General features: G+C 64.6%; 161 protein-coding genes, 2 rRNA genes, 1 other RNA gene, 1 pseudogene and 1 riboswitch (2 of these 166 only partly in view). Of the genes and pseudogenes, 69 read left to right on the forward strand and 96 right to left on the reverse strand.

Translation table 11 applies throughout. The annotated features are described in order from the left end of the window. Both AC1PLU_RS21430 and AC1PLU_RS21435 read right to left on the reverse strand, forming a co-directional pair. Positions 1-2,044, reverse strand: the 5' portion of a protein-coding gene (locus AC1PLU_RS21430) for an ankyrin repeat domain-containing protein (protein WP_481107180.1). It extends 1,277 nt beyond the left edge of the window; 2,044 of the gene's 3,321 nt are visible here — the first part of the coding sequence; its start codon is at positions 2,042-2,044; its stop codon lies off the left edge, out of view. Beyond that, positions 2,037-2,297, reverse strand: coding sequence for a YcgL domain-containing protein (locus AC1PLU_RS21435; RefSeq protein WP_481108566.1), 261 nt, complete (start codon positions 2,295-2,297; stop codon positions 2,037-2,039). The genes AC1PLU_RS21430 and AC1PLU_RS21435 overlap by 8 nt, the downstream gene beginning before the upstream one ends. 218 nt (positions 2,298-2,515) lie before the next feature. Between AC1PLU_RS21435 and AC1PLU_RS21440 the strand changes: the two genes are divergently transcribed. The 4 genes from AC1PLU_RS21440 to AC1PLU_RS21455 are packed head-to-tail and all read left to right on the forward strand — an operon-like array spanning position 2,516 to position 6,922. Beyond that, positions 2,516-3,712: a beta-ketoacyl-[acyl-carrier-protein] synthase family protein gene (locus AC1PLU_RS21440; RefSeq protein ID WP_481107181.1), complete on the forward strand. Its 1,197-nt coding sequence runs from the start codon at positions 2,516-2,518 to the stop codon at positions 3,710-3,712. Next, positions 3,712-4,485, forward strand: coding sequence for a beta-ketoacyl synthase chain length factor (locus AC1PLU_RS21445; RefSeq protein WP_481107182.1), 774 nt, complete (start codon positions 3,712-3,714; stop codon positions 4,483-4,485). The genes AC1PLU_RS21440 and AC1PLU_RS21445 overlap by 1 nt, the downstream gene beginning before the upstream one ends. Beyond that, complete coding sequence (locus AC1PLU_RS21450; RefSeq protein WP_481107183.1) at positions 4,482-5,303, forward strand: glycosyltransferase family 2 protein; 822 nt, start codon at positions 4,482-4,484, stop codon at positions 5,301-5,303. The genes AC1PLU_RS21445 and AC1PLU_RS21450 overlap by 4 nt, the downstream gene beginning before the upstream one ends. After that, entirely contained in the window at positions 5,300-6,922 is a 1,623-nt protein-coding gene (locus tag AC1PLU_RS21455; RefSeq protein WP_481107184.1) for an NAD(P)/FAD-dependent oxidoreductase, read from the forward strand. Before AC1PLU_RS21450 ends, AC1PLU_RS21455 begins: the two co-directional genes overlap by 4 nt. Before the next feature lie 827 nt (positions 6,923-7,749). Here the strand turns inward: AC1PLU_RS21455 and fabG are convergent. The 10 genes from fabG to xanC all read right to left on the reverse strand — a co-directional run bounded on the left by fabG (position 7,750) and on the right by xanC (position 15,299). Then, positions 7,750-8,487: a 3-oxoacyl-ACP reductase FabG gene (gene fabG, locus AC1PLU_RS21460; RefSeq protein WP_481094164.1), complete on the reverse strand. Its 738-nt coding sequence runs from the start codon at positions 8,485-8,487 to the stop codon at positions 7,750-7,752. A gap of 170 nt (positions 8,488-8,657) precedes the next feature. Further along, positions 8,658-9,098 carry a hotdog family protein gene (locus AC1PLU_RS21465; protein ID WP_481094163.1) on the reverse strand — a complete coding sequence of 147 codons (441 nt, stop codon included), beginning with the start codon at positions 9,096-9,098 and terminating at the stop codon, positions 8,658-8,660. Beyond that, the gene (locus AC1PLU_RS21470; protein ID WP_481107185.1) at positions 9,085-11,451 is read right to left on the reverse strand and encodes an MMPL family transporter; all 2,367 of its coding nucleotides are present in this window, start codon (positions 11,449-11,451) and stop codon (positions 9,085-9,087) included. Before AC1PLU_RS21470 ends, AC1PLU_RS21465 begins: the two co-directional genes overlap by 14 nt. Then, positions 11,441-11,668, reverse strand: a complete 228-nt coding sequence (locus AC1PLU_RS21475; protein ID WP_481094161.1) for a hypothetical protein — start codon at positions 11,666-11,668, stop codon at positions 11,441-11,443. The genes AC1PLU_RS21470 and AC1PLU_RS21475 overlap by 11 nt, the downstream gene beginning before the upstream one ends. Then, positions 11,665-12,312: a LolA-related protein gene (locus tag AC1PLU_RS21480; RefSeq protein ID WP_481094160.1), complete on the reverse strand. Its 648-nt coding sequence runs from the start codon at positions 12,310-12,312 to the stop codon at positions 11,665-11,667. Before AC1PLU_RS21480 ends, AC1PLU_RS21475 begins: the two co-directional genes overlap by 4 nt. Continuing rightward, entirely contained in the window at positions 12,236-13,210 is a 975-nt protein-coding gene (locus tag AC1PLU_RS21485; RefSeq protein WP_481094159.1) for an LpxL/LpxP family acyltransferase, read from the reverse strand. The genes AC1PLU_RS21480 and AC1PLU_RS21485 overlap by 77 nt, the downstream gene beginning before the upstream one ends. Beyond that, positions 13,207-13,434 carry an ApeI family dehydratase gene (locus tag AC1PLU_RS21490; RefSeq protein WP_225306916.1) on the reverse strand — a complete coding sequence of 76 codons (228 nt, stop codon included), beginning with the start codon at positions 13,432-13,434 and terminating at the stop codon, positions 13,207-13,209. Before AC1PLU_RS21490 ends, AC1PLU_RS21485 begins: the two co-directional genes overlap by 4 nt. A gap of 71 nt (positions 13,435-13,505) precedes the next feature. Further along, positions 13,506-14,255, reverse strand: coding sequence for a lysophospholipid acyltransferase family protein (locus tag AC1PLU_RS21495; RefSeq protein ID WP_481094158.1), 750 nt, complete (start codon positions 14,253-14,255; stop codon positions 13,506-13,508). Between the two features lie 53 nt (positions 14,256-14,308). Further along, entirely contained in the window at positions 14,309-14,992 is a 684-nt protein-coding gene (locus AC1PLU_RS21500; protein WP_006451936.1) for a COG4648 family protein, read from the reverse strand. A gap of 37 nt (positions 14,993-15,029) precedes the next feature. Continuing rightward, a complete protein-coding gene (xanC, locus tag AC1PLU_RS21505) occupies positions 15,030-15,299 on the reverse strand; it encodes a xanthomonadin biosynthesis acyl carrier protein XanC (protein ID WP_006451937.1) in 270 nt (89 codons plus the stop codon). A gap of 341 nt (positions 15,300-15,640) precedes the next feature. Between xanC and AC1PLU_RS21510 the strand changes: the two genes are divergently transcribed. Further along, positions 15,641-16,987, forward strand: a complete 1,347-nt coding sequence (locus AC1PLU_RS21510) for an NAD(P)/FAD-dependent oxidoreductase (RefSeq protein WP_074056421.1) — start codon at positions 15,641-15,643, stop codon at positions 16,985-16,987. Further along, the gene (locus tag AC1PLU_RS21515) at positions 16,984-17,991 is read left to right on the forward strand and encodes a chorismate transformation FkbO/Hyg5 family protein (protein WP_481107186.1); all 1,008 of its coding nucleotides are present in this window, start codon (positions 16,984-16,986) and stop codon (positions 17,989-17,991) included. Before AC1PLU_RS21510 ends, AC1PLU_RS21515 begins: the two co-directional genes overlap by 4 nt. 78 nt (positions 17,992-18,069) lie before the next feature. Here AC1PLU_RS21515 and AC1PLU_RS21520 read toward each other — a convergent pair whose 3' ends face one another. Next, positions 18,070-19,413: an AMP-binding protein gene (locus AC1PLU_RS21520; RefSeq protein ID WP_481107187.1), complete on the reverse strand. Its 1,344-nt coding sequence runs from the start codon at positions 19,411-19,413 to the stop codon at positions 18,070-18,072. A 396-nt stretch (positions 19,414-19,809) separates the two neighbouring features. Here AC1PLU_RS21520 and AC1PLU_RS21525 point away from each other — a divergent pair, with 396 nt between their 5' ends. From AC1PLU_RS21525 to hemF, 4 genes are all read left to right on the forward strand, one after another. Further along, positions 19,810-22,170 carry a S9 family peptidase gene (locus AC1PLU_RS21525; RefSeq protein ID WP_481108567.1) on the forward strand — a complete coding sequence of 787 codons (2,361 nt, stop codon included), beginning with the start codon at positions 19,810-19,812 and terminating at the stop codon, positions 22,168-22,170. 311 nt (positions 22,171-22,481) lie between these two features. Then, the gene (locus tag AC1PLU_RS21530) at positions 22,482-23,198 is read left to right on the forward strand and encodes a hypothetical protein (protein ID WP_115039250.1); all 717 of its coding nucleotides are present in this window, start codon (positions 22,482-22,484) and stop codon (positions 23,196-23,198) included. After that, positions 23,195-23,770, forward strand: a complete 576-nt coding sequence (locus AC1PLU_RS21535) for a hypothetical protein (protein WP_481107188.1) — start codon at positions 23,195-23,197, stop codon at positions 23,768-23,770. The genes AC1PLU_RS21530 and AC1PLU_RS21535 overlap by 4 nt, the downstream gene beginning before the upstream one ends. 675 nt (positions 23,771-24,445) lie before the next feature. Beyond that, a complete protein-coding gene (hemF, locus tag AC1PLU_RS21540) occupies positions 24,446-25,345 on the forward strand; it encodes an oxygen-dependent coproporphyrinogen oxidase (protein ID WP_481107189.1) in 900 nt (299 codons plus the stop codon). A gap of 425 nt (positions 25,346-25,770) precedes the next feature. Here the strand turns inward: hemF and polA are convergent, their stop codons facing one another. Then, positions 25,771-28,572 (reverse strand): DNA polymerase I, encoded by a 2,802-nt coding sequence (gene polA, locus AC1PLU_RS21545; protein ID WP_481107190.1) that lies wholly within the window; start codon positions 28,570-28,572, stop codon positions 25,771-25,773. Positions 28,573-28,649: 77 nt separating this feature from the next. Here polA and AC1PLU_RS21550 point away from each other — a divergent pair, with 77 nt between their 5' ends. Continuing rightward, positions 28,650-28,931: a DUF2782 domain-containing protein gene (locus AC1PLU_RS21550; RefSeq protein WP_095575361.1), complete on the forward strand. Its 282-nt coding sequence runs from the start codon at positions 28,650-28,652 to the stop codon at positions 28,929-28,931. 80 nt (positions 28,932-29,011) lie between these two features. On the opposite strand, the gene AC1PLU_RS21555 is transcribed toward AC1PLU_RS21550, so the two are convergent. The 3 genes from AC1PLU_RS21555 to AC1PLU_RS21565 form a co-directional block, all read right to left on the reverse strand. Further along, positions 29,012-31,540, reverse strand: coding sequence for a serine/threonine-protein kinase (locus tag AC1PLU_RS21555; protein ID WP_481107191.1), 2,529 nt, complete (start codon positions 31,538-31,540; stop codon positions 29,012-29,014). Next, entirely contained in the window at positions 31,519-32,058 is a 540-nt protein-coding gene (gene ecfK, locus AC1PLU_RS21560; RefSeq protein ID WP_043910805.1) for an ECF-type sigma factor EcfK, read from the reverse strand. Before ecfK ends, AC1PLU_RS21555 begins: the two co-directional genes overlap by 22 nt. Before the next feature lie 133 nt (positions 32,059-32,191). Beyond that, positions 32,192-32,569 carry a DUF2147 domain-containing protein gene (locus tag AC1PLU_RS21565; protein ID WP_232372870.1) on the reverse strand — a complete coding sequence of 126 codons (378 nt, stop codon included), beginning with the start codon at positions 32,567-32,569 and terminating at the stop codon, positions 32,192-32,194. A 434-nt stretch (positions 32,570-33,003) separates the two neighbouring features. Between AC1PLU_RS21565 and AC1PLU_RS21570 the strand changes: the two genes are divergently transcribed. Further along, complete coding sequence (locus AC1PLU_RS21570; RefSeq protein WP_481107192.1) at positions 33,004-34,512, forward strand: serine hydrolase domain-containing protein; 1,509 nt, start codon at positions 33,004-33,006, stop codon at positions 34,510-34,512. A gap of 353 nt (positions 34,513-34,865) precedes the next feature. Here AC1PLU_RS21570 and AC1PLU_RS21575 read toward each other — a convergent pair whose 3' ends face one another. Both AC1PLU_RS21575 and AC1PLU_RS21580 read right to left on the reverse strand, forming a co-directional pair. Then, a complete protein-coding gene (locus AC1PLU_RS21575; RefSeq protein WP_481094148.1) occupies positions 34,866-35,291 on the reverse strand; it encodes a hypothetical protein in 426 nt (141 codons plus the stop codon). Positions 35,292-35,528: 237 nt separating this feature from the next. Further along, complete coding sequence (locus AC1PLU_RS21580) at positions 35,529-36,596, reverse strand: patatin-like phospholipase family protein (RefSeq protein WP_481107193.1); 1,068 nt, start codon at positions 36,594-36,596, stop codon at positions 35,529-35,531. 489 nt (positions 36,597-37,085) lie between these two features. On the opposite strand from AC1PLU_RS21580, the gene tagK reads away from it, so the two are divergent. Continuing rightward, entirely contained in the window at positions 37,086-37,745 is a 660-nt protein-coding gene (gene tagK, locus AC1PLU_RS21585) for a transcriptional regulator TagK (RefSeq protein ID WP_481094146.1), read from the forward strand. Between the two features lie 146 nt (positions 37,746-37,891). Here the strand turns inward: tagK and AC1PLU_RS21590 are convergent, their stop codons facing one another. The 6 genes from AC1PLU_RS21590 to AC1PLU_RS21615 form a co-directional block, all read right to left on the reverse strand. Next, a complete protein-coding gene (locus AC1PLU_RS21590) occupies positions 37,892-38,338 on the reverse strand; it encodes a universal stress protein (RefSeq protein ID WP_006452697.1) in 447 nt (148 codons plus the stop codon). A 375-nt stretch (positions 38,339-38,713) separates the two neighbouring features. Further along, positions 38,714-39,352: a hypothetical protein gene (locus tag AC1PLU_RS21595; protein ID WP_481094145.1), complete on the reverse strand. Its 639-nt coding sequence runs from the start codon at positions 39,350-39,352 to the stop codon at positions 38,714-38,716. Positions 39,353-39,466: 114 nt separating this feature from the next. Beyond that, entirely contained in the window at positions 39,467-41,653 is a 2,187-nt protein-coding gene (gene uvrD, locus AC1PLU_RS21600; protein WP_481094144.1) for a DNA helicase II, read from the reverse strand. A gap of 134 nt (positions 41,654-41,787) precedes the next feature. Next, positions 41,788-43,179, reverse strand: coding sequence for an FAD/NAD(P)-binding protein (locus AC1PLU_RS21605; protein WP_481107194.1), 1,392 nt, complete (start codon positions 43,177-43,179; stop codon positions 41,788-41,790). Positions 43,180-43,532: 353 nt separating this feature from the next. Continuing rightward, positions 43,533-44,951: a cardiolipin synthase gene (cls, locus tag AC1PLU_RS21610; protein ID WP_481107195.1), complete on the reverse strand. Its 1,419-nt coding sequence runs from the start codon at positions 44,949-44,951 to the stop codon at positions 43,533-43,535. Positions 44,952-44,964: 13 nt separating this feature from the next. Continuing rightward, on the reverse strand, positions 44,965-46,275 hold the full coding sequence (locus tag AC1PLU_RS21615) for a LysR family transcriptional regulator (protein ID WP_481107196.1): 1,311 nt from the start codon (positions 46,273-46,275) through the stop codon (positions 44,965-44,967). A gap of 101 nt (positions 46,276-46,376) precedes the next feature. On the opposite strand from AC1PLU_RS21615, the gene AC1PLU_RS21620 reads away from it, so the two are divergent. The 3 genes from AC1PLU_RS21620 to AC1PLU_RS21630 all read left to right on the forward strand — a co-directional run bounded on the left by AC1PLU_RS21620 (position 46,377) and on the right by AC1PLU_RS21630 (position 49,485). Then, entirely contained in the window at positions 46,377-47,048 is a 672-nt protein-coding gene (locus tag AC1PLU_RS21620; protein ID WP_481107197.1) for a 4-carboxy-4-hydroxy-2-oxoadipate aldolase/oxaloacetate decarboxylase, read from the forward strand. Further along, positions 47,041-48,096 carry a 4-oxalomesaconate tautomerase gene (locus tag AC1PLU_RS21625; protein WP_481107198.1) on the forward strand — a complete coding sequence of 352 codons (1,056 nt, stop codon included), beginning with the start codon at positions 47,041-47,043 and terminating at the stop codon, positions 48,094-48,096. The genes AC1PLU_RS21620 and AC1PLU_RS21625 overlap by 8 nt, the downstream gene beginning before the upstream one ends. A 366-nt stretch (positions 48,097-48,462) precedes the next feature. After that, positions 48,463-49,485 (forward strand): amidohydrolase family protein, encoded by a 1,023-nt coding sequence (locus AC1PLU_RS21630; RefSeq protein ID WP_481107199.1) that lies wholly within the window; start codon positions 48,463-48,465, stop codon positions 49,483-49,485. A 267-nt stretch (positions 49,486-49,752) separates the two neighbouring features. On the opposite strand, the gene rpmG is transcribed toward AC1PLU_RS21630, so the two are convergent. From rpmG to rsmG, 9 genes are all read right to left on the reverse strand, one after another. Then, positions 49,753-49,920 (reverse strand): 50S ribosomal protein L33, encoded by a 168-nt coding sequence (rpmG, locus tag AC1PLU_RS21635; protein WP_002809462.1) that lies wholly within the window; start codon positions 49,918-49,920, stop codon positions 49,753-49,755. Positions 49,921-49,933: 13 nt separating this feature from the next. Next, a complete protein-coding gene (gene rpmB / locus AC1PLU_RS21640) occupies positions 49,934-50,170 on the reverse strand; it encodes a 50S ribosomal protein L28 (RefSeq protein WP_002809459.1) in 237 nt (78 codons plus the stop codon). A 276-nt stretch (positions 50,171-50,446) separates the two neighbouring features. Further along, complete coding sequence (locus AC1PLU_RS21645; protein ID WP_481107200.1) at positions 50,447-51,079, reverse strand: cation diffusion facilitator family transporter; 633 nt, start codon at positions 51,077-51,079, stop codon at positions 50,447-50,449. Further along, positions 51,076-54,291, reverse strand: a complete 3,216-nt coding sequence (locus AC1PLU_RS21650; RefSeq protein ID WP_481107201.1) for an efflux RND transporter permease subunit — start codon at positions 54,289-54,291, stop codon at positions 51,076-51,078. Before AC1PLU_RS21650 ends, AC1PLU_RS21645 begins: the two co-directional genes overlap by 4 nt. 176 nt (positions 54,292-54,467) lie before the next feature. After that, complete coding sequence (locus AC1PLU_RS21655; RefSeq protein WP_481094136.1) at positions 54,468-55,739, reverse strand: permuted SH3 domain-containing protein; 1,272 nt, start codon at positions 55,737-55,739, stop codon at positions 54,468-54,470. A 230-nt stretch (positions 55,740-55,969) separates the two neighbouring features. Then, positions 55,970-57,241: a TolC family protein gene (locus AC1PLU_RS21660; RefSeq protein WP_481094135.1), complete on the reverse strand. Its 1,272-nt coding sequence runs from the start codon at positions 57,239-57,241 to the stop codon at positions 55,970-55,972. Between the two features lie 55 nt (positions 57,242-57,296). Further along, positions 57,297-57,680 (reverse strand): hypothetical protein, encoded by a 384-nt coding sequence (locus AC1PLU_RS21665; protein ID WP_023905633.1) that lies wholly within the window; start codon positions 57,678-57,680, stop codon positions 57,297-57,299. A gap of 550 nt (positions 57,681-58,230) precedes the next feature. Beyond that, the gene (locus AC1PLU_RS21670; RefSeq protein WP_481094134.1) at positions 58,231-60,057 is read right to left on the reverse strand and encodes a DUF885 domain-containing protein; all 1,827 of its coding nucleotides are present in this window, start codon (positions 60,055-60,057) and stop codon (positions 58,231-58,233) included. Positions 60,058-60,282: 225 nt separating this feature from the next. Further along, the gene (rsmG, locus tag AC1PLU_RS21675) at positions 60,283-60,924 is read right to left on the reverse strand and encodes a 16S rRNA (guanine(527)-N(7))-methyltransferase RsmG (RefSeq protein WP_481094133.1); all 642 of its coding nucleotides are present in this window, start codon (positions 60,922-60,924) and stop codon (positions 60,283-60,285) included. A gap of 328 nt (positions 60,925-61,252) precedes the next feature. On the opposite strand from rsmG, the gene AC1PLU_RS21680 reads away from it, so the two are divergent. Beyond that, positions 61,253-62,881, forward strand: a complete 1,629-nt coding sequence (locus AC1PLU_RS21680) for an alkaline phosphatase D family protein (RefSeq protein WP_481107202.1) — start codon at positions 61,253-61,255, stop codon at positions 62,879-62,881. Between the two features lie 116 nt (positions 62,882-62,997). On the opposite strand, the pseudogene AC1PLU_RS21685 reads toward AC1PLU_RS21680, so the two are convergent. The 4 genes and pseudogenes from AC1PLU_RS21685 to AC1PLU_RS21700 form a co-directional block, all read right to left on the reverse strand. Further along, positions 62,998-63,142: pseudogene (locus tag AC1PLU_RS21685) on the reverse strand (IS5/IS1182 family transposase); the annotation flags it as partial. An 81-nt stretch (positions 63,143-63,223) separates the two neighbouring features. Further along, positions 63,224-63,520 (reverse strand): hypothetical protein, encoded by a 297-nt coding sequence (locus AC1PLU_RS21690; RefSeq protein ID WP_481094131.1) that lies wholly within the window; start codon positions 63,518-63,520, stop codon positions 63,224-63,226. Continuing rightward, a complete protein-coding gene (locus AC1PLU_RS21695; protein WP_481094130.1) occupies positions 63,517-64,464 on the reverse strand; it encodes an RHS repeat-associated core domain-containing protein in 948 nt (315 codons plus the stop codon). Before AC1PLU_RS21695 ends, AC1PLU_RS21690 begins: the two co-directional genes overlap by 4 nt. Before the next feature lie 10 nt (positions 64,465-64,474). After that, positions 64,475-69,742: a wall-associated protein gene (locus AC1PLU_RS21700; RefSeq protein WP_481107203.1), complete on the reverse strand. Its 5,268-nt coding sequence runs from the start codon at positions 69,740-69,742 to the stop codon at positions 64,475-64,477. A 141-nt stretch (positions 69,743-69,883) separates the two neighbouring features. Here AC1PLU_RS21700 and AC1PLU_RS21705 point away from each other — a divergent pair, with 141 nt between their 5' ends. Further along, on the forward strand, positions 69,884-70,078 hold the full coding sequence (locus AC1PLU_RS21705) for a hypothetical protein (protein ID WP_139145260.1): 195 nt from the start codon (positions 69,884-69,886) through the stop codon (positions 70,076-70,078). A gap of 133 nt (positions 70,079-70,211) precedes the next feature. Further along, positions 70,212-71,789 carry an alkaline phosphatase D family protein gene (locus AC1PLU_RS21710; protein ID WP_481107204.1) on the forward strand — a complete coding sequence of 526 codons (1,578 nt, stop codon included), beginning with the start codon at positions 70,212-70,214 and terminating at the stop codon, positions 71,787-71,789. A 132-nt stretch (positions 71,790-71,921) separates the two neighbouring features. Here AC1PLU_RS21710 and AC1PLU_RS21715 read toward each other — a convergent pair whose 3' ends face one another. Then, positions 71,922-72,518 (reverse strand): 4'-phosphopantetheinyl transferase family protein, encoded by a 597-nt coding sequence (locus AC1PLU_RS21715; RefSeq protein WP_481107205.1) that lies wholly within the window; start codon positions 72,516-72,518, stop codon positions 71,922-71,924. 126 nt (positions 72,519-72,644) lie between these two features. On the opposite strand from AC1PLU_RS21715, the gene AC1PLU_RS21720 reads away from it, so the two are divergent. Beyond that, positions 72,645-72,896 carry a GlsB/YeaQ/YmgE family stress response membrane protein gene (locus tag AC1PLU_RS21720; protein WP_043889923.1) on the forward strand — a complete coding sequence of 84 codons (252 nt, stop codon included), beginning with the start codon at positions 72,645-72,647 and terminating at the stop codon, positions 72,894-72,896. A gap of 69 nt (positions 72,897-72,965) precedes the next feature. Here AC1PLU_RS21720 and AC1PLU_RS21725 read toward each other — a convergent pair whose 3' ends face one another. Genes AC1PLU_RS21725 through AC1PLU_RS21745 form a run of 5 tightly spaced genes read right to left on the reverse strand, consistent with a single transcriptional unit; the run spans position 72,966 to position 78,107 of the window. Further along, positions 72,966-73,403 (reverse strand): GFA family protein, encoded by a 438-nt coding sequence (locus AC1PLU_RS21725; RefSeq protein ID WP_180314432.1) that lies wholly within the window; start codon positions 73,401-73,403, stop codon positions 72,966-72,968. Continuing rightward, entirely contained in the window at positions 73,400-74,179 is a 780-nt protein-coding gene (gene xth / locus AC1PLU_RS21730; RefSeq protein WP_481107206.1) for an exodeoxyribonuclease III, read from the reverse strand. Before xth ends, AC1PLU_RS21725 begins: the two co-directional genes overlap by 4 nt. A 52-nt stretch (positions 74,180-74,231) precedes the next feature. Further along, entirely contained in the window at positions 74,232-75,488 is a 1,257-nt protein-coding gene (locus tag AC1PLU_RS21735) for a phosphodiester glycosidase family protein (RefSeq protein ID WP_481107207.1), read from the reverse strand. Further along, positions 75,478-77,367: a TonB-dependent receptor gene (locus AC1PLU_RS21740; protein ID WP_481108568.1), complete on the reverse strand. Its 1,890-nt coding sequence runs from the start codon at positions 77,365-77,367 to the stop codon at positions 75,478-75,480. Before AC1PLU_RS21740 ends, AC1PLU_RS21735 begins: the two co-directional genes overlap by 11 nt. Then, a complete protein-coding gene (locus AC1PLU_RS21745) occupies positions 77,250-78,107 on the reverse strand; it encodes a TonB-dependent receptor plug domain-containing protein (protein ID WP_481107208.1) in 858 nt (285 codons plus the stop codon). The genes AC1PLU_RS21740 and AC1PLU_RS21745 overlap by 118 nt, the downstream gene beginning before the upstream one ends. Positions 78,108-78,265: 158 nt before the next feature. Between AC1PLU_RS21745 and AC1PLU_RS21750 the strand changes: the two genes are divergently transcribed. Continuing rightward, complete coding sequence (locus AC1PLU_RS21750) at positions 78,266-79,411, forward strand: ROK family protein (protein ID WP_481107209.1); 1,146 nt, start codon at positions 78,266-78,268, stop codon at positions 79,409-79,411. 84 nt (positions 79,412-79,495) lie between these two features. Here AC1PLU_RS21750 and AC1PLU_RS21755 read toward each other — a convergent pair whose 3' ends face one another. The 6 genes from AC1PLU_RS21755 to AC1PLU_RS21780 all read right to left on the reverse strand — a co-directional run bounded on the left by AC1PLU_RS21755 (position 79,496) and on the right by AC1PLU_RS21780 (position 86,300). Beyond that, complete coding sequence (locus AC1PLU_RS21755; RefSeq protein WP_481107210.1) at positions 79,496-80,251, reverse strand: hypothetical protein; 756 nt, start codon at positions 80,249-80,251, stop codon at positions 79,496-79,498. Between the two features lie 35 nt (positions 80,252-80,286). Beyond that, positions 80,287-81,165 carry a peptidylprolyl isomerase gene (locus AC1PLU_RS21760; protein ID WP_481107211.1) on the reverse strand — a complete coding sequence of 293 codons (879 nt, stop codon included), beginning with the start codon at positions 81,163-81,165 and terminating at the stop codon, positions 80,287-80,289. Between the two features lie 85 nt (positions 81,166-81,250). Then, positions 81,251-82,360: a glycerophosphodiester phosphodiesterase family protein gene (locus AC1PLU_RS21765; protein WP_481094120.1), complete on the reverse strand. Its 1,110-nt coding sequence runs from the start codon at positions 82,358-82,360 to the stop codon at positions 81,251-81,253. A gap of 446 nt (positions 82,361-82,806) precedes the next feature. After that, positions 82,807-84,534, reverse strand: coding sequence for a cation acetate symporter (locus AC1PLU_RS21770; RefSeq protein WP_023905655.1), 1,728 nt, complete (start codon positions 84,532-84,534; stop codon positions 82,807-82,809). After that, positions 84,531-84,848, reverse strand: a complete 318-nt coding sequence (locus tag AC1PLU_RS21775) for a DUF485 domain-containing protein (protein WP_006451668.1) — start codon at positions 84,846-84,848, stop codon at positions 84,531-84,533. The genes AC1PLU_RS21770 and AC1PLU_RS21775 overlap by 4 nt, the downstream gene beginning before the upstream one ends. Before the next feature lie 69 nt (positions 84,849-84,917). Beyond that, positions 84,918-86,300: a DcaP family trimeric outer membrane transporter gene (locus tag AC1PLU_RS21780; protein ID WP_162498289.1), complete on the reverse strand. Its 1,383-nt coding sequence runs from the start codon at positions 86,298-86,300 to the stop codon at positions 84,918-84,920. Positions 86,301-86,595: 295 nt separating this feature from the next. Between AC1PLU_RS21780 and acs the strand changes: the two genes are divergently transcribed. After that, a complete protein-coding gene (acs, locus tag AC1PLU_RS21785) occupies positions 86,596-88,539 on the forward strand; it encodes an acetate--CoA ligase (RefSeq protein WP_115039173.1) in 1,944 nt (647 codons plus the stop codon). A 207-nt stretch (positions 88,540-88,746) separates the two neighbouring features. Continuing rightward, complete coding sequence (locus AC1PLU_RS21790; protein ID WP_006451671.1) at positions 88,747-89,415, forward strand: response regulator transcription factor; 669 nt, start codon at positions 88,747-88,749, stop codon at positions 89,413-89,415. Positions 89,416-89,476: 61 nt separating this feature from the next. Here the strand turns inward: AC1PLU_RS21790 and AC1PLU_RS21795 are convergent, their stop codons facing one another. Then, positions 89,477-89,971, reverse strand: coding sequence for a hypothetical protein (locus AC1PLU_RS21795; RefSeq protein WP_176341541.1), 495 nt, complete (start codon positions 89,969-89,971; stop codon positions 89,477-89,479). 274 nt (positions 89,972-90,245) lie between these two features. Here AC1PLU_RS21795 and AC1PLU_RS21800 point away from each other — a divergent pair, with 274 nt between their 5' ends. From AC1PLU_RS21800 to AC1PLU_RS21835, 8 genes are all read left to right on the forward strand, one after another. Then, entirely contained in the window at positions 90,246-91,166 is a 921-nt protein-coding gene (locus tag AC1PLU_RS21800; protein WP_481107212.1) for a DUF4424 domain-containing protein, read from the forward strand. 279 nt (positions 91,167-91,445) lie between these two features. Beyond that, on the forward strand, positions 91,446-92,009 hold the full coding sequence (locus tag AC1PLU_RS21805) for a peroxiredoxin family protein (RefSeq protein WP_193726381.1): 564 nt from the start codon (positions 91,446-91,448) through the stop codon (positions 92,007-92,009). 3 nt (positions 92,010-92,012) lie between these two features. Next, on the forward strand, positions 92,013-92,216 hold the full coding sequence (locus tag AC1PLU_RS21810) for a hypothetical protein (RefSeq protein ID WP_023905662.1): 204 nt from the start codon (positions 92,013-92,015) through the stop codon (positions 92,214-92,216). A gap of 315 nt (positions 92,217-92,531) precedes the next feature. Then, the gene (locus tag AC1PLU_RS21815; protein WP_481107213.1) at positions 92,532-93,581 is read left to right on the forward strand and encodes an aldo/keto reductase; all 1,050 of its coding nucleotides are present in this window, start codon (positions 92,532-92,534) and stop codon (positions 93,579-93,581) included. Further along, the gene (locus AC1PLU_RS21820; protein WP_481107214.1) at positions 93,578-94,450 is read left to right on the forward strand and encodes an amidohydrolase family protein; all 873 of its coding nucleotides are present in this window, start codon (positions 93,578-93,580) and stop codon (positions 94,448-94,450) included. The genes AC1PLU_RS21815 and AC1PLU_RS21820 overlap by 4 nt, the downstream gene beginning before the upstream one ends. Further along, positions 94,447-95,217, forward strand: a complete 771-nt coding sequence (locus AC1PLU_RS21825) for an SDR family oxidoreductase (RefSeq protein ID WP_162498286.1) — start codon at positions 94,447-94,449, stop codon at positions 95,215-95,217. Before AC1PLU_RS21820 ends, AC1PLU_RS21825 begins: the two co-directional genes overlap by 4 nt. Positions 95,218-95,385: 168 nt before the next feature. Continuing rightward, complete coding sequence (locus tag AC1PLU_RS21830) at positions 95,386-96,243, forward strand: fumarylacetoacetate hydrolase family protein (RefSeq protein ID WP_481107215.1); 858 nt, start codon at positions 95,386-95,388, stop codon at positions 96,241-96,243. Positions 96,244-96,732: 489 nt separating this feature from the next. Then, positions 96,733-98,052: an L-fuconate dehydratase gene (locus AC1PLU_RS21835; protein WP_481107216.1), complete on the forward strand. Its 1,320-nt coding sequence runs from the start codon at positions 96,733-96,735 to the stop codon at positions 98,050-98,052. A gap of 673 nt (positions 98,053-98,725) precedes the next feature. Here AC1PLU_RS21835 and AC1PLU_RS21840 read toward each other — a convergent pair. Next, positions 98,726-99,094 (reverse strand): L-fucose mutarotase, encoded by a 369-nt coding sequence (locus AC1PLU_RS21840; protein WP_481095735.1) that lies wholly within the window; start codon positions 99,092-99,094, stop codon positions 98,726-98,728. Continuing rightward, positions 99,091-100,395, reverse strand: coding sequence for an L-fucose:H+ symporter permease (gene fucP / locus AC1PLU_RS21845; protein ID WP_481107217.1), 1,305 nt, complete (start codon positions 100,393-100,395; stop codon positions 99,091-99,093). Before fucP ends, AC1PLU_RS21840 begins: the two co-directional genes overlap by 4 nt. Before the next feature lie 180 nt (positions 100,396-100,575). Here fucP and AC1PLU_RS21850 point away from each other — a divergent pair, with 180 nt between their 5' ends. The 4 genes from AC1PLU_RS21850 to AC1PLU_RS21865 all read left to right on the forward strand — a co-directional run bounded on the left by AC1PLU_RS21850 (position 100,576) and on the right by AC1PLU_RS21865 (position 105,021). After that, complete coding sequence (locus AC1PLU_RS21850; protein ID WP_481107218.1) at positions 100,576-101,325, forward strand: IclR family transcriptional regulator; 750 nt, start codon at positions 100,576-100,578, stop codon at positions 101,323-101,325. Positions 101,326-101,439: 114 nt separating this feature from the next. Continuing rightward, entirely contained in the window at positions 101,440-102,555 is a 1,116-nt protein-coding gene (locus tag AC1PLU_RS21855; RefSeq protein WP_481108569.1) for a helix-turn-helix domain-containing protein, read from the forward strand. A gap of 82 nt (positions 102,556-102,637) precedes the next feature. Continuing rightward, positions 102,638-104,146 (forward strand): S41 family peptidase, encoded by a 1,509-nt coding sequence (locus AC1PLU_RS21860; RefSeq protein ID WP_481107219.1) that lies wholly within the window; start codon positions 102,638-102,640, stop codon positions 104,144-104,146. A 115-nt stretch (positions 104,147-104,261) separates the two neighbouring features. Beyond that, positions 104,262-104,424: riboswitch (yybP-ykoY riboswitch) on the forward strand. A gap of 12 nt (positions 104,425-104,436) precedes the next feature. Beyond that, positions 104,437-105,021, forward strand: coding sequence for a manganese efflux pump MntP (locus AC1PLU_RS21865; RefSeq protein ID WP_481107220.1), 585 nt, complete (start codon positions 104,437-104,439; stop codon positions 105,019-105,021). A 181-nt stretch (positions 105,022-105,202) separates the two neighbouring features. On the opposite strand, the gene AC1PLU_RS21870 is transcribed toward AC1PLU_RS21865, so the two are convergent. From AC1PLU_RS21870 to AC1PLU_RS21880, 3 genes are all read right to left on the reverse strand, one after another. Next, positions 105,203-108,652: a hybrid sensor histidine kinase/response regulator gene (locus AC1PLU_RS21870; RefSeq protein WP_176341129.1), complete on the reverse strand. Its 3,450-nt coding sequence runs from the start codon at positions 108,650-108,652 to the stop codon at positions 105,203-105,205. Between the two features lie 566 nt (positions 108,653-109,218). After that, positions 109,219-111,636 carry a GH36-type glycosyl hydrolase domain-containing protein gene (locus AC1PLU_RS21875; RefSeq protein ID WP_481095678.1) on the reverse strand — a complete coding sequence of 806 codons (2,418 nt, stop codon included), beginning with the start codon at positions 111,634-111,636 and terminating at the stop codon, positions 109,219-109,221. A gap of 2 nt (positions 111,637-111,638) precedes the next feature. Next, a complete protein-coding gene (locus AC1PLU_RS21880) occupies positions 111,639-113,021 on the reverse strand; it encodes an MFS transporter (RefSeq protein ID WP_046932188.1) in 1,383 nt (460 codons plus the stop codon). Between the two features lie 158 nt (positions 113,022-113,179). Here AC1PLU_RS21880 and AC1PLU_RS21885 point away from each other — a divergent pair, with 158 nt between their 5' ends. After that, a complete protein-coding gene (locus AC1PLU_RS21885; RefSeq protein ID WP_481095691.1) occupies positions 113,180-113,764 on the forward strand; it encodes a gluconokinase in 585 nt (194 codons plus the stop codon). Positions 113,765-114,255: 491 nt separating this feature from the next. After that, positions 114,256-115,986 carry an outer membrane protein assembly factor BamB family protein gene (locus AC1PLU_RS21890; protein WP_176341127.1) on the forward strand — a complete coding sequence of 577 codons (1,731 nt, stop codon included), beginning with the start codon at positions 114,256-114,258 and terminating at the stop codon, positions 115,984-115,986. A gap of 98 nt (positions 115,987-116,084) precedes the next feature. On the opposite strand, the gene AC1PLU_RS21895 is transcribed toward AC1PLU_RS21890, so the two are convergent. The 5 genes from AC1PLU_RS21895 to AC1PLU_RS21915 all read right to left on the reverse strand — a co-directional run bounded on the left by AC1PLU_RS21895 (position 116,085) and on the right by AC1PLU_RS21915 (position 123,138). Next, positions 116,085-116,312 carry a hypothetical protein gene (locus AC1PLU_RS21895; RefSeq protein ID WP_168957536.1) on the reverse strand — a complete coding sequence of 76 codons (228 nt, stop codon included), beginning with the start codon at positions 116,310-116,312 and terminating at the stop codon, positions 116,085-116,087. Continuing rightward, a complete protein-coding gene (locus tag AC1PLU_RS21900) occupies positions 116,293-116,742 on the reverse strand; it encodes a 3-dehydroquinate dehydratase (protein ID WP_481095679.1) in 450 nt (149 codons plus the stop codon). Before AC1PLU_RS21900 ends, AC1PLU_RS21895 begins: the two co-directional genes overlap by 20 nt. A gap of 11 nt (positions 116,743-116,753) precedes the next feature. After that, complete coding sequence (locus tag AC1PLU_RS21905; RefSeq protein ID WP_481095680.1) at positions 116,754-117,188, reverse strand: hypothetical protein; 435 nt, start codon at positions 117,186-117,188, stop codon at positions 116,754-116,756. A gap of 311 nt (positions 117,189-117,499) precedes the next feature. Continuing rightward, positions 117,500-121,360, reverse strand: a complete 3,861-nt coding sequence (locus AC1PLU_RS21910; RefSeq protein WP_481107221.1) for a translocation/assembly module TamB domain-containing protein — start codon at positions 121,358-121,360, stop codon at positions 117,500-117,502. After that, entirely contained in the window at positions 121,357-123,138 is a 1,782-nt protein-coding gene (locus AC1PLU_RS21915) for an autotransporter assembly complex protein TamA (RefSeq protein WP_481107222.1), read from the reverse strand. Before AC1PLU_RS21915 ends, AC1PLU_RS21910 begins: the two co-directional genes overlap by 4 nt. A 180-nt stretch (positions 123,139-123,318) precedes the next feature. Here AC1PLU_RS21915 and AC1PLU_RS21920 point away from each other — a divergent pair, with 180 nt between their 5' ends. Beyond that, on the forward strand, positions 123,319-126,069 hold the full coding sequence (locus tag AC1PLU_RS21920; RefSeq protein ID WP_481107223.1) for a TonB-dependent receptor plug domain-containing protein: 2,751 nt from the start codon (positions 123,319-123,321) through the stop codon (positions 126,067-126,069). Between the two features lie 268 nt (positions 126,070-126,337). On the opposite strand, the gene AC1PLU_RS21925 is transcribed toward AC1PLU_RS21920, so the two are convergent. From AC1PLU_RS21925 to glyQ, 3 genes are all read right to left on the reverse strand, one after another. Next, positions 126,338-127,927, reverse strand: coding sequence for a tetratricopeptide repeat-containing sulfotransferase family protein (locus AC1PLU_RS21925; protein ID WP_481107224.1), 1,590 nt, complete (start codon positions 127,925-127,927; stop codon positions 126,338-126,340). Beyond that, positions 127,927-130,122 (reverse strand): glycine--tRNA ligase subunit beta, encoded by a 2,196-nt coding sequence (gene glyS, locus AC1PLU_RS21930; protein ID WP_481107225.1) that lies wholly within the window; start codon positions 130,120-130,122, stop codon positions 127,927-127,929. The genes AC1PLU_RS21925 and glyS overlap by 1 nt, the downstream gene beginning before the upstream one ends. A gap of 295 nt (positions 130,123-130,417) precedes the next feature. Further along, positions 130,418-131,326 carry a glycine--tRNA ligase subunit alpha gene (glyQ, locus tag AC1PLU_RS21935; RefSeq protein ID WP_168957543.1) on the reverse strand — a complete coding sequence of 303 codons (909 nt, stop codon included), beginning with the start codon at positions 131,324-131,326 and terminating at the stop codon, positions 130,418-130,420. Positions 131,327-131,416: 90 nt separating this feature from the next. Between glyQ and AC1PLU_RS21940 the strand changes: the two genes are divergently transcribed. From AC1PLU_RS21940 to AC1PLU_RS21950, 3 genes are all read left to right on the forward strand, one after another. Further along, positions 131,417-133,231 carry a GspE/PulE family protein gene (locus AC1PLU_RS21940; protein ID WP_481107226.1) on the forward strand — a complete coding sequence of 605 codons (1,815 nt, stop codon included), beginning with the start codon at positions 131,417-131,419 and terminating at the stop codon, positions 133,229-133,231. A gap of 316 nt (positions 133,232-133,547) precedes the next feature. After that, positions 133,548-134,300 (forward strand): glutamine amidotransferase, encoded by a 753-nt coding sequence (locus AC1PLU_RS21945; RefSeq protein ID WP_115039110.1) that lies wholly within the window; start codon positions 133,548-133,550, stop codon positions 134,298-134,300. A gap of 57 nt (positions 134,301-134,357) precedes the next feature. After that, positions 134,358-135,257, forward strand: a complete 900-nt coding sequence (locus tag AC1PLU_RS21950; protein ID WP_074056371.1) for a BPSS1780 family membrane protein — start codon at positions 134,358-134,360, stop codon at positions 135,255-135,257. A gap of 340 nt (positions 135,258-135,597) precedes the next feature. Here AC1PLU_RS21950 and tatC read toward each other — a convergent pair whose 3' ends face one another. From tatC to AC1PLU_RS21970, 4 genes are all read right to left on the reverse strand, one after another. Beyond that, entirely contained in the window at positions 135,598-136,335 is a 738-nt protein-coding gene (tatC, locus tag AC1PLU_RS21955) for a twin-arginine translocase subunit TatC (protein ID WP_006449088.1), read from the reverse strand. Next, positions 136,332-136,994, reverse strand: a complete 663-nt coding sequence (gene tatB, locus AC1PLU_RS21960) for a Sec-independent protein translocase protein TatB (RefSeq protein ID WP_481107227.1) — start codon at positions 136,992-136,994, stop codon at positions 136,332-136,334. The genes tatC and tatB overlap by 4 nt, the downstream gene beginning before the upstream one ends. A 15-nt stretch (positions 136,995-137,009) precedes the next feature. Further along, a complete protein-coding gene (gene tatA / locus AC1PLU_RS21965; protein ID WP_006449086.1) occupies positions 137,010-137,237 on the reverse strand; it encodes a Sec-independent protein translocase subunit TatA in 228 nt (75 codons plus the stop codon). Between the two features lie 72 nt (positions 137,238-137,309). Further along, the gene (locus AC1PLU_RS21970; RefSeq protein ID WP_481107228.1) at positions 137,310-138,212 is read right to left on the reverse strand and encodes a lipid-binding SYLF domain-containing protein; all 903 of its coding nucleotides are present in this window, start codon (positions 138,210-138,212) and stop codon (positions 137,310-137,312) included. A gap of 154 nt (positions 138,213-138,366) precedes the next feature. Between AC1PLU_RS21970 and hemH the strand changes: the two genes are divergently transcribed. Together hemH and AC1PLU_RS21980 are read left to right on the forward strand one after the other, a co-directional pair. Further along, entirely contained in the window at positions 138,367-139,332 is a 966-nt protein-coding gene (gene hemH / locus AC1PLU_RS21975; RefSeq protein WP_481107229.1) for a ferrochelatase, read from the forward strand. After that, positions 139,329-140,198: an alpha/beta fold hydrolase gene (locus tag AC1PLU_RS21980; protein WP_481107230.1), complete on the forward strand. Its 870-nt coding sequence runs from the start codon at positions 139,329-139,331 to the stop codon at positions 140,196-140,198. The genes hemH and AC1PLU_RS21980 overlap by 4 nt, the downstream gene beginning before the upstream one ends. Positions 140,199-140,292: 94 nt before the next feature. Here AC1PLU_RS21980 and AC1PLU_RS21985 read toward each other — a convergent pair whose 3' ends face one another. The 3 genes from AC1PLU_RS21985 to ttcA all read right to left on the reverse strand — a co-directional run bounded on the left by AC1PLU_RS21985 (position 140,293) and on the right by ttcA (position 143,648). Next, the gene (locus AC1PLU_RS21985) at positions 140,293-141,078 is read right to left on the reverse strand and encodes a YgjP family zinc-dependent metalloprotease (protein ID WP_481095688.1); all 786 of its coding nucleotides are present in this window, start codon (positions 141,076-141,078) and stop codon (positions 140,293-140,295) included. 686 nt (positions 141,079-141,764) lie between these two features. Further along, the gene (locus AC1PLU_RS21990) at positions 141,765-142,670 is read right to left on the reverse strand and encodes a recombination-associated protein RdgC (RefSeq protein WP_481095689.1); all 906 of its coding nucleotides are present in this window, start codon (positions 142,668-142,670) and stop codon (positions 141,765-141,767) included. Positions 142,671-142,733: 63 nt separating this feature from the next. Further along, complete coding sequence (gene ttcA, locus AC1PLU_RS21995) at positions 142,734-143,648, reverse strand: tRNA 2-thiocytidine(32) synthetase TtcA (protein WP_481095690.1); 915 nt, start codon at positions 143,646-143,648, stop codon at positions 142,734-142,736. A 327-nt stretch (positions 143,649-143,975) separates the two neighbouring features. Between ttcA and xylA the strand changes: the two genes are divergently transcribed. After that, a complete protein-coding gene (gene xylA / locus AC1PLU_RS22000) occupies positions 143,976-145,313 on the forward strand; it encodes a xylose isomerase (protein ID WP_481107231.1) in 1,338 nt (445 codons plus the stop codon). Positions 145,314-145,382: 69 nt separating this feature from the next. Here the strand turns inward: xylA and AC1PLU_RS22005 are convergent, their stop codons facing one another. Beyond that, positions 145,383-146,456: a LacI family DNA-binding transcriptional regulator gene (locus AC1PLU_RS22005; protein ID WP_176341114.1), complete on the reverse strand. Its 1,074-nt coding sequence runs from the start codon at positions 146,454-146,456 to the stop codon at positions 145,383-145,385. A gap of 230 nt (positions 146,457-146,686) precedes the next feature. Between AC1PLU_RS22005 and AC1PLU_RS22010 the strand changes: the two genes are divergently transcribed. The 7 genes from AC1PLU_RS22010 (at position 146,687) to AC1PLU_RS22040 (ending at position 159,335) form a co-directional block, all read left to right on the forward strand. Beyond that, positions 146,687-148,828 (forward strand): alpha-glucuronidase family glycosyl hydrolase, encoded by a 2,142-nt coding sequence (locus tag AC1PLU_RS22010; RefSeq protein WP_481108570.1) that lies wholly within the window; start codon positions 146,687-146,689, stop codon positions 148,826-148,828. Then, positions 148,825-150,795, forward strand: coding sequence for a sialate O-acetylesterase (locus AC1PLU_RS22015; RefSeq protein ID WP_481095528.1), 1,971 nt, complete (start codon positions 148,825-148,827; stop codon positions 150,793-150,795). The genes AC1PLU_RS22010 and AC1PLU_RS22015 overlap by 4 nt, the downstream gene beginning before the upstream one ends. A gap of 11 nt (positions 150,796-150,806) precedes the next feature. Then, entirely contained in the window at positions 150,807-152,066 is a 1,260-nt protein-coding gene (manD, locus tag AC1PLU_RS22020; protein ID WP_481095529.1) for a D-mannonate dehydratase ManD, read from the forward strand. Then, on the forward strand, positions 152,066-153,760 hold the full coding sequence (locus tag AC1PLU_RS22025) for a glycoside hydrolase family 43 protein (protein ID WP_481107232.1): 1,695 nt from the start codon (positions 152,066-152,068) through the stop codon (positions 153,758-153,760). Before manD ends, AC1PLU_RS22025 begins: the two co-directional genes overlap by 1 nt. Positions 153,761-153,831: 71 nt before the next feature. Further along, entirely contained in the window at positions 153,832-156,450 is a 2,619-nt protein-coding gene (locus AC1PLU_RS22030; RefSeq protein ID WP_481108571.1) for a glycoside hydrolase family 3 protein, read from the forward strand. 109 nt (positions 156,451-156,559) lie between these two features. Then, positions 156,560-158,023 (forward strand): mannitol dehydrogenase family protein, encoded by a 1,464-nt coding sequence (locus AC1PLU_RS22035; protein ID WP_481107233.1) that lies wholly within the window; start codon positions 156,560-156,562, stop codon positions 158,021-158,023. Positions 158,024-158,237: 214 nt separating this feature from the next. Next, a complete protein-coding gene (locus AC1PLU_RS22040) occupies positions 158,238-159,335 on the forward strand; it encodes a type I restriction endonuclease (RefSeq protein ID WP_481107234.1) in 1,098 nt (365 codons plus the stop codon). 92 nt (positions 159,336-159,427) lie between these two features. Here the strand turns inward: AC1PLU_RS22040 and AC1PLU_RS22045 are convergent, their stop codons facing one another. Further along, positions 159,428-159,814: a bleomycin resistance protein gene (locus tag AC1PLU_RS22045; protein WP_481107235.1), complete on the reverse strand. Its 387-nt coding sequence runs from the start codon at positions 159,812-159,814 to the stop codon at positions 159,428-159,430. Positions 159,815-160,377: 563 nt separating this feature from the next. Between AC1PLU_RS22045 and AC1PLU_RS22050 the strand changes: the two genes are divergently transcribed. The 5 genes from AC1PLU_RS22050 to AC1PLU_RS22070 all read left to right on the forward strand — a co-directional run bounded on the left by AC1PLU_RS22050 (position 160,378) and on the right by AC1PLU_RS22070 (position 165,170). After that, positions 160,378-160,578: a SymE family type I addiction module toxin gene (locus tag AC1PLU_RS22050; RefSeq protein ID WP_481107236.1), complete on the forward strand. Its 201-nt coding sequence runs from the start codon at positions 160,378-160,380 to the stop codon at positions 160,576-160,578. Positions 160,579-160,799: 221 nt separating this feature from the next. Beyond that, entirely contained in the window at positions 160,800-160,958 is a 159-nt protein-coding gene (locus AC1PLU_RS22055) for a DUF2256 domain-containing protein (protein ID WP_481107237.1), read from the forward strand. Between the two features lie 234 nt (positions 160,959-161,192). Beyond that, a complete protein-coding gene (locus AC1PLU_RS22060) occupies positions 161,193-162,197 on the forward strand; it encodes a 2-hydroxyacid dehydrogenase (RefSeq protein WP_481107238.1) in 1,005 nt (334 codons plus the stop codon). 38 nt (positions 162,198-162,235) lie between these two features. Further along, on the forward strand, positions 162,236-163,858 hold the full coding sequence (locus AC1PLU_RS22065) for an L-lactate permease (RefSeq protein WP_481107239.1): 1,623 nt from the start codon (positions 162,236-162,238) through the stop codon (positions 163,856-163,858). A gap of 274 nt (positions 163,859-164,132) precedes the next feature. Then, complete coding sequence (locus AC1PLU_RS22070) at positions 164,133-165,170, forward strand: Kelch repeat-containing protein (protein ID WP_481107240.1); 1,038 nt, start codon at positions 164,133-164,135, stop codon at positions 165,168-165,170. Positions 165,171-165,322: 152 nt separating this feature from the next. Here the strand turns inward: AC1PLU_RS22070 and AC1PLU_RS22075 are convergent, their stop codons facing one another. The 7 genes from AC1PLU_RS22075 to AC1PLU_RS22105 form a co-directional block, all read right to left on the reverse strand. Next, entirely contained in the window at positions 165,323-166,360 is a 1,038-nt protein-coding gene (locus AC1PLU_RS22075; protein WP_481107241.1) for an SMP-30/gluconolactonase/LRE family protein, read from the reverse strand. A 76-nt stretch (positions 166,361-166,436) separates the two neighbouring features. Continuing rightward, positions 166,437-167,624: an endo-1,4-beta-xylanase gene (locus AC1PLU_RS22080; RefSeq protein ID WP_481107242.1), complete on the reverse strand. Its 1,188-nt coding sequence runs from the start codon at positions 167,622-167,624 to the stop codon at positions 166,437-166,439. Positions 167,625-167,842: 218 nt separating this feature from the next. Next, on the reverse strand, positions 167,843-168,892 hold the full coding sequence (locus tag AC1PLU_RS22085; protein WP_481095540.1) for a hypothetical protein: 1,050 nt from the start codon (positions 168,890-168,892) through the stop codon (positions 167,843-167,845). Positions 168,893-169,438: 546 nt separating this feature from the next. Beyond that, positions 169,439-172,222 (reverse strand): beta-galactosidase GalB, encoded by a 2,784-nt coding sequence (gene galB, locus AC1PLU_RS22090; protein ID WP_481107243.1) that lies wholly within the window; start codon positions 172,220-172,222, stop codon positions 169,439-169,441. 91 nt (positions 172,223-172,313) lie between these two features. Continuing rightward, a complete protein-coding gene (gene uxaC, locus AC1PLU_RS22095; protein WP_481107244.1) occupies positions 172,314-173,735 on the reverse strand; it encodes a glucuronate isomerase in 1,422 nt (473 codons plus the stop codon). 41 nt (positions 173,736-173,776) lie between these two features. Beyond that, the gene (locus AC1PLU_RS22100) at positions 173,777-174,766 is read right to left on the reverse strand and encodes an endo-1,4-beta-xylanase (protein WP_481095543.1); all 990 of its coding nucleotides are present in this window, start codon (positions 174,764-174,766) and stop codon (positions 173,777-173,779) included. A gap of 10 nt (positions 174,767-174,776) precedes the next feature. Beyond that, a complete protein-coding gene (locus AC1PLU_RS22105) occupies positions 174,777-176,102 on the reverse strand; it encodes an MFS transporter (RefSeq protein WP_481107245.1) in 1,326 nt (441 codons plus the stop codon). Positions 176,103-176,566: 464 nt separating this feature from the next. On the opposite strand from AC1PLU_RS22105, the gene AC1PLU_RS22110 reads away from it, so the two are divergent. The 3 genes from AC1PLU_RS22110 (at position 176,567) to AC1PLU_RS22120 (ending at position 182,206) form a co-directional block, all read left to right on the forward strand. After that, complete coding sequence (locus AC1PLU_RS22110) at positions 176,567-179,506, forward strand: TonB-dependent receptor (RefSeq protein WP_481107246.1); 2,940 nt, start codon at positions 176,567-176,569, stop codon at positions 179,504-179,506. A gap of 143 nt (positions 179,507-179,649) precedes the next feature. After that, the gene (locus AC1PLU_RS22115; RefSeq protein WP_481107247.1) at positions 179,650-181,137 is read left to right on the forward strand and encodes an MFS transporter; all 1,488 of its coding nucleotides are present in this window, start codon (positions 179,650-179,652) and stop codon (positions 181,135-181,137) included. Positions 181,138-181,171: 34 nt separating this feature from the next. Then, positions 181,172-182,206, forward strand: a complete 1,035-nt coding sequence (locus AC1PLU_RS22120; RefSeq protein ID WP_481107248.1) for a glycoside hydrolase family 43 protein — start codon at positions 181,172-181,174, stop codon at positions 182,204-182,206. A 182-nt stretch (positions 182,207-182,388) separates the two neighbouring features. Here AC1PLU_RS22120 and AC1PLU_RS22125 read toward each other — a convergent pair whose 3' ends face one another. After that, a complete protein-coding gene (locus AC1PLU_RS22125) occupies positions 182,389-183,039 on the reverse strand; it encodes a DUF6058 family natural product biosynthesis protein (protein ID WP_481107249.1) in 651 nt (216 codons plus the stop codon). Between the two features lie 253 nt (positions 183,040-183,292). Here AC1PLU_RS22125 and AC1PLU_RS22130 point away from each other — a divergent pair, with 253 nt between their 5' ends. Next, positions 183,293-183,826 carry a lipocalin family protein gene (locus tag AC1PLU_RS22130; RefSeq protein WP_481107250.1) on the forward strand — a complete coding sequence of 178 codons (534 nt, stop codon included), beginning with the start codon at positions 183,293-183,295 and terminating at the stop codon, positions 183,824-183,826. An 87-nt stretch (positions 183,827-183,913) separates the two neighbouring features. On the opposite strand, the gene AC1PLU_RS22135 is transcribed toward AC1PLU_RS22130, so the two are convergent. Next, complete coding sequence (locus tag AC1PLU_RS22135) at positions 183,914-184,267, reverse strand: ribonuclease E inhibitor RraB (protein ID WP_481107251.1); 354 nt, start codon at positions 184,265-184,267, stop codon at positions 183,914-183,916. Positions 184,268-184,461: 194 nt separating this feature from the next. Continuing rightward, entirely contained in the window at positions 184,462-185,034 is a 573-nt protein-coding gene (locus AC1PLU_RS22140; RefSeq protein WP_481095550.1) for a hypothetical protein, read from the reverse strand. Between the two features lie 159 nt (positions 185,035-185,193). Between AC1PLU_RS22140 and AC1PLU_RS22145 the strand changes: the two genes are divergently transcribed. Continuing rightward, entirely contained in the window at positions 185,194-185,397 is a 204-nt protein-coding gene (locus AC1PLU_RS22145; protein ID WP_167393935.1) for a YdcH family protein, read from the forward strand. Positions 185,398-185,644: 247 nt separating this feature from the next. On the opposite strand, the gene AC1PLU_RS22150 is transcribed toward AC1PLU_RS22145, so the two are convergent. The 3 genes from AC1PLU_RS22150 to AC1PLU_RS22160 all read right to left on the reverse strand — a co-directional run bounded on the left by AC1PLU_RS22150 (position 185,645) and on the right by AC1PLU_RS22160 (position 190,586). Further along, positions 185,645-186,625 carry a zinc-binding dehydrogenase gene (locus AC1PLU_RS22150; protein ID WP_481107252.1) on the reverse strand — a complete coding sequence of 327 codons (981 nt, stop codon included), beginning with the start codon at positions 186,623-186,625 and terminating at the stop codon, positions 185,645-185,647. Positions 186,626-186,942: 317 nt separating this feature from the next. Then, a complete protein-coding gene (plsB, locus tag AC1PLU_RS22155) occupies positions 186,943-189,612 on the reverse strand; it encodes a glycerol-3-phosphate 1-O-acyltransferase PlsB (protein WP_481095552.1) in 2,670 nt (889 codons plus the stop codon). After that, a complete protein-coding gene (locus AC1PLU_RS22160) occupies positions 189,612-190,586 on the reverse strand; it encodes a hypothetical protein (RefSeq protein WP_481107253.1) in 975 nt (324 codons plus the stop codon). The genes plsB and AC1PLU_RS22160 overlap by 1 nt, the downstream gene beginning before the upstream one ends. 410 nt (positions 190,587-190,996) lie before the next feature. Between AC1PLU_RS22160 and AC1PLU_RS22165 the strand changes: the two genes are divergently transcribed. From AC1PLU_RS22165 to AC1PLU_RS22180, 4 genes are all read left to right on the forward strand, one after another. Beyond that, a complete protein-coding gene (locus AC1PLU_RS22165) occupies positions 190,997-192,049 on the forward strand; it encodes a LacI family DNA-binding transcriptional regulator (RefSeq protein ID WP_115041004.1) in 1,053 nt (350 codons plus the stop codon). Between the two features lie 133 nt (positions 192,050-192,182). Further along, the gene (locus tag AC1PLU_RS22170; RefSeq protein WP_481107254.1) at positions 192,183-195,212 is read left to right on the forward strand and encodes a TonB-dependent receptor; all 3,030 of its coding nucleotides are present in this window, start codon (positions 192,183-192,185) and stop codon (positions 195,210-195,212) included. Between the two features lie 323 nt (positions 195,213-195,535). Then, positions 195,536-198,568 (forward strand): TonB-dependent receptor, encoded by a 3,033-nt coding sequence (locus AC1PLU_RS22175; protein ID WP_481107255.1) that lies wholly within the window; start codon positions 195,536-195,538, stop codon positions 198,566-198,568. Between the two features lie 230 nt (positions 198,569-198,798). Continuing rightward, positions 198,799-200,319, forward strand: coding sequence for a tryptophan halogenase family protein (locus AC1PLU_RS22180; protein ID WP_481107256.1), 1,521 nt, complete (start codon positions 198,799-198,801; stop codon positions 200,317-200,319). Between the two features lie 240 nt (positions 200,320-200,559). Here AC1PLU_RS22180 and pyrF read toward each other — a convergent pair whose 3' ends face one another. Further along, positions 200,560-201,291 carry an orotidine-5'-phosphate decarboxylase gene (pyrF, locus tag AC1PLU_RS22185; RefSeq protein WP_481107257.1) on the reverse strand — a complete coding sequence of 244 codons (732 nt, stop codon included), beginning with the start codon at positions 201,289-201,291 and terminating at the stop codon, positions 200,560-200,562. Further along, positions 201,288-202,253 (reverse strand): 5'-nucleotidase, lipoprotein e(P4) family, encoded by a 966-nt coding sequence (locus AC1PLU_RS22190; protein WP_481108572.1) that lies wholly within the window; start codon positions 202,251-202,253, stop codon positions 201,288-201,290. Before AC1PLU_RS22190 ends, pyrF begins: the two co-directional genes overlap by 4 nt. A 127-nt stretch (positions 202,254-202,380) precedes the next feature. Between AC1PLU_RS22190 and AC1PLU_RS22195 the strand changes: the two genes are divergently transcribed. Beyond that, positions 202,381-203,049: a YceH family protein gene (locus tag AC1PLU_RS22195; RefSeq protein ID WP_481107258.1), complete on the forward strand. Its 669-nt coding sequence runs from the start codon at positions 202,381-202,383 to the stop codon at positions 203,047-203,049. 134 nt (positions 203,050-203,183) lie between these two features. Here AC1PLU_RS22195 and AC1PLU_RS22200 read toward each other — a convergent pair whose 3' ends face one another. Beyond that, the gene (locus tag AC1PLU_RS22200) at positions 203,184-204,218 is read right to left on the reverse strand and encodes a DUF4272 domain-containing protein (protein WP_481107259.1); all 1,035 of its coding nucleotides are present in this window, start codon (positions 204,216-204,218) and stop codon (positions 203,184-203,186) included. Positions 204,219-204,295: 77 nt separating this feature from the next. Here AC1PLU_RS22200 and AC1PLU_RS22205 point away from each other — a divergent pair. Continuing rightward, positions 204,296-204,371: non-coding RNA, sX9 sRNA (locus AC1PLU_RS22205), on the forward strand. Positions 204,372-204,414: 43 nt separating this feature from the next. Here AC1PLU_RS22205 and AC1PLU_RS22210 read toward each other — a convergent pair. Further along, positions 204,415-204,963, reverse strand: coding sequence for a GNAT family N-acetyltransferase (locus tag AC1PLU_RS22210; protein WP_481107260.1), 549 nt, complete (start codon positions 204,961-204,963; stop codon positions 204,415-204,417). A gap of 62 nt (positions 204,964-205,025) precedes the next feature. After that, positions 205,026-207,002: a UvrD-helicase domain-containing protein gene (locus AC1PLU_RS22215; RefSeq protein ID WP_115041012.1), complete on the reverse strand. Its 1,977-nt coding sequence runs from the start codon at positions 207,000-207,002 to the stop codon at positions 205,026-205,028. Positions 207,003-207,116: 114 nt separating this feature from the next. On the opposite strand from AC1PLU_RS22215, the gene AC1PLU_RS22220 reads away from it, so the two are divergent. Together AC1PLU_RS22220 and AC1PLU_RS22225 are read left to right on the forward strand one after the other, a co-directional pair. After that, the gene (locus AC1PLU_RS22220) at positions 207,117-207,752 is read left to right on the forward strand and encodes a thymidine kinase (protein WP_006452668.1); all 636 of its coding nucleotides are present in this window, start codon (positions 207,117-207,119) and stop codon (positions 207,750-207,752) included. 463 nt (positions 207,753-208,215) lie between these two features. Further along, a complete protein-coding gene (locus AC1PLU_RS22225) occupies positions 208,216-209,460 on the forward strand; it encodes a GAF domain-containing protein (RefSeq protein ID WP_115041013.1) in 1,245 nt (414 codons plus the stop codon). Between the two features lie 156 nt (positions 209,461-209,616). On the opposite strand, the gene AC1PLU_RS22230 is transcribed toward AC1PLU_RS22225, so the two are convergent. The 5 genes from AC1PLU_RS22230 to AC1PLU_RS22250 all read right to left on the reverse strand — a co-directional run. Beyond that, the gene (locus AC1PLU_RS22230) at positions 209,617-211,218 is read right to left on the reverse strand and encodes an OpgD/OpgG family glucan biosynthesis protein (protein WP_154844992.1); all 1,602 of its coding nucleotides are present in this window, start codon (positions 211,216-211,218) and stop codon (positions 209,617-209,619) included. 67 nt (positions 211,219-211,285) lie between these two features. After that, positions 211,286-212,389, reverse strand: coding sequence for a DUF4380 domain-containing protein (locus AC1PLU_RS22235; protein ID WP_481107261.1), 1,104 nt, complete (start codon positions 212,387-212,389; stop codon positions 211,286-211,288). Positions 212,390-212,577: 188 nt separating this feature from the next. Beyond that, positions 212,578-213,393, reverse strand: coding sequence for a bifunctional DNA-formamidopyrimidine glycosylase/DNA-(apurinic or apyrimidinic site) lyase (gene mutM, locus AC1PLU_RS22240; RefSeq protein WP_043889566.1), 816 nt, complete (start codon positions 213,391-213,393; stop codon positions 212,578-212,580). 301 nt (positions 213,394-213,694) lie between these two features. Beyond that, positions 213,695-213,809: ribosomal RNA gene (gene rrf / locus AC1PLU_RS22245) — 5S ribosomal RNA — on the reverse strand. A 171-nt stretch (positions 213,810-213,980) separates the two neighbouring features. Beyond that, positions 213,981-214,208 (reverse strand): 23S ribosomal RNA (locus tag AC1PLU_RS22250) (it continues 2,655 nt past the right edge of the window).

The following is a 214,208-nucleotide window of genomic DNA, read 5'->3' on the forward strand; positions in this document are numbered from 1 at the left end:
CGCCGGCGCCGGCCGGCGAGACGCCATGGCGCAGCAGCACCTGCAGTGCCGGCACCGCCTCCACACCACGCGAGAGCAGTGCAAACATCGGCACGTCGCCGCAGGCATCGCGCACGTCGGCATCGGCGCCGTGGCGCAGCAGCCAGTCCACGGCCTCGGCGTTCAAGGCCAGATGCGCATCGTGCAACAGGCCGCCGAGTTCTTCCGGGCCGCACAGCCTGGCCAATGCGTCCAGACCATCGCGTTGACCGAACTGCAGGCCTTCGCGCAGCAGCACTAGGGGCGGGCGATCGGGCAGCACCGCAACGCCGGGGGTATCGCCGTGTCCATCGCTGACTGCGGCCGGCAACGGATACGCAGGATCGAGCAATTGCACGATCGCCCAGCGCCCAGCCTCGGCGGCGACATCCACTGCGCGACGGCCGTGCGCATCAGCGCTGTCGGCCGGCACCTGCAGATCGAGCAGGCGCCGGATCAAGGCCGGCGACACGCGGTCGGCGGCGCAGGCCAGCATCACTGCATTGCGGCCGTCACCATCGATGGCCAGCACATCGGCCTTGCGTGCGACCAGCCGTTCCAGCACGCCGCTGCGTGCCTGCCGCGCCGCGTCCAGCCATGGCGTGCGGCCGAGCAGATCGCGCGCTTCCAGATTGGCACCGGCCGACAACAGCGCCTCGACGATATCGCCATGCCCGGCCAACGCGGCTTCGTGCAATGCGCTGCGGCGCTGGCGGTCGCGCGCATCCACGCGCGCCTTGTGCTTGAGCAGCAGTTGCACGCCGGCCGGGTCGTCTTCTTCGGTGCCGGCGGCAGCCAGCAGCACCGGCGCGCCACCTTCCGGTTCCGAATGCGCGCCGCGTTCCAGCAGAAACTTGGCCAGCCGCCAGTTGCCGACCTGGCAGGCCATCGCCAGCGGCGAATGACCTTCGTTGTTGAGCGCGTCAAGCTCGGCGGCGGCATCGCGCAACAGCGCGGCCACGCCCGGGTCGGAACTGCGCACGGCGTGATGCAGCGGCGTGTTGCCGTCGTTGTCGGTGGCGCGCGGGTCGGCGCCGTTGGCCAGCAGCGTCATCACCGCGTCGGGGCGGCCATGCCAGCTGTCGCGCGTGGCGGCCAGCAAGGGCGTCATGCCGCGATGCGGTTGGTTGACATCGACGCGGCGCACGATCAGCTCGCGCAGCAGGCGCAGATCCGGCAATACCGCAGCCAGCGCGGGCAGGCTGCGTTGATCGCGCCATTCCGGCAGCGGCATCGCCTGCGGGTCGGCGCCGGCCTCCAGCAGCTGCAGCGCGCGGTCCACGCGTCCGCTGCGCGCGGCTTCAAAGAGTTCGGGCACCAGCTGATGCTGGGCCACCGGCTCCAACGGGCGCGGTTCGGCAGCGGCTTCGGAGAAGAAATCGGCGGCCTGCCGGGCCACCGGGGTGTCGCTGCGTGCCGGCGCGGCGGTGCGTTGCAACAGCAGATGGGCCGCCGGCAACAGCACGCTGGCGGCGATCGCCAGACTCCAGCGCAGGCTGCTCGACAACCAGCCCGGCCAGGCCAGCGCCACGGCCAGCGTGCACATCGCCAGCACCAGTGCAGCGGCCAGCAGGCCACGCCAGGCATGCAATTCCTGCGTAGCCAGCGCGTGCCACCGCGGCGCCAGGGCGCCGCCATCGCGCTCGACCTCGCCCCACAGCGGCCAGGTCCGCCACAGCCCGAGCAGCGCGGCGCTGACCGCAACGCTCAGCGCCAACGCGGCGGCCAGGCTGCCGCTGTCGCGCAAGGCAGTCAGCGGCCAGGTGATCAAGGCGGCAAGGGCCAACAGACCGACGCCCCAGATCGCCAGCAGCGGCGGCAGCGCCTGCGCGATCGCACGCGGCTGGCTCGGCAATGCGCGCGTGCCACGCGCCCACGACACCGCCAGCGCGAACGCCGGCTGCGCCAGCCACAGCGTCACCGCAGCAACGCTGCCGCCAACGCCGCCCAGCAACGACAACACCACCCCGGCCGCGCCGGCCAGCGCTGCGGCGCGCCACCGCGCGGCACGCGTGGCCTCAGTCATAGTCGCACTCGCCCGCCAGCACCACCGTCTTGGGCAGTTGCAGGTAGAAGCCGTGCTTGCCGAGCGCTTCGCGCACCGTGGTCACGTCGGCTTGCGCCAGGCGGCGCTGCGGCGTCAACGCCACCTCCAGCACAAACGCGAACGGCGCCAGTTGCGCGTGCACGGCGGCGGGAAGACCGGAGAAGTCGTCACGCATGGCGAGATAGACGAAGGTGTCCTGCTTGCGTTGGCTTTTATAGACGTAGGCGTGCATGCGCGCGTGGTCGCGCTCGTTTGAGAAGTGTGTCGCAGGATTGTGTCCCAATTGCGCCCATGGCGAAAGCGCGGCCGTTGCGAAAAATCCCAGCAGCGTCAGCGACATGACCGGCACGTTCAGTTGCGCCATCGACGGGCCGCGGACACACCATCGATATACTGAGCACACTTTTTGCCAGCCAAACCACCGTGAGCCACGCGCAGCATTCGTCCCAGATGGCCCCGGTCGCCGTCACCGCTTTCACCTCCACCACCGCGCTCGGCGCCGGGCTCCACGCCCAGGCCGCCGCCCTGACAGCCCGCCGCAGCGGTATGCGCCGCAACGATTTCGGCCTGCAACCGCTGCCGTGCTGGATCGGCCGCGTCGACGGCGTGGAAGCCGTCGTGTTGCCCGAATCCCTGCAAGGCTGGGACTGCCGCAACAATCGCCTGGCCTGGCTGGCCCTGCAGCAGGACGGCATGGCGGCTGCCGTGCAGGCGGCCGCGCAGCGCTACGGCGCCGAACGCGTGGCAGTGATCATCGGCACCTCCACCTCCAGCATAGGTGCCAGCGAAGAGGCCTATACGCGTCTGGTCGAAGATAGCGAGGGCGCGCGTTTTCCGGATGACTTGAATCGCCCGATCGTGCACACCCCGCATTCGCTGGGCGACTTCGTGCAGCACGCCACCGGCCTGCGCGGCCCCTGTATGACCGTGGCCACCGCCTGTTCGTCCAGCGCCAAGGTGTTCGCCCAGGCCGCGCGTCTGATCGACGCCGGAGTGGTGGACGCAGCCTTGGTCGGCGGTGTGGACACCTTGTGCGGCAGCGTGCTGTTCGGCTTCAACTCGCTGCAGGTGGTGGCGCCGGAGCTGTGCCAACCGTTCGATGCGCGCCGGGTCGGACTGAGCCTGGGCGAGGCCGGCGGCTTTGCCATGCTCGAACGCCCCGCCGCCGCACCGGACGCGACGTTGTGGCTGTACGGCTATGGCGAATCCAGCGATGCGCACCATATGTCCGCCCCGCATCCGCAGGGCCTGGGCGCGCAGCTGGCGATGCGCGGCGCGCTCGAACGCGCCAGCCTGGAACCGGCAGCGGTGGGCTATCTGAATCTGCATGGCACCGCCACGCCGGCCAACGACAGCGTGGAAGCGGCCGCGGTGGCGGCGATCTTCCCCGCCACCTTGCACGCCAGTTCGACCAAGGCCTGGACCGGCCACACCCTGGGCGCGGCCGGCATCGTGGAATCGGTGATCGCGCTGCTGGCCCTGCGCGACGGCATGCTGCCGGGCACGCTCAACAGCGCCGTGCCCGACCCCGCCTGCGGCCCGCAGATCCGTTTCGACAACGCCCATTCCAAGATCGATTACGCCATGAACAACTCCTTCGGTTTTGGCGGCAACAACTGCTCGCTGCTGTTCGGGCGGGCCCGCTGATGCTGGCTGCCACCATCGAAGGCATCGGCTTCTGGACCCAGGGGCTGCCCACCTGGGAGGCCGCCATTGCCCTCGTGCACGGCGGCGCGCTGCAGGAGACCACCGCACGCCCGGCGCCGCAGTTGCTGGCCGCCAACGAGCGCCGCCGCGCACCGGACACGGTGGCGGTCTCGCTGGAAGCCGCACTGGCCGCCTGCACCGCCGCCGGCCGCGATCCGGCCAGCCTGCCGTCGATCTTCACCTCCACCTACGGCGATCTGGCCATCTCCGATTACATGTGCACCACCCTGGCCAGCGACCCATCGGCGATCTCGCCGACCAAGTTCCACAACTCGGTGCACAACGCCGCGGCCGGCTACTGGACCATCGGCGCCGGGGCGATGACCCCGACCACGGCGATCAGCGCCAGCCGGGCCAGCTTCGCCCAGGGCCTGCTGGAAGCGCTGGTACAGCGCGCCGCCGGCATGGACGCGGTGCTGCTGGCCGGCTACGACGCCCGCTCGGTCGGGCCGCTGGGCCGGGTCGCGCCCAGCCAGGGTCTGCTCGGCGGTGCGCTGGTGCTGGGAGCGCCCGGCCAGGCCGGCAAGCTGCAGCTGCGGGCGCGTCTGGACGACGGCACGCCTTCCGCGGGCGAGGGCCCGCTGTCGCGGCATGTCGCCAACAACGCGATGGCGCCGATGCTGCCGCTGTTCGACCTGATCGCCGCCGACGGCGACAGCGTGGCGCTGTACGCCGGCCCGGGCCGGGTGCTGCGCGTGGAGATCCAGCGATGAGCCGGCAGCCATTGAGCCGCGAAGACACCGCGATCCTGGTGCCGGCCTTGAACGAATCGCTGCGCATCCGCGAAGTGGTCAACGATGCGCTCACCTATTGCTCCAACGTGATCGTGATCGATGACGGTTCCGACGATGGCACCGCCGATTGCATCGCCGACCTGCCGATCACCTTGATCCGGCATCCGCAGCGCATGGGCAAGGGCGCCGCGTTGCGTAGCGGTTTTGCGCAAGCCCAGCGCCTGGGCATGCGCGCGGTGATGACCATGGACGGCGATGGGCAGCACAAGGCGGCAGATTTCCCACGTCTGTTGGCCGCGGCCAACCGCCATCCCGGTTGCGTGATCGTCGGCGCACGCATGCGCAAACGCGCCACCCAGCCCACCATCCGCCGCATCGGCAACGATTTCGGCGACTGGGGCATTGCCTGGGCCTGCGGCTTCCAGCTGGTCGATAGCCAGAGCGGCCAGCGCCTGTATCCGGCCTCGGTGTTTACCCTGCCCGACGTGCCCGGCGAAGGCTTCGTATTCGAAGCGCAATTGCTGATTTCCGCCGCACGCCAGGCCGGTGCGCGCGTGGTCGCGGTGCCGATCGAAACCCGTTACGCGGGCACCTCGCCAGGCACGTTTCGCAAGAGCCATTTCCGCCTGGTACGCGATCTGTGGGAAATCACCTCGCATGTGGTCGCCCAAGCCTGGAACTACGGGCATATCTGGCGCGAATACCGCCGCGTGCGCGCCAACCCGGTGCTGATCGACGACGCTGACGGCGAGTTTGCTACTGTTCCATCGGTCACCAAGAGCAAGCACTCCCCATGAATGCACAGCGCGCAGATGTCGTGATCACCGGTGGTGGCCTGGCCGGCCTGAGTCTGGCGCTGCAGTTGCGCCAACGCGATCCCGCGCTGGCAATCACCGTGCTGGAACGGCGCGCCCACCCCGTGCGCGAAGCCGCGTTCAAGGTCGGCGAATCCACGGTGGAAATCGGCGCGCATTATTTCGCCGACGTGCTGGGCCTGCGCGAGCATCTGGAGGCCGAGCAGATCCGCAAGTTCGGCTTCCGCTTTTTCTTTTCCGACAAGCGAGAGGACATCGACCGCTGCACCGAGCTGGGCGTCAGCCAGATCCTGCCGACGCCCTCGTGGCAGATCGACCGCGGCCGCTTCGAGAATTTCCTCGGCGAGCGCGCACGCGCGCAAGGCATCACCTTTGTCGACAGTTGCAGCGTCAAAGGCGTGGACCTGTCAGACGACGACGCCGACCACGCAGTGCGCTACGAACGCGCCGGCGAACCCGGCACGCTGAGCGCACGCTGGGTGGTGGATGCCAGCGGCCGTGCCGGCCTGCTCAAGCGCAAGCTCGGCCTGGCGCAGGACAACGCGCACGACGCCAATGCGGTGTGGTGGCGCGTGGAAGGCCTGATCGACCCCAATGGCTGGTCGCAGGACAGCAGCTGGCTGCAACGCTGCACGCCGCCGGACCGCTGGCGTTCGACCAACCACATGTGCGGGCCGGGCTACTGGTTCTGGCTGATTCCGCTCTCCTCCGGTGCGCATTCGCTGGGCATCGTCTGCGATGCTGCCATGCACCCGCTGGAGACCATGAACACCCACGAGAAGGCGATGACCTGGCTGCGCACGCATCAGCCGCAGGTCGCCGCCACGCTCGACAAGGCCGACTACCGGCTGCAGGACTTCCTGTTCCTGCGCAACTTCTCCTATGGCTGCAAGCAGGTGTTCTCGCCGCAGCGCTGGGCACTGACCGGTGAAGCAGGCTTGTTCCTGGACCCGTTCTATTCGCCCGGCAGCGACTTCATTGCGATCTCCAATACCTACATCTGCGAACTGATCGGCCGCGATCGCGCCGGCAAGTCGCTCAGCCCGTACGCGGAGCTGTACCAGCAACTGTATTTCTCGTTCTACGAAAACACCTTGACCCTGTATCAGGATCAGTACGCGTTGTTCGGCGATGCGCAGGTGATGCCGGTCAAGGTGATCTGGGATTACACCTATTACTGGTCGCTGCTGGCGCCGTTGTTCTGCAGCGGACGCATCGCGCATCTGAGCTTGCTCGCACGCATGAAGACCGATTTCCTGTACGCGCGCGACATCAATCTGGCGATGCAACGCGTGCTGCACGACTGGGGTCAGCACAACAGCGAACAAAGTGTGGCCACCGGCGATGGACGACTGCTGGATCAGTATCTGATCGGTTGGTTCAACGAACTCAATGGCGCCTTGCACGACACGCTGGACGACGACGCCTTCGCCGCACGCATCCACAGCAACATCGGGCGCATGGCGGTACTGGCGCGCGAGATTCTGCTGCAGGCGCGTCAACGCCATCCCACACTGCCGGATCACGGCCTGGATGCATTGACCACCAACGCCATCGGCGAGCCGATCCTCACCGCCGCCTGGTACGCCGACGCAGCGTGAGCCTGCTCGAACGCGCCGGCAACGGCCGTTTTGCTTGATACGCGCGTTCTTGACCTTCGCGTGGTGCACGCGAAGGAGCCGATCAGACCGCACCTCAGTGGATGGCTGCACGGCATGCACTGCTCGCAACCTTGCACACCGACCATCTCGACGGGTCCTTGCCCGCCCACCGTCGCGGGACCTTACGCGGCATGGATGCCGCGTAAGAGCCTACATGGACGTACTTGCGGCGTGTCCCGCGACGGTGGGTGGGCAAGGGCCCTGCAGCAAACTCGAAGAAGTCGAGGGCGCGATGCCCTCACCGCACCAGACAGTTTGCTGATTGCTTTATTGAGCACAGGACACGGGGCCAGCCAGTTTGCGGGATGCTTGTTGAAAACTCCGCACACCGATCAACTCGACTGGTCCTTGCCCGCCCACCGTCGCGGGACCTTACGCGGCATGGATGCCGCGTAAGAGCCTACATGGACGTACTTGCGGCGTGTCCCGCGAGGGTGGGCGGGCAAGGGCCCTGCAACCAGGCCGCAGATCAGCCGCTTTACACCTGACGTATCCGCACCGTTCAATTACCTCTCAAGGCGAACGAGATATTGAACTTCAGCGCAATCTGGATGTTCCAAGCCGAGCGGGTCGAGGGCGCGATGCCCTCACCGCCTGCGGGACACGCCGTGAATCCATCCCTGGAGGCTCGGTGGCGGCATCCATGCCGCCACACGGTCCCGCAGGCGGTAAGGGCATCGCACCTGCCAACTTGGTCGAGTGCTGACGGGAACTACAAGGCAGGCCGCGCCCGCTGGGCGGCGAGCGCAGTCGTTTTGTAGCCGCTCTCAGCCCATCCCGCCATTGATGCCGATGACCTGGCCGTTGATGTAACCGGCCGCTTCCGAACACAGGAATGCGACCAATGCTGCGACTTCGTCGGGCTTGCCGACGCGCCCTGCCGGCACCAGTTGCTTGATCACCTCCGGCGCGAAACTCTCGCCGACCATCTCGCTTTCGATCACACCCGGCGCGACCACGTTGACTGCAATGCCGCGGCTGGCCATTTCGCGCGACAGCGATTTGCTGGCGCCGTGCAGCGCGGCCTTGGCAGCGGCGTAGTTGGTCTGCCCGCGATTGCCCAGCACCGCCGCAACCGATGACACACTGACGATACGGCCCCAGCGCGTGCGCGCCATCGGCAGCAGCAAGGGCTGGGTGACGTTGAAGAACCCGTGCAACGAGACATCGATGACCCGGTGCCATTGCTCGGCGCTCATGCCGGCCATCGGCGCATCGTCGTGGATGCCGGCGTTATTGACCACGATCTGGATCGGGCCGACCTCCAGCAGGCTTGCCAGCGCCGCAGCACTGGCCTGCGCATCGGCTACATCGAACGTCACCGCCTCTGCACTGCCGCCGTCGGCCACGATCGCTGCAACCACTTCATCGGCGCGGGCGATATTGCGATTGGCGTGCACGATCACGTGCCGACCTTGTGCAGCCAGCTGACGGCAGATCGCACCGCCAAGATCGCCGCTGCCGCCGGTGACGAGCGCGCGGCGCTGAGGAACGGATGTGCTCATGGAAGCCTCAATGGAAGCCGCAGAAACGACGGCGGAAAGAGCGTCATCCTAACGACTGGCAGCAAGCGCAGGAATAGATCGCCCGCATTTTGATCGCCCACCTTCCGTAGGAGCGCGCTTGCGCGCGATGAAGCGTTATCGACAACGCCTCATCGCGCGCAAGCGCGCTCCTACGGGGCCTGCGCCGCACCCAGCATCACCGTGGCACGCCCTTCGGCGAGCAACTGGTCCTGATGCATCAAGCGGAAGCTGTATTGCTGGCTGTCCTCTCCCTGCATCAGCACCTGCGCCTCGCAAACGATCGCATCCGGCAGCTTGTCCAGATAGGCCACATGCAATTCCACTGCGCGCAGCGCCACCAACATGCCCGGGCGCACCGGCTTGCCCGATGCGCGACCGAGCAAGCCGCCGTGCACGGCCATGGCTTGCGCGCCGTACTCGCATAGATGCAGCGCGCGCAGGCGGCCGTTAGAACGCAGCGGATGCGTGTCACCACGATGGGCAAGGCTGCGCAACACGATGCGCTGCGCGTCCCACTCCACCACTTCTTCCCACAGGCACATGTTGCCCTGGTGCGGAATCAATGCGGCAATCGCCTCACGTCCTTGCATGCGGTTCTCCGTTCTTTGTGCGTTCCAGCGCCGGCTCGCGCGACACCAGCAAGGCCAGGATGAAATTGAACAACACGCCCAGCGCCACCGTGCTGCCGATCGCACGCAATACCGGAATGCTGGACGCGGCCAAGAGCGCGAATACCAGCAAGGTCATCAGGCTGCACACGATCAGCGCATGCAACGTGCGCAGCTGGTCGGCGTGATCGTCGCCGGCGTGGTCGAAGAACAGCGCGTAATCCAGGCCCAAACCGGCCGCCAGGATCAGCGCAATCAGATGGAACAGATTGAGTTCGACGCCGGTGCCGCGCAGGATCGCCAGGATCAGCACCGTGGTCAGCGCCATCGGCAACAACACCCGCACGATGCGGCGCGGGCTGCGCAGCGCGATGGCCACGGTCACTGCCAACAACACTGCAGCCAGCACCAATGCACCGAGTACACGACCGCGATACGCGGCGACCAGAGATTCGGAAGCATCTTTCAGATCCAGCAACTGCGCGCCGCTACCTCGTACGGCTGCGGCCAACACCGCCGGATCGCGCAAGCCGGTCAACGACACCAGGGCGGTGCTGCGATCGCCACGCCCCAGCAGCAGCCCCCCGACCGAGGTTGCCAGCGGCGAGCCGGCCAGGTCCTTCGGCAACAGCGGGGCGGCCTGCTTGGCAGCGTCCAGATCCTGCAGGAACGGCGCAAACGCATCGCTGCGGAACGGTGTGGCGGCCACCGCACTATCGGTCAATGCGCGCGCTTGCGCGGCATCCGGCAATGCGGCCTGACGCGCACGCTGGGTCTTGGCGCTGGGCAGATAGCGCGCGGCCATGTCGTAGCCGGTCAATGCACCGTTGCGCATCAATGCATCCAGACGTGGGCGCAACTGCTCGCTGGCCTGCAGCGCGGCCTCATCGTTCGCTGCGGGCAGCGCGAGCACGTAACGCACATCGGGGGCACCCAGTTCCTGCCGCAACTGCGTGTCCTGCGCCAATGCCTTGGGCGGCACCGGGGTCAATTTCGACAGATCGTTCTGCCAGAACTGCCCCGGCGCGAACGCGATCACAGCAATGCCGATCACGGCAATCGCCGCAAGACTGATGCGCGGCCGCGGCAGGCGCGCGATGCCACGCCATAGCGCAGCCAGGGCACGCGAATCGGCATAGTCGCGCGGCGCCGGGTCGATCAATGACGGCAGCAGCCAACGTGTGGTGATCGCGGCGGTGGCCAAGCCGGCGATGGTGAACACTGCCAGCTGCCGCAAGCCGTCCACGCCGGAGAACAGGAAGGTCACGTAGGCAATGCAGGTGGAGACCACGCCGGTGGCCAGCGTCGGCCACAGATGGCGCGCGTTGTCGCGCGGATCCAGCCCCGGGCGCTGATGACTGAACAGGTGAATCGGATAATCCTGCACCACGCCGATCAGGGTGAAGCCGAACGCCACGGTGATGCCGTGCACACCATCGAACAGCAACGCCACCGCGCCCAAGCCGGCCAGACCCGCGCTCGCCAATGGCAGCACGCCGAGCACCGGAATCTTCCAGCTGCGATAGGCGACCAGCAGCAACAGCACCAGCCCCACCGTATCCAGCGTGCCGATCCATTGCGCCTCGCCCTGCGTGCGCGCGGTGATTTCCACCGCAAACGCGCCGGGGCCGGTCAAAACGAGTGTTGTTGAGGTGCCCTTGCTGACCTTGGCAAACGCCGCTTGCACCGCGTCGTACGCCAGTTGCTGGCCGGTGGGATCGAAGCCGGCTGCGCGCGTCTGCACGATCAGCAAGGCCGAGGTGCCGGCGCGGTCGAACCACACCTCGTTACGCGTCTGCGGCGCGGCGGCAGGTTGCAGGGTTTCGGCAAGATGCAGGATTTCCAGCGTGGGATCGCGCGGCAGCAACGGCTCCACCATCGCAGCCGCAGGCGAGCCCAGATCCTGCACGCGCGCCTGCAATGCCGCTTGCAAGGTCTGCCCATCCAGCGGGGTTTTATCGAAGCTGTCGCTGAGCAGATAGCGATACGGCAGCAAGCGCTCGGGAATCGCATCCAACCCCGCATTGCCGCCATTGCCGACCAGCTCGAACAGCTCTGGCTGTGCGGCCAAGGCCTGCTGCAGTGCCTGCGACTGCGCGGCCAGCGTGGCCGGGTCGCTGTTGGACAGCGACATCAACAACAGGCGCGAGCCGGGGCCTTCGCCGAGTTCTTCGATCAGCAGTTTCTGCGCGGGCGTGCGCGGGGCGGGCATGAATTTGCGCAAGTCACCGGTGACTTTCAGCGTCTCGCTCAACCAGAAGCCGGCGACTGCCAGCAAGGCCAGCCACAGCAGCGCAAGGCCGATGCGGCGGTTTGCATTTAATTTAAGCGCCATGCGAAAGCCTCACTGCGCCAGCGGAACGTCCACCGGCCGCGCGCGCGGCATCCAGCTTCAGTGACGCTTTCTTTCTGCTGAGGGCGGGCTGCAGTGACGCGTTCTTTCTGTTGAAGGCGTGCAGCACCGGCGCCTCTAATTTGCCGAAGGCAGTCGCTTTTTCCTTGCTAAGCGCGTGTCCCGACTGCGCACGCAACACCCACACGCGATGGCTCACGCGCCCGACCCATGGCACAGCGTGGTCAGCGCCGCCGCATCGGTCACGCTTGCAGCATCACGCGCCGCACCAGCCAGCAGCGTGCGCTGCGCATCGCCCTTGGCCGGCAGGCTCTCGATGCAGCGCAGCTCATCGTTGCGCCCGTACAGACGCAACTCGCGTACCTGCTTTGCCACGGCGGCGTCCTTGGGCTGCAGCGTCAGTTGCCAGGCCTGCGGCTGGCCCTGCCCACTGACGCGGTACTGCTGCTCCAGCAGCGCGCGGTCGCCGGCCAGCAATGCACCGAAGCCGGATTTCAAGCCGGCCAGTTCGGGCACCCGGCTCAGCGAAAAACGCCGTGGCGATTTGCCTTCGCGCTCCAGTACGCCTTCGTCACCACGCAAGGTGGTGGTTTCGCGATATGGCGCGCTGACCTCGCGCACCAAGGTCTGTTCGTCCGGGCGGCGGTAATGGCCCTGCACGCGCAACGGTGTCTTCAGCAGGGCCGAGCCACGCAGTTCGACGAACTCGGTACTGACCGGTGCGGGGCGTGCCAGGCGCTGCAGCACCTGGCCGACGTCCAGCGTCTCAGGCGGTGCGGCGCATAGCGGTGCGGCGCTGAACAGCAGTATCAGCATCCACGGCAGGGTGCGGCACATCGGCATGGTGGGTGTTCCAGAAATCGTAGAAGTTGAACCAGTTGTACGGCGCGTAGCGTGTGTAATGTTCCAGCCTGGCCGCGTAATCACGCATGAGTACCGCCAGCACTGGCGCGCGCTGGCGACGCGGCACATCCAGCCCTTCGCTGAAGGTCTCGAACGCCAGCTCGTAATGATTGCCGCCGCGATACAGGCCGAACGCCAGCACCACCGGCACCTTGAGCGCCGCAGCGATCAGCCACGGCGAAGTCGGGAACATCGCGTTGCGGCCGAGGAACATCGCCGGCAATGCCGGGTCGCCCTCGCGCGGGCGATCGATCAGCAACGCCACCAGCGCGCCGGCATCGGTGGCGTCCTTGATCGCCATGACGATCGAGGTCGCGTCCATGCCGGCGTCGATGATGTTGGCGGCCAGCTGCGGATTCAGCGCGCCCAGCAGGTCGGTCATGGCGCGGTTATGCGCCTTGTCCAGCACCACCTTGACCTGCACGTCGGGGCGCTCGGTGGCCAACACGCGCAGCGCATCGAAGCTACCCAGGTGCGAGCCGAAGATCAGCACGCCGCGGCCGCGATCCATCTGCGTGTGCAGCTGATCCAGCCCCGTGATATCCACCTGGAAGCGCTGCATCTGCCCGCACAGCATGTACACGCGGTCCAGGATGGTCGAAGCAAAGGTATGGATATGCCGCGCCACATCGCGCAGCGTAGCCGGGCGATCGAGCACACGCACCAGATAGGCACGCGAGGCACGGCGCTCGGGCGCACGCACCAGCAGGAAGTACAGCGTGATCGGATACAGCAGCGCGCGTGCCACCGAGCGCCCGGCGTACCGGGCGATGCCGCGGATCAGCCACAACGCAAAACGTCCGCCGCCTTCCGGGCGTTGTTTCCACTGGCTGTTCATGGCGCCGCCTCCGCGACCAGCTCGCCGCTGACCAGCAGGTCGTCGGCGCGCTGCACGCGAAAGCGCCAACGCGGGCCAGCACCGTCCAGTGTCACCGACGCAGTCTGGCCGGGCAGCAACGGCTGCACGAACTTCACCTGCGGCAAGCGCATCGCGGCGCGTGGGCCATGCGCGGCTTCCACCGCCTGCAGCACGTGATCGAGGACGACCACGCCGGGCACCACGGGGCGACCCGGGAAGTGCCCAGGCAGGCAGGGATGATCATGTGGCACGACGAAATTCATAAGCGGGTAACTCAGATCCTGGGTTGAAGCATGGCCGCCACGGCGGCGTGTGCCTGCTCGGTCAATTGCTGGCGGTCCGGCGCATCCGGCCCGGTTACCGGGATCGGGGCGCCGATGCGCACGCGGATGATGCCGGGGCGCACCCTGAACATACCCTCCACCGGCAGCACCTTGCCGCAGCCATCCAGCGCCACCGGCACCACCGGCACACCTGCATCGATAGCGGCCTGCAGTAGCCCGGCCTTGAATGGCAGCAGTGCGCCGCCACGGCTGCGGGTGCCTTCGGGAAACAGACACAACTGTTTGCCCTCGCGCAGCAGCGTGGCCGCCTGACGCCGCACCATCGCCCCGGCACGCCGGCTGTCGCGATCCAGGAACAGCATGCCGGTACCACGCGCGAACCAGTTCACGAACGGCACCTTGAGCATTTCGTCCTTGAGCAGAAACCGCAGCGGCACCGGCAAGGCATAGAACAACGCGCAGATGTCGATGACCGACTGGTGGTTGCTGACGAACAGGTAATTCTTGGACCAGTCCACGCGCTCGCGGCCTTCCACGATCACCTGGGCACCGGCGCCGCGAAACAGCACCGGCGACCACATCCAGCCGCCCATGCGCAGCAATCGATCGGGGTCGCGGGTGATCGCCAGCAACACCAGGCAATACACGATCCCGCCAGCGGTGAAGATCAGCGTAAAGGCCAGCTGCAACAGGTTGAACACGGCCCACGCCAGGCGCGACGGCATCCTTGCCAACGGCATTTTTGTCTTGTCCCTGAAAATGTGCACGTACGTCGCTGCCCCTGGCCACGCACTCAGCGCAGCAGATCGCGCCAGAACTCCGGCCCGAGCCGCGCCATCTGGCGCAAGAAGTCTGGCAGATTACGATAGGGACGCTGTGGAAACCAGCGGCCGCGCAATAGATATTCGCCCACGAAGAACCCGCCAACCACGCCATACGCCAGCAGATTGGCAAACAACGAGGCACGCGCGTCGCTGATCGGCAGCGGCGAGGCGTAGCCCAGTTGCGCCAGCACCCCACTGGGCTCGGCGCACAGGCCCAACACCAGATTCACCAGCGTCAGCGCGCACAGCAGCAGCGCCCAGGCCAGAGTGAGACGACGCGTATAGCGGTACTGCTCGGGCGTGATCGGCATGCCGGCCTGGCGATACAACCCTTCGACAATGCGGCTGATCAACGGCGTGCGCCCGCGGCGCAGGCTGCGGCCGAAGAACCAGGCGATCCAGCCGGTGAACACCACCGGCGGCGCGGCCAGCAGCAGCATCGCGTACGGCGAGTGCCACAAGGCGCTCAGGCCGGCCAGCGTCAGCACCGCCAGCGCCCAGGCCCAGGCCCGGCGCGCGACCATCGGCTCGATCAACACCATCAGCACCAGCAAGGCCCCGGCGATGACCGCCAGGTCCGGGCGATGACTGGCGTTGGCCCAGTGCGCCAACGGCGAGTACGCCACCGCCAGCAGCACGCCCAGCCCCAGCACCCACGGGGGTGCATCGGCAGGCGCTACAGTGGGCAGATCAGACGGTCTTGTTGGTTTCGACATGCGCCGACAATGCGCGCAGCGACGCAAAGATGCGACGGTTCTCGTCGTTGTCAGAGCGCAGCTGGAAGCCATAGCGCTTGCTGATCGCGAGCGCCAGTTCCAGCGCGTCGATCGAATCCAGTCCCAGGCCGGTATTGAACAACGGCGCCTCCGGATCGATGTCGGCGGGTTGGACGTCTTCCAGGTTCAGGCTTTCGACCAGGAGTTCGGCCAGTTCACGTTCGGCAGCGGTTTGCAGGGACATCCAGAAGCTTCCACAGGTGAGGGTCGGGCAACAAATTCGGAAAAATCAATCAAGGCAATCAATTCGAACAACCAGCACAGCCTCGCAAACAACCATCAGGTCGAAGCGGGCAATGCCGTTGGAAACCGCAGTGTACGTTGTCGCAGCTGCCGCTTCCGCGTACCGGCCACGACCATTGAGCGGTCACGCAGTCGGTTGGTTGGTGATCGGTTGAGCGTGGTTCGGCAACCCAGGTGCACCTGTCCGGGCCGCCGGTCAGGCTATCATGACTGCATGACGCTCGCCCGCTGCAGGTTCGTTCCAGGATGACTTCCACCGCTGTTCGCCCCACCCCGACCGCCATGCCGGCAGCCGGGCCGGCCCCCGGACCCGAGTGTCCGGATGTGTTGATCATCGGCGGCGGGCCAGCGGGCTGCGCCGCCGCCATCGTGCTCGCGCAGCAGGGCTGGCAGGTCACCCTGCTGGAGAAGGAGCAGCACCCGCGCTTCCATATCGGCGAATCGCTGCTGCCGATGAACGTACCGATCCTCGAACGGCTGGGCGTACTCGAACAAGTCCGCGACATCGGCGTGCTCAAGCGCGGCGCGGACTTTCCCAACGATGCCGGCGGCTACAACACCTTTCGCTTCTCGCGTGCGCTCGATGCCAAGGCCGATTTCGCCTTCCAGGTGCCGCGTGCGCAGTTCGACCAAGTGTTGTTCGAGCGTGCGCGTGCGGTTGGCGTGGATGCGCGCGAGCAGGTCAAGGTCGAACAGGTCAGCTTCGATGGCGAACAGCCGGTATTGCAGGCACGCGGCGTGGACGGCGAGCAGCAGTTCCGCCCGCGCTATCTGCTCGACGCCAGCGGCCGCGACACCTTTCTGGGCAACCGCTTCAAGCTCAAACGCGCCAATGCCAAGCATCAATCGGCCGCGCTGTTCAGCCATTTCCGCGGCGTGGCGCGCCGGCCGGGCGAGGATGCCGGCAACATCAGCATCTACCGGCATGCGCACGGCTGGATGTGGCTGATCCCGCTGCCGGACGACATCATGAGCGTGGGCGCGGTCTGCTACCCGGAATACATGAAGACCCGCAAGGGCGACAGCGAAGGCTTTTTGATGCGCACGCTGGCGCTCAATGCCGAAGTCACCGCGCGCATGCACGGCGCCGAGCGCGTGGCACCGGTGCACGCCACCGGCAACTACGCCTACGAATGCACGCGCATGGCCGGCCCGCGCTGGCTGATGCTCGGCGATGCCTACACCTTCGTCGACCCGATGTTTTCCTCGGGCGTGTTTCTGGCCATGCACAGCGCCGAGCGCGGCGCGGCGATGGTGGACCAGGCCCTGCGCACGCCGCAGCACGAGGCGAAACTGCAGCGTGCCTTGCAGCGCGAGCTCAAGCGCGGCGTGGATGAGTTCAAGTGGTTCATCTACCGCTTCACCTCGCCGACCATGCGCACCCTGTTCGCGCAACCGCAGAACACCTGGCAGATCGAAGAAGCCGTGGTGGCGATGCTGGCCGGCGACGTGTTCGAGAGCCCCAAGGTCCGCCTGCGTCTGCGTGCGTTCCGCGCCATCTACGCCATCACCACCTTGTCGATGATGCCGCGCGCCTGGCACTCCTGGCGGCAACGCCGGCGTCAGGCCACGCTCGGCTTCGACGGCGACACCTTGCAACGCGATACGCAACAACGAGACACGCAATGACCGCTTCCCAGGCCCAGACCACGCACGCCGTGCGCCATCCCCGCCTGCAGGTCGACTATATCGACCAGACCGACCCGTCTGCCCTGCTCACCGATCCGCAGGTGTTGGCCGTGTTCGGCTTCGGCACTGCGGCGGCGCGTCTGGACGACCCGCGTTACCTGCGCGTGCCGCTGCAGCCGTATCAGGCCAGCGTGCTGGAAGTGTGGCGCAGCGACTCGCCGGTGCGCAGTGGGCGCGACGGCAACATCGCCTGGTCCAGCGACGGGCGCCTGCAGTTCGGCGTGATCGAGATCGACGAGCAGGATGTGGACATCGAAGAAGCCGCCGCCAAGGCATATGCGGAAATCACCGCCTTCGTCACCGGCAGCCAGACTCCACGTTTGCTGCGCATCTGGAATTATCTGGATGCGATCACCCTGGGCAGCGGCGACCGCGAACGCTATCGGCAGTTCTGCATCGGGCGTGCACGCGGCCTGGGCGCGTTCGATACCGCGCAGCTGCCTGCCGCTACTGCGGTGGGCCGTTGCGATGCCGAGCGCATCATCCAGATCTACTGGCTGGCCGCCAGCGACGCCGGCACGCCGCTGGAAAATCCGCGCCAGGTCAGCGCCTACAACTACCCGCGCCAGTACGGCCCGCAGCCGCCGAGTTTTGCGCGCGCCATGCTGCCGCCGGCCGGCAGCGACATGCCGCTGCTGCTGTCAGGCACCGCCGCGGTGGTCGGGCATGCCTCGATGCACACCGGCCAGTTGCTTGCGCAGCTGGAAGAAACCTTCGCCAACTTCGACGCCCTGCTCGGCGCCGCACGCCAGCACGCCCCCGCCCTGCCCGCGCAGTTCGGCACCGGCACGCGTTTGAAGGTCTACGTGCGCGAACACGACGATCTGCCCAAGGTCGCGCAAGCACTGGACGCCCGCTTCGGCGACGCGGTGCCGCGCCTGCTGCTGCACGCGGTGATCTGCCGCGATGAGTTGGCGGTGGAGATCGATGGGGTGCATGGGTGAGTCATTACGGGCATCGGTGCTGATGCCAGATGCAGCGATGCAGCGATGCGCCAGTAACGCTGCGTGTGCGGCCGTCGCTCAGCCGTTGAGCAAGCCTAAAACCACATCGCGCGGCAGCTTGCCGGTTTCGTTGCGTGGCAATGCGGGAAGTTTGCGCAGGCGGCGTGGGAGGAACACCGGGTCGACGCTGATGCGCAGGGCGGCGAGGATCTGCGCTTCGTCCAGGGTTGGGGCGACCACCAGTGCGGCGATGCGGCCGACGGCCTGCCCGGGGTCCGGTGTGAGCTGCACGATGGTGCCGTCGACCACACCGGGAATGGCGAGCAGGCGGCGGGTGAGGTCGGCCAGGGAGGCGCGTTTGCCGGCGATTTCCAGCAGATCGGCCTGACGGCCGCGTACCTGGAAGCGGCCGTCTTCGGCCACGTCCATCATATCGGCCAGCAGCACCGGCGTTGCCAGATGCGGTGCGTGCACCAGTGTGCCGGCGGCCTGTGTTTCCAGGCGTACGCCCGGCAGCGGTGTCCACGCCGCTTCCAGTGCGGTGCGCCGCACGGCGAAGACGCAGGTTTCGGTGGAACCGAACATCTCGCGCACTTCACCGCCAAAGCGTGCTTCGGCCGCAGCGGCGATGTCCTGCGCCAGCGGTGCGGTGGCCGACACGATGCCGGCCAGTGGTGGCAACTGCACGCCCGATTCGACCAGCGCACGCAGGTGCACCGGTGTGGTCACCAACAGGCGCGGCTCGGGAATTTCCGCCAGCGCATGCGCCACGTCATCGGGGAAGAACGGCCGCCCGGCATGCACGGCCAGCGTGGTCACCATCGGCAGCAGCACCGACAATTCCATGCCGTACATATGCTGCGGCGGCACCGTGGCCACCACGTGCGGCACCGCGTCGGTGTGCGCCCACAGGCTCTCCAGCGCGACCAGATCCTGGCGCGTGCTGGTCAAAAAACTGCCCCAGGTCTTGGGATTCGGTTGCGGGCTGCCGGTGCTGCCGGAGGTAAAACCAATCGCCACCAGGGCATCGTCTGCCAGTTGCGGCATCGGGCCATCGGCCTGCGGCAACTCGGCCGGCAATTGCCAGTAGCGCGGCGGTGCCAGCTCCAATGCAAGATCGCCCAGACAATACGCATCGGCGTGGCGCGCCTGCACTTCACCGACCACCGCCGGTGCGCGCGACGACGGCAGCAGCGACACCTGGCCGCGCAGCGCGCAGGCGTAGAAGGCGACCATGAAACGGTAGCGGTCTTCGCACAGATTCACCGCGTGGCGGCCATCCGGCAGCTGCTGCGCCAGGCCGTGCACGTGCGCGATGAAGGTCGCCAGATCCACCGACTGCCCTGCCCGCCAGGCCAACGGCCGGCCGGGCACGCCAACGGCCATCGGGTGGGAGACAACAAAAGCAGGCAGGCTGGACATGTGAACCGACAGTCGCAAAAGCGCGCTAGCTTGGCCGCCACCTGGGCTGCTGGCAAGTCGCAGGGTTTGTGGCTACGCCGCAGTGCCGGATGTTCGCAGCGTCGCCGCTGGCGTGGTGAAGCGCCCTTGGCGTTGTGGCAGCTGCGCATCGCGACGTGGAATGCATTGGAAAGTAATGCGGTGAGATCGGCCAGGTCGCGCGTGCTGCCGTGCGTGGACTGCGCATTTACCGTCAGGGCGCATCTGGTCGAGCTCGCCACTGGCACAGACCCCGCCGCTTCGACGCCACACTCCACCACCCACCCCGCGCATGACCTGTGGCCCAAGCCCCCGGTCGAAGCGAGCTGCTAGGCTTGGCCGCTCTTTCGTTGCGTCCAGTCGTTTCCGATGCCCAGATTGTTGCCGCTGTCCTTGTTATTGCTGGCTGTCACCGCGCACGCGCAGTCCGCCGCACCGCTCACCATCGAACAGGTAATGGCCGACCCGGACTGGATCGGGCCGTCGGTCGATCAGGCCTGGTGGCAGTGGGATGGCAAACAGGTGCAATACCTGCTCAAACGCGAGGGCAGCCCGGTGCGCGATACCTATCGCCAGGGCATTGATGGCGCGGCGGCAGAACGCGTGGCGGACAACGCCCGCGCCGGCCTGGATGCGGCCAACCCCAGCTATGATGCGACGCGCCAGCGCATGCTGTTCGCGCGCAATGGCGACATTTTTTTGCGTGATCTGCGCTCGGGCGCGCTGACCCAGCTGACCCGCAGCAACGAGGTCGAATCGCGTCCGCAATTTGCCAGCGATGGCGGTGCGATCTGGCGTGCGGGCAACAACTGGTATCACTGGCGCGCCGATGGCGGCACCGCGCAGGTGGCGGTGGTCAAGGCCGAACGCGATCCCGATGCCGCGCCCAAGGCCGATGTATTGCGCGAGCAGCAACTGGCCACGCTGGCCACGCTGCGCCGCGACCGCGAGCAGCGCGAGGCGCTGCGCACGCAGGAAGACACCTGGCGTCGCGCCGACGCCACGCGTGCCACGGCACCGGTGTATCTGGGCGATGAGGTGGAGATCGTCGACAGCGCGTTGTCGCCGGACGGCCGCCACCTGCTGGTGATGACCCAGGCCAAGAATGCCGACGAGGGCCAGGCCGGCAAGATGCCCAAGTACGTGACCGAATCCGGCTACGAAGAATTCCAGGAAACCCGCCCCCGCGTCGGCCGCAACATGCCAGCCGCACACACACTGTGGCTGGTCGACGTGATCGCAGGCAGCGCGCGCCAGCTGTCTTTCGACGCGCTGCCCGGCATTGCCACCGACCCGCTGGCCGCATTGCGCAAGGCCGCCAAGCGCGACCCGCTCAAGGGCAACCGCGCGGTGCGCGTGGAAAGCGATGGCGACGGCAACGGCCCGGCGGTGCATTGGAGCGACGATGGCCGCAACGTGGCAGTGGAAATCCGCGCGGTGGACAACAAGGACCGCTGGATCGCCAGCGTGGATCTGGATGCGGCCAAACTGCAGCCGCGTCATCGGCTGAGCGATAGCGCCTGGATCAACTGGGACTTCAACGATTTCGGCTGGCTGCCAGACAACCGCACGCTGTGGCTGCTCTCGGAAGAATCCGGCTATTCGCAGCTGTACACGGTGGAAGGCAACGGCAAGCCACGCCAGCGCACGCGCGGCAAGTGGGAAGTGTCGATGCCGGTGCCCAGCGCCGATGGCAGCGGCATGTATTTCCTGTGCAATCAGAAATGGCCGGGCGATTACGAGGTGTGCAAGCTCGATCTGCGCAACGATCAGCTCAGCGAAGTCACTGCATTGAACGGCGTGGAAGGCTTCAGCCTGTCGCCGAATGGGCAGCAGGTGCTGGTGCGCTACTCCGGCGCCTATCTGCCGCCGCAACTGGCGGTGGTGCCGGCAACCGGTGGCCAGGCCACGGTGCTGACCGATACGCGCACGCCGGCCTTCAAGGCGCAGCCGTGGATCGCACCGCAGTATGTGCAGATGCCGTCCAAACACGGCGCCGGTACGGTCTGGGGCAAATACTACGGCCCGCAAAATCCCGAGCCCGGCAAGCAGTATCCGATCGTGATGTTCGTGCACGGCGCCGGCTATCTGCAAAACGTGTCGCAGCGCTATACACCGTATTTCCGCGAGCAGATGTTCCACAACCTGCTGGTGCAGCAGGGCTACATCGTGCTGGACCTGGATTACCGCGCATCGGAAGGCTACGGCCGCGACTGGCGCACCGCGATCTACCGCAACATGGGGCATCCGGAGCTGGAGGATTATCTGGACGGTCTGGACTGGCTGGCGACGCAGAAGCAGGGGGACCGCTCGCGTGCAGGCATCTATGGCGGCTCGTACGGCGGTTTCATGACCTATATGGCGCTGTTCCGCAGCCCCGGCACCTTTAAGGCCGGTGCGGCGCTGCGTCCGGTGGGCGACTGGATGCAGTACAACCACGACTACACCTCCAACATCCTCAACACCCCCGAGCTCGATCCGCAGGCCTACAAGATCTCCTCGCCGATCAACTACGCAGACGGGCTGCAGGATCATCTACTGATCGCCCACGGCATGATCGACGACAACGTGTTCTTCAAGGACTCGGTCGACATGACCCAGAAACTGGTTGAGCTGCACAAGGACAACTGGCAGGTGGCGCCATATCCGCTGGAACGCCACGGCTTTACGCGTGCCGATTCGTGGCTGGACGAGTACAAGCGCATCCTCAAACTGTTCAATGAGCAGGTGAAGCCGTAAGGCATGCGATTGCAGCCGGGCGATGCGTGCTGCGTCGCCCGGACGATGACATCTCATGCAGCGGCAGCATCCGGATCTTGCGGCAAGCAGCAGGTAGCGCGCGTTGCACGCGTGGTGTCGCGTACGCATCGCCCGGCAACAACGTGCCTGGCACTCACCTCCACGTACGCAACTGGCTCTAAGCTTGACGCAGGATCGGCAGATCGCTGGCGCATCGCGCTCCCCTCTGCATCGGTCTGCCGCCCGACCGGAGCGCCGCCGGCACCGCAGCGGCTTTCCATTCATCGACCGGCGCGCAGAAGGTAATCGCGATGGGCCTGTGGGACCGATTGTTTGGACGCAAGACCCCGGCGGCAAAGACGCCACGAGCCGAACCGACAGTGGCGCCGGCCACCGCAGCCGACGACACGGAAACCGAAGCCGAGATCGACCCCGCATTGTTGCCAGCGCTGACGCTATTTCAGCGCGGCGATCAGGTGGGCGCCTACAACGCCGCCCAAGCGCAGCTGCACTTGGGCGCCGATGCGCAGCGGTTGTGTGCATTGGCATTGAGCGCGCTGGACCGCTATCGCGAGGCGTACCCGCACTGGCTGGCGCTGTACGAGCTGGAGCCCACCGCACACAACGCGCTGCAGTTGGCGACCACCTCGGTAATGTGCAACGAGATCGATCGTGGCGAGCAGTGGCTACTGACCTTCGACGATTTGAACGCGCAGGAGCGCTCCACCTCGCCGGCCACCGCACGCACCAGCTTCCTCACCGCGCTGACCCGCGCCGGTCACGGTGCGCACGCGTTGCCGCATCTGGAGTGGTTGCGCGAGGCATACGCAGGAATGTCGATCACCGACAGCCATTTCCTTTACGTGCGCGGGCTACCGTTTTTCGAAGCATTCCTTGAGCGCAGCACGCCGTTGTTGCGCGAGTGCCTGCCGGCCGATGCGCTGCCGGGTTGGTACGCGCAACTGCAGCCGTCGCTGGATCCTGATGGCCAGGCTGCGGTGGCCGCACATATCGCCTCGCTGCAATGAACGCACCGCTGCCACCGTCATCGCGGTCGCATGGCGGCTTTGTCACGCCGCTGGCATGGGTGTCGTTGCTGCTCGGGCTGGTCAGCGCGATGGGCAATCTGCTGCAGATCATGATGATCGCGATCATGCCGGACGCGACGTCGATGGGGTTGCCCGACGGCATGACACTGCCGGCGTCGTGGCAATGGCTGATCGATCATGCGCTGTCGTTGTCGGTTGCAGGTGCAGTGCTATCGGCCGCGTTTGCGTGGCTCAGCTGGGCGTTGCTGCAGCGACGCGAATGGGCGCGCGTCGGGTTTGTGGCGGTGTTGCTGGTGACAGGGCTACTCAATTTCGGCGGCTTGGCGCTGATCGGGCCGTTGTTCGAGGGTGTGCAGGCCATGCTGCCCGCCGATGTGCTGCATAGCCCGGAGTGGCCGCAGTTGCAGGCGCGCCTGCAGGCGACGCGCCAGCTCGCATTGCTGCTGACCGGCGCAGGGGTCCTGGCACTCGGCTGCATCCACGCAGTGCTGGCGTGGCGGCTGTGTACGCCGGCCGTGCGCGCTGAATTTGCTGCGTCGCGCTTGGCGTGATCGTTCGCTGATTTGCTGCGTGGACAGCTTCCACGGCGTGCCAGTCGCGTCGAGGGCGCGATGCCCTCACCGCTCGCGGGACACGCCGCAAGTACGTCCATGTAGGCTCGGTGGCGGCATCCATGCCGCCACACGGTCCCGCAATCGGTAAGGGCACCGCACCAGAAAGTTTGTAGGTTGCTCTGTTGAAAGCCCCCCTATTTCTCCCTATTTCTCGCCTTGTCTTGGGAAGCTGATCGGGCGCGCCGTTACCCAAACAACGCACGTCATGCACTGCTTGCACCATGCACACCGACCATCTCCACTGGTCCTTGCCCGCCCACCGTCGCGGGACCTTACGCGGCATGGATGCCGCGTAAGAGCCTACACGGACGTACTTGCGGCGTGTCCCGCGACGGTGGGCGGGCAAGGGCCCTGCAGCAAATCGGCAGATCAGCCGCTCTACAACTGATCTTTACAACTGATCTATCCCCGCTGCTCAACCACTCCAGGACAACCGAGATTTCGGATCGTAAAGACGTTGAGATGGAGTGTAAGAGCACAGGTCAGCAGCCTAGTTGGTCGGGCCCCCGTGCCCGTCCGCTAGCTGCCCAAGCGAAGCATTGCCTCGCCCTGCGACAAACGGGCGCGTTCGTCCCGATGCACGAACCAGGATGCACCGCTTAGAATCGGGGCATGAACGAATTCGACCGTGTACGCGATTATTTGACCGGCTTGCAGGACAGTATCTGCGCTGCCGTGGAAGCCATCGATGGCAGCGCGCGTTTTGCCGAAGACCTCTGGCAGCGCGAAGAAGGCGGTGGCGGGCGCACCCGCATCCTGCGCGATGGCGCAGTGTTCGAGCAGGCCGGCATAGGCTTTTCGGATGTGTCCGGCTCGCGCCTGCCGCCTTCGGCCAGTGCGCATCGGCCCGAGCTGGCCGGGGCGACCTGGCGCGCCTGCGGCGTCTCGCTGGTGTTCCATCCGCACAATCCGCACATCCCCACCACCCACGCCAACGTGCGCTACTTCCGCGCCGAGCGCGATGGCGACGTGGTGGCGGCCTGGTTCGGCGGCGGCTTCGATCTGACCCCGTTCTACCCGGTCGATGAAGACGTGCTGCATTGGCACCGCACCGCGCAGACGCTGTGCGCCCCATTTGGCGAAGAACGCTATGCCGCGCACAAGCGCTGGTGCGACGAATACTTCTTCCTGCGCCACCGCAACGAGACGCGTGGCGTGGGCGGGCTGTTCTTCGACGACCTGGATAAGGACTTCGAACGCGATTTCGCCTATCAGCGCGCGGTTGGCGACGGCTTTCTGGATGCCTACCTGCCGATCGTCGAGCGCCGCAAGGACACGCCGTACGGCGAGCGTGAGCGCGAGTTCCAGCTCTACCGTCGCGGCCGCTATGTGGAATTCAATCTGGTCTACGACCGCGGCACCCTGTTCGGCCTGCAGAGCGGCGGGCGCGCCGAGAGCATCCTGATGAGCTTGCCGCCGCGGGTGCGTTGGGAATACGGATTCACCCCGGAACCGGGCAGCGCCGAGGCGCGTCTGATGGACTATCTGGTGCCGCGCGATTGGCTAGGCTGAACAGGCTGATTAAACACGGCGTTGAATGAAACGCTGTGTTGATTGATTGATTTAATTAAGCTCGTTTAAATTTGTGATTGCCGCCGCAACTGAATCATTCGCCTTACGCAATGAGCCGGTTATGTTGCAGAGCAAAATTCAAGCCTGAAAATAAAAAGCCCCGCAGACCAGGGGGAGGTCGGCGGGGCCAGGGAACGGAAACTTGGGGAGTAGTTTCCGCTCCGAGATCTGCTCCAGGGGATGGGAGAGATCTGCCGACAGGCGTTGCGCCCGTCGAGGGATATAACAACATTTTCTACATTGATGGATCGTGAAGATAACTGTTAAAAATATGTAGAATTTAGCGGTTATTCATTCCATCGACGCAGGCCTAATCCGCATAATGTCTGGTCTGCGCATTCAGCATATCAGCGTTATCTGCCGGGTCAGTGCGCCTCATCCCAATTATCGCCGACGCCGGAGTCGACCACGAGCGGCACGCGCAATTCAGCAGCGGCCGACATGCGCGCGGTGACCTCGCCCAGCAGCGTGTCGACGAAGTCGGCATCGGCTTCGAACACCAGTTCATCGTGCACCTGCAGGATCATCAACGCACGCTCGGCGTGATCGGCAATCCAGCCGTCTACGCTGACCATGGCGCGCTTGATGATGTCGGCCGCGGTGCCCTGCATCGGTGCGTTGATGGCGGCGCGCTCGGCGCCGGCGCGCTGGCCCTGGCTGCCGGCGTTGATGAAGTCCAGGTATAGCCGGCGGCCGAACACCGTTTCCACGTAGCCCTTGTCGCGCGCCTGCTGGCGGGTGGTTTCCATGAAGTCGCGCACGCCCGGGTAGCGGCTGAAGTACAGCGCGATGTAGTCCTGCGCCTCGCCACGGCCGATACCGAGCTGGCGGGCCAGGCCGAACGCGCTCATGCCGTACATCAGGCCGAAGTTGATCGCCTTGGCGGCGCGGCGCTCATCATTGCTGACGGTATCGATGGTGCGGCCGAACACTTCGGCGGCGGTGGCGCGGTGGACGTCGGCGCCGGACTCGAACGCGCCGACCAGGCCGGGGTCGCCGGACAGGTGCGCCATGATGCGCAGCTCGATCTGCGAGTAGTCGCAGGCGATCAGCTTGCGCCCGGCCGGGGCGACGAAGGCGCGGCGGATGCGGCGGCCGTCTTCGGTGCGGATCGGGATGTTCTGCAGGTTGGGATCGGACGAAGACAGCCGCCCGGTGGCGGCGCCGGCCTGGTGGTAGCTGGTGTGCACGCGCCCGGACTGCGGGTGGATCATCTCCGGCAGCTTGTCGGTATAGGTGCTGCGCAGCTTGGTCAGCCCGCGGTACTCCAGGATTACCCGTGGCAGCTCGTGCTGGTCGGCGATGGCTTCCAGCGCCTCTTCGTTGGTCGAGGGCTGGCCCTTGGGCGTTTTGACCACGGCGGGCAGCTTGAGCTCGTCGAACAGCAGCGCCTGCAGCTGCTTGGGCGAATCCAGGTTGAAGGTGCGCCCGGCCAACTCGGTGGCTTTTTGCTGGGCGGCGAGCATGCGCTTGGACAGGTCGGCGCTCTGGCGGCGCAGTTCGGCCGCGTCCACGCACACGCCGTTGGCTTCGATGCGTGCCAGTACTTCCACCAGCGGCATCTCGATCTCGCGGTAGACGCGCTCCAGGCCCGGCTCGGCGGCCAGCTTGGGGCCGAGCACGTAGTGCAGGCGCAAGGTGATGTCGGCATCTTCGGCGGCGTAGCGGGTGGCGTCTTCCAGGCTGATCTGCGCGAACGGGATCTGCTTGGCGCCTTTGCCGCAAACGTCCTCGTACTTGACCGTGTCGTAGCCCAGGTAGCGCTTGGCCAGGCTGTCCATGTCGTGACGGGCGCTGCCGGAATTGAGCACGAAGCTCTCCAGCAAGGTGTCGTCGCTGTAGCCGGCCAGGGCGATGCCGTGGCGGCGCATCACGTGCAGGTCGTACTTGCCGTGCTGGCCGAGCTTGCGCACGGCGGGGTCGGTGAGCAGCGGTGCCAACTGCGCCAGCGCCTGAACGCGGTCGAGCTGGGCCGGGGCGCCGGGGAAGTTGTGGCCGAACGGCAGATACGCCGCCTGGCCGGGCTCGGCGGCCACGCTCAGGCCGATCAGGTCGGCCTGCAGCGGATCCAGGCTGTCGGTTTCGGTATCGAAGGCGAACTGGCCGGCCGCGCGCAGGCGGGTGATCCAGCTGTCGAGCTGTTCGTGGGTCAGGATGGTGTCGTACTGGCCGGGTGCCGACAGCGCCGGGTCCACTTCCACCGGGGCGCTGACCGGGCCGGACACGAAGCCGGTGCCGCGCGCGCGGCCGGGTTCGGTGCGGGCGCTGGCTGCGGCGGCGCCAAGCGGCATCGGCTCGGTCAGCAGGCCGGCCTGGGCAGCGGCGCCGCCGAGTTCGCGCAGCGCCTGGGTGAAGCCGTAACGTGCGTACAGCACCGCCAGCGTTTCGGCGTTGGGCTCGCGCAGGTCCAGCGCGCGCGGGCCGCTGGCCAGAGTCACGTCGGTCTTGATGGTGACCAGTTCGCGGTTGAGCGGCAGCCGCGGCAATGCGGCGCGCAGGTTCTCGCCGATCTTGCCCTTGATCTTGTCGGCGTTGGCGATCACGCCGTCGAGCGAGTCGTACTCGGCCAGCCATTTGGCGGCGGTCTTGGGGCCGCACTTGTCCACGCCGGGCACGTTGTCGACGGTGTCGCCCATCAGCGCCAGCAGGTCGACGATCTGGTCGGGGCGCACGCCGAACTTGGCGACCACCGCCTCGTCCGAATCCATGCGGCTGCCGCTCATGGTGTTGACCAGTTCGATGCCCGGGCGCACCAGCTGCGCGAAGTCCTTGTCGCCGGTGGAGATGGTGACGCTCAAGCCATCGGCGGCCGCCTGCAAGGCCAGCGTGCCGATGACATCGTCGGCTTCCACCCCATCGATGCGCAGGATGTCGATGCCCAGCGCATGCACGATGTCGCACATCGGCTGCACCTGTGCGCGCAGGTCGTCGGGCATCGACGGGCGATTGGCCTTGTAGTCGGCATACAAGTCATCACGGAAGGTCTTGCCGGGCGCATCCACCACGAACGCGACGTAGGCCGGGCGTTCCTTCAAGGTGGCGCGCAGCATGTTGACCACACCGAACAAGGCACCGGTGGGCTCGCCCTGGGCATTGGTCAGCGGCGGAAGCGCGTGGAACGCGCGATACAGGTAACTGGACCCGTCGATCAGGACTAATTTGCTCATCGGCCAATTCTACCGCTGCACGCTCACCCCACGCCGCCCAGCGCATACTGAGCAACGACCTAGAACGGATGACGACGATGATGAGAGCAAGTCTTTTGCTGCTGCCGTTACTGCTGCTCGGCGGCTGCGCCACCAGCGGCGCCAGCGGCAACGTGCCGGCCGGTGCGGATGTCACCAGCAAGACCATGGGCAACGGCGACAAGGTCGACGAGTACCGGGTCAACGGCCAGCTGGAAATGGTGCGGGTGACGCCCGCGCGCGGTGCGCCCTACTTCCTGTACGACCGCGATCACGACGGCCATACGGATGCGGAAAAGGACAAGGTCAACAAGGTGTATTGGAAGTTGTATAGCTGGTGATTCGGGATTCGGGATTCGGGATTCGTAGAGCGTAAGCGCAGCGGCTCTTTGGCCGCTGGTGCCGGTGATGCCAACTTGTATCAGCGTTGCGCGACCGCGGTGGTGGTCTCTGCGCTTGAGATGGCCGGCATTGCCTTGGCCGCTGCGGCCAGCGCCAGGGTCTGGCGTGCGGCGAGCAGCGGCTCTTCGGCATCGCCGTAGATACCGGTCAACATCTGCAGCGCCTGCTGCGCGTGGTCGCGCGCAGCGGCGGTCTGGCCAAGCCTGCGCTCGGCTTCGGACATGCCGCGCAGGATCTCGGCGGTCTGTGGATGCGCACGGCCCAACACGCGCAAGGACGAGGCCAGGCAAGCGCGCTGTTCGACCAATGATGCCTGCACCTGCCCGGCATCCAGCAACCAGAAGGCATGGTTGCTGCGGTAGGTGATCGTGGCCCGCGCATCGTCGCCGAAGGCGGCGCGTGCGCGCTCCATCGCAGCGCGGTAATGCGGGCCGGCTTCGGCCAGCTTGCCTTGCTGACGCAAGGTGTCGGCGAGATTGCCTTCCACCATCAAGGTATCGGCGGCGTTGTCGCCGTACAGCTTGCGGGTAATGCGCAGCAGCGGTGCGAGTTCGGCCTCGGCAGCGGCAAAATCGCGCTGCATCAGCAAAAATACCGCCAGGCTGTTGCGCATCGACAGCACCAGCGGATGCTCTGGCCCACGCACGCCAATGCGCTCGCGCAGCAGGCTGCGCTGCAAGGCGATGGCCGGTGCAAGCTGCCCATTCTCGGCCAGCATGCCGGCGTAGCTGTTGCCGGCATCGATGCGGCGTTCTGCGGTGGTGGCCCCGTTGGCCAATGCGGCGACGTAGGCATGCCGGCTTTCCGCCAGCGCCTCCAGCATGCGGCCTTGATCGCGCAGCGCCCATGCCAGCCGGGCACGCATGTCGTTACCCAGGCTCTGCTGCTTCGCATTGCCGCGCGCGGCCTGCGCCATGCCGGCGCGCAGCACGCGCTCGGCCTCGCGTGATTGACCCGCACCACTGAGCGCCTGGCCCAGCATGGAGGCCGCTTCCAGCGCAGGCGCGCTGCCGGCACCCGTGCTCTGCTGCGCCAGCGCCTGCGCGGTGCGCAGATGCGCAACCGCCTGCAGATAGTCCGACAAGGCGATCAGCGTGCGGCCCAGCGTCAGTTCCACCTCGGTGCGTGCATCCGGTTGATCGGCCAGCTCGCGCGCGGCGCGCTGCGAGGCCTGCTGCAACACGCGCAGCATCAACGTCTTATCCAGATCCTGCGCGATGCCAGGGTCCACGCTGGACAACACCGAGCTCATGAAATCGCCGGTGACCTGCGCGCGTTGCGCATCGCGCGCAGCTTGCTGCAGCGACCACAACGTGGCGCCCAGACCACCCATCAGCGCGATCGACACAAGCCCGGCGGCCAGCACGCCACTGCGATGGCGTTGGGCGAACTTGCGCAACCGCAACCACCGGCCCGCCTGCAACGCGCGCGGCGGGTAGCCGTCGAGCCAACGATGCAGCTCGTCCAGCAAGGCCGATACCGACGCATAGCGTGCAACGGGCTCGGGGGCCAACGCGCGCAACACGATCGCATCCAGGCCATCGCGCAATTGCCGCTGCAGTCGGGCGTGGGTGGTTGCGCGTGCGGCGCAGATCCGCGCACGCGCATCGGCCGGCACTGCCGCCACGCGCTGCGAGGGGGGCTGCGGCAGCCCATTCTGCCCAGCCACCGGTGCCAGCCCGCAGCTCAACTCATAGAACATTGCGCCCAATGCATATATGTCGCTGCGCGCGTCCACGTCCAACGCACCGCGCGCCTGTTCCGGACTCATGTAGCCGGGCGTGCCGCGGCCATGCGCGGAGGTCATGCCCGGGTTGGCCGCATCGATGGCGATGCCGAAGTCGATCACGCCCGGCATCGGCCGCCCGTCTATCTCGCTGACCAAGACGTTGCTGGGTTTGAGGTCGCGATGGATCACGCCTTTCTGATGTGCGTGCTGCACCGCCTCGCTCACCCGCAGCATCAGCAGCACGCGCGCATGCAGCGAGAGCAGATGCGCATCGCACCACCAGGTGATCGGCTCGCCGCGCAGGTATTCCATCACCAGATACGGGCGGCCGTGCGCATCGGTGCCCACATCGTGAATCTGCGCGATCGCCGGGTGCACCATTTGCGCCAGCAAGCGGCATTCGAACTCGAACAACGCGCGGCCCTGCACATCCAGCGCGTCGGCGGCCACCAGCTTGATCGCCACCTCGCGCTCGTAAGCGCCGTCGGCGCGATGGCCCAGATACACCTGGCCCATGCCGCCGGCGCCGATCAGGCGGTCGATCGCCCATGCACCAAAGCGCGTGCCGGCCGGCAGTTCCGGCAATGGCGCGCGCAAGGCGGCCACGGCCTGTTTCAACGGCGCACGCACGCGCAGCGTGGCCTGCGATTCCACCGCCAGCATCGCCAGCAACGCATCGCGCAGCACCACATCGTCACCGGCCTGCGCACGCGCGAATGCCTCGCGCGCCTCCACCGGCAGTAAGCAGGACTGATGAAATAGCGCCTCCAGGCGTTGCCAGGAAGTGGCCACGACACTCACAGCTGCGCCGCCAGCCACACCCGCGCAAAGCGCAAATCGCGCTCCAGCGTGGGCACCGACACCTCCAGTTGCTCGGCCGCCTCGGCCACACTGAAACCCACCAGCTCGGTCAGCGCGAACGCCTTGGCCTTGCGCTCGTCCACGCGCGCCAGCTTGTCGAAGGCATCGGCCACCATCAGCAAGGCCTCCGGTCGCGGCGCGCCATCGGACAGACTGATGGTCAACGTCACCGCCTGCCCACCCCGCTTGGCGCTGGCCTGCTGCCGCGCCAGATCCACCAACAGATGGCGCATCTGCAGTGCGGCAACCGAATAGAAGTGCGCACGCGAGCGAAATCCCTGCTGCCCCTGCTCCAGCCGCATCCATGCCTCATGCACCAGCTCGGTGGCCTGCAGCCCGCCGCGCGCATTGCGCCGCAGTACCCGCAACGCCGTCTCGCGCAGCACCATGTACACCTGCCGCGCCAATGCATCGCCCGCGCCGGGCTCCTCGCGCTGCCAGGCCTGCAACAACTCGGTGATCGGCAGCTCGGACATCGGGCCCATCTCGCCTGCGTGGGAGCGCAGTATCCCGCATTGGCGGACGGGTAGGCATTTCAAAACAAAACGGTTTAGCTCGCTTGCGCCGGGCCTGGCAAACGCGCCTCGGGCCACCCAGGTCAGGCAGCCATCAAGGTGCGGGCTGCCAGGTCGGCCCCTGACATATGAAGGCCACGCAGCCCTCCACCTTCAAGGAGCCATCGGCGCCACGCTTGATCTTGGCGTTGTAGGTCTTGCCGGATTCGGGGTTGTAGATCTTGCCTTTCCACAGATCTCCTGCATCCACCAGCTCGCTGAGGATCACCGTGCCTTCCATGGGGTTGTGGCGCTTGGCCGGATCCGGATTGAACGCATCAGTCTTCCGGCTACCGGGCTTGGCCCGCAGCACCTTGACGATGGTGCCGCATAGCGACGTGCCGCAGGGCTGGATGTCGACCAGTGCCTGCTGGTTATCGGTAAACCATTTTCCGGTGATCGGTTCGGCGGCGAATGCAGGCGTGCTCTGCACGACAAGGCCGAAAACGACACAACATACTGCAGAGATGCATTTCATTGGATTTCCCCAAGCTTCGATAAGAGCAATGACGCGCGAACGTGCTTCCGCTGATGCAACGTCGCTGACACAACCGCAGCAGCGTTAGAATCAGGCGAGTCAAATCGTATCGATGCAGTCTTGGGAGATGATTAGATCACTTGCCAGCAAGCACGCATGGCCGCATCCATGGAAACTTTTGACCTGATCTCAGGCTTGCACCGATTGCGCTTACCTTGCTGATGTCGAATAGCTTGGTGAGCGAAGTAACAAGCGAACCTCGCCCACGGCTATCGCCCAGAAAAAATTTCAATCGCATTGCATCATCACAAGAGCAAATCGCTAGCTGGGCCTCCTGCAAACGCTGGCTCACTTCTCCCACTGCCTCGCCCTAAAGTACAAGGATCGTCATGCCTGTCATTCATCGTCGTGAGCTATTGATTGGCGGGCTGACGTTGCCACTGTGGTCACTGCCGATCGCTGCTCACGCAAAAACATCAAGCCCGCCTGCATCGTTCGAAACATTGCTGCGCCCAACCGTGCACACCGGTCAGGAGCAGTGGGCATTGCAAGCACGCATGCAACATCACCGCGTGCCAGGCGCGGCAGTTGCGATCCTGCGCGGGGGGCGGATCCACAGCATCAAAGGCTTCGGATCGACAACGGCGGAAACTCGCTCACCGATCGGCGAAGACACCTTGTTCTCGGTCGGCTCGGTCAGCAAGGTCGTGACGGCCGCGCTGTGCGTGAAGCTTGCCGCGCTTGGCATTGTGGATCTGGATAAAGACGTCGGCACCTGGCTACGCCGTTGGCAGATACCGCAAGGGCCGGACGGCGATACCAGCAAGATTTCCCTGCGCATGCTGCTGTCGCATACCGCAGGTTTCAACGTGCACGGCTTTAAGGACTTCGACCCAGGCGCTGCATTGCCCACGCTGGTACAGACGCTCACCGGCACATCGCCCGCAGTCAACAAGCCTTTGCAGCGGATCGATATTGCCGGCACCCGCGCGCGTTACTCCGGTGGCGGTTACATGATCGCGCAGGCGGTAATCGAAGACGCTATGGGCAAACCGTTGAATGCGATTGCCACCGAGCACCTTCTTGGCCCATTGGGCATGCGCAGGAGCCGGTTCGATGCACACCTTGCCGCAGGCACGCGCGATGTGGCGCACGCACACGACGACTTGGGCGCTCCTGTCGCACTGCCGCGGGGATGGCAAAGTTTCCCGGAACTAGCGGCCTCCGGCTTCTGGACCTCAGCCAAGGAGTTGAGCCGCCTGGTCATCGCGTTGGGTAGCTCCTACCGCAGCAGTGACGGATTTCTGCCGCAAGCACTGGCCATCGACATGATGACCGAGGTGGCCCCCGGCATCCACGGACTCGGGCCACGCCTCGCCGGGCAAGGGCAATCGCGCATCTTTCATCACGCCGGAGCCAACGACAGCTACAAGGCCTATCTCGAAGGAAATCTCGAGAGCGGCGACGGGCTGATCGTGCTGACCAACGGTGAAAACGGCGACCTGCTCCATAACGAGATTCGCAACGCGGTCTCCGATGCGCAGCATTGGCCTGGCGATTGGTCGGTGCAAGTCAGCACCGTCGATTTCACAGCCCTCCTGAAGGACTACACCGGCCGCTATGTGCGGCGGCCCAATCAGGAACCGCTACTCACCGGCGTGCTGGATATGAGCTTTCTCGGCGAGGAGGTTGTGATCTCGCAAAACAGCGAGGGACTGGTGCTGGAAGGTAAAAGCAGACCTCGCTCGCTGAAGCCGCTCAACAGCCATCGCTTTGTTGCCGATGCATCGATTCCTGCGGGAACGCCGCAGTTTCAGTTTGATCGGGGCAGCGATCGTCGTGTGGTGACGCTGAGAGTGATGGCTGGGGATGGAGTGATGGTTTTTGCGCCCGAGTGAAGCAAGCTTGGAAAGCAGCATAAAATTTCTACCATGGCGCCGATGGCTGGTAACAGAGCACGGGCATGATGCCCGAAACACGCCGTCGCGATTTAATGCTCCCTATAGTGGCAAATAAGATTGGCTGATTCGCAGGAAGTCTCGGTCATGAGTGTCACCAGAGTATGCACACCAATTGATTCGGCGTCTGGACTCATGCCGCTTGCCAACGTCTTCCAAGCTCGAGTCAGGATCAGGAATTAGATAGACGCACTATCCGACACAACGTCTTGGGGCCCCGTCGGGATCGAGACGCGTTGAAAAACCGGCCGCAATCGATTCGTTGCGGCCGGTCTTTGCCTGACATCCTGCAATCAGCTGCCTTTGATAAAGGCAATCGCCGGATCACTCGAGTTGTACCTCACGTAATGGTCGCCATTGCGATACGTGTTGACCTGATAGCTGTCGCCTGTCTTGTCGTAGAAATAGTAGTCGTAGTGCTCGGTGTTGCTGAAATACAGGATATATGCCCAGGTCCCGCCGTAGGCTCCGAGATTATAGCGAGAAATCGCAGCAATCGATTTGACCTCTGCGGTGGTATCGGTCCAATTGTTTCCGGTCAGCGGCCAAGCGACAGCAATGCCGAAATCTCTCTTCGCTTCTTCGCCTGCAGCATCGGCTTGCTCCGTCTCCTGGCTGCTGCCGTGAAACCCGATTTGGTAGGGAATTCCTTTGTCGCTGACGGCGTCGGTCCATTCGATACCGGATTCATCATGCGGATGTGGCGATGCGTTGCTCATTCGTTATCTCCTGATGGCAAACCAAGACACTGCGTTCCGGCTGGAACACTGCTACAACCTGAAAGTGATGACGATGTCGCTGCCGGCGTGTCCCGATTCCGGGTCAACGCCAGACTGGCAAACAACGCAGAGCGAGGTGGATGTGGACGAAACGATTGGAACCTAGCGTGCGGGCTGTCCACGCAGCTGCGCTCCGGCAGCTCCACGCTGCACCTACGCGAAAATCCGATATTTACCCTATGTCCAGCGGCTGGCGACCCAGTCACGCGTCTGTTTCCACGCATCTGTCTGCAGGTAAGCCTGGGTTTCGCTGGCCAGATCAGCGACATGCTTCCAGTCATCCAGTGCGTAAGGACGTTTCAGTTCGACATTGGCGCGCTTGTAGTTGCCGGCCAGCACCTGCTCGGCCTGGATGCTTGCAAGTTCGGCCGTTGCATCCATGGTCAGATTCAGTAGCGGCATGGCCGGCACCGAGCCGCTTGCCCAGGGATATAGCCAGGATTTTGCGCCCCAGTCGAGCGGGTTGCCGATCGCGGTGGATGGAATTCCTTGCGGGCTGCTGCCGGTTCCAAGCGAGAGCAGCTGGATATCGCCGACGCTGTTCACCAGGCCACTTGCAATGGCCTCGGCCACGGCGGTCATGGCCGGATTGTTGGCGAACACGCCGCCGTCGGCGAAGAAGCCATAATCGTCGTTCACTCCGGCAATCCGATAAGGCGGAAAGTAGGTTGGCGCGGCAGACGTGGCCAATGCGGCATCGACCATGCTGATCTGCCTGTACGCATTGTTGACGCCGTTGGAGAACGTGGCAGGCATCCAGTTCCCACTGGTCGCGTCCCACAGGCGCGCGGCGTTGACGACGACGAGCCGCTTCGCGTCTGCAAGCAGCGTTGCACCTAACAATCCGCTTGCGATCTGGATCAATCCATCGTTCTTGTACTGGCTGCTGAAGAAACCCGGCCCGCTGCCCAGCGTCGCGTCCACCCCTTGCTGTTGCGACTCGGCCTGTTGATCGAGAAGCCACCCGTTGGGTTCGAAAATGCTTGCGCCTTTGGTCATGTACATCTCGATAATCGTGTTGATCGAGACGTTTTGCACCAATGCCAGAGCAAGCAGGCCACCGGTGGAAGTGCCGGCAAAGCAATTTGCATGGCTGAGGATGTTGCTGTGCTGGTCCAGGTCCTGGATGAGGATCGCGGTGATCAGTCCTCGAATTCCGCCGCCATCGCAGCTGATGATATTGAACGACATTGAAGTCTCCTGGAGAGCGCGCATTGTCTTGAAACGTGTGTACGAAGGCGTCAAGAGCAAGCGATCTGACTGTCCCGCTAGCGCGGGATACCGACAGCTGTCAGGACGATTCCACGTGTGCGTGAGAGTGTGGCGACGACGCTTCTGTTTCCCGTTGCGTCACCCTAGAAGCACCTTCGTCGATCACCCGACAAATCGTCTCACCGCATTGATCATGTGATCTGCCATCGCCTTTCTGCGTGCCTTCGGTCGTGCTGAGCTCGGTATTCACTTGGCGGCCAGCATCGCGCTGCAGAACCCAGTCTTTTCGAATCAGCGAATCGGCGCGACCTCATGCAGTGCAGCGCTAGCCAGCACTGTTCCCAAGCCTGATCTCGATGCGATGCCGTTGCTAGTGGTTTTGCATTGGTCGCTGCCCAAAGCGCAGGCAGGGTCCATGCGGCGTCGCGGTGCATTGAGGAATGGGCCAGCCGGTTGGTCTGGATCGCCGTCGATCGCATCGATGCGTGACGCAGCACGGAGTTCATAAAAGACCGTGATGGGTTGGCGCCGCTTTTCTCGGTTGATCAGATAACAGGCCCCGGGGAGTGGGCCGCAGGCAGCACCCGCATGAGCAACACCGGCTATTACGGCGCCATCGTCCCGCAGGCATCGGCATCGGTGGTGGCGCACGCGCCGCTGATGATCGATCTGCTGGCCTACATCGAGCAGCATATCGGCGAGGCCGAGCTCGGTACCGAGTCCTTGCAACAGGCGTTCGCGCTATCGCGCGCCTCGTTGTACCGGCTGTTCCAGTCGCGTGGCGGCGTGGCCCGCTACATCCGCGAGCAGCGCCTGTGCACCGCGCACCGCTATTTGCAGGCCTACCCGGAGTGCAGCCTGACCTGGTTGCTGTATGAGATGGGCTTCGCCTCGGAACGGCAGTTTCAACGCTGTTTTCAGCAGCGTTTCGGCATGCAGCCGATGCAATGGCGCCGCCACTGTCGGTCTGCGCCGGCAACGCATTCGCCGCGCCGCGGCCACTACATGCCGCTATGGCGCTTCATGCGCGAGCTGAGCCAGGATGCGCAACGCGATCACGCGCCGGTGCGCCCTGGCACGCTGCCGGTCCAGCCCGCCCCGCTGATGCATACCGAAGCGCTACGGCGTCTTGCACAGCCGGCGAGCCGCTTTGCGGGTCAGCCTGAAACAATGGAAAACTGATCCGTAATCCGCGTAGGAGCGTGCTTGCGCGCGATGGGGCGTTACCGGTAACGCCTCTCGCGCTCAGGCGCGCTCCTACAACGGAACATGCGGGCTGACACCTGAGATGCACTGCGCGTGTTCTTGTGCAGCAAAACATCCGCCAGTCAGCGAATCACCAACACCGGAATCGAACTGTTGGTAAGCACTTCCACCGTCTGGCTGCCGAGCAGCATGCGGCGCACGCCGCGGCGTCCGTGCGAGGTCATGATGATCAGATCGCTGTTGCAGTCCTTGGCGGTCTGCACGATGCCTTCGGCGGCGAACCGATCCAGCACGTGATGCGAGGTGGCCTTGATATTGGCCGCAGCCGCCAGTTCCAGTGCCGGGCGCAGAATCTTCTCGGCAGCGGCCTCGCGCTCGGTGCGATATTCCGGGCTTGCCTCGTAGCCCACGCTCCAGCCCATCGCGTCGTACATGCCCATCGCCCATGGCTCTGACACGGTGACGATATCGACCTTGCCGCCAGTCGCCTTGGCCAGTTCGAGGCCCTGGAACAAACCACGATGCGACAGCTCGGATGCATCGATGGCGATCAGGATACGTTTGTACATGGTGATCTCCGAAGTGACTGGCAGCATCGCCGGTGATGGCAGCCTGACAGGGTCCAGCGACGCAGACATTGATGTGGATCAATCCAGCTGCGGCGGTTGCACTGGTGCTCAAGCAGGGTTGTAGAGCTCGCCCGACTCATTTCTGCGCATCCTGCCATGTGTTGCTCTGCGTTCGATTCGATCGCAGGGTGTCACGGATGATGCTGTGAATGCATCGGGCAGCGCACAACGGCACGCTCGTAGTGACGGTTACATGTCCAATTTACGACCGCAATACGTAGATGCAACGCGCTCGTCTGCTGTCGGATGCGTTGCACGTGTACGCATGACATGAAAACTTTCGCTGGCCGCTAGTATTGCCCAGCTCGGCAGCCTCTAGCAGGACTGGCTGAAATTTACGAATGCTCCAGTGTGATCATCATAGAAAATGTACAGCTGCGCAGTGTCGTGACGGAGGCTGCCAATGTCGATCTGCCCTACAAACACCAACGGCCGTCCTTCAACGATAGGCCAATCAGGGCCTTGCAGCCACTTCGGCGCCGATTTCAAGAAACGAAAATCCTGCGCGATCTTGTCTTTTAAAATCCTCACCAGTTCCTTTCCCTTGCTATCGCCCTGACCTTCGATAGCAAGGGAAAAGTACCAGGATGGAAGATCAAGCCATTTGGGCTGAGCTTTCAGTGTCAACTCGAGTAATTCGCCATATTTTTCACTACAGACATGCGCAACCTCGTGTTTCTTCAAGAAGCTGCAAAGTAGTTTTTGAACATTGTAGACAGAGCCGATCCGGCTGTAGTCCTGACTGATCAGATGCGTGTAGAGATCAGCTTCCTGGATGTAGGCAGGAAGTTGAACTTCATTCTTTAGAAGACGTTCGAAGGATGCATCTGACTGAATCTTCCGTTCAAATTCCTCTGCAGACATCGAGGCTTCCACAAAAGCTTTTATCGTCGCTTCCACCATCATCGCTTCGCTCCGTCCTGTGGAAATTCGCGCATCGCCACTGCCAGCCACGACGTACCCTCATCCGGCGCTGCGCGCCACCTTCTCCCGATGGGAGAAGGGAAAACCTCGTTGTCCAATCAACAGCGGCCACCACAGTGCGTCTCCCCGTAGTAGAAGAAACGCCTACATCACCGTCAGATTCGCATACGCCATCACCAGCCACTTGGCGCCGACTTCGTCGAACTGCACCTGCACGCGCGCGTGTGCACCGGCGCCCTCGTAATCCACGACCACACCTCCGCCGAACTTGGGATGTTCGACATTGGCGCCGAGCTTGATCGGTGCGGCTTCGACCACGCCGTGCACCGGGCCGCCGCGTGCCGCGCCCAGCGAGGCGGTGCGCGAGACCTGCACTTTCGGGCGCACTTCGTGCAGCAGGTCGCGCGGGATCTCGCGCAGGAAGCGCGAGGGCACGTTGTAATTGTCCTGGCCGTGGATGCGCCGCGATTCGGCGTAACACAGCACCAGCTTCTGGCGCGCGCGGGTGATGCCTACGTACGCCAGGCGACGCTCTTCTTCCAGCCGCCCGCTTTCTTCCAGCGAGCGCGCACTCGGAAACAAGCCATCTTCCAGACCGACCAGAAACACGATCGGAAATTCCAGGCCCTTGGCCGAGTGCAGCGTCATCAACTGCACGCCTTCTTCGCCGGCCTGCGCCTGGCCTTCGCCGGCTTCCAGTGAGGCGTAAGCAAGGAAGGCGACCAGCTCGGTCATGCCCTGGCTGTCTTCGTCGTCCGGGCGGGTGAAGCGCGAGGCCACCGACACCAGTTCGTCCAGGTTCTCGGTACGCGATTCCGAATCCAGCCCGCTGCGGCTTTCCTTGGCCCAGTGCTCGCGCAGGCCCGAGCGCATCAGCACGTGGTCGATGCGCTCGGCCAGTTCCATGTCGCCGGTTTCGGCATGCAGTTGGCCGACCAGGCTCAGGAACGTGGCCAGCGCATTGCGGGCGCGGGCGGCCAGGGTGTTTTCCTGCGTGCACAGCATCGCCGCTTCCCACAGCGACAGCGCATTGGCGCGTGCCAGCCGGCGCACTTCGTCCAACGTGCGATCGCCGATGCCGCGCGTGGGCGTGTTGACCGCGCGCTCGAAGGCGGCATCGTCGCTGCGGTTGCTGAGCAGCCGCAGGTAGGCCAACGCATCCTTGATTTCGGCGCGTTCGAAGAAGCGCATCCCGCCATACACGCGGTACGGCAGCTGCTCGGAAATCAGCGCCTCTTCCAGCGCGCGCGATTGCGCGTTGCTGCGATAGAGCACCGCCACTTCGCCGTAACTGCCGCCGTCGCGCACCCACTGCCGCGCGCGCTCGACCACATAGCGCGCCTCATCGACTTCGTTATAGGCCGCATACAGATCGATCGGGTCGCCATCGCCGGAATCGGTCCACAGCTGCTTGCCGATGCGGTCCGGGTTGTGCGCGATCACCGCATTGGCCGCGCCCAGAATATTCGCGCTGGAGCGGTAGTTCTGCTCCAGCCGCACCGTCTGCGCGCCAGGGAAGTCCTTCAAAAAGCGCTGCACGTTCTCGACCTTGGCACCGCGCCAGCCGTAGATGGCCTGGTCGTCGTCGCCGACCACGAACACGTGGCCGGTCTCACCGGCCAGCACGCGCACAAAGGCGTACTGGATGGCGTTGGTGTCCTGGAACTCGTCGACCAGAATCTCGCGGAAGCGCGCGCGGTAATGCGCCAGCAACGCCGGGGTGTCGCGCAGCAGTTCATGCGCGCGCAGCAGCAACTCGGCGAAATCCAACAGCCCGGAGCGGTCGCAGCGTTCCTGGTAGGCCGCATACACCTGCCGGCGCACCTCGGTCCAGTCGTCGTTGGGCTCGGGCTGGATGTGCTGCGGACGGCGGCCTTCGTCCTTCTGTTCGTTGATCCACCAACTCATCTGCTTGGGCGGGTACTTGCCCTCGTCCAGCTCCAACGACTGCACCACACGCTTGACCAGCCGCAACTGGTCGTCGCTGTCCATGACCTGGAAGCCTTCCGGCAGCCGCGCGTCCTGCCAATGCAGCCGCAGCAGCCGATGCGCCAGCCCATGGAAGGTGCCGATCCACATCCCGCGGCTGCCGTTACGCAGCTGCAGGTCGGTACGGTGGCGCATTTCGCCGGCGGCCTTGTTGGTGAAGGTCACCGCAAAGATGCCGTGGTTGGGCACGCCCTGGACTTCGTTGAGCCAGGCGATGCGATGGATCAGCACGCGCGTCTTGCCGGAGCCGGCACCGGCCAGCACGAGGTAATGCCCCGGCGGCGCGGAAACGGCCTCGCGCTGGGCGGGGTTTAAATGATCGAGCAAATGAGAGACATCCACCGGACCATTTTACCGGTTGTGGCGTCGCTGCGGCTGAGATTGCGATGAAGCGGTTTGGAATGCGAGGCTTCGCTCGGACCCTCATCCGCCCCTTCGGGGCACCTTCTCCCGACGGGAGAAGGAAACAAAGCCCCTCACCGCCCAAGCAATACCAGCACATCCCGCGCAATCGCCGTTGCCTGCTCACGCAGCTCCGGCACCGCCAGGCTTTCCCACAACGCGCCGATCCGCAGACTGCCGATCACCCGCAACTGCGGATTGGCGCGGCCATCGGCATCGATCAGACTGCCATCGGCATCGGTCCCCACCCCGATACCATGCGGCCCGGCCACCGCAATGCCCTGCCCCAGCAGCTGTTGCAGCAGCGGGTTGCGCATCGCCTGCACGCGCATTTCCACACCGGTGGCGTTGACCAGCGTCTGCACATCCAGCTGCAAGGCATGCCCGGCACTGGCGCCGGCACTCACCCGCACGCAGGCGCCAACCTGAAATGCGACATCCAGCCGCGCGCGATGCAGCTGCAGTTGTCCGCGCGCACGCATCGCCTGCAACTGCGCATGCACCGGCGAGGCGATGCGATGACGGTGCACATCCCAGTAGCGCACCACATGGCGCAGGAAGCGGCGCTGATCTGCAACCGACAGCGTCTGCCACAAGGCCTGACTCAGCGGCCGAATCCGCTCCATCACGCTCTGCCAGGGCAACCCCTGCGCCATCGCCTTGCGCGCATGCTGACGCAGCGCGTGCATGCGCGCACGCAGCGACAACGCCAACAACGGCTGCGGATCGAAATCCGCCGCGACGCAATGCGTCTGCGGCAACGGCAACAACCCATGCCGCGACACCACGTGTACCGCCCCGCGATGCGCCCGCGCGGCCAGCGTCACCACCGTGTCGACCATGCTCAGCCCCGAGCCGACGATGCACACCGCCGCGTCCTGCGGCAACGCGGCGACCGCTTCGGTATCCCAGGCTTCCACTCGCTGCGCACTCGACAAGCCGGTGGCGCCACGCAGCGGCAACGGCCGCAGCGCATTGCCCACCGCCAGCACCACGTTGGTGGCCTGCACCGCTTGCCCGTCGTCCAGCTGTAGCAGCGCACCGGAAGCATTGGGCTGCAAGGTCTGCACGCGTGCGGCATACACTGTCAGCGTCGCCGGGCTCTGCGCACGTGCGGCCTGCAAGCGATCGCGCAGATAAGGCGCGTAATGCCGGCGCCCGACGAACTGCTGCGGCAGCTGCGCGTCTTCCAGCTCCGGGCAGCAGGCCTGCGCGCGCAGGTAATCGACAAAATCCTGCGGCGCCTCCACCAGCGCACTCATCCGCGCTGCCGGCACATTGAGCAGGTGTTCGGCACGCGTGGTGGAATACGCCACGCCCTCGCCCAGCACCGGGTGTGGCTCGATCAACACAACCCGCACCGGCGCGGTCGCCTGACGCAGCAATTGCAGCGCCACCAGCACACCGGATGCGCCGCCGCCGACGATGGCGATCACTGCATCGCCGGGATCACGCAGTTCATTCATCCGGCAATTGTAGGCGATGCGTCACGTCGCACCGATGACAGCCGCCATGGCCGCTGTCATGGCCGGGATCACGTACCGCCGCGCAGACGCCGTCGTGCGATGCGCGTTGTCCGACATCCGGGAAGACGATGAGCACCGTCCGTCCAATCCGACCTGGGTAACGACGAGCGAGGTGCTCGTCGTCACGTTGGAAAGAGCCGGCTTGCCTGAGGCCTGCGCCGGAAGGCGGGCACTCTCAAACGCAGCAAGGCCTTGCCAACCTGTGCTTGCGCCCAGCAATGCGCCCGCACCCGCAGGCATCGACGCGCGTTCCAGCTGGCAATGCGCCGTCATACAACACGCATATGCAAGCCCTACATCAATGCATCCGCCAACCGCGCAATTCCCTCACGGCTGCGGCGCCAGGCCGGGCGACTACGCCACTGCTCCAGCTGCAGCTGGCGTGCGTTGGCCAGGTAATCCTGCTCGATCGCACGCAGCCGCTGCACCACGCCATGGTCGTAGCACAGCATGCCGATCTCGGCGTTGAGCGCGAACGAGCGGATGTCCAGGTTGATCGACCCCACCAGGGCGATGTCCTCGTCCACGCTCAGGTGCTTGGCATGCAGAAAGTGCGGGCGGTACAGCGCAATCTTCACCCCGCAGCGCAGCAGCTCTTCGAAATACGCCTCCTGCGCCCACGCCGCCAGGACCTGGTTGTTGCTCTCCGACAGAATCAGCTGCACATCCACACCCGAGACCCCGGCAATGCGCAACGCGCTGAGCAAGGCTTCGTCGGGGACGAAGTACGGCGTTACCAGCACCACCTTGCGGCGCGCCAGGTGGATCACCGCATTGATCGCATCGCGCGCATTCTCGAACGGATATGCCGGTCCGCTCGGCAGCAGTTGCGTGGCGATGTTGGCCTCGCACACCGGCGCGTCCGGCCACACGTCCAGGCGCTGCCCGGTTTCGGTGAACCAGTCGCTGGCGAACACCGCTTCGAGATGATTGACCACCGGCCCACGCACGCGCGCCACCAGTTCGCGATTGGGCACGCCTTCGATAAAGCCGGCCTCGGCCAGATTCTGCGAGCCGACAAAGCCCACCTGGTTGTCGATCACCGCAATCTTGCGGTGATTGCGCAGATCCATGCGCCCGCTGCGACGCCAGCGCAGGCCACCGGGCAACACCGCCAGCACCTCCACACCACCGGCCTGCAACCGCTTGCGGTAGTGGCGCAAGCCACGCTTGGCGCCCACCGCATCCAGCAGCACGCGGCAACGCACGCCGCGCGTACTGGCGCGCTCCAGTGCGGCCACCACCGCATCGCCTACCGCATCGTCGAACATCAGGTAGTACAGCAGATGCACGCGTTTTTCCGCCGTATCGATCGCGTCGGTCAAGGCCTGCAACGACTGCGCGTAGTCGTCCAGCAACTCCACCGCATTGCCCAGCGTGGGCATGAAATCGCCCTGGCGTTCGATCAGCGGCACCACCTCGGCGCTGCTGGAATCTGCCTGCGGCATCCAGCGCAAGGCATGCAAGGGCAGCTGCTGCTCGCGGATCACCTGCGAGGCGGTGGCCTGGCGCTCCACCCGCAAGCGCGACAACCACGGGTGGCCGAACAGCAGATACAGCGGCAGGCCGACCACCGGCACGAAGCCGATCAGCAACAGCCAGCTGCGCGCCGCGCCGGGGGTGGTGCGGGCCGGAATCCACAGCAGTGCGGCCAGGCGGATCGCCCAGTCCAGCGCCAGTAGCCAGGTCCCTTGCAACCAGTCGGGCAGCATCAGCGATCCGTTCTCAAGAAGACTCCGATTCTGACTGCGCCGCGTGTGAACGCAACGGCGCGATGCCGCTGATGGGCGCGCAATAGCGAAACGGCCCGCCGTGCGCATCGGCCGGCTGCACGCGCTCGGCGCAGACCTGCCGCAGCGTCTGCACGAACGCCGACTGCGCGCGGGTGGGATGCCAGTCGCTGCGCAGCGTCATGCCGATCTGGCGGCGCAGCTGCGGCCCGGTGGCGCCGATCTCGCACAGCAACCCGGCGCGGCGCTCGAACAGAAACTGGTCGCGCGACATCAGCGTGAGCCAATCGTCTTCCAGCAGCAGCCCACGGATGGTCAGCTCCGCGCCGCATTCGATGCGCAGCGCAGGCGGTTCGATGCCCTGATCGCGAAACATCTGCTCCCAGCGCGCACGCACCGGCGTGCCGGTGGTGGCGATCACCCAGGGGTACTCCAGCAATTGCGCGAACGCATAGGCCTGCCCGGCCAGCGGATGCCCGCTGCGCGCCACGATCACCGGCTCGTCGTCGAACAACGGCTCCTGCAGCACATCGCGCACCGGCAAGGGCTCGCGCAGCGCACCGATCAGCAGATCCAGCTCGCCATCGCGCAGATGCGCCAGCAATTCGGCATACGGCCCTTCGACCACGTTGACGCTGGCACCAGGATGCGCGCGCACAAACCGCGCCAGCACCTGCGGCAGCAGGATCGCCCGCGCCAACGGCATCACCCCCAGCGTGAGCCGGCCGGCGTGCTGCGAGCGCAGCGCGGCCACTTCGTCCAGCCCGGCGCGCAGCTCGGCCAGCGCCAGCCGCACCTGCCGCAACAGCCGCACCGCCACCGGGGTGGGCTGCATGGTCTTGCCGCGACGCACCGTCAGTGGCACCTCGATCACCTCGGCCAGCGCCTGCACCGCGCGGTAGATCGCCGGCTGCGAGACCCCGGCGCGCGCCGCCGCCAGCGAATAACTGCCCGCCACATCCACCGCGATCAACGCCTGCAACTGCCCCAACGAGACCCGCCGCTCCAGGCCCGGGCGTGCCGGCAGCCGCAGCGCACGCCGCGCCACCCGGATGCCACGGCCCAGCTGCTCCAACGCACGTTCGATGCGCGGCACCAGCAGCTGCGTGGCCTCGGTGGCGACCATGCCGCCCGGATGCCGATCGAACAGGCGCACCCCGAGCTGCTGTTCCAGCCGCGCGATTGCCTGCGTCAACGCCGGCTGCGACAGATTCACCTGCGGCGCGGCCGCGCTGACGCTGCCCAGCCGGTGCACCACGACCAGGGCGTACAGATGGCGAAGGTTCGGTTCCAGAATTGGCGGCATGCTCTAACTATAAGCAAAACCAATATGCATACCTCAAATGAATCTTGAGCCATCAGGCGATCGGCGCACAGACTCGGCACACCCCTAACGAGGATGGATGGATGAGCCAGGTCGTCACCCGGATCGAGCGCACCCCGCTGGCCATCGTGGATGGGCTCGCGCAGGCCGGCGTGGCCACGGTGCACGAGGCGCAGGGGCGCAGTGGCCTGCTGCATCACCGCCTGCGCCCGATCTACACCGGCTGCCGCATCGCCGGCACTGCGGTCACGGTGTCGATTCCGCCAGGCGACAACTGGATGATGCATGTAGCCATCGAGCAACTGCAGCCCGGCGACGTGCTGGTGGTGGCGCCAACCAGCGACTGCTGCGACGGCTACTTCGGCGACCTGCTGGCCACCTCGGCGCAGGCGCGCGGCTGCCGCGGGCTGATCATCGATGCCGGCGTGCGCGACGTGCGCGATCTCACTGCCATGCAGTTCCCCGCATGGAGCCGTGCCATCTGCGCGCAGGGCACCATCAAGGAGACGCTGGGCTCGGTCAACGTGCCGCTGGTCTGCGCAGGTGCGCTGGTGCAGCCGGGCGATGTGGTGGTGGCCGACGACGACGGTGTCTGCGTGGTGCCGCGCGCCACTGCCGCGCAGGTGCTGGCCGAAGCGCAGGCACGCGAAGCGCGCGAGCTGATCAAACGCGACCGTCTTGCCAGCGGCGAACTGGGCCTGGACATCTACGCCATGCGCGAACGCCTGGCGGCCAAAGGCCTGCGCTATGTCTGAGCACGTACGCGCAATGTGGATGCGCGGCGGCACCTCCAAGGGCGGGTTTTTTCTGGCCGACGAGTTGCCCGGCGATCGCGCCACACGCGATGCGTTTTTGCTGCGCGCCTACGGTTCGCCGGATCTGCGCCAGATCGATGGCATGGGCGGCGCCGACCCGCTCACCTCCAAGGTCGCGGTGGTGTCGCGCTCCACGCGTGCCGATGCCGACGTGGACTATCTGTTCCTGCAGGTGTCGGTAGAACAGGCGCAGGTCAGCGATGCGCAGAACTGCGGCAACATGCTCGCTGGCGTCGCCCCCTTCGCGTTGGAACGCGGCTTATTGCCCGCGCACGATGGCGAAACCGACGTGCGCATCTTCATGCGCAATACCAACACGCTGGCCACCGCCACCGTGCAGACGCCCGGCGGCCAGGTGCGTTACGACGGCGATGCCCGCATCGACGGCGTGCCCGGCACCGCTGCGCCGATTGCGCTGGCGTTTGCCGAGATCGCCGGCTCTTCGTGTGGTGCGTTGCTGCCGACCGGCCATGCGATGCAGACGCTCGACGACGTAGAGGTCACCCTGATCGACAACGGCATGCCCTGCGTGGTGCTGCGCGCCAGCGATCTCGGCATCAGCGGCTACGAAGACCGCGCTACGCTCGATGCAGACCAGACACTGAAAGCCCGCCTGGAATCGATTCGCCTGCAGGCCGGCCCGTTGATGCGGTTGGGCGATGTCACCGATGCCACCGTGCCGAAAATGATGCTGGTCGCCGCACCGCGCAACGGCGGCGCGATCAGCGTGCGCTCATTCATCCCGCACCGCTGCCATGCCTCGATCGGCGTGCTGGGCGCGGTCACCGTCGCCACTGCCTGCCTGCTGCCCGGCGCGCCCGCGCATGCGCTGTCGCAGTTGCCTGGCGGCAGTACACAGCAGCTGGATGTGGAACATCCGAGCGGCGCGAGCAGCTGTGTCATCACGCTCGACGCGCACGGTGAGGTGGTACGTGCCGCCGTGCTGCGCACCGCACGCAAACTGTTCGATGGTGAACTGTTTGCTTGAGCGCGGCTGCCAGCATGCGATGCGGCAGTCGGCATTACGCTGGCTTGAACCCGGGTCGTTGATGCGTGGTTTGCTGCGTCCTGCAGTCTGCGTGCCGGCTACTCACGATCGCGCGTCGCGCGTCCTCTGCGCAGTCGATCAACGCGATTCGCTTTTCGGGCTAGCCGCCCGATATCAGCGCGGCATTCCGGTTCGCTCGGGTGCGATGCATTGCTTCGCCGACAACTGCAGACCGATGGCAGTGCATACGTGGAGCTACATCGCTCCCAGACCCATGCATCCGAATCCAGACGTCCGTCCACATGCGCACTGCACATCTATCGGTCGGATGCGCAGCGCGCTCTGCGCACCTCAACGAGCATTCTCATGATCATCGACTGCCACGGCCACTACACCACCGCGCCCGCTGCACATGACGCCTTCCGCAAGGCGCAGATCGCACACTACGACGACCCGCAGTTGCCGGCACCGATCTATCCGCAGATCTCCGACGACGCATTGCGCGAAAGTATCGAGCAGCATCAGCTGCGGCTGCTGCGCGAGCGCGGTGCGGACATGACGATTTTTTCGCCACGCGCCAGCACCATGGCGCACCACATTGGCGACGAAGCGGTGAGCCAGGTCTGGACGCGGCATTGCAACGACCTGATCGCGCGCGTGGTGCAGCTGTATCCGCACACCTTCATCGGCGTGTGCCAGTTGCCGCAATCGCCGGGCGTGGCGATCGCGCACTCGATCGCCGAGCTGGAGCGTTGCGTCAGCGAGCTCGGGTTTGTCGGCTGCAATCTCAATCCCGACCCGTCCGGCGGCCACTGGAGCGGCGTGCCGCTGACAGACCGCGCCTGGTATCCGTTCTTCGAAAAAATGGTCGAGCTCGACGTGCCGGCCATGGTGCATGTGTCCGGCAGTTGCAACGCCAACTTCCACGCCACTGGCGCGCATTATCTCAATGCCGACACCACCGCCTTCATGCAGTTTCTCGAAGGCGATCTTTTCAGCGACTTTCCCGACTTGCGATTCATCATCCCGCACGGTGGTGGCGCGGTGCCGTATCACTGGGGCCGCTTCCGTGGTCTGGCCGACATGCTCGGCAAGCCGCCGTTGTCCACGCACATGATGCGCAATGTGTTCTTCGATACCTGCGTGTATCACCAACCTGGCATCGACCTGTTGTTCGAGGTGATCGACATCGACAACATCCTGTTCGGCTCGGAGATGGTCGGCGCGGTGCGCGGCATCGACCCGCAGACCGGCCAGTATTTCGACGACACCAAACGCTATATCGATGCATTGGCGATCTCCGATGCCGACAAGCGCAAGGTATTCGAAGGCAATGCCAGGCGGGTGTATCCGCGTCTGGATGCGCAACTGCGCGCACGCGGGATGTAATCCCCTTCTCCCTCCGGGAGAAGGTGCCCCGCAGGGGCGGATGAGGGTACGGGCGAAGCCTCTGGTACTCAAAGTGGCTTCGCCCCGTACCCTCACCCCTACTCCTCTCCCGCAGGGAGAGGGATGCAGTCCGCCGGGTTGTGTTGGCCCCGGAGGAGTGCCGATTAAAACGACGGTCGAGAAACCCCTAAACGCCCAAACCCCACAAACGCAAACACCCGCCTTTCGGCGGGTGTTTGCTTGGATGCAGATCGCGTAATCGGTGGATTACTTGATCTTGCCTTCCTTGTACATCACGTGCTTACGCACGACCGGGTCGTATTTCATCATTTCCATCTTCCCCGGAGTGTTTTTCTTGTTCTTATCCGTGGTGTAGAAGTGGCCGGTAGCGGCCGAGGAAATCATACGAATCTTGTCACGCTTGCCTTTTGCCATGACTGCTTACTCCTCAGACCTTTTCGCCGCGCGCACGCAGCTCTTTCAGAACGGCATCAATCCCGTTCTTGTCGATGGTGCGCAATGCATGCGCGGAGACACGAAGCTTCACCCAGCGGTTCTCGCTGGCGACCCAGAAGCGGCGCTCGTGCAGGTTGGGCAGGAAGCGACGACGGGTTCTGTTGTTTGCGTGGGAGACGTTGTTACCCGTCTGCACACGCTTGCCGGACACTTGGCATACGCGGGACATTACGCACCTCGATAAATGAATTGCCACCCATAGCCTGGGGAGCGGCGGCCCCGACAGCGCTAGGCTGCCACGCAACGTTGGGAATCAAGAACTTACGCTGGGAACGAGCCGGCAACCCCATCGCGCTGGGTGCCGCCATCCGGAGCGATCCGGGCACAGCGAGCCGCGCATTATGCACGGCTTTCCTTTGTGTCGCAAGCACTTACAGCACCCGCCCGCCAACCCCACCGCTGTCGGCACCTGGCCCGACGGCGGTGGTCGATCAGCCTCCCCACCCTACGTCAGCGCAGCGACCCGATGCAGTTCTGCCCATGCGCCGCGCGCCACCTGCCAGGCCGAGCGCAGGAACAGCAGCAGCAATGCCACCGCGATCACCAGGTCGGGCCAGCCGCTGCCGAACGCCCACACCGCCGCACTGGCAGCCAGCACCGCAAGGCCTTCGTAGACATCATTGCGCGAGCAGGCCCAGGCCGAGGCCAGGTTGATGTCGCCGTTACGGTACGGCCACAGCAGGCGCAGACACACCAGATTGGCGGCAAAATTCAGCGCGGCCACCAGCCCCATGCTCTGAAACAGCGGCAGCTGCGGGTGGGCCAGCTTCCAGCCGATCTCGGCGGCCACCGCCAGCGCCGCCAGCAGGATCAATCCGGCCTTGAGCAAGGCGACCCGCGCCTTGGCCGCCAGGCTGGCGCCCACCACCGCCAGGCTCAATGCATAGGTCAGCGCATCGCCCAGGTTATCCAGGCTGCCGGACAGCAGCGAAGCGGCGCCACTATGCAGCGCGCCGGCCAGCATCAGCGCAAAGCTGCCGGCATTGATCGCCAACACCCACCACAGCACGCGCCGCTGACGACCCTGCATTGCGGCCACATCCAGGGTCTTGCCGCACCCGCAACAGGACTCGCTCATAGCGTGCCTGCCTGCGGCGTTGCCGCGAAAACCGATCCGGATCGCCCCGCCCGCTCGCGATGCAGCCAGCGATACAGCACCGGCAACACCAGCAAGGTCAGCAGCGTGGACGAGACGATGCCGCCGATCACCACCGTGGCCAGCGGGCGCTGCACCTCGGCACCGGCGCCGACGTTGAAGGCCATCGGCACAAAGCCGAGTGCGGCCACCAGCGCGGTCATCAACACCGGGCGCAGACGGCTCAGCGCACCTTCGCGCAACGCCTGCTCCAGCGACATGCCCTCGGCACGCAAGCTGCGCACGAAGGCGATCATCACCAGGCCGTTGAGCACCGCCACGCCCGACAACGCGATGAAGCCGACGCCGGCGGAGATCGACAACGCCAGATCGCGCAGTGCCAACGCCACCACGCCGCCGGTCAATGCCAGCGGCACGCCGCTGAACACCACCAGCGCATCGCGCAGCGAGCCGAACGACCAGTACAGCAGCGCGAAGATCAGCAACAAGGTGCCCGGCACCACCCAGGCCAGGCGCTGGCCGGCGGAGATCAGTTGCTCGAAGGTGCCGCCGTAGCCGATCCAGTAACCGGTGGGCAGCACCACCTCGGCCTGCACGCGCTGCTGCACCTCGGCGACGAATCCGCCCAGGTCGCGATCGCGCACATTGGCGGTGATCACGATGCGGCGCTTGCCGTCTTCGCGATTGATCTGATTGGGCCCCAGCACGGTCTCGATCTTCGCGACCTCACGCAGCGGCACGGTGGTCGGTTCGCCGCTACGCCAGCCGGCCGCGCGACTGGACTCGTCCGCATCGGCGCGCTCGCCATCGCCACGCAGCGGGATCGGCAGATCGGCCAATGCGGTGGGATCCTGACGCAGGCCTTCCGGCAGCCGCACCACGATGTCGAAACGGCGGTCGCCTTCGAACAACTGCCCGGCCGCCTGCCCACCCACTGCGGCCGACACCGTGTCCTGCACCACTCCGGGATTGAGGCCATAACCGGCCAGCGCGGCGCGATCGGGCACCACCGCCAGCATCGGCAAGCCGGTGGCCTGCTCCAGGCTCACGTCGGCCGCGCCCGGCACCGTGCTGGCGACCTCCTGGACGCGCTGCCCCAGCTTGACCAACGTGTCCAGGTCGTCGCCGTACACCTTGATCGCCACATCCGCACGCACGCCGGAAATCAGCTCGTTCATGCGCATCTGGATCGGCTGGGTGAACTCGTAGTTGTTGCCGGGCAATTGCTTCACCGCCTCCTCGATCTCGGCCACCAGTTGCGCCTTGGGCTTGCGCGGATCCGGCCATCGCTCGCGCGGATGCATGATCAGGAAGGTATCGGCCACCGATGGCGGCATCGGGTCGGTCGCCACTTCGGCGGTGCCGAGCTTGCCGAACACATGCGCCACTTCCGGAAACTGCTTGATGCGTTTTTCCAGCGTGGATTGCATGGTGATGGCCTGTTCCAGGCTGGTGCCGGGAATGCGCAAGGCATGCAGCGCGATATCGCCTTCGTCCAGGTTCGGAATGAACTCGCTGCCCAGGCGCGTAGCCAACACCGCGCACACCACCACCGCTACCACTGCGCCAATGCCGACCAAACGACCGTGCCGCAGTGCGCGATCGAGCAGGGGCGCGTACACGCGACGCGCCCAACGCATCGCACGGTTTTCGTGCTCGGCCACCTTGCCACCGAGCAACAAGGCGATCGCCGCCGGCACGAAGGTCAGCGACAGCAGCATCGCACCGGTCAGCGCCAGCACCACGGTGATCGCCATCGGATGGAACATCTTGCCCTCGATGCCGGTGAGCGCGAACACCGGCAGATACACCGCGGTGATGATGCCCAGGCCGAACAGGCTGGGACGGATCACTTCGGCAGTGGCTTCGGCAGTGAGTTCGAATCGCTCATCGCGCTCGAGCACACGTCCCAGACGCAACTGCGCTTCGCCGAAGCGGCGCAAGCAGTTCTCCACGATGATCACCGCGCCATCGACGATCAAGCCGAAATCCAGCGCGCCCAGGCTCATCAGATTGCCGGACACGCCACCGCGCACCATGCCGGTGAGGGTGAACAACATCGCCAACGGAATCACCGCCGCGGTGATCAAGGCCGCACGCACATTGCCCAGCAGCAGGAACAGCACCACGATCACCAGCAAGGCGCCTTCGATCAGGTTCTTGGCGACGGTGACGATGGTGCGGTCCACCAGCGCGGTGCGATCGTAGACCGGTACTGCCTGCACGCCGGCCGGCAAGCTGGCGTTGGCCAGTTCCAGGCGCTGCGCGGCCGCTTGCGCCACGGTGCGGCTATTGGCACCGACCAGCATGAACACCGTGCCGAGCACCACTTCGGTGCCGTCTTGGGTGGCGGCACCGGTGCGCAACTCGCGGCCCTCGCCGACCTGCGCCACATCGCGCACCCGGATCGGCACACCCTCGCGCCGATCCAGCACGATGGCGCCGATCTGCGCGATATCGTCCACCTGCCCCGGCACCCGCACCAGAAACTGCTGGCCGTTGCGTTCGATATACCCGGCGCCGATATTGCGGTTATTGGCTTCCACTGCGCGGGCCACATCGTCCAGCGTAAACCCCAACGCCACCAGCCGCGCCGGATCGGGCGTGACATGGATCTGCCGCGCATAGCCGCCGATGGTATTGACCTCGGTAACGCCGGGCACATTGCGCAACTGCGGGCGCACCACCCAGTCCTGCAGGGTGCGCAGATCGGTGGCCGTCCACGCGCTGCCATCGGGCTTGCGCGCATTCGGCTTGGCTTCCACCGTGTACATGAAAATCTCGCCCAGGCCGGTCGCGATCGGCCCCAGCTGCGGCTCCAGATCGGCCGGCAATTGCGACTTGACCTGCTGCAACCGCTCGGACACCTGCTGCCGCGCAAAATACAGATCGGTGCCATCGGTGAAGACCGCCGTCACCTGCGACAAGCCATAGCGCGACAACGAGCGCGTGGACTCCAGCCCCGGCAAGCCCGCCAACACCGTCTCCAGCGGAAACGTCACCCGCTGCTCCGATTCCAACGGCGAATACCCTGGCGCGGCCGTATTGACCTGCACCTGCACATTGGTGATATCCGGCGTCGCATCGATCGGTAAGCGCGAAAAACTCCATGCCCCGATCGCAATCAATACCCCCGTCAACGCCAGCATTAACCACCGCTGCGCGATCGCGAACCGAATGATGTTAGTGAGCATGATGCGCACCTCCGCGCACACTCTGCGCAACTGCGTGCGCAGCCACACCGATCAGTGCGTGCGTGCCTGCGCTGCGACCGCGTCGATGACTGAAAAAACGTGTCACTGAAGCATGGAAGCGCTGTTCGCACGCACGTGCGTGCGGTCGAGGAAAAAGCAAACCGGAAACGCAGCGATCAATGATCATGCGACGCCCCCGACTTCTCGATATCCGCTTTGACCAGATAACTCTGCTCCACCACCACCGCGTCACCCGCCGCCAAACCCGACACCACCTCCACCTGCTGTGCATCGCGCGCGCCCAGTTTCACCGGCCGCACCTCGTAGACATCGCCCACCCGCACGAACACCACCTCCCAGTCGCGGAACTGCTGCAATGCCCCCACCGGCACCACCATCGCCGCTGGCTGCTGCGCCACCGTCACCCGCGCCTTCACCGCTGAGCCCGGCCGCCACAGACCATCGTTGTTGCGCAACACCGCGCGCGCCACCGTGCTCTGACTCGCCGTGGCCGTACCCGGCAACACGCGCTCCAACGTGGTCTGCGCCACCACGCCATCGCTGATGCGCGTCACCGTCACCGGTGCGCCGGCGGTGATGTGCCCCGCATCGGCACCGAAGATGTGCAGATCCACCCACAAGCTCGACAGGTCGGCGATCTCGAACAACACCTGGCCTTCGCCCGCATTGCTGCCCAGGCTGGCGTTGCGGGCCAACACGGTGCCGCTGATCGGTGCGCTGACCGAGTAGGTAGTCAGACTCAGATTGCTCTCCACCGTGGCCAGCACCTGACCGGCGCGCACCTGGTCGCCGACATTGACGCGCAAGCTGCGCACCGGACCGGGAAAGCGCGCGGTGGCCTGCGCCTGCGCACCTTCTGCCGGCGTCAGCAGGCCTTGCACTTCGTGCTGGTCGGCAATGCTGCCGGGGCCAACGGGCGCAACACGAATGCCGGCGTCCTGCGCGATCTTCGCCGCGATGGTGGTGCGGCCTTCGTAGCTGGGATACGCCCAGCGATGCGACTTGCCCTGCACGGTGGCGCGCACCTCCACATCGAACGAATGCGGCTCGCCGACCGTGCTGTCGGCCAACAGGCTGCCATCGTCGCGCGCGCGCAATCGATGCACTTCGTTGACGCCGCCGAGCCGGGTCAAGCGCACCTCCACATTGCCGGCGCTGGGCGGCAACGGTTTGCCGTCGCGATAGAGCCAGGCTTGGTACGTGGGTGGCGTGCCGTCTTCTGCAATGGCCAGCTCCACGCTGTCGCCGTCCTGTTCGAGCAGGCGCCCGCCGTGTGCGCCTTTTTCGGCTTCTTCGCCATGGGCATCGGCTTCACCCTCGGCACCGGGCGTTGCGTGGTCATGGGCTTCTTCGCTGTTGCCGCTGTTGCCGCCGCAGCCGCTCAGCAGCAGCGCCAGCACAAGCAGCGCAATCAAAAAACGTTTCATCGGAATTGGTCCTGGTTGGCGCCGGCGCAGTGCGTCGTGCGAACGAACGAAGAAGGTCTGTGCTGGATCCGCGGTAGGCGCGGTAGGCGCGGTAGGCGCGAGCATCGCTTGGCGACTACTGGATGCCGATGCGGTTGCGAACGCGGCTGCGAATGCCGATACCGATACCGGCGCAGCAGATCCAGGCGGACGCGTGCATTCAGGGCGAAAATACGCAGCGGACGTAGCGCTCATGGCCCCACCTGCGTAGCACTGTCGAGCACAAACGGCTGCCCGGTCAGGCGCTGAATCTCGATCAACGCGGTCTGCGCTTCCAGTGCCGCGGCCAGTTGCTGCTGGCGTGCATCGCTGCGCTGCGCCTGCAGTTGCGCCCAGTCCAGATAACTGGTGGCACCGGCGCGATACGCACGCTCGGCAGCGGCATCGGCACGCGCAAGCGCGGGCAGCACATTGCTGCGCATCCGCGTCACTTCCAGCTGTGCGGCGCGGTAGCGGCCATGCGCATCGGCCAGCGTGGTGTACAGCACCAAGGCCTGCGAATGCCGCTCGATGTCCAGAAGCGACAGCTCCGCCTCGGCGGCGCGGATCTCCGGTTGCGCGCGCGCGGCGCTGCCCAGGGCCAGCGAGACGCTGCCGAGCAGCGCGGTGGCATCGTTGCCCTCGAGCCGGCGCACGCCCACCTGCCAGTCCAGGTCCGGGCGCGCCTGGCTGCGTGCCAGCCGCACCCGCGCCTCGCGCACGCGCTGCTCGCCGTTCAAGCGCGCCAGTTCGGGCGTGGCATCGAGCAGCTGCGCCAACACCTCGAACTCGGGAATGGCCGGCAACTGCAGCGGGTCGCCGGTGACATCGCCAAAGTCCGGCGTGCGCTGCCCCCACAACACTGCCAGCTGGCGGCGTGCGGCCAGCAGCTCCTGCTGTGCGCGGTCGCGCTCCAGTTCCGCGCGCGCCTGCAAGGCCTGCGCGGTCAGCACGACCGATTCAGGTGAGGCGCCGGCCTGCAGCCGTTGTCGCGCGGCACTGACGGTGCGCTGGCGCTGGGCAAGCGTTTCCAGCGCAACCGCATGCCGCTGCGCGGCCATGCCGATGGCCAGATAACGCCGGGCCACTTCGGCCAGCACGTCCAGTCGTGCCAGCGCCCGCTGCGGCGCCAGCGCGTCGATGCGTGCCTGGGCCAGCGTGCGGCGCGCGTCGAGCTTGCCGCCGCGTTCCAGCACGCCGGCCAGGGTGACGGTGAGTTCGGCCTGGTCCAGCGCGCGGGTCGGGCCGGTGCCGAACACGTTTTCCAGTTCGGCGCCGATACGCAACGGCGGGCGCAATGCGTCGCGCTCGGCTTCGGCGGTGAGGACCGCGCGCTGACCATCGGCCAGGCGCAGATCGGGGTGCTGCCGGGCGACGCGCGCAATGGCGTCGTCCAGGGTCAGCACGAGTTTGGGCGGTACGTCCTGCGCCATGGCGCACGGCACGACCGCGAAGACGGCAAGTGCCGTCAGTCGCAACCACATGAGGGTGTCTCCGGAATCGGGATCGATGGACAGGCCGGCAGCTGCCGGCGATGCATCAAGCCGCGATCGGAGGACGCAATCCGGTCTCGCTCAGTTGCGAGCGGTAGTGCGCGAAGACGGCCACAGGCTGGGCCTGCGTATGCGTGGACAGCGGCAGCCAGGCCAGCGCCGGCAACACCGCCGGATTCTGGCCGTGGCAGTAGCCGCTGTGCATCAAGGCGTGCATCAGGCCGGCACCATCGCGCTCGCCGGCATCGCCTTCGTCGGCACCGTCATGGCCGTGCGGCGCGGTGTCTTCCAGATGCATCTGGTCGTGCGCCAGCGCATGCACATCGCCCAGCGCGCAGGCCACCGGTGCGACCAACACGCCCATGACCAACACCGCCAACGCCATCAGGCGCAGCAACGGGTGCAACAGGCGGGCGCGGCGAAGCAACATGGGCGCAGCGTATCGGGGCCGGGGTAGTTACACAATCGCATGCACGGTTTAGTCGGAAGCTCAGGTCAAAAGCTTAGTGAGTCGAGGGCGCGGTGCCCTCGCCGCTTGCGGGACACGCCGTGAATCCATCCCTGGAGGCTCGGTGGCGGCATCCATGCCGCCACACGGTCCCGCAATCGGCGAGAACACCGCACCAGAGAGTTAGTCGGTGGCTTTGTTGAAAGCCATGAACACCGACCATCGCGACTGGTCCTTGCTCGCCCACCGTCGCGGGACCTTACGCGGCATGGATGCCGCGTAAGAGCCTACATGGACGTACTTGCGGCGTGTCCCGCGATGGTGGGCGGGCAAGGGCCCTGCAGTAAACGCAAAGAACTCAAGTGCGCGGTGCCCTCACCGCTCGCGGGACCTTACGCGGCATGGATGCCGCGTAAGAGCTTACATGGACGTACTTGCAGCGTGTCCCGCGATGGTGGGCGGGCAAGGGCCCTGCAGCCAAACCACAGACCAGCCGCTCTACAGTGGTCCTGTCAGCCACTCCCCCAGGGCATCACAGCGCCGCGTTTCGGGCCCGCTTGGCGTCAGCCGGGCGCGCCTTGCTGTCGGCGATAAACGCCCGCACCTGCTGCTCCAACACCGGCAAGGTCACCGAGCCCTGCTTCAGCACCGCGTCGTGGAAGGCCTTGATGTCGAAGCGATCGCCCAGCGCCTGTTCGGCCTCGCCACGCAGCTTGACGATGGTGATCTCGCCCAGCTTGTAGCTCAGCGCCTGGCCCGGCCAGGAGATGTAGCGGTCCACCTCGGTGGTGACCTCGTGCTCGCTCAGCGCGGTGCGGTCGCGCAGATAGGCCAGCGCCTGCACGCGGCTCCAGCCGTCGTGGTGCACGCCGGTGTCGATCACCAGCCGGCAGGCGCGCCACATTTCGTAGGTGAGCCGGCCGAATTCTTCGTACGGGGTCTCGTAGATGCCCATCTCCTGGCCGAGCTTTTCGGTGTACAGCGCCCAGCCTTCGCCATAGGCGGAGATGTAGTTTTCGCGGCGGAACGCCGGCTGGTCGCCCTGCTCCAGTGCCAGCGAGCCCTGCAGCGAATGACCGGGCGAGGACTCGTGCAGGGTCAGCGCCGGCAGGTTGTACAGCGGCCGCGATGGCAGGTTGTAGGTGTTGACCCAGTACGTAGTGGCGCCACCGCGCCCGGCAGTCCAGAACGGCGCGATATCGTCCGGCACCGGCTTGATGGTGAAGCGCCCGCGCGGCAGCGTGCCGATAAACTTGCCGACCTGCCCGTCCACGCGCTTGGAGATCCACGCGGCGCGATCGAGCAACTCCTGCGGGGTCTTGGCGTAGAACTGCGGGTCGGTGCGCAGGAAGGCCAGGAACTGCGCAAAGCTGCCCTTGAAACCGACCTGCCTGATGATCGCGTCCATCTGCGCCTGGATGCGCGCCACCTCGTCCAGGCCAATCTGGTGGATCTGCTCCGGGGTCAGCTCCAGCGTGGTGTATTCGCGGATCTGCTGGCGATAGAACGCCTTGCCGTCGGGCAACGCTTCGGCCGCCAGCGTGGTGCGCGCCTTGGGCATGTAGTCGTTGCGGAAGAAGCTCAGCAGCTTGGCGTAGGCCGGCAGCACCGCCGTGCTCAGCGCGGCCTTGGCCTGTTCGCGCAGTTGCGCCTGTTCGGCGGCCGGGATCTGCGCCGGCAGCTGCTTGAACGGTGCGTAGAACGTCGACTCGGTGGGGTCCTTGACCTCGGCGACGGTGGCGATGGAGACATCGCGGCCATCCAGCACCGCGCGCGGCACGCTGAAACCGCGTGCCAGGCCGGCGCGCATGTTGGCGGTCTGCTGGTCGAAGTAGCGCGGCACATCGTTGAGGCGCGCGATATAGGCGCGGTACTCGGCCGCAGTTTTCATCGGCCGCTGCGCCATGAAGCCCAGGTTGGACCAGAACGAGCTGTCCGAATTGAACGGCATCTCGTACAGGCGCAGGCGCACCTCGGCGGCGAGGTTTTCCACCTGCGGAGGGTAGATGGCGTAGTTGACCTGGTTGGCGGGCGAGAGTTGTTTCGGGTCGACGCCGTCGAGCTGCTTGAGCACGCCGTCCCACACCGCCAGGCGCGCCTGCTGCGCCGCCGGGCCGACATCGGGCAAATGCGTATTGTCGCCGGTGGTGTCGCTGTCTTCGTCGGCCTGGCCGGTCTCGGCCTGGCGCCATGCCCACTCTTTTTCGTAGATGGCGCGGAAGCGCGCATCGGCGGGGCGCTCGGCAGTCAGCGTGGCAGGCGGTGCCACCGGTGCCGGTGCGGCGGCCTGCGCCGAGGTGGCGGCGAAGCTTGCGCCCAGCAGGGCGAGCGAGAGTGCGGCGGCGAGAGGAGATGTCACGTGCGGGCGGCCTGCGTCTGGATCGAACGCGCAATGATGGCAGCGCAGGCGCTCGTTGCCATGGGCCGGAAGTCCCAGCGTGGGGATTGGGGATTAGGTGAGGGCTATGGCCGGTCGCGCGCCCCGCCACGTCGGGTCCCTTTCCCTGCAGGCGGGAGAAGCGACCAGGCGCCGTGGCTTTTTAGCTCTCCCGATGCACGCGGCCGGGGCAGGCAGGCCGCCGCTTCAGCCCGTCTTGCGCACCACGACCAGATGCCGCTCGCCATCCAGGCCGGGCACCTGCAGCGGATGCACGTCAGCTACGCTCCAGCCGGCGGGAAGTGCGGCGATCTCCTCATGCGGGTAGATGCCCTTCATCGCCAGCAGGCTGCCGCCAGGGCGCAGCAGGTGACCTCCGACGTCGATGATACCCGCCAACGTGTCCAGCGCCCGTGCGGTGAGGTGGTCGTAGGCGGCCGGCTCGTCCAGCGCCTCGGCGCGCGACTCGGCCACGCGCGCATTGCCCAGCGCCAGGTGACGCAAGGCCTCGCGCATGAAGCGCGCTTTTTTGCCGTTGCTTTCCACCAGCGTCACCTGCAGCTGCGGGCGGGTGATCGCCAGCGGGATGCCGGGCAGGCCGGGGCCGGTGCCCAGATCGGCCAGGGTGCCGCTGGCGATGTACGGCTGCATGGCCAGCGAATCGAGCAGATGGCGGGTGACCATCGCGCGCGGGTCGCGCACGGCGGTGAGGTTGTAGGTCTTGTTCCAACGCACCAGCAGCGTCAGGTAACGCAACAGCGGCGCGGCAAACGCCGCATCTAGGGATTGGGCCTGCAGGCCGTTGGCCAGCGCGGCGGCTACATCGGGGGGAAGTGCGGCATCGTTCATGGCGCGATTATCGCAGCTGGGTGGCGTGCAGGTGCGTGGGTGCGGTGGACAGCACATGCGGCGTTCCAGACCGACCACACCCACCTTTAGTGACGTTGCCTGATCGTTGGATCGTTGGATCGTTGGATTGCTGGATTGCTGGGTTGGCTGGCTGGCTGGCTGGCTGGCTGGCAAGCATCACCGACCGGTGCGACACCTGCCGCCTCACCGCCGCAGCGTCTTTCGAAGATCGCGCTATCTGCGTCGCCAGCGACACAGCTGCCGCTGCCATTGAACGGACATCCGCCCGTCGCACTATGGTCGCGTCCGCTAGATCGCCTTTGTGCCCATGTCCTTGATCGACCCGTCTTCCGTATCGCCCCTGTCCGGTTCCGACAACACGACACCCACGGTGGATCACAGCCGCCGGCGCATTCTCATCGGCGGCGCCGGGCTGGCGACTGCCGGACTGCTCAGCCCGTTCGCGCGCGCAAGCGGCAGCCCGGAACCGTTCACCCTGGGCGTGGCCGCCGGCGACCCGCTGGCCGACGGCTTTGTCATCTGGACCCGGCTGGCACCGCGCCCGCTGGACCCGGATGGACGCGGCGGGCTGACCGCACCGGTGCGTGTGCGCTGGCAGGTGGCCAGCGATCCGGGTATGCGCAGCATCGTGCGCCAGGGCGAGACCGTCGCCAGCCCGGCCTGGGGCCATGCGGTGCATGTGGAGGTCGCCGGCCTGGCCGCCGATCGCCCGTACTGGTACTGCTTCCAGGCGCTGGGCGCGCGCAGCCCTATCGGCAGCGCACGCACCTTGCCGGCGCCGCATCAGTTGCCGGATGCGGCGCGGCTGGGCTTTGTGTCCTGCTCGCACTGGGAGCTGGGCTATTTCAGCGCCTACCGCCATCTGGCTGCCGAGCAGCCGGACCTGGTGTTCTTCCTCGGCGATTACATCTACGAATACAGCAACCACGGCGAGGCAGCGAACAAGATCGTGCGCCCGCACGGCAGCGGCGAATGCCTGGATCTGGCCGGCTACCGCAACCGCTATGCGCTGTACCGCACCGATCCCGACCTGCAGGCCCTGCACGCCGGCAGCGCCTGCGTGGCGACCTGGGACGACCACGAGGTGCAGAACGATTACGCCAATCGCTGGTCGCAGGATCCGTCGATTCCGGTCGACACCTTCCTGGCCCGGCGCGCGGCCGCGTATCGCGCCTTTTACGAGCACTTCCCGCTGCGCGCGCGCAATCGCCCACATGGCGCCGACATGCGCATCTACCGATCGCTGGACTACGGCCAGCTGGCACGCTTCTACGTGCTCGATGGCCGCCAGTACCGCAGCGAACAACCCTGCCCGCAGGCCAACGGCTGGCGCGGCGGCCATGTGGTGGACGACAGTTGCCGCGAACGCACCGACCCACGCCGCACCATGCTCGGCTGGGAACAGGAGCGCTGGCTGCATGGCGCCTTCGCACAATCGCCCGCGCGCTGGAACGTGATCGCGCAGGATCTGCTGGTGGCACCGATGAACCAACACGGTCGAGACGGCGTATTCGGGCAGTGGACCGACGGCTGGGACGGCTACCCGGCCACGCGCACCCGCATGCTCGACGCAATCGCCAAGACCCGGCTACGCAACCCGGTGTTCTGGGGCGGCGACATCCACTCGTACTGGGTCACCGACTTGAAGGCCGATCCGGCCGACCCGGATTCGCCCACGCTGGCCACCGAATTCGTCGGCACCTCGATCACCTCCGACGGCCAGAGCAACACCGAGCTGCAAGCCACCATGGCGCTCAATCCGCATGTGCACTACGCCGAAGGCGAAACCCGCGGCTATGTCTCGGTGACGCTGACGCCGGGGCGGATGGAAACGCGCCTGCAAGGCATCTCCGACCGCCGCGACCGCCAGGCCACGGTCTCGACGTTGAAGCGCTTCGTGGTCGAAGACGGCAAAGCGGGGGCAGTGGAGGCGTGATCAACTATAAATATCTGCATCGACAAGATTATGGGCCAGGATTGATCCATGCCTTTCGAACTCGCCCCTGGAAAAACAACACCTCCAGGGAAGCGCTGAACAACGCATTGCAAATACGGTTGCCCCCACTTCGGATAGTGCGGCTCGATCACCCCAGCAGGTCCCTCCACGGCACCGCCTGATCCATCTCCGACAAAACATATCGCGCCGTGTCCGCTTGCGCTTGCCGTTGTACTCCGCCTCGCCAAAGGTCAGCTGCATCGAGATCGTCTGCTCGGTTCATTTGTCGATTGTGGCAGGTCAGGCTGCTTTGCTCATCAGGCTGATTTGATCGGACCTTCCCTAAGTGACTTCTAGGACATCAACAATCGCGGTTATCCGATTTCCTTCTAGCAACTCGAATCGAACACCGGGGCGCAATTTCTCTTCAGGCGCATGGGGCGAAAGAAATCGCGCATCAGCTTCACATGGCTGGGCATCTACGTCTCCATTAATATCCAGCACAACAGTCCATGCGTCAGATAGCCAAGATAAATTATTTCCAGGAAATCGCGCTACGGTGACGTACTGCCTGGACGTTGGTAGCGCTTTACGCTTTTCATCGGACCAATGAACCAGCACTGGGTATATACGGGTCATGGCAGCTCTCTAATGACTGCTTGCTCAAGTTGATTCAGCTCCCCGTATCGAGCTGGTCCGATACCATCTAGTCTTTCCATACGCATAAGCTGATCTCCAGCGGATTTGGGAAGCTTCACTTCCAATAGTTTACTAGTTCCCTTGCCATTTAAGAGATCACCCCATCGCTTTGCGTTTTCCAATGTCTCTGCGAACCACTTACCTCCTAAAGAGTTAGGTCCCGCTGTAAATCTACCGGTTGCACCAATCGAAGCAGCTTCAGCCTCGCTCACCGCTCGGTATAGTGTAGTTGTTCCCCGTGCCGCAGTATTGCCCCCAAGGCCACCACCAGCGATAACTCCAATGGCTGCAGTAACGAAACCCTCGTGCGTCTCCCGTGCCTCCTCCAATGTCGCAGCATTACCGCCAACGCTTTCGATAAGTCTGGCTTGACTCGATGGCGTCTTGGCTCGTTGCCCAAGCACAGATGCAAATGACCTAGCCGAGGTCTGTAGTCCTGCGATACCGCCCTGATCGCAAACACTCTGAATCCGCGTTCCAGTACAACCCACCCGCCCATCGGGATCAAAGAACTTGTACGGGCTGCTGTTTGCGTATCGATAACGATTGAACTGAGCGAGCGGATCGCTTAACGCAGTTACTGGATCAACACCGTAGAAGACTCCAGTTTCGGGATCGTAATACCGCTGCTGCATATAACTCAGCCCGGTCGCCGAGTCAGCCACATGTCCGGTAAATCCCGGCCCATCCACCGCGGCCTTATTGACCATGCCGCCATACGGCTCATACACCGTCCGCTCGATCACATTGCCTGCGGCATCGGTGATCGCCACCGGTGAGCCCAAGGCATCGGTGTGGATGTACTCCACCGTTTCGGCAAGACCTGCAGCCGGCCAGGCCAATGCCAACAGCAGCGCCGCACGACGCGTGATTCTCTTCAGCATCCTGGCATCCTCATTCCATCTCGCCCTGGGTCACCGGAAACGGTGGGCTCGACCATGCCGAACAACCACCGGCATTGCAGGCGCGCACCGTGTACTCGTAGGCGCAGTAGGCATTGCCGTTTGCACTGACATAGGTGTTGGGGCCGGTGTAAAGCGCATTGCCGCCACTGCTCTGCAATTGGTACTCCACTGCATCGGCGACCGCAGACCAACCGGCTTCGCACCAGACCTGCACCGGCGCGGTGCGCGTACTCAGCCAGTTCGCTGTCTGCATGGCCGGCGTCGCCGGTGGCGGAGAGACCGTCACCGTGACAATGCCCGAGGTCGGTCCACAGCCGGCAATGTTGCAGGCCCTGGCGCGGTAGCCGTAGTTGCCCTTGCCTTTGCTGGTGTCAAAGCTGGTGGCAGCGCCCGCATACACCTGCACCCATCCTGCGCCATTGCTGTCCTCTTCCAGCTGGAAGCTCTCGCTGCCGGATGGAGTGCTCCAACTCACCGTGTACGCGTTACCCGGCACCAGCGAGGGGGCCGACAGTGCGGGCTCCAGGGTGGGCGGGGCGACAACCTGCACCGTGACAGTGCCGGACCAGTTACCGCACCCGGCACGATTGCAGGCTGCCACCCGGTAGCCGTAATCGCCGGCAGTGCGGGCACCGCTCTCGAAGGCCTGTTGGGGGCCCTCCTGCAGCGTGGACCACGCTCCACCATTGGCACTTTCCTGCAGCACATAGTGAGAGGCCGCGCCTACAGCCGACCAGCTGACGGCAAAACCGCTCTGGGTGGCACGTGCAGGAGCACTCGTTGCGGGCGCACTGTCGGGCGGGTACACCACATTGACACTGGCGCTGGCGGAATAGGACGTACAGCCGATGGGATTGCAGGCGCGTACCCGATAGCCGTAAATCCCCGCCACGCGTGCTGCAAAAGCCCTGGACAACTCTGCACCGGTGTAGCTTTGGCTCCAGGCACCATCGGCAACGCTCTCTTCCAGCTCATACCCGGTTGCACCCGAAGCGGCGGACCAGGCGATGCTGTAATTGCCGTTGTCGCCAAACTGAGGCACCGACAGGTCGGGCACGGTCGACGGTGGCAGCTCGATCGCCACTGTGGCGATGTTGCTCCAGCCTCCACAGCTGTCGCGGCATGCACGGACGCGATACTGGAAGCTGCCAGTCGATTTCCCGGTGACGGTGAACGTCAGCGCGCTTGCGTTGTAGATGCCTGTCCAGCTTCCGCCGCTGGCCGCTTCCTCCAGTTCGTAACGGGTTGCCGCGCCCACTGCGTTCCAGGTCAACGCGTAGTCGCCCTGATTGACGTAACCCGGGCCGCTCAATGCCGGAACATTCGGGGTCACGCTGCCCGACACCTGCGCCACCAGGCTGCCGTTGAGCTGGATGTAATCCACGTCCTTACCGGTGCGCTCATTGCGCTGCTGCCGCAGGACACCGGCATTGTCGTAGAACGAGTAGATCGCGCCGCTGGCGGAGGCCTGAGCGCGGATACGTCTTCCCTGCGCATCGTATTGATAGGCCTCCACTGCACCGACCTGACGCAGGCGGTTACCGTAGTCGAAATCGTAGGTCACGCCGTTGCGATTGTTCAAATTGCCCTGCACGTCGTAGCTCAATCCGACCAGCGTCGCTCCGCCGACGGCATCGACCACGTTGGTCAGGCGATTGTTGCCATCGTAAACATGCATGCGATCACGCGTTCCCACTTTGGCCGCCTGCAGGTTGTCCAAGGCGTCGTAGTTGTAGCTGGCGTCACCAAAAGCAGCAGAGGTTACGGTTTTCAACCGATCCAGGCCGTCGTAGGTCATGTCGCGGCTGGTGTTGCCGCCCGTTACGCCATCGCTGATGGCCATCACATTACCCACCGCATCATAGTCATAGCCATCGTCGAGCACCGCAGTGCCACCAGCCAGATCGGTACTGCGATCGGGGAGACCACGCACGTTCTGTCCCAATGTATGCACCACGCCATTGCCGTAGACGAACCGCGACATGCCGCCGTTGGCGTAGTAGGTCACCTCGCTGGCAAAGTTGCCGGCACGGGTCGGGCGGCCCAATGCATCCGGCGCATAGTCCACAACACGCCCACTCGGGTAGGTATGGCCCGACAGCGCGCCATTCGCATCGTAGGCATAGCTCATGCTCCTGAGCCCAAGTTCGGCGTGCTGCTGAGACTCCTGAACCAGCAGGCGTCGGCGGTTGTACTGGTAGCTGTTGATCACCGGCAACGCGTCGCTGGTATTGGACGTGCTGATGGAGGCAGGCAGGCCGTCTGGGGTGTAGGACCAATCCTGATCTCCCCGACCATCAGGAAAGCGCAGTTGAAACAAGCGATTGCGCGCATCGTAGTTGCGCACCACGACACGCCCACTCGCTTGCGCCGCTTCGGTATCGCACTGGGTCGCGCTGGTCAGGGCGGTGCCCGATGCAGACCAGGCAAGATTGCCGGCTGCATCGTAGTCCTGCACGGTGGCGCCGGATTCCGGCTCGATGGTCTTGCACAGCTGGCGATACCCATCGTAGACATAGCGACGGGCCAGCTGCTGGCTGCCATCCCCGTTACGTCGGTTGATCGAGAGTGGAGTTCCGAGCGCATCGCGCTGGATCTCGGTAATCACGTCTTCGGGTTGGGAAATCGTCAGCGGCATCTCGTACTCCGGCCCGGTATAGGCAAGATGCCGGGTCGTGGTGGAAAGACCTCGCGGATTGGTCACGCGGACGCTGAGATCGCCGATGTACTCGGTCGTGGTAACGAGCGGCCAGAGTTCCGATGCCTGCGTCATGCTGATCGGACGCCCAAGCGCATCGTATGTATAGGAAGTGCCTGAGAGTGCCTGGTTGACGTCGTTCACTGCACGCGACGGATACGAGGTAAACGCCTTCTGGCCAGTGACGTCATAGCGAGTGACCACGGCGCTATCGGTCTGCCCTTGTGCCACCTCCGCAGCCATTACGGGGCGAAATAACGCATCCAGATAGGTCTGGGTTGTGTGCCCGCCCTGCGTGCGGCTGTGCAGCCAATGCCCGGCAGGCAGGCCGAGATTGGCTGCCTCCATGCGTTGCAGCGCAAAGCTCACTGCATTCCATGCCGTGCTGTCGCCTTGCGGATATTGGATCGACGCCAATCTCCCCATACCGTCATAGGTATAGTTGGTAGTGAACCCGTTCTCATCGGTAAGTGCGGTAATCCATCCGTTGTCGTCGATCACCACCGCTCGCGTCGCGCCATTGGGCGCTTCAGCAGTGCCGGGAAACTTGATTTGCTGCGGTACACCGAACTTCCAACCACTAAGCAGGGTTGTATTGCCACGCCCATCGCTGACGCTGGCGACCGTTCCATCAGCGGCGTAGCCCACACTCTGGGCAAGCCGCCCAAACGCATAGAAACGCACGGGCAACCCACTTGCAGTATCAAACTCGGCGCGGCTGCGCTGGATATCGCCGACGGTCTCTTGCTGGTCCTGTCCCAACAACCACAATCCAGCGTCGTCGTAGTAGGCCTTGGAGGTAGTTCTGCTCTGGCCGGCAGAGTTCGACTCCACTGCAGATCTCTCGCGGGCAAAAGCATCGAAAGCTGTAATCTGACGGACAAACTGCACACCATCCTGGGTTGTGCTGGTGCTCTGCACGGGCCGGTTGCCATGCGACATGATCTCGTCACTGCCATAAACATAACTGGTACCAGCCAATGCCGGAAACGGTGCGTCTGCAAGCTGCGACTCTGCAACGTAACTGGTGGTCTCCACCTTGACATTGACATCGTTGCGCGTGGTCACTACGCCCAGCAACCGACCATCGTTGTAGCGGACTTCCTTGCCGAACTCGTAACGCTTGACCGTGCCGTCGGGTCCGGTTTCCACTGTGAATTTGTGTTCTGCGCTGCCTGCCGGATACAGCGGCCAGCTATCCACCGTGACGTCACGATCGTAGCGCCCACCTAAATTGAGATAGTCGTACTGCCATTGAGCAGTCGGCAGCGCAGGGCCGCTGATGGTCTTGGATTTGAGAGTGTAGGCGTCGCGATACAGCGGCGTCTGGTTCCATCCATCCTCCAGCGTGGCGCTTTCCCCGTTTTCCTGACAATCGAAACGCACACCCATCCGACCATGTCGGATCGGGCGCAGGCTAAACGTTGCGACTGCTCCAGAAGGGTGTTTGACGGTATAGATCGCTTCGTTGTCGAGGAGGATCCCCATTTTGGCGCACAGATCCATGCGTACCCGATAATTGGACTCCGGCTCGTCCTGAGTTTGCTGCTGCTTGTATAGCAATGCCGGTGGCGCGATCGCATAGCCCCACGCTGTTCCATCCGGCAAAGTGACCGAGATCAGCCGGGAGGTAGTGCTGTCGTACTGGTAGCTCCACTGGCGCGTACCGCTGGTCATACTGGCGACACGCCCCGCGTTGTCGTAGCCGAGCACAATGCTACGTCCATCGTTGGCATGGATACGCTGCAGCTGCGCGCCACTCCATTCATAGCGAACCCAGTTGCCGAAGCGGTCGACGACCTGGCTCGGATACAGAAATACCTTGTTGCGGCGAAGCACCGCATGCGTATCTGCCCCAAGGGTTTGCTTATGTGCCTGGTCGTTATGGTCGCGTACCACCATCCAGTCGAAGTAATACTTGCTACCGTCGGGCGCATGCCCCACGAAGCCCTGCCCTGCCTGTCCGCTCTTCAAGGCACCCAGGCACGAGAAGAACCAGCCGTCCTTGGTATTCCAGCGCACAGCCTCGGTAAACGTCGGCCTGACCTCGCGCGCGTCTCCTGATGCACCAAGCAGTTCGCCGCCTCCACCTCCGGGCAACGACAGCCAGTTGCCGTCCCAATACTCGAAATCGGCAAAATCAATATCGAGGGTTCCGCGAACATTTCGGACCGTGACAATCGGTGGTCCGCTCACACTGTCACAGCGCTGCGCAGGCGCCCAACTGCCGGCAGCTGCCGTGGCCGCATCGTCTCCAAAAACGCCTGAAAGCGAAGGGATATCCAGCTCCCAGTCGCCAAACGCAAGATTGTTTTTGGGATTGCTCGGGTCAAGCCTGCGTCCGATGGACACCGGTAAGCCGTTATTTCCCGTCAACGACAGCTCGGTGGCAGAGAAGGACACCGACCCGTCATAAAGATTGACCGATTCGCCAAAGATATCGCCCTTGAGCGGCTCGACCAGTTCCGCATATTTCAGCCGGTTGCCATATTCCTCATGCCAACTTGGAATCTCTGCATGCAGTATCGAAGGACAGCACGCGAGCGAGAAAATCGTCACCCCGGCTCTTGCGAAATTCCCCGCAAACAGGCGTGCAGCACCGCAAGTCCGAAGAATTCTCCAAAATTGGCCGCACTTATCATCAGACACGCCTGGCTTCCTGCTCATCCCTGACCTCTGCGCTGTAGTGAATATCCACTCATGACCGCCATCCCAGCCAGTGAACCAGCTGGCGCTTCGCGCGATGACCTGTCCTTGGTGCCTCAGACGAGTCTGTTCCGCAACGGGAACACCGTCAAGAAAATTCAAAACCCAATGCACATTGAAAAAGCGAAAGACGCCCATGTAGCGGCACCTCAAGCGCTCACCACTTCATTGCCAGCAACGCAGCGCTGAGGGGTGAATTCGAAATGCTCCAATCGCGTTGCTATGCCTGAAAGATTCGCCTAGCTATCGTCGCGCCAGACACGCGCCGGTAAGACTCATGCGCTAGATCTGGATGCCGGACCTAACTCGTCAAGGACATCCCATGACCGCTTCCGATCCCGCCCGCCGCCGCGTGTTGCAAGGTTTAGGCGCCGGCCTGTTGTTGCCTGCCACTGCTGCTTGGTCCACGCGCAGTCTGGCCGCGCCCTCCGGGCGGCCGATGATCACCGACGGGGTGCAGAGCGGCGATGTGCTGGACGGCCGCGCAATGCTGTGGAGTCGCTGCGATCGGCCGGCGCGGCTGCGGGTGGAATGGGATACGCGCCCAAGCCTGCGGCAGGCGCGTCGCGTGGATGGGCCGGTGGCGTTGCCGGCGCACGACTTCACTACGCGGGTGGACCTGGGCGCATTGCCACGCGACCAGGACATCTTCTACCGGGTGCGCTTCGAAGACGCCGACAGCGGTGTGTTGAGCGCGCCGGTGCACGGCCATCTGCGCAGTGCGCCGCACGCGCGGGGAGATGTGCGCTTTGTGTGGAGCGGCGACACCGTGGGCCAGGGTTTCGGCATCAATCCGGACATCGGTGGCATGCGCATCTACAGCGCGATGCGCGAACGCAATCCGGACTTTTTCCTGCATAGCGGCGACACCATCTATGCCGACGGCCCGATCCCGGCCGAACTGATCGTCGAAGAGGGCAAGCGCTGGCGCAATCTCACCACCACGGCCAAGAGCAAGGTGGCCGAAACGCTGGACGAATTTCGCGGCAATTACCGTTACAACCTGCTCGATGAAAACGTCCGTCGCTTCAATGCCGAGGTCGCGCAAATCTGGCAGTGGGACGATCACGAAACCACCAACAACTGGTCGCCCGGCAAGCAGATGGACGAGCGCTATCAGGTGCGCGATATCGATGTGCTGGCCGGCCGTGCGCGTCAGGCATTTCTGGAATACGCACCGATGCGCGGCGTGCGTGCCGATGGCGACGGGCGCATCTATCGCAAGATCGGTTATGGCCCGCTGCTGGATGTGTTCGTGCTGGACATGCGCAGCTACCGCGGCGCCAACAGCGACAACCTGCAGCCGCAGCCCGGCGCGGACGCTGCATTTCTCGGCACGCAACAACTGGCGTGGCTGCAGCGCGAACTGGCCGGCTCACGCGCGCAATGGAAGGTGATTGCCGCCGACATGCCGATCGGCCTGCAGGTGCCCGATGGGCAGGACGCCGCAGGGCGTGCACGTTGGGAAGCGATCGCCAATGGCGACCCGGGCGTGCCGCGTGGCCGCGAACAGGAGATCGCCGCGCTGCTGCGTTTCATCAGCGCAGCGCGCATCCGCAACACGGTGTGGCTGACCGCCGATGTGCACTACTGCGCGGCGCATTACTACCATCCCGATAAAGCGGCGTTTCAGCAGTTCGAGCCGTTCTGGGAATTCGTCGCCGGCCCGCTCAATGCCGGCAGTTTCGGCCCGAATGCGCTGGATGCCACCTTCGGCCCGACGGTGATCTTTCAAAAAGCACCACCTGCACCGAACATGTCGCCGCTGGCCGGATTTCAATTCTTTGGCGAAGTGGAGATCGACGCACACACCGGCGTGATGACGGTGACGCTGCGCGATCTGGACGGCGTGGCGCAGTTTCGCCAACCGATCTTGCCGCATGGGCATGGTGCAACGTAGGCAAACGCATTGCCCGCGCTTGCCAGCGGGGCGCGCTGGTGCGGCATGCGAGGTCGCAGAAACGCTGCATCATCTCTCAGGTTGTGCCGATGCCTGCTGCTGGCGACACAGCCGCCAGGTCGATCGCCGCTTTCAGTCGGTGGCCAACGGATAGAACGCCAGCGCCGCGCGGCAGTCCGGTGCAGCCCACCATTCGTGCAACTGCCACTGTGCGGCTTGGCCAAGCTCCGGGTCGCACCACTGCAAGTGCAATGCACCATCCGGCGCCAGTGCATACGCAAGCCGATGCAGACCGAACGACAGGCCATGCCCGTAGGCCTTGAGTAGCGCTTCCTTGGCGCACCACAGGCGGAAGAACAGTGCGTGTTGCGCGTCCGGCTCCAGCGCAGTCAACAGTGCGATTTCGTCGGGATGGAAGAAGCGCTGCGCGATGTCCAGCAGGCGTGGGCGTGCGCGAATGCGCTCCAGATCCACGCCCAGCCGGATACCTTCGCCCAGCCCGACCAGCAGATACTCGCCGCTATGGCTCCAGCCGGTATCCCGGTTGGGCAAGGCCGGCTGCAGCGATGGACGCCCGCGTACATCGCGCTGCAAAGGCACGTTTTCAGGGGCGATGCCAAGTGCCTGACCCAGCAACTGCCGCGCCTGCGGTTCGCCGCGTTCGCCGTGCCGATGCGGGCGCAGCCACAGCTGCACCGGGCCATGTCGCCAGCTCGCGTGCGCTGTCACGCTGCGTCCACCAAACCGAACACTCGGCAGCGGGATATATCGCGCTCGACAGGTACTTCACGCCCGGCTGCGTTGAATGGCGGCCATGCACCACTTCCGGTGCACGCGTACAAGGAGATCGGCAACATGGGCATCATCATCTGGTTGATCGTCGGCGGCATCGTGGGTTGGCTGGCCAGCATCATCATGCGTCGCGACGCACAGCAGGGCATCATCCTCAACATTGTGGTCGGCATCGTCGGTGCGTTGATCGCAGGTTTCCTGTTCGGTGGCGGCATCAATCAAGCCATCACGTTGTGGACCTTCGTCTGGTCGCTGCTGGGTGCGGTGATCCTGCTGGCGATCGTCAATCTGTTTACGCGTGGCCGTGTGCGTTGATTGAAACGCAGTGTGATTGAAACAACGCCCGGGCTTGCCCGGGCGTTGTCGTTTCAGCCGCCGGTGACATCAACCGCTTGCCGGCGCGCGATCGGACGGATGGTGAACCCCATCTTCCACCGGCACGGCGATGTTCAACGCATAGGGATTGACGCCTTCCAGGCAACCGACGTTGTAGCCGTATTCGTTGGGATTGGAACGCCGCCGATGGTGCGTATAGATGCCGCACACACTGCAGAAATAATGCGCAGCCGCGTGCGTGTTGAACTGATACAGCCGCAGCACATCTTCGCCCTGCAGCACATGCAATCCATCGAGCGTGACCGAGGCGACGATGGCGCCGCGGCGGCGGCACATCGAGCAATCGCAGCGGCGTGGATCGAGCAGGCCATGCGGTAGATCCAGATCGATCTGCACCGCGCCGCAATGGCAACTCAGTCGATGCACCGGCCCGAGCGTGACCTCGCCCACCTTGTAGGTGCTGCGCCGTAGCGTGCGCTCGCTCATGCGTCGAGGTCTGCCAGCCGCACCCACGCGGGTGCGTGATCGCTGGGCCGCTCCCAGGTGCGCGGTTCGCGGTCGATACCCGATTCCACCGCGCGTGCGCGTAGCGCATCCGACACCAGGGTCAGATCGATGCGCAGGCCAAGATTGCGACGGAAGCCGGCCTGGCGGTAATCCCACCAGCTGAATTGCTCGGCATCGTCGTGATGCAGACGGAACGCATCGTGCAGGCCCAGCGCGAGCAGTTTTTCCAGCGCCGCACGCTCGGCGGTGGAGGTGAGGATGTGGTGCTCGTTCCACACCGACGGGTCGTGCACATCGCGCGCATCCGGGGCGATGTTGAAATCGCCCAACACCACCAGCTGCGGGTACTTTTGCAGTTCCTGCGCCAGCCAGTCATGCACTGCGGCGAGCCAGCGCAGCTTGTAGGCGTACTTGTCGGTGTCCACGTCCTGGCCGTTGACCACATACAGATTGACGATGCGCACGCCATCGACGGTGGCGGCGATCACGCGCTGCTGCACGTCGTCGAAGCCGGGGATGCCCATCTGCACATCCAGCGCCGACGAGCGCGACAGGATCGCCACCCCGTTGTAGGTCTTCTGCCCGCAGAACACGCTGCGATAGCCGGCCGCCGCCAATGCCGCATCCGGAAATTTATGGTCTTCCAGCTTGGTTTCCTGGATGCCGACCACGTCGGGCGCAAACGTGCCCAACCACTGTTGCAGATGCGGCAGGCGCACGTTGAGCGAGTTGACGTTCCAGGAGGCAATCTTCATGGCGCGGACCGTGGTTCAAACCACCAATGGTACCGCGCCGCTCGCTTGTCGCTTAAGGCTGCGGGGCGATGCGCACCCCGAGCTGGTTGGCGACCGGGCGTTCGCGCCCCGGGATGCCGGTGTGGATGGGGCGGTTGAGCATACGCACGCGCCCGTCCACGCGCGCAGCCAGGGTGCTGGAGCCGCCGCCGTCCAGATTGATGGCGGAGGTGGCGCCGAGTCGCTGCAATACTGCGGTGAGCGCATCCAGGGTCATGCCGGCGCTGTAGCCGGGCTGGCGGCCGTCGGCGACCACCATCCACAGCGTCTTGCGTGCGCGATCCAGTCCCAGTGCGCTGCGTGGCTCGGGGCCGTCGTAATACTCGGCGCGGCTGGCTTCGCGTGGCTGGCGCTTGCCGTCGAGCAGCAGCAGCGGGCCGGCACCCACGCCCATCCGCGTGCCGGAGGGGCAACTGCCGCGCACGATGCGCACCGCATTGCGCGCGCTCACGCACAGTGCTGCGTTGACGCGTGTATCGGTGGTGGCGGCGGCCGAATCGAGGTGGCCTTCATTGATCGACAGACCTTCGGCAGTGACGCCCTGCCCTGCTGCGGGCACGAATGCCTTGTCGAACAGATGCCCGCCATCGAACGGCAGGAAGTAATCGGCGTTGATCGCCAACGCCAGCTCGCCATCGCGCACGAACGCGGTAGTGGGATTGGCGAGAAATTCGCCACCGCCGCCGCGCTCGCCGCGCGTGCCGACCAGTTGCAGGCCGGGCGTAGAGAGATCGATTTCGGCGATGTGCAGCATCACCGGTTGCGGTGCGCTCACGGCTTGCCGCCAGTAGCGCACACCCGGCGCCAGCGTGATCGGCACCCCGGGTGCGGGCACCGGCTGCACCAGCGGTTCGATACTGATGCGATCGCGGGCGTGGGCCTGGTCCAACGCAGCCAGCACCGCGTCGATGCGTGCCGGCGGCGTGCGCAGCAGCAGCCGTTGTGTAGGTGCGAGTTGCAACACCTGCACCAGGCCTGCACAGCGCGCGCCGCTGCAAGCAATGCCATCGATGCCGACACGTGCCGGGCCATCGGCATCGTCGGGCACCTGCAGGGCGATGCGATTGCGCTCGGCCGGTTTGCAGCGGCTCACCGCCGCCAGCACATCGTTTGGCCATTGGCCCCAGCAGTCGCCGCTGACGATGGTTTCCATCGGCACAAACTGCGCGTCTGCCTTCGGCATTGCACCACCGTCGGCATTGGCGCTGCCGGCCAGCGTTGCCAGCAATGCAATCAACAGCGCCGCTGCGCCGCGTCGATCAGAACGCATAGTCCACTCCCAGGTAATACGCACGGCCGTTGTCGAGCTGCTCGCGCATCAATTGTTGGTCGGCACCGATCACCCGCGTCAGCCGCGCATTGGTGAGATTGCGGCCTTGCACGGTCAGGCGCAGTTGCTTGCTGAAACTCCACGCCAGCTGGGCGTCGTAGCTGGTGATCGCAGCGTAATAGCGGTCGTTGACGCGGTTGTCGGTGGCGGCGGACAGCAGCTGTTGGCCGGTGTAGTTGGCACTGACGCGCGCACTGAACGGGCCGATGTCGTACAGCAGCGAGGCGTTGGCGCTGCGCTTGGGCGATTCCATCAGGCCGGGCAAGGCGCGGCGGCTGCCGTCGGCCATCTGCACATCGGCGGTGCGCGGGTCGAGCAGGGTTGCGTTGAACATCGCGCCCAGGTTCGACCACGCACCGGGCAGGAAGTCGAAGCGCGTATCGATGGCAGTGAATTCGATGCCCTGCACCTGCGCATCGCCGGTATTGATCGCCTGGGTGGTGGTGACCTGATAAGTACCAAGCAACCCGCCGGGATCGCGCTGGGTGTCGGTGCTGGTCAGGCGCACGATTTCATCGCCGATGCGCTTGTGGAACAGCGCCACCGACAGCTGCGCATCGCTGTCCGGATACCATTCCAGCGACAGATCCAGATTGTCCGCACGGCGTGGACGCAGCAGCGGGTTGGCGATGCTGCGATTGATGGTCAAGCCTGTGGCGTCCACCACCGGGCTGCTGTTCTGGCCGATGTCGGCGTAGGTGGGCAAGCCAATGGTGCGGCTGCCGGCCATGCGCAGTTTCAACGCCGGCGTAATGTCCCAGGCCAAGTTCGCCGACGGCAGCAGGAAGCGGCGATCGCTGTCGGCCGATTGCTGCACGTAGTTTGTGCTGCTGCTCAGCGGCTGCGGCACCGCGCTAAGAACTTCGCGCTGCAGGTATTCGTTGCGCAGGCCGAACGTCGCCAGCGTGCGCTCGCCATGCCAGGTGCCCATGAGATAGGCGGCGCCATTGCGCTCGTCGATGCGGAAATCACTGATCGCGCTGTTGCGTGCATTGGTGTTGGCCAGCACGTAGGCGCCTGGCGAAGCAGCGGCAAAGGCGGCGACCTTGGCCGGGTCGATCAGCAACAGGCAGCTGAAATCGGCGTATGGGCAGATGCGCGCATCGTCGGTGCCAGTCGTTGCCAGAGTCACGCGGCCGGATGGATTGCGGCGGACTTCATCCAGGTTGTAGCGCTGCTGCAGATCGCGGTACTGCAGGCCGGTACGAACGCCCCAGCCGCGCGCGTCGGCATCGGCGTTCTGGCTGTAGTCCACTTTGAACGTTGTCGTGTCGGTGCTGCTTTTTTCCACGCGGGTCAAAAAATACTGCTGCGTGTAGTTGGCTGCATTGCCGTAATAGCCTGGGTCGTTCAAGACGATACTCGGGCGTGCATCGTCGCCGAGCGCATATCCAAAGCCCAAGCGCGACGAGGCGGCGGCACTGAACACGTCTTCGCGGGTGTCCTGCTGATACTTGCCGGTGGCGCGGTTGAGCAGTACATCCACATGGCCTTCCGGGTTAAGCCGGAAGCTGCCGCCGAGCTGCGCGTAACGCAATGTGCGGGTCTGATCGAAACGGTTGGCATCCACCTGCGCGCTGCCTTGCGCGTAGCGGCCAGTGCTGGTGTCGCTGATCGTGGCGTTGCCGACACGATTGATCCATTGCGAACGCCGTTGCTCGTCGTTGCTGTGCTCGAACGCGCCGGCGCTGAAGGCCAGTTTCACGTCTTCGCCGTCGTCGTATTCGAGTTTGCCGAACACGCTGCGGCGCTGGCGCACGTTGTCGTAACTGAGCGGACGGAAACGATCCGGCGCGATCGCCAGCCCGTCCGTGTCCAGGCCGGGGTGAGGTTTTGGCGCACACCGTTGGCGTAATAGCTGTAGCTGTCGATGGCGGTATTCAACGAGGACGAATCGCGGCGAAAGTAATCGGCCGACAGCACCACGCCGAAGCGGTTGTCCGGCCCGAAGGTGTCGCTGAAACTACCCTGCACCTGGCCGGACGGCGTGCTGCCCTGCAGATGCCGGCGGTTTTCCCAATCGGCTACGTTGGCGCGCACGGTGGCGAAGCGGCCGTCGTGATCGAAGGCACTGCGCGTGCGCAGCGCGGCGATGCCGCCGATGGCATTGCTGTCCATGTCGGCGTTGAAGGTCTTGTAGATGTCTACCTGCTGCGCCAGCGAGGCGGGAATCACATCCAGCGACTGCACGCGCCGGCTGGTTTCGGTGGAGGGCAGCGCCACGCCATCGATCAACACATTGTTGTAGTCGGGGTTGAAGCCGCGCAGGCTCATGAATTGCGCTTCGCCGCGGCCGTTGTTGACCACCATCGACACGCCCGGCACCCGCTGCAACGCCTCGCCCAGGCCGAAGTCCGGGATCGAGCCGATATCGTCGGCGGCCACGCCGTCGGAGACCACCGCCGCCTCGCGCTTGGCGCCGATGGCCTGGCGGATCGACAGGTGCTGGCCGGAAACCTGCACCGCATCCAGCTGCACCGGGGCGGTGTCGCTGGCCGTGTCGCCAGCGGGCGCGGCAGGAACGGTCTCGGCGGCGTAAGCACTCAGGCTGGCGCCCACACAAAGCGCCAACAGGCAAAAACGGGGACACGGACGAGTGCGTAAACGTGACATGGGATGACCGACGATGGCAGAGCCCGCCAATTTAATAACTTACTGTGAATTAATTATTTCAGCCGCAGCGGTTAAGCTAGCTTCCCCCCGTGACACCGCACGCCATGTCGTCCATTGCCACTTCTGCCTTGCCGCTGCACTCGCCGCCCTTCCCGGGCCTGAGCCTCAACGAGCGCGACATGCTGGAACGCCTGCGCCTGGCCGGCGTGCTCACCCGCGCCGACCTCAGCCGCGGCACCGGGCTGACCGTGCAGACCGCGGTGCGGCTGATCGAAGGCCTGCAGGCGCGCGGCATGGTTCACATGGGCAGCGGCGTGGCCCGCGCCGGGCGCGGCAAACCGGGCGTGGCGGTGTCGTTGAACCCAGGGCATGGCCACACCTTGGGCATCTCCATCGCCACCGATGCGCTGACCCTGGCACTGATTGATTTTTCCGGGACGGTGCTGGCCGTCACCGAGGTCGCGCTGACCGACACCACCTTGTACGGCGTGCTGACCCAGCTGCAGGCGGCCGATGCCGCCGTGCTGGCGAGCGTGGACCATGCAGGCCCACGGCTGGGCATCGGCGTGGCGATGAGCGGGTTCTTCACCGGCGTGGACAGCTTCATCAATCCGCCCGAGCCGCTGCGCGCGTTGGGCCAGGTCGCGCTGTGTCCGTGGCTGGCCGATGCCTTTGCGCAGCCGGTGTGGATGGACAACGACGGCAGTGTGGCCGCCGCTGGCGAGGCGATGCTGGGCGTGGGCCAGCGGCATCGCGATTTTGCCTATCTCTATCTCAGCTACGGCCTGGGCGGCGGCCTGGTCATCGACGGCCAGGTCATGCGCGGTGCGCGTGGCAATGCCGGTGAATTCGCCGGGATGTTGCCGGCGCAGAAACTCGAACGCGCCACGCTGGAGTTGCTACGCGAACTCGTCGCCGAAGACGGCATCGCGCTGCCGGACGTACGCGCGTTACTGGCCGCCTACGACCCGGCATGGCCGGCGATCGAGCGCTGGATCGCGCGCAGCGCGCCGGGCGTGTCGCTGATCGTCTCGGCAATCACCGCGGTATGCGACCCGGAAGCCATCGTGTTCGGCGGCCGCCTACCCGCGGATCTGGCGCAGCGGCTGATCGCCGCCGTGCAGATCGACAACCAGCCCCGCCGCGGCCAGGGCCGCCCGATGCCGCTGCTGCTGCCGGCCGAAGCACCGGCCGATGCCTGTGCGATCGGCGCGGCGACGCTGCCACTGAAGGCGCGCTACTTCCGTTAGTGCCCGCCGGCAGCGACGTCGCCTGCCGTGCACGCCGTGCGTCAGTCGCCTTGCCGCTGGGGTGACGGCAGCCTGCTCGACGCGTCAGCGAGCGCAGCAGCTTGCATGCAGCTCCCGTGCAAGCATCACCACCTGCCGCTCCGTGGCGGCATCCATCTCCTCAAACATCTCCTCACCGCGCAACGGCGCTGCAGCCGGCAACGGATGTCCGAACGGCTGCTGGGACACCAGTCGCCAGGCGTCGCCGTACAGCGGCTCGGCGGTCGCCAGCAGCGGCGAGGACACGAACTGATCCAGCACCGGCATCGCCGCCCGGTTGCCCTGCATCGCCATCGCCTCAAGGTCGGCCAGCACTTGCTCGGCGTCGGCACGATCGGAAGGGGAGAGCGGTTGCGGCCTGCCGTCTGCGGCGACGGCGGGTTGGCGCTCCAACAGCAGGCGTGCGCGTCGACCCAGCAATTCGAGCTGCGCGTCGGTATTGCCGCCGGCGGCGGCCTGACGCAGCAGTTGTTCCACCTGCGCGTACTCGCCTTCGCCAATGTGCCGGCAAGCCGCCAGCTGGGCAGCATGGTCGCGTGCGCGTTGCGACACCACGGCGCGCGCACCAGGCTCCGCCAGGTCCGCATCGCCAACGGACGTCGCGGACCGCGCCGCCTCGGCAAGCATGGCGCAGCGGCTATAGGTCTGCGCGCGCGCATAAGACACCGCGGCACGCTCGCCCGACGCGGCAGCGGCAGTGCTGTGCGTCGTCTCTGCACCACCGGCTTGCGTCTTCGCTTCGGTCTGAAAGGCCTGCGGCGATCCAGTGCCACAGGCTGACAAGGCGAGCGCGTGCGGCACGAGGATCAGCCATCGGGACAGCGCGCCTTTTCCTCTCATTGCCGGATACGCTGCGCATCAGCATCAGCATCGGCGCTGCGCTGGCTCTGGTCAGAGGATGCCAGCGCCGCTGCTTCCGCAGAGCGTTCCTGCACCAGCTGAGCGACGGCGCGATCGCGCAGTTCTTCGCGCAGCTGCGCTTCGATCATCCCGCCCACGGTGTCGAGCGTGGCGGTGTGCTTTTCCTCCAGACGGATCAGGTGATATCCGCCAGGGCCGCGCACGGGGCCAGACACGTCGCCCACCGCCAGCGCACGCACCGGCACCTCGAACGGCGTGTCCAGGTAAAGGCCGAACATCGACGACAGCTGTCCCCCGTCGGCGGCAGTGGCGCCATCGTCGGATTCCTTGGCGGCCAGTCGGGCGAAATCGCCTCCACGCTCGATGCGACGGCGCAGCATCTGCGCACGCTCCAGGGCCTGCGCCTGGCTCAACGGATGACTGCGCCGCGGCGCCAACTCGGGTTGTTCAGCGATGAAGACATGGCTGAGTCGGAATTCGTCGAAGTCGCCCGGCCGCTCGGCAAAGCGCTTTGCGATATCGGCCTGCGACACCGTCACGCTCTGCAGCAGGTGATCGCGCTCGGCCTGCGCGAGCACAGTGTCGGCAGCCTCGCGCAGCAGGGCAGCCGTTTGCGGATCATCGGCAAGGCCTTGGCTCCTTGCGCGTTCGGCCAGGATCGCGCGTTCGATGGAAGCAGCGGCGCTGTCCGCATTTTCGCGGCGTGCATGTTCTGCTGGCACAGCCTCTTCCCTCCCATCTGCGTCTGTCGGCGATGCAATGGCGGCCTGCGTGGTCATGCAGGCACCGAGCAGCAGCAACACGTAGCGCGTCGCGCGTGCAGGACCCACAGCAACGTTGAACAACTTGGACATGAGATCTCCCTCAGAAACAGCGGCGATTGACTATTTCCGGTCATCCGGTGCGACAACCTCGGCCGCACCGGATGCCGTCAAGGCGTTACGGTGCGTAATGCGAAATGCGCCGCCCGTTGATCTTCAGCGTGCGCATGGTCGACTTCGGATCGTCGGTGGTAATCAGCCCGAACCGCTGCGACATCAGGAAACCGATATCGCCGCGATGGTCTGCGGTATCGGATTTCCCCTGATACGAGGAATACAGTTGCGACAATCGGTAGCAACACGAACCGTTGTTGCTGATGAACTCGCCGGCACCCGGGCCATCGGGAATGGCCTGGAAAATGGCGATACGCTTGCCCTCGGCACGCGCTGCGTTCTTCTGGCCTTGCAACAGGCCATCATCCTGCTTGACGTTGATTTCTAGCGTGTGGGCATAGCGTTGCCATTCGACACGACTGGCCGGCACATCGATCTTCGACAACATGTTGGTGGTGTAGACCGGAATGGCATGCACATACTTCGCGTTACCGGCAAACGCGGCCGGGTGCGGGAACAACGTGGCGTTGACCTTCATCGCCACGACCTGCTCGGGATGATTGGGAAATGCCTTCAAGGCAGCGGTGTGTACTGCGCGCACGCCATCGGCGGTCTTGACGTCGAAGATCAGCGGCAGCTGCATGTTGTTGCGCTTCCAATACGCAAACAGCTCGTCCAGGCTGTACATCTCCCACCCGGTGACGGTGCCACGGTTCGGCGTGAGCAGGTGCAGTCGCTTGATGTTGGCCAACGACAGGCTGCTGACGAGCGGATTGGCGCCCAGGTTGGTGCTCGGGTTGTACTTGCCGCCCCCTACGACGGTGTACACGTCGGTGGTGCGCCCAAGATTGAAGTCGTGGCTCAGCACCGGCATGCCGTCCTGGGTCACCTTGACGTCCAGCTCCACGCCATCCATGCACTGCACGTCGGCATTGAGCACGGCGCGGCTGGAGTTTTCCGGAATCGATGGATCGCCCGAGTATTTGCCCCACAGGCCGCGGTGGGCCAGCACCAGGGTATCGGCGGTGAACTTGTCGTTGAGGATCTCCGCCATCTTGTTGGCGGTATTGCCGCACGATGCAGCAGCAAGTTGCGGCATGGCGGCCAGCACGGCCAGCGCGCCGAGCAGGCGGCAGGCACGGGCCAGGGGATGTGGAGCGAGGGTGGTAGGCATGGTCTCTGTGTCCCGGTTCGTAGGTGCAGGAAGGGCAAGGGATGGACGAGAGTCGACGGGTCGACGCAATCGGCGAACTCGCTTGCAGCGCACTCGCCAGCCGGTCGATACCGGGAGTGAGGCCAGGCCGTGCGTGATCAGCGTTCGGCTTGTTCGCCAATTTAGTCACTTACCATGAATTAATTATTTCTGCGGCATGGCGATCTGTCGCGCATGCGCAGTGAGGCGCGGCGATGCGAAGCGATGCTTGAACTGGCAGGCGCGCATCACGATGCGTGAGGCGACAAGCCACCAACGTGGTCGGCACCTGCCGGATCCACTGACTGATGTAAACCCGCATGCCCAGGCAACAGCGTTGGTGGGACCTCGCGGCGCGCGCCACCCAAAACGCAGACCGCCGGCACAAGGCCGGCGTTCTGCGATACATCCAGCGATGGGCCGATACGTCAGTGACCCGACGGACCGGTGGCACCCAGGCCGGTTTCGGCACGGATCTGCTGCGCCTTGAACGCGGAACGTTCGTTGGCCGCCTGCGGGCTGCGATCCAGGATCGAGAACAGCCAGATGCCGACAAAGCCAATCGTCATCGAGAACAGCGCTGGCGAGGTGTACGGGAACGGCGCCGAGCCAGCTGCATTGCCCAGCGTATCCACCCACACCGACGGCGACAGCACCGTCAGCACCAGCGAGGAAATCAGGCCCAGGAAGCCACCGACCACCGCGCCGCGGGTGGTGCAGTTCTTCCACAACAAGGACAGGATCAGCACCGGGAAGTTGGCCGAGGCGGCGATGGCGAACGCCAGCGACACCATGAAGGCCACGTTCTGCTTCTCGAACACGATACCCAGCAGCACCGCGATCACGCCCAGCACCAGGGTGGTGACACGCGAGACCTTCAGCTCCGAACCCGGCGCCGGATTGCCCTTCTTGATCACCGTGGCGTACAGGTCGTGCGACACCGCCGAGGCGCCGGACAGGGTCAAACCTGCGACCACCGCCAGGATGGTGGCAAAGGCCACCGCCGAGATGAAGCCCATGAACACATTGCCGCCCACTGCATTGCCAACCAGCACCGCCGCCATGTTGGCCGCGCCCTTGCCGCCGTGAATGGTGCCGGTGGCAACATCGGCAAACTGCGGGTTGGTCAGCACCAGTGCGATCGCACCGAAGCCGATGATGAAGATCAGGATGTAGAAGTAGCCGATCCAGGTGGTGGCCCACAGCACCGACTTGCGTGCCTGCTTGGCATCGGGAACGGTGAAGAAGCGCATCAGGATGTGCGGCAGGCCGGCGGTGCCGAACATCAGCGCCATACCGAAGGAGATCGCCGAGATCGGGTCCTTGACGAAACCGCCCGGCCCCATGATCGACAGGCCCGCTTTGGCTGCGTCCTCCGGCGACGCACCACCGTTGGCCGCAATCGCGGTCTTGACCCGCACGCCCTCAGCAAACAGCGCCTCGAAGCTGAAGTTGAAGTGCCACATGATCGCCACGGCCATGAAGGTCACGCCGGTCAGCAGCAACACCGCCTTGATGATCTGCACCCAGGTGGTGGCGGTCATGCCGCCGAACAGCACGTAGACCATCATCAGCACGCCGACCAGCGTCACCGCCACCCAATAGTCCAGGCCGAACAGCAACTTGATCAAGGCACCGGCGCCGACCATCTGTGCGATCAGGTAGAACAGCACCACCACCAGCGTGCCCGATGCGGCAAAGCTGCGGATCGCGGTTGGCGCAAAGCGATAGCCGGCCACGTCTGCAAAGGTGTACTTGCCGAGGTTGCGCAGCCGTTCGGCCATCAGGAAGGTCAGGATGGGCCAGCCGACCAGAAAGCCGATCGCATAGATCAGGCCGTCGTAGCCGTTGGCCATCACCGCTGCGGTAATGCCCAGGAACGAGGCCGCCGACATGAAGTCGCCCGCGATCGCCAGGCCGTTCTGGAAGCCGGTGATGCCACCGCCGGCGGTGTAGAAGTCAGAGGCCGATTTGGTCTTGGCCGCTGCCCACTTGGTGATCCACAAGGTGCCCAGCACAAAGAAGCCGAACATGCCGATCGCCACCCAGTTGGTGGGTTGCTTGTCGACCTGGCCCATGTCGCCGCCGGCGGCCAGTGCGAGGCCTGCCGGCAGCAGGCCGGCCAGAATCAGGAGAAGGCGCGAAGTCTTGCTCATTTGCGGGCTTCCTCCAGGATCTGCGCGGTCAGCTGGTCGTAGGTGTTGTTGGCACGACGCACGTAGATGGCGGTGATGATGATGGTGAACACCATCACCCCGATCGCGATCGGAATGCCGATCGAGGTCACCCCGGCGCCGATCGGTTTGGCGAGGAATTCCTTGTCGAAGGCGATCAGGCCGATGTAGCCGTAATAGGCGAGCAACATCAGCACGGTCAGCGTCCAGCCCAGCGTGTTGCGTTGGCGTTTGAGCGCGTGGTACTTCGGATTGGCATCGATCTTGGCGATCAGTGCTTCATTCGAGACGGTCATGGTCTGTCTCCTGGAGTGCGGGCGGCACGGCCCGCCCACATGCGTGGCGGGCCACCGGCGGGGTGAATCTTAGAAGCTGTACTTGGTGGTGAACTGCAGGCGCGAGATGTCGCCGGAATCGCCGTTTTCAGCTTCGCGGCGGCCGTACATCAGCTCTGCACCCACATCGACCTTGGGCAGCGGCGAATAGAAGACGTTGGCGCGGATGCTCTGCTGCGACTTGCTCGCCAGCCCGCCGGTATTGGCGATGTCGTGGTCGTAATCCACGCGCGAATACATGATGGTGCTGCGCAGCTTGGCGTTGTAGTCGTGGCGCCAGGCCACCCAACCGGCCACGGTGCTGACGGTCTGGATGTTGCCGTCCATGTCGATTTCCACGTCCGAGCCGTTGCCCAGACCCAGATAGCGCCCCAAGCCTTCGCCGTAGCTGAGCTGATAGCGCAGGTCGTTGTTGGAGTTGATGATCCAGCGCCCGCCGCCGGCGATGGCGCCGCCGAAGTCGGTGTCGTTGGTCAGCGCGCTGCGCGTGCGGTACTGGCGCGCGATCGCCGACAGCCCGAACGTGCCCCAGGTGCCCTTCCAATTGTAGCGCGCGGTCAGGTCCGGCATCGCGCCATGGTCCGAGGCCAGGATGGTGTTGCCACCCTGGTAGGGCGTGGTCAGCGTCTCGGGATTTTCTGCCGACACACTGAAGGCACCGCGGGTGTAGCGAATCTGGGTCTGACGGCTGAACAGCGCACCGTCGGTCGGCCCAACGATGTCGGCCGCTTCGGGCAGGATCGTGGAATCGATGAAGTTGGACCAGGTCTGGCCGGCCAGCCAGTTATTCCAGCTCATGTAGGCGTGCCGCAAAGTGCCGCCGTACAGATTGTTGACCTGGTTGGCCAGCGCGTTGCCGAAGAAATCCAGTTCGATGAAGCCGGTGAGCTTGTCGCCATTATCGGTGACGGTGTCCACGCCCAGATTGAAGCGCGAGAACTTGGCATGGAAGTCGGTGTCGGTGCTGGAGGCCTGGCCGCCGACCGGCGTCTGCGTCGGGATATACAGGTACCGCCCCACCGCGCCTTCGGGCAACGCGCCGTCGCTGGTGCGGGTGGTCATGAAGTCGGCCTTGATGAAACCGCCAAAACGAAACGTTGTCCCCGGCAACGCGTTCGGCGTGATGCTGCTCAGCTGGATCGGCTTCTTGCCGGCAGGCACTACAGGTGCGGCCGGCGTCTGCGCCTGCAAGGTGCGCACCTCGGTCACCTGCGTCTGGGTCTGGGCAATCTGGCCCTGCTGTTGCTGCTGTGCAGAGACCAGCATTTGTACCTGACGCTCGAGCTCGGCAATGCGCGTTTCCAATGCCTTTTCCTTGGCGGTTTGCGCGAAGGCAACGCCCGGCAGAATGCTCGCCACAAACAACGCAGCCGCCAACGGATGGCGCACCAATGGTGCAGTACGGTGTTTCATAGACCCCTCTCCCCAATGAAGGCCTCGCGCTTGATGGCGATGCTGTGCGGAGCGTGAGGCAGTCCGCACTTGCGAGCCTATTCGCCTTTGGTCGTAGCTGCAACGCAGCATTCCACAAGGTGACCGATCGTCGCACTAGAACCGGGAACGGATTTGGGATAACGCGCTCTGGCGGTTAAGACCAAGGTCTAAGGCCCGGTTGAACGCCGGGACAGAATGGATACGGCACACTGATTGTCTACCGAGGGCGGCTGTCGCGCTCTCTTCCGACAAGTTCATCGCAAGTGAGGGTGCCATGGCTGATGTTTATCCCGTCGATCCCGCGTTCGCCGCTGATGCGCGCATTACGCGCGAGCAGTACGCAACGCTGTACCGCGAATCGATCGAACACCCCGAGCAGTTCTGGGGCAAGGCCGCGCAGCGGCTGGAGTGGTTCAAGCAACCCACCCAGGTAAAGGACGTCAGCTACGCGCTAGACGACTTCCATATTCGCTGGTTCGGCGATGGCGAACTCAATGCCAGCGTCAACTGCCTGGATCGCCAGCTGGCCACGCGCGGCGACAAGACCGCGCTGTTGTTCGAACCCGACAGCCCGGACGCCGAATCCTATCCGGTCACCTATCGCCAGTTGTACGAGCGCGTGTGCAAGCTCGGCAATGCGCTGCGCAATCTCGGCGTCAACAAGGGCGACCGCGTCACCATCTACATGCCGATGATTCCCGATGCGGCCGTGGCCATGCTCGCCTGCGCGCGCATCGGTGCGGTGCACTCGGTGGTGTTCGGCGGGTTTGCCGCCAACTCGATCGCCGACCGTGTGATCGATTGCCAGAGCAAGCTGATCATCACCGCCGATGAAGGCCTGCGCGGCGGCAAGAAGATTCCGCTCAAGGCCAATGTCGATGCGGCACTGAAACTGCCCGGCACCAACACCGTGGAAACGGTGCTGGTGGTGCGTCACACCGGTGGTGCGGTCGAGATGCAGGCACCACGCGATCGCTGGTTCCATGATGTGGTCGACGGCCAGCCGGCCGAATGCGAACCCGAGCGCATGAATGCGGAAGATCCGTTGTTCATCCTCTACACCTCCGGTTCCACCGGCAAGCCCAAGGGCGTGCTGCACACCACCGCCGGCTATCTGTTGTTTGCCAGCTACACGCACGAAGTGGTGTTCGACCTGCGCGAGGACGACATCTACTGGTGCACCGCCGATGTGGGCTGGGTCACCGGCCACAGCTACATCGTCTACGGCCCGCTCGCCAACGGCGCGACTGCGGTGATGTTCGAAGGCGTGCCGAATTACCCGAACGTCTCGCGCTTCTGGGATGTGATCGACAAGCACAAGGTCAGCATTTTCTACACCGCGCCCACCGCGATCCGCGCACTGATGCGCGATGGCGAGGAGCCGGTGAAGAAGACCTCGCGCAAGAGCCTGCGTCTGCTCGGCAGCGTCGGCGAGCCGATCAACCCGGAAGCCTGGCGCTGGTACTACGAAGTGGTCGGCGACAGCCGTTGCCCGATCGTGGACACCTGGTGGCAGACCGAAACCGGCGGCATCCTGATCTCGCCGCTGGCCGGCGCGGTCGATCTCAAGCCGGGCTCGGCGACCCTGCCGTTCTTTGGCGTGCAGCCGGCGCTGGTCGATGCCGAAGGCAAGATTCTGGAAGGCGCCACCGAAGGCAATCTGGTGCTGCTGGATTCGTGGCCGGGCCAGATGCGCTCGGTCTACGGCGACCATCAGCGTTTCATCGACACCTACTTCCGCACCTATCCGGGCAGCTACTTCACCGGCGACGGCTGCCGCCGCGATGCCGATGGCTATTACTGGATCACCGGCCGCGTGGACGATGTGATCAACGTGTCCGGCCACCGCATCGGCACCGCCGAAGTGGAAAGCGCACTGGTCTCGCACCCCAAGGTCGCCGAGGCGGCCGTGGTCGGCTTCCCGCATGACGTCAAGGGCCAGGGCATTTATGCCTATGTCACTTTGATCGCTGGCGAGACCCCGAGCGAAGAACTGCACAAGGAGTTGATCACCTGGGTGCGCAAGGAGATCGGCCCGATCGCATCGCCGGATCACCTGCAATGGGCACCGGGCCTGCCGAAGACCCGCTCGGGCAAGATCATGCGCCGCATCCTGCGCAAGATCGCCGAGAACGCACCGGACCAACTCGGCGACACCTCGACCCTGGCCGATCCCTCGGTGGTGGATTCGTTGGTGAGCGAACGGTTGACGCGCTGAGGGGCCGGGATTGGGGAGGTGGGATTGGGGATTCGCAGAAGCGGGTTCCCACTCCTTTGCCATTCCTCTCCTTGATATCCGGTAGCAAACGGCAATCCGGACGCAGACGGCGTTGTCAGACCGGCTGTTGCGAACCCCAACTCCCGAATTCCAAAATCCCGTGCTTTTGCAAATCCCGAATCTCCAATCTCCAATCCCGGCCCCTCAATGACCACCCTGCTGATCGCTGACGACCATCCCCTGTTCCGTGAGGCCTTGCGCGGGGCGGTGCAACGTGTGATGCCGGGGGTGCTGTTGTTCGAGGCCGACACGGTGGATGCGTTGTACACCCTGGCCGATGCGCAACCGGATGCCGATCTGTTGTTGATGGATCTCAACATGCCGGGCGCGCAGGGGTTCAGTGCCTTGGTGCACATGCGTTCGCTGCATCCGCAGTTGCCGGTGGTGGTGGTTTCGGCACGCGAGGAACCCACCGTGATGCGTCGCGCAATCGACCATGGCGCGTTCGGTTTCATTCCCAAATCCGCAGACTCGGACACCATCGGGCGCGCGTTGGCCACGGTGCTCGATGGCGAGCGCTGGATCCCGGCCGAAGCGCAGAACCTTCCACCCACCTGCAGCGAAGAACGTGAAGTGGGCCAGCGCCTGCGCGATCTCACCCCGCAACAATTCCGCGTGCTGCAGATGCTCGGCGCCGGGCGCCTCAACAAACAGATCGCCTACGACTTTGGCGTGTCCGAAGCCACCATCAAGGCACATGTCACCGCGATCCTGCGCAAGCTCGGCGTCACCAACCGCACCCAGGCGGTGCTGATGGCCGGCAAGCTTGCCATAGATGCCGACGGCATCGTGCTGCCGCCGCCCGAGGAAGACTGAGCCGGCCGGCACACTGCTGCGGCCATCAGTCACCACGTTTCGGTGCATCCTCACACCGCAATCAGCGCAAAGATCGGCCGGTGCAGACCTTTGACGTGCGTTGCGGCGCGGGCACGTGCCACACCTCGTTGTCGTGTTCGTCGCTGCCTTCGTAGAGGGCGTAGCGCCCATCGTCCTGGCGATGCATGGTCGGGCTGAAGGTGATGAAATCGACACGGCCGTCCGGGCCGATGAACTGCATCTCGCCTCCGCACACGAAATTGGACCCCGGTTGCTGACCAAGTGCAGCGCAGGTCACCTGCAAGGTCTCCGCACGCACGACGCGGCTCACTTTTGGCCTGATCAGGCCGCGGTCTGCGGCATCGCAGAAATAATCGGCGATGACCGTGCGCATCTCACGCTGCGACGGCATCCAGGGCGGGCAGCTGTAGGCATCGGCTGTGCAACTAGGGACGAGGCCTGCACCTTCAGGGTGACCCGGCGCAGCAGCGAACGCGGTTGGACATGACAGCAACAGGCATGCAGCCGCAGCCAGCAGGAAAATATGGGAAGGCATTGCGCGTGCGGGTTCGGCATGGGGAGGAGCAATCTACCTTATGACCACGGCGCCCGTTCCGGCTGATGCGTGCACTGCATTGCGTCTGCAACGCAGTGCGCTGCATCGCAGCGTGCGATGCGTGCGGCACACCGCGACTGGTCCGGCGCCAGGCCTCGCCCTGGTAGACGCCAGCACCGGATGCTGCGCATACGCTCACTCTGCCAGCACTTTCAAGCGCATGGCATGCTGTACGCCTGCGGCGCGTCGGTGCGCGCCGGTCTCCAGGGGATCCATGCAGACGTTTTCTTTATCGCGCAGCCCGCTTGTGCTGGCCCTCGTGCTGGCTGTGCTCGGCTGCGGCAGTGCGCAGGCCAACGACAGCAGCTTCGGCGACGACAACGGCACCATCCGCCTGTTGCATCAGCCCGATATCAGCATGGACAAGGAAGCCTTGCTGCTCAGCGAGGAGCGCGTGCAGGTGGACTACGTGTTCACCAACAACAGCGAGCGTGCGTTGACTGTGCCGATCGCTTTCCCGATGCCGCCGATGTATTTCGGCATGGCCGACCACAGCGAGCTGACCGATTTCAAACTGTGGGTGGACGGCAAACCGATCGCCACCACGCGCAAACTCGTCGTGCTGCTGGACGATGGCAGCGACATCTCCAAGGCGTTCGCGGCGAGCGGCTGGAGTGCGGACGATGTTGCGACCTTTACCGAATCGGGCACCGTGCCAAAAGGACGCAAGCCATTGCCCGCGCGCTGGATCGACCCCGACCAGCAGCCACGCTTCACGCTCAGCGAGTATTTCGTCTGGCAACAGGTCTCTCCTGCGCGGCGGAGCGTGCAGATCCGGCATGCGTACGCGCCCAGCGTGTCCACCGGCGTGCCGCAAAGCAGCGCGTTCCTGCTGGAGTCGTATGCGAAAGACACCTGTATTGAGCCCGCGACCAGAACCAGCATGCAACGCCGCGAAGGTGAGCACGGCCTGGGCTGGGCCAACCTGCGCTACGTGCTGACCACCGGCAAGAACTGGAACGGCCCGATCAAGGATTTTCAGCTGACCATCCGCAAGCAGGCGGCGAGCGACATGCTCAGCCTGTGCTTCGACGGCGCGCTGAAAAAGATCGACCCGCTGACCTTCCAGTTCAAGCAAACCGACTTCGTGCCGATGCGCGATCTCAACCTGTTGTTCTTGCGTCGTCAAGAGTGACGCACATGCGCGCCGACTTGCACATCGACAACGCATACATCCATCCGCAGAGCGCAATAACGATCGACACGCTAAACCCATGCTGCGCAAAGGCGGCACACACCCAGCCGCATTTCTAGCAAGCCCAAGCGCCCTGGCGTGATCGCATCCACACCCGTGTACCGCGCGCCATCTCAGTTGTCGATATCACCATTGACCATCAGCTGATGCCCGGGCAAGTCTCGGACTCCCAGGACGCTTTGCGGAGATGGCATGACACGACGTGTTCCCTGGCTCTGGATCGGCTTGCTGGTGGCGTGTGCATTGATCGCAGCACTGGCATGGCAGAACAAACAACTGCGTGCGCAACAACAGCGGTTGCAGACCCGCATCAGCACACCGTATGACGGCATGTACGTGCCACGCATCGAAGTGACCGATACGCAGGGCCAACGTCATCTGCTTGGCGCGCCGCAGGGCCAGGCGCAGGTGCTGTTCTTTTTTACTACCACGTGTCCGTACTGCCAGCGCTCGGCACCCACTGTGCTGCGTACGGCGCGGCAATTACAGGCCAATTTGCCGGGCCGGCCGCAGTTGCTCGGCGTGTGCCAGTGCGATGCGGCGCAGGCCGCGCGCTATGCGCATGTGCATGGCTTCGATTTTCCGGTGGTCACGTTGACCGATCGTCGCGCGCTGATGTTGTTTCGTGCGCGCAACGTGCCGCTACTGATGGCCATCGATGGGCAGGGGCGCGTGCGCCATTCCCATCTGGGCGTCTTCGATACCACGGAGCGGGTGCAGGACCTGGTTGCCGCATTGCGCCGCACGGACGCGCCAGCGGCTTTTGCAACGGTGAAGGAGTAATGCATGAAGAAGCGTTGGGTAACTTTGCGGAGTGCGTTGATGGCGGCGACGTTTCTGGCCAGCACCGGTTTCGGTGCGTTCCAGGTGATGGCAGTCGATAACGCACAGCCGAAAACCGAATCGTGTAGTGCATGGGCCTGCAAGGCGGAGTGTCCGGAGTTCGGCGGCGATTTGGGACAAGGCAACGTCTGCTACTGCTGCGGTTAAGAGCGGCGATCAAAACCACTGAGCAGCGGCCAGGCGGTCGCGGCAGGTGCTCGCTACGTTTATTAGCCACTAGGTTCACGGCGGGGCCCTCGGGCCCCGCCGTTTGCTTGCCAGCATCACTGCGTGCCGCAGACCGCGGTTGTGCCAGGCCAACTTGGGCCTTGGGCAGGACCGACGCGCTGAACCAACACCCGCCGTTATGCTGCACTGCAGCGTGATCTGTTCACTTATGATTGCGATATTCATATGCGAACAGCCCGGCACCGGCCGGCTGGTGGACGTCGCGATGCCCAGCTGCTGCTTTCCAGATTCCGTATGCGCCTGCCTGACCATCGCAAACCCTGCGGAGCGTTGCGCGTGAGCGTTGTGCGAAAGCGGTTAGGCAGCACCGACGTGCAGCTCTCGGCGCTGGGCTTTGGCGCCGCACCGATCGGCAATCTGTACACCGAAGTCGACGAGGGCGACGCACTGGCTGCAGTGGCCGGCGCGTTCGAGGCAGGTATCCGCCATTTCGACAGCGCGCCTTATTACGGCTATGGGTTGAGCGAGACGCGGCTGGGCCATGGCCTGGCCGGTGTGCCGCGCGCTGCCTACACGCTGTCGACCAAGGTCGGGCGCTGCATTTACGACGATGCGCAAGCCGCTGCCGGCCGTGACGGCTTTGCGGTGGCCGGCCGCCGCGCCGCGTTCGACTACAGCGGCGACGGCGTGCGGCGCGCGTTCGCCTCGAGCCTGGAGCGCCTGGGCACCGATTACATCGACGTGCTGCTGCTGCACGACATCGGCGCGCTGACCCACGGCGACAACCACGCCAACGTGCTGCGCCAGGCCTTGGAGGAGGCCTTGCCGGCGATGGCGGAGTTGAAGGCGGCCGGTGCCTGCGGGGCGATCGGGCTGGGCGTCAACGAGCAGGAGGTGGCACTGGAGGTGTTGCCACGCTTCCCGCTCGACTGCGTGATGCTGGCCGGCCGCTACACACTGCTGGAACAACACGGCGCGCGCGCGCTGCTCGAGCAGGCGCAGCAACGCAACGTGGCGATCCTGTCGGCCGGCCCGTACAGCTCTGGCCTGCTCAGCGACGCGCGCGGCCCCGGCGCGACCTACAACTACGCGCCTGTCGATACTGCCACCTTGCAGCACGCGCAGCGCCTGTATGCGGCCTGCGCGGCGTTCGATGTGGATATCGGTGCGGTGGCGCTGCAGTTCCCGCTGGCGCATCCGGCAGTGACCACCGTGGTGGCCGGCATGCGCACCGTGGCCGAGGTGCAATCGGCCGCCGCGCGCCTGCATGCGCCGATCCCGCCAGCACTGTGGCAACGCCTGCGCGATGATGGCCTGCTCACTGCGGAGCTGCCCACGCCATGAGCCGCATCGACGCGCACCTGCATTTCTGGCAGCTGGCCCGTGGCGATTACCACTGGCTCACGCCCGAACTGGCGCCGCTGTATCGCGACTTCGGCCCAGCCGATATCGGCCAGGCGCTGGACGCCGCCGATATTGAGAGCGTGGTGGTGGTACAGGCCGCCGCGACCGAGGCCGAAACCCGTTACCTGTTCGAGCTGGCGCGCGCCGATGCGCGTATTGCCGGCGTAGTCGGTTGGGTCGATTTCGCCGCGCCCGATGCCGCCGCGCGCATCGCCGCGCTGGTGCACGACGGCGGCGGTGTGCTCAAGGGCCTGCGCCCGATGGTGCAGGACATCGCCGACGTGCAATGGCTTGCCCAGCCCGACCTGGATGCCGCCTTCGACGCATTGCTCGCGCACGACCTGGCGTTCGACGCCTTGATCCGCAGCGTGCATGTGCCGGGGCTGCAAACGCGCCTGAAGCGCCATCCGGACCTGCGCGTGGTCGTCGATCACGGCGGCAAGCCGCAGATCGCTGCGGGCGAATTCGTTGCCTGGGCGGCCGGCATGGCCGCGTTGGCGCAGCATCCCACTGTGCACTGCAAGCTCTCCGGCCTGCTCACCGAAGCGGCGCGCGGCGCCGGCGTGGAGGCGCTGGAGCCGTATGTCGGCCATCTGTTCGCACGCTTCGGCCCGCAACGCCTGCTATGGGGCAGCGACTGGCCGGTGCTGACCCAGCGCGCCGATTACGCGCAGTGGGTCGAGATCGCAAAGCACCTGGTCGCCAAACACGCCAGCGGCCACGCCGCAGCGGTGTTCGGCGACAACGCACGCACGTTCTATCGTCTGCCACGGCCGGCGGCCCCCACCCACGGAATCTCTTCGGTATGACTGTCTCGATCTCTACAACTCCCAACGACCGCCTGCATGGCAAGCGCTGCCTGATCACCGCCGCCGGCGCCGGCATCGGCCGCGAAAGCGCGCTGGCCTGCGCACGCGCCGGTGCCCAGGTGATCGCCACCGATATCGATGCCGCCGCCTTGCAAGCGCTGGCGGCCGAATCGGAGGCCATCACCACCCAGCTGCTGGATGTCACCGATGCCTCGGCGATTGCCGCACTGGTCGCGGCGCACGGCCCGTTCGATGTGTTGTTCAACTGCGCCGGCTTCGTGCACCAGGGCAGCATTCTCGATTGCGACGAGCCGGCCTGGCGCCGCTCGTTTTCGATCAACGTCGATGCGATGTACTACACCTGCAAGGCGGTACTGCCGGGCATGCTCGAGCGCGGCCGCGGCAGCATCATCAACATGTCCTCGGTCGCCTCCAGCATCAAGGGCGTGCCGAACCGCTTCGTCTACGGCGTGACCAAGGCCGCCGTGATCGGCCTGAGCAAGGCCATCGCGGCCGATTACGTGGCGCAGGGCGTGCGTTGCAACGCGATCTGCCCGGGCACCATCAAGACGCCGTCGCTGGGCCAGCGCGTGCAAGCACTGGGCGGCGACGAACAGGCGGTGTGGAAGAGCTTCACCGACCGCCAGCCGATGGGCCGCCTGGGCGACCCGCGCGAGATCGCGCAACTGGTGGTGTATCTGGCCTCGGACGAGTCCTCGTTCACCACCGGCCAGACCCACATCATCGATGGCGGCTGGTCCAACTGAACGCGGCAGCGCATCGCTGTGCTGTTCACTGCAACGTGGGCGCGGCCAGTGCCAGATGCGCTCTGTATCGCTCGTCCGCTTTGATTTGAGCACGCCGTCCTTACCCACCCGATGCACGCGCGCTAGGTTTGCTAGCCGCTCCATTCCTCACCTGCAAAGGAAGACTGCATGAAACTCGTACGCGTTGGCTCCCCCGGCCAGGAACGTCCCGGCTTGATCGATAACGAAGGCCGTATCCGCGATTTGAGCGGCGTGATCGATGATGTGGCCGGCGAGCACATCACTAATGCCGGTCTGGACAAGTTACGCGCGCTGGATGTCGCAACGCTGCCGCTGATCGAAGGCGACGTGCGCTACGGCGCGGCCGTCGGGCAGATCGGCAAGTTCATCTGCGTCGGTCTGAACTACGCCGACCATGCCGCCGAATCGGGCATGGACGTGCCCAAGATGCCGATCCTGTTCATGAAGGCCACCACCGCGGTGAGCGGCCCCAACGACACCGTGATCATCCCGCGCGGCTCGGTCAAGAGCGACTGGGAAGTGGAACTGGGCGTGGTGATCGGCGATGTGGCGCGCGATGTCTCGGTGGACGAAGCGCTGAACCATGTGGCTGGCTATGCGGTGATCAACGACCTGTCCGAGCGCGAGTTCCAGCTCGAACACGGCGGCCAGTGGGTCAAGGGCAAGAGCGCCGACACCTTCGGCCCGATCGGCCCGTGGCTGGTCACCCGCGATGAAATCGCCGACCCGCAGAACCTGTCGATGTGGCTGGAGGTCAACGGCCACCGCTACCAGAACGGCAGCACCCGCACGATGGTGTTCGGCGTGGCCGAACTGGTCAGCCACATCAGCCGTTACATGACGCTGATGCCGGGCGATGTGATCAGCACCGGCACCCCGCCGGGTGTGGGCCTGGGCCAAAAGCCGCCGGTGTATCTGAAACCAGGCGACGTGATGGAGCTGGAGATCGAAGGCCTGGGTCGCCAGCGCCAGCCGGTGGTGGCGCATCCGCGTGATGCGGCCTAAAGCCCCCTTTCCCTTTTCAGGATTTTGGTCGCATTGCGTGCCAAGTTGCGCTCAACGCAGGTGGTAATGCCTCTGCACGACGCAACCTAAAGCCCCTCTCCCCTCGGGAGAGGGGTTGGGGTGAGGGTACGTAGCGACGTATCCGAACAATTCGTCGCGCTGTCACCCGTTGTTGTTAGACGTGACGTGTCGGCGCTTGTGTTGATGCGTCATGCGTAATTTTTTCTGCGGTGCGGCTGCGCGTTGAATGACTAAGCGCTGTAGCGTGCTGATATCGATGCGTCGTTAATCGTTTTAGTGATTTGCCGATCTGTGTTGCAAACGCATGTGGCACTGCAGCGCTTCAACACTTCCGGCGCTGCGCGTTCGTACCCTCACCCCAACCCCTCTCCCGGAGGGAGAGGGGCTCTGGCGACCGTCTCCGTTTCCGTTCTCCGTTTCCGTTTTATTTCGCACGTTTTATTCCCGTTTCCATCGCCCAGGACCTCCATGAGCACCATCATCGCCCTCGATACCCACGACGTCCGCTTCCCCACCTCGCGCGAGCTCGATGGGTCGGATGCGATGAATCCGGATCCGGATTACTCAGCCGCGTATGTCGTGCTGCGCACCGATGCACCGGACGACCTGGCCGGTTACGGTCTGGTGTTCACCATCGGCCGCGGCAACGATGTGCAGACCGCCGCCGTGGCTGCACTGGCCGAACATGTGGTCGGCCTGCGCGTGGAAGACGTCATCGCCGATCTGGGCGCGTTCGCCCGCCTGCTTACCAACGATTCGCAGCTGCGCTGGCTGGGCCCGGAAAAGGGCGTGATGCATATGGCGATCGGCGCGGTGATCAACGCCGCCTGGGATCTGGCCGCACGCGCGGCGAAAAAGCCGCTGTGGCGCTTTATTGCCGAGCTCAGCCCGGAGCAGTTGGTCGACACCATCGACTTCCGCTACCTCACCGACGCGCTCACCCGCGACGAAGCGCTGGCGATCCTGCGCGATGCACAACCGCAGCGCGCGCAACGCATCGCCACGCTGATCGAACAGGGCTACCCCGCCTACACCACCTCGCCTGGCTGGCTCGGCTACTCCGACGAGAAGCTGGTGCGGCTGGCCAAGGAAGCGGTGGCCGACGGCTTCCGCACCATCAAGCTCAAGGTCGGCGCCAACGTGCAGGACGACATCCGCCGTTGCCGCCTGGCGCGTGAGGCGATTGGCCCGGACATCGCCATGGCGGTGGACGCCAATCAGCGTTGGGATGTGGGCCCGGCGATCGACTGGATGCGCCAGCTGGCCGAATTCGACATCGCCTGGATCGAGGAACCCACCAGCCCGGACGATGTGCTCGGCCACGCCGCGATCCGCCAGGGCATCACCCCGGTGCCGGTTTCCACCGGCGAACACACCCAGAACCGGGTGGTGTTCAAGCAGCTGCTGCAGGCCGGTGCGGTGGACCTGATCCAGATCGACGCCGCGCGCGTCGGCGGCGTCAACGAAAACCTCGCCGTCCTGCTGCTGGCCGCCAAGTTCAACATCCGCGTCTTCCCGCACGCCGGCGGCGTCGGCCTGTGCGAACTGGTGCAACACCTGGCCATGGCCGACTTCGTCGCCATCACCGGCAAGATGGAAGACCGCGCCATCGAATTCGTCGACCACCTGCACCAGCATTTCCTGGACCCGGTGCGCATCCAGCACGGCCGCTATCTGGCCCCGCAAGCCGCCGGCTTCTCCGCCGAAATGCACCCTGCCTCCATCGCAAAGTTCAGCTACCCCGACGGCCGCTTCTGGGTCGAAGATCTGGCGGCGGCCAAGGCGTAATCGAACACGCCGCACAACCAACTGCATCCACTGTAGGAGCGGCTTCAGCCGCGATGGGCTCTCTCGATTGCCTGATCGCGACTGAAGCCGTTTTTAGAGTGGCTAACAACACGTAGCGAGCAGTCGCCAGGGCGTGCGGACGGCTGATCTGCTGCCTGGCTGCAGGGTCCTTGCCCGCCCACCATCGCAGGACACGCTGCAAGTACGTCCGTGTAAGCTCTTACGCGGCATCCATGCCGCGTAAGGTCCCGCGACGGTGGGCGGGCAAGGACCAGTGGAGATGGTCGGTGTGCATGGTTGCAAGCGGGCATGAGGTGCGTTGTTCTGATAACCGCGCACCGATTCCCAACGAAGGCCGAGCAACGAGCAGGCTCTAAACAAAGCAACCTGCAAACTCTCTGGTGCGGTGTCCTCGCCGCTTGCGGGACCGTGTGGCGGCATGGATGCCGCCACCGAGCCTACATGGACGTACTTGCGGCGTGTCCCGCAAGCGGTGAGGGCACCGCGCCCTCGACCACTCAGCCTTTGACCTGGGCTTCTGACGGCATCTATCAAAAGACGCAAGAAAACACCCTGTTTCGATGCGCCGCACCAGCACAGCAGCGGCAAAGAGACGCAAGACCAACGCTCTACTGCGGAGTCAACACATCCGCAGAAACAGACTGGGCGAAACCTAACCCCGCCCCACACCAACCGCCTCACTCAACGCAAAAATCCGCCCGGCCTCGCGCCACTTTTCCCCCGGCGCACTGCCAGACAACGGCTTTTGAAACCGCCACATCAGCTCTTCCCAGGCTTGAATCCGCGGATCACTCGCATCCCGCGCCGCCTTGGCCGCCGGATCGTAATCGTCGCCAACTTCCATCAACATCACCAAGCGATCGCCGCTGCGAAAGATCTCCAGCTCCAGGATCCCCGCCTGGCGCAACGACGCCACCACTTCCGGCCACACCTGGGTCGGTTGATGCCAGCGCTCGTACTCGGCGATCAACTGCGGATCGTCGTGCAGATCCAGCACGTAGCACAGACGCCGCACACTCATGCGCCTGCCCCAGCAATCACCGGCGCAGCGCGACGCGCGCGCAACGCGAACAACAGGATCACCGCAAAGCAGCCGCCCGGCACCACCATCGCCCAATGGATACCGGCCATGTCAGACACCGCGCCCATCACCGCAGTGAGCAGCGCACCGCCGATGATCGACATCACCAACAGCGACGAACCCAGCTTGCGTGCGTCGTCGTGCATGCCATCCAGGCCCAGCGCAAAGATGGTCGGGAACATCACCGACATGAACACGCTGGCCGCGACCAAGGCGTACAAGCCGGTCCAACCGGGCAGCGCAATCGCCACCGCACACAAGACCAGATTGATCGTGGCAAAACTCGCCAGCAACTTCGCCGGCGCCAGATAGCGCAGCAGCGCGGTGCCGATGAAGCGGCCAGCCATGAACAGCACCAGCGAGATGGTCAGATACGTGGCTGCGGTTTTTTCCGGCGTGCCCGGCACCGCGTCCTGCAGATAGCGGATCAGATAGCTCCAGATGCCGACCTGCGCGCCCACGTAGAAGAACTGCGCCACCACCGAAAACACGAATAGCCGGTTACGCAACAACTCGCCAAAGCGCGCGCGTTTGGGCGCCGCCTCGCCCACACCCGCATCGCCGGTGGGAAAGCGCACCAGCGCGATCAGGATCGCCCACAGCACCACCACCACGCCGATCACCAGATACGGCGTCTGCACTGCAGACGATTCGGTGGCGAAGAACGCCGCGCGCGCGGCCGGCGTCATCGCGGCCAGCTCGGCCGGGCTGTGCTCCACGCCGGAGAAGATGAAGTGCTGGCCGACCAGCACGCCGGTGATCGAGCCCAGGGGGTTGAACGCCTGCGCAAGATTCAGCCGCCGCGCCGCGCCCTCTGCCGGGCCGAGCACGGTCACCAGCGGGTTGGCGGTGGTCTCCAGAAACGCCAGGCCGCTGGCGATCACGAACAGGGCCAGCAGGAACAGCCAGTAGGTATGCACCTGCGCAGCCGGATAGAACAGGAACGCGCCGCACGCATACAGCAGCAGCCCGAGCACCACCGCGGCCTTGTAGCTGTAGCGACGCATGAACATCGCCGCCGGCATCGCGAACACGAAGTAGCCCATGTAGAAGGCGCTCTGGACCAGCCCGGCCTGCAGGTCGGACAGCTCGAACGCCTTCTTGAACTGCTTGATCAGGATGTCGTTGAGGTTGTTGGCCATGCCCCACAAAAAGAACAGGCTGACGATCAACAACAGGGGAACCATGGCGGTACGCGCCAGGTTGCCGCGCGGTGACGCGGCAATGTCACTGTGATGCATGCGACCGATCCCCTCCCAAGGCTGTGGCGCTTGCGTTGCTGTGCGGCGAGCGTACTGCGCACGCCAGCGCCATGCAAATATAAAATCTTTGTTTATATTTGCACGCACGTGCCATACCTCACCCCTGCCCGCGATGCCTGTACCCTGGCGCGCCGCAGCCTTGCCTGGAGCCGCAAACGGATGAGCACCGAACCCGCCAAGTACCGCGCGCCCGCCCTGGACAAGGGGCTGGACATCCTCGAGCTGCTCGCCCGCCAGGCGCAGCCGATGAGCATGGGCGCGATCTCGCAGGGCATCGGCCGCTCGCGCGGGGAAATCTTCCGCATGCTGCAGGTGCTGGAGGAGCGCGGCTATCTCACCCGCGACGGCGAAAGCGACTATGTGCTGACCAACCGTCTGTTCATGCTCGGCATGCAGCAGCCGCAGGTGCAGAGCATCAGCGAAGCGGCGTTGCCGGTGATGCGGCGACTGGCCGATGCGATCTATCAGCCCTGCCACCTGGTGGCGCCCTCTGGCGACCAGATCGTGGTGATCGCGCAGATGGACGTGCCCAGCGATCTGGGCCTGGTGGTACGCCCGGGGCATCGCCGCCCGTTGACGCATTCCAGCTCCGGGCTGGTGCTGTACGCCTTCCAGCAGCCGGAGGTGCAGGCACGCTGGCTGGAGATGCTCGATGCCAGCGAGGTGCCGTTCGAGCGCGCGCAGTTCCTGGCTGCCGCCGCGCAGGCGCGCAGCGATGGCTACGCCATGCAGCCCAGCGAAGCGGTGGTGGGCGTGGTCGATCTGACCGCGCCGATCCTGCAACGCGGCAGCGCCACCTACACGCTCACGGTGCCCTTCATCGAACGGCGCCCTGAGCTGGTTGGCCCGCAAGCGGCATTGCAGGCCTTGTGTGCGGCCACGGCAGAGATTTCCAGCGGGCTGCACTAGTCGCGCAGGAGCGGAGCGCCGCGCGTAACGCACCTGCGCCCGGGCCGCCGCCGATCGCCCCTATACTCGGCGCGATCGACCAAGCGGGATCGCATGTCCAGCATCAAGTTCGGGATGTGGAGCACCATCCTGCTGCTCGGCAGCGCGCATGGCGTGCTCGGCGCCAGCCTGTTGCTGCTAGCCCCGGTCAATCGCATCGCCAACCGCTGCCTTGCCGCACTGCTGCTGGTGGTGGTCGCCCTGATCACGCCCTACACGCTCGGCTATGCCGGCGCCTACGATGCCTACCCGGGCCTGACCTACGCACCGTTCTTCTGGGAGCTGGCCATCGGGCCGCTGCTATGGCTCTACGTCCGCCAACTGGCGCGTCAGCACTTGCCGCCTCGTTGGGCGCTGCATCTGCTGCCGGCGCTGCTGCAGGGCGGTTACTACACGTGGCTGTTCACCTGGCCGCTGCAACGCAAATGGGCCTGGAACGCTGCCATCCATGTGCCCTGGATCGCGCCGCTACAGGACGCGCTGGTGCTGGCCTCGCTGGCGTTCTATCTGCTGCTGGCCTGGCGCGAATACCTTGCCTATCAACGCTGGCTGGAACATCACAGCGGCGCGCGCGAGGAACTGCGGCTGCCGTGGCTGCGCGGCTTTCTGCTGGCCGCCGTGTTGCTGGTGCTGTTGCGGCTGGGCTTCACCGCCAGCGACCGGCTGTGGCATCGGCTGTCCTACGTCGATGAGTTTCCGCGCTATCTGGCCACCGCCGCGCTGATCTACTACCTGGGTCTGGAAGGCTGGCGCCACGCCAGGGTCGACTATCCGCCACGCGATGCGGTGCTGCCACACGATGCGCCAGCAGACCGAGCAGGCGAACCAGCGCCCGCTCCCGTCCAGGACAAGGACTGGCACGCGCTGGGGCAACAGGTCGCAGCGCAAGTCACCGCGCACGGCTGGTGGCGCGAGCCGGACCTCAGCCTGCCCGAGCTGGCGCGGCGCCTGGGCACCAACAGCAATTATCTTTCGCGCGCGCTCAACGAGGGGCTGGGACAGACCTTCAGCACGTTCCTCAACACGCTGCGCATCGCCGAAGCGCAGCGCCTGCTGGGCAGCGATCAGGACATCCTCGACATCGCATTGGCGGTCGGCTTCGGCTCCAAGGCCAGCTTCAACAGGGTGTTTCGCGCCTGTGCCGGCTGCACACCCAGCGACTACCGGCGCACGCAACGTCGCATCGCTTGAAAATCGCTCAGCGATTGCGTGTTTGAGTCGTCTGCCAAGGCACCCCTGACCATGCTGGCGGCTTCTCACACAAGGAATCGCCATGTCACCGCGCCTGCGCCATCTCGTTATGTCGCTGATCCTGCTGTCGATCTGGTTACCGTGCGCCGGCGGGGCCGCAACGCCGCCATCAACGCTGCGCAGCGACAGCCCGCTCGCAGGCCCGGCGCTGCTCGCCGATATCGATGTATTGCAACGCGCCTATGTCGCGCTGCATCCGGGTCTGTACCGCTACTCCACCGAACAGGAAATCACGCAGCGCTTCGATGCCTTGCGTGCCGAACTCGAAAACGGCGCAACGCTCGCTCAGACCTACCTGGCCATCTCTCGCCTGACCGCCAGCGTGCGCTGCGGCCATAGCTTTCCCAATTTCCTCAATCAACCCGAACCGGTCCGGCACGCCTTGTTCGACAACGACAGGCAGTTGCCCTTCCACTTCCGCTGGCTGCAGGGCCGGATGGTCATCAGCCGCAACGGCTCCGATCAGCCCAGCCTGGTGCCCGGCACGGAAGTGCTGGCGATCGATGGCATTGCCCCGGCGCAGATCCTGGCCGCGCTGATGAGCGTGGCGCGCGCCGACGGCAGCAACGACGGCAAGCGTATCGCCCAGATGGAAGTACAAGGATTCGCGCGCATCGAAGCCTTCGACGTTTACCTGCCGCTGCTGTTTCCGCAACTTTCGGCTGACCCGTTGCTGCGCGTGCGCGGGCCAGGGGCGGCGAAGGAACGCGAAGTGCGCGTCCACGGCCTCAGTGCGGCGCAACGCCGCGCGATGATTCCCACGCGCAGCGACGACAGTGCAGCACCGCCATGGCGTCTGGACCTGGCAACACCCGGCGTGGCGGTGCTGCAGATGCCGACCTGGGCGGTGTACGACAGTGACTGGGACTGGCAGGCATTTTTGGCACGCAGCTTCGCCACATTGGCCGACCGCAAGATTCCAGCGTTGGTGATCGATCTACGCGGCAACGAGGGCGGGCTGGATGTGGGCAGCGCCTTGCTTGGGTATCTGTCCGCACGTGAGATAGCGGCGCCGCAGATACGCACGCTGGTGCGCTACCGGCGCCTGCCCGACGCGCTGGCGGCGTACGTCACCACCTGGGACACGTCCTTTCGCGACTGGGGCACGCGTGCGGTTGCCTACGACGCGCGTTTTTACACGCTCAACCCTGCATCCGATGCAGATGCGCAAGCCCGCACGACACCGCATGCGCCGCCCTTCGACGGCAAGGTGTTTGTGCTGATCGGCCCGGGAAACAGCTCGGCCACATTCGCGTTCGCGCAGCGAGTGCAGCGCAGTGGGTTGGCCACCCTGGTCGGCCAGCCCACCGGCGGAAATCTGCGCGGCACCAATGGCAGCGCGTTCTTTTTCCTGCACTTGCCCAACTCGCAGATCGAAGTGGACCTACCGCTGGTCGGACAGTTTCCAACCAGCGCACAACCAGATCGCGGCGTGTTGCCCGACGTGCAGGTAACCATCACCGCGCAAGATCTGCAACACGGCAGGGATGTCGAAATGGACGCCGTCAGCACCTTGCTGCGCACGCCTTAAGCGCAGCCGCAGGTACACCGCAGAGCTCTCGCATAGCCACGGCTATAAAGATCAGACCGACCTTCGCGTGCAGTGCAGGCGCACCGAACGCGGCCATGCGTTGGTACACTGCGCGCCCCTTGGGGAGTAGCCTGCTTCTGCATCGTCGGAAGCGCCTGCATCAACATACTCGGCCCTCGCGCCGTGGTGCAGGCAACCAATTTCGGTTTGGCGAGACCAGCGGCATGCGTGCACAACAACGGTTGGCGCGGGCGCATGTCGTTGCGATCGTGCCCAACCCGAGAATGTCGATGTCCCCTTTTTCCATTGTGTTGATCGGTTTCGCAATGTCGACCGATGCGTTTGCTGCAGCGATCGGCAAGGGCGCAGCGATGCGCAAGCCGCAGTGGCGCGATGCGCTACGCGCCGGGCTGATCTTCGGTTGCATCGAGGCGATCACCCCGGTGATCGGCTGGCTGCTGGGGCGTGCCGCCTCCAGCTATGTGTCTGCCTATGATCACTGGATCGCCTTTGTACTGCTCGGCGCATTGGGCACGCACATGATCGTGGCCGGGCTGCGCCAGGAACCGGACGATGTGGACGAGGCGTCTTCCGACACGCCGAAACGGCATGGATTGCTGGCCTTGGCCACCACCGGTTTTGCCACCAGCATCGATGCGATGGCGGTCGGCGTAAGCCTGGCGTTTCTCGACGTGCATATCGGCGTGGTGGCGTTGGTGGTCGGGCTGTGCACCTTCAGCATGGTCACCGCAGGCGTCATGCTGGGCCGCGTGCTCGGCAACCTGATCGGCAAACGCGCCGAGATTCTCGGTGGTTTGATTCTGGTGATCGTCGGCAGCGTGATCCTGTACGAACACCTGAGCGGCGCTGCGTAAGCGCAGGTCAGCTGTTCGCAGGAGCGCGCTTGCGCGCGATGAAGCATCATCGATAACGCCCCATCGCGCGCAAGCGCGCTCCTACGCTGCATGGCCTTGCTATCCGCCCGAGAGGCATGCCGCATTTTTACAATGCCGCGTGTATCCCTACATATCGCGGCGCTGCACGCGATGCGCTGGCTCAGCGCTTTTTCGCATCGTGATGCGCGCTCAAGAACGCACGCAACGATGCCGGCTTCACCGGCTTGGTCAGCAACCGATAGCCACGCGCACGCGCGAGTTGCTTGAGTTCGTCGCGGCCATCGGCAGTAAGCAGTGCGCCGGCGATCGGCGCAGTTGCGGCGGCCTGCACCGCGTCCAGCGTGTCCAGGCCATCGAGCCGGTCGTGCAGGTGGTAATCCACCAGCATCAGGTCCGGTTGTTCGCGCGCGCGCTCCAGCGCCTGGTCCACGGTGCTGGCGGTGATCACTTCCACTTGCCAGCGGCCGAGCAGTGCGCACATGCCGTCGAGAATTTCGCGGTCGTTGTCCACGCACAGCACGCGCAGGCCCGCCAGCGAATCGCCGCTAGGCAACGGCCGCACCGCAATCACCGGCACCACGGGCGGCAGCGGCACCGCGGCCACGCGCGGCAACAGGATTGAAAACATGCTGCCGCGGCCGACCTGGCTGCGCGCACTCAGATCGTGATCGAGCAGACGCGAGATGCGTTGGCAGATCGACAGACCCAGCCCCAAGCCCTGCTCGCCCCAATCGAAGGGCTGCTGGTAGCGACGGAACTCTTCGAAGATCTGCCGCATATGGTGTTCGGGAATACCCGGGCCGGTGTCCCACACCTGCAATTCCACCTGCTCGCCGCGCCCGCGCATGCCCAGCACGATGCGGCCCTGGCGTGTGTAACGCAGCGCGTTGGCAAGGAAGTTCTGCATCACCCGGCGCAGCAGGCGGCGGTCGCTGCGCACCCACAATGCGCGGCTATGCACCTGCAACTGCAGGCCGCGGCTGGACGCCACCGGTGCGTACTGCGCGGCCAGCTCGTGCATCAGCGCGCTGGCATCAAAGTCCTCGACGGTGGGCCTCAAGCCGCCGGCATCCAGCCGCGAGACGTCGAGCAGGCCATCGAGCAGTTCCTCGGCCGCACGCAGCGAGGCATCCACACGCTCGGCCAGATGGCGTTGTTCTTCGTTGTTCTGATGGCTCTCGCGCAAGGCCGAAGCGAACAGGCGTGCGGCATTGAGCGGCTGCAACACGTCGTGGCTGATCGCGGCCAGAAAGCGCGTCTTGGATTGCTGCGCCAGCTCGGCCTCACGCGAACGGTCGGCCACGCGTTGTTCCAGGTTTTCGTTGGCGTCCAGCAGCGCGCGCTCAGCGCGTTTGTAGTCTGTGATGTCGTTGTAGCTGGTGACATAGCCGCCGCCCGGCAGCGCCTGGCCGCGCATTTCGATCACCTTGCCGTCGCTGCGGGTGCGCTCGAACACATGCGGTGAGCCGGCGCGCATGTGGCGGATGCGGCGATCGATCTGGTCTTCGGTATCGCCCTCGCCTAACTCGCCGCGCTCGGCGTTGTAACGGATCAGATCCGCCACCGGGCGGCCGACGTACAACATGCCGTCCGGATACCCGAACAGCTGCTGGTAGCGCCGATTCCACGCGGTCAGGCGCATTTCCGGGTCGACCACGCTGACCGCCGCGCTGATGTTTTCCAGCGTGGTGGAGAGGATTTCGCGATTGAAGCGCAGCTCCTGGCCGGCTTCGTCCAGCACCGCCACCACCTCGCCCAGCTCCATGCCCGAGCCGCGCAACAGACTGGTCAGCACCAGGCGCGCGGAGGCGGCGCCGATAGAAGCGGCCAGGAGACGCTCGGTAAACTGCACCCAGGCGCGATCGGCCACCACGGTGGGTTGCAACTCGCGTTCCAGCAGCACCGCCTGGTCGACAAAGGCGCGGTGCGCATGCCGTTCGCCCACCACACGCTCGGCCAGCGCCTGCAGATCGGCCACGCGTACATGGCCTGGCCAATCGCCGGCCACCGCCGGACGCTGCGCATACGGGTCCAGGAACGGCGCCGCGCGCAAGCGTTCGTCCACACCCGGACGCCAGCGCGCCGACACCAGCATCATCGCGCCGACGTTGATCAGCAGCGACCAGAACGTGCCATGCGCCAGCGGGTCCCAGCCACGCATGCCGAACAGTTGCTGCGGCTGCAGCCAGGCGATGCCGAACGGGCCGTCCACCAGCCACTCCGGCTGCAACCAGCCCGCACGCGTGGCGGCCGGCAGCAGCAGCGTGTAGATCCAGGTCGCAAAGCCCAGCACCATGCCGGTCTCCACGCCCTTGCGGCTGGCGCCGCGCCAATACAGCCCGCCGATCACCCCCGGCGCGAACTGCGCCACCGCCGCGAATGCCATCAGGCCATAGGCCGCCAAGGTGGTGTCGTTGGCCACGCTGCGGTGATAGCCATAGGCAACCAGCGCCAACAGCAGGATGGCGACGCGACGGATCCACAGCACCCGCGAGGCCACTGCCGCGCGCGCATCGGCGCTGCCACGGCGGCGCAGCAGCACCGGCATCACCAGGTCATTGCTGACCATGGTGGCCAACGCGATGCTGGCCACGATCACCATGCCGGTGGCCGCCGAAAACCCGCCCACGTACGCCACCAACGCCAGCACGGTATTGCCCTGGCTCAGCGGCAATGCCAGCACCATCGCATCGTCGGCCACCGCGCTGCCCTTGCCGAACAAGGCCACGCCGGCCGAGGCGATCGGCACGACCATCGCCGAGATGATCACCAGATAGGCGCCGAACAACCAGCGTGCGCGACGGATGTCGCCCACATCGCTGCATTCCACCACCGCCACATGGAACTGGCGCGGCAGGCAGATCACCGCCAGAAAGCTCAGCAAGGTTTGCGAAATGAACCCCACCGACGGCGTGTGTTCGAACAAGGTACGCGCCGACTCGGCGATGGGCACCTGGTGGTCGCTCAGCCACACCCAGGCGAACAACCCCACCGCAACGATGGCGATCAACTTGATCACCGACTCCAGCGCGATCGCCAGCATCATGCCGCGATGGTGCTCGGTGGCATCGACCTGGCGGGTGCCGAACAAGGTCGCAAACAGCGCCATCAACAGCGCCACGTACAAGGCCGGGTCGGCGAAGATGCCGCGCCCGGCGCTGCTATGCCCGGTCAGCACTTCCAGGCTCATCGCCACCGCTTTGTACTGCAGCGCCAGATACGGAACGATGCCGACCAGCGCGATCACCGCCACCAACGCGGCCAGCCGCCGCGAGCGGCCGTAGCGCGAGGAAATGAAATCGGCGATGGAGACGGTATTTTCGGCGCGGGCGATCAGCGCCAGACGCTCGATGATGCGCCAGCCGAACAGCAGCAACAGCAGCGGGCCCAGGTAGATCGGCAGATAGCCGATGCCGTTGCGCACCGCCGAACCCACCGCACCGTAGAAGGTCCACGACGAGCAGTACACCGCCAGCGCCAGGCTGTAGACCGCGGGGCGCAGCCACGGCCGCTCCGGGTACAGCGGACGGCGGTCGCCCCACCACGCCACGCCAAACAGCAGCGCGGCATAGCCGACGGAGACCAGCAGCAGGATCCAGCTCGAGACCAATGGGTGTCCTAGGCGGTGCGGTGCGAGCCTGGGAGTTTACGCAGTGGGGATTGGGGATTGGGGGTTTCGCTGCAGGGCGGCTGATCTGCGGCTTGGCTGCAGGGCCCTTGCCCGCCCACCATCGCGGGACACGCCGCAAGTACGTCCATGTAGGCTCTTACGCGGCATCCATGCCGCGTAAGGTCCCGCGACGGTGGGCGGGCAAGGACCAGTCGGGATGGTCGGTGTGTGTGGCTGCAAGCCATGCATGAGGTGCTTCTAATTGGCTAGCTATCGTGTCGTTCTACAACCCGCACCGGCAAGCCCACGCAACTTGCGAGACGCTCAGTTTTTTACCCGGCGACCGACCAACTCTCTGGTGCGGTGTCCTCACCGATTGCGGGACCGTGTGGCGGCATGGATGCCGCCACCGAGCCTCCACGGACGGATTCACGGCGTGTCCCGCGAGCGGTGAGGACACCACGCCCTCGACCACCCAGGCGTTTGACTGTATCCAACAAGATGCGGCTATTAAAACCACTGCGCTCATCCCCAAACGAGCGTTCGCTACGGTTTGTTAGCCGCTTCTAGCCAGGCAGGCGCACCTGCACCTGATACGTGCGACCAGACACGATGTTGTAAACGCGCTGATCCGGGCAGGCTTTGCCGTCCACCAGTACCTCGATGTCGTGGCGCCCCGGCTCACGCGTCAGCGTCACCTCGAACTGCGCGCCACGGAACTGGCGCGTCACCTGCGCGTGCGGCCAATGCGAAGGCAGCTGCGGGCGGATCGCCAGTGCGTCGCCCTCGCCGACCAGGCCGAACAAACCTTCCAGCACGCAGCGATACACCCAGGCCACCGTGCCGGTATTGAACAGCTGGCTCGAACGCCCGGCCGTACGCGGGTATTGGTGCCACGCACCGCGATAGTAGTTGGGCAGCGACACCGGCAAGTGACCGCGTTGCAGCGCGTCCTCGCGCGTGGGGCCCGGCAACATCGCGCGCAGAATCTCCCACGCGCGATCGGCCTCGCCGATCTGGTACAGGCTATAGAGATAGAACGCGACCGCGTGGTTGTAGACCGCGCCATTCTCCGCCGCGCCCGGCCACTTCTGCGTCAACCGGCCTACGTCATCGCGCATCTGCGTATAGGCCGGCGCCAGCATCATTGGCCCGTATGGCGTGTGCAGCTGTTCGCGCACAGCCTCCAACAACGCCTCGCGCTGCGCCGTATCCGCAGTGCCGGCCAGCAGCGCAAAGCTTTGCGGATTGAGATAGATGCGCCCCTCCACATCCTCGGCGATACCGAAGCGCACACCATCGTCGGTGATGCCGCGTGCGTACCAGTTGCCGTCCCATAATTCGCGATTGGCATCGGCGTTGACCGTCTGCACTGCCTGCGAAAATGTCTCCGCCTGCGCAGTGCGCCCCTGCGCGGCGCAGATGCCCGACCACAACCGCAGCGCATACGCGGTGGCCACGGTGAGCCAGCCGGACACGCCTTTACCGCGCCAACCGACCATGTTCATCGGGTCGCACCAATCGCCTTGCGCGATGAAACTCAAACCCCGCCCATCGCGTGCATCCAGCAACCACTGCATCGCCGCATCCAGGCGCTCGGCCACGCTGAGCGCGTGTCCGTCGTGTGTGCGCACCAGCTCATCAAGCACACTGGCATCGCCGGTTTCGGCCAAATACGCGCTCAGGAAGATCGGCAACCACACGCAGTGATCGGTATGCGGCACTTGGTTGATGTATTTCAGCTCGGCGCCTTCCACCAGCAGAATGCCGTCCGGCATCGCCCCGCTGGGTTCCTGCTGCGAGAGCGCGTGCAATAACGCCGCGCGCGCAGTGGCCGGCTGCAGATACGCCATGCCCATGTGGTCCTGCAGATAGTTGCGCGTCTGCGGATCGGTGGTCAGGCGATTGACGTCGCCGTGGTAGAACACCTGCCGCGGCAGCCAGTGATTGACCAGGTTGTCCAACGCCGGATCGGGCGTGGCGATCTGCGCGCAGCCCCGCCCTCCTTGCAGATACTGCGCGTACTCGCGCGCGGCTGCAGCGAAGCCTGCTTCGGACAGATAACGCGTACGCAACGTGGCGATTTCCGCATCGTCCTTGGCCGGGCCGAATGCGAAGCGATACAGGCTTGCTTCATCGGCTTTCAGCGTGAGGCGATATTGCAACGCAGCTGCCGGGTTTTCGTAGTGCGCATCGCTGTTGCCCAGCTGCTCGGCCTGGATGGCCGAGGGCGCATGCAGGCCTCCCTCGCCTTCGAACGCCATCTGCTGCGCATCCCAGGCCACCGGCGGCTGCTCGTGCAGCAGGAAGGTGCAGTCCTTGAAATCGCGTTGGCGAAAGTAATCATCCACCTTCTGATACGGCGCCACGCTGCGGCAGACGATGCCGCCCAGTGCCGGCTCATAAGCGCCGCTCTGATGCATCCACGACATGTAGCCGATCGGAAAGTAGGGATACAGGCTGAGCCGGCGCGCACGCCCGGACTGGTTATGCACGCGGCATTCCCACAGCTCCACCGCATCGTCGGTGGGCAACGCCACGCACAGCTCCACCACGATGCCATCGTGGCGCACACGCCAACGCACATCGTGCTTGCCGGCAGAAAACTCGAACTGCTCCGGCGACGCGCGCACCGGTTCGTGCGGCACCGAACACAGCGCGCCGGTCTCTTCGTCCTTGAGGTAGAAGAAGCGCCCGGGGTGATGCGCGTAGTACGGTTGCTCGGGCATCATGAAATTGCGCGCTTCCAGCAGCGGCGCATGCGCATATTTGGCCGGCTCCGGTTGCATGAACTGCCCGGTGGCATAACCACGGCAGGTCAGCTGCAACATCATGCGGCGGTTCCACAAAAATCCGCCCGCGTTCGGCATCGCGGTGGGGCTGTAGAGCGCATAACGCGCGCCGTCGGCGCTGGGCGCCATCAACGTGGAAAGATCTTCGGCGTTGGAGGTTGTTTCGGAATCGGCCATGGACGTTGCAGACACGGTCAGCGATGCTCCTGTTCGTCGCGCTTGCGCGCGGCCAGTTCGTGCTGGATGCGACTCAACAAGCCATCATCGAGCGGATAGAAACGCATGGTCCAGGCCGCCAGCAACGCGACCGCGCCGGGGATCACCGTCAGCAGCAGCACGATGCCGGTCAGCGAACCGGCAGACTGCGCGCTGTTGGCCACATAGCCCATGCCGGCCAGCACCCAGGCGATGCCGGCCGATGCCAATGCGCCGCCCAGCTTCTGCGAAAACGTGGCTGCCGCGAAGGTCATCGCGGTCGCACGGCGGCCGGTACGCCACTCGGTGTAGTCGGCGGTGTCGGCATACATCGAGAATGCCAGCGGCGATTTGGGTCCCAGTGCCAGACCGATCAACATGTTCAGCGCAAAGATCGCCCACACCGCATCGGCGGGAATGAAAAACATCAGGCAACTCAACACGCCAACGACCGCCATCAGCGTGGTCATCAGCCGGCGTTTGTCCCAGTGCCGGGTCAGCAACGGGGTGATGCCCGCACCCACCGCCAACGCAACCGAATACCCACCAAGAAACAGCCCGGTCAACTCCGGCCGCTGCACGTAGTACTTGAGGTAGTACACGCCGGCACCACCGCGCATGACAATCGTGATCATGATGATCAGCGACAGCACGAACAGCACGCACCACGGCTTGTTCTGCAGCAAATCGGCAATGTCCTGGCGCACGGGCGTGCGTTGTTGCGGCGGCGGTTGCACGCGCTCGCGCGTGGTCAAGGCCACTGTGACGAACAAGGCCACCGCCACCGCGCCGTACAGCATCATCGTGCGTTGCCATCCCAGCGCATCGTTGCCGGCACCGAACCAGGCCACCAGATCCAGCGTGCAGTAATTGACCAAGGTGGTGCCGGCGAACGCGGCGATAAAACGCAGGCTGATCAGACTGGTGCGCTGGCTGCTGTCGGCGGTAATCACGCCCGACAATGCCGAGTACGGAATGCTCACCACCGTATAGGCCAGCATCATCACCAGAAAGCTGATCGTGGCCCACCACATGCGCCCATTCTGATCCAGCGCAGGCGTGGTGTAGGCGAGCACGCCGGTCACCGCCATCGGCACTGCGCCCCACAACAGATACGGGCGGAATTTGCCCCAGCGGCTGCGCGTGCGGTCGGCCAATGCGCCCATCGCCGGATCGGCAATCGCATCGGCAATCTTGGTCAGCAAAATCATGGTGCCCACTGCCGCCGCCGGCAGATGCATGGTGTCAGTGTAGAAAATCAGCAAGAACGCGGAGATGTTGGCCCAGTAAAGATTCAGGCCCAGATCGCCGCCGCCGTAGCCCAGTTTTTCGCGCCAGCGCAGGCGCGCCGATGCAGGAGACGTTGCAGGTGATGACGTCATCGGCTGGCCTTGGAGTGCGTTGAACCCGGCCGAGCGCGCCGTTACGCTGGGCGGCCCGCTCACCTGGCGAGGAGCGCCGACGCTACACCACGCATCGGCTGCCGCCAACGTGAAATCCGGCAACATGCCGAATCGATCCGGAGATATAACCTGACGTGATGGACAACGCCGCAACTCACACACCCGCGTCCGCTTCGCCCCTGGCCATCGTCGTCATGGGTGTTTCGGGCAGCGGCAAGACCACCATTGCCCAGGCCCTGGCAGCGCACTACGGCTATCGTTTTCTGGATGCCGACGACTATCACAGCGTAGCCGCACGCGCGCAGATGGCCACCGGCCAACCGCTCACCGATGCGATGCGTTTGCCGTGGGTGGAGTTGCTCTCTGCCACCTTGCGCGACTGTGTGCATGCCGGCGAATCGGTGGTGTTGGCGTTCTCGGGCTTGCGCGGTACCCACCGTCAATTGCTGCGCCGCAGCGGCGTGCCGATGCGTTTTGTGTTCCTGCATGCGGCCCCGCACGTCATCGCTGCGCGCCTGAGCGCACGCGCCGGCCACTTCATGCCGCCCAGCCTGCTGGAGAGTCAATTGCAGACCTTGGAACTGCCACTGGACGAAGCGGACGTGGTGTCGGTGGATGTGGACGCAACGGTACCGGAGGTAGTACAGGATGCGATCGCGCAGCTGGCGCTGATCGCTCCCGCGGCAGTGCACACAGCGGCACACTCACCTCAAAGTGCATGACGCGCCAGGTGACGCAGCCGCGCCCGCCTATTCCCTTCTCCCTCCGGGAGAAGGTGCTCCGAAGGGGCGGATGAGGGTACGTGCGAAGCCTCGCAATCCAGGCTCCCGAGTGGCTTCGCCCCGTACCCTCACCCCAACCCCTCTCCCGCAGGAGAGGGGCTTTAGTTCGTCCAGTGATCCACCTCACAAGGTGGCGCAAAATTTCCTGGTAACTTTTTGCAGACCGCTGTTCTGTATGGAAATACCAATCGCCTCGACGAATCATTTTTCCTATCGCAGTACGCGCAAATAGTGATGAATCATCACCATTTGTGCGAATACCGAACACGGTGAACGCAATTTTTTCGAGCTGGTGACACCAGATGCAAACAGACCCGACCGTTGCGTGAATGCGGCGGCGCGCCTGTGTTGCACGGTCACCACAATCGGCCATCTTCAGTCGGCAGATCCGGGGGGATCCAGCGCTTCCTTCCATCAATGGACATGCCGTGATGACCAACTCTATTCGCCGCTTGCGATTTCGCAGTTTGACGCTCGTTCCCTGCCTGCTTGCCAGCGCAGTGGCTTTCGCCCAGTCCAGCCCCGCAACCGCACAACAGTCGGTGTCGTCCCTGGATGCCCAGGCGTTCGCGCGCTCCGGCCAGGTCTGGCGCAGCTTCGGCAACGACCTTCCGTTCGCAAGCCCCAGCAGCTGGCCCAGCGCTGGTGGCGGCTATTTCAACTCGCGCTTCGCACCGGGCGAGTGGAAGATCAATCGCACCACCGCCAAGACACTCAAGCCCGCATGGACCTTGACCACCACCGGCGACATCTCGGCCACGCCGAGCGTGGAAGGTGGAACGCTCTACGTCCCCGACTGGGGCGGCACGCTGTATAGCGTCGACACCCAGACCGGCAAGCCGAACTGGCAGGCCAAGCTGTCCGACTACACCGGCAATGCCAACTCTGTGACGCGTAATACGCCGGCCATCAGCGCCAAGAGCATCATCGTCGGCGACCAGGCTGCCGGCACCGTGCTGGCGATCGACAAGAAGACCGGCAAGCTGTTGTGGTCGAGCACCGTCGAAGCCAACCCGCAGGCGCGCATCACCTCTTCGCCGGTCATCTACGGCAACCGTATTTACGTGCCCGTGTCCTCCGGCGACTGGGGCAATCTCGACGCGACCCACACCTTCAGCTTCCGCGGCAGCGTGGTGGCACTGGATCTGAACACCGGCAAGAAGTTGTGGCAGTTCTACAACGTGCCCGATGGCTACACCGGCGCATCGGTGTGGGGCCAGGTGGCGATCGATCCGATCAGCCGCCGCCTGTATTTTGGCACCGGCAACAACTACAACATTCCCGCCAGCGTGGGTAATTGCGTGTCCAACGCGCGCTCCTACCGCGGCAGCGAACTCACCGTGCAGGACGAGCTCGATTGCATGGCGCCGGACAACTACGTCGACTCGGTGATCTCGCTGAACCTGGACACCGGCAAGCTGGTTTGGGCCAATCGCGCGCAGGGCTACGACGCATGGAATCTGTCCTGCATCGTCGCGCCCACCAATGGCCTGTGCCCGAACACCCAGGCAACCAACCTCACCGGTCCCGATTACGACTTCGGCGGTGCCGGCGTTCAGCTGTTCACCGTGTGGCGCGACGGTAAGCCGCAGCAGTTGATCGGCGCCGGGCAGAAGAGCGGCATCTACTGGGCCTTCGACGCCAAGACCGGGGCCAAGGTGTGGTCGACCCAGGTCGGCCCGGGCGGCACCACCGGCGGCGTCGAATGGGGCACCGCGTTCGACCCGTACAAGTCGCAGGTCTATGTGGCCATCAACAACAGCTCCAATGCCAGCTACACGCTGGGGCCGGCCAATACCGAACGTCACAATGGCGGTTCGTGGGCGGCGCTGGATGCCGCGACCGGCAAGATCAAGTGGCAGGTCAAGGTGCCCGGCATCAACCGCGTGAACCCGACCGTGCCGGCCGGCGGCCAGGGCTCGCTGACGGTGTCGCCGAACCTGCTCTATGCCGGTTCGATGGCCGGCAACATGGTCGCGCTCGACACCGACACCGGCGCCACGCTGTGGAACTACGACGCTGCCGGCTCGGTGATCAGCTCGCCCGCGATTGCGAACGGCGCGCTTTACTGGGGCGCCGGCTACGGCCGCTTCAACTTCGGCACTGCTGCAACCAGCAACCAGCTGATCAAGTTCGTGCCGGACAGCAGCGCGGCCAAGTAAGCGTCAACACACGTGAATTGCGTTGAATGACGCCTAGTCACGGCAGAACAACGGCGCCACCTTCGGGTGGCGTCGTTGTGTGTGGCGGGGACACGCCGCTACAGCCGCGTGACCTGACATAAGCGGATCTGCCCCGCTTCCAGCCCGTGCGCCTCGGCCGCACGGCGGCGCAACGCACACACCAGCCCGGCGGCATCCAGCACGCCATCGGCAGGCACGTCCACGCTGTGGGCAAGTTGCCCCCACAGCACCGGCCGACCGTCGCAATAGCCCTCGTAGTCGGCGAAATAATGCAGCTGGCGCAGCTCAGGTACCGACGTGGACATCGCCCTGGATCTCCGTGCAGCCCAGATGTTCCAACGCGATCTCCAGCCCGAGCAGATAGCTCTGCGCACAGTAGCCGCGTACCGTCGCAATGCGTTGCCCGAACCCTTCCGGCAGGCATCGCTCCGGTCGGTCCACGCTATCGTCGTGGGTTTCCACAAATGGATATGGCAGCGCGCTGAGCACGCGATGCAAGCGCACGCTGTCCACGCAACTGCCCGGATCGATCAACGCGATTTCCATCCGCGCCTGACCGGCCACACGCAAGGCATCCAGCAGCTCCTGCTCCGACCCGCAAGCACGCAAGGCCACCGTCTTGCCCGCATCCCCCGCGCACGCCACCAATTGCCGGATCACGGCACGCGGCAACGGCTGCGGACCACGCGCCAACGGCATCGCTGCCTCCGGCCCACGCACGATCATGATCGACATGTCGGTTTCCCTCAGGCGGCAACGCGCAACGGCGCGTGTACAGACGGCAGACAGCGCGCGGCAATACCGAGCGACATCGCATACGCACGCGGCGCATCGTGCGGCGTGATCACCACCGCCAACGGCGCATGCTGCGGATGCAGCCAGGGCTCCAGCTCCTGCGCCGCATCGGTATGCAGTTCGATATAGGGCGTGGGCAGCGCATCCAGTGCCGCGCGCAATGCCTTTGCATGCACCTGCGCACGCTCGGATGGCGGCAGATCGCCCGAATCCAGCAACACCAGCTCCACCTCGGCATCGCCACCAGCCGCATGCAACCCAGCGATCAAACTATCTACATCGGCACATGCCAGCGTACGCAACGCACGGCCGGCACACTCGGGCAGCTGCAGCGGCGCCAATTGCGCCGGATCGGCCTGCGGACCACGCAAAATCAGGATACACATCGTGTTCGACTCAACGCACCACTGTGCGGGAGTGCCAAGGTAGATCTGCCGGGCATAAAGGCACTATCCGCGCCTTGGTGTCCCGGCATAAAGAGTGCGTAATGCCATGCCCAAGAACGGTAACGCGTAATAACTCGAGGCAGACCCGCTCACACATGAACTGTCGGGCATCACTTCCTAGCGACACCCGAACCGTGCAAACCAACACCTGGCATACCGCCTTTAGCCGGCTTCACGAGGTCAGCAGTTGCTGACTCCAACCGTCTCTACAAGCACGCCGGTGCACTTCATAATGGCAAAGCGGAGGCGCGCTACTTCTCCCGCCGCCAATTCACCGATCCCTTGGTCTCCACCGTGCTCGATTCGGCTTCCACGTCGAAGCCGCGGCTGAGCAGATATTTCAGCGTCAGGACCGAGCCGCTGCCGACCATCGAAACGCCGTAGCCGACGTAGAGTTTCGGCGAGAGGTATTTGCCGAAGCCCACCACCGAGCCGACGGTGCTGGATTCGCTCACCCCAGCTTCGTCCAGGCCGAGCTTGGCGCCGATCTGCGAGGCGATCAGGCTGCTGCCGGCCGACAGGGCCGCCGAGGCGGCGCTGACCTGCTGGGTTTCGTCGCTGCTGGCGGTGGACAGGCCACGGCCGAGCACCAGGTACGAAAGCGCTTCGGATTGCGACATCGCCGGTTCCGACCAGACGTCCGCGCGTGGCGATTCGGCGCGTCCGCTGACGTCGATGCCGGCGGTGACATCGCCGATCTTGCGTTCGGCGCGCAAGCTCACGCGCGGGTCGGAGACGATGTTGTTGTTCCAGGTCAGCTGGCCGCGGCTGATGGTCAGATCCTGGCCATAGGCCTTGTAGCGGCCGCGCACATCCAGCCCGCCATTGGCGGTCATTTCGCGGCCTGGGCGGGCGCGGATCTGCATCTGCCCGCTCAGCCCGCCCTTCAGGCCGAAGCCGCTCATGTTGACCTTGTCGCCGAGCACGATAGCCAGGTCCATATCCAGCGGCGAGGCTGGCGCGGCTTCCGGATCCACCGGGTCCAGCACCACCACGTCTTCGGACACCGAGGTGCCGCGATCCAGGCGTTCCAGGTCGATATCGGCTTCAGGCACGGTGACCTTGCCGCGCAGCTGCATGGTGTTGTCGGTGATGCCGAACTGCATGTCCGGGTTGGCGATGATGCGCAACTCGCTGGTGTTGTAGGCCAGCACGTTTTCGCCACGGATATTCAGCAGCAACGGCGTGGTGGTACCGAACCACGACAGGCCGCCGTCGATAGTGAGCGTGCCCTCGCCCGACTTGGCCGATGCGGTGATCTTGGCCGAGCCATCCGGCAAGGCGTCGAAGCGGCCCTTGCCCTCGCTCAGGGTCAAACCCATCGAGGGATATTCGGCAGTGAAGTTACTCAAGGTAGCATCGCCGCCGAGCAGCGGTTTGTCGCGGGTGCCGCGCAGGCTCACATGGCCTTCGACCAGACCCTTGGGCTGCACCACATCGGCCACCACCAGCTCCAGCCAGTACAGGCGCGACATATTGAGATACAGCTCGCCGTTGAGCGGCGCATACGCATCCCAGCCGGTATTGAACTTGGCATCGACAAAGCCGGCGCCCTGGAAACCGATACCGAGCTTGGCCTGAATCTGCTGCGGATTGAAATCGGCCTGCATGCTGAATTGGTCGTAGCGCAGCAACTCACCACGATTGGGGTTGCCGGCCACGGCCGCATAACGGGTTTCGCCCAGACGAATACCGCCCTCGGGCGAGGCGATGCGGAACGAACCTTCCCACGCATTGCCGCGCGGCTTGAAGCTGCCATCGAGCGCGAGTTCGCCGCGCAGATAGATCTGTCGGCCCTGTTGCTTGGGCAACCACGGTTGCACCAGCGACAACGGCAATGCATCGCCGTGCACCACCATGCCTTCGCGCGGCCAATTGGCGCTGGCGCACAGCGCGCCACCGGTGGCGGCGCCCAGGCAGGTATCGGACAAGGTAAATGCCGCGCCGTCGGTGCTGAACTGCGCCGGCTGCCGCAGCGCCCACGCAGCGCCCTTGGCCGGTGCGATCCGCAGCGTGCCGACCTGGCCCTGCCAACGCTCGCCGTTACGGCGCACATCGCCCTGCAAGGCGACGCTGGCCATGCTGTTGGCGATGTCGGCATCCAGGCGCAAGGCTTCCACCGCGCCACGTGCCTGCACGCGCACGCTGTCCAGCACCACGCCGGCTTCGATCGCGGTGCCCTGCAATGCCAGTTGTCCATCGCTGCCGCGCCACGGCAACCGTCCACGCAAGCTGATGCTCTGCGCGCTGTAGTCGTTCCAACGCAAGCCATTGCCGACGATGTCGGCAGTGATGTCGGGCGCGTCGCGACGGCCGCTGACCTGCAATTGCCCGCGCACCGTGCCAGCGGCGCCGGGCAACACATCGTCCAGCTGCAGCGGCTGCAGTTGCGCGGCGATGTCGAGCTGGTCGCCGACCTTGCCCTTGGCGTTGATGCGGCTATTGCCCAGCGATAGCTGCAATTCGCCCTCGCCCTGTTCGCCACGCAGGGCGAACTTGCCGTTGGCCGACAGCGCGCGTTGCCGCAGCTGGCCGGTCAGGGTCGGAATATCCGCGGTGGCCTCGAAGCCCGGCGACACGCCGCCCGCCGGGGCCGGCAACTGGCGACCCTTGGAGGCGACCTTGCCAGAGAGATTGCCGTTCCAACCCGGCGCGAAGTAGCCCGGATCGAACTTGGCCAGTTGCGCGGTGACATCCCATTGCAGCTCCGGCGTCCAGCCTACTTCGCCGGTGAGATCCAGCGAGCCGCCCGGGGTTTTGGCCTGCACCTGCTTGAGCTGTGCACGTTGATCGTTGCCGCGGCTGTCGAACACCAGCGCGGCCTGTTGCCCGTCGCGTTCCAGCGTAGCGCGACCGATCGCCGCCCACGCCTTCAAGGTACCGGCCACGCCCAGGCGCGCATCGACCAGTTCTACCGGCACAGCGGGCGCATCGGGGGTGGCCGGGTCCGGCGTCGGGGTGAAGCGCAAGCCGCTGGCATTGACCGCGAAACGGAAACTCGGATTCTGGGTGTCGCGGAAATCCGCAGTACCACGCAACTGCGTACGGCCTTCGAACGTGTCGATGACCAGCGGCTCGACCGTGATGACTTGGTCCAGCAGGCTGATATGCGAGGGCTGCAGCGTGGCGCTCAACTCGCCCTGCTTGACGCTGCCTTGCAGATCGGCGGTGCCGCCCTTGCCGGAGGCTTGCAGGTTCAGTGCGATCGGTGTGGCCGGGGCGGCGTACTGCCCGTTGCTGGCCGGCATCAGCAGCGAGGTATCCAGCGCGTCGGTCACCGCCTTGAACGCCCAGGTCGGCGCGTCGCGCCCGGTAAACACCAGGCTGGCCTGCAGCGGTGCCGGCGCGCGGCCGGCGATGGCCACTTCCATCTTGTCCAGATCGCCGCGTGCGACCAGCCCCAGGCTGGCCGGCGTGCGCCCGCGTGCGGCCGGCAACACCGCGGTGGCGGTGAGGTCGGCGCGGTAATCGTCGTTGGGAATGTAGTCGCCGTGCAGGCGGAAATCGCCCATATCGGTGTCGATCACCAGATTGCGCGTGCGCAACTCTCCGGTCGCCACTTCCAGCCCGCCCTGCACTTTGTGCAGGACAATCATCGGCTGCTGCAGCTGGGTGATGCGCAGGTTGTCCACCGCGATCTTGTCGGCCTGGATCGCCAGCGGCACGTTGATCTGCGGCAACGACTCGGGCCAGCTCGGCAGCGTGAAAGGTTCGTCGCTCTTGCCCAGGTTCAAGGTGGCATTGCTGACCTGCACCGCATCCAGTTGCAGCTTGCGGCCGAGCAGCGGGCGCAGATCCGGTTCCAGATACACGCGCTCGGCGGTGAAATGGATGTCCTGATAACGGAAATCGACATCGCGCAAAGTGAGCGGGCCGGCGACCGGGCCTTCGACCTTGCCGTAAGTAAAGGTGGCGCCGACCGGCAAGCGCGCGGTGACCTGGGCCAGCAACACATCGCGCCCGGCCACGGTCTGCAGCAGCCAGTACACCGCAATCAAGGCCAGCAGCACCAGGCCCAGCACGGTCAGCCCGGAGCCCACCCAGAACCGGCGCCGGCGGTAGAAACGCGCGCGGCGCGGTGCGGGGGGCGGCGTAGGCGTAGGCGTGCTCACAGGTTGGCCCCGATATCGATATAGAGCTGAAACTGCGAGTCGGGATCGTTCAGGCCATGCGCGATATCCACGCGTACCGGTCCCACCGGCGAGCGCCAGCGCAGACCGAAGCCGATACCGGTATGCCAGTCGGGCGTGTCGTCGAAGGCGCTGCCGCTATCGACAAACACCGCGCCGCCCCACGGGCCGCCCTTGAGGTAATGCTCGTACTCGGCGCTGGCGGTGACCACGTTCTTGGCACCGAGCGCGAATTCGTCCGGCCTGGGCGTGCGTGGGCCGACTTCGCGGAACGCATAACCGCGGATGCTGTTGGCGCCACCGGCAAAGAAGCGCAGGCTCGGCGGCATCGCCACCAGATCGCTGGTCCAGGTGGTGCCGCCTTCGCCGCGCAGGATCACCCGGCCGTTGTCGCCGGCACCCAGAAACCAGCGCAGCTGGCCGTAGACCTGGCCGAAGTTGGTATCCGAGCCGGCGCCTTCGGCACCGCCGCGGATGAACGCCTGCCCGGACACGCCACTGCGCGGGAACAGGCGGTCGTCGACGTTGACGTAGTTCACCTGCAACTGCGGATAGACCAGCGTGGAAGTCTCGTACACCGCACCTTCGAAATCGTCGCCACTGCTGAAACGCCAGCGCTCGCGCAAGGCGTTGATCGAGGCGATCGCGCTCCAGCGCTCGTTGATCTGGCCACTGCGGCTGCCGGTGAGTTTGACGTTGCGCAGGTCGATGTATTCGGTCTGTTCGTCGTATAGCCGCGCCGAGGCGGTGTACCAGCCATCCAGCCAGCGGAACGCCGGCACGCGGTAGCTGGTGGTCAGGCTCTTGCGGTTCTGCGCGTAGTCCAGCTGCGTGTCCATCTTGTGGCCGCGCGAATTCACGTAGCGCCGCTCCACGCCGCCACGCACACCGGCGCCGCTCTCGCTGCCGTAGCTCAAGCCGGAGGTGTAGACGGTGCGCTTAGCGCGGGTGAGCTTGACCTCGACCGGCACGCGGCCCTGGTCGTCGGCGTCTTCGGGCTTGGGCTGGATGTCGATGGTGCTGAAGTAATCGAGTTTGGTCAGCGACTCACGCAGGCGATCCAGCTTGCCTTCGTGGTAGTAGCTGCCTTCGTCCCAGTACACCAACGGGTCGAACAGGCCTTCGCGGAAATAGTCGTAGTCGAAGTGCACCTTGCCCATGTCGTAGCGGCGGCCGCTGTCCCAGTTCAAATCGATATCGGCGGCATGCTCGGCACGGGTGACGGCAACGCGGCGTTGAGTGAAGTCGGCATCGAAATAGCCACGCTCGGCCAGACGACGGGTGATGCGCACCTTGCTGGCTTCGTACTGCGGGTGGCTGAAGACCTGGCCTTCGTGCGGCTCGAACTGCTTGAGGTCCTGGCCCAGGTAGCGGTCCTGCTCGGCCCAGCCGGTGATGGAGATATGCGACTGCCGCACCCGCACCGGCTCGCCACGCTCTACCGTGATCACCACCGTGACCTTGTCGCCTTCGCGCGGTGCGGCCAGTTCGATGGTCGGCGAGTAATAGCCGAACGGCTCCAACGCCTCACGCGTCTGCCGCTCGGCCTGCGCCAGCAAATACTCGATGCGCGACTCGCCCTGCTCCTTGCCGACAGCCTCATAAAGAGACAGGGAGACCTCGATGTTCTCGATCATCTCGGCGTCGTCGTTGCCGTCCAAGCCTTTGATTTCGATCTTGTCGATGGTTCCGCGGGCAGCCGCTTGCAGCGGAACGAGCAGGGTGCACACCAGGGAGAGAGCAAACACGACTTTAAGCATCGGCAAAGGATACCCAGCCTGGGCGTGAAGGGACAAAAAATCTAAGCAATCTCGACTATACGGACGCGCATGCGCTGGTTAGAGTCGGGGTGTTGTTAACGTTTCGTTGACAGCATGCCAAGCGGCCCTCCCCCGGATTGCCGCGCGCCCTGTTCCACACCTTTGGAGAGAGAGGTTTTCATGAAGCGTCATCTATTGGTCAATGCCGTCTGCGCCGCCCTTGCATTCCCGTCGCTTGCCATCGCACAGAGCAAGGACGAAGTGACCGAATTGAACAAGGTCACCGTGACAGGCTCGTTGATTCCCCGGTCGCAGGTCGAAACGGCCAGCCCGGTGTTCTCCATCACTGCCCAGGACATCCAACGCCGCGGCTTCAAGGATGTCTATGACGTGCTGCGCTCGCAGCCGATGGCCACCGGCTCGGTGCAGGACGGCCAGTTCAGTGGCGGCTTCACCGCTGGCGCCAAATCGCTGAGCCTGCTCGGGCTGGACCCCGGCTTCACCCTGGTGCTGATCGACGGCCGGCCGATGGCCGATTACCCGCTGCTCTACAACGGCCAGAGCAACTTCGTCGATCTGGCCAGCGTGCCGGTGGGCATGGTCGAACGCATCGATGTGGCGCCCGGCAACCAGTCCTCGATCTACGGCTCCAGCGCCATTGCCGGTGTGGTCAATATCATCCTGAAGAAGCACGTCGACGGCGTGCAGATGAATTACCGCATGGGCACCTACGACGGTGGTGGCGGCAACAACCAGCGCTTCCAGCTCACCGGCGGCAGCACCCTCGGCAAGGCCGATATCGTCTGGGGCCTGCAGCTCAACAATCAGGACCCGATCTACGGCTACCAGCGGCGCGATTTCGATTCCACCTCCGACAATCCGGACCCGACCCTGCGCTATGGCTCGCGCATCGCACTGCACAACACGCCAACCACTTACATTGACCCGGGTGCCGCAAACTGCGATGCACTGGGCCCGCTGTTCAACGGCTCGGTGCAATACGACAACCGCGCCAATCGCGGCAACTTCTGCAGCAGCCGCACCGAGCCCGGCTACGCCAGCATCCTCAACAAGGAACGCAGCGCCAGTGGCTATGCCAACCTGACCTACGCCTTCAACGACAACACCGAAGGCTACGCAACGCTGCTGCTCAATCGCACCAAGGTGGAGGTCAACGGCGGCTCGCGCTTCTGGCAGACCTCGTCCGACACCGGTGGCTTGTTCTACAACCAGGACAGCCAGCAACTGGAAGGCTACCAGCGCATCTTCGCGCCCGAAGAAACCGGCAATCTCGACTTCAACAACGACCGCCAGACCGCCGATTCCTACAACATTGCCGCTGGCATCAAGGGCGGGCTGGGTGACAGCAACTGGACCTACGATGCGTACTACGCGCGTGCCGAATACCGCATCGACAGCCGCCGGCAATGGCCGTTGGCCGATCGCATCGAAGATTTCTTCCGCGAACAGTTCCTGGGCGCGCCGCAGGGCGACTTCTCCGGCTACCCGATCTATTCGCCCAACGATGCCAACTTCTATCGCGCGTTGACGCCGGCGCAGTACCGCAGCTTCAACGACGAGATCCGCACCAAGTCCAGGACCTGGACCCAGAACGTCAATCTGCAACTCACCAACACCGAGTTGTTCAGTCTGCCGGCCGGCGCCGTGGGTGTGGCCGGCGTGCTGCAGGCCGGCAATCAGTACTGGGAAAATCCGACTGATCAACGCGTGATCGCTGGCGATTTCTATCAGCTGACCGGCACCCAGGGCAGCGGCAAGCGCGAGAACTGGGCGGCGGCGTTCGAAACGCGCGTGCCGATCCTGAGCACGCTTACCGCCAACCTGTCTGGCCGCTTCGACGACTACAAGAACCAGGGCGGTGGTAGCGATTCCAAGTTCACCTACAAGGCCGCGCTGGAGTTCCGCCCGACCGATTCGCTGTTGTTCCGCGGCAACTACGCCACCGCGTTCAAGGCACCGGACATGGCGTTCACCTTTGCCGGCGATAGCGGCTTCTTCCAGGGTGTCAACGACTACTACCGCTGCGCGCTCGAAGAGCCCGGCGTGCCGATCGCCGACTGCACCTACGCCGGCACCAGCATCCAGGGGCGCCGTGCCGGCAATCCGGAGCTGCAATCGATCACCGCCAAGTCCTTCGGCTATGGCGTGGTGTGGTCGCCCAGCGCGCGCTTCAGCGTCAATGCCGACTACTACAACATCAAGATCGACCAGAAAGTCAGCGACCTGAGCACCGACAATCTGTTGCAGACCGAATCGGCCTGCCGCCTGGGAAGCCTGGATATCAGCTCGCCCACCTGCGTGGATGCGTTGTCGCGCATCGATCGCACCGCAGCCGATGCTCCGGTCCCGAACCGCTTGAGCAATATCCGCATCAACCCGGTCAATATCTCCAACGAGGAAATCTCCGGCGTGCTAAGCAAGGCGACGTACAACCTGGCCACTGAATCCTGGGGCCTGTTTGTCTTCGACGCGCAATACAACTTGACACTCAAGCACGAAAGCCAGCAGTTTCCGCAAGACCCGGTGCGCGATCTGCTCAGCGAACCGTTTTTCTCCTCCGAGTTCCGCAGCATCGTCAATGCCTCGGTAACGTGGCAGAAAGATGCATGGACCACCACGCTGTTCGGCCAGCGCAACGGCCGCACGCCCAACTTCGTGGCGCAACAAAGCACCGATGGCTATGCGGTGGAAGGCGCACGCAAGGTCGGCGCGTGGACCACGCTCAATGCAACGCTGGATTACGCGGTGAACGACGACATCTCGCTGACGGCGACGGTCAACAACCTGGCCGACACCCGGCCGCCGCGCGACCGCACCTACACCAGCTACCCGTACTACAACATCTTCAACTACACCGGTTACGGCCGTTCCTACATGCTGGAATTGAACTGGCGCTTCGGCGCGCACTGAGTCACTGCGTTGCATTCGTCCAGCGGCAGCCACAACGGCTGCCGCTGGCGTCTTTGGCCCGGGCACGTTTGGGGCAGGCACGTTCGGGGCAAGCAACACCCATCAGTCAGTTGTCTATCCGCTCCCAAGGCAAAGCGTCCAAGGCGTCGCACGCGTCGTCGCAGCCGGCTTGCCTGCTGCACACCTGGGCAGAGTGCGTCGGACGTGCAGGCAGATTGAAGGCGCGCGCAGGTCTTCAGGCGTGGCGCCTCAGATCTGTCCGGCCCCGCTAACGCAAGCCCACATCGATCAGGCCTGCCTGCAACAACGCCTGCCGCAGCGGCTCCAGCTGCGTGGCATAACGTCGCCAGTCTTCCACGTTGCGCCCATGCACGCCCTCGCGCACCTGCACGCTGCTCAGCGTTGCCGATGCGGCCGCATTGCGGGTGATATCGATCTGCCCAGGCTCGATCTCCAACCCACAGCGCAGCATCAACTGCTCCAGCACCGTAGACGGATCACGCACCATCTGCGCGTAGTCCACATCGATCACCCGGCCCGGCAACGCCGCGCGCCATTGCGCCATCAACGCGTGATACGCCTGATAGTGACGCGCCAGCGTGTGCAGGTCGTAGCTGTAGGCATAGGAATCGCCGAATAGCGCGCGGTAATTGGAAAAACACACCGCCATCGGCTCGCGCACCAGATGCACGATCAACGCACCTGGCAAGGCACGCGCGATCGCGCCGATCGCCACCGCATTGGTCGGCAACTTATCGATGTACCAGCGCGCCGATCCAGCACGCCACTGCGTCTGTTCCAGATAGCGCGTGCCGATCTGCGCATAATCCAGCGTTGGCAGCGCCTGCAGCAGGCGCGCATCCAGCAGGCTGCGGCCGGCCTGGTCGGCGCCCCAGCGCAACTGATGGCCGAAGTCGTTCAATTCGCCGGCCGACACGATCTGCGAATGATTGCCCAGCATCCGCTCCAGCACCGTGGTGCCCGAGCGCGGCAAACCGAGCACGAAGATCGGTTGCGGGCCTTGTGCATTGGTAGATTCCTGCGCGGCGAACACGCCTTGTTCGGCCAATGCGCCCAACTGCGCGTACATTGCTGCTTCTGCGTCGGCATCGTGGCGCAAGCGCGCGTGCATCACCGCATTGCCATGCTGCAGCGCGGCCCAGGCGGCATCGGTCTGGCCGAGATCTTCCAGCTCCTTGTACAGCGCGAACGCCAGCCCGGCGCGATCTTCGCTGTCGGGCTTGGCGAGCTGCAGCTGCTGACGTAACTGATCGAGATGATTGCTGCTTGCAGTCTGACGGCGTAGCCGCGCACGCGTAAGCGCGGCGCGGCCATAGCCTGGCGACAGCGCCAATGCGCGATCCAATGCCTGCGCTGCATCGTCGAGGCGATTATTGAATTGCAGTTGCACCGCAAGAAAGAAACGGAAGTCAGCACCATCGAAACCACAGGCCTGCGCGCGCTGCATCATCGCCAGTGCCTCGACATGTTCGCCAAGCGATTGATGCACATGCGCGAGCAGCGCCAGCGTGGCGCCGTCCTGGCACTGCATCACCGACGGATGCCGCAGCAACGCATGCAGTGCGCGATGCTCGCCAACGCGCAACAAGGCTTGCGCCACACGGCAACGCATTGCCACGTCGTCGCCGAGGTCTCTGGCGGCAAGCCGTAACTGCGCAACCGCCTCGCGCATCCTGCCGTTGGCCAGCACGGTGCCGGCCAGCAGCACGCGTGCGGACACGTGGGTGGGGTCCACTGCCAGCAGCGCCTGCAATGCAGACGCTGCCACACCCAGGTCGCGACGTGCCAACGCGGCCTGGGCCGTCTGCCAGTGCACCGCGCCGGCGGACGCTGCCATCAGCTGGACAGATGCTCGATGGCGGCGACGCTGCCGAGGCGGTCGCCGAGCTTCTTCAGCAACGCGAGCCGATTGGCACGCAGCTGCGCGTCTTCGGCATTGACCATTACTCCATCGAAGAACGCATCGACCTGCGGGCGCAGGCGCGCCAGACGCGCGAGCACAGCGACATAGTCGTGGCGGTGCAGCGCATCCCCGGTATCGCCGATGGCCGCTTCCACTGCTTCGGCCAAGGCTTCTTCGGCCGGCTCACGGAGCAGGCTGGTGTCGATATCGCCGGGAATCTCGCCCTCGACCTTGCGCAGGATATTGCGGATGCGCTTGTTGGCCGCGGCCAGGGCTTCGGCCTCGGGCAGCGTGGCGAAGATGCCGATCGCATCGATGCGGCGGTCGAAGTCGTAGAGGGATCCGTGGGTCGCGCCCAGGTGCGCTCCTACGCCAAGCGTTGTAGGAGCGCCCTCGGGCGCGACCGAGAACAAGGCAGCGACTGCGTTGAAATGCGTGGCAGGGACGCCCTTGTCTGCGTAGTAACCGCGCAGGCGGTCGAGAATGAATTCAAAGATTTCAGAAGCTAGCTGTGCGTATTGCGTAGAGTCGATATCAGAAATCGTTTCTTCGTTCTTTAGCGTAGCTTTTCTCACAAGGCGATCCCACGGCATCAACTTGGCCGCAGTCAGTAGCGTCGCCTTCAAATCCAGATCAAACCCACTCTCAATCACCGTCCGCGCCAAACCCAACGCATTGCGCCGCAACGCAAACGGATCCTTGTTGCCGGTCGGCTTCAGCCCAGCTGCAAACCCGCCGGCCAAGGTATCCAACCGCTCAGCAATCGCCAACACCTTGCCCAACGGCGACAGCGCAATATCGTCGCCGGCAAAACGGGGTTGGTACGCTTCATCGATCGCCAGCGAAATCTCGCCAGGCTCGCCAGCAGCCTTGGCGTAATGCCGTCCTGCGATTCCCTGTAGCTCCGGGAATTCGTTGACCATGCGCGACTGCAGATCGTTCTTGGCCAATTCCGCGGCGCGACGCGCCTGCACCGGATCGGCACCAACCTGCGGAGCAATAATTTCGGCCAACGCCGCCACACGCGCCACCTTGTCGGCCACCGTGCCCAGCTTGGCCTGATACGTGACGCTGGCCAGGCCCTCCCCCATCGCCTCCAGCCCCTGCTTGAGGTCTTCGTCGAAGAAGAACTTGGCATCGGCAAAACGCGGACGGATCACCCGCTCGTAGCCCTTGGCGACTTCGGCCACATCCTTGGAGACGATATTGGCGATGCCGATGAACTGCTCGGTCAATTTGCCGCCAGCATCCAGCACAGGGAAGAACTTCTGATTGATCTCCATGGTTTCGATCAGCGCTTCCTGCGGCACCGCCAGGAAATCGCGTTCGAAGCTGCACAACACCGCCGACGGCCATTCGACCAGGTTGACCACCTGCTGCAGATTGTCCTCGCTGATGCGCGCACTGCCGCCGGCCTGCTTTGCGGCCGCTTCGACTTCTTCCACGATGCGCGCACGGCGTGCGTCCGCATCCACCAGCACGTGCGCGGCGCGCAGCGCTTCGACGTAATCGCCCGGTGCGGCAAGCGAGACTTCGCCCTGATGCATGAAGCGGTGCCCGCGGGTGAGGCGATCGCCACGCACGCCCAGCAACTCTGCCGGGATCACCGCATCACCGAACAGCAACACCAGCCACTGCACCGGCCGCGCGAACGCGTATTCGTGCGCGCCCCAGCGCATCGGCTTGGGGATCGGCATCGCGGCGATGGCTTCGCGCAGGATGTCCGGCAACAAATCGGCGGTACGCGCGCCCGGCGTCACCGCGCGATGCACGAAGCGCTCGCCCTTGGCATCGCTGGTGCGCTCCAGCGCGGTCCAGTCGATCCCGGCCTTGGCGGCGAAACCGGCCAGCGCCTTGGTCGACCTGCCCTCGGCATCCAGCGCGATGTTGAGATACGGGCCCAGCACTTCGGAACGCTGTTCGGGTTGCTCGGTGGCCACGCCCGGCAGCAGCACCGCCAGACGGCGCGGTGTGGACAGCGGCTTGGCATCGCCACGCGTGACCGCGACGCCGCGCTTTTCCAGACCGTGCAGCACGCCATCGAAGAAGGCCTGCGCCAGACCCGGCAGCGCCTTGACCGGCAGCTCTTCGGTGCCCAGTTCGATCAGCAGGGGAAGTTGTTCGCTCATAAGACGTGGACCTTGACGTGTTCCCTTCTCCCGTCGGGGGAAGGTGCCTCGAAGAGGCGGATGAGGGTACGGGCGAAGCCTATGGAGTTTGAGTGCAAGACGGCTTCGCCTCCGTACCCTCACCCCAACCCCTCTCCCGGTGGGAGAGGGGCTTGCTGGTCCTTCTCCTGTCGGGAGAAGGTGCCCCGAAGGGGCGGATGAGGGTGCGGGCGAAGCTCTGTGGAGTTTGGGTGCATGAGGGCGACGCCCCCGTACCCTCACCCCAACCCCTCTCCCGGCGGGAGAGGGGCTTTGGTTACTTTTTTACCCCGGGGAACCCCAGCTTCTCCCGCTGTGCGTAATACGCCTGCGCCACGCCTTGCGACAACGTGCGTACGCGCAGGATGTAGCGCTGGCGTTCGGTCACGCTGATCGCGCGGCGCGCGTCCAGCAGATTGAACGCGTGGCTGGCCTTGGTCACCTGCTCATACGCCGGCAGCGGCAAGCCGACCTCGATCAACTGCTTGGCCTCGGCTTCGCAGGCATCGAAGCGGTGGAACAGCTCTTCCACATTGGCATGCTCGAAGTTGTAGGCGCTCTGCTCCACTTCGTTCTGGTGGTACACATCGCCATAGCTCACCGGGGTGCCGTCCGGGCCGTAGGTCCACACCAGGTCGTAGACGTTGTCGCAGCTCTGCAGATACATGCACAGCCGTTCCAGCCCGTAGGTGATCTCACCCAGCACCGGCTTGCACTCCAGCCCGCCAGCCTGCTGGAAGTAGGTGAACTGCGTGACCTCCATACCGTTGAGCCAGACTTCCCAGCCCAGGCCCCAGGCGCCGAGCGTCGGCGATTCCCAGTTGTCTTCGACAAAGCGCAGATCGTGCACCAGCGGGTCGATGCCCAGCGCCTGCAACGAGCCCAGATACAGGTCCTGGATGTTGTCCGGGTTGGGCTTCATCGCCACCTGGTACTGGTAGTAGCGCTGCAGGCGATTGGGGTTTTCGCCGTAGCGGCCGTCGGTGGGACGACGCGAGGGCTGCACGTAGGCGGCATTCCACGGCTCCGGCCCCAGCGCGCGCAGGAACGTGGCCGGATGGAACGTGCCCGCGCCCACTTCCAGGTCCAGCGGCTGGATCAGCACGCAGCCTTGCTCGGCCCAGTACTGGTTGAGGGTCTGGATCAGGCCCTGAAAAGTGATTGGAACGCGCCGGGAATCGGACATGCAGCAAGGGCCGTGCGGAAGGGGTGCGCTAGTATACCGGCCGACCCGCAGCGCTTTGCCGCGGAGCACCGCGGCAGGGGAACATCGAGCATGGAACAGCGGCGTACGGCCGATCCTGAAGGCGCAGTGGCCCTGCTACCGCGCGGCCGGCTGATGTTCGACCCGGTCGCTGCCGCGTTGCTTGCCGATGGCATGGTGGTGCCGCACGAACACGAGCGCGTGCAGTTCTCCGCCGCCGGCGTACGCAACGCCAGCGAAGTGCATCCGCTGGTGCTGCTGGCCAACCTCAAGCTGCATGCCGCGCAACCGCCGGCCGGCGAACTCGGCCTGGAACGGCTGACCGAATGGATGGCCACCCGCACCGGCCTGCGTTATCTACGTATCGACCCCACCCGCATCGATGTGGCCGCCGTCACCGGCGTGGTGTCGCATGCCTACGCACGCCGCCACCGCATCCTGCCGCTGGCGCTGGACGCCGAACGCGTGCTGATCGCCACCAGCGAACCGCTGGCGCTGGAATGGCTGGCAGATGTGCAGCATCTGAGCCGGCGTCGCATCGAGCTGGCGCTGATCAACCCGCTGGACCTGCATCGCTACACGATGGAGTTCTTCGGCGTGACCCAGTCGGTGCGCGGCGCGCGCGGCGATGTGCGCAGCGCCGAACCGGGCTCGGGCCTGCCCAGCTTCGAGCAACTGGTGGAACTGGGCCGCGCCGGCGACGTCAACGCCGACGACCACCACATCGTGCATATCGTCGACTGGCTGCTGCAATACGCCTACGAACAGCGGGCCAGCGACATCCACCTGGAGCCACGCCGCGAGGCCGGGCGCATGCGCTTTCGCATCGATGGCGTGCTGCACAAGGTGCTGGAAGTGCCGCCGTCGGTGATGACCGCGGTGGTCAGCCGCATCAAGGTGCTCGGCCGCATGGACCTGGCCGAACGCCGCCGCCCGCAGGACGGCCGCATCAAAACCCGTTCGCCGGGCGGGCGCGAGGTGGAAATGCGCCTGTCCACGATGCCCACCGCATTCGGCGAGAAGTGCGTGATGCGCATCTTCGACCCGGATTCGGCGTTCAAGAGCATCGAGCAGCTCGGTTTCAGCCCCGAAGAAGCCGCCGGCTGGAGCGCGCTGGTCGAGCGCCCGCACGGCATCGTGCTGGTCACCGGCCCCACCGGCTCGGGCAAGACCACCACGCTGTATTCCACGCTCAAGCGCCTGGCCACGCCGGATGTGAACGTGTGCAGCGTGGAAGACCCGATCGAAATGATCGCGCCGGAATTCAACCAGATGCAGGTCCAGCAGAACATCGATCTGGATTTTGCCAGCGGTGTGCGCACGCTGCTGCGGCAGGACCCGGACATCATCATGATCGGCGAAATCCGCGACCTGGAAACCGCGCAGATGGCGGTACAGGCCTCGCTCACCGGGCATCTGGTGTTGTCGACGCTGCACACCAACGACGCCGCCTCGGCGATCACCCGTTTGCTGGATCTGGGCGTGCCGCACTATCTGGTCGCCTCCACGCTCAACGGCGTGCTGGCGCAACGCCTGGTGCGCACCTTGTGCGTGCACTGCAAGCGCCCGCACACGCTCAGCGGCGACGACTGGTCGGCGATCCGTGAGCCGGGCGAGACGCTGCCTGAGGTGCTCAACGTACACGCCCCGGTCGGCTGTCTGGAATGCCGCCGCACCGGGTATCTGGGGCGCGTGGGCTTGTACGAACTGCTGCCGGTCACCCCGCGCCTGCGCAGCCTGATCCGCGCCGACACCGACCTGGCCAGCTTCAGCCACGCCGCCCGCGGCGAGGGATTGCGCACGTTGCGGCGGACGGGCCTGGAGAAGGTCGCCGCCGGGCTGACCACGGTGGAAGAAGTGTTATCGGTGTTGCCGCCTCGGGAGTAGCGGATTGCGGGGTTTGCGCCGTTATCGGCGCAGGCAACCCTCACCCCAACCCCTCTCCCGGCGGGAGAGGGGCTCGCTCGCGCCCCGGCCCGCGCTTGCGACGCGGGCGCCCGAAGGCACGCCCGCCAGTGGCACGCAAGCCGTGCCCTCTCGCCCGGCAGAGAGAGGGGGGCCAGCTCCCCGCCCAGCCAGCAAATCATCAACACATAGCCATCCGGCATAACCTTAGCTGGATGCGTTGGCTCGCCAGTTGAAAAAAACCGGCTGGAGCTGCATACAATCGGGCACATCAGTCGCCGCTGGATTTTTCGACCGCATGTCCGCCTTGCCGTTCCTGATCATCGAAACCGGGCACCCCGTGCCGGAGATGAAGCGATACGGCCGTTTTCCGCACTGGATCCGCGTGGCAGCCGGGCTGGCCGAGCGTGAGACCGTGGTCATCGATGTCGCCAACGGCGATCGCCTGCCGGATCGCGACGGCTTTGCCGGCACCATCGTCAGCGGCTCGGCCGCCTATGTCACCGACCGCGCCGAGTGGAGCGAACGCAGCGCCGACTGGCTGCGCGAGGCTGCCCACCAGGGCATGCCGCTGCTGGGCATCTGCTACGGGCATCAGCTGCTGGCGCATGCGCTGGGCGGCGAGGTCGATTACAACCCGGCCGGGCGCGAGTCCGGCACCATCGCGCTGGAACTGCACCCACCGGCCGAGCAAGACCCCTTGTTTGCCGGCCTGCCGGCGCATTTCCCCGCACACGCCACGCATATGCAAACCGTGGTGCGCGCCCCCGATGGCGCCATCGTGCTGGCGCATTCGCGCCAGGACCGCTGCCATGCGTTCCGCTGGGGACAGGCCACCTGGGGAGTGCAGTTCCATCCGGAGTTCGCCACCCACCACATGCGCGGTTATGTGCAGGCGCGCGCCGAGTGCATTGCCCGGCATGGCCACTGCGCCCGCACGGTCGCCCGCGAGGTCACAGCCGCTCCGATCGCCCGCAAGCTGCTGCGCCGCTTCGTGCATCACGCACGCGGCCTGCAAACAGTGATCGCTCATCCCGCCGCGCACACGTAAAAGCAGCGATAATCGCGGCACGCCGGATGGTCCGGTGCGTGTCGATCCGGAATGGAAATGAGCGAAATCCGCAAGGTGCCGGCGTCTGCCGGCGCAGAATGGCTGTTGACCGGTTTCTCGCTGCTGAAGCGGGCGCCGCTGGCGCTTGGCTCGCTGGGGGTGATCTGGAGCGTGACCGCCACCCTGGTGGTGTCGCTGTCGGTGCTGGTGCCGCTGCTCGGCCCGGCGTTGCAATTCCTGCTGGTACTGGCCGGCCCGTTGTTCATGGGCGGCATGCTGTGGGCGATCCGCGAGGTGGACGAAGGCCGCATCGCCAAACCGTCGCATCTGCTGCACGGCCTGCAGGACGGCCGCGCGCCGCATCTGCTGGTGTCGCTGCTGCCGCAGCTGATTGCGGGCCTGCTGCTGGGCGTGCTGCTGCTGGTGATGATCGGCGCCAACGGGCTGCAGCAGTTGTCCGAGGTGATGGTCAAGATCAATCAGATCAGCCAGTCCGGCGCGCAGCCGGACCCGGTGCAGATCGAGCAGCTCGCCGCCAGCCTGCCGGCCGGGCGCATCCTGCTGTGGCTGCTGCTGACCATCGCCACCTTTGCGGCGATGACGCTGGCGCTGTTCGTGATGCCGCCGCAGGTGATGTTCGACCGCAGCACCGGCGGCCACGCGCTGCGCGAGAGCCTGCGGGCCAGCCTGCACAACCTGCCGGCGATGCTGGTGTTTTTCGTGCTGGCCTTCATCAGCATCTTCGCGATCTATTTCGCAGTGATGATCGTGGCGCTGATCGTCGGCCTGGTGGCCGGTCAGACCGTGGCGATGTGGCTGGCCCAGCTGCTGCTGATGGCCGTGCTGATGCCGGTGTTCGCCGGCTCGGTCTACGCCGCCTGGAAGCAGATGTTCACGCACGACGGCAGCGTCGCCCAGCCGACCGCACCGTCGCGCCCGGACGTGTTTGCCGCCTGAAGTGTAGGAGCGCACTTGTGCGCGAACAAGCTTTCCCGGGAAAGCCTCAATCGCGCCCGGGTGCGCTCCTACGATGAGCGGCACCTTCGGTGCCAGCTAGCACCTGCGTTGGCCTGGCGCCTTGTGCAAACAGGCGTCCATTTTGCACACCCAGCCGTCGTCCTGACACGTCAAAGCACTGCGCTTTGGCTATCAAGCGCATATGTGCATGCGACCGGATCACTCGGGATCGTAGGAGCGCGCTTGTGCGCGATGAAGCTTTCCCGGGAAAGCTTCATCGCGCACAAGTGCGCTCCTACAAGGAGAGGCCTGGCACTGTCGGTGCCTGACGCGCGGCGCGCTAGGCGGCTTTCGGCCCGACCGCGCGTGAGGCGACGATGCCGAGTTCGTAGAGCAGGCACATCGGGATCGCAAGCATCAGCTGCGAGACCACGTCCGGCGGGGTGAGGACCGCGGCCAGGATGAAGATGCCGACGATGGCGTAGCCGCGGCCTTCGCTCAGTTGCTTGGGCGTGACCCAGCCCAGCAGCACCAGGATCACCAGCGCCACCGGCAGCTCGAAGCTCGCACCGAAGGCGAAGAAGATCGCCAGCACGAAATCGAGGTACGAATTGGCGTCTGGGGTGATCGCGATGACGTCCGGCTTGAACGTGGTCAGGAAGTGGAACACCGCCGGCAGCACCAGGAAATAGGCGAAGGCACAGCCGATATAGAACAACGCCACCGCTGAGGCCAGCAGCGGAAACGCCAGCTTCTTTTCGCGCTGATACAGGCCTGGCGCCACGAACGCCCAGGCCTGATACAGCAGCCACGGCACGCTGAAGAACACCGCCACGAAGAAGGTCAGCTTGAGCGGGGCGAAGAACGCGCCGGCCGGATTCATCGCGATCATCGTCTGCCCCAGCGGCAGCTGCGAAATCAACGGCGCGGCCAGCCAGGAATAGATCGCGCGGGAGAACGGCAGCAGCGCCAACAGCACCACGCCCAGGCCGATCAGCGCGCGCACCAGGCGTGCGCGCAACTCGACCAGATGTTCGATCAGACTGCTTTCGGCCTGTGCGTCGTCGAACAGGCTCACGGCTGCTTCTCCTGGATCTTGGTTGGCGCGGTCGGCTCTGTCGCGGTGCTCGGCTCGAGCGGTGTGCTCGCATCGATGGGTGCGGCAGTCACCGGCGCATGCGCGCTGGTGAGATGTGCGGCATGCGGCGCCGGCACCACGGTGCCGTGTGGCGCCGGTACCAACGTCTGATGGGGCGCCGGGGCGATTGGCTGTGCCTGTGCAATCACCGGTGCCGCAGCCGCTGGCGCAGCGACGGCGGCCACTGCCGACGTTCCTGCCGCCGACGTACCTACGATCGACTCGGCATTAGCCTCAGCTGACAGATCCGCATGCGCCAGCTCCAGCGGCGTCGCCACCGGTGTCGCACTACTGCGGATATCGATATCGCGGCCCACCTCGTCATGCAGCGCGCGGGCGCCCTGCTCCAGGTGCTGCTGCTTGTTGCGCAACTGGTCCTCGGCCTCGCGCAGCGAGGTCTGCACGTCCTGCAGGCTGCGCTTGAGCTCTTCGGCTTCCAGCTCGCGTTCCAGTTCCTGCTTGACCGAATCCCATTGCATGCGCGCGCGGCGCACCCACAATCCGGCAAACCGGGCCGCCTTGGGTAAACGCTCGGGACCGAGCACCACCAGGGCGACGATCGCGATCAGCGTCAGTTCGCCAACACCTATGTCAAACACCGACGCCGCTCCGGATCAACGCGCGTCGCGGTCGCGCTCGGCCTGCGCCTCACGCGCCTGCTCGGCCGTGCGTGCGTCGTCGCCGAGCTTTGCGGCCGGCTTGTCGTCGTCGTGCATGCCTTTCTTGAATTCCTTGACCGCGCTGCCGAGATCCTTGGCACCGCTGGTGAGCCGCTTGGTACCGAACACCAGCAACACGATCACCAGCACGATCAGCCAGTGCCAAATGCTGAAACCGCCCATGATCTGCTCGCTTGCTGAAAAGAAGGAGGACGCAGGATACCCCAGCGCACCGCGCAGGGGGATGACAGCGGTTTAGCGGTTGCCGTCCAACGATTCGGTGCGAATTTCGCCATCGGAGACCGGCTGGAATCCCTGTTGCGGCGGCGGCGTGGTGCTGGGCTGCATCGGCACGGTGCTGGCCTCGTTGGCCGGCGGCGGCGGTGTGCTCGCGGCCTGTGCCGGTGGCGGGGTTTGCGGACGCGGTGCAGGTGCGGTGCCCTCGGCGGCGCCGTCGGTGCCGCGATTGGCGCGCGCGGTGTAAGTGGCCTCTTCCAGGCGATCGCGGAAAGCGATCACGTCAGTGGACGCGCGCTCGTTGGTGCGGCCTTCGAAGATCATGCGTGGGGTGGCGCCACCGCCGTAGGCGTTCAGATCGGCGGCATCGTCGATCTGCAGGATCGCGCCATCCAGTGCGACCCCGGCGAACAGGCCGCGCGCGCGCGACCACGACCAGATTTCGGCCTTGAGCTGGCCGTCGGTGGCGGCGGCGGCATTACGGCCGACCGGGCCGGCAGCCACGCCGGCATCGGCGCCGAGGGTGAATTTGCCGTTGACGATGTTATCCAGGCTGCGGTCGTTGCGGAACACCAGCACCACGTCGGAGGACTGCACGCCGGCCTGGAAGCCAATGCTGCCGCCGGTGAGCTTGACGAATACCGGCTGCGACCAGCTGCCGTCGGCGTTCTTCATCGACATCAGGCCGTGGCCGCGACGGCCGCCGATCACCAGACCGGCCTTGAGCGTGTCGGGGATGACCACGATGGCGCGTGCCTCGTCGAGCAGCTTGTCCGGGATGGACTGCTCGGGGATCTTCATGATCTCGTTGAGCACGCGAACCGCGTTACGCGCGCGCTGGTCCTCTTCCGGGCCGGCAACGGCATGGCCGGCGGCGAAGGTCAGCGACAACAACAGGGCCAGGCGCGACAAACGGGGCATGACAAGCTCCAAAGGACGATCCGTCAAAGATAGCAATGGCGCGACGTTAGTGGTGGCGCAATGAATCGGTGGTGAGCGCAATCGGGCGATCAAGAGGCGGTCAATCAGGTCGATCGGTGCGCTGTCCTCGGCAGCGCTGCTGCGCTCTGCCAGAATGCTCGGCATGAATACCACCTCCGATACCGCCCTGCTGGTCGTCAATCTCGGCACGCCCGAGTCGCCCACCGCCCCGGCCGTGCGCCGCTACCTGGCCGAGTTCCTCAGCGACCGCCGCGTGGTCGCGATCCCGCCGCTGTTCTGGAAGCCGCTGCTGTACGGGGTGATCCTGCCGATCCGCGGGCCCAAGTCGGCGGAGAAATACGCCAAGGTGTGGTTGCCGGACGGCTCGCCGCTGGCGGTGTACACGCGTCGCCTGGCCGAGGGTCTGAAAGAGGTGATGCCGGACTGGCATGTGGAATGGGCCATGCGTTACGGCCAGCCCGCGCTGCGCAAGACGCTGGACGGCCTGCGTGCGCGCGGCATCAAGCGCATCGTGGTGCTGCCGCTGTATCCGCAGTATTCGACCACCACCACCGCCTCGATCCAGGACGTGATCGATGCCTGGCGGCCCAGCGCGCCGGAGATCGAAGTCACCGTGATCCAGGACTATTGCGAAGACGCCGGCTGGGTCGCGGCGATTGCCGATTCGATCCGTACGCACTGGCAGGCGCACGGACGCAGCGAGAAGCTGATGTTCTCCTTCCACGGGCTGCCGCAGCGCGTGGCCAATGCCGGCGACCCGTACCCGCAGCAATGCGAGCGCAGCGCGCAGGCGATTGTCGCCGCGCTGGGCCTGAGCGCGGACGACTGGGAGATGGGTTACCAGTCACGCTTCGGCGCGGAACGCTGGCTGCAGCCCTACGCCGAACCGACGCTGTGGAAATTGGCCGAAGGTGGCGTGCGCAGTTTCGACCTGGTCTGCCCGGGCTTTGCCACCGACTGCCTGGAAACGCTGGAAGAAGTGGCCTTGGGCTTTGCCGAAACGCTGGCCGAGCGTAACGCTACGCTGAGCTACATCCCGTGTCTCAACGCCAGCCCGGCACATGCGCAGGCACTGGCCGCGTTGGCACGTCGCGTATGAGGTTGGAGCCGTTTGCGTGCGAGCTGCCGATTGGTCAGATCACAGGGTTGCGCAATCACGCGCGCGGCCCGCGCCGGATGCTGGCACTGCATGGCTGGCTCGACAACGCGGCCAGCTTTGTACCGCTGAGCGCGCACCTGCACGCGCAGGATCTGGATCTGGTGCTGCTCGATCTACCTGGTCACGGCCATAGCGCGTGGTTGCCGACCGGTGCCGAATACACGCTCAGCAGTGCGATCGGGATTCTACTGCAGGTGGCCGATGCACTGGGCTGGGAGCGCTTCAGCGTGCTCGGCCACTCGCTGGGCGGCGGCGTTGCCAGCCTGCTCGCGGCCGCGGCGCCGGAACGCGTGGAAGCCTTGATCGCGATCGAGGCATTGGGCGCGCTGGCCGAGCCGGTGGAAAGCACTGCCACCCGCCTGCGCGATGCGGTGGCCTCGGCTCGCACGCTGGCGCAGCGGCCGCTGCGGGTGTTTCCATCGATGGAGATGCCGGTCCGCGCACGCATGATGGCCAACCAGCTCACCGAACCGGCCGCACGGCTGCTGGTGGAGCGCGGCGTGCGCGCGGTGGAAGGCGGCTATAGCTGGTGCAGCGACCCGCGCCTGACCCTGCCGACCGCGATCCGCATGACCGAAGCGCAGATCGACGTGCTGCTGGCCTCCATCGCCTGCCCGACCCAGGCCATCTTCGCCACGCCGGCGCAGGTGTATTTCCCGGATGCGTTACGCGATCACCGCGTGGCGCTGATGCGCGATGCGCGCCTGCATCTTCTGCCCGGCACGCACCACGTGCATATGGAAACGCCGGAAGCGGTGGCGGCGGTGATCAATGGGTTTTTGGCCGAGTTGATGCCGCGCGAGTGATGGTCGATGCGGGTTGTGCCTGCACGCGAACACGCATTGCCATCGCAGCATGGGTGTCATCAGGCTTGTGACTGGCGGTGCGACACACCACCCATCACTCGGCCTGCAACAACCGCCGCAACTGCGCCTTGAGTTGGCGGCCGTGCTCGTGGAAATAACTGCGTTCGTCGCGCCAGGCGGGAAAGCGCTGTTCCACTTCGGCCCAGAACGCGGGCGAGTGGTTGGCCTGCAGCAGATGACAGAGCTCGTGCACCAGCACGTATTCGAATGCGGACGGGCGGCCGAGCACCAGCGCCAGATCCAGCGCCATCGAGCCATCCGGTGCGAGCGAGCCCCACTGCGAAGACATCACTTTCAGCCGCACCCGTGCCGGTGCGCGCGGCAAGCCAGGCAGATAAGTCGGCAGCCAACGGCCGACATCGGCACGTGCCTGTGCTTCGTAAAATTCCTTCAACGTGCGGCGCAGACCTGCATCGCCCAGTCGGGTGGGCACATGGAATTGCGCGCCGTCATCAGTGAGTTCGATGCGTGCGTAGCGCCCGTCGTGCCAGCTCAGCGGCAGCAAGGCGCCGCGTAACGGCAGCAGCCCCGGCACGCCACGCTCCAGCGCGGGGAAGGCATCGACCTGCTGATAGCGCGACAGCTGCGTGCTCAGCCACTCCAGGTGCGCCAGCAAAAAACGTTCGCCGGAAATCAGGCTGGCGCGGATCGGCAGCGTCAGCCGGGCGCCGCGTTCGTCCACACTGAGCTTGATGCGCCGCGCACGCGGGTCGCGCACGCGCAGCACCTCGATCTGGCGCCCTTCCAGTTCAAGACGCACGCAGTCGCGTTCGACAAGCTGCGGTGTGGGCGCGATGAGGCGGCGGACGGGCTTGAACATGGGCACAGGATAGCGCTGCGATGTGTCAGGTGGTGAGATGGAATGATTGAGACATTCGATGACGGCGCGCGCGTGATCTGTGGTGGCACTGCATCCATCACGCCATACTTGGCGCAATGCGCAAGGCGCAGCTCAACGTGCCCTCAACCGCTCGGCTTGGGAACATCCAAACAAAGCTGGCGCTCAAGCTCTCGGTTGTCTTGAGAGGTGGTTAAACGGTGTGGATGCGTCTGTTGTTGGGCGGCTGATCTGCGGCTTGGCTGGAGGGCCCTTGCCCGCCCACCATCGCGGGACACGCCGCAAGTACGTCCATGTAGGCTCTTACGCGGCATCCATGCCGCGTAAGGTCCCGCGACGGTGAGCGGGCAAGGACCAGTCGAGATGGTCGGTGTGCAGAGTGCAAGCAAAGCACGACCTGCGTTGTTTGGATAACGGCGCGTCCGCTCAGCTTCCCAAAACAAGCCGAGCAACGGACAAGCTCTTAATAAAACAACCGACTGACTGTCTGGTGCGGTGTCCTCACCGCTTGCGGGACCATGTGGCGGCATGGATGCCGCCACTGAGCCTCCACGGACGGATTCACGGCGTGTCCTGCAAGTGGTGAGGGCACCGCGCCCTCGACTCACCGAGAGCTTTTGATTTACGGCTCGGATCGCGCCTCAACGACGCCACTGTTCGAATTTTGGTTACTCGGCCTTGCTCAGCTTCAACGCGGTTTCCAGCAACAGGAACAGGCGGCGCACTTCGGCGCTCATCAGCGCGAAGCGGGCGTCGAGTTCGGCGCGTGCGCCGTCGTCGTCGCTGTGTTCGAGCTGGTCCAGTGCGCCGTCGAGGAACTTGAGCTTGCGAATCACCAGATCGTCGCCGAGCACGAACGACAGATTGTCGTCCAGCACCAGCGCCAGCTTGGTGACCTGCTTGCCGGATTCCAGGTGCTTGTCGATCTCCTCGCCGCGCAGTTCCTGGTGCTGGCACTTGACCACCGCGCCGCCTTCGATCGGATCCTTCATCTCGCATTCTTCGCCCAGGCTGAGGCCTTCGGGCAAGGGCTCGCCGGCGATCCAGCCGGTGAGGATGGCGCGCGGTGCGACTTCGGCATTCAACGGCAGCGCCGGGAAGCTGCCGAGCGCGCCGCGGATCTCGCTCATCACGTTCTCACCGCTCTTGCGGCTGGAGCTGTTGACCGCGATGTAGCCGTGCTGCAGATCCAGGATGGCATCGGTACGCGAGCTCTTGACGAAGGCGCGAGGCAACAGCTCATGGATCAGGTCGTCCTTGAGGCGCTTGCGTGCCTTGCCGCCGGGGCGACGGCCTTCCTTCTCTTCGATCTCGGCGACCTTGCGCTCGAGCAGGTCGTTGACCACCGCGCCGGGCAGGATCTTGTCCTCGCCACCGACGGTGAGCCAGAGGAAATCTTCCAGACGATGCGAGAGCACGTCCTGCTCATCGCGGCCGAACGGGGAGATGAAACCGCGTGAGCTCATTTCCAGCGGGCCGACCGGCTTGAGCTGCACTTGCGGCAGCAGCGTGTCGATCTCGGAGAAATCCAGCGTGGTGGGAAAGCGAAACAAGGTGAGATTGCGAAAGAACATGCGTCAGACCGAAGAGGAGGAAACGTGGAGGGTGGAAGACGGACGGCGGCCGGACGGGCCGCGTCAGTCGCTGTCGTGTGTGATATCGCTTGCGGCGAGCCAGGCGTTGGAGTCGGGATCAGGCGGTGCTGCGTCATTGCAGCGGCCCAGCGACAGGAAATCGAACAGCGTGCGGTCGGCCAGTTGCTCGGGCCGCACATCGCCCAGCGCGCGGGCGATCTGTTCGACCCGCCCGGGCTGCTCGCGATCCCAGTGCTGCAACATGCGGCCGACCTGCTGGCGCTGCAAATTTTCCTGGCTGCCGCACAGGTTGCACGGAATGATCGGGAACCGGCGCGCCTGCGCGTAGGCGGCGATGTCGGCCTCGCGCACATAGGCCAGCGGGCGGATCACCACATGCTGGCCATCGTCGCTGCGCAGCTTGGGTGCCATCGCCGCGAGCCGGGCGTGGTGAAACAGGTTCATGAAGAACGTGGCCACGATGTCGTCGCGATGATGGCCGAGCGCGATCTTGGTCACGCCATGCGCCTGCGCATAGGCATACAGCGCGCCGCGCCGCAGCCGCGAGCACAACGAACACATGGTCTTGCCGGCCGGAATCACCCGGCTGACCACCGAATAGGTGTCCTGCTCGACGATGTCGAACGGCACGTCCAGGCCGCGCAGATAGCTCGGCAACACGTGGGCAGGGAAGTCCGGCTGCTTCTGGTCCAGATTGACCGCCACCAGGGTGAACGGCACCGGCGCCTTGCGCTGCAGGTGCAGCAGCATGTCCAGCAAGGTGTAGCTGTCCTTGCCGCCGGACAAGCACACCATGATCTTGTCGCCGGCGGCGATCATGCCGAAATCGGCAATCGCCTGGCCAACCTGGCGCTGCAGGCGTTTACCCAGGCGCAGCTGTTCACGCTGCAACCGCTGGCGCGGGTCGCGCGGCGCAGGGTCGGCCAGGGGTTGCGGCAGCGGCAGGACAGCGGTCATAAGCCGGCCATTGTAGCTGCCCCGCGCGCGGCGGGCCGGGGCGCGCCGCGTGCGGCTGAATGAGCGGTCAGTCGCTTGTAGGTGGGGCGTGCTGCGGTCGTTCGCCGTGACGCATGGCGAGCGAGCCCATCACGGCTGCGCGGTGCGCCGCGGGGCCGGTTGCACGGCGGACATCTCGCAGCGCAGCAAGCCTTTCTGCGCCGGCCTGGGTAAAGTCCGGCAGACCGCTTCACTCGGGATCGGCATGGCATCTTCGGCTTCGCTGCATGGCGCGGCTTTTTTCAGTCGCGGTTTTGGTAGCGCTAACATTTGCAGGAGTTCGACCGTATGAGCAATACCGTCTACATCGGCGCGAAAGAATATTTCCCCGGCATCGGCAAGATCGGCTTCGAAGGCCGCGACTCTGACAACCCGCTGGCCTTCAAGGTCTACGACGCCAACAAGCAGATCGGCGACAAGACCATGGCCGAGCATCTGCGCTTTGCCGTGGCCTATTGGCACAGCTTCTGCGGCAACGGCGCCGATCCGTTCGGCCCGGGCACGCGTGCGTATCCGTGGGATGTGGGCGCTACCGCACTCAATCGCGCCGAAGCCAAGGCCGATGCCGCGTTCGAATTCTTCACCAAGCTCGGCGTGCCGTACTACTGCTTCCACGACATCGACCTGTCGCCGGATGCCGATGACATCGGTGAGTACGAGAGCAACCTCAAGCACATGGTCGGCATCGCCAAGCAGCGCCAGGCCGACACCGGCGTCAAGCTGTTGTGGGGCACCGCCAACCTGTTCTCGCACCCGCGCTACATGAATGGTGCGTCGACCAACCCGGACTTCAGCGTGGTGGCGCGTGCAGCGGTGCAGGTCAAAGCGGCGATCGATGCCACCGTCGAGTTGGGCGGCGAAAACTACGTGTTCTGGGGCGGCCGCGAAGGCTATGCCTGCCTGCACAACACGCAGATGAAGCGCGAGCAGGACAACATGGCACGCTTCCTCACGCTGGCACGCGACTACGGCCGCGCGATCGGGTTCAAAGGCAACTTCCTGATCGAACCCAAGCCGATGGAGCCGATGAAGCACCAGTACGACTTCGACAGCGCCACGGTGATCGGCTTCCTGCGTCAGCACGGCCTGGATCAGGATTTCAAGCTCAATATCGAAGCCAACCACGCCACGCTCTCGGGCCACAGCTTCGAGCACGATCTGCAAGTCGCCTCCGATGCCGGCCTGCTCGGCAGCATCGATGCCAACCGTGGCAACCCGCAGAACGGCTGGGATACCGACCAATTCCCGACTGATCTCTACGACACCGTCGGCGCGATGTTGGTGGTGCTGCGCCAGGGCGGGTTGGCACCGGGCGGGCTGAATTTCGATGCCAAGGTGCGGCGTGAGTCGTCCGATCCGCAGGATCTGTTCCTGGCCCACATCGGCGGCATGGACGCGTTCGCACGCGGTCTGGAAGTGGCCAACGCGCTGCTGACGTCTTCGCCGTTGGAGCAATGGCGCGCCGAGCGTTACGCCAGCTTCGACAGCGGCGCCGGTGCGGCATTCGCCGATGGCACCAGCACGTTGGTGGATGTAGCCCAGCACGCAGCCGGCAATGAGCCAAAGCAACTCAGCGGCCGCCAGGAAGCCTACGAGAACCTGATCAATCAGTATCTGACGCGTTGATGCTGTGCGGATGATCGTCTGCACACGCAGGCGATCACCTACTGCCTGCGCGCTTAAAAGCGCGCAGCGTTACGGTTGTTCTGCTGCATCCGGCGCCGCCGGTGCGGCCACCGAATCCCGTTTGACCAGCAGGTGCGCGACCACATGATCGACCATCTTCGCCGTACGCTCCTTGGCACGAATCGTCTTCAACAAGATATCCAGTGCAGCGTCGGCCATGGCGGCGATGGGCTGCTGCACGGTGGTGAGTTCGGGCCACACTGCGGTGGCGGCAGAAGTATCGTCGAAACCGACCACCGACAGATCGCGCGGCACATCCAGCCCGCGCCGGTGCGCGACCGAGATGGCAGCGGCGGCCATATCGTCGTTGCTGGCGAAGATCGCGCTGGGGCGGCGTTTGCGCGCCAGCAGTTTTTCCGCAGCGACCAGACCCGACTTGTAGGTGTAGTCGCCCGGCTGCACCAGATGCCGATCCAGCCGCAAGCCGGCATCGGACAACGCCGCTTGAAATCCTTCAAAACGGCGTGCGCTGGCCGAGAGATTGGGATGCCCGGCGATGTAGCCGATGCGGGTATGCCCCTGCGCAATCAGATGCTCGGTGATCTCCTTGGCAGCGGCGAATTCGTCGATGCGCACGCAGGCGACATCCGGGCTGAAGTGGTTGGAGGCGATCGCCACCACCGGCACCTTGGCGCGTACCAGCTCCAGTACCGCGGCCTTGGACTCGCACAGCGGCGGCGGCAGGATCACCCCGGCCACGCCCTTGGCGAGCTTGCGTGCGGCCTTGCGTTCGGCATCGGCATCCAGGTCGTCCCAGCAGTCGATGACCAACTGGATCGAGGTGCGCGAGGCCACCCGCAACACGCCCAGCAGCAACTCGCGCAAATACGCGCCACTGGGGTCGCTATAGATCAATGCGATACGCAGGCTTTGCGCGGCGGCGAGTGCGCTGGCGGCCAGGTTGGGCGTATAGCCGAGCTTGTCCACCGCGCGCAGCACGCGCGCACGAGTGGCATCGCGCACGCTGCCATTGTTGTTGACCACGCGCGAGACCGTCATCGGCGAGACCTTCGCCAGCGCCGCCACCTCATTGATGGTGATCGCGCGGCTGGTGCGGCGGACCGATTTCCTGACCTTCTCCAAGCGTGGCCTCTTCAAGTGGGTGGCGAATCTGCACGATGCACACATGCTGCAGTGAGAACGCAAGCGCCGCATGCATGCGTGACGATGCGAGGCATGGTACCGGGAAGCAGGCACAGCGGCGATACACGGCTGCGTGCGTTCGCGCCGATGGAGCATGCCGCATGAGCAGGCGTTTGACTGGTCGCCGCGTCGCGGATTGCCGCGCGTTCTCATGGCAGTGGTTGCTGGCCATGTTGCTGCTGTGCGGGTTGGCGCTGGCCAGTACCAGTGCGCAAGCCGAAGATGGCTATGATTTATGGTTGCGCTACCAACCGCTGGCCAATGCGGCGCAGCTGCGTGATAGCGCGAGCGAATTGATCGTTGCTGGCGACTCGCCGAGCCTGCACGCAGCGCGGGACGAGTTGCAGCGTGGGCTGTCGGGCCTGCTTGGCATCCCGCCGCATCTGGCCGATGCCGTGACCCGCGATGGTGGGATCGTGTTGGGTGCCGCCACGGCGTCGCAGATCGCTGCATTGAAGCTGCACACCACCGGCCTGAGCCGCGAGGGGTATCTGATTCGCAGCGTCAGCGTGGGCGGGCATCGCATCACCGCCATCGTTGGCGGTAGCGACATCGGCGCGTTGTACGGGACGTTTCACTTCCTGCGCCTGCTGCAGACCGGCCAGTCGCTCACCGCACTGGATGTGCACGAGTCGCCACGGCTGCAACTGCGCATGCTCAATCATTGGGACAACCTGGATGGCGTGGTCGAGCGTGGCTATGCCGGTGCCTCGTTATGGAACTGGCAGACCCTGCCCGGCTATCTGGACCCGCGCTACACCGATTACGCACGCGCCAATGCATCGCTGGGCATCAATGGCACTGTGCTCAACAACGTCAATGCCAAGGCATGGAGCCTGACACCGCAGTATCTGGACAAAGCAGCAGCACTCGCAAATGTGTTTCGTCCCTACGGCATTCGTGTGTTTCTCAGCGCGCGCTTCAGTGCGCCGATCGAGATCGGCGGCCTGAAGACCGCCGACCCGCTGGATCCGCAGGTGCAGCAGTGGTGGCGTGACAAGGCGAACGAGATCTACGCACGCATTCCAGATTTTGGCGGCTTTTTGGTCAAGGCCAATTCCGAAGGCCAACCCGGCCCGCAGGATTACGGGCGCAGCCATGCCGATGGCGCGAATCTGTTGGCCGATGCGCTGGCGCCGCATGGCGGTGTGGTGATGTGGCGCGCGTTCGTCTATTCGCATGAGCAGCCGGACGATCGCGCCAAGCAGGCGTATAGCGAGTTCGTGCCGCTGGATGGACGATTCCGCGACAACGTGATCGTGCAGGTCAAGAACGGGGCGATCGACTTCCAGCCGCGCGAGCCGTTCCATCCGCTGTTCGGCGCGATGCGCAAGACGCCGTTGATGCCGGAGTTTCAGATCACCAAGGAGTACCTGGGCTTTTCGACGCATCTGGCCTACCTGGGCACGCTGTTTGCCGAAACCCTGCAGGCCGATACCTATGCGCGCGGCAAGGGCTCGACCGTGGCCAGGACCGTGGATGGCTCGCTCTTCAACGACACGCAACGCACGCGGCTGACCGGCATTGCCGGCGTGGCCAACATCGGTGCGGACCGCAACTGGAGCGGCTCGATCTTCGATCAGGCCAACTGGTATGCGTACGGGCGGCTGGCCTGGAACCCGGACCTGTCGCCGCAGACGATCGCGCAGGAATGGGTGCGCATGACGTTTTCCAACGATGCTGCCGTGTTCACGCCCGTGGTCGACATGATGCTGCGCTCGCGCGAAGCGGTGGTGGACTACATGACCCCGCTCGGCCTGCATCATCTGATGGGACGCGGCCATCACTACGGCCCGGCACCGTGGGATGCAGGCAGCGAGCGCCCGGATTGGGACCCGGTGTATTACCACCGCGCCGACCGCAACGGGATCGGCTTCGACCGCAGTGCCAGCGGCAGCAATGCGGTGGCGCAATACGCTAAGCCGGTGGCGCGGGTGTTCGGCGATGTGCAGCGCGTGCCCGAGCGCGATCTGCTGTGGTTCCACCATGTGCCCTGGGACCACCGCATGGCATCGGGGCGGCCGTTGTGGGACGAGCTGGTGTGGCATTACGACCATGGCGTGGACGAGGTGCGTGCCATGCGAACCACCTGGCAGAGCCTTGCGGGCAAGATCGATGCGCCGCGGTATCAGCAGGTGGCGAACTTCCTGGCGATCCAGCAGGACGAGGCGCAGTGGTGGCGTGATGCCAGCATCGCCTACTTTCAGAGCGTCTCCGGGCGGCCGTTGCCTGCCGGCACGGCGCCGCCGGCGCATCCGTTGACGTATTACCAGGCATTGAAATTTCCGTATGCGCCGGGGAATCCGAAATGAGCCTGCGTGGTTTTGCCGTGGTCATCGCCACGCTATCGGCATCGCTGCTACCACGCATCGCGCATGCAGCCGACGCACCGTTGCTGCATGCGCTGTTTCAGGAGCATGTAGTGCTGCAGCGCGATGCGCCGATCCGTGTGTGGGGAGACGCAACGCCTGGCGCGCGCGTGAGCGTGCAACTGGCTGCACAACAAGTGCAGGCACGCGCAGATCGACAAGGTCATTGGCAAGCGCGCCTGCCTGCGCAACCCGCGGGCGGGCCGTACACCTTGAGCGCACGCACCAACCAGGGCGCGGCGCAGCAAGTGAACGACGTGCTGATCGGCGATGTGTGGCTGTGCTCGGGCCAATCCAATATGGAATTGCAGGTGCATCGCACATTGGATTCGCGCAGCGAGATTGCCGATGCCGACAACCCGCGCATCCGCATGTTCAAGGTGCCTGCGCAATCCAGCCCGACGCCGCAGCGCAGCTTCGGTAGCGATGCGGCGTGGCAGCTCACCACGCCGGAGACGGTGAAGGACTTCTCTGCGGCCTGCTATTACTTTGCGCGTGAGTTGCAGAAGACCGTCGACGTGCCGATGGGCTTGATCAACGCCTCGTGGGGCGGCTCGCAACTGCAGGCCTGGATCGGCGAAAAAGCCTTGCGTGCTGCCGGCGACGACGGTCCGGCACTGGATGTGCTGGCGCGTTACGCACGCGACCCGGTGGATGCCGCGCCGCATTGGGCTGCGCTGTGGGAGACGTGGTGGCATGCGCACGGCGAAGGCGAAGGCGAACCATGGCAACCGGATGCGCCCGGCGATTGGCAACCCGCACCGGCCGCGCTGGGCGCATGGGACGACTGGGGCGTGCCGCAGCTGGTCGGCTTCAACGGCATGGTCTGGTATCGCACCAGCATCGAGTTGACCGAGGCGCAGGCCGCGCAAGACGCCACCTTGCTGCTGGGGCCCGTGGACGAGCTGGACCAGACCTGGGTCAACGGGCGCGGCGTGGGCAGCAGTTACGGCGCCGATCAGCCGCGTCGCTACAGCTTGCCGCGCGGGCGCCTGCATGCCGGGCGCAACAGCATCGTACTCAACGTGCTCAACACCTATCGGCGCGGTGGGCTGCTGGGCGATGCGCAATCGCGTGCGCTGCAGTTTGCCGATGGCAGCACACTAGCGCTGGCCGCGCCCTGGCAGTACCGCATTGTGCCGCCGCAACTGGGCTCGCCACCGCGCGCACCGTGGTCGTCGGCGGCCGGGCTGACCACCTTGTACAACGGCATGATCGCCCCGCTCGGCCAGCTCGGTCTGCGTGGCGTGCTGTGGTACCAGGGCGAATCCAATGCTGGCGATGCAGCGCATTACCCGGCCTTGCTCACGGCCTGGCAACGCGATTGGCGGCAACGCTTCGGTGCGCAGTTGCCGCTGCTGATCGTGCAGCTTGCCAACTATGGCGCGCCGCCCACGCAGCCGGTCGAAAGCGGTTGGGCGCAACTGCGCGAAGCACAGCGCCGCTTCGTCGCCAACGATGCGAACGCAGGCCTGGCGGTGGCCATCGATATCGGCGACCGCTACGACATCCATCCGGCCAACAAGCAGGAACTGGGCCGGCGCCTTGCGCGTGCGGCGCGGCAGGTGGTGTATGGCGAGGCGATTGCGCCTTCCGGCCCGGTGCCACGCAGCGTGCGGCGTGACGGCGACGCACTGCGCATCGACTTCGACGACGTCGACACCGCATTGCTGAGCTACAGCGCCGGTGCACCGATCGGCTTCGAAGTGTGTGGTGCTGCACCCGGCAGTTGCCGCTATGCCGCCGCCACCTTGCGCGAGCGCGCCATCGGCCTGCGCATCCCTGCCGGCCTGGATGCCACACGCGTGCGCTACTGCTGGGCCGACAGCCCGGTCTGCACGCTGTATGACCGCAACGGCCTGCCCGCCGTCCCGTTCGAACTCCCCATCACTGCCGCTTCTTCCCCATGAGCGAGACCCCGATGTCACAGACTCCCGACTCCCCTGCTCCGCTGCAAGGCTCGGCCCGCGATCGCGAGATCGTCGAGGCGCGCGTCATCGTCACCTGCCCCGGGCGCAACTTCGTCACCTTGAAGATCCGCACGCGCTCGGGCATCACCGGGCTGGGCGATGCCACGCTCAATGGCCGCGAACTGGCGGTGGCGGCGTACCTGCAGGAACACCTGGTGCCGAACCTGATCGGCCGCGATGCGGGCCGTATCGAAGACATCTGGCAGTTCTTCTACCGCGGCGCGTACTGGCGCCGCGGCCCGGTGACGATGAGCGCGATCGCGGCGGTGGATGTGGCGCTGTGGGACATCCTGGGCAAGATGGCTGGCATGCCGTTGTATCAGTTGCTCGGCGGGCGCTCGCGCGAAGGTGCGCTGGTGTACGGCCATGCCAATGGCCGCGATATCGCCGAAACCAGCGAGGAAGTCGGCCGTTTTCGCGAGCTCGGCTTTATCGCCATTCGCGCGCAATGCGGCGTGCCCGGCATCAAGAAGACCTACGGCATTTCCAGCGGCGGCAAACCGTACGAGCCGGCCGAAAGCGAGCTGCCGACCGAAACGGTGTGGTCCACGCCGCGCTATCTCGGCGTGGTGCCGAAGCTGTTCGAGCAGCTGCGCAGCGATCATGGCGATGAGATCGAGTTGCTACACGACGCACATCACCGGCTCACCCCGATCGAAGCCGCCCGTCTGGGCCGCGACCTGGAGCCGTACCGATTGTTCTGGCTGGAAGACGCCACGCCTGCCGAGAACCAGCGTGCATTCGAAGTGATTCGCCAGCACACAGTCACACCGCTGGCGGTGGGCGAGGTGTTCAATTCGCTCTGGGATTGCAAGCACCTGATCGAGCAGCAGTTGATCGACTACATCCGCACCACCATTGTCCACGCCGGCGGCATCACCCATGTGCGGCGGCTGGCCGATTTCGCCGCGCTGCATCAGGTGCGTACCGGCTTCCACGGCGCCACCGATCTGTCGCCGGTGTGCATGGGCGCGGCATTGCACTTCGACACCTGGGTGCCCAACTTCGGCATCCAGGAATACATGTTCCATTCCGACGAGGCCAATGCGGTGTTTCCGCACGACTATGTGTTCCGCGACGGGCGCCTGCATTGCGGCGAAACCCCGGGCCACGGCGTGGACATCGACGAAACCCTGGCGGCGAAATATCCCTACGTGCCCAAGCAGTTGCCGGTTGCGCGCCTGGAAGACGGTGCGATGTGGGACTGGTGATGCGCCTGCTGCCAGCCGTGCTTGCGACACTGCTGATTGCCCTGGCCGCGCCTGCAAATGTGCAGGCGCAAGCGCAGGCCGATGTCGCCTTCGATTGGTTCGACTATCGCGGCGACGACACTGTGTTCGCCACACCGTTGCCGGCCGGCCATTACCGCAACCCGGTGCTGGCCGGGTTCTACCCGGACCCCAGCGTGACGCGCGTGGGCGAGCGCTACTACCTGGTCAATTCCACCTTTGCGTATTTCCCTGCGATCCCGGTGTTCGAGAGCGCCGATCTTATGCACTGGACGCAGATCGGCAATGTGGTCGAGCGCCGTGAGCAGTTGAATTACGATGGCCTGGGCGTCTCGCGCGGCATGTTCGCTGCCAGCATTCGCCATCACGACGGGCGCTTTTATGTGGTGGGCACCTCGGTCGATAGTGGCGGCAACTTCATCGCCAGTGCCAGCAATCCCGCAGGGCCATGGTCGCCACTGACGTGGTTGCCGGGCATCGATGGTATCGACCCGTCGTTGTTCTTCGACAGCGATGGCAGCGCCTATCTGCTCAACAATGGCCCGCCGGAAGGCACGCCGTTGTACGAAGGCCATCGCGCGATCTGGATGCAGCGTTTCGACCTCGCCACCAATCAACCGACCGGCCCGCGCAAGGTGCTGCTCAACGGCGGCGTGGATCTGGCCAGCAAACCGATCTGGATCGAAGGCCCGCATCTGTATCAACGCGACGGTTGGTATTACCTCTCGTGTGCCGAAGGCGGCACCGGGCCGCAGCATTCGCAGGTGGTGCTGCGCAGTCGCAACGTGTGGGGGCCGTATACAGCCTCGCCGCACAATCCGATCCTGACCCAACGCGACCTGCCGGCCGAGCGCGCGCACCCGATCAGCAACGCCGGCCATGTGGATCTGGTGGACACGCCGGACGGGCAATGGTGGGCGGTGTTTCTGGCCAGCCGCCCGTATGCGGGCGAGCGCTACAACACCGGGCGCGAGACCTTCTTGCTGCCGGTGCAATGGCACGATGGCTGGCCGTCGATTCTGCCGGCCGGCGAGCCGATTCCGTATCACGCACAGAGCCCGCGCGGCGGGAAGACACCCGCCGATCAAGCACCGTTGTCGGGCAACTTCACTTGGCGCGATGACTTTGCCAGCACCTCGCTACAGCGCGAATGGCTCTATTTGCGTGTGCCCAAACAGGATGTGGCCGACCTACGCGCACGCGCCGGTTGGTTGACGCTGCATGCCAACGCACACGGCCTGGACAGCACCGCCACACCGGCCTTCCTCGCGCGGCGCCAGCAACACACGCGCTTCACTGCAAGCACTGCGTTGGCGGTGCCTACGCAGGCCGGCATCAGTGCCGGGCTTACCGCCTTCCAGAATTCCAATGCGTGGTATGCACTCGGCGTGCGACGCATTGGCGATGTGCTGGAAGTATTTGTGGACAAGCGCGATGGCGCGACAACCACCACGCTCGCACGCACCCGCATACCTGCAACCACACAGTTGCGCCTGCAGATCAGCGGCGACGGCGGCGCCTACAGCTTCGCCTTCGATGCCAATGGGCGCGGCTGGCAATCGCTGCGCCGCAACGACGATGCGGGCATGCTCAGCACCGCACAGGCCGGCGGCTTCGTCGGCAGCATGATCGGGCCTTTTGCCCAGCTGGAACCGGACCGCACCAAGGAGGACTGACCATGCATTCGCACACCGCTCACCTCGCCATCGCCCCACGTCGCGCACTTGCACGCAGCTTACTGCTGGCGATGGCCCTTGCCGCCACCAGCACGCAGGCCGCAACACCACCGCCGTATCTGGACACGCAACGTCCCTTCGACGCGCGCGCTGCCGATCTGGTGGCACGCATGACGTTGGAAGAAAAGGCCGCGCAGATGCAGAACGCCGCGCCCGCCATCCCGCGCCTGCAGGTGCCCGAATACGATTGGTGGAACGAAGCGCTGCACGGCGTGGCACGCGCAGGCGGAGCCACTGTATTTCCGCAGGCGATTGGCCTGGCGGCCACCTTCGACACGCCGTTGATGGCCGAGGTGGCCACCGCCATCGGCGACGAAGCGCGCGCCAAGCACCACGCATTTCTGGCGCGCGGCGAGCACAAGCGCTATCAGGGACTCACCTTCTGGTCGCCCAACATCAATATCTTTCGCGACCCGCGCTGGGGCCGCGGGCAGGAAACCTATGGCGAAGATCCGTTCCTCACCGCGCGCCTGGGCGTGACCTTCGTGCAAGGTCTGCAGGCGCAGCAAGGGCCGTATCGCAAGCTCGATGCCACCGCCAAACACTTCGCCGTGCACAGCGGGCCGGAGGCCGACCGCCATCACTTCGATGTGCATCCCAGCGAACGCGATCTGCACGAAACCTATCTGCCTGCATTTCAAGCCCTGGTGCAGGAAGGCAAGGTCGCCGCGGTGATGGGCGCCTACAACCGCGTCAACGGCGAATCCGCCTCGGCCAGCACGCGGCTGGAAGGCATCCTGCGCAAAGACTGGGGTTTCGACGGCTACATCGTCAGCGACTGCGCCGCCATCCGCGATATCTGGCAGAACCACAAGATCGTGCCCACGCCCGAAGCCGCCGCCGCGCTCGGCGTCAAACATGGCACCGATCTGGATTGCGGCGATACCTACGCCGCGTTGCCGGCCGCAGTGCGTGCCGGTTTGATCGACGAGGCCACCATCGACATCGCGCTCAAGCGCCTGATGACCACACGCATGCGGCTGGGCATGTTCGACCCGCCGGCCAAGGTGCCGTGGGCGCAGATTCCCGCATCAGCCAATCAATCGCCGCAGCACGATGCACTGGCACGCCGCACCGCGCGCGAATCGCTGGTGCTACTAAAAAACGATGGCGTGTTGCCGCTCAAACCCACACTCAAGCGCATCGCCGTGATCGGCCCCACCGCCGACGACCCGATGTCGTTGCTGGGCAACTACTACGGCACGCCGGCCGCGCCGGTCACCATCCTGCAAGGCATCCGCGACGCCGCACCGCAGGCGCAGGTGATCTACGCGCGCGGTAGCGATCTGGTGGAAGGGCGCGAAGACCCCAACGCCGCCGCACCGATCGACACGCGCTATCTGCGCCCGGCCGCTGGCGCCACCCAGAACGGGTTAACCGGCGAATACTTCAAAGGCCGCGCATTGGCCGGCACGCCGGTACTGACCCGCATCGACCCGCGCATCGCCTTCCGTTGGGATCGCAACGCACCCACCGACGATGCGGTGGGCCGTGGCGAACTGCATGCCGACCGCGCGCTCGACAAGGACGACTTCAGCGTGCGCTGGCATGGCCAGCTGCTGCCACCGGTCTCGGGCAACTACGAGTTGCAAGTGGCCGCCGACGATGGCGTGCGCCTGTATCTGGACGGCAAGCTGCTCATCGATCAATGGAGCGAGGCTCCGCGCATGCGCGGCGGCAACGCCAGCGTGGCGCTGGAGGGCGGCAAGGCCTATGACCTGCGCGTGGAGTATTACGAAGCCACCCGCGATGCCGGCGTGCGGCTGGCCTGGCGCATGCCCGGCGCCAAGCCACCGCTGCAAGAAGCGGTAGACGCAGCACGTAACGCCGAGGTGGTGGTGTTCGTCGGCGGCCTCACCGGCGATGTCGAAGGCGAGGAGATGGACGTCAACTATCCCGGCTTTGCCGGCGGCGACCGCACCGACACCCGCCTGCCCAAACCGCAGCGCGAGTTGCTGCAGGCACTGCAGGCCACTGGCACGCCGGTGGTTGCGGTGCTGACCACCGGCTCGGCGCTGGCGATCGACTGGCCGCAGCAGCACGTGCCCGCCATCCTGCTGGCCTGGTACCCCGGCCAACGCGGCGGCAGCGCGGTGGGCGATGTGCTGTTCGGACAAGCGAGCCCCGGCGGCCGCCTGCCGATCACCTTCTACAAGGAAGCCGAGCGCCTGCCCGCCTTCGACGACTACGCCATGCGCGGCCGCACCTATCGCTATTTCCAGGGTAAACCGCTGTACCCGTTCGGCCACGGCCTGTCGTACACGCAATTTGCGTATTCGGATCTACGCCTCGATCGCAGCACGGTCGCCGCCGATGGCACGCTTACCGCAACGGTCACCTTGAAAAACACCGGCCAACGCGCAGGCGATGAAGTGGTGCAGCTGTATCTGCATCCGCTGAAGCCACAACGCGAACGTGCCCTCAAGGAACTGCACGGATTCCAACGCATCACCCTGCAACCGGGCGAACAACGGCAGCTGCGCTTCACCATCAAAGCGCAAGACGCCCTGCGCATCTACGACGAGCAACGCAAAGCCTACGCCGTGGACCCAGGCGCCTACGAAGTGCAAATCGGCGCCTCAAGCGCTGACATCCGCAGCAAACAACGCTTCACCGTCACCGACGAGTAATCGCGCCCCAAGAAGCCGCCGCGAAAAGCCCCTCTCCCGTCGGGAGAGGGGTTGGGGTGAGGGTACGGCCACCACACGAACGTGCAGCGCCCACTATTCCAAACAAATCATGCCAATCCCACAACTCTCCCTAGCCACCCTTCCGCACCTACCCAAAACAATCCTAAAACCCAACTACGACCCAGCAACAACCACCATCGGCATCGTCCATCTAGGCGCAGGCGCCTTCCACCGCGCCCACCAGGCCGTCTACATCGACGACCTACTCGCGCATGACCCCACCTGGGCCATCAGCGCCGTCTCGCTACACAGCCCAACGGTGCGCGACGCCCTACGCCCGCAAGACGGCCTCTACACCCTCGCCCTGCTCGACGAACACCCGCAACTGCGCATCATCGCCGCCATCCGCGAAGTGCTGTGCGCCGCGGACGAACAAGTTGCGGTGCTCGCACGTATCGCCGACCCCGCCGTGCGCCTGGTCACTCTCACCATCACCGAGAAGGGCTATTGCCTCGCAGGCGACACCCTCGACCTCACCCACCCCGACATCGCGCACGACATCGCACATCCATCCACACCGCGCAGCGCCATCGGCTATCTCGTCGCCGGCTTGCAACGACGCAAACAACACAACACCGCGCCTTTCACCGTCCTCAGCTGCGACAACCTGCCCGACAACGGCAGCCTGCTACGCCGCGCGGTGTTGCTGCTCGCACAGCAGAACGATCCCGCGCTTGCGGATTGGATCGACCGGCACGTCAGCTTCCCGCGCTCGATGGTCGACAGCATCACCCCCGCCACCGACGACGCACTGCGCGCGCAGGTGCACGCGCAAACCGGCCTGCACGACGCCTGGCCGATTCAACGCGAGCGTTACACGCAGTGGGTGATCGAAGACCGCTTCTGCAATGGCCGCCCCGCCTTCGAACGCGCAGGCGTGATTCTCAGCGACGACATCGCCGGCTACGCACGCGCCAAACTGCGCCTGCTCAACGGCCCGCACTCCGCGCTCGCCTATCTCGGCAGCCTGCTGGAGTTGGAGACCGTCGCAGACGCCATGCATCACCCGCAACTGGCCGCCTTTGTCGAAACCCTGATGCGCGAGGACATCGCCCCCACCCTGCATCCGATGCAAGGCTTCGACCCGCAGAACTACTGCGGCGCCATCCTGGCCCGCTTCCGCAACCCCGCCATCCGCCACCTGCTCGCCCAGATCGCCTGGGACGGCTCGCAGAAGATCCCAGTACGCTTGCTCACCACTATCGGCGACGCATTGGATGCCGGACGACGGATCGACCGGCTATGTCTGCCGGTCGCAGCGTGGTTGCACTTCGTGCGCAGGCAGGCACGTAATGGCGTGACCTTGATCGACCCGTTGAGTGAGTCGCTGAGCAAGATCGGGCGCGACGCAACCGGCGATGCCATCCACGACGTGGCAGCGTTTCTCACTCTCGATGCCGTATTTGATCCGCTCTCTGGCGATGCGCGCTTCGTAGAAACACTGCATGCCGCTTACAACGCCTTGAACACAGGCGGCCCAGCGGATGTGCAACGAGCGCTATTGATCACGTAGCCAAGCAGCGCGTCATTCGCCCTTTCCTGGATGCCACTGTGGCTCTGAACAATTGAACACAGCGGCTCTTCCAAACGCGGTTCCGATCACGACGTTTAGGCGTTAATTCGATTAAACGAGCTGATCCACAGCGAAAAGAAAAATCTCTGGAACAGCATCCTCAGTCCGTTTGCTGTGGTAAAAATTGCCTCAACAGGGGAAGGGAGCAAATCGGATGGATTTCATCGATCAACTGCGTGTGCTTGCAACGCGCATTAGTACGACACGTGCATTGATTCAGACGGAAGAAGCCACCAAGAATGCGATGGTGATGCCGCTGATCCAGATTCTGGGATACAACGTCTTCGACCCGCTTGAGGTTACGCCAGAAATCGTGGCGGATGTGGGGACCAAGAAAGGCGAGAAGGTCGACTACGCAATACTTTGCGATGGCAAGCCCATCATCCTTTTCGAATGCAAAAAGGCGGGCGCCGAGCTAAGCATCAACCATGCTGGGCAGCTGTTTCGCTACTTCCATGTCACTGCGGCGCGCTTTGGTGTTCTTACCAACGGCTTGGTCTACCGGTTTTTCACTGACCTGGAACAGCCGAACAAGATGGACGAAAAGCCGTTCTTCGAGTTCAACGTATTGGACTTCAAGGATCGCGACGTCGAAGAGCTTAAAAAGTTCGCCAAGTCTGCATTCGATTTGGACACGATCCTGACGACTGCCAATGAGCTGAAATACACGCGCGCTATTCAGACACGGCTGACAGAGTGGATGCATCAACCTACTGAAGAATTCGTCAAACTGGTTTCTGCGGATCTGGTCGGGAACCGACGCTTTACGCCTGCGATCCGCGATCAGTTCACGTCGATCACGCGCCGGGCCTTCGACCAACTGATCAGCGAGCGGATCAATGAACGGCTCAAAGGTGCTATGGCACCTGAAGCAATCTCAATCAGCGATCACGCTCCGGCAGTTGTTGCAGAGCAACCCGCCGTGGCGACGCCGCCCTTGCTAGCAGACCCTCTGATCGTCACTACTCCGGAAGAAATTGAAGGCTTCCACATCATTCGGGCCATCGTGCGCGAAGTGATTCCTGGCAAGCGTGTTTTCATGCGGGATGCTCAAAGCTATTGCGCCGTACTACTTGACGATAACAACAGAAAGCCGATCTGCAGACTGCGCTTCAACAACCTTCAGAAGCTTCGACTGGGCATTTTCAATCAGGACAAGGAGCAGCTCGATCTCGGCTCGATCGACGACATCTATAGCTTTGCAGACAGGATCAAGGCCACTGTCACCTCCTACCTGCCTCAGGAAGCGTGATCATGGAAGGGTGGAGCCCGGTTGAGGAGTTTAGGCAACCAACTCCACCCCTCCTTACAAAAATTAATTAGGCTAATCGGTGGACGTAAGGCTCAGCCTCCAATCACCTGCCCGATCCGAAGCAGATTGCCGTTCTCATCGACAATCGCGAACTCCCGCATCCCCCAAGGCTTGTCCCCGACAGGATCCAGCCGTGGAATGCCGTGTGCCGCAAGTCCAGCGCCACGCATGGCGGCATAGACCGCATCGACATCGCCAACCCGGATGTAACACCCCGCATAGCAGGCAGCAGGGTCAAGGTCCGGGTGCGCGAAGAAGTGCAGTTCGACGTCACCGCGCGTCAGGATTGCGTATCCCGCATCGTGCGGATGCGCGTCGCCGACAAAGCCAAGCCGTCGATAGAAGGCGACCGTGCGTTCGATCGAGCGGCCTGGGAGCAGTGGAATCGTACGGTCTGGTGCTGCGGCAGTGGAAGTCATCGCTTTCTCGTATTGGGATAACGAAGTCGTCTTTGGGTGTAACGATACGCCACATCAAAGGGATCGGTTGAGAGCCGTGTCGTCATGTATTGACTCGATCCATTGGCGAGTAGCAAGATCCCGTTGCTGCGGCACATTCCGCAGCCGGGTTTAGCAGCCCGCAATCACAAGGCGCACCAGCGCCCATTGCACGATGTCGGCGCTTTTCTTTTGCTCGATTAATCGTATGGGCAAGCGTGCTCGCTTTACGGCGGGCGGTGCGCGGAGACCGCAAGGTCTGCCGGTTCCTTGTGACCGGTCTGCTAACCGCGCATCGTCCGCCACCCTCGTTTAGCAGCGAGGTAACGGACTTCCTATCGCACAAGGAGTTCGATATGACCCCTCCCAAAGCAACAGCCCATGCAAGCTCTGCATCGCCCGCCAATCGCGCCTCCGTTGTACGCAAGACGGCAAAGCAGAGTCCGGTCTTTACCAGTACTACTGATGAGACATCGGTCGATCCATCGCTTGCGCCCACGCCGCCCTTACGCAAACCGTACTTCCGTATCCCGGAGCAGGTCACCATGAGCCGCCAGCATTACAACGTGCGGCGTGCCGAAGATGTGGTTGGCTGCGCGGTGCCCAAGCTGCGGCTTTCCGGGCGTTGGTTGGAGCAATGCGGCTTTGCCGTTGGCGATGCGGTGCGGGTGACGGTGGGACGCGGCGTGTTGTTGATCAGCCGCGTGGCGCCCGCTATTCCTGCGGCAAGACCACGCAGAAGGTGACACGCTTTGAGCGCGCGCGCATCCGGCGCTTTGCGCCCCTGCTCCCGTGCAAGGGAGAGGGGGAACTGCCTGGTCCGGCGCGAATGGCAGAAAGGTTCCTGCGTTATGTTTGAGCGGCTTGAGACCTACGCAGCTAAGAAGACAGCTACGCCACGTCGCTCAACATGACATGCTTGGCTCATCCTTGCTCCCATCCATGTTCCGTCAGGTCTGAAACCCGCATGGCCATGCGCAAGAAACACGAGCTGCCGGAAAAACCCTGCATGCAATGCGGGCGGCCGTTTCGTTGGCGCAAAAAGTGGGAGCGCGTGTGGGACGAGGTGAAGTACTGTTCCGAGCGTTGCCGTGGCGAGAGCAAGCGGACGCGTCCGGCTCCATGACCAGAGTGGCATGTTGATCGCCGATCAACAGCACACGCGACCCCACGACCAAGCCAGTTCGCAGATGTGTATTCGCCTAGTGTTGGAACTCGATATGCAGAGGCGAAGCTCAGTGCCAGGCTGACTTCATGCGGTCGCTTGAGCTAACCGTGTTTGCACTGGTTGGCGAAACACGGTGCAAGACGCGTGGCGGCTGGTGAGCTACCGTGTTCTCGCACCCATGGAGTTCTCTGCATGAAAATGGCTGTTTTCAGCACGCGCCCTTACGACAGGCGATTTCTCGAAGAAGCGAAACTGCGCTTGAAAGAGGAATCCACAGCCGAGTTCGTTTACTTCGAAGCATCGCTCGATCTGCAGACCGCAACGCTGGCGCAGGGCTGCGAAGCAGTCTGCGTGTTCGTCAACGATCAACTGGATGCACCCGTGCTGCAGGCGCTGCACGCGATGGGCGTGCGCGCGGTACTGCTGCGCTGCGCCGGCTTCAACAACATCGACCTGGCCGCCGCCAAGGCGCTGGATTTGTTCGTCGCACGCGTGCCGGCCTACTCGCCCGAAGCAGTGGCCGAGCACACCCTGGCACTGGTCATGACGCTCAACCGCCAGACGCACCGTGCCTACAACCGTGTGCGCGAGGGCAACTTCATGCTCAATGGCCTGCTCGGACGCACCTTGCACGGCAAGACGGTGGGCCTGGTCGGGCTGGGCAAGATCGGGCTGGCAACTGCGCGTATTTTTCAGGGGATGGGCTGCGATGTGCTGGGCTACGATCCCTATCCCACGCCTGGCTTCGAGACGCTCGGGCAGCGGGTCGAACTGGAGACGCTGTTCGCACGCGCGGATATCGTCTCGCTGCACTGCCCGCTGACGCCAGCAACGCAACACCTGATCGATGACGCAGCGCTGACCGCGATGAAGCCCGGCGCGATGCTGGTAAACACCTCACGCGGTGGGCTGGTGGATACCGATGCGGTGATCCGCGCGCTCAAATCCCGCCAGCTCGGTCATCTGGCCATCGATGTCTACGAGCAGGAAAGCGCCTTGTTCTTTCAGGACCGCTCCGGCGAGATCATCGACGACGATGTGTTTCAACGTTTGATGACCTTCCCCAATGTGCTGGTGACCGGACATCAGGGATTTTTCACTGCCGAAGCGTTGCAGGAGATCTCCGACATCACCCTGCGCAACCTCGCTGATTTCGCTGCGGGCACTGCGTGCGCGAACCTTGTTCCGGCACCTTAGCGTCACCTTTTCCGCTCACCACCCGCGCAGGCCCGACCATGTGGCAACAACTCTACGACCCGCTCGGTAACGCCAACCTCTCGGCCTTGCTGGCTGCCTTGCCTGTGGTGTTCTTTCTGTTGGCGCTGACGGTACTGCGGCTCAAGGGGCTGACCGCCGCCTCCCTGGCGGTGCTGGTCTCGGTGGCAGTGTCGTCGCTGGTGTTCGGCATGCCGATGGCCAGCATCGTGGGCGCCGCGCTGCTGGGCATCGCCAACGGCATCTTCCCGATCGGCTTCATCGTGCTGATGGCGGTATGGCTGTACAAGCTGGCGATCCGCAGTGGCAAGTTCGAGGTGATCCGCGGCAGCATCGCCACGGTGTCCGAAGATCAACGCATCCAGGTGTTGCTCATCGCATTCTGCTTCGGCGGATTTCTGGAAGGGGCTGCAGGTTTTGGCGTGCCGATCGCCATCTGCGCGGCACTGCTGGTGGAGCTGGGCTTCCGTCCGCTCAAGGCAGCGATGTTGTGCTTGCTGGCTAACGGCGCAGCGGGAGCCTACGGTGCGATCGGCATCCCGGTACTGGTCGGCGCGCAGCAGGGCGGCGTGCGCCTGGACGAGATGTCGCTTATGCTGATGGCGCTGGTGCAGGTCTGCGCAGTGTTCGTGCCTGCGGGGCTGGTGGCGATGCTCGATGGCTGGCGTGGCGTGCGCGAGACCTGGCCGGTGCTGCTGTTTGTCGGCGTGGTGTTCAGTGGCGTGCAGACGCTGACCTTGTACTTCCTCGGGCCGGAACTGGTGGACATCCTCGGCCCGCTGGCCGGCATGGGCGGGCTGGCGCTCTTAATGCGGTTCTGGCGGCCCAAGCGCATCTATCGTGAAGCGCAGGCACCGCCCTGCTCCACGCAACGCTGGACGCTCAAACAGGTGCTGCTGGCATGGTCGCCGTTCTACATCCTCACCGGCGCGATCCTGGTGTGGAGTTTGCCGGCCTTCAAGGCGTTGTTTGCCGCAGGCGGTGCGCTTGCCGCCACCGTGTTGCATCTGCCCATCGGCCTGCTCGATCAACGCGTGCAGGAAGTGCCGCCATTGGTCGCCAGCGTGCGTACACTGCCTGCGGTGTGGAATGTGGGTTGGCTCAACGCCTCCGGCACGGCGATTCTGATCGCGGCAGTGCTCACAGTGCTGCTGTCGCCGCGCTTGAACCTGCGCTCGGCAACGGGCGAGTTGGCCCAATCGGCGAAAGAGATGTGGAAGCCGTTGGCCACCGTGTCGCTGGTGATGGCGGTGGCTTACGTCACCAATTATTCCGGTGCGTCCTCGTCCATCGGTCTGGCCCTGGCACAGGCGGGAGGTGTGTTTCCGCTGCTGTCGCCGGTCATCGGCTGGATGGGGGTGTTCATCACCGGCTCGGTGGTCAACAGCAATACCTTGTTTGCGCATCTGCAGGCAGTGACGGCAGCGCAGATCGGCGTGCCTGCTGCTTTGCTGGTGGCGGCCAACACCGCAGGCGGCGTGATGGCGAAACTGGTCTCACCGCAATCGATCGCCATTGCAGCGGCTGCGGTCAAGTTGGTGGGGCAGGAGTCGGCGATCATGCGCACCACCTTGGCCGCAAGTCTTGGGCTGCTTGCGTATGTGTGCCTGTGCACGTGGCTGTTGTCGATGGTGTTGCAGTGAAAGCAGTCGCTGCGTGCTGGCTGCATTGATTTTTTCGAATGCCCCGGCACGCTCCTTTTCAGCGCGACGCGTGGGTTGCTTCAAGCGCACGCCATGCTCTGCCTGCCGTCGCCGTCGCCGTCGCCGTCGCCGAGCGATCAAGCATGCGTATTTGTTGAGTCCGCCATGGCATGCGCCCAGCATTTTTGTTTGAGAAGTCCTGCGCGGCCTCGCAGGCTGCCTCATCGCGATACCGATACACTCACTGCACTTCGCACTTAGAGAGCGATCTTCCATGACACCGTCAGCGAATGCATTCCGTGTGGCTGTTCTGTTGCTTGCATGCGCATGCGTGCCTGCGTTTGCCCAGACTGCGGTGCATGCGCCTGGAGTGCCGGCGACGCAAGCTGCTGCGCAGTGGAAGAGTGTTTCTGGCGAAGGCAAGCCGCATGCGCGTCACGAGAACAGCCTGGTCGCCATCGGTAACCGTCTTTACCTGATCGGTGGGCGCGACAATCGGCCCTTGGACATCTTCGATACCAAAACGCACCGCTGGTCCAAAGGCAGCCCGCCACCGCTGGCAGTGAGCCACGCGCAGGCAGTGGTGTCGTCCGGAAAACTCTATTTCGTCGGCGGCCTGACTGGCGACTATCCGGAAGAAGCCGCGCTGACCCACCTGTTGATCTACGACCCTGTCACCGATCGCTGGCAGGTGGGTGCGGAGATCCCGCAGCATCGTCGCCGCGGCGCCGCCGGAACAGTGGAACACGATGGCGTGCTGTACCTGGTCGGCGGCAATACGCGCGGCCACATGAGCGGCTATGTGCCATGGCTGGATGCGTTCGATACGAAAACGCAGCAATGGACGCAACTGGCCGATGCACCACGTGCGCGCGACCATTTCCACGCGGTGGTGATCGATGGCAAGGTGTATGCGGCCGGTGGACGACGCTCGGCGCATGAAAGTGGCAACACCCTGGCGCAGACAATGGGCGAGGTCGATATCTACGACATCGAACGCCGCACCTGGGCAGTCGCCCCGGCTGCGTTGCCGACCCCACGCGCGGGCACCGCAGCCATCGCACGCGATGGTCAGCTACTGGTGATGGGCGGCGAGAGTACGCGCCAGGTCAAAGCACACGACGAAGTCGAGGCCTACGACCCGGCCACCGCTACCTGGAAGACGATGGCTGCGTTGCCGCAAGGCCGCCATGGCACACAGGCCGCAGAGGTAGGCGGCGAGCTATACATCGTTGCGGGTAGCGGTAATCGCGGTGGTGGGCCGGAGTTGGATGATGTGTTGGTGTTGAGCGACGCGGGAGCCATGCGGTAAGCGACGCGGGCTACATCCGACTCGAATCGCAATATTGGCTTGAAGAAAACGCGACTTAGCATGTACGGCGATGGGTAACGCCCCATCGCGGCCAGGGCCGCTCCTACAAGAGCGGCGACCGTGTGTGCTGCGGTTTAATCGCCCATTAGGCGCTAGCGTGCAAACTCCAACCCAAGTGCTTTGACGCGCACGCGCGTCAGCATCGCGTGCGAGGTCATGTAGAGCGTGTGGCCGTCGTTGCCGAAGGCGCAGTTGGAGATCGGTTCGCCGGTTTCGATGCGGCCCAGCCGGCGGCCGTCGGGTGCGAAGACGATGACGCCGCCGGGGCCGGTGGCGAACAGGTGGCCGTCGGCGGAAACCGCCATGCCGTCGGGCAGGCCGGGGGCGTCCTTGGCAACCAGATCGGAAGCATCGGCGAACACGCGCTTGCCGGTCACCGCACCGGTTGCGTCGAGCGTGTAGGCCATCCAGATCGGGCGCTCCGGATCGGAGTTGGCTACGTACAAGGTGCGCTCGTCGGGCGAGAGCGCGATGCCATTGGGCAAGCTCAGGCTGTCGTCCAGCAGGTGCACGCTGCCGTCGGTATCCAGGCGGTAGACGCCGTTGAAGCGCAGCTCCTTGACCGGCGAATCGTTCATGCCTTTGAGACCGTACGGCGGGTCGGTGAAGAACACCACGCCGTCGCTGCGGCGAACCAGATCGTTGGGGCTGTTGAAGCGGTGGCCTTCGAACTGGGTGGCGAGCGGCGTCTTCTTGCGCGTGGCCGGGTCGAGCCTGGCGACGATGCGCGTGCCGGAATCGGCCAACAACACAGTGCCGCCCGGTTCGGCGTACAGGCCGTTGGCGCCCGCCTCGCGCAGCGTGGTCTGCTCCGGGCCGCTGTAACCGGAAGGCGAAAGGAAAACCGACAAGCCGACATCTTCGGACCAACGATAGAGCTTGTTTTCCGGCACATCGGTGAACAACAGATAGCCGCCGTTGCGCACCCATGCGGGGCCCTCGGACCAGATGAAGCCTTCGGTGAGCTTTTCGATACGCGCATCGCTTGCGATCACATCGCTGAAGCTGCGATCGAAGGTCTTCAGCTGCCCGATGACAGGGAAGCGCGGCGGCGGCGCGTCTTTCTTGGTGCAAGCAGCAAGGACCACCAGCAACGGAACGGCCAACAACAGATAGGGCGGCAATCGCATCGGGAAGTCCGGTATCGAAGTCGGGCCATGATGCCATCATGTGTGTGCAGGTCTCCTGCGCTGGCTGGCAACGATGCTAGCGCCCGCTAGCGGCCGCCGGCACCGCCAACACCGCATCCAGTGCAGGTTTGGGCTGGTGATTGCGATCGAAAAGCAACGGGTAGTTGGTACGGCCTGGCACCGGATAATCGTTCTTCCACGACATACCGTCGGTAACGCCCCAGACACTGACGCGGGCGAGCTTGTCGCGCTTGCGCCAGAACAGCGCGAACAGTTCGGCATAGCGATCGCGTAGTTGCGCCTGCACTTCGGATGGCAAGCCATCGCGATACGGGTCGAGAAAGCGCTTGAATTCCGGTAGCTGGAACTGCTTGTGCGCAAGCCCGGTGCCGATGACCTGGCCTTCCTTGGTGAGCGGCAACACATCGACGTCCAGCTCGGTGATCATGACTTTGATGCCGAGCGCGGCGTAAGCGTCGATGGCGTCTTCGATATCGCGCAGGCTGGGATAGTCGAGCCCCCAGTGTCCTTGCATGCCGACGCCATCGATGCGGATACCGGAGTGCTGCAGCATCTTGACCATGCGCACGATGCCGTCGCGCTTGGCAGGACGCCAGGCATTGAAGTCGTTGTAATACAGCTGCGCATCGGGTGCATAACGCTGCGCGAAGGTGAAGGCATTGCGCACTACGGTGTCGCCATCGCCGACGCGCTGCACCCAGTTGGTAGCGCGGTAACTGCCGTCTTCGTCGATGATCTCGTTGACCACATCCCAGGCCTGCACTTTGCCCACGTAGCGACCTGCCACCAGCGTAATATGCTGGCGCATGCGCTCCAGTTGCTGTGCCGGCGTATTGGGCAGGCCATCAGCGGTGGTGAAGAACCAATCCGGCGTCTGGTTGTGCCAGACCAGGGTGTGACCGACCACGAACATGTGCTGCGCACGCGCGTAATCGACGAAGGCATCGGCGGCGGCAAAATCGTTGACGCCGCGACGCGGCGACACTACTTCGGCCTTCATCACGTTCTCGGGCGTGAGCGCATTGAAGTGGCAGGCGACCAAGACCGCCGACGCGGCATCGTGGCCTGACACGATCTCGGCATTGACGGCCGTGCCGATCATGAAGGCATCGGCATAGACCTGCTTGAGCGTCTGTCCCGGACAGTGAGAGGTGGCGACCGCCGACGGCGCAGCGCTGGCGATCGCGCTGCCACCCACCATGCCGGCCAGCAACAAGGAGGAAAACCGGTGACGTGCGAACATGGCGGCAGCTCGATGAGGAAGGGACGGGCAACTGACCGGGACGCAGGGACGGCACTGGAGTGCAGCGTGCGTCGCAGGGGGACGCAAGGCCATGGCACATTCCGCCTGCGGCAGACTACGGCGGTGATGCAGCATACCGGGATCCACGCGGCGGCTGGCAAGTCCTACAACGACAAACGCCCGGGAAGGCCAAGGCCTTCCCGGGCGTTGAGCACGCATTAGTTGCTTTGAGTGAAGCTGATGCGCGGCGACGAACCACCGGAGGCGGTGCAACTGCCGAGGGTCAGGTTGTTCTGCTCGAACGTGGTGCCGGCGTTGCCCAGACACGTCGGGGCATTGGTCGTGCCGTCGTTGACGGCCACGTTCACGGTAACACTCGAGCCACGATTGAACGACACCACCGGATTGACGCTGCCATTGCCGAAGATATTGAACTCGGACTGCCGCCAGATCTTGTTGATGTTCAATGTCGAGGCGGGCTGGTTCACGCTATAGGCCTGGCCGTTGACCGAGAACGAGACGGTGTCCACGCCACCAGCGGTCGCCGAGCCGGTCAGCTTGATGCTACCGATGTTCTTCACCGCGACCAGCGGTGCATCCACTGCGTCGCTGTTGCGATAGCAGGCGTTCTGGTCGGGATAGGCGTTCCAGCCGGATGGACAGCCGACCGAGTTGTACTGCGAGGTGCTACCGGCGAAGAACCAGTCCTGGATGAAGACAATCGGAGTGCGACCATTGCTGGCGTCGCCGTCACCATCGGTGGAGTAAATGAACTGCTCCCAGGTCTGGCACGTGGAGTAACCGAACTGCGAGCAGGTGGTGGGATTGCTGGCGGTGTCGGTATTGATCTGCAACGAATAATCGGCCACGCCGGTGGTCACGCCGCTCACGCTGGGGAACGAGCCCACGGCAGAGCGCGTGGACCTGCCGGTGCGTGCAGCGTAGTCGGTGCCGTTACCGACCGTGAAGGCACCACCACCGCTGCGCCCGGCGGCGGTGCGGCCGTTTCCATTGGTGACGGCCGGCGGTACCGACACGAGCTTGGGTGGCGCCGCGCAACGTGTCGCCTGCCAGCCATTGTTCGGGAACGCCGAGCGGAAGCAACCCTCCATCGATGGCGCTTGCTGATGGATCGTCGCTTCCCAGGACGACATGGCCTCGGCGCGGCCGGCGGCGTTGATCGCCGAACTCTGCGTCGCGGCCCCTGCGCTGGCCACACTTCCGATGATGCAGGCAACAAGCACTGATGTTGATCCGAACTTCTTCATTACAATTCCTTATGAAGGTGGAGTAAACGATCTTCCTCGCACGGCCAGGCAGGCCATGCACCGACAAGAAGTGATGTTCGGAAAAGCGAAGTCAACAATGCGGCAAACGCGCCAACTTTGGGCTCTGTCACGTTCTTGTGTTAGACGCGCATCCGCCCGGCGTTGATGCTGCGTTACGGCATTTCCCAATCCGGGCCGCCGATGCGCGCAGGCGACGCCTCCACCATTGCCATTGCCATGGGCTGTAGGAAATACGTGCCTCGACTGCGCCATGCGGCGCACGCGTGATTAAGCCAATATCCATCACGCAAGCTTCTCGACGAAGTCGGCTTTCATATAAAGATTGCCACTGCATGTCCGACTAATTTGGCCGCACCAGCGCGCGCCCTATTTAAGGAGGTGTTGTTTCCACCGCTGCCTGGCGGTCGGCAACCCCGCGCCTGGTGCTTGATCCCGCATACCAAGCGCCAGCCGCAGCCATCAGGTCACGTCGGTGCTAGCTGGATGCAGGGCCACGCGACCTTCGACAGGTCATGCCCACTCCCATCACTGCGCAACGATCTGCGCCTGCGCGGCATCCAGGCTGTCCGATTCGACATACAGCGTGATGGTGCCGCGTGCGCCGGCCTTGGCGCGCACGATGGCCAGACACAGCCCGTTAAAGGCGTTGCGTTGCGGCGAAGCGAACGATTCCAGATCGGTCGGATCGCCGTTGTCGGTAGCAACCAGCTCGCCTGGGCCTTCGATGCGGAAACGCAGACGGTCGCCGGCAGTGGGCGCAGGACGTCCATCGCGATCTAGCAGCCGCACGGTGAAGAAGCTCAGATCCCAGCCATCGCCGCGAATGGTGGTGCGGTCGGGCGTGATCTGCATGCGCGCGGCGCGGCCGGCGGTCTGCTCACGATCGCTCGCCCAGGGCTTGCCATTCTTGTAGGCCTGTACCCGCAGCTCACCTGGTTGGTACACCACCTCATCCCAGCGCAACCGATACTGCAACGGCGCCTTGCGCTTGCGCCCCTGCGACACGCCGTTGACGAATAGCTCGGCCTCATCGCCCGAGGTGAACACATGCACCGGCGTGGCCTGCCCCTCGCGACCGGGCCAGGTCCAGTGCGGCAGCAGATGCGCCATCGGCAGGTCAGGGCGCCAGCGCGATTGATACAGCCAGTAGCGGTCCTTGGGAAAACCGGCCAGATCGAAGATGCCCGAATAGGAACTACGCGAGCTGTAGTACGGCGTAGGCTCGCCCAGGTAATCGAAGCCGGTCCAGACGAACTCGCCCGTGACATATCGATGCCGGTCTTGTGCAGCGAAGACCTTGTCGGCGCTGGAACCGAAGTCCACTGCGTGCAGTTCGTAGGCGCTGACCTGATGCGCGACCGAGTCGCCGCCACGTCCGTCGCGCACCAGTGCGCTGGTATCCGGCGTCACTGGAAACAGATACACGCCACGGCTGCTCAAGGCCGAAGCAGTCTCGCTGCTGAGGATGGCCTTGTGCGGAAACTTGCCATGGAACGCGGGATATTGCGGTTGTTTGCGGATACGCTCGGTGCCTGCGAACTCCGGCATGTCGCGAATGCCTTCGCCCTGATAGTTGAGGCTGATGACATCCAGCGCAGCGGGCAACGGCATCTCGGGCGAGGCGTAGTTCATCGCCACAGTCGCCGGGCGAGTGGGGTCTTCGTCGTGCACGATGGCATGCAGCGTGCGTGCGATCGCGGCGCCCTGCTCGCCGGTGTATTGCTCGCCGACTTCGTTGCCCACGCTCCACAGCATCACCGAGGGATGATTGCGGTCGCGCCGCAGCATCGCGCGCAAGTCCGGCTCGTGCCACTGCGGGAACACCAGGTGGAAATCCAGCGGGGTCTTCTTCATCTCCCAACTGTCGAACACCTCGTCCACCACCAGCAGACCCATACGGTCGGTCAGCTCCAGTAATTCCGGCGCGGGTGGGTTATGGCTCATGCGGATGGCGTTGGCGCCCATCTGCTGCAGCAACTGCAGTTGCCGCTCGGCGGCGCGCACATTGAACGCCGCACCCAGCGCACCGAGATCGTGATGATTGTTAACGCCGCGAATCGGCACATGTTCGCCGTTGACCAGCAGGCCCTTGTCGGCATCGAACACGATGCTGCGGATGCCGAACGGTGTTTCATAGCGATCTACCACGCGCCCGTTCTGGCTGACTTCGGTCACGGCGACATAGCGATGCGGACGCTGTGTCGGTGGCGGGCCCCACAGACGCGGTTGATCGATCTGTGTATTGCCTTGCATGCGTGCGCTACCAGTTGCGGGAACCGCAACCTGCACAGGCGCAATGCGTGCAACAGGCTCACCACTGCGCGTGCCACGCACATCATCGAGCACATAGATCGCGGTACTGACTTGCGCTTGCACAGCGCTGCGGGCGGCATTCTCCAGCGTGATCGCCAGCTGCACCTGCGCAGTCTGCACCGACACCTGCGGCGTGGTCAGCTGCGTGCCCCATTGCGCGATATGCAACGGAGCAGCTTTGGTTAACCACACATTACGATACAGCCCGCCACCCGGATACCAGCGGGCCGAGTCGGGCGGGTTGTCCAGACGAATCGCCAGCTGGTTGCGTGCACCGAACACCACGTACGGCGTCAGGTCCACGCGCCAGGAGCTGTAGCCATACGGCCAACCGCCGACCAACTTGCCGTTGAGCCAGACCGTGGCATATGACATCGCGCCATCGAGATCGAGAAACAGCGAGCGGCCGCGATCGCTGACAGGAATGTCCAGATTCTTGCGATACCAACCGATGCCCCAGCTAGGCAAGCGCCCCATGCCACCATAGGGACCATCGGCCAGGAACGGCCCGGCAATCGCCCAATCGTGCGGCAGGTCCACCGGCTCCCAACCGCTGTCGTCGAACTGCGGCTGCACGAAGGCAACGGTGCCGCCGGGATTGCCGGGCGGGCGTTTGTGTCGTTTCGCGGGATCTGCAATCAGGTTGTTGGCTGTAGGCAGGATCCACGGCTTGAGCACGCGTGTAGCGGCGGCATCGATGTGCTGCGCCTGCTCGGGTTGCGCATCGGCCACCTTGCCGTCTTCGCTACGCACCACTTGCGGACGCACATCGTAATCGAGGGTTTCGCGATTGCCAGGGGGATCGCCGCGCTGGAAGCGCCATTGCGCGTTGAGCGAGACACGCTCGCGTGGCATCTCGGTTGGCGCCGGTGCTGCCGCCAGTGCGGGCAACACAGGAAGCGTGGCGCAGAGGCAGACGAACACGACCTGTGCAAGACGCACACTGCGTTCGGCAACACGGCGCTTCAGCGCGCACCACATCTCTACGCGCGTCATGTCGCTACTCCATCCGACCAGACGCATGCGCTCGGTGTAAAGACTCCACACGCACGCGGGAAGGCATCGCTACACTGCGCGCCACTCACCCTCACAACTTGTAGGCCTGCTTCGGCAAGCGATATGCCAGATCGATCGCGACCTCGGCCGCTTCATCCTCGTCCAGGCGATGCTCGGCAACGAGCTTGGCGAGAAACGCGCTGTCCACGCGCCGCGCCACATCGTGCCGCGCGGGGATCGACAGGAAAGCACGGGTGTCGTCGTTGAAACCCACGGTGTTGTAGAAGCCGGCGCTGGCCAGGGTCTGCTCGCGGAAGCGCCACATGCCCTCCGGCGCGTCATGGAACCACCACGCCGGCCCGAGCAGCAGCGAGGGATAATGCCCGGCCAACGGCGCAAGTTCGCGGCTGTAGCTGGTTTCGTCCAGCGTAAACACAATCAGACGCAGGCGCGGGTCGTTGCCGAAACGATCCAGCAGCGGTTTGAGTGCGTGCACGTAGTCGGTGCGCATCGGAATATCGGCGCCCTTGTCGCGCCCGAAGGTCTGAAACAGCTGCCGGTTGTGATTGCGAAAACAGCCCGGATGCAGCTGCATCACCAGGCCGTCGTCCAGGCTCATCGCCGCCATCTCGGTCAACACCTGCGCGCGAAACAGCTCGGCCTGCGCGGGCGTCGCTGCGCCACGCACCACGGTGTCGAACAAGCGTTGTGCCTCATCCGGCGACAGATCGGCGGTGGCCGCACTAGGGTGGCCGTGGTCGGTCGAGGTTGCGCCATGCGCGGCAAAGAACGCGCGGCGCTGCCGATGCGCACGCAGATAGCCCTGCCAGCTCAGCACATCCTCCCCGGTGAGCGTGCCGAACTGCTGTAGCGCACCGGCAAACTGCTCGTGTTCGGGGTCGACCACAGGGTCTGGCCGGTATGCGGTGAGCACGCGCCCCTTCCAACCGCTGTCGCGAATGGTGGCGTGATGCTGCAGCGTATCCAACGGCGATTCGGTGGTGGCAATCACCTCGATATTGAAACGCTCGAACAACGCACGCGGGCGAAACGCCTGCGTCTGCAAGGCTGCGGTGATGTGGTCGTAGTAATGATCGGCAGTGCCGGCATCCAGCCGGACACGCAGATCGAACACGTCGTGGAACACGTGATTGAGCCACAACGCAGATGGCGTACCGCGCAACAGCGGGTAGTGCTCGGCGAACACACGCCACGCCGCGCGTGGGTCTACCGCATCCCGCGATCCATCCGCACGCGGGATGCCCAAGGCATCCAACGCGATGCCCTGGCTGTAGAGCATGCGGAACACATAGTGGTCCGGCACCAGCAACAACTCGGTGGCATTGGCGAACGGCGCATCGGTGGCGAACCACGCCGGGTCGGTATGGCCGTGCGGGCTAATGATCGGCAGCGCGGCGATCTGCGCATACAGGCGGCGCGCAATCGCACGCGTGCCTTGGTCGGCTGGAAACAGGCGGTCGTCGTGCAGGGTCAGTGGTGTGGGCGTTGGCATAAGTCAGTCAACAAACAAGCGAAAGGTGAGTGGCGCAACGCTCACGGCGTGGGGTTGCGATGTGCGGCCACGTAACTACGCAGCCAGGTCAGCGCCGGCCGCTCGCTACCATCGGCGCGAATCAGATAGGCCGCTTCCTTGTCGCGCCACAGCCCGGGGCGAAAGCCCCACAGCGTGATGCCGCGCACCGCTGGGTGTTCCCAGAACACCGGGAACACGCGTTGGTAGTCGGCCAGTTGCTGCGCATCGGTTGGCCCGTCCAGATCGAACTCGGTGATGTAGATCGGCAGGCCGGTTGCGGCCAACGCATCGAGATTGGCGCGATGCACCGACATCGCCACATTCGGAGTGGTTTCAAAGGCGTGCTCCTGGATGCCGATGGCATCGACCAGCTGCTCGCGCTGCAGCAGCTGCACGATCTGCAGATACTTCTGCGTGGCCTGCGGGTTGTTGGTGATGCTGTAGTCGTTGATCATCAGCCGCGCACGCGGAAAGTGCTGGCGGGCGAGCCGAAACGATTGCAGCACCCACTCCCAACCGCTGGCGCCGTTGCCACCCAGCGCCTGCAGGTAATTGCCACCGCCGGTGTCGTTTTTGCTGGGCGGGTCGTTGAGTGGTTCGTTGACCACTTCCAGCAGATCGATCTCCGGATAACGCTGCGCCACCGCGGCAAACCACTGCTCGATCTCGCGGCGTTGCTCGGCCGGCGGCAAGGTCTTGATCCACTCCGGCTGCTGATTTCCCCACACCATCACATGCATCTGAAACGGCATGCCGTTAGTTTTGGCTAGCTTGTAGGCGGTATCCAGCCCGCTCCAGTCCATCTGGTCGCGCACCGCTTCCACACTGCCCCACTTGCCGCTGTTTTCGGGCGTGAGCTTGTTCCAGTACTGCGCGAACCCTGCCGCCTGTTGCGGGCTGTAGGCGCTGCCCAGGAACTTGGACGCACCGGATGCCAACGGCGCAGCAGATGCAGATGTTGCGAGGTTGGCTGCGAGCAACAGACTGGAGAAAACGACGCGCATACGCATGGCGATCACCTCAGGACGAAGGGGAGGACGCAACGGCAGCATCGGCCGGTAGCTGCGCTGGATCCAGGCGTGGCGCCAGCGTGTGCACCACCGTCAACGCCAGCAGGTAGGCCGAGCCCGCCATCAAGAACACCGGCACGTAGCTGCCGGTGGCCTGCAACAGAAAACCGATGAAAGTAGCGATCAGCATGCCGCCCACCGCGCCGGCAAAGCCACCGATACCGACCACCGTGGCGACCGCATGGCGCGGAAACATGTCCGACGGCAGCGTAAACAGATTGGCCGACCAGCCCTGATGCGCGGCGGTGGCCAGGCCGATCAAACCGACCGCCACCCACAGGTTGTCTGCACGTGCGGCGAACACGATCGGCACTACCGAGATTGCGCAGATCAGCATCGCGGTCTTGCGCGCCCGGTTGACGCTCCAACCGCGCGCAATGAAGCGCCCGGCGACCCAGCCCCCGGCGATGCTGCCGATATCGGCAAGCACAAAGATCACGATCAATGGCGCGCCCAGTTGCAACAGACTCAAGCCGTATTCGGCATGCAGGAACTTGGGCAGCCAGAACAGGAAGAACCACCAGATCGGGTCGGTGATGAACTTGCCCAGCACAAACGCCCACGCCTGACGATGCCGCAGCACCTGCAACCACGACAGCCGCCGTTGCACCGGCTCATGCGCATCGCTGCGGATATGCGCCAACTCGGCAGCCGACAAACCCGGTTGCTGCTCGGGCGGGTGATAGCTCAGCCACCACACCAGCAACCACGTGGCGCTGAGCACGCCGGTGAACAGGAATGCCGCCTGCCAGCCCCAGGCGGTGGCGATCACCGGCACCAGCAACGGCGCGACGATGGCGCCGATATTGGAGCCGGAATTGAAGATGCCGGTGGCCAGTGCGCGCTCGCGACGCGGAAACCACTCGGCCACCGTCTTGAGCGCGGCGGGGAAGTTGCCGGACTCGCCCAGCCCCAGAAAAAACCGCGCAATCGCAAAGCCCACCACGCTGGTGGCCAGCGCATGCCCCATCGCCGCCAGGCTCCAGATACCGATCGCCAGCGCATAGCCGATGCGCGTGCCGAAGCGGTCGATCACCGCACCGCTGCACAACAAGCCCAGCGCGTAGGCGGCCTGGAATGCGGTGACGATGTAGCCGTACTGGATTTCGTTCCAGCCTATCTGCGTCTGCAGAAATGGCGCCAGCACACCGAGCACCTGGCGGTCGACATAGTTGATGGTGGTGGCGGCGAGCAGCAATGCGCACACACGCCAGCGCACGCGGCCCAGGCGTGCCAGCGTGCCGGCAGGTGCAACCGCCTGCGGCAACTCGCTCATGTGCGTGAGCGCCGCAACGCGGCTAAACGCAGCGTGCGATGGGCAATCGCACAACTACCACTGCAATGCGCTGCCGCATCTCCGGGACAGCTCGGCTTAGCGCTGCCGCATTCTTCGGTTCGATTCATCGACCACTGCACCTGCACAAAGGTGGCCTTGCGCCACGGGTGATAGCGCTACCATTACCACGGCGTGCCGCAAAATCCATCGCGCAGTGCAGCACGCCGATATACCGTCCCTGCTCAAACCGCTCTCGATAAGCGGCACTGCCACATTCGCCGCTATGCCCCGACATCTATGCTGCCCTGCAGCGTGCTGTTCTGAATTTGGTAGCGCTAACATCCGCCACCACTGATCGCCCGTCTCCCCCATCGCATCATCGTCGCGCCGCGCATCGGCAGCGGCACTCCCTGCGCAGGGGCGATGCGTGGGACATCCGCTCACCTGTTAGGGAAGGGATTACGGTGAAGAACAGCTACGCACGAACCGCGTTGTCCTGCGCGTTGGGGTCCATCCTGCTGGGCATGGCCAGCACGTCCGCCTTGGCACAGTCCACCGACGCCGCCAACGCAACGACCGCACAAACTCCACCGGCCGCAACCGCCAGCGGCGATGCGGTAACCCAGCTCGATACTGTCACCGTCTCGGGCTACCGACGCAGCATCCAGTTTTCCACCGATGCCAAGCGCGATTCGGTGGGCTTTGCCGACACCGTGTTTGCAGAGGACATCGGCAAGTTCCCGGACATGAATATCGCCGAGTCGCTCAACCGCATCCCCGGCGTGCAGCTCTCGCGCGACGTCAATGGCGAAGGTCTCAACATCGCCATCCGCGGCCTGGGCACCAGCTTCACCAAGACCACGCTCAATGGCGCAAGCATCGCCACTGCTTCGATCGGTTTGAACGCGCAGAACCAGAACCGCGAAGTCGATCTGAACCTGTTCCCCACCGAGTTCTTCACCCAGCTCACCGTGAGCAAGACGCCCACCGCCAGCATGCTCGAAGGCGGCGTTTCCGGCGTGGTGGACATGCGCAGCGCACGCCCGTTCGATCGCCCCGGCGTGCACTTCACCTATCAGGCGCAGGCCGACTGGAACAGCACCAGCGAAAAAACCACCCCGCGCGGCGCCTTCATGGGCAGCTGGACCAACGAGGAAGGCACCTTCGGCGCATTGCTGGGCGTGGCCTCGGTGCGCGGCAAGCTCGGCGTGCGCGGCTTCGAAAGCGTGGGCTGGACCAACCCGGGCCTCACCTACACCCAATGCGGTCTCACCCCGCCTGCGGGCACGCCGGCCACCAATCAACCGGCCGCCTGCAACGTCAACGGCGGCGGCAACTGGCGCATTCCCGATCGCGTGCCGGCCACCGCCGGCAGTGGCCTCACCACCGGCGAAACCATTGATGCCGCGTGGTTGCTCGCACGCAACCCGGGCCTGAGCATCGACCAGATCAGCGACGCATTGATTCCGCGCCTGGGCCGCAGCGTCTACATGAATGGCGATCGCGACCGCGATGCCTCGGTGATGTCGCTGGAATGGCGCCCGTCCGACAGCATGCATTTCTATCTGGACACGCTGTATTCCGAGGCCAAGCGCACCACCGAGCGGATCAGCATGAATCTGATCGGCCGCAACGGCAACATGATCCCGCTGGGCATGCAGCTGGACCAGAACAACGTGGTCACCAGCGCCACGTTTGCCAACGCGCAGTACTTTCTGGAAGCGCGCCCGTATCGCGAAGAGGTCAAGTTCTGGAGCGTCAACCCAGGCGCAGAACTGTTGTTCGGCGCCGAGCAGGACATCAAGCTCAACGTGCAGGCCAATGCCACGCGCAGCTGGCTGGATCGTGAGTCGCCCAGCATCCTGGTGACCTCGCCGTTCACCACCGTCGACTACCGCAACCAAGGCGGCGACCGCCCCTCGATCACCAGCCCGCTGAATCTCAACGACCCCAACCTGGGCTGGGGCTGGAACGGCGGCCGGGTCAATATCCAGAACGAAAAACGCGTGACCGAAACACGTGGCGGCCGCGCCGACCTGCAGTTCGGCGAAGACAAGCGCAACATCAAGATCGGCGCCGCCTACGACCAGGCCGAGCGCACCATCCGCGGCTTCGATAACAGCATCGCCTGGGAGCAGGTGGTCTGCCGCGGCGGTGGCGGCAATGTGTGCAACGGCGGCCCCGGCTCGGCGGTGCCGAATGCGGCCCTGGCCGGCTATTTGCGGCCCGGTCCGGACGGCTTTATCACCGCCGATTTCAACCGCTTTCTCGGCGACACCAACTATTACGCGCTACGCGATTCTGCACCGGAAACCAACTCCGCCAACACCGGCGCCTCGGCCGGCGGCATCCGCGAAAAGAACTGGGGTTTCTATATCGAAACCAATGCAGAAACCGAAGTCTGGAACCGCACGCTGCGCTTCAATGCCGGCGTGCGCTATGTCACCACCGATCAGACCATCACCGGCCCGGTCACCATCAACGGCATCCGCCGCATCCAGGTGCTGGATTCGGACTACAAGGAAACCCTGCCCTCGTTCAATGCCGCCTGGGATGTGGCCGACAACGTGGTGCTGCGCCTGTCCAGCTCGCGCACGCTCACCCGGCCCGACCCCAGCGCGATGTTGCCCAATACCAACTTCAGCGACCCCTCCGCGCAGACCGCAACCCAGGGCAATCCAAACCTGGCGCCGTATCTATCCACCAACGTCGACTTCGGCGGCGAGTGGTACACCGGCGGCGAGGGCTATGTGGGCCTCACATTGTTCAACAAGCGCATCAGCGGCTTCACCGTCAACGGCGTGCGGCGCATTCCCTTCAACGACCTGGGCGTGCCGTACGAGAGCCTGCTGCCGATCCAGCAAGCCGGCCTGGACCAGCGCGGTGGCCCCAATGCCGCCACGGTGGACGTGCAGACCCAGGTCAACGCCGACGGCGTGCTCAACATCCGCGGCACCGAGGCGATCTGGGTGCAGCCGCTGGACAAGCTGGTCGACGGCATGGGCTTCAGCGTGAACTACACGCACGTTACCCAATCCTCGGAAGGCGAAGGCATTCCGGCAGTGGCAGTCGGTGTTGCGCCGAACTTGTGGAACGGCACCGTGTACTGGGAAAAGGACGCCGCCTCGGTGCGCCTGTCCTACACCTGGAACGACGACATGGTGATCTCCGGCGCCAACCAGAACGGCATCCCCTACGCACGCCTCAACGCCGATGCGCGCGGCCAGCTGGATCTGTCGGCCAGCTACACGCTGGAATCGTTGCCGTCCAAGCCGCAGATCACCCTCAACGTCACTAACCTCACCGATGAGCCGCTGCGCACCACCTACGCCTGGCCCAACGCCACCTACGATCTGTACGAGCCCGGGCGCACGGTCATGCTCGGCATTCGCGGTACCTTCTAGGAGTGGCTATCAACACTACTGCGCTACGTTTTGTTAGCCACTCCAAGTGCTGTCTTCGCCGTCGCGATCATCCCCATCGCGACCGGCGAAGTAGCGCACACCGCGGCGTTTTCCGCAGCACTCCTTGAGCCCCGCCCCACCTCATGAACGATCGCTCACAACAGCTCTCCCTGCGCGAAAAGATCGGCTACAGCCTGGGCGACCTGGCGGCCAATCTGATCTTCCAGACGCTGGTCACTTTTCTGGCGTTCTTCTATACCGACGTGTTCCGCATTCCGGCGAGTGTGGCCGCCACGTTGATCTTCGTGGTGGGCATGCTCGGCGCCTTCGTATTCACCCCCATCATCGGCATCCTGGCCGATCGCACGCGCACGCGCTGGGGCAAGTTCCGCCCGTGGATCCTGTGGACGGCAGTGCCGTTCGGTGCGTTGTCGCTGGCAGCATTCAACACGCCCGCACTTGGCGAGCAGGGCAAGATCGCCTACGCCTTCGCCACCTACACCTTGTTGATGCTGGTGTATGTGGCCAACAACCTGCCGTATTCGGCATTGAGCGGCGTGCTCACCGGCAGCATGGAGCAGCGCAACAGTCTGTCGGCGTATCGCTTTCTGGCGGTGACGTTTGCGCAGTTCATCATCCAGGTGCTGCTGCTGCCGCTGGTGCTGATTCTGGGCAACGGCGACAAGGCGCAGGGCTTTCGCAACACGATGGCCTTGTTCGCCGCCGTCGGCACGCTGTGCTTTCTGATCACCTTTTTCACCACCCGCGAGCGCGTGCTGCCGATCAGCGAACAGCGCACCAGCGTGCGCCAGGACCTCACCGATCTGGTCCGTAACAAGCCCTGGCTGGTGATGCTGGCGCTGACCATCCTGGTCTTCATCAATCTCGCCATGAAGGGCGGGATGTACATCTACTACTTCAAGTACTACCTCGACGCGAACGCATTGACGCTGTTTCTGGATCACGCAGGCTTCAATCACTTCATCGGCGGCATCAACAGTGTGTTAACCGGTGCCGGCATGAGCGCGCTGCAATGGCCGCAGGATGCGCCGACCTCGGCGTTCAGCGTGTTCAGTGCCGGCGGCATTCTGGCGATGATCGTGGGTATCGGTTTTTCCAAGCGGCTGGCCGATCGCTACGGCAAGCGCAACGTCTTCGGTGGCGCGCTGCTGATCTCCACCGTGTTTTTGCTGGCGTTCTACGTGTACCCGCCGGACGCGATCGGCTGGGTGTTCGCCTCCTACGTACTGCACGGCTTCTTCTACGGCATCACCATCCCGCTGCTGTGGGCGATGATCGCCGACGTGGCCGATTACTCCGAGTGGAAGAACCACCGCCGCGCCACCGCCATCATTTTCTCGGCGATGTTGTGCGGGCTGAAGATCGGCCTGAGCGTCGGCGGCGCACTGGTCGCCGGCATCCTGGCGTTCTATGGCTACAACGCCGCCCTGCCGCTGCAAAGCGATGCAGTGACGAGCGGCATTCGCCTGGCCATCAGCGTGTACGCGTCCATCCCGTTCCTGCTCGGCACTGCACTGCTGGTGCTGTACGAGATCGACAAGGCGCTGGAAACCCGCATCGAACACGACCTGGGCGTACGCCGACGCAGCGCACCGCTCGCCACCAGCTGACGCCCTCCCTCCCACTTCATGCACAGGTACGCGCATGTCCGATGAACTGCACTCCGATGCACTGCAGGCGCTGGCGCGCACCGCCATTTCCGCACCGCTGGTCACCCACCTGTACACCGCCGACCCTTCCGCACACGTGTTCGACGGCGCGTTGTATCTGTATCCCTCGCACGACATCGATGCCGGCGTTGCCTTCAGCGATGACGGCTCGCATTTCGACATGGCCGACTACCACGTGTTCCGGATGGCGCATCCCAATGCGCCGGTCGAAGACCTCGGGCAAGTGCTGCACGTCCGCGACGTGCCCTGGGCGCAGCGGCAGATGTGGGCGCCGGATGCCGCGCAGCGCGACGGCCGTACGTACCTGTATTTCCCGGCAAAACGCGCCGATGGCATCTTCCAGATCGGTGTGGCGGTGGGCGATCGCCCCGAAGGCCCGTTCGTTGCCGAACCCGAGCCCATCGCAGGCACCTACTCGATCGACCCGGCCGTGTTCGCCGACCACGACGGCGCGCATTACCTGTACTTCGGCGGGATCTGGGGCGGCCAGCTGCAGCACTACCGCGACAACGTCTACGACCAAACCAACCAGGAACCCGCAGACGACGCACCCGCACTCGGCCCGCGCGTCGCACGCCTGCGCGAGGACATGACGCAACTGGCCGAACCCACCCGCGAGCTCGTCATCCTCGACGAACACGGCACCCCGCTACGCGCCGGCGACCACGCCCGCCGCTTCTTCGAAGGCCCCTGGGTCCACCACCACGCCGGCCGCTATTACCTGTCGTATTCCACCGGCGACACGCATCTGATCTGCTACGCCACCAGCGACACGCCGTACGGCCCGTTCACTTATCAAGGCGTGCTGCTCGCCCCGGTGATCGGCTGGACCACCCACCACTCCATCTGCCTGTTCGAAGGCCAGTGGTATCTGTTCTATCACGACGCCGGTTTATCAGGCGGGCAGACGCATCTGCGCAGCATCAAGATGGCATCGCTGGAGCACGATGCGGATGGAAAGATCGCAACGATTTATCCGTATGGGGAAGACGCGGTATCGCCTTGGTGAATGATCGCCGCTGTGCGGTCAGTTGCAGACGCTAGTCATTGGCTGGCGCCAAGGCAAGTGAGCCATGGCCCGCTCGTTGCCGCTGACGGGCGATCCTCCGGGGAGCGTCCTGTGGCGCGTCGATCCTGCATTGCATGCTTTGTGCAGCCAGCCACTCAGGACTTGTCTCCATCGCGCACGCCTCACGCCTCGCGCATGGCCACCAAGGGACGCAGATCGTCCACAAGGCGCTTTCTGCTGCTACGCGCGTACTCCACCGGGGAGAACGGCATTGCCGAGTCTGCGTAGGCATCGATGAGTTGCAAGAGTGCGTCCCTGCCAATCTCCTCCGGCGCGGGATTACTGCCGGCCTCGGTCAGCGATGTCAGCCGTTCCTGGAGCATTTCCTTCCTGGCGATCTCCATGCCGAGGGACGGGTCTGCCACGCACAGGCCAAAGGTCCCATCAAGAAAATAGGGGATGAACCCCTGGATCTTTTTTTCGATGGCATCCGTGTCCTCGATGTGCGCGCGCAACCCTGTCTCCAATTCCCGATCCAATGCCGCAAGCACGGCATCACGCGCGTCCCCCTTTGCGGCTCGGTCGGCGATGTCCACCCATTTCCTGCATTCGGGACGGAAGTAGTCACCCACAAGGCGCTCGTCGATGTGTGTGACTCCAAACGCCGCCGAACGGATGGAATGTCCGTCGCACATATACGTCGGTTTTGGTATGGCATCCGCTTCCAGAAACGCATCGAGCCGATCGACCGTAATGCCGGCAAGCGATGCGAACCTTGGCTTGTCGACGAAGTGCGTTTGCAGATAGTTTGCCAGCGTCACCGACTGCTGCATGGACAATCACCCGTGTTCATAGAGGGGCCGGACGCTATCACACCGGTACGTAGGCAGGCACAAGATCGGCCTCTGTTCGCCAGAACTGGCGAGACGATGACGACACGCTGCCACGACTTCTCGCACGGTACCGTCATGTCACTGGCACAGAGGGGCACGCTTGCGCCTGGCCGGAACTGCATCGCATGGGGCTGCATCCAAGCGCATTGCAGCCACGTAAGCCCATGTATGTGCTCTTTTGATGGAGGTTGCCATGCGACATCGTTCGATGCTGTTGTTACTCACGCTTGCGGTCTATGGGAGTGCCAGCGCAAGCGATTCACGCGCTGCACTGCCCCGCGCAGACACTGTTGACGTGCCACGCTTCATGGGCGACTGGTATGTCATCGCGCATATTCCTACCCGGCCCGAGCGCAAGGCCTACGATGCCGTCGAGCGCTATGCGCTGCGACCGGATGGCCGCATCCAGACCACGTTTACATTCCGCAAGGGAAGTTTCGAGGCGCCGCTCAAGTCCATGCATCCTATCGGCGAGGTCGCAAAGGATGGCAATGGCGCGCTGTGGGGCATGCAATTCTTCTGGCCGTTCAAGGCCGAGTACGTGATCGCCTGGCGAGATGCAGATTACGCGCAGACCATCGTGGCACGCAGCAAGCGCGATTACGTCTGGTATATGGCGCGTACCCCGCAGGTTTCCGATGCCGACTATCAACAGGCCGTTAAACGTATCGCCGCAATGGGCTACGACGTGTCACAACTGCGCCGCGTACCGCAGTCGCAGCGCTGATGCGGTAAAAAGGGCCGATGCGGTAAAAAAGTGCGACGCGCTCAGCGATGCAGTATCTGCATCGCAGGCTCTCGCACACCGCCTGCGTTAGACGTTCTTTTCATCCGCGGAAAACTCCCATCCGTCATTCAAACCTCCTAACGGCTTGGCCTCTGTTGCCAACTCTTCCTCGAACGTCGAAATCGCTTTGTACGACGGGATCATGGTCGGATACACGGTCACATCCATCGGAAACGCCGTGTTTTCCTCGTAATGGCAGCAACGCACTTTTTGCTCGAAACGAAGCATCGTCACCGAGAACGCCAATGCAGACTCCTTCGTGGGGAAGACCACTGAGAACGCAATCTCGCGCGGCTTCGAAAGATCCACCCCTTGCTGGGCGATGTGCCAAAGGGTGTCGCCATTATCGTCTTTAGGGTACAGATCCGGATTTCGTTGCATGGTGGCTTCGGTCGTTGGCGGCCAGTTGGCCGAGGAAGAATCGTCGCGACGGGCTTGTGCGCGTGCTGATTGGGTATCGTTGCGAGCCAGACGTCAGTTCCTGGAGCCAGCCATTTTCCCGGTTTTCCACCACCCTGCTGAGGCGATGAAGTCGCCGCTCACGTGGCCGCGCGATGCGCGACCACCGAGACAGTTCACGGAACCCAAATCAAATTCATCAACTGCGGGTCCGCGGTGACCTTGACCAGCTTGCCGCTGGGGCCGAACTGCACCTGATATTCGGAAAAACTGTCACGCCAGTAGCGCCACAGCGAGGCGTCCAGATTCGGGTTCTCGCTGCTGATCGGGTAGCCGACCGCCATCAGGACCTGTTCGCGGGTCATGCCGCCGGTGAGCTTGCCATCGTTGATTGCCTGGCGAATCTTCGGCGGGAAGGTGGCGAGCTTGAGCTTGGGGTCGGCGCTGACGACGTAGCGGGCGGCGAAGGCGGTGTTGTCCAGGTCGCGGCTGTAGTCGTTGCCGATGGATTGTTTTTCGCCGGCGATCTTGAGGTTGACGCGGTTGCGGCCGAAACCGGTGACGCTGACCGGGGTGCCGACGGGGAGCACGCGCTTACCGTCTTCGGCGTAGTTGCTGTCGCTGATCCAGCTACCGTCGGTGCGCAGGTTGCAGCACAGAAAGCCGTCGTACTTGGCGACGTCGGCCGCGGTGGCCAGGGTGGAGGCGGTGAGCAGGCTCAGGGCCAGCAGGGAAGAACGCAAACGCATCGTAAAGACTCCTTTCTCGACGGCCGTGGCCGCGCGGCAATGATGAGATGAGGCGCGCCGCCGTTTCCCCAACGGCGCGCAGGCATTGTCGCAGCCTCGGGCAGCTTGGCAAGCGCGGCGGGTGACGCGACCGGCATCGGTTTGTGTATGCTCGGAGCCGTGGAAACCCTCTCACCCGCCGAGATTGCCGAGCAGATCGCCGAGTTGCGACGCGCCCACCGCGCGTTGGACGAGGAGATTCAGCGCGTGCCTGCGAACGTGGAGGACGAGCTGCAGATGAAGCGCTTGAAGAAGCGCAAGCTGCATCTCAAGGACTGCATTACGCGGCTGGAAATGGAGCTGGTGCCTGACGAGCCGGCGTGAGGTTGGTGCGTGCGGCCGCTTGGGTTTGCTTTGCGGTTGTTGGTATCGGCAGCGCGGGGATAGGCAGTTGGGTCACTGAGTGATGCAGGCAGCGTTTGTCTGATGGCCACCGCGGGCTTTAGCTGAGGCTCGTCGCGTTGATCGCTTGGGCCGTACCCTCACCCCAACCCCTCTCCCGGGGGGAGAGGGGCTTTGTCTCCTTGTTTTTGGAGCTAAATGCGGTCTGCTGGCGAGTCGCGCCCTTGGCCTAGCCCGCGCGTAGCAGGACCTTGCCACTGCGTCCCGGCTCGGCACTTGCGGCGGCGGCCTTGGCGGCATCTTCCAGATCGAACACCGCTTCCACCGGCAAGGCCAGGCTGCCATCGACGGCGGCCTTGAGCAGTTCGCCGATCATGCGGCGCTTGTCCTCTGGCGTGGTGGCGGCCGTGACCTTGCTGCCCCAGAAGCCGCGCACGCTGGCCTGCTTGAAGATCACATCGCCGCTGGAAATCTGCAGCGGCTCGCCGGTCATCGAGCCGAACGAGATCAGCTCGCCGCCTTCGGCCAGCAGCGCCATCAACTCGCCGGCCGCGCTGCCGGCGACCGAGTCGATGGCGCGCACGATCGGTGCGTCGCCGGCCAGCGCGCGCGCCTTGTCCTGCCAGCCTGCTTGCGCTGTGGAGATTGCGTTGCCGATGCCCAGCGCTTTCAGCTCGTCCACGCCGGCGTCGCGGCGCACCAGGTTGATCACGTTGATGCCGCGTGCGGCGGCGAGCATGGCCACGGTCTTGCCGACCGCGCCGTTGGCGGTGTTCTGCACGATCCAGTCGCCTTTTTTGACGTGCAAGGATTCGATCAGCATGAGGGCGCTCAACGGCATGGCGATCAACTGACAGCCGCGGTCATCGTCGAGTGCGTCGGGCAGCGGGACCACGCCGGAGGCGTCAGCAAGGAAGTATTCGGCCCAGCTTTCGTGCACGCCGGCTGCAACGACGCGCAGGCCCACCTGCAGGCCTTCGACACCTTCGCCGAGGGCGTCGATCACGCCCGCCGCTTCACTGCCGCCGATGGCCGGGAGTTCGGGCTTGTAGCCGTAGTTGCCGCGTACGGTCCACAGGTCGTGGTTGTGGATGGGCGAGCGCCGCATCGCGATGCGGACCTGGCCCTTGCCCGGCTGCGGCGTGGGCCGCTCGCCGAGTTCGAGCACCTGGGCGGGGTCACCGAATTGGGTGTGGATGGCTGCGCGCATGGAGGTCTCCTGCCGGGCACGCTCTTGCTGCGACGCGCCCTATCGTTGTGAAAGGTGGCGCGATGCTATCGGCAGGGCTGCAAGGGAGGGATGAAACGAACGGAACTGCTGTGTGAAGTTGTTGGCGTGCGCGAGTAGTGACGTTGGTCTGCCGCAGCGCTGGAGGATTTGCGTGCTGGCCGACCCTCATCCGCCCTTCGGGCACCTTCTCCCAAGGGGAGAAGGGAAACGTCGCGCGCGTCTGCGCCTACCTACGTGCCCTGCCATTGGCTCACCCTCACGTACTGCAGGGAGACGATGGCGGTTGCACCGCCGCCTTACTCAGCCGGCGGCGACACCACATCCGGCTTCGCCGCTTCCGGGCTGACGCGCTCGATCGTGTGCCGCAGCTCGCGGCCCAGGATGAACTTGGCATCCTTGGCCCACGCATCCAGCCGCTCGTCGAACACCAGCTTGCTGTTCTCGTCCGGCCACACCAGGCGCAGTTCGCGCAGTTTCTGGATGAAGCTGCGGAACAGGGTCTTGTCGAAGAACTCCGGGGCGGCCGGGGCGTACAACAGGCTCAGGCGTTGCGCGGCCTGTTGGCACAGGCTTTCCAGTTCGCCGGCGCCGAGCACGCCGGGGCCGTTTTTCACCAGCACCGAGATGGCGATGTAATAGCGCTCGAACGCCTGCTGCAACGAGTGACCGATCGCGCGCAGGCGGAACACCTCGTCGGTCTGCCCGGTGTTGCGGGTCAGCACACCGCCATCGTCGTCGGCGACGTTGAGCAACAGGCCTTCGCGCACGAACATGTCGATGGTCTGTTCGATGCGTTCGGCGAAACGGTCTTCGCTCCACGGCAGGAACAACTCCGCCTGCAGGAACGGGTACACGGTGCGACCCAACCGCAGCAGGCCGGCACGGCTCATGCGGCGGTTGTTCTGGAAGCAGCATGCCACCCACGACGATGCGGTAAACAAATGCAGCACGTTGTTGCGGAAGTAGCTCAGCAACACCGCGGTGTCGCCGCTGACGCTGAGCACATCGCCCAGCGGGTGCGACACACGCGTGAGCACGTTGATCTCTTCGGCGTGGGTGATGATGCGCGCCGGGGTATGCGGGGTGACGGTGACGCGGTCCGAATACGGCATCTCCGCCAGCAGCTTCTTGCACAACTCGATCTGCGCGATCAGGTCGGCCTCGCCCATCGCATGCTTGGGCGTGGACAGCAGCGCCAGCGCCAGCAGGTTGATCGGGTTGACGTCGGCGGCGCAGTTGATGCGGGTCTGGATCTGCGTGGACAGCGTGTCCACCGCCGGCGCGAGCCAGCTGGGTTTTTCATCGTCGGGCAGCGGTTGGCTATCCCACTCCGGGGCATGCTTGGCCAGCACGTCGTTGAGCGCGATCGGCTCGCCGAAGTTCACCACCACCTGGCCGTAGTTCTGCTTGAGCACCTTCGGGATCGACCACAGCAGGCCCCAGATGGATTCCTTTTCCTTGGGCCGGCCGGTGAGCTCGTCCAGATAGCTGTTGCCTTCCATCAGCTTTTCATAGCCGATGTAGACCGGCTGGAACAGCACCGGTTTGCGCGGCTGGCGCAGATACGCGCGCAGCGTCATGGCGATCATGCCGCCCTTGGGCTGCAGCAGACGGCCGGTGCGCGAGCGCCCGCCTTCGACGAAGTATTCGATCGAGTAGCCGCCGGCCACCAATTGGGCGACGTATTCGCTGAGCACCGCCGAATACAGCGCGTTGCCGCGGATGCTGCGGCGGATGAAGAACGCACCGCCCTTGCGCAGCAGCGTGCCGACCACCGGCAGATTGAGATTGATGCCGGCCACGATGTGCGGCGGCACGATGCCGCGCTCGTACAGCAGGTAGCTCAGCAGCAGGTAATCCATATGGCTGCGGTGGCTGGGCACGTAGACCACTTCGTGCCCGGGCGCGGCCTGTTTGAGCTTGTCCAGGTGATGCACCAGCACACCGGCGTAGATGCGGTTCCACACGTGGGTGAGCAGGAAGCTGGCCGAGCGCACCACCGGGCTGGAATAGTCGGCGGCGATTTCCCAGGCATAGGCGTGCGCCTTGCGCCAGGCATCCACCGGCTTGCTGTTGTCGCGCCTGGCCTGGGTGGCGATGGCCTCGCGCACCGAGTCGGCGGCCAGCACCTGGTCCACCAGCAGGCGGCGGGTGGACAGATCCGGCCCGATCACCGCCTCGCGGATACGCCGGAAATGGGTGCGCAACACGCGCTGCAATTTGCGCAGGGTGCGCTCGGGCGGAAGGCCCTCGGCCATGGTCTGGCGCAGCGAGATCGGCGGGGCGAAGCGCACGATGGTGGTGCGGCCGTTGAGCAGCACCGCCAGCAGGCGCCGGAAGCGGCCCACCAGCGCCCAGTTTTCCGAGAACAGCACCGCGAACCAGCCGCTCTGCTTGTCCGGCGCGCGGCCGACGAAGATCGACACCGGCACCAGATGCACGTCCAGGTCGTCACGCACGCGGTGCGCCTGCAGCAACTTGGCCAGCGAGTCGGAATGGGTCTTGCCGCCTCGCTGCTCGGGGATCAACGAATTACTGCTGCTACGCCGCGACAGCGCCAGGTAGGCGCGCTTGCGCTGCAGCGGGTCGCCCGGCAGCGGCACCAGTGGCGAGGGCAGCCCGGCCTCGCGGCAGGCCTTGTCCAGGATCAGGGCGCTGGACAGGCCGTAGTCCTCCAGCACGTAGACCACCGGCGTGCCGTCGTCGTAGCGGCTCGGTTGATCCGGTTCGATGGTCAGGCTCAACCACGGGTCGGCCAGCCGACCGAGCAGGCGCGCCCACCACGGGCGTTTGGCGTTACGGGCGGCGGCGACGGCCGGCGCGATCGACGGCGCGGCGTCCGGCGGAACCGGTACGGCCGTCGGCAATGCCGCGGCTGTGGCACCGAGATCGGCGGCGGCAGCGCTGGGCGGGGCGGGCTGGCCGTCCGGGAACGGCAGGGGATTTTGTTCTGGCATCACGGTCATTATCGCCCAGCCGGGCGTTGCCCGGTGGCGGCGGGCTTGGCGGGCGCGGCCGCCGGGGTGTCGGGCGCTGCAGCGGCGTCGGGTAAGGGCCCCGCCGGCGCGGCGCTGATCAGCGCCTGCACCTCGTCCTGGGTTTGCTGCGGGTACCAATGGCCTTCGCGCTTGAGCAGGGCGATGGTGAGGTCGATGTCATGTGCAGCCAGGGGATAGCGCAGCCGCACCTGGGCGCGCTCGCCCTCCTGTTTGATCAGGCCGGTGCGCAGCGCATCCAGGCTGGTGTCCAGCGACAGGCCGTAGCGCTCCAGCACCTGCTTGGCCGCTGCCCAGAACGGCCCCAGCCGGCGCAGGCTCTCTTCCATCCCCAAGCGCTGCAGATCGGCGTCCGAGCCGATGCCGGTGGCGCGGGCGGCGGTCACCAGGTCGGTGATGCTGGCCTTGGCACGGGCGCGATCGGCCAGCGGCGCGGTCGCGGCCCAGGCGCTCAAGGCGTCGACCAGTTGCACGTAATGGGCGCGCTGCTCGGGCTGGTAGTCGTTGCGGCTGCGCAGGTATTGCACGCCGAACTGGCCCAGCGACTGCGCGGCCTGGCGGATGCCCTGCGCCTGCCCGGCCAGTTGCGCATCGAAGGCCTGTTGCAGCTGGCGTTCGGCACCGGGCGCCGACAGCGTGCCGAGCAGGTTGCCCACCTCATTGGGCAGCGGCAGCTCGGTCAGCGGCCAGCGGCTGGCACCGCTGCGCCAGGCCGCTTCCAGCTGGGTGTACTGCGCAGGCGTGACCCGGATCCGCGCATAGGCAACCAGATCGTTGCGCCGCAATGGCATGGTCATCGACTGCATCGCCGCTGCCGGCTCGGCGGTGGCGCCGGGCAAGGCAGCGGCAGTGTCGCTGCGCTGGCAGCTGCTGGCGCATAGCGCTGCCAGCAGCACCCACGCGATGGACTGGAACCGGCCGGCGCGGACGGTGGATAGCGACATGCGCACGATGTTCCCCTGATCGATCGGCGCATCTTGCTGTCTGAATGCGTTGGCGGCAAGGCGCGCGACAACCGTGCGCTCGGGTACGGTGGGAAAACGTTAGATTTTCGTAGTTCCAGGCATGTTTGTCGTCCAGTGTCCGACATTGACCGCTGTTGTCTTCTCCGGACAAACTTGTCCAGGCATCTGCTCCGAGCCCTTGTGCCGCCTGCGTTTGCTGCAATGCTGCAGCGCATCATGTAAGCGCTTGCAGTTCCTGCTAGCGTGCGCGCCATCTCGTTCTGAGATCGCCATCGGTCGGGGCCGATGTCATCCATGTGCATGTGTGGCACGAATGTTCTGCGCCAGCGGACCATGCGCCCTGACCCGGCGCGCGGCGCCAGGCGCGTTGTTTTGGGGAGTGCGAGAGCATGAGTCGACCAAGGTCCGAAGGCGGTAGCGTCACCATCAAGGATGTCGCGCGCGAAGCGCAGGTGTCGGTGGCCACGGTCTCGCGCACCATGAACGGGCATCAGCACGTGGCCGAGTCGGTGCGTGAACGCGTGTTGCAGGTCGCCCGTGCGCTGCACTACATCCCGCATCACGCCGCGCGCAGCTTGAGCAGCCGTCGCACCCACACCATCGGCGTGGTGTTGCCGGACCTGCATGGCGAATTCTTTTCCGAATTGATCCGCGGCATCGACCAGGTCGCGCGCGAGCAGGGCTATCACCTGCTGGTGTCCAGCTCGCACGGCGACCCGCAGGCGCAGCGCAAGGCGCTGGAACGCCTGCCCGGGCGCGTGGACGGGGTGGTGGTGATGTCGCCCTCGCTGGGCGACTCCGGCGTGCACGAAGACGCGCTGCCCGGCGGCCTGCCGGCAGTGCTGCTCAACTGCGCCGGCACGGCCAGCCAGCGCCCGGTGCTCAACGTGGACAACTACGGCGGCGCGCGGTTGATGACACGGCATCTGCGCGACAGCGGCCATCGCCGCATCGCCTTCATCGCCGGGCCGGCCGACAACTTCGATGCGCATGAGCGTCTGCGCGGCTACCGCGACGAGCTGGCGCTGGATGCGCAGGCGCAGCCGTGGGTGCTGCCGGGCAACTTCGATGAAGAATCCGGCTACCGCGCCGGCCAGACGCTGGCGCAGGACACGCGCCCGGACGCGGTGTTCGCGGCCAACGACATGATGGCGCTGGGCTGCCTGTTCGCGCTCGGCCATGCTGGCTTGAAGGTGCCGCAGGACATCGCGCTGGCCGGCTTCGACGACGTGCCGATGGCGCGCTACGTGCTGCCGGCGCTGACCACCATGCGGGTGGATATCGCCGGGCTGGGGGCGCGTGCATTGCAACTGTTGCTGGGTCAGCAGCTGGTCGATGCACCTGCACCGCCCGCCGATGCCGCCCCGCCGGCGTTTTCCGAGATGGTTCCCGAATTGATCGTGCGCGCTTCCAGCGCGCCGCGTGCTGCGCCTCCTACCTGAGACGCGCCACCGCGCTTTGCTGAGCTTGTGTTGCTTGCAGTCCCACAGTTGTTGCCCGCTGTCCCGCTTTACGTAATACCGACGCGCCAGCCACTCCGCTGGTTCGCGCTTTACCCCTGGGAGGGGGAAAGTCATGAAGCATTACCGCACTGTCTCCACCCTGCCGGCGCGCAGCCTGTTGTGCTGCGCCTTGGCCGCCTCGTTGCTGGCCAGCACGCCAGCCATGGCCCAGTCCAGCAACGCGACGTTGCGCGGCCAGGTCGCCGCGGCACAGGCCGGCACCACCGTGACCGCGACCAATGTCGCCAACGGCGCCGTCCGACGCGTGCCCACCGGCGCCGACGGTAGCTACGCGCTGGTCGGCCTGCCTCCGGGCACCTACAAGGTGGACGCCGGCCCTGGCAGCGAGCAGACCGTGACCTTGTCGGTGGCCTCGTCGGTCACCTTGAACCTGGGCGGCGCGGCGGCAGCCGCACCTGCCGGCGATGCGACGACGCTGGACGCGGTGCAAGTCACCGCCACCACGCTGCAGGAGGTCAAGACCTCTGAAGTGGGCACCAACGTGTCGCTGAAGCAGATCAGCACCGTGCCGCAGCTGACGCGCAACTTCCTGGAGTTCGCCGACACCGTGCCGGGCATGCAGTTCGAGACCAACTCCAACGGCAACAGCCAGATCCGCGGCGGCGCGCAGGGCAGCTCGGCGGTGAACGTCTACATCGACGGCGTTGGCCAGAAGAGCTACCTGTTCGGCGGCGTGTCCGGCCAGGAGCAGAGCGCGGGCAACCCGTTCCCGCAGCTGGCCATCGGCGAGTACAAGGTCATCACCTCCAACTACAAGGCCGAGTTCGACCAGGTGGGTTCGGCGGCGATCGTTGCCTCGACCAAGTCAGGCGGCAATGAATTCCACGGCGAGATCTTCGGGCGCACCAGCAATACCGATTTCCGTGCGCGCCAGGCCGATGAGCGCGCCGGCGCACCCAATGCCGACGGCAACAAGCGCAAGACCCACCAGGACGAATACGGTTTTGCGCTGAGCGGGCCGATCGTGCAGGACAAGGCGCATTTCTTCTTCAGCTACGAAGGCAAGGGCTTCGAGGTCTCGGCCAACCCGGTGGCCGTGCCGGATCGTTTCAGCGCCTTCGCCGATGACCTGCCGGCCGGCGTGCAGAGCCGGCTCGGCTCGGTGACCCGTCCATTCAACGAAGACCTGTACTTCGGCAAGGTGGACTGGGACATCGGCGAGAACGATCGTTTGGAGCTCACCGGCAAGTACCGCGACGAAGAAAGCCGCGACAGCGTCGGCGACCAGACCACCGCGATCGCCTCCAAGATCAATCTCAATACCGAAAAACGCTTCGACCTGCGCTGGCAGCATTACGGCGAGCGCTACGTCAACGAAGCGCGCGTGTCCTATGAAGACGTGTTGTTCAATCCCACCGCCTACACCCTGGGCAGCCAGACCGTATACACGCGCGGCATCGCCGAAGACGACGTGCTGCTCAACGACGGCGCTACCAGCGGCCTGGCGATCCAGCGCAAGGGCCAGAAAGGTCCCAGCTTCCAGAACGACCTGACCTTCAACAACCTCGAATGGCACGGCAACCACGTCATCAAGATGGGCGTGAAGTACAAGGAAGTGGAGCTGACCCAGAGCGAAAACTCTGCGGCCAACCCGTCGTTCTATTACGCAGTGGGCGATGGCGTCGGCACTGCGGCCACGCCCTATCAGGTGCGCTTCAATCTGCCGTTCGCCGGTGCCGCGCCGTCGGTGACCACCACCAGCAAGCAGCTGGGCCTGTACATCCAGGACGATTGGGACGTCAACGACAAGCTGCAGTTGAACCTCGGCGTGCGCTGGGATGGCGAAAAGATTCCCTCGTACCTGGACAACGTGACCCCGCCGGAAGTGGTGGCGGCCTTGAACGGCCCCGGCACCGATCCGGCGGTGAGTGCCACCTACGCCGAGCAGCTCGCCAAGGGCGGGGTGAACATCAACGACTACATCAGCAACGGCCGCAATCGCAAACAGGACAACAACAACTTCGCACCGCGCCTGGGCTTTTCCTACGATTTCCGTGGCGACGAGTCGCTGGTGCTGTTCGGTGGTGCCGGCCGCAGCTACGACCGCAACCTGTTCGACGTGATGGGCCTGGAGCAGATCAAATCCGCGCTGGCGCAGTACACGATCCGCTTTGCCGAATCCACCGGTTGCACGCCTGCGCCCGGCACCTGCACCAACTTCAATCCGGCTTTCTTGAGCAACCCGGACAGCCTGGGCAACCTGGTCGATGCGCGCGTGCGCAACGGCGAGATCAATCTGCTCAACAACGATCTGAAAACGCCGTATGCGGACCAGTATTCGCTGGGCCTGCGTACCCAGCTGGGCGACTGGAACACCTCGGCGACGGTGTCGTATATCCACAGCAAGGACGGTTTCATCTTCACCCTGGGCAACCGCTATGCCAACGGCGATTTCTTCCAGAACGGCGGCCAGGCATTCGGACAGACGCCCAGGGGCTTCGGCAACCTGATCATCGGCAACAACGGCGTGGAGACCAAGACCGGCCAGCTGCTGCTGTCGGCGGACAAGGCCTATACGCAGGAAAGCGGCTGGGGCCTGACTGCGGCGTATACCTTCTCGCGTGCACGCGGCAATCGCGGTAACGACGATCGCTACGGCTTCGATGCGGCCACCATCGCCGACTACCCGTTCCTGGACCTCAACGCGGTGCCGCGCCACCGCCTGGTGCTCACCGGCATCTACGACCTGTTCTGGGGCATCAGCGGCTCGGCCAAGCTGACCCTGGCCACGGTGCCGCCGCGCAACGAGGCGATCTCCTACGACCAGTACGGTGGCCCGAATTCGGACAATATCCGCGTGGTCTCGGTGGATGCGCCCGGTGGCAAGTTCATCGCCGGCGGCGACATCTTCGGCACCCGCCAGCTGGATCTGTCGTTGTCCAAGGACATGCACATCACCGATGCGGTGACCGTGCAGGTGCGCGGCGATCTGATCAATGCGCTGAACTTCCGCAACTACGATCAGTACAGCATCGACTGGGGCAGTGCCGGCATTTACGACCCGCGCGTGAGCATCAACCAGTACGGCGCGATGTCCACTCCGCCCCGCACCTTGTTCATGAGCGCCCGCATCATCTGGTAACGGCTGGCTGGACGGCGCCCGGTGCCTCGGCGCCGGATGCCGTTGGTTGCCAAACCAGTCGTCGATCACTGCACGGCCCCATTGCACCGGGGAGGGGCCGCCTGCAGGTTTCATGCAGTTTGCTTATCGGCAGTGTGTCCACGCAGCGCAATGCTTGATGCGAGCGATGCTGCAGGCAACACGCTTCCTTCGCGATCGTTTTTTGTTGTGTTTGCAGTCTCTGCTGTCTGTTGCCGCTGTACCCGTTCCGTCCACACCAAGCACCAACCTGACGCGCCAGTCACTTCACTGGTTCGCGCTTTACCCCTGGGAGGGGGAAAGTCATGAAGAATCACCGCACCGTCTCCACCCTGCCCGCACGTAGCCTGTTGTGCTGCGCCCTGGCTGCCTCGTTGTTCGCCACCACCCCAGCCATGGCCCAGTCCAGCAACGCCACGTTGCGCGGCCAGGTCGCGTCCGCGCAAAGCGGCAGCGAGGTCGTCGTCACCAACCTCGCCACCGGCTCAGTGCGACGCGCACCGGTCAATGCGAACGGCAACTACACCATCGTCGGTTTGCAGCCGGGCACCTACAAGGTTGAATCCAACGGTGCCAGCCGCACGGTGACCCTGTCGGTGGCCTCCAGCGCCACCGTCGATCTCGGCACGGAGGCGGCGGCAGCGCCGGCCGGCGATGCGACCACGCTGGACACGGTGACGGTCAGCGCGCCGATGATTCGCGACGTGAAAACCTCCGAAGTGGGGAACACCGTGTCGCTGCGCCAGATCCAGCAGCTGCCGCAGGCCACGCGCAACTTCCTGGAATTTGCCGACACCGTGCCGGGCATGGTGTTCACCATCGACCAGGACGGCAACACCAAGTTGCGCGGCGGTGCGTCCAACGCCAGCTCCAGCAATCTGTACATCGATGGCGTGAGCCAGAAGAGCTACGTCTCCGGCGGCGGCATTGCCGGCCAGGACGAGACCCAGGGCAATCCGTTCCCGCAGTTGGCGATCGGCGAATACAAGGTCATTACCTCCAACTACAAGGCCGAGTACGGCCAGATCAGCGGCGCGGCCATCACTGCGGCAACCAAGTCCGGCACCAACGAGTTCCACGGCGAGGCGTTCTACCGCTTCACCAATCAGGACCTGCGTAAAGAACGCCCGGACGAAGGTGATGGCAAGGTCGATTCGCAGACCAAGGAATACGGGTTTGCGATCGGCGGACCGCTAATCCAGGACCGCATGCATTTCTTCTTCGCCTACGAAGGCAAGGACAACGTCGCACCCAAGAGCGTGCAGCCCAGTGCCGAAGCGACGCCCTTCATCGGGCTGCTGCCGTCGAACCTGCGCGATCAATACGGCGCGTCGAACATGCCGTTTAGCGAGGACCTGTACTTCGGCAAGATCGACTTCGAACCGACCGACAACGATCGTATCGAATTGGCCACGCAGTACCGCGACGAAACCCAGGTCAGCAACGTGGGCGGCCAGAACGCGCCCGACCGCGCCGTGGACAAGGTCAACAAGGACAAGCGCACCAGCCTGCGTTGGCAGCACAGTGCCGATGGCTGGTTCAACGAAGCCATCCTCACCACCGAGGATTCGCGCAATCTGCCGACGCCGCGCGGCGTGGGCAATGGTTCGATCTACACCTACATCGATCGCACCCAGGCCGACCCGCGCCAGTGGGTGTTTCTCAATACCGGCGCCGCCAGCGGCGAAGACTTCAAACTGCGCAGCCAGAAGGGCTGGTCGTTCCAGAACGACCTGACCTTCAATGCGCTGGAGTGGCACGGCGAGCACACCATCAAGACCGGCGTGACCTACCGCGACATCAAGCTGACCTCGCGCGAATCCAGCTCGCTCAATCCGCAATTCAGCTACGAAGTCGGCCAGAACGGCGTGGCGCCGGTGCCGTTCCAGGTGCGCTATATCCGTGCGTTCGACAATCCCGGCCAGCTGCCGGTGGTCGAATCGCCGTCCAAGCAGTACGGCATCTATCTGCAGGACGACTGGGCTGCCACCGACAAGCTGATGATCAACATCGGCGTGCGCTACGACTACGAAGACACCCCGGCCTACACCGACTTCGTGACCTCGCAGCCGTTCGTGGATGCGCTGTATTCCGACGATCCGGCCAACCCCGGTCAGCCGTGGGCCAACCGCCTGCTGCCAAGCGGCGTCAACGTGGCCGATTACATCAGCACCGGCAACAACCGCAAGAACTTCAAGGACGCCTGGGCGCCGCGTCTGGGTTTCTCGTACGACCTGTTCGGCGATGAGGCGGCGGTGATCCACGGCGGTGCCGGTCGTTCCTACGACCGCAATCTGTTCGAGCAGCTGGCGCTGGAATCGGTCAAGGCCGCGTTGTCACCGGTGGTGGTGTACTTCAGCGATGCCGCCAGCGGCCAGGGCTGCTTCCGCGACGACCGTGTCTGCGCCCCATGGAATCCGGCGTTTCTCAACGGTATCGATCAGCTCAATACGATCGATGGCACCAACGACAGCTCCGAGCTTTTCATGTTCAAGAACAAGCTCAAGACCCCGTACAGCGACCAGTACAGCATCGGCATCAGCAACCAGGTCGGCGACTGGCTGACCGATGTCACCTTCCAGCGCATTTTGTCTTACGACGGCCTGGTGATGAGCCTGGTCAACCGCTATCCGAACGGCGCGTATTTCGATGCCAACGGTGGCGTGCCGTGGGGCGAGCCGGTGCCTGGCTATCGCAATACGATCATCGGCGACAACGGTCTGGAGCAGCGCAGCAGCCAGGTCTTGCTGTCGGCCGAAAAGCCGTACACCAAGGAATCGGGTTGGGGCTTGAACCTGGCCTATACCCACACCAGCGCGCGCCAGAACCGCAACATCGACGAGCCGTTTGCGTTCGACAAGGCCACCATTCGCGACTACCCGTTCGTGAAGTCCGATGCGGCCTCTGCGCATCGCTTCGTGGCTTCCGGCTCGCTGGATGGTCCGTGGGGCGTCACCTTCGGCGCCAAGCTGGTGCTGGCCACGCCGGAGCCGATCAACACGATTGCCTGCTACGGCTTCACCGATCCCGATGGCGGCACCTGCCAGCAGGTCGGCGTCGTCCCGCCGGGCAACGGCAAGTTCCTGCTGGGCGGCAAGATCTGGGGTTATCGCACCGTCGATCTGCAGGCCACCAAGGACTTCACCGTGGCCGGCGACTTCAAGCTGACCGCTCGGGTAAACGTGCTCAACGCGTTCGACTTCAAGAACTTCACCCAGTACGAGTACAACAGCTTCGGCAGCAATGGGCGGCTTGACCCGGATATCACCGTCGTCAACAACGGCGAGATCAGCTACGTGCCACGCAGCGTGATCTTCGAGGTGGGCGCAAAGTTCTGATCCAACGTAACCTGCACGCGCATACGCTTGGATGCGCGTGATTCGAACGGGGCCGATTGGCCCCGTTCGCCTATCAGCATCTGGAGCGGCTGACAAAACGTAATGAGCAGTCGTCAGGTGGATGCGTCAACGCATGCAAATGGTGCTGCATGTCGCACCGGCTGCAACCGTCAGGCAGTGAGCGCAGACGTTTTGTCAGTGGCTTTATTTCTTTTGAGGACCGGACCTCCATGATCCCCGCTCCGCTTCGCAACATCGTCATCGTCGGCGGTGGCACCGCCGGCTGGATGGCGGCCGCCGCCTTCGCGCGCGTGCTTGGCCCCGGCTTCAACGTGCAGCTGATCGAATCCGAACAGCTCGGCACCGTCGGTGTCGGCGAGGCCACCGTGCCGCACATCAAAGCCTTCAACAATCTGCTCGGCATCGACGAAGCCGAGTTCGTGCGCCAGACCCAGGGCAGCTTCAAGCTCGGCATCGAGTTCGTCGACTGGCAGCGCCCCGGCACCTCGTACATCCACGGCTTCGGCACCCAAATCGGGCATCCGCTCGGGCTGCTGCCGTTCCATCAGTACTGGATCAAGCAACACCTGCGCGGCAAGGCGCAGCCACTGGGTGCGTACACGCTCAATACCGTGGCCGCCGTGCGCGGCAAGTTCATGACCTCGGCCGGCGATGTGCCAGCCAATTCGCCGCTGGCCAACATCGCCTACGCGTACCACTTCGATGCCTCGCACTACGCGCGCTTTTTGCGCAGTTATTCGGAACAGCGCGGCGTCACGCGTATCGAAGGCCTGGTCGAACAGGTTCAACTGCACCCGGACACCGGCCACGTGCAATCGCTGCAGCTGGCCTCCGGACAAGTAGTCAGCGGCGACTTGTTCATCGACTGCTCCGGCTTCCGTGGGCTGTTGATCGAAGAAGCGCTGCACACCGGCTATCACGACTTCACCCACTGGCTACCCTGCGACCGCGCCCTGGCGGTGCCAAGCGAAAACGTCGGCCCGCCCACGCCGTACACGCGCTCCACCGCGCGCGCGGCCGGCTGGCAATGGCGCATTCCGCTGCAGCACCGCACCGGCAACGGCTATGTGTATTCCAGCGTGCACATCAGCGACGACGAAGCCGCCGCCACGCTGCTCGCCAACCTAGATGGCAAGCCGCTGGCCGACCCACGCCCGCTGCGCTTCACCACCGGGCGGCGCAAGCAGTTCTGGAACCGCAATGTGGTGGCGCTGGGCCTGGCGAGCGGCTTTCTGGAGCCACTGGAATCGACCAGCATCCATCTGATCCAGGCCGGCATTTCCAGGCTGCTGGAGTTGTTTCCGCGCGAAGGCATCAGCCCGGTGCTGGTGCAGCGCTATAATGACCGGCTGGCGTTCGAGTTCGACCGCATCTGCGATTTCCTGGTGCTGCATTACCACGCCACCGAACGCGACGACAGCGCATTCTGGCGCCACTGCCGCACCATGCCGATCACCCCGGAACTGCAATTCACCCTGGACCTGTTCCGCGACAGCGGGCGCTTCTACCGCAATGCCGAGGAAATGTTCGCCGAGATCAGCTGGGTGCAGGTGATGGTGGGCCAGGGCGTGCTGCCGCAGGGCTACCACCCGCTGGTGGATCAGGTGCCCGACCATGACGCCGAACGCTTCCTGGCCAGCATCGCGCAAACCATCGGCCATTGCGTTGACGTCATGCCGACCCACCAGCAGTTCATCGATCGCTACTGCAAGGCGGCGGCGCCGCGTTGAGCGATGGCTCGACGCCGCAGTCTCCGCGCTCGCCAATTTGCAGGCAAAAAAAAGGATCGGGCACATGGCCCGATCCCTTCGAAAACCGGGACAAGCCCGGTGGACAATGAGTGGCACAGCTTCCGACTGACATCGGACGAGGGCATCGTACGCAGCCCTTAACGTTAAAGCAACACTTTAATTCTACCGAATTAACTTATTGATTTTATTAGCCAGCGGATGCCATCAAGCGCCTCCCCACTACGCCTGGCGCTGCCCCAATGCCGTACGAATCTCGGCCTGGATCGCATTCGCCGCCGCCGCCGGATCGGCAGCCAGGCGAATCGGGCGGCCGACCACGATGGCATCGGCGCCGTCGTTGAACGCCTGCGCCACGCCCACGGTGCGCTGCTGGTCGTCGCCGACCGGGCCGCCGGGGCGGATACCGGGGCAGACGATCGAAAAGGCCGGGCCGGTGGCGCGGCGGATCGGGCCGGCTTCCTGGCCGGAGGCGATCACGCCGTCGATGCCGGCGGCCTGGGCGGCCAGCGCGCGCTCCACCACCACCTCCACCGGTTCGCGGTCGATGCCCATCGCGGCCAGGTCCGGCCGGCCCATCGAGGTCAGCACGGTCACCGCCAATAGGCGCATGTCGCCGTGGTTGGCCTCGGCGGCGGCCTGCAGCATGCCGGCGTGCCAGCCGTGCACGGTGCAATAGCTCACCGGCCACTGCGCCAAGCGGCGGATGGTGCCGGCCACGGTGGCGGGGATGTCGAAGAATTTCAGGTCGACGAACACGCGTTTTTCGCGCTTAGCCAGGGCATCGAGCACGTGGAAGTACTCGCCGGAGGCCAGCAGCTCCATGCCGATCTTGTAGAAAGACACCGACTCGCCGAGGCGGTCGACCCAGGCGATCGCCTCGTCATGGCTGGGCACATCCAGCGCGAAGATCAGCCGCTCGTGTGCGGCCAGCGGCAACGGTGCGCGGCTCATCGGGCCACCTCCAGCGCGGCGCGCTTGGCGTCGTGGCGCTGCTGCCAGGGCTGGCTGAAGTCGTTGTTGAACTGCGCCGGCTCCCAGCCGCCGTAGCTGGGGTTGGGCAGCATCCACCAGCGCTCGCCGAACCAGTCGTGATATTGCTGCAGCAACGCGCCACGCGCCTGGCTGGTGTTGGCGGTGACTTGCACAAAGTCGCCCAGCTGGTCGCCGAACTGCATCAGCACGCGGTACTTTTGCCCGGCCAGCTGGCGGCGGCAGTTTTTCTCGCTGCCGTTCTGCTCGCAGCCCTGGACCACCGTGCCCAGGCCCAGAAACACGCTGTCATCGGCCACCGGCAGCCCGACGCTGCGCAGGTTGGCCAGCGTGGCGTCCTTGAGGTGCACGGCGCGGTTGGAGATATAGATCAGGGTGATGCCGCGGGCGTTGGCGGCCTTGGCGAAATCCACCACGCCCGGGATCGCGGTGGCCTTCTTCTCGGCCACCCACTGGTCCCAACTCAGCTCGTCGTATTCCTTGCCGTCGCGCAGCAGGCGCGCCTGGTAGGGCGAGTTGTCCAGCACCGTCTCGTCCACATCAAGCACCACCGCCGGCTTCAGGCCGGTGGCGGCATTGCCGCGCTCTTCGGGCACCAGCGCGTCCCAGTTGGGCTGCTTGAGCGCGGCGTCCAGCTTGTCGGCGGCGGCGCGGTAGGTCTGCTCGGCCACGGCGCGGTACTCCTCCGAACGCTGCATCCACAGCACTGCGTTGAGGTTGTCGTCGCCGGCCGGTGCGGTGGGGGCTGCGGGCTGCGTGGCGGTCTTGGTGGCAGCGGCGCTGGCGGCCGCATTGGCGGACACGGCGGCACCCTGCGCACGCTGGGCCAGCTCCTTGTCGCTGGGCTTGCAGGCGCTCAAGGCCAGCACGGTGCAGGCGAGCAGGGACAACGGTGCGTAAAACGAGGGGCGCATGGCATCCACCAGAACAGGAGCGGCAATGAAGTCGGCGATTTTAGCGGGTTCGTGTGCCGACGCTTCCATCGCACTGCTGGCAGCGCCCGCGAGCAGGATCGGTATGCTTGCGGGCTGATCGCCCCCGGAGTCACCCATGACAGACGCACCTACCCCGCCCGTCCTCGATACCGCCCAGGCCCGCGTGCTCGGCTGCCTGATCGAAAAAGAGGCGACCACGCCGGATGCGTATCCGCTCACGGTCAACGCCGCGCAGGTGGCCGCCAACCAGAAGACCGCGCGCGAGCCGGTGCTGAATCTGCAGACCGGCGTGGTGCATCACGCCTTGCGCCAGTTGGAAACGCTGGGCCTGGTACGCCAGCAGTTTTCCTCGCGCGCCGAGCGCTACGAACACCGGCTGGGCAGCGTGCTGGATCTGACCCGGCAACAAGTGGCCGTGATCGGCCTGCTGCTGTTGCGCGGCCCGCAGACGCTGGGCGAGTTGTATGCACGCAGCGAGCGGCTGGTGCGTTTCAACGATGCCGACGACGTGCGCCACCATCTGGACCGGTTGATCCAGCGCAACCTGGCCGTGCAACTGCCGCGTGCCAGTGGCCAGCGCGAGGAGCGCTATGCGCATCTGCTCAGTGGCGAGCTGGATGTGGAAGCACTGCAGGCTACGGCCGCGCGTGCCGCACCGAGTTCGCGCAGCAGCGCCGACAACAGCGAGCTGGAAGCGCGCGTGCACAGCCTGGAAGCCACCGTCGCCGAACTGCAGGATGCGCTGGCTGCGGTGCAGGCACGCCTGGAGGCGGCTGGCGCCTGAGGGCGCTGTTCTGCTGTCGGAGATGTCCACTTCACTTCGCCGCCCATCATCGGATCGCAACCCGCCCACCGACCGGCCAGGCCGACAGACGACATCCTTGCCGAATGGTGATGGCGCACGTTGCGGCCACCCGCTTAGGTCGGCGTATCCACCTCGTCCCAGTCGGCGTCTTCGAAGTGCAGCAACCAGTTGAGGGTGTAATGACGCTCGTAGACCACGCCGGGCACGATGCCGGCCGGTGGCGGTTGCTGGGTCTGGCCGGCCTGGCGCACCGCCCAGTGCAGGCGCAAGTGCCGGTCCAGCGCATCCAGCAGTTCGGGCACCGGCCGTAGCGTCAGCGACGGCCGCGTCGCTGCTTCGGCATGCTCCAGCGCGCGCTGGGCAGCCAAGGGCACATCGCACAGGTCGGTTGGCTCCGGCAGCGCGTCGGCCAGCCCCAGGGCCCACTGCAGCACGGCCAGGCTCTCGTAGCGCCAGCCGAAGTTGGCGAGCTGCTGCGGCTCCGGCGCGCTTTGGGAAAAGAAGGTACGTTCCTGCGGCGACAGCGCGGCCGCCAGGCCCGGCAGACGGGTTTCAACTTCGTCCAACGATAGTGGTGCATCGCCAGAGGCCAGCATCTCCGCACGCAAGGCCACCGCAAACAACGCCAGCATGCGCTGCGTCACCGCTGCGGCATCGCGCACCCGCGCTTCGGCCTCGCCGGGCACCGGCGGCAAGCTAGGCGGCACGCGGATGCCTTGCGCGGTCAGCCGGGCCAGTTGCTGCGCACGCCGCTCCAACGCATCCGGCGGATACGGCACCTGCGCCTCATCGTCGATCGCCGGCTCGCCCTGGCTAATCAGCACCCGCCCGTGCGGGTCGCGCACGCTGCCGTCGGCCAGAAAACACACCGCGTTGGCCTGCTCGGCCCACTGCGCCAGCGCACCGAACGCCGCATCGTCGACCTCGAAGGTGAAGTGCTGACGCACCCGCTGCACATGCCGCATCAGGTGATAGCGAGCCTGGGTCATCTGGCCGTCGCCGGCCTGATTCACATAGCCGACAAAGCCATGCAGATGCGTCGCCAGTTCCGGATCGGCGTGGTCGCGGTGCTGCACGGCGGTGCGCGGCAGAAAATCCGGCCACACGGGGTCGCGCAGGGTGGAATAGGCGTTGACCAGCAATGGCATGCGGGTGTCCTTGTTGGGGTGACGAACAAAACTACCGCGCTCACCATCAGGCAGGTGTCATCGGTGTTCGGTCCCTTATGTACCCCTCGTACATTGCGGTTGCTCCGCGCTGTCCGCGCCGAGCTGACGAACACTCGCCAGGTTTTGTTAGCCACTTTTGGCCGTGCGATAAGCCGGCAGGGTGCCGGAGGCACGCTCAGCTGTCCATGCCGGAGGGCGCAAGATCGATCGTGTAATACAGCACCGGATCGGCCTCCTGGCTCAACACCCGCAGGCCGTGCCGCTGCAATCCGAGGTTTTCCAGCGCGCGGATCGAATCGGCATTGTCCGGCGACACGATCGCGCATAACTGCGGCAACGCCAGCACATCGCGTGCATAGTCCAGCACCGCGCGCCCGGCCTCGGTCACATAGCCCTTGCCGCGATGCGCGGGCAGCAGCGCAAAGCCGATGTGCGGCACCGGCAAGGTATCGCGGCATAGCAGACCCAAGGTGCCTGCAAACGCGCCCTCGCGCGTCTCCACCGCCCAGTGCGCGAAGCCGTGTGTCTCCTGATGCGCTTGCGCCCACTCACGCAGATGATCGCGCGCCTGCTCGCGCGTGCGCACGCCGCGATCGTTGATGCCGGCGATAAAACCGGGGTCGTTGACCAATACCAATATCGCATCGGCATCGCGCTCGGGATCGAGCGTGCGCAGGCGCAAACGAGCGGTTTCGATCACAACGGTCACGGCGCACTCCGGCATCGGGAAAAACCAGACTGCCGTGCAGGCCTGTCGCTGGCAAGCCTGCGCATGCGCAACAACCGCTAGTCGAACAACGCCTGGATCGCCGCCAGGCCCGCGCTGGCGCGCTCTTTCTTGCGCTCGGCATCGGCCACCGGGTCGGCGCCGTCGCGCTGCAGTTCTTCGGCCGGAATCTCGTCGAAGAACCGGCTCGGCTTGAGCCGCACATGCTCGCCGAACTTGCGCGTCAATTTGCTGTGGCTCATCCACAGCTGCTCCTTGGCGCGGGTGATGCCCACGTACAGCAGACGACGCTCTTCCTGCAGATTGCCTTCTTCCAGGCTCACTTCGTGCGGCAGCACGCCGTCTTCGCAGCCGACGATGAAGACATAGCGAAATTCCAGGCCCTTGGACGCATGCATGGTCATCATGCGCACCTGGTTGCCGCCATCGTCCTTGTCGTTGCGCGACAACAACGCCAGCTGCGCGGCCAGATCGCTGGCGCTTGCGCCACGCGGGCCGCCTTCAAACCACTCGGCCAGTTCGTCCAGATTGCGCTTGCGGCGCTGAAAGCCGGTTTCGTCCTTGGACTGGTTGCGCAGGTCGTTGAGCAGGCCGGATTTTTCGGCCAAGGTGCGCACCAATTCGCCGGCCGGCAGCGTGGCCGAATGCTCGCGCATATCGCGCAGGATGTCGGTAAATGCGCTTAGGCCGTTGGCCGCACGCGGTGGCAAGTGCTGCAGCGCGCCCATCGACTCGGCCGCGCGCGACATCGGCACCGACTTGGCACTGGCCAGCTCGGCCAATCGCGCCAGCGAGGTCGCACCGACTTCGCGCTTGGGCGACTGCACCGCGCGCAAGAACGCCGCGTCGTCTTCGGGGTTGACGATCAGCCGTAACCACGACAACACGTCCTTGACCTCCTGCCGCTCCAAAAACGCGGTGCCACCGGTGAGGTGATACGGCACGCGCAGAAGCTGCAATGCTTTTTCCAGCGGCCGCGACTGGAAGTTGCCACGGAACAGGATGCAGAAATCACTCCACGGCACCTGCTTGGCGGTGCCCAGAAACGAGATCTCGGCGGCGACTTTTTCGGCCTCGTGCTCGCTGTCGCGGCATTCCCACACGCGGATGCGCTCGCCGTCGGCCTGGTCGCTCCACAGCGTTTTCAAGTGCTCGTGCGGGTTGTGTGCGATCAAGGCATTGGCCGCGCGCAGCACGCGGTTGGAGCAGCGGTAGTTCTGTTCCAGCTTGATGATTTCCAGGGCCGGATAATCGCGCCCCATCTGCTGCAGGTTTTCCGGGTTGGCGCCGCGCCAGGCGTAGATGCTCTGGTCGTCGTCGCCCACGCAGGTGAAGTTGCCGCGCGGGCCGGCCAGCATCTTCAGCAGCCGGTACTGCGCATCGTTGGTGTCCTGGCACTCGTCCACCAGCAGGTAGCCGATGCGTTCGCGCCAGCCCATCACGATCTCTTCGTTGCCCTCCAGAATCTGCACCGGCAGGCGGATCAGATCGTCGAAGTCCACCGCGTTGAAGGTGGTCAGCCGCGCCTGGTAGCGCTCGTACAGGCTGGCCGCTTCCTTTTCGCGGTTGCTGCGCGCCGCGGCCATCGCCTGCTCGGGCGACATGCCGGCGTTCTTGGCCCGCGAGATCAGATTCTTGGCGTCCTCGATCGCATCGGGCTTGGCGCCATGCATCAGGTCCTTGATCTGGGCTGCGGCATCGTCGGAATCGAAGATCGAGAAGCCGCGCTTCAAACCGGCAGCGGCGTGCTCGATCTGCAGGAACTTCAGCCCCAGCGCGTGGAAGGTGCAGATGGTCAGCCCCTCAGCGCCGTCGCCACGGATGCGCTTGGCCACACGCTCGCGCATTTCCTTGGCGGATTTGTTGGTGAAGGTGATCGCGGCGATGCGCTTGGCCGGATAGCGGCCAATGGCGATCAGATGCGCGATCTTTTCCACGATCACGCGCGTCTTGCCGCTGCCGGCACCGGCCAGCACCAACAAGGGACCTTCGCAGTGCAGCACTGCGGCGCTTTGCGGGGGATTGAGACCGTGCATAGAGGCTTCCAACAGAGCGGGCCATTGTACCGGCGCCGCGTCCGGCGAGCCGGCGGTGCCGGTTCATGCTGCCCAGCCATTACCGCATGCCGCGCGGCCCGGTAAAATCCACCAATGGCCAAGCTCTATTTCTACTATTCGGCAATGAATGCCGGCAAGACCACCACCTTGCTGCAGTCCGCGCACAACTACCGCGAACGCGGCATGCGCACGTTGATCCTCACGCCCAAGCTCGATCACCGGGCCGGCAGCGGCGTGGTGGCCTCGCGGATCGGCCTGCGCGCGGACGGGCGCACCTTCGATCGCGATACCGAGTTGCAGCAGCTCATCGAGCGCGATATCCAGGCCGAGGGTGCGCTGCATTGCGTGCTGGTCGACGAGGCGCAGTTTCTCAACCGCGCGCAGGTCTGGCAGTTGAGCGAGGTGGTCGACCGCCTGCGCGTGCCGGTGCTCTGTTACGGCCTGCGCACTGACTTCCGCGGCGAGCTGTTCGAGGGCAGCCAGTTCCTGCTGGCCTGGGCCGATGAGCTGGACGAGATCAAGACCATCTGCCACAGCGGCAGCAAGGCCACCATGACCGTGCGCGTGGACGCGCAAGGGCATGCGGTGCAGGACGGCCCGCAGGTGGAGATCGGCGGCAACGAGCGCTACGTATCGGTCAGCCGTGCCGAGTTCAAAAAGATCATGCGTGGCGAAGGCCGCATCGACCCGCTGCAGATTGCACTGCCGTTGCCGCCTGCGGGGGCGTAACGCCCCACCGCCTCATTCTGCCAGCGGCGCAGCGCGGTGCTGGAATGCCGCTCATACAGCGGGCGATGCCGATCCTCTGTGCGGGCTGTCATCGACAAATCGGCCGACGACGGCGGCATCGCTACACCGGAGCCATCGTCTACCGACTGACCATTAGCCAACGCGTCGATGGCAGCCTCCATGAGTGATGAGTCGGTGTCACCACGCCCCGATATTTCCCCGCTGTCAGCGGGCAGCGCGCAGTGATGACTCACTGAAGAATTCAGCCGAAATGCCGTTAATCATCTGGCTCGCTATGCGCTTGTGATGCGAGGCTAAACCCAGGCAGGCATTCAATCGCCGCTGTATATCTGCGCTCCATCAACCAGCGTATCGTTTGCTAAGCGTTGCAGCGATCTACATGCAACCAAGCTCAACCACAGTCCTGTAAGCTTGCGACCATCCATTTGTCGGGAGGCAATATATGGGTCCGCTTCCCTCCGAATTACGTGCAGATATCGCGCGTGTTGGCCGGCTATCGTCGGTCCCCGATGTGCTGACCATCCTGACTCGTCTGACCGGCATGGGGTTCGCCGCCGTCGCGCGCGTGACCGATACGCGCTGGGTAACCTGCCAGGTGCGCGACGACCTGTCCTTCGGTCTGCTGCCTGGCGACGAACTGCCGCTGGTCACCACTTTTTGCGACAGCGTGCGCATCCAGGGCAATGCGGTGTGGTTCGGCCATGCCTCGGAGCACCCGGTCTTCCGCGACCATCCTTCACCGCGGCTCTACGGCTTCGAAAGCTATGTCTCGGTGCCGATCAAGTTCGACGACGGCAGCGTGTTCGGCACCTTGTGCGCGCTGGACCCGTTGCCCCGGGTCATGGATGCGCCGTTGGTGGAAAAGGTCGAGCTGCTGGCGCAACTACTGGCCGCGCAGATCCAGGCCGAGCAGCGTGCCGAAGAGAGCGCACAGGAATCGCTGCGGGCACGCAGCGAACTGGGGCGCATCGGTGCCTCGGCGCGCCTGCGCGAAGAGTTCATCGGCATCCTTGGGCACGACCTGCGCAACCCGCTGCAATCGATGCACGCCGTGGTGGACGCGCTATTCATCGACCCGCTCAACCAGCGTCAGGGCGCCTCGCTACGCTCGATGCAGCGCAGCCTGCGGCGCATGGAAGAGCTGATCGACTTTGCCAGCGATTTCGCGCGTGGCATCGAACGCGACTGGCTGCAGCTGGACTACGGCAACGGCAGCGACCTGCTCGATGCGCTCTCGCAAGTGGTCGACGAAACACGCGCCGCGTACCCCAACCAGGTGCTGTCCACGCATGTGGCCATCGACGAACCGGTACATGGCGATGCCGTGCGCCTGGCGCAGATGTTCGGCAGCCTGATGATCAACGCGGTGGTGCAGGGTCAGCAGAGTTCGCTGATCAAGGCGGTTGCAGTGACCGAGAACGGCCGCCTGCGCATCGAAGTCTGCAATCTGGACGGCATCGATCCGCGCCGGCTCGATGTGCTGCAAGCCTCCACCCATGTACACACCCCCGGACGGGCATTGCCGGAAGTCGATCTGGGTCTGCATATGGCCGCCCAGATCGCCCAGGCCCATCAAGGCGAACTGCGCATCACCAGCGGCAAGGACGGCACCTGTTTCCGTGTAGAGCTGGCCTGCGTGCGCCCGCGTGCACGGATGCAATTAGTCAACAGCGCGACGTCGGCCTGAGCTGGGGCGCGTTGGCGGTGCATCAATAACTGCGCGGCTGTCACGCGGCCGCGGTCGATATTCCAAATCGGCGGTCTGGCATCACGCTGTTCGTAAGTCACTGACGATGGTGCCACTTATCGGTCGCGCAGCACGGCTGCGCGACGTGCCTGCGCCCTAGTAAATCTTGCGCTCGCTCGCCGGCGGCGGCGTCCATTGGTACAGCCAGGTTTCGGTCAGCGGCTTGCCGTTGGCGCGCAGGAACAGACGGATATCGATCTGCTGGGTGCTGTCATCTGGCGGCACCAGGTCGAACATCGCCCGATAGCCTTTGAGTTCATGCAGCGGACGCGCCGATACGATCTCGGTGGTTCCGCGCGACACCTGGATGATCGCCTCGACCTTGGTCTTGGAATCCTTGACCAATGCAGCCAGCTCGCCGCCCGCGAAATCCACCGCAAACCGCCAGGAAAAATGGCTGCGCTTCTGCCCAACGATGCCGCCCAGGCCGGTACGCGTCGCCACGCAATGCGCCAGCGGCGAGCTGGCCGGCGGGTGCGCGCCCCAATACAGGCGATACCCCATCAGCAGCTCCTGCCCCGGCTGCGGCTTGGCCTGCGGATTCCAGAACGCCACGATGTTGTCGAAGGTCTCGTCCACGGTCGGAATCTCGACCAGTTGCACCGAGCCCTTGCCCCAACCGCTCTTGGGTTCCACCCACAGGCACGGCCGCTTCTCATAGAACACGCCATCGTCCTGGTAATGGTCGAAATTGCGATCGCGCTGCAGCAGCCCGAAGCCGCGCGGGTTCTCGTCCACAAACATGTTGAAGCGCAGCTGCGGCGGGTTGCACAACGGTCGCCAGATCCATTCGCCGCCGCCGGTCCACATCGCCAACCCGTCGGTGTCGTGGATCTCCGGGCGCCAGTCCCAATCCATCCGGCTGTCGTTTTCACCCACCTGGTACATGCTGGTGCACGGGCCGATGCCGAGCCGCTCGATGGCCTTGCGCGGATACAGCGCGCTGTCGATGTCCATCACCAGCACCTCGCCATTGGTGATGGCAAAACGATACGCGCCGGCAACACTGGGCGAATCCAACAACCCGTACACCACCACAGTATCCGAATCGTCCGCAGGCTGCTCCAGGTAATAGGCGATGAAATCCGGAAACTCCTCCGGCCCGCCCGTTCCGGTATCGATCGCCAAGCCACGCGCCGACTGCCCGTACTGGCCTTCCTTGCCTACCGCACGGAAATAGCTCGCGCCCAGAAACGCCGAAAAATCGCGGTCGGTGTCCTTGCGCGTGTTCAGACGAAATCCTGCAAACCCCAGGTCTTTAGGTAACTGCTTGCCGCCCAGCCCGCTGCTGCCGTAATCGAACGCAGCCGGGTCATAGGCCAGCTGCTGCGCCTTGCCATCGACGATGTCGTAGATGTGCACCGGGGTATGGAAGTACAGCCCCAGGTGGAAGAACTTCGCCTGAAACTTGCCATTACCATCGGCCCACAACGCGTGGTCCTGCCGGTAGCGGATCGACTGGTACTGATCCCAGTTCAACGCCTCCAACGGTCCCGGCAACACCTGCTTGTGGCTCTTGTACGGCGCCTTGGCCAGCGCACGCGCCTGACCCTTCAGCCAGGCATAGTCGAACGGCTGCGGCTGCCCCAACCGACGCAGTCCTACCGCCTTGGCCGCCAACGCCCATTGCGGCAACGCCGGCAAACCGAGCGCGGCCAAAGCGGCAGCGGCATTTTTCAGGAAGTGGCGTCGTTGCATGCGCATCGATCTGATCAGGGAATGGCGACATCATAGCCACAGCCCGGCGTGCACGTGAATGCGACGCTCAGGGCGCCGCTGACGAAGACCCGCACGCATTTCTCAGCCCCAGCTCTTTCGCCTTGCTGCACAGGAACTGTCGCTGTGCCTGCTGTTCGTCAGGGCCGCTATAACGCAGCAAGGTCCACTGCTCCTGGGCCTGCATCTGAGCACCGGGTGCAAGCTGCCGATACGGCGCATGTACCTCCATTTCCAGCAGTCCTTGCTCGGGGTGCTGTGGTGGCGCATCCAGATACAACTCCACCTGCCCTTGTTCAGGGTGAATCGCCGCCAGTGGCTGATGCGTAAAGCGGATCACCAGCACCTGACCACCTGCAAAACCCGCCATCCAGCCAGCCGAAGGCTGCAGCAACAGCTTGCCGCGCTGGGTCAGCCCGTCCTGCCGTGTATCGGCACTCAGCACGAAAACGCCCTCGTGATGGCGATACGTCGGCGCAGTCGTGCCAGCCTCCGTCGGCGGTTGAACGCGGATATCAGCCCCGTTGGCCACCGGGACGAAGACACGCGTACTGGCTGCAACCCGCGTGTTGAACCACAGATCCCAAGCGATAAGCTGTTTGCGGATATTGCGTGCAGTGGCCTCCACCTCCACGGTATCGGCACGCGTGGATGAGAGCGCAACACGCTTGCGTAGTTGTACACCGGTGACCGGACTGGGTACGCCTTCCAGGATCAGTTGATCGCCACTGCGTGTAACCGTGCGTGTGGTTGCCAACGACAGATACGGATCCGGCGGCCACACTGCAGCTGCGGCTTTACGTGCGGGGTTGACCTGTTGATGCAGCCACCACTGACTCTGCGGCCCTACCCAGACATCGTGGCCGAGATATGGGATATCGCCTGCAGTGGCAGAGACCTCCGGCCCAGGTTGCTGGTCTACGGCGATGCCCGTCTTCAACACGTTGGGGTGTCCACGCAAATTGAAGGACAGTACTCGCCCACCGAGCGCAGGCGTGGCACTGAGCTCAATAACCTCGTTATGCAACTGGATGCGCTCGATTGCGGCCTTGGGGCTGGACGCAAGCTCCTCGGCACACACACTTGCTGCAGGCTGCAACGTAAATGCACCAACAGCAATGAGCGGCACGAAGCGACGCAATAAGGCAGGCATCTACAACTCCAATCGCAGGACGCAACGATTGTGGCGCGATGCAGAGCCACGCACCAGCGAGCCATCGATCGGTGACTGCGGTTCTGAGCGCGCCCTTTGCATTTACCTCGAGGCTGCTCGCCAGATGCCGTCGCTAATCCAGAACTGGATACTGTTGTTTCGATCAGCGCATGTGACCTAGCCCGCTGTCAACGTTGGCAACTCCCGCACCACACCGTCGCGCGTTGTCCGATAGTGGCGTGTTTCAACACACGTCCACATTGCTTGCAGGCCTCACCCTCACGCCCATACACCGTGAGTTCCTGCTCGAAGTAACCAGGCGCACCGTCCGGGCTAATGAAATCACGCAACGTCGTGCCTCCGCGCTGGATCGCATATCCCAGAATGTCTTTGACTGCTGTAGCCAAGCGCCGGTAGCGGTCCAACGATACTTTCCCAGCCTCCCGCAGGGGGCTGATGCCGGCGCGATGCAGGCTTTCGGCAGCGTAAATATTCCCCACGCCGACGACGACCGCTTGATCCATCAGAAAGGTTTTCACCGCGGCCCGACGTCCACGCGCCAGTGCATGCAGATAATCGCCAGTAAATGCATCCGATAATGGTTCGGGACCAAGTGCAGCAAGCAACTCGTGCACCTGCGTATCAGATTGCCACAGCAGGCAGCCGAATCGGCGCGGATCGTTGAAGCGCAGCACGCGTCCATTTTCCAAACTGATATCCACATGATCGTGCGCACGCGGCAATGTATCGCCAGGCAACACGCGCAGACTTCCGGACATTCCAAGATGCAGCAGCGCACTGCCGCCAGCATCGGTATCGATCAACAGATACTTGGCGCGACGTCGTACGTTGGTAATGGTGGCGCCAGGAAGCAGCTGCTCGATCTGCTCGGGAATGGGCCAGCGCAGATCCGGTCGCCGCAGGATGACACCATGAATCCGTTGGTCAACCAGATGCGGGGCCAGGCCGCGCAAGGTGGTTTCGACTTCGGGAAGCTCAGGCATGCAGATATCCAATAGGCGAGGCCGGCGATGTTGCCGATGTGACGGATATGGTGGCGGAGCTAGATAAACCCAAATCTCGTGTTAGCCAGATCCACGCTTGGACGTCAGTATGCTTGACGCGGTTTTCGTCCAGAACCGCTTCGCTGTGTTCAAACGCAGCTGGGATCAGAGCGACATTTGCAGATTTTCCCGGCGCCTTCTTGTCAATTTTCGGTTCCCGGCCTCTGCCTCGGACTATCGCGCCGAATTCCGCGCAAAAAGAAACCCCCAGTCCTGTTGGACTGAGGGTTTCGGGTAAAGCCCCTGGCGATGACCTACTCTCGCATGGCTTGAGCCACACTACCATCGGCGCAGCTGCGTTTCACTTCCGAGTTCGGGATGGGATCGGGTGGTTCCACAGCGCTAATTTCACCAGGGAGACGGTTGGAGCGTCGCCAGTCGGAGCTTCCTCAAACGTGTGCACAAGGATGTGCAAGCGTTTGCGTATGGAAGCACCTACGGCGCTCGTCTCGCATAGTTAACTTGTGACGTAGCTTGCGTTTGCGGATCTACCAACGTTCGTTGGGACCAAGGCAACTTGAGGTTATATGGTCAAGCCGCACGGATCATTAGTATCAGTTAGCTCAATACATTGCTGTACTTACACACCTGACCTATCAACCACATAGTCTATATGGTTCCTTTAGGGGGCTTGTGCCCCGGGAAGTCTCATCTTGAGGCGCGCTTCCCGCTTAGATGCTTTCAGCGGTTATCGCTTCCGAACATAGCTACCCGGCAATGCCACTGGCGTGACAACCGGAACACCAGAGGTTCGT

The organism is Xanthomonas sp. NCPPB 2933 (genome assembly GCF_056725225.1).

Coding starts and splice junctions, on each gene's coding strand:
- AC1PLU_RS21435 (WP_481108566.1), bottom strand. CDS start 2,297: ATGCACGCCTACGTCTATAAAAGCCAACGCAAGCAGGACACCTTCGTC.
- AC1PLU_RS21440 (WP_481107181.1), top strand. CDS start 2,516: ATGGCCCCGGTCGCCGTCACCGCTTTCACCTCCACCACCGCGCTCGGC.
- AC1PLU_RS21445 (WP_481107182.1), top strand. CDS start 3,712: ATGCTGGCTGCCACCATCGAAGGCATCGGCTTCTGGACCCAGGGGCTG.
- AC1PLU_RS21450 (WP_481107183.1), top strand. CDS start 4,482: ATGAGCCGGCAGCCATTGAGCCGCGAAGACACCGCGATCCTGGTGCCG.
- AC1PLU_RS21455 (WP_481107184.1), top strand. CDS start 5,300: ATGAATGCACAGCGCGCAGATGTCGTGATCACCGGTGGTGGCCTGGCC.
- fabG (WP_481094164.1), bottom strand. CDS start 8,487: ATGAGCACATCCGTTCCTCAGCGCCGCGCGCTCGTCACCGGCGGCAGC.
- AC1PLU_RS21465 (WP_481094163.1), bottom strand. CDS start 9,098: ATGCAAGGACGTGAGGCGATTGCCGCATTGATTCCGCACCAGGGCAAC.
- AC1PLU_RS21470 (WP_481107185.1), bottom strand. CDS start 11,451: ATGGCGCTTAAATTAAATGCAAACCGCCGCATCGGCCTTGCGCTGCTG.
- AC1PLU_RS21480 (WP_481094160.1), bottom strand. CDS start 12,312: ATGCCGATGTGCCGCACCCTGCCGTGGATGCTGATACTGCTGTTCAGC.
- AC1PLU_RS21485 (WP_481094159.1), bottom strand. CDS start 13,210: ATGAACAGCCAGTGGAAACAACGCCCGGAAGGCGGCGGACGTTTTGCG.
- AC1PLU_RS21495 (WP_481094158.1), bottom strand. CDS start 14,255: ATGCCGTTGGCAAGGATGCCGTCGCGCCTGGCGTGGGCCGTGTTCAAC.
- xanC (WP_006451937.1), bottom strand. CDS start 15,299: ATGTCCCTGCAAACCGCTGCCGAACGTGAACTGGCCGAACTCCTGGTC.
- AC1PLU_RS21510 (WP_074056421.1), top strand. CDS start 15,641: ATGCCGGCAGCCGGGCCGGCCCCCGGACCCGAGTGTCCGGATGTGTTG.
- AC1PLU_RS21515 (WP_481107186.1), top strand. CDS start 16,984: ATGACCGCTTCCCAGGCCCAGACCACGCACGCCGTGCGCCATCCCCGC.
- AC1PLU_RS21520 (WP_481107187.1), bottom strand. CDS start 19,413: ATGTCCAGCCTGCCTGCTTTTGTTGTCTCCCACCCGATGGCCGTTGGC.
- AC1PLU_RS21530 (WP_115039250.1), top strand. CDS start 22,482: ATGGGCCTGTGGGACCGATTGTTTGGACGCAAGACCCCGGCGGCAAAG.
- AC1PLU_RS21535 (WP_481107188.1), top strand. CDS start 23,195: ATGAACGCACCGCTGCCACCGTCATCGCGGTCGCATGGCGGCTTTGTC.
- hemF (WP_481107189.1), top strand. CDS start 24,446: ATGAACGAATTCGACCGTGTACGCGATTATTTGACCGGCTTGCAGGAC.
- polA (WP_481107190.1), bottom strand. CDS start 28,572: ATGAGCAAATTAGTCCTGATCGACGGGTCCAGTTACCTGTATCGCGCG.
- AC1PLU_RS21550 (WP_095575361.1), top strand. CDS start 28,650: ATGATGAGAGCAAGTCTTTTGCTGCTGCCGTTACTGCTGCTCGGCGGC.
- ecfK (WP_043910805.1), bottom strand. CDS start 32,058: ATGTCCGAGCTGCCGATCACCGAGTTGTTGCAGGCCTGGCAGCGCGAG.
- AC1PLU_RS21570 (WP_481107192.1), top strand. CDS start 33,004: ATGCCTGTCATTCATCGTCGTGAGCTATTGATTGGCGGGCTGACGTTG.
- AC1PLU_RS21575 (WP_481094148.1), bottom strand. CDS start 35,291: ATGAGCAACGCATCGCCACATCCGCATGATGAATCCGGTATCGAATGG.
- AC1PLU_RS21590 (WP_006452697.1), bottom strand. CDS start 38,338: ATGTACAAACGTATCCTGATCGCCATCGATGCATCCGAGCTGTCGCAT.
- AC1PLU_RS21605 (WP_481107194.1), bottom strand. CDS start 43,179: ATGAATGAACTGCGTGATCCCGGCGATGCAGTGATCGCCATCGTCGGC.
- cls (WP_481107195.1), bottom strand. CDS start 44,951: ATGCTGCCCGACTGGTTGCAAGGGACCTGGCTACTGGCGCTGGACTGG.
- AC1PLU_RS21615 (WP_481107196.1), bottom strand. CDS start 46,275: ATGCCGCCAATTCTGGAACCGAACCTTCGCCATCTGTACGCCCTGGTC.
- AC1PLU_RS21620 (WP_481107197.1), top strand. CDS start 46,377: ATGAGCCAGGTCGTCACCCGGATCGAGCGCACCCCGCTGGCCATCGTG.
- AC1PLU_RS21625 (WP_481107198.1), top strand. CDS start 47,041: ATGTCTGAGCACGTACGCGCAATGTGGATGCGCGGCGGCACCTCCAAG.
- AC1PLU_RS21630 (WP_481107199.1), top strand. CDS start 48,463: ATGATCATCGACTGCCACGGCCACTACACCACCGCGCCCGCTGCACAT.
- rpmG (WP_002809462.1), bottom strand. CDS start 49,920: ATGGCAAAAGGCAAGCGTGACAAGATTCGTATGATTTCCTCGGCCGCT.
- rpmB (WP_002809459.1), bottom strand. CDS start 50,170: ATGTCCCGCGTATGCCAAGTGTCCGGCAAGCGTGTGCAGACGGGTAAC.
- AC1PLU_RS21645 (WP_481107200.1), bottom strand. CDS start 51,079: ATGAGCGAGTCCTGTTGCGGGTGCGGCAAGACCCTGGATGTGGCCGCA.
- AC1PLU_RS21650 (WP_481107201.1), bottom strand. CDS start 54,291: ATGCTCACTAACATCATTCGGTTCGCGATCGCGCAGCGGTGGTTAATG.
- AC1PLU_RS21655 (WP_481094136.1), bottom strand. CDS start 55,739: ATGAAACGTTTTTTGATTGCGCTGCTTGTGCTGGCGCTGCTGCTGAGC.
- AC1PLU_RS21660 (WP_481094135.1), bottom strand. CDS start 57,241: ATGTGGTTGCGACTGACGGCACTTGCCGTCTTCGCGGTCGTGCCGTGC.
- AC1PLU_RS21665 (WP_023905633.1), bottom strand. CDS start 57,680: ATGTTGCTTCGCCGCGCCCGCCTGTTGCACCCGTTGCTGCGCCTGATG.
- rsmG (WP_481094133.1), bottom strand. CDS start 60,924: ATGAACGATGCCGCACTTCCCCCCGATGTAGCCGCCGCGCTGGCCAAC.
- AC1PLU_RS21680 (WP_481107202.1), top strand. CDS start 61,253: ATGTCCTTGATCGACCCGTCTTCCGTATCGCCCCTGTCCGGTTCCGAC.
- AC1PLU_RS21690 (WP_481094131.1), bottom strand. CDS start 63,520: ATGACCCGTATATACCCAGTGCTGGTTCATTGGTCCGATGAAAAGCGT.
- AC1PLU_RS21695 (WP_481094130.1), bottom strand. CDS start 64,464: ATGCTGAAGAGAATCACGCGTCGTGCGGCGCTGCTGTTGGCATTGGCC.
- AC1PLU_RS21705 (WP_139145260.1), top strand. CDS start 69,884: ATGACCGCCATCCCAGCCAGTGAACCAGCTGGCGCTTCGCGCGATGAC.
- AC1PLU_RS21710 (WP_481107204.1), top strand. CDS start 70,212: ATGACCGCTTCCGATCCCGCCCGCCGCCGCGTGTTGCAAGGTTTAGGC.
- AC1PLU_RS21720 (WP_043889923.1), top strand. CDS start 72,645: ATGGGCATCATCATCTGGTTGATCGTCGGCGGCATCGTGGGTTGGCTG.
- AC1PLU_RS21725 (WP_180314432.1), bottom strand. CDS start 73,403: ATGAGCGAGCGCACGCTACGGCGCAGCACCTACAAGGTGGGCGAGGTC.
- xth (WP_481107206.1), bottom strand. CDS start 74,179: ATGAAGATTGCCTCCTGGAACGTCAACTCGCTCAACGTGCGCCTGCCG.
- AC1PLU_RS21735 (WP_481107207.1), bottom strand. CDS start 75,488: ATGCGTTCTGATCGACGCGGCGCAGCGGCGCTGTTGATTGCATTGCTG.
- AC1PLU_RS21750 (WP_481107209.1), top strand. CDS start 78,266: ATGTCGTCCATTGCCACTTCTGCCTTGCCGCTGCACTCGCCGCCCTTC.
- AC1PLU_RS21760 (WP_481107211.1), bottom strand. CDS start 81,165: ATGTCCAAGTTGTTCAACGTTGCTGTGGGTCCTGCACGCGCGACGCGC.
- AC1PLU_RS21765 (WP_481094120.1), bottom strand. CDS start 82,360: ATGCCTACCACCCTCGCTCCACATCCCCTGGCCCGTGCCTGCCGCCTG.
- AC1PLU_RS21770 (WP_023905655.1), bottom strand. CDS start 84,534: ATGAGCAAGACTTCGCGCCTTCTCCTGATTCTGGCCGGCCTGCTGCCG.
- AC1PLU_RS21775 (WP_006451668.1), bottom strand. CDS start 84,848: ATGACCGTCTCGAATGAAGCACTGATCGCCAAGATCGATGCCAATCCG.
- AC1PLU_RS21780 (WP_162498289.1), bottom strand. CDS start 86,300: ATGAAACACCGTACTGCACCATTGGTGCGCCATCCGTTGGCGGCTGCG.
- acs (WP_115039173.1), top strand. CDS start 86,596: ATGGCTGATGTTTATCCCGTCGATCCCGCGTTCGCCGCTGATGCGCGC.
- AC1PLU_RS21790 (WP_006451671.1), top strand. CDS start 88,747: ATGACCACCCTGCTGATCGCTGACGACCATCCCCTGTTCCGTGAGGCC.
- AC1PLU_RS21795 (WP_176341541.1), bottom strand. CDS start 89,971: ATGCCTTCCCATATTTTCCTGCTGGCTGCGGCTGCATGCCTGTTGCTG.
- AC1PLU_RS21800 (WP_481107212.1), top strand. CDS start 90,246: ATGCAGACGTTTTCTTTATCGCGCAGCCCGCTTGTGCTGGCCCTCGTG.
- AC1PLU_RS21810 (WP_023905662.1), top strand. CDS start 92,013: ATGAAGAAGCGTTGGGTAACTTTGCGGAGTGCGTTGATGGCGGCGACG.
- AC1PLU_RS21815 (WP_481107213.1), top strand. CDS start 92,532: ATGCGCCTGCCTGACCATCGCAAACCCTGCGGAGCGTTGCGCGTGAGC.
- AC1PLU_RS21820 (WP_481107214.1), top strand. CDS start 93,578: ATGAGCCGCATCGACGCGCACCTGCATTTCTGGCAGCTGGCCCGTGGC.
- AC1PLU_RS21825 (WP_162498286.1), top strand. CDS start 94,447: ATGACTGTCTCGATCTCTACAACTCCCAACGACCGCCTGCATGGCAAG.
- AC1PLU_RS21830 (WP_481107215.1), top strand. CDS start 95,386: ATGAAACTCGTACGCGTTGGCTCCCCCGGCCAGGAACGTCCCGGCTTG.
- AC1PLU_RS21835 (WP_481107216.1), top strand. CDS start 96,733: ATGAGCACCATCATCGCCCTCGATACCCACGACGTCCGCTTCCCCACC.
- AC1PLU_RS21840 (WP_481095735.1), bottom strand. CDS start 99,094: ATGAGTGTGCGGCGTCTGTGCTACGTGCTGGATCTGCACGACGATCCG.
- fucP (WP_481107217.1), bottom strand. CDS start 100,395: ATGCATCACAGTGACATTGCCGCGTCACCGCGCGGCAACCTGGCGCGT.
- AC1PLU_RS21850 (WP_481107218.1), top strand. CDS start 100,576: ATGAGCACCGAACCCGCCAAGTACCGCGCGCCCGCCCTGGACAAGGGG.
- AC1PLU_RS21855 (WP_481108569.1), top strand. CDS start 101,440: ATGTGGAGCACCATCCTGCTGCTCGGCAGCGCGCATGGCGTGCTCGGC.
- AC1PLU_RS21860 (WP_481107219.1), top strand. CDS start 102,638: ATGTCACCGCGCCTGCGCCATCTCGTTATGTCGCTGATCCTGCTGTCG.
- AC1PLU_RS21865 (WP_481107220.1), top strand. CDS start 104,437: ATGTCCCCTTTTTCCATTGTGTTGATCGGTTTCGCAATGTCGACCGAT.
- AC1PLU_RS21880 (WP_046932188.1), bottom strand. CDS start 113,021: ATGACGTCATCACCTGCAACGTCTCCTGCATCGGCGCGCCTGCGCTGG.
- AC1PLU_RS21885 (WP_481095691.1), top strand. CDS start 113,180: ATGGACAACGCCGCAACTCACACACCCGCGTCCGCTTCGCCCCTGGCC.
- AC1PLU_RS21890 (WP_176341127.1), top strand. CDS start 114,256: ATGACCAACTCTATTCGCCGCTTGCGATTTCGCAGTTTGACGCTCGTT.
- AC1PLU_RS21895 (WP_168957536.1), bottom strand. CDS start 116,312: ATGTCCACGTCGGTACCTGAGCTGCGCCAGCTGCATTATTTCGCCGAC.
- AC1PLU_RS21900 (WP_481095679.1), bottom strand. CDS start 116,742: ATGTCGATCATGATCGTGCGTGGGCCGGAGGCAGCGATGCCGTTGGCG.
- AC1PLU_RS21905 (WP_481095680.1), bottom strand. CDS start 117,188: ATGTGTATCCTGATTTTGCGTGGTCCGCAGGCCGATCCGGCGCAATTG.
- AC1PLU_RS21915 (WP_481107222.1), bottom strand. CDS start 123,138: ATGCTTAAAGTCGTGTTTGCTCTCTCCCTGGTGTGCACCCTGCTCGTT.
- AC1PLU_RS21920 (WP_481107223.1), top strand. CDS start 123,319: ATGAAGCGTCATCTATTGGTCAATGCCGTCTGCGCCGCCCTTGCATTC.
- AC1PLU_RS21925 (WP_481107224.1), bottom strand. CDS start 127,927: ATGGCAGCGTCCGCCGGCGCGGTGCACTGGCAGACGGCCCAGGCCGCG.
- glyS (WP_481107225.1), bottom strand. CDS start 130,122: ATGAGCGAACAACTTCCCCTGCTGATCGAACTGGGCACCGAAGAGCTG.
- glyQ (WP_168957543.1), bottom strand. CDS start 131,326: ATGTCCGATTCCCGGCGCGTTCCAATCACTTTTCAGGGCCTGATCCAG.
- AC1PLU_RS21940 (WP_481107226.1), top strand. CDS start 131,417: ATGGAACAGCGGCGTACGGCCGATCCTGAAGGCGCAGTGGCCCTGCTA.
- AC1PLU_RS21945 (WP_115039110.1), top strand. CDS start 133,548: ATGTCCGCCTTGCCGTTCCTGATCATCGAAACCGGGCACCCCGTGCCG.
- AC1PLU_RS21950 (WP_074056371.1), top strand. CDS start 134,358: ATGAGCGAAATCCGCAAGGTGCCGGCGTCTGCCGGCGCAGAATGGCTG.
- tatA (WP_006449086.1), bottom strand. CDS start 137,237: ATGGGCGGTTTCAGCATTTGGCACTGGCTGATCGTGCTGGTGATCGTG.
- AC1PLU_RS21970 (WP_481107228.1), bottom strand. CDS start 138,212: ATGCCCCGTTTGTCGCGCCTGGCCCTGTTGTTGTCGCTGACCTTCGCC.
- hemH (WP_481107229.1), top strand. CDS start 138,367: ATGCTCGGCATGAATACCACCTCCGATACCGCCCTGCTGGTCGTCAAT.
- AC1PLU_RS21980 (WP_481107230.1), top strand. CDS start 139,329: ATGAGGTTGGAGCCGTTTGCGTGCGAGCTGCCGATTGGTCAGATCACA.
- AC1PLU_RS21985 (WP_481095688.1), bottom strand. CDS start 141,078: ATGTTCAAGCCCGTCCGCCGCCTCATCGCGCCCACACCGCAGCTTGTC.
- AC1PLU_RS21990 (WP_481095689.1), bottom strand. CDS start 142,670: ATGTTCTTTCGCAATCTCACCTTGTTTCGCTTTCCCACCACGCTGGAT.
- ttcA (WP_481095690.1), bottom strand. CDS start 143,648: ATGACCGCTGTCCTGCCGCTGCCGCAACCCCTGGCCGACCCTGCGCCG.
- xylA (WP_481107231.1), top strand. CDS start 143,976: ATGAGCAATACCGTCTACATCGGCGCGAAAGAATATTTCCCCGGCATC.
- AC1PLU_RS22010 (WP_481108570.1), top strand. CDS start 146,687: ATGTTGCTGCTGTGCGGGTTGGCGCTGGCCAGTACCAGTGCGCAAGCC.
- AC1PLU_RS22015 (WP_481095528.1), top strand. CDS start 148,825: ATGAGCCTGCGTGGTTTTGCCGTGGTCATCGCCACGCTATCGGCATCG.
- manD (WP_481095529.1), top strand. CDS start 150,807: ATGTCACAGACTCCCGACTCCCCTGCTCCGCTGCAAGGCTCGGCCCGC.
- AC1PLU_RS22025 (WP_481107232.1), top strand. CDS start 152,066: ATGCGCCTGCTGCCAGCCGTGCTTGCGACACTGCTGATTGCCCTGGCC.
- AC1PLU_RS22030 (WP_481108571.1), top strand. CDS start 153,832: ATGGCCCTTGCCGCCACCAGCACGCAGGCCGCAACACCACCGCCGTAT.
- AC1PLU_RS22035 (WP_481107233.1), top strand. CDS start 156,560: ATGCCAATCCCACAACTCTCCCTAGCCACCCTTCCGCACCTACCCAAA.
- AC1PLU_RS22040 (WP_481107234.1), top strand. CDS start 158,238: ATGGATTTCATCGATCAACTGCGTGTGCTTGCAACGCGCATTAGTACG.
- AC1PLU_RS22045 (WP_481107235.1), bottom strand. CDS start 159,814: ATGACTTCCACTGCCGCAGCACCAGACCGTACGATTCCACTGCTCCCA.
- AC1PLU_RS22050 (WP_481107236.1), top strand. CDS start 160,378: ATGAGCCGCCAGCATTACAACGTGCGGCGTGCCGAAGATGTGGTTGGC.
- AC1PLU_RS22055 (WP_481107237.1), top strand. CDS start 160,800: ATGGCCATGCGCAAGAAACACGAGCTGCCGGAAAAACCCTGCATGCAA.
- AC1PLU_RS22060 (WP_481107238.1), top strand. CDS start 161,193: ATGAAAATGGCTGTTTTCAGCACGCGCCCTTACGACAGGCGATTTCTC.
- AC1PLU_RS22065 (WP_481107239.1), top strand. CDS start 162,236: ATGTGGCAACAACTCTACGACCCGCTCGGTAACGCCAACCTCTCGGCC.
- AC1PLU_RS22070 (WP_481107240.1), top strand. CDS start 164,133: ATGACACCGTCAGCGAATGCATTCCGTGTGGCTGTTCTGTTGCTTGCA.
- AC1PLU_RS22075 (WP_481107241.1), bottom strand. CDS start 166,360: ATGCGATTGCCGCCCTATCTGTTGTTGGCCGTTCCGTTGCTGGTGGTC.
- AC1PLU_RS22080 (WP_481107242.1), bottom strand. CDS start 167,624: ATGTTCGCACGTCACCGGTTTTCCTCCTTGTTGCTGGCCGGCATGGTG.
- AC1PLU_RS22085 (WP_481095540.1), bottom strand. CDS start 168,892: ATGAAGAAGTTCGGATCAACATCAGTGCTTGTTGCCTGCATCATCGGA.
- galB (WP_481107243.1), bottom strand. CDS start 172,222: ATGACGCGCGTAGAGATGTGGTGCGCGCTGAAGCGCCGTGTTGCCGAA.
- uxaC (WP_481107244.1), bottom strand. CDS start 173,735: ATGCCAACGCCCACACCACTGACCCTGCACGACGACCGCCTGTTTCCA.
- AC1PLU_RS22100 (WP_481095543.1), bottom strand. CDS start 174,766: ATGCGTATGCGCGTCGTTTTCTCCAGTCTGTTGCTCGCAGCCAACCTC.
- AC1PLU_RS22105 (WP_481107245.1), bottom strand. CDS start 176,102: ATGAGCGAGTTGCCGCAGGCGGTTGCACCTGCCGGCACGCTGGCACGC.
- AC1PLU_RS22115 (WP_481107247.1), top strand. CDS start 179,650: ATGAACGATCGCTCACAACAGCTCTCCCTGCGCGAAAAGATCGGCTAC.
- AC1PLU_RS22120 (WP_481107248.1), top strand. CDS start 181,172: ATGTCCGATGAACTGCACTCCGATGCACTGCAGGCGCTGGCGCGCACC.
- AC1PLU_RS22125 (WP_481107249.1), bottom strand. CDS start 183,039: ATGCAGCAGTCGGTGACGCTGGCAAACTATCTGCAAACGCACTTCGTC.
- AC1PLU_RS22130 (WP_481107250.1), top strand. CDS start 183,293: ATGCGACATCGTTCGATGCTGTTGTTACTCACGCTTGCGGTCTATGGG.
- AC1PLU_RS22135 (WP_481107251.1), bottom strand. CDS start 184,267: ATGCAACGAAATCCGGATCTGTACCCTAAAGACGATAATGGCGACACC.
- AC1PLU_RS22140 (WP_481095550.1), bottom strand. CDS start 185,034: ATGCGTTTGCGTTCTTCCCTGCTGGCCCTGAGCCTGCTCACCGCCTCC.
- AC1PLU_RS22150 (WP_481107252.1), bottom strand. CDS start 186,625: ATGCGCGCAGCCATCCACACCCAATTCGGTGACCCCGCCCAGGTGCTC.
- plsB (WP_481095552.1), bottom strand. CDS start 189,612: ATGACCGTGATGCCAGAACAAAATCCCCTGCCGTTCCCGGACGGCCAG.
- AC1PLU_RS22160 (WP_481107253.1), bottom strand. CDS start 190,586: ATGTCGCTATCCACCGTCCGCGCCGGCCGGTTCCAGTCCATCGCGTGG.
- AC1PLU_RS22165 (WP_115041004.1), top strand. CDS start 190,997: ATGAGTCGACCAAGGTCCGAAGGCGGTAGCGTCACCATCAAGGATGTC.
- AC1PLU_RS22170 (WP_481107254.1), top strand. CDS start 192,183: ATGAAGCATTACCGCACTGTCTCCACCCTGCCGGCGCGCAGCCTGTTG.
- AC1PLU_RS22175 (WP_481107255.1), top strand. CDS start 195,536: ATGAAGAATCACCGCACCGTCTCCACCCTGCCCGCACGTAGCCTGTTG.
- AC1PLU_RS22180 (WP_481107256.1), top strand. CDS start 198,799: ATGATCCCCGCTCCGCTTCGCAACATCGTCATCGTCGGCGGTGGCACC.
- pyrF (WP_481107257.1), bottom strand. CDS start 201,291: ATGAGCCGCGCACCGTTGCCGCTGGCCGCACACGAGCGGCTGATCTTC.
- AC1PLU_RS22195 (WP_481107258.1), top strand. CDS start 202,381: ATGACAGACGCACCTACCCCGCCCGTCCTCGATACCGCCCAGGCCCGC.
- AC1PLU_RS22200 (WP_481107259.1), bottom strand. CDS start 204,218: ATGCCATTGCTGGTCAACGCCTATTCCACCCTGCGCGACCCCGTGTGG.
- AC1PLU_RS22210 (WP_481107260.1), bottom strand. CDS start 204,963: ATGCCGGAGTGCGCCGTGACCGTTGTGATCGAAACCGCTCGTTTGCGC.
- AC1PLU_RS22215 (WP_115041012.1), bottom strand. CDS start 207,002: ATGCACGGTCTCAATCCCCCGCAAAGCGCCGCAGTGCTGCACTGCGAA.
- AC1PLU_RS22220 (WP_006452668.1), top strand. CDS start 207,117: ATGGCCAAGCTCTATTTCTACTATTCGGCAATGAATGCCGGCAAGACC.
- AC1PLU_RS22225 (WP_115041013.1), top strand. CDS start 208,216: ATGGGTCCGCTTCCCTCCGAATTACGTGCAGATATCGCGCGTGTTGGC.
- AC1PLU_RS22230 (WP_154844992.1), bottom strand. CDS start 211,218: ATGCAACGACGCCACTTCCTGAAAAATGCCGCTGCCGCTTTGGCCGCG.
- AC1PLU_RS22235 (WP_481107261.1), bottom strand. CDS start 212,389: ATGCCTGCCTTATTGCGTCGCTTCGTGCCGCTCATTGCTGTTGGTGCA.
- mutM (WP_043889566.1), bottom strand. CDS start 213,393: ATGCCTGAGCTTCCCGAAGTCGAAACCACCTTGCGCGGCCTGGCCCCG.